The sequence below is a fragment of the Limosilactobacillus ingluviei str. Autruche 4 genome (assembly GCF_000312405.1).
Lineage (GTDB): Bacteria > Bacillota > Bacilli > Lactobacillales > Lactobacillaceae > Limosilactobacillus > Limosilactobacillus ingluviei.
On sequence record NZ_HE997173.1, the window covers coordinates 160,635 to 391,320 of the forward strand.

Consider the following 230,686-nt stretch of genomic DNA (forward strand, 5'->3'; position numbering starts at 1 on the left):
GTCTGCATCAATTTCGGCTAGTGTGAGCGAAAGTGTAGCTGATTCGTTCAGTGTATCGGCATCAGAAAGTGCAGCCGCGTCAACGTCCGCATCAACTTCGACTAGCGTGAGTGAAAGCGTGGCTGATTCGTTAAGCGTATCGGCATCCGAAAGCGCGACAGTTTCGACGTCTGCATCAATTTCGACTAGCGTGAGTCAAAGTGAAGCTGATTCGTTGAGTGTCTCGGCATCGGAAAGTGCAGCAGCGTCGACTTCCGTTTCACTGTCAGCCAGCGAAAGCCAAAGTGTAGCTGACTTGCAGAGTGTCTCCGCGTCGGAAAGTGTGGCAGCGTCGACTTCCACATCAATTTCGACTAGCGTGAGTCAAAGTGAAGCTGATTCGTTGAGCGTCTCGGTATCGGAAAGTGCAGCAGCCTCAACGTCCGCATCGATTTCGGCTAGTGTGAGTCAAAGTGCAGCAGATTCATTGAGCGTCTCGGCATCGACAAGTGTCGCAGTTTCGACCTCTGCCTCACTGTCCGCTAGTGTGAGTCAAAGCATTGCTGATTCGTTAAGTGCGGCCGCGAGTGCAGCGGCGTCAACGTCTGCTAGTGTCAGCCAAAGCCTGGCCGCTTCGACGTCCCTGTCAGCCGCGTTGAGCACCAGTGCTAGTGCAGCGGCATCACAAAGTGCCAACTCGACGGCTAACAGTACTACCAGCCAAGCACCATCGACCACGACGTCGACGACAACTTCGCAAAGCGGGACGATGGTGGGTTCGCTAGCTCCAACGACGCCAACTACCCCAGGGGCAACGGCAACGAATACGTCTAGTGCGGTTACCACGTTGGCTACCACCAACACTAATGCCGCAGTTATTACCACCGCGACGCCAACTGCCACGGCGGCGGACGGTCAAAGTACGTTGGGCCAAGCGACCGACGAAGCAACCACTGCTGATCATAAGCCGGGCAAGACGGACCATGTGAACCGCAACGAAGATGCTTCACCATCCAAGCTGCATGGGGCCATGATTGCCTGGGTCGCAGCGATGATCATCGCCCTCTTTAAGAAGAACCAAGCTGAAGAAGATGATGATGGCGATAGCGAATTAGATTAAGTCTCTAAAGGTTTGATAATTGATCCAGCTATAGATAAAAAGGGAGCTCCTTCGTATGTTTATCGAAAGATATACGAAGGAGCTCTTTTGTATAGTATTGACAAATGGATTGTTATACATGATTACGATAAAAATTATTGATGAACGACTAACTGGCATTGGGACCACCGAGTTAGCGGAAAAATACCATATGCCCGCTAAATACATTCGACAGCTAGTTCAACAGTATCGTTTACAGGGCTGCTCGGCGCTCAAATCCAACGCCCATGTCAAACGGAACTTTACCTTTAGTACATCGACATCAGCGTCGACCAGCGCCTCGACGTCAGCATCTACGAGTGCGTCAACAAGTGGGGCAATGAGCACTTCGACTAGTACATCGTCATCGGGGTTGATAACAACGAGTAGTTCATTGAATGAACAGTCTAACAGCGCCTCACAGGCTTTAATGAATAGTACGATGCTGGCTATAAATAATCGACCGGCTGAAGGAATTCGTGGTACGGCGAAGAAGCTAGCGACCGGATCTGTAAATGTAGGTGAAGTAGCACAGCCAGCTACCATACCAACTAAACTACCTTCAATAGGGCATGTTTCAGTAAAAGTTCCAAGTTTAATTGGAAGTATCGTGATTCTTTTGGCTGGGTTATTTGGTCGGAAGAAGAAATGATAATTAAAGATTAATAAACAAGCAATTTCTTCCTGGATTGGGAAGGAATCACTGATTTGCTTGGGAGATTATTCAGGCTGAATGCGGAGAAAAATAGTGTTAATCAAATTAGAATCTGATAAACTTTAATCGGGTAATAACGAACTAAGGGAAGTACAGAAAGGAAGGACCAGATGCCGATCGTACATCAATTCGCCATCACTTTTATGGCTTTTTTTTGCCATTATGAATCCGATTGCGAATCTATCAGTATTTATTAGTTTGATCAATGATTTTTCTGCTACCACGATCAAACGAATCGCGCTTCGTTCGTTGTTAATTGCGACGATTATTGTGGCGCTCTTTGCGTGGGGAGGCCAAGCGATCTTAAATGTCTTTGGGATTAATTTAGCAGCATTACGGATCGTTGGTGGTTTGCTCGTTGGGATGATTGGTTATCATATGTTGCAAGGTAACTCGTCAAAATTACAACACAATGTTTCCACCACCCAGCCCCAACCCGACATAGGAATGAACATTGCAGTCTCACCATTGGCAATGCCGATTTTAGCTGGCCCAGGAACAATTGCGACGACGATGAATTTAGCAGTATCGATTAATCCACTTGTGGTAATGGGATCTTTTGCAGTTTTGGCAGTGATTACCTATTTCTTATTCATCGAGGGAGAGCTGGTGGTGGCTAAACTTGGTTCAAATTTGATGAATGTGATTACGCGAATGATGGGGCTGATTTTAGCGACCATTGGGGTGCATATGGCAGTTGTGGGGTTGCAAGCAGCTTTTCCGGTCCTACATTAGCCAGACTGGAAAAAGTTAGTAGTGACCGACACCGAATGGAAATTGACGGGTTGGTAATAAATCGCTGACGGCTGCGTAGGAGTATCCCTTGCTTGGGTAGCAAAAACGAGGTGAAAAAGATGGTTAATCAATTACAAACGACCTCAGCACTACGAAAACTTCTGCTAGGGCTTAGTTTGTATTTTGCTTATTTACTGGGAACCTGGCTAGTGAATGACTATGGGTGGTGGACGTTGATTGGTCGGGTTGTGCTAGTGGTGGGGATTGTGGGAATCATCAGCCTAGAGTTGCAAACGACTCGCTTGCTTTCACCTAAGGCCTTTGCTGCTCCGCAGCGGCGATTGACTTGGTGGTATACGGGCTGCTTTTTTCTGGTGTATGTAGTGGGGATTTTTGGCTTGCCGTATAACCTTTGGGAAGTTGTGCACGCCCCCTTCAAAGAATTGATGATGACAATGGTTGTGGCAATTGGGGCCGGATTTTTGGAAGAATTTTTAGTGCGCGGCCTATTTTTGGCCGGGTTTGCGCAACTTTGGCAGCAACATACTTGGGGAGTGCCCGGCGCGGTGATCGCCTCGGCAGTCGTGTTTGGGTTATTACATTTAAGCAATTTAACCTATCAAAGCCCCCTTGCTACCGGGCAGCAAGTACTGTATGCCATGGTGATGGGATTGGCCCTTGGGTTGATTCGCGTGGGCACCAACGGGTTAACGATGCCAATTATCTTGCATAGCTTGATGGATTGCCATGTTAGTGTTAACAATGGAAATCAGGCGGCAGCTTGGGGGATGTTATTAGCAATTTTTGGAAGCTTGATGGTGATATCATTGGTGGGATTGTGGCAGTGGCACCGCTGGCGAGCCTGATCATAAAACCGGCGAGCAAGTGGCATTGCTGTCTGATTACGGAATGAATGTGGGCAAAAAAATTTTTTATGCATATTGAGCGTGATAAGGTGATTAAATAACCAGCAAGATGGTTAAGTAAGAGGCAGGCACTTAGGGGGATTTTTGGCGTAAAAATCATCATAATCGATTTAAATTAGTCTACTGACTTTACACTAACCGCGCGATAGAGCCCTTGGTTATAGACATTATTAGCTACGTGGCTGAAGTGATTTAACACTGCATACTTAGGATGCGCAGGACGGATAATATGGCGTTCCGTCAAGTACTCATACTGCTGTTCCGTTTGCTTTTGCCGTAGTCGCTGATAACGCCGCAACTTATTATGATACGTACGTTGCCCCATACTCAAGCCTCTTTTCTCGTTGTAATTATATCGAAAATATATCCCCCGAAATCAAGCGAAAGAAGAATATATTTTTAATGATGGTTAAAATCATAGAAACTGGCACCAAAAGGCATGAAGTTTATCAAAAATTATGACTATAATTAGGGTGGGGAACAAGAAGAAAGGATGATGAAAATGTTAATTACGACGACGGAAAAGATCCCGGGCCAAGAATACGAAGTGCTGGGGGAAGTCTTCGGTGTGACGACCCAATCGCGCAACGTGGTCTCCGATTTTGGGGCTGGCTTGAAGAACTTAGTTGGCGGTGAGATCAAGGGGTACACCAAGATGCTGCAAGTATCACGGGAAAAGGCCCTGCAGCGGATGGAAGAAGAAGCGGCCGCCAAGGGGGCGGACGCCGTGGTAATGATGCGCTTTGACTCCGGCTCAATCAGCGGCGACATGCAATCGGTCGTGGCTTATGGGACGGCGGTGAAGTTTGTTAAATAAATTAGTAAAGTCGCGAAGGATGAATGCACTGGGAGACCGGTGCATTTTTCGTCGATAAGAAAAGCCCGCAGACCACGGGCTTACGGGTTACTGAAGTAATTTGTGATGGCTCCCCACTCTTACCCAGTGGATTGAGCTTATAGCTTGTCCAAATATTCCAGGGCATCCTTAGCGTTGGTAAAGGCAGGGGAATTGTCGGGGATTACTCCTAATGCTTTGGCTTCAGCTTCTGCCAAGGCGCGCCGGGTGGTTTTGTTTGGTTCTGGGTGTTCCGCGGGTACTTCGAAGGGGAGCTGTTTGTGGCTAATCAATGGATGTATTGTCATCTCAATCACCTCTTTGTGGTTATTTTACACTAGTGGAATTAGTAAAGTAACTTAATAAGGACTGTCTGATCGTTCAGGGCGCATGACAAGAAACGAGTGCAACGTGTTAAGTTAAAAGCAGCCAGCGGAGATCTCCGCTGGTATTACATAACGATTTTGTCGCCCCGCTTGGCCAGAATCTGGTAAAATAATCCTTGAAGTTTTACGAACGGGGGCAGAAGTTTTGAAGTTAAGTTACGCCAAAGAAATTCCCGCGTCGGTATGGGAAGATTGGGCCGCAGCGGCCACGATGCCAGGTCGCTGGGTCGCAGATTGGGAAGCGGCACCCTTTAGTTTTCAAGGGCAACCGCTGTATTTGCTGGTAGAAAGCCATACGGGGCTGCCGGTTGTGGTCGATGAGCTCAATCAGGGGCGCGTGGTCCAAATCATTGATTACTGGGTGGACCAGGTGACCAGCTCGGCCAATTTACAGGCCCACTACCACACTGAGTTAAGCCAGCCGTGGGCAGTGCGGGCGACCGGAGAATTGACGCCGTTGATGCGCCGCTACTTGCGGGTTTTGACCAAGCACCAGGGGGATCTGATGCAGAAGCTGGCCGAATTTGCGACGATCGACGAACGGGTTCGGCTCTTGTACACGATTCCGCACTTCTTATTGGAACAAGTAACGACCGGGGCGAACGTCGACCTGTTCTATGCGCTGACCAAGCAGTTTGCCCGGCGCCCGGAAGCGGCCGATCGCCAATTTAAGTACGTGACCTTACCGATGAGCTTTAAGGATCCCCGTGAATGGGCCGCCTACGAATGGCAGCCGATTAAGCAGGTTCCTAAGGCAGTGATCAAGCAGGTTAAGCAAAACAACGCGGCAATGATTAACCAGTTTAAGCAGACTTTGCCAGCTGCGGACCAAGCGGCTGACGGGCTGGTGGCCAACCTCTTAACCGGTTACTTGAACCAAGGCTTTTTGACCGATTATTTCCGGGTGGTGACGACCTCGTTGGATGAAGTGCTAACTTTGACCAGTGCAATGCCCGATGAGCTGTTGGCCCGGGGGGCGGCGATCATGGAGAAGTTCTATACCTTCTTAATGAAGACCGGTTTGATCCGCAGTGCCGATGCCAAGTGGGTCAAAGATCAGCTCAAGCAACAGGTCAAGGATCGCTTTAGTTTTGCCAACTTGACTGGGATTGAAGATGGCTTGCTGCGGCCAGGGGAACAGCCCCGCCAATTAATCAGCGAGGACGCGTTTGACCAAGCGTTGCGCGAACTGATGGCTGAAGATCCAGAATTGGCCCGGGCGGTCAAGAATGGGGAGTTAACTGAAGAAAAAGCGACCCAGGTTGCCCAACGGATGTACGAAAATGAAATGAAGAAGCAAGGCTAAGGATCGTCGTAGCGCTCAGGTGGGCGTTACGGCTTTTTGCTTGGGATAAAACGAAAAAAGCACAGCCGACAGACTGTGCTTGCTGATTGGGTATACTGGGCTCGAACCAGTAAATTACGGATTCAGAGTCCGCTGCCTTACCAATTTGGCGAATACCCAAGATTCAATTAAAAATGTTGTTTCCTAACAACGAGTATTAGTATAGCGAATCTCCTTATTAAATGCAAGATTAAATCTGATTTTTTTGATATGTTACAATAAAAACGGCATATTAGAGAAAGGGGCAGACTATGGCAAGCAATTCTGATTCGATTTACTATGTGCTCTCAAAAATTCAAACGCACCCCGAATTGGTGGAAACCATCAAGCCACTGTATGGCAACGCGGTGATGGTGACAATCAGTGATGAACTCAAGGTCGCGGATGCGGCACACTATTTTCCGGATAACCATTTGACCGTCAATCGCTTAGCCCCGAGCTTTGTGGCTAAGCACGGTGAATTGTTGGAGCAATTCTTTCAGATGACTGATCAAGACAATCCGGGTTACCACGATGTTTGGATCACCACCAGTCACGTGACCGCGGCAGGGTGTTATTTAGTTGATCTTTCTTTTGAATAACCTTGACAGCAACGGGAAAGAAGCGTATTCTAATTTTTGTAGTTTGATTGCCCGTTGGTCAAATTGGTTAAGACGTCGCCCTCTCAAGGCGGAGTTACGGGTTCGATCCCCGTACGGGTGATTTTTTATAAGTTCAGGAATGTTGATCGGTGTTCAAAACGCCGGTATATCAACATTCCTGTTTTTTGTTATCCAGCATAAAACAGGATTTTACGGAAAAAGTGCGGACAATCTGCGGACAAAATCTTGCTACATCAGCTGTGCCAGGCTGAAGAGAATTTTGAAACCGGCCAAAGCATGACCAGTTTTAATTAGCTTGCGTTTTGTAAGAGCGAGGTATCTTCTAAAAGGTTTGAAAATTTTAATGTTGTGGCCACTTCAGCGCTAAGATCTTTTAACGCAGTCGAAAGGGTGGTTGAATTCACGGGTGTTTGATGTTTGATATTATTTACTAAGTAGATGTACTTGGCGGGTCGGGCCGGGAGCGTTGCTTTGACATCATAATTAAAAATTTTGGCGGCGTTAATATCATTTGGCCGCGCTGCTGTTTTAACCAATTGTTCCACTCCTGACGTGCTGGGAATCGAAAAATCAAAGTGTGATGCTGATCCAGCAATGTTAGTAATTTCAATTGAAGGAGTAAATAATACGCTATTAGTTTTGAAAAATTCAGCGATTTGGTCATTAAACGATTCAGTTACGTTTGCTTTGCTAAGGTAGACCAAATCGTTAATCCGCATGATGGCCTGTAATAAGCGCGTTTTGGCTACTGGAAAGCGATCGATTGGGGCCGTAATACTTAAGGCTTCATCAACTTGCGTCACACCAAAATCAACGAGGACTTGAGTGAAAATCCGCCAAATAGTTTTGGAACGCGAATTGATGGTGATCCCGGCTTCATTTAAGTTATACAGGGTATAGCCAAAGTCAGAAACTTCAATTTCATCTTGATTGACATAATGAGCATACAGATTGATATTGTCATAGTTTGTATCAACAAACGGGGTGCTGATTCAGACATATCCATTGCCCACTTCAGAAAACACGAGCTCTTTTTTTAACCAGGTATTGTATGATTCTTTAAGAGTTGAACTAAGGCTCATGATTAGCTACCTCGCTTTGATATTAGTGGTTTTCGTGCACTAATCCTGTTCGTATTATGCTCTATTGTATCAAACTTAGTGTTGATTAAGTGAGTTAGATTCATATGGAGGACGCTTCCAAAAATTGTAACAATCTTGTAAAATAAGAATAGGAATAATAACACTAACTCCTGAGTAAAGATGTTTTTGAGGTCGCAATGGTTCGCTAATCTAAGGGAGTGAAGATCATGAAAAAGCAAGTATTAGCGGCTGGTCTGCTGACGGCCGTGCTATTGACCCCAGTGGCGTTGCAAACCGTGCACGCCGCCAATTACCAATCCGTGGAAGAACAAGCTGATTTATCTAATTGGGTAGCCAATACGCCAGCCCAAATCAGTGCGAATATGAGCCGGCAAAGGATCGACTTGAACAACTTGCACGGGACCCGTTATGTCGTCCAGTGGGGCGATACCTTATCGCAGATTTCGGCTGTCACTGGGATCTCGGTGGCCAAGTTGGCGTACGACAACAACATTGCCAACGTTGATTTGATTTACGTAGGCCAAGTTTTGATTTTAAATGCCACCGGAACGGTGCCAACCAGTTACCAATACCAGGGGACCGGCCAGCAGGTCGCTTGTACCCACACCAATCTAAATTTGAACGTCAAGCAGGTTAACTTTGTGGTCAATCTTGTTAACCAAAAAGATGTGCAGACACCGAAAGATAGTGATTCGGCAGCCGATGAGGATCTAGCAGACAAGGATACAGAAACCGCTGACTCGGCGGCAACTGAAGAAACTGTTTTAGAAACCAGCAGTGAAACGACCAGCGACACGGCGACGACCAGTACCACAGGCGAAACGGCCGACGATAATTCCACGAAGGTCAGCCGGGCCAAGGCCAGTGAGGAGACTGACCAGACGAATGAATCGGTCACCAAGGATGAGGAAAGCGATGATGAAAGCGCTACGTCCGCTACAACTTCCAGCAGTGAACGCGAAGGCGAAAGTGAAAGTGACGCAGTTAGTTCCACACCGGGGCACAAGATGATGAAGCAGGCTGAGTACGTCAAGGAAACGATTGATTACTTACAAAATGACTTAGAAGAACAGGGCGTTGATATCACTTTACAAAAGGACACCAAGGGGATGCCAAAGAGCAAGAAGCACTACAAGCACGTCAAGGTGGACATTGGCGGCATTTCCAATGATCCCGCCCGCAAGTACTCCCACGAACAAGTCGAAGATCAAGCCGCGGATCTGAAATGGTGGATCCCATACAAACTGAACTTCAGTAATTTTGACAAGCTGGCGACCCACTACCAGCACGTGGCGATCCTCTACCAACACGATGAAGAAGACAATAAGACTTACTACGACGTTTACGCTTGGGAATAAGCCAGTGGGGGTGAGGAAATGAAAAAGAAATCAGTGCTCTTAACCTTCCTGGTGGTGCTCATCGTGGCGTTGGGCGGCTTTGGCTTTTATGCCACCCACGCGGTCAGTGGCGCGGTGCCTGGTCATGTGTACAAGTACCAAGGGGTTAATAAGGTCGGGACGGCCTACATCACCTTTTCGGCCAATAGCGACCGGGCGGTGGTGACCCACTCCAAGCAAACGGCGCTGGCTGCCGATCAAGATCCGACCGCTTTTGATCGCACCTACCAAAAGACCAGCCAGCAGGGGCGGTGGACCTACAAGGCCAGTGGCTCGCATTTGACCTTGGCAATGGTCAAAGACAATGCCGCGTCCCAGTGGCAATACAATTGGGTGACGGTGCTGGGCAGCAAAATCTACGCGCCAAGTTTTACTTATCAGATTAACAATGCCGGACAAGGGGTCAGCCATAAAATGACCAGCTTCACCCGGCTAGATCAATAAGTAATTTGGCAAATTTTCAATCATCGTTCTTTAGCTTTCGCTGATCCTTTGCTATACTAAGGACATGCGATGTTAAGCAACAATGAGAAGGAGGCAACAATCGTGGAAGTTACGATTAATGGTGAAGTCCGCAGCTTGGTCGGCAATCCGCCGGCCGTCGGGGAAGAAATGCCCCACTTTAAGGTGTTTGACAAGAATGATGAAAAGATCAAGACCCGCTTCTTGTTCGGCAAGCCAACGCTGATCAGCGTGGTGCCTGACATTAATACGTCGGTTTGCAGCATTCAAACCAAGAAATTTAATGAAGAAGTCGACAAGTACACCGGGGCCAACTTCCTGACGGTCTCGACCAACACGATTGCCGACCAACAAAAGTGGTGTGCCGCCGAAAATGTGGAACACATGCAATTGGTATCCGACCACGAAGAATCCTTCGGGTACGCCTTGAAGCTGTTGATTCCAGAAGAAGGGATCCTGGCCCGGTCCGTTTGGGTCATGGACGCGGAAGGAAAGATTACCTACCGGGAAATCTGCCCAGAAATCGTGGCTGAACCAGACTACGACGCGGCGATTGCAGCTTTAAAGCAACTCCTGTAACAATCACAGTCAACTAAAAATATCCTTGCGCCCCCGCGGCTAGCTTTGCTGGTCGTGGGGGTTTTACGCTAAAAATTTTGGCTAGAAATTTTGTTGAATAGCCTTGAATGTGTTATTGTCAATAGACAAGGGATCAATCCCCCCACACAAAAGAATTCGATTTTGAATTTGAACGTGGGGGTTTTTTGTACCCAAATTTAAGGTTTTAGACAACAAGATAGCATTGACCAGCTTTTGGGATCTTAGTAGGGTTAGCTCAAAAAAGCTGATCGTTTGCCCCTTGACGCTCCTTAAGCATTAGCGTATCATAAACCTACGTTAAGCGATGACCAAGAGCCTTTTAGCAAGCGGCTGGCAGCGAGGGTCCGCCTGGTGAAAAGGACCTCAGCCAAGGCTAAAAGGGTAGCTTGCGAGCAAGCCTTCTGAATCCAGTAGGAAGGTTCGGTTCATTTACCGTTATCAAATGGTCAAGTGGGGATGGTTTGCCCATCCCAAATTAGGTGGTACCGCGAGCAGTCTCGTCCTATGTTTAGGACGGGACTTTTTTATTTGCGCCCGCCCCTTGGCATCGCCCTTTTTTCAGTGACCACTAAGGAGGAAGACACCATGGCAAAAGATATGCCAACCAAATACGAACCCGCCGGCGTGGAAGCCGGCCGTTACCAGTGGTGGATTGACAACGGCTACTTCAAGCCGTCTGGCGACAAAAAAGCCCACCCGTACTCGATCGTTATCCCGCCGCCGAACGTGACCGGGAAGTTGCACTTAGGCCACGCTTGGGACACAACTTTACAAGATATGATTATCCGCCAAAAGCGGATGCAAGGCTATGACGTCTTGTGGCTGCCGGGGATGGACCACGCCGGAATTGCCACTCAAGCCAAGGTGGAAGCCCGTTTGCGCAAGCAAGGGGTTTCGCGCTACGACCTGGGCCGCGAAAAGTTTATCCAACAAGTTTGGGACTGGAAGGGTGAATACGGCGACATTATTCACCAACAATGGGCCAAGCTGGGGATTTCCGTCGACTACGACCGCGAACGCTTTACCTTAGACGAAGGGTTAAACAAGGCGGTCCGCAAGGTCTTCGTTGACCTCTACAAGAAAGGCCTGATCTACCGTGGGACCTACATTATCAACTGGGACCCGCAAGCCCGGACCGCCCTGTCTGATATCGAAGTAATCCACAAGGATGACGAAGGGGCTTTCTACTACGTGAAGTACCCCTTTACCGACGGGACGACCTTTGAAGGCAAGGACTACATCGAAATCGCCACGACCCGGCCGGAAACAATGTTTGGGGACGAAGCGATCGCCGTTAACCCCAATGACGAACGCTACCAAGCCTTGATTGGCAAGCACGTCAAGGTGCCGCTGGTCGACCGTGAAGTGGAAATTATCGCCGACGACTACGTAACGCCGGACTTCGGGACGGGGATGGTAAAGATCACCCCGGCCCACGACCCGAACGACTTTAAGGTCGGCAAGCGCCACAACCTGCCGGAACTCAACACGATGAACGAAGACGCGACGATGAACGCCAACGCCGGCAAGTACGAAGGGCTGGACCGCTTCGAAGCCCGCAAGGCAATCGTAGCCGACTTAAAGGACCAAGGCTACTTGCTGCGCGAAAAGCCAATTGTCCACTCCGTTGGGCACTCTGAACGGACCGGGGTCCAAGTTGAAGCCCGGCTGTCGACCCAGTGGTTCGTGAAGATGAAGCCGCTGGCCGAACAAGCCTTGGCCAACCAGAAGACGGCCGACCGGGTTGAATTTGTCCCGGAACGCTTTGAAAATACCTACACCCAATGGATGGAAAATATTCACGACTGGGTCATTTCCCGCCAACTCTGGTGGGGGCACCGGATTCCGGCTTGGTACCACAAGCAAACCGGCGAAATGTACGTGGGCGAAGAAGCGCCGAAGGATATTGAAAATTGGGAACAAGACAAGGACGTCTTGGACACTTGGTTCTCCAGTGCTCTCTGGCCGTTCTCCACGATGGGCTGGCCGGATACGGACGCCGCCGACTTCAAGCGCTACTTCCCAACCAACACCCTGGTGACCGGGTATGACATCATCTTCTTCTGGGTTTCGCGGATGATCTTCCAATCGCTGGAATTCACGGGTAAGGCACCGTTTAAGCACGTCCTTTTGCACGGCCTGATCCGGGACGAACAAGGGCGCAAAATGTCCAAGTCGCTGGGGAACGGGATCGACCCGATGGACGTAATTGAAAAGTACGGGGTCGACGCCTTGCGCTGGTTCTTGATTACCGGGTCGACGCCGGGCCAAGACATCCGCTTCTCCTACAAGAAGATGGATGCGGCGTGGAACTTCATTAACAAGATCTGGAACGCCAGCCGGTACGTGATTATGAACTTGGGTGACATGGCCGCACCACAACTGCCAAGTGCGGACAAGTGGGACTTGGCTGATCAATGGATCTTAAGCCGCTTGAATGCGACGGTCGCTCAAGTCAGCGACCAATTCGAGAAGTTCGAATTTGGGGAAGCGGGCCGGGCCCTGTACAACTTCATTTGGAACGACTTCTGTGACTGGTACATTGAAATGACCAAGGAGAAGCTGACCAACGGGACGGCTGAAGAACAGGCCAACACCAAGAACATCCTGGGTTACGTCCTGGACCAAATCCTGAAGTTGATGCACCCAATTATGCCGTTTGTGACGGAAAAGCTGTGGCAAGCGATGCCACACGATGGTGACTCAATTATGGTGGCGGCTTATCCAACGGTAAACGACCAATTGGCCAACCCAACGGCGGAGACCAAGATGGACGACCTGATTGCCTTGATCAAGGCGGTCCGGCAAATCCGTAACGACGCCGGGGCGCCAATGTCCAAGCCGGTCAACATGTTGATCAAGGTGGACAATGATGAGATCAAGACGATCTTTGAAACTAACCGTGATTACATCGATCGCTTCTGCCACCCGGCTGAATTGACGATTGCAAAGGACCTGACGGCACCGAAACTGGCCATGTCCGGGATCTTAGCTGGAGCGACGGTCTACATCCCAATGGCGGAATTAGTGGACTTGGCCGAAGAAAAGGCGAAGGTCGAAAAGGAAATCAAGAAGCTGGAACAAGAAGTGATGCGCTCCGAAAAGAAGCTGGGCAACGAAAAGTTTGTTGCCAATGCGCCAGCGGCCGTGGTGGAAGAAGAACGCCAAAAGGCCGTGGAATGGCAACAAAAGCTGACGGCAGCCAAGGAACGGCTGGCCTCCTTAGCTGAAGCCTAAGCACCACGATTAAGAGCTGGGGGAAGCCCCAGCTTTTTCTACATATTTAATACAGAGAGGAAAATACTGATGTCAATTGAAACTTACGCCGATGCTTTAGCTTTTATCCATGGTCGCCCGCGGGTCAAAAAGCAGCCGACCTTAGCCCGGATGCGGGATTTTTTGGCGGCCCTGGGCCATCCGGAAGCCGGCCAAACCTATTTGCACGTGACCGGGACCAATGGCAAGGGTTCGGTGGTGGCGATGAGCGCGGCGATGCTGGCGGCCAGTGGCCTGACGGTTGGCACCTTTACCTCGCCGTTTATTACCCGCTTTAACGAACGGATTGCAATTAACGGCCAGCCAATCAGTGACGCGGATTTGGTTAAGTACACCCAACAAGTCGCGCCGATCGTGGCGGCCATGGACGCCAGCCGGCCCGAAGGGGGGCCGTTGGAGTTTGAGGTCGACTTGGCTATTGCTTTTCTGTATTTTCAGGCCCAGGCCCCGGACGTCGTGATTTTAGAAGTTGGGATCGGGGGCCGGTGGGACTACACCAACGTGATTGATCCGGTCGCTGCGGCGATCGTAACGGTCGGCTATGATCATATGGCCCTCCTAGGGTCAACCCTGACGGAAATCGCGACCCATAAGGCCGGTATTATCAAGCCCCACCGGCCGGTCGTCGTTGGCCAGCTGCCGGTGGAAGCCATGACGGTGGTTGAGCAAACCGCTCAGCAGTTAGCTAGCCCGCTCTTGCGGTTGGGCCAGGAGTTTCACGCCCGGTCCGGCCAGCCGGGCGCTTTATTCGGTCAGCTGCAGTTCCGGGGGCCGGATGTACCGTCCTTGACGGCTGCGCTGGGTTTGGCCGGGGAATACCAGGTCCAAAACGCCGCGGTGGCCATGCAGTTGGTGACCACGTACCTGACGGCCCAGCATTTGCCAATTGACCCCCGGGCCCTCAAGACCGGGTTAGCCCAAGTTCAGTGGCCGGGCCGCTTGGAGGTGGTCAATGATGAACCCCTGATGCTCTTGGACGGGGCACATAATCTACCGGGGGTGCAGGCCTTGGTCCAGACCTTGCAAACCGATTTGGCCGACCGGGAAATTTACCTGCTGGTGGGGATTTTAGCGGATAAACAAGCAGAATTGATGTTAGGCGAGTTGGCCAGTTTGAAAAACGTCCACCTATATTTGACCCACTTTGCGGGTCCGAGCCAGCAGCGGCCGAGTGCTGACTTGGCTGATTTAATGTCGGACATTCCGACCCGTTATCCAGTTCACCAAGCGCCGGACTGGCAAACCGGACTTTATGAAATTAGCCAAACTATGTCAGCAGACGAAATAATCTTAATTACTGGGTCGCTATATTTCGTCTCCGAGGTGAGAAACTTTTTGAAAGATTAAGCACAATAAATTCACCCTTTTCGCGTATATAAAGAGTAAAGGGGAAATTTTTTTATGATTACACGTTTAGATCGGCCGGAAGCGGAATTGAAGTACCGCTCTTTGATCAAAGGGGCCTTGTATGATCAACCAGAATTATGTGCCTGGTGGCTGAAGCAGGTCCCAACGCCGGCGGCCTTTCGCAATTTGTCGGTCAACAAATGCAATCAGTTGGCTAACCATGACTTAGTCCATTTAGCACCGATGCTGTCAGCGATCGAAGCCGGGGAAGTGATTGTTAAAAGTCCGCGGGAATACTGGGGACAAGCCTACTCCAGTCAGCTGATTGGCCAGGATTTGATTGATTATTTTGCCGGCTGTGAGCAAGAGCAAGTCGCCTTGCTGTGTACCGATGTGCACAACGACATTATTCAGTTTCAGATCTTATTTGCCGGGGGAACCAGCGAATGTGCCTTGTACCCCGATCAAATCCTGCGCCACGCCCTGCAAAACTGCGCCAGTGGCATTATCTTGGCTCATAATCACCCAACGGGGTTGCCCAAGCCGTCCTCGGCTGACCAGCGCTTTTGTGAGCGAATGGAGCACGCCGGTCGCCTGGTGGGGATCCCCCTCTTGGATTTTTTGGTAATTGGCAATACGGACTATCATTCCTGGCGGGAAAACCAAACCGCGGGTGAAATTGAGTAAAAGTTTGCAATCTGGTTAAAAAATGCTAAAGCTGGCGATTCGTCCTATCTTTCTACCATAAGTTGGTGTATCATAATGAACTGTTAGAATGCGTGAGATATGGTATAATATCACCGTTATTACAAAGACTGACTCAAACTATTGAAGGGAAGAAACAGAGTGCCATTAGGAATCGGAACTAAGAACCTTGGGATCGACCTCGGGACTGCCAATACGATTGTCTACATCGAAGGCAAGGGGATCGTTCTCAGAGAGCCATCGGTTGTTGCGCGCAACACCAAGACTAATGACGTGATCTCCGTCGGGGAAGCGGCGCGGGACATGATCGGGCGGACGCCAGCCAGCATTACTGCCATTCGGCCAATGAAGGATGGGGTCATCGCTGATTACGACACGACCGTGGCAATGATGCAATACTACATGGAAAAGGCGCTGGGCAAGAACGCCGGTAAGCCATACGTTATGGTCTGTGTCCCAAGTGGGATCACGGAAGTCGAAAAGCGGGCCGTGATTGATGCGACCCGGGTTGCCGGGGCTCGAGATGCCTACGTGATCGAAGAACCATTTGCGGCTGCGATTGGGGCCGGCTTGCCAGTCATGGACCCAACCGGGAGCATGGTTGTTGATATTGGTGGTGGAACCACGGATGTGGCGACGATCTCCTTAGGGGGGATTGTTTCCAGCCGCTCCATTCGGATGGCTGGTGACAAGATGAATGATGCCATCACCCAGTTTGTCCGCCAACAAAAGAATCTCTTGATCGGGGAACGGACGGCAGAAAAGCTGAAGTGGGACATTGGTTCTGCTTCCGTGGAAGCGGCCCAAGACATGGGGACGACGGAAGTCCGCGGTCGTGATTTGGTAACCGGGTTGCCAAAGACGATGGAAGTCTCAGCCGTGGATGTTTCGACTGCCTTACAAGACGTGGTCAGTGAAATTATCGAAGCCATCAAGGGGACGTTGGAAGAAACGTCACCGGAAATTGCGGCGGACGTAATTGACCACGGGATTGTCCTGACCGGTGGGGGTGCCTTATTGAAGCACTTGCCAGAAGTCATTGCCGATGCTACGAAGGTGCCAGTCTTTATTGCCAACGATCCACTGGATTGTGTGGCGATTGGGACGGGTGAATCTTTGAAGAGCATCGATGTGATGAAGAAGAAAAAGTAGCCGGACAGCGTGCCGCGCAATTGAGCAGGGGATGTGATTCAGATGGTTATCACATCCTCTTCGTGTATTTAGCGGGGCCGGCGTCATGCGGTGAGAGTGGAGAATTAGCATGCGGAAATTTTTTTCAAATCGACGGTTGGTCTTAATTGTGGTCAGCTTAGTCGTGGCCTTCGGCTTGATGGGGGGCTCGGTTGCCTTGCGCAATAACCGTCAAACCCCGCCGCTGATCCAGCAGTTTGGGAATGATGTGGTGGGTTTTGCCGATAACCTGGTCGCCGTACCGGCCAATTTCATCCAAGGCGGGGTCACCAGCTACCAGGACCTTTTGAATACCTACCAAGAAAACCGGGAGCTCAAGGCCCAAGTGGCCGAACTGGCTGAAACCAAGGTCCGCGACCAAACCCTGGCTAAAGAAAACAAACAGTTGAAAGCGGAATTAAAAATGAAGCATTCCATGACCGATTATGAGCTGATTTCAGCCGCGGTCGTCACGCGGACCCCTTCGGCTTGGCAACAACAAGTCGTGATCAATAAGGGGCAAGCCAGCGGGATTCAAAAGGACATGCCGGTAATGTCGGGCGGTAGTTTGATTGGCCGGGTGGCCGAAGTCAACAAGACCAACAGTAAGGTCGAACTACTCAGTGATACCAGTGAATCGGCGAACCGCTTTGCCATCCAAATTGACAATAAGAGCGGGAAGACGGTTAATGGGATCATCACGGATTACAATTCAGCCACGAACGAACTGATCATGGGACAAGTGACGACCAAGGCCACGATTGAAAAGGGCACCAAGGTGTATACCAACGGGATGGGGGGCATTACCCCCAAGGGCTTGTACGTCGGGACCGTCAGTCGCGTGGGCAAGGATGATTACGGTTTGGCCCAAAAGGTCTACATTAAGCCCGCCGCTAACTTTAATGACTTAAACGTGGTCTCGGTGGCCAGGACGGAACAATAGGGGGCGATGTTATGTACCGACTTTCTCGGCTCCGGTTCATCTTTCCGATTGGCCTGTTGATTTGCTTCTTTTTGGATGGCTCGTTAAGTAAGATCTTTGCGCCGCTTTTTTTTGCGGATCCCTATTCGATGGTTTCGTGTTTGACCTTGTTGTGGTTGGTCTTGGCCTATTTTTTTGAAGGAGACGTGGCGATCCCTTTGACTGGGTTTGCAATCGTGGTCGGGGCGGTAGCCGACGTCTACTATGCCGGCGTCTGGGGGCTCTTTATCTTCTTGTACCCCTTGATGGTCTGGTTGACGCGGGTGTTGGCCCATTCCTTTAATCCGTCCTTTTTGACCTCGATTTTGATTTTCTTTATCGACGTGGCGGTCTTTGAATTTTTAAATTACGTGGCCTACAATTTGGTCGGGGTGACAAGTACGAATTTAGTTGACTTTGTAGTCGATGTTTTAGCGCCAAGTTTGGCGTTAAACTTGGTATATTTTGTCTTGTTGTACTGGCCAATCAGCGTGATTTACAAGCGCGCCTTGGCTAAACAACAGTAGCCGTTCTCATCTTTCTTTAATTTTTTCGCGAAAAGGGATTGACAGGACCGGCAAAAATCGGTAAGATAACGACAATCAAATAAGCGACGAAGAACAGAACCAGTAAAAGTTTGGCTGATTTCAAGAGAGTCTCGGGTGGTGGGAAGAGATAATCGGCGGCTTTGAAACACATCTGTGAGTTGACCACTGCAAAGGTGGTCCGGGGAAGCCCGTTACAGCGCAGAGTTTAGAATTTGAACTCGCTAAGGTTGTTTTCGTGAGGAAGCAATAAGATGAGGTGGAACCGCGGCAACGCCCTCTGACCAGTTTGGTCGGGGGCGTTTTTTGGTTCCCAAATTCGCGAACTTGCTGAGGTGTTAATCGCGAGGTTGACACAAATTGGGGTGGAACCACGATCAACGTCCCCTGAGCTTTGCGGCTCAGGGGGCGTTTTTGTTTGAAGCGCGAAACTTTTCCCGGTCGTTGCCGTTGCTTTAAAATAAGCTTAGAAAATCAATTGGTTGCTTGGTATTTCGCCAGACCACAATTGCATTTTGGAGGAGGAGAGTCTGATGTCAATTAATTACATTTCTGAAATTTTACCATCCTTGTTGAACGGGACGAAGTTGACCCTGTCCTTGTTCTTTTGGACGTTAATTGGTTCACTGCCGCTGGGGATTTTGGTCTCAATCGGGTTGACCAGTAAATTTAAACCTTTACAGTGGATCTTAAACTTTTACGTATGGCTGATGCGGGGGACCCCCTTGCTGTTGCAATTAATCTTTGTCTTCTACGGGCTGCCAATTATCGGCGTGGTCTTTCAACGTTACGAAGCTGCCTTATTTGCCTTTATCTTGAACTACGCGGCCTACTTTGCTGAAATCTTCCGGGGCGGCTTCCAATCGATCAATTATGGCCAATATGAAGGGGCGCGGGTTTTACGGTTGAGCTACTTCCAAACCCTGCGCAAGATCATCATTCCCCAAGTGGTCAAGATTGTCATCCCTTCGATTGGGAATGAAGTCATCAACCTGGTGAAGGATTCCTCCTTGGTTTACGTAATCGGGCTGGGCGACTTGCTGCGGGCCGGGAACGTGGCGACGGCCCGGGACGTAACCTTGGTTCCACTATTAATGGTGGGGGTCATCTACTTGATCTTGGTCGGCATCTGCACGTACCTGTTAAAGAAGGTTGAACAACGCTACGCTTACTACAAATAAGGGTTAAGATGAGGAGGAGCACCGATGTTAGAAATTAAGAACTTAAAAAAGAGTTTTGACGGGCGGCAGATTTTAAACGGGGTGGACTTAACGGTCGAAGACGGGCAGATCCTGTGCATCGTGGGACCATCTGGGGCCGGGAAAACGACCCTCTTGCGTTGTATTACCGGGTTGGAAGCTGCCGACAGCGGAGAATTTTTAATTGATGGCCAACCCTTTGATCCCAAGGGGATGGAAGCCAGCGATGCCGTGATGGGCGTCGTTTTCCAAGACTTTAATCTCTTCCCACACTTATCAGTGTTGGAAAACATTACCTTGGCACCCCAACTGGTCTTAAAGGAAGCCAAGGCCGCGGCGGAACAACGGGGCTTGGATTTACTGGATCAACTGGGGTTAGAAGACAAAGGGGGGCTGTACCCCTACCAGTTATCCGGGGGACAAAAGCAACGGGTCGCGATTGCGCGTGCCTTGGCCATGAAGCCGAAGATTCTCTGCTATGACGAACCAACCAGCGCCTTGGATCCGCAACTGCGGGATGAAGTTGCAACCTTATTGTTGAAGTTAAAGGCTCAGGGCATGACCCAACTGGTGGTGACTCACGACATGGACTTTGCCGAAAAGATTGCCGATAAGTTGCTGAAAGTCACGGCCTTAGACCAAAAGGGGTAAGCAAGCATGAAACGAATCAAACTACTGGCCCTAAGCTTGCTGTGTTTGCCACTGTTGCTATTGGCTGGCTGCCAATCAGTGGTGCAGCGGGCGGACTCGCAAGATACTTGGGCCCGGATTGAAAAGCAAAAGAAGGTTGTGATCGGCCTGGACGACAGCTTTGTGCCGATGGGCTTTCGCCAAAAGAACGGGCAATTGGTCGGCTATGACGTTGATTTAGCCAAGGCGGTCTTTAAAGAATACGGCATTAAAGTCGACTTCCAGCCGATTGACTGGTCGATGAAGGAAACGGAACTGCGCAACGGGACGATTGACCTGTTATGGAATGGTTATTCGATGACGCCAGAACGGGCCAAGAAGGTGGCCTTTAGCCGGCCGTACCTGGAGAACCAACAAGTGCTGGTGACCAAGAAGGGTTACGGGGTCAATTCCTTTAGTGATATGCGGGGCAAGACCCTCGGGGTGCAAAACGGTTCCACCGGGCAGGCCCAACTGGATGCCCAGCCGAAGTTGTTAAAGGATTTGATCAAGGGGAAGAGTCCGGTCCTCTACGATACCTTCCCGAACGCCTTTATTGACTTAAACGCCAACCGGATTCAAGGGTTGCTGATGGATAAGGTGTATGCTGAATACTACATTCGTCACCAAAAGAACCGGGCCGATTTTAAGGTGATTGTCAACCCGGCCTTTACGGTCGATCAATTCGCCGTGGGGATGCGCAAGGGCGACAAGACCTTACAAAAGAAGGTTAACCAGGGCTTAGCTAAGCTGCAAAAGAACGGGGAATTGGCCCGGATTAACCAAAAGTGGTTTGGGACCAACAGTAATTACCTCGGTAAATAAAGAAATTAATTTTCCACCTGGCGGTTTCCGCGGGGTGGTTTTTTGATTGCTCTCCCAATTTATTTAGAATAATTCTTAATTAATATTGAGCTTGCGACGGCAGAATTTAACCCCCGCAAGCTGGCCGGTTATGCTAAAATGAAGCCGGAACCAAAATTGATGGGAGGAATCACTGATGACAATGGATCCAAACAAGGCCCAAGATGTCTGGAAGGACGTTGGTCAACACGTACAGTTCACGGTGCTGGAGTTAAACCGCACGGATCAAGCACAGGAAAAGGCAGTTATTGAGGAATTTGCGGATCGCTACCAAGCGATTTTGCGCTCCTTACGGATTCGCGATGCCCAGGGGGACTTGAAGGCCAGCTTTGGTTTGAGTAATGCCGCTTGGGACTACCTCTTTCCAGGGGCAGCCAAGCCAAAAGAATTAGAGACTTACCAGACCCTGCAGGGGCCTAAGTATTCGATGCCGGCGTCAGCGGGGGATTTGTTCTTCCACGTGCGGGCCAGTGACGAAGCAGTGGTTTATGAAGCGATGAGCCAGTTCCGTCGCTTCTTAAAGGACATTACCACGGTGGTCGACGAAACGAAGGGGTTCCGCTACTTTGAAGGCCGGGCGATCATTGGCTTTATTGATGGGACGGAAGCCCCACAAGTTGAAGATGCGGCCGATTACGCGATTATTGGCGATGAAGATCCGGTCTTTGAAAATGGTTCGTATGCCTTTGCCCAAAAGTGGCGGCACAATATGGACTTCTGGCACCACCTCAAGACCGAAGAACAAGAAAAAGCGGTGGGCCGGGAAAAGTTCACCGATTTGGAATTGGCGGATGAAGATAAGTACGCTAATGCCCACAACGTTGCTTCCAAGGCTGAAATTGACGGTGAAGAGCAAAAGATTGTCCGGATGAACGTGCCCTTCTCCGATCCCGCCTCGGGCAATACCGGGACTTACTTTATTGGCTACTCTCGCCACTGGACGGTCACTAAGATGATGTTGACCAACATGGTGGAAAAGAGTGACTTTTTGTTGACCTTCTCCGAAATTTTGTCGGGGCAACTCTTCTTTATCCCGTCGCGGCCATTGTTGGATCAAATTGCCGATGGCCAATTCTAATCTTGCTTAATCGATATACAGTGCTCACTGACCCTTGGTTAGTGGGCCTTTTTTATTCTCCTTGCCTGGGACGGATACATGATTTTTTGCTCAGGCTTGGGCGCAAAGCAAGAAAAGTTTTTGGTAAATCACGCGCTCAATTGCCACCGTCAGTAAAGCGGTTTTTTTAGGTCGCAGGCATTGAGGAAGATGAAAAGCAAACCGGGCGGATCGGCTTGGTGAACGACCAAGATCGCTTGATCAGCGAAACCCCTCGTCCCGTTTTGGGGGCGGGACCACCTTTTGACTACAAGATATAGTTTTGAAAAAGTCAACTCTTTCTATATCTTGTGTTATCCCCTAGGATAAAAACATCAAAAGGAGTGGTAAAAGTGAATGAGCAGCTGACACAATTAGCAACGGTCACAGTTGAAAAGCGGGATCGGACCTTGACCCCGTTTTACGCTTATAAAATCGAATGGGTGCTGGCGCAATTACATGCCAGCCAAGCGACCCAGCAAGCCGTCATTGCCGCTTTGGTGGCGCGGTTGGCGGGTGAGCGCACGGTCAAAACCCGGCAGATTGCCGCGGTGATCATCGAAGCGTTGGAAAAGACGGGGGCCCACCAACTGGCCCAAGCGTACCAAGACTACCGAACCCAAGATGAGGCCGCTTTTGCGGCTGCCACTGATCCGCAGACTAAATTGGCCGCCCTGTTTGATCATAACGATCGGGTGGTCCACGAAAATGCCAATAAGGATTCCCGCGTCTTTAATACCCAACGGGACTTGGAAGCCGGGGTCGTCAGCCGGGCGCTGGGCTTGAAGATGATGCCGGAAGTGGTAGCCAAAGCCCACTTGCGGGGAGATTTACACTGGCATGACCTGGATTACTCGCCCGTAACCCCGGAAACCAACTGTTGTTTGATTGACTTTGACGAAATGCTGGCCCACGGCTTTAAGATCGGCAATGCCTGGGTGGATTCGCCTAAGTCAATTCAAACCGCAACCGCCCAGATGTCACAAATCATCGCTAACGTGGCGTCGTTGCAATACGGTGGTTGTTCCGCCAACCGGATTGACCAATTGTTAGAACCTTACGCCCAATTAAATTACGAAAAGCACCTGCGCGATGCCGCAGAATGGGTGGCGCCAGCCAAACAAGAAGCCTATGCGCGGCAAAAAACGGAAAAAGACATTTACGATGCCATGCAGGCCTTGGAATACGAGATCAACACCCTGTATTCTTCGCAGGGGCAAACCCCCTTTACGACCGTTAATTTCGGGTTGGGGACTTCGTGGATTGCCCGTAGCATTCAAAAGGCGATCCTGCAGATTCGCATTAAGGGGTTAGGCAAGGAGCACCGGACGGCCATCTTCCCGAAGCTGATCTTTACCCTCAAGCGCGGCCTTAACCTTGACCCTGGTGACCCTAACTATGACATCAAACAGCTCGCCCTCGAATGCTCGACCAAGCGGATGTACCCGGACCTCTTGATGTATGACAAGATTAAGGAATTGACCGGGAGCTTTAAGACGCCGATGGGCTGCCGTAGCTTCTTGCAGGGCTGGGTAGACCCGGCGACGGGCAAGGAGGTCAATTCTGGCCGGATGAACCTCGGGGTGGTTTCGTTAAACTTGCCGCGGATCGCTTTGTTGGCCCAGGGGGATCAAGACCGCTTCTGGACCATCTTCAATGAACGCTTGGCGCTAGCCAAGCAGGCCCTGGACTACCGGATTACCCGGACTAAGCAGGCCAAGCCCGAAAACGCCCCCTTGCTGTATATGTACGGAGCCTTTGGCAAGCGCTTAAAGCCGACTGATAGCGTGGACGAAGTCTTTAAAGACAGCCGGGCCACGGTGTCGCTGGGTTACATTGGCCTGTACGAAGTCGGCGCCACTTTCTATGGTCCCCGGTGGGAAGAAAATGAGGCCGCCCACCAGTTTGTTTTGTCGATCGTCCAAAAAATGGCCGCGGCGTGTCAGAAGTGGGAAGCCGAGGAAGGTTACCACTTCAGCGTCTATTCCACCCCGGCCGAATCATTGACCGATACCTTCTGTCAGGCGGATTTAAAGAAATTTGGCCGCATTCCCGATGTGACTGATAAGGAATACTACACGAACAGTTTCCATTACGACGTCCGCAAGCACCCGACCCCGTTTGATAAGCTGGCCTTTGAAGCTGACTTTCCGCAGTATGCGGCGGGGGGCTTTATTCACTACTGTGAGTATCCCAACTTGCGCCAAAATCCCAAGGCCTTAGAGGCGGTTTGGGATTGGGCCTATGATCAAGTTGGTTATTTAGGGACCAATACTGCGATTGACCAGTGCTTCAAATGTGGCTTTAAGGGGGAATTCGAGGCCACGGCCCAGGGCTTTAAGTGCCCCCAGTGTGGCAACCATGATCCAGCTAGTTGCGACGTGGTCAAGCGAACCTGTGGTTACTTGGGTAACCCCCAACAACGGCCAATGGTCCACGGGCGTCACGAAGAAATTATCCACCGGGCCAAGCATATGACGAAAGGAATGATTAAACATGCCGCGGACTTTGAGAAAGCCAAACAATCCGAAGCCCAACGAGTGGCTCGCCAGTGAGCTTTCCCAGCAATACATTGCTGATTACAAACCGTTTAACTTTGTTGATGGGGAGGGGGTTCGTTGCAGTCTGTATGTGTCAGGCTGTCCTTTCCACTGCCCGGGCTGCTATAACGTGGCCGCCCAGAATTTTCGCTATGGGCAGCCCTACACCCAGGAGTTAGAAGACCAAATCATTGCCGATTTAGGGCACAGCTACGTGCAAGGCCTGACCCTATTGGGGGGCGAACCCTTCTTAAATACCCAGGTCTGCCTGCGTTTGGTCAAACGCATTCGCCGCGAGTTTGGCGACCGCAAGGATATTTGGTCTTGGTCGGGCTATACCTGGGAGGAGTTATTGCAAGATTCCCCCGATAAATTAGAACTTTTGCACCTTATTGACATCTTGGTCGACGGACGGTTTTTGTTGGCGCAAAAGGATCTTACTTTACAATTCCGCGGGAGTGCCAACCAGCGAATTATCGACGTCCCTCAATCCTTTGCCCAAGGCAAGGTCGTCATCTGGGACAAGCTCGTTCGTTAATGAGTAAACTGTTTTAATTACGAACGTTAAATTCGTTCGGGATTTTTTGTTGGGATAATCATTTACAAAGCTGAAAGTTCGTGTTAAGATTTTCTTCATCAAAAAGCCGAAGATTCACTTGGAATTTCTGGTTCAGTAGCAAGAAATTCCGAATGACCTTTGGGAAGAGAATTGAAATGCGGGAGGCAAAGCATGGATACAAAAGTAGAAAGCAATTTGATGATTGGCCCCGATGATAAGGTACCGGCGGGTGAAGCGACCCTCTTGGGCTTACAACACGTCTTGGCGATGGACGTCTACGTACCGCCGATCATCTTAGCGGGGATGCTTTCGATGGGGGCCTTGGATTCACAAGGCTTGTTGCAGGGGACCTTTTTAGCGGCCGGGATCGGGACGATTTTACAAACGGTTCTCTTTATGAAGATGCCGATGTCGCAAGGGCCATCCTTTGTGCCCCTGGGCGCCGCGGCTGGCATTGCCTTGGCCGGTGGGGGCTTGGCGGGCCACGGGATGGGGACCTTGATTGGCGCCCTGGTCGTTGGCTCCTTAGCCATGGTGTTGTTAGGGTTGACGGGGGTCTTTCAAAAGATCATTAACAAGTTGGTTCCCGCCGTCGTGGGGGGCACGATCATCACTTGTGTGGGCTTGTCCTTAATTCCGTCGGCGTTAAACGACAATATTTTCTTGGCCCAAGGCAACATTTATCAAAACATTGAACTGGCCAGCGCGACGGCCTTAACGCTGTTAGTTTGTGTCGGGATCAGTATTCGCTTCCCCCGCGTGCAAAAGATTTTTCGGACCGGCTCGATCGTAATTGCCTTGCTGGTCGGCACGCTCTTAAGTGCCTTGATGGGGCGCTTTGATTGGCAATCGGTCGCTAAGGCAGCGTGGTTTGGTTTTCCCCAACGGACGATTTTGCACTGGGGGATTCACTTTGATCTGACGGCCATTTTAACTTTCTTGATCATCTACGCGATTATTACGACGGAAACGACCGGGACTTGGTTTGCCATGGGGGCCGTTACCAACCAAAAGATTACCAATCAACAATGGAACCGGGGGATCATCGGGGAAGGGCTGTCCTGTTTGGTTGCTGCCCTGTCCGGGGCAACGCCAGTGACGGGGTACTCCACGAACGCGGGGGTCATTTCCATTACCGGGGTCGCTTCCAAGCGCGTCTTTGTGGCTGCGGGGGCCTGGTTTATTGTCTTAGGTTTCTTCTCGAAACTGTCGGCCTTTTTAGCAGCGGTGCCAGCTCCCGTGATCGGTGGGGTCTTTGCGATCATTACCGTGACGATCATGTTAAATGGGTTAAACGTGATTCGCGGGATTCAAACCCAAGCCAGCGACTTATACATCATTGGTTTGCCAATCATTTTAACCTTGGCGATTGTCCTGCTGCCGAAGACGGTGACAAACCACGCGCCGCAATTAGTCCAGTACCTGTTGGGGTCACCCGTAGCGATTGCCGCTGTATGTGCAATTGTCTTAAACCTCTTGATGCCACGGGACCACAAATTAACCCACCTGTAAGCTAAATTTGACAAGTTTGCCTAGGCGTAGGTTACAATAATAGGGATCAAGAGCGGAGCTTTTGGTCCCTTTTCTTGATTTAGCACAATTGGCAGAGAGAAAATGAGGGAAGAGAAATTCATGGAAACAGTTACCTTAAATAATGGCTTAATCATGCCCGTCGTGGGCTATGGGACCTACCAAATTGAAAGCGACCAGACGAAAGCAGCGGTCACGGCGGCGATTCAGGCCGGTTACCGGTTAATCGATACCGCGCAATACTACGGCAATGAAGCCGGGGTTGGCCAAGCGCTGCGGCAAAGTGGCCTGCCCCGCACCGACTTCTTTGTGACCAGCAAGACCCCTTTGAGTGGGTACGCCGAAACGAAAGCGGGGATCGATGAGTCCCTGCAAGCCAGCGGATTGGATTATTTTGATTTAATGCTGATTCACTGGCCAATTCCTAATTACTTGGAATCCTATGGGGCCTTAGAAGATGCTGTAAAGGAAGGCAAGATTAAGGCAATTGGCCTGAGCAACTTTAACCATCAGCAGGTTGATAAGGTCTTAGCCAATGCCCGCGTTAAGCCGGTCATCGACCAAGTTGAGACCCACTTGCTTTGGCAGCAAGCCAAACTGCATGAATACTTAGTTGCAAATGATTTGGTCCATCAGGCTTGGTCGCCACTGGGCCAAGGCGCCGAAACCATTATGGACAACCCGGTTTTAGACGAGTTGGCGGCGCACTACCAGAAGTCGCCAGCCCAAGTGGCCTTGCGTTTCTTGCTCCAAGAGGGGGTAACGGTTATTCCTAAGGCCTTGCACCCACAATATTTAGCGGAAAACATCGCCCTGTTTGACTTTGAACTAACGGCGGCTGAACGAGCGGCCTTGCGCGCCCAAGACCAGCGTCAATCGCTGGAAAATTGGCCGAGCGGGATGCAAATCGAAACCCAATATTAATCCTCAGGCGCCCCACCGGAAGCTTTTTCACCGGTGGGGCGCCATTTGTTAAAATATGATGTTTTGATGGCTTAGCCGTGTTGAAAGGGTGGGGCGCGGCGGCATTCGGGATGCTGGCGGGGCGCCAAAGTTACAAAGTCAGTAACATTGGGGCCGCCAATCCCACTTGGTGGGGAAGTCGGCCCCCTTGAAAACGAAAAAATCAGCCGTAAGTGGCGCCAAATATTACAATCGGCAGCAAAAGTGAAGAAATTATGCCCCGGTCGAACTGGTTGGCGCGCTAAGGCCGCCTTGAGGCTGGCGGGAAGGGGACCAAGAATTTGTTACACGGGGTTACAGTGGCCGGGGGGATTGAGAAGAACCGGTAATTGCTTCGTAACGCGGGGCGGGTATAGTAAGAACCGTTGATAGCTGATCCGGGGTGGTAAGAAAAAAAGAACAGTAAAGGATGTTGAAAAATGAAATTAAACCTGAAACGCAAAACTTGGCAAGTAACAGCTGCCGTTGCCGGCGCAGTCGCCTTAGGGACCTTAACGGCCGCGACAACCGCGAGTGCGGATTCAATCTACACCGTACAAGCGGGGGATACCCTTTCCGGGATCTCGCTTAAGTTAGGTCACGATTTGACCTTTGTCGATACCCTGGCCCAACGCAACCAAATTGCCAATAAGAATCTGATCTACGTGGGGCAAAAGTTGGTAATCGGCGATGATGGAACAGTCTGCGTGGCCACGCCACAACAATCTACCAACTTGCCGCAGGCCAGTGCTGCTGCCAGTGCAGCTACGAATGCCCCGGCGGCTGCCAGTTCGGCGGCACCGGCGGTCGATAGCAGCGCCGCCGGTCAAAGCAGTGCGGTCAGTCAAAGCAGTCCAGTGGCAAGAAGCACTCAAATGGCCCAAGCGCCAGCCGCCAGTGCTACCACTAGCCCGGCAACAACGGCTACGACCACAACTACCAGTTCGGCGACCGCCACAACCACGCCTGCTTCCAGCAGTGAAGAGGCGGCCCGCCAATGGATCATCCAACACGAATCCGGTGGCAACTACAGCGCGCAAAACGGTCAGTACTACGGCGCTTACCAACTGAGCCTGGCGTACCTAAACGGCGACCTCTCAGCAAGTAATCAAGATACCGTCGCCAACCAATATGTGGCCAGTCGCTATGGCTCCTGGGCCGCGGCGCAAGCCTTTTGGCAGCAAAATGGGTGGTATTAACAACCTAGCATTCGCATTGGGATCCGGGCGACCGGGTCCTTTTGATTTGAATTAATTTTCATACGTGCCAAAAAAACGTAAAAGCTACAAAAAAATATTCATGACGAAAAGCTAACCTTCATCAATGTTGAGCCTTTTTTGACATGCAATTTACAAAAAGGTCAAGAAAAGTCAGACAAAACATTTGATCTTTCTTGACCTTTGACGATAATAGTAAGTGTAAAGAGTTTAACGAAAGGGGATTTTAATAATGATGAATGGATTGCAACGGCGGGACAACTGGATGGATAACATGTTTAACTGGTTTGACCATGGCTTCGAACCAGAAACGATGCTGAGCGGTGCCAGCATGCGGACCGATATCGCTGAAGACGACCACGCTTACCAAGTCAAGATTGATATGCCTGGCTTTGCGAAGGATGATTTACACTTAAGCTATGACCAAGATGTCTTGACGGTTACGGGGCACCGGGATGCCCAAAGCGAAGCCAAGGACAACACTGGTAACTTATTGCACACCGAACGGCGCTATGGCCAGTTTAGCCGCCAATACCGTCTGCCAGAGGTTGATCGGCACCAAATCAGTGCGAAGTACGAAAATGGGGTCTTGACGGTCACCTTGCCGAAGTTAGCCGCCAGTGACAAAGCAGACACGACGATTACGATTGATTAAGGTTAACTAAAGACGCTAAAAGGCTCGGAACACGTTGGACGTGAGTTCCGAGCCTTTTTTAACGTCAGGATTGATTATTTAACTAAGCGGAATTTCTAAGGATTGGGAAACCATCTTGTATTGGGTCGTTGCAAATTCTTCAATCGTAACCGGATTTTCGGAGTGGAGCCATTGCATAAAGGTGCTGAGGAGTCCCCCAGTCATAAAGAAGAGCCGGAAGCGTTCAACGTAATCAGCATCTTTAGACATGGTCAATAAGTCCTCGGTCAACAAGCAGGTCATATCGTACAAGAGGTTGGATAACCCCGCTTGATCAATCGCCAACAGTTCTTCTTTGTATTGTTGGTAGTAGGCCAGGATCTTCAGCAGGTTTTTTTCGTTGAATAAAACATTGGCGGCCGGCAGTTGCGGAGCAATTTGATGGCTGGCTTCGTCTTGTAAATGAGCCAGAAAATCCATGATGATGGAACGTTTGGAGGTGTAATTCCGGTCAAAGTCCGCTTGCGAAACGTTGGCAGTTTCGATTACATCCGGAATCGTAATTGCTTCATAGGGCATGTTTTTTAACATTTCCATGAAGGTCTTGGCGACCGCTTCCCGAATCTTAGGGTTGTCATTACTAGGTAAAGTCATGCTGGTACATCCTTTCTGAGCACTGAAGCGCCACTTTTTAATTTATAATCTGATCGGCGATTTGCGAATGATCAGTTCAAATATCAATTAACTATATCATTAATTCTGAAAAAAGGGTAGTTTTTTGAATATAAAAAAGCGCGGCCCCAACCCACGTTATTCTAAATGCTCCTTGATCCCCATGGGAAAATCCTTGTCGATTTCCTTGAGAATCGGCAACAAATAGTTGATGTAGTCGTGGTAAGCCTCAATCGGTTGCTTGGGATCCGCGGTTTTGGCCATCAGGGCGATGGCAATTTCGTGGGCACGTTGTTCGTTTGAAATCACTGTCTTCACCTCAAAAAGATATCCTTAGCGATTATGCAATAAACCAAGTTTAGCTTGGCATTCGGGACATAAGCCCTTGACTTCAATATCCGTCCGGTTGACCAAGTAGTGGGTCTGCTGCCGGGTGATTTCGTCGAGCTGCTGGTTTAAGCGACTGAACTCCGGCGCAAACACGTCGGCGATTTTACCACAATTTTCGCACACGACGTGGTAATGCGGCTGCCCAAAGTAATCGAAGTGGGTGGAGCCATCCCCGTTTTTGAGCTCAATGACTAAATGGTAGTCAACGAGCAACCGGACGGTATTGTACACCGTGGCAATGCTGATGCTGTCGTCATGTTGCTTGAGATCTTCGTAAATCATTTCCGCACTGGGGTGAGTGTGGTGGGTAATCAAATAGTTTAGAATTGTTTTGCGCTGGGGGGTCAAACGGACCTTATGTGATTTTAAAATTTCAAGCGCGTGAGCTAATTCATTTTGTGCCAAGTTAATCCCTCCCTTTGTGTTTCTTATTTTGTCTTTATTATAGCATTGACAGAAATATTTGGGAAACCTATAATGATCTCCGTTAAGAATCATTCTAAATTTAGGGAGAAGGAATTTTTGATGACGACCCTTGATCAAACGGGTACCCCGTATCGGCGGGGCTGGTTTATCGTTACTTTGTTGCTCGGGACGTTTACCATGTCGTTGAGTCAGTCGGCCCTTTCGACCGCGTACCCGACCTTGATGCACAGTTTTGGCTTATCAGCTGATGTAATTCAGTGGCTGACGACCGGGTTTATGTTGGTCATGTGTATCAGTATGCCGATTTCGCCCTGGCTGTTGAATAATTTGAGTTTTCCGGCTATGTTTACTCTGGCGCTCGGGATGTTTGACCTAGGAACGCTGATTATTGTCGCGGCCCCCGCCGCTTGGGGGGCGGCCGGTTTTGGGATCATGATGGTCGGCCGGATTCTGGAAGCTGGCGGGGTTGGCTTATTATTTCCTTCGTATCAAACGGTCCTCTTAGAGATCACCCCCAAGGACCAACGCGCGACGACGATGGGCTTGGCGGGGTTGGTAATGGGCTCAGCCTTGGCGTGCGGGCCAATTGTGGCTGGAATTTTACTGAAAATATTTGCTTGGCAGGCGGTCTTCATCTTTTTTGCCGTCGTCATCACCATCGTCTTGTTGGTAGCGCGCGGGGGCGCAATTCGGGATGTCTTGCCGCGCCGCCAGTCGGAGTTAGATTGGTGTTCATTGGTCTTATTATTGGGGATCATAGGTTTAATGCTAGGGATCGATCAAATTGGCAAGCCAGGAGTGGCTTGGCATTGGTATGGTGCAGGAGTTTTGCTTAGCCTAGCGATGCTAACTGGGTTTACCTGGCGCCAATTTCACTTGCCACAGCCCGTCTTAGAGTTGCGCGTGTTGCTGAACGTTAAGTATGACTTGGCAATTTTACTGACGTCCTTGGCGTACGTGGCCTTGATTGTTACCACGATTATTTTTCCTTTGTATTACCAGGAAGTATTGCACCTGAGTCCGTTCTGGTCAGGATTGGCCTTGGTCCCGGGGGCCGCGCTGTTGAGCCTGTTAAATCCGTTGACGGGGCGCTTGGCCGATCGCTTGGGCTTTCAGCCAACCTTAATGTTGGGAATGGGCTTAATTGCTGGCGGATGGCTGTTAGCTTGGTGGCAGGTTGCCAGTGGCCATCTATTGCCAATGATTGGGGCGGCGATGGTGATTGAAGGGGGCAACGCCTTCGTCATGATGCCAGCGGTTACCCTCGGGGCGAATGCCTTGCCGGACGCACTGGTGGCGCACGGGACGGCCGTGATTACCACTTTTCGGCAGTTGATTGGTTCCACCGGCGTTGCGGTAATGACCTTATTGTTGACCCAGGAAACGCAAGCCGCTGTGCACCGTGGGATGGCACTTTTGCCCGCTGCTATCGGGGGCTACCAGCAAGTTTGTCTGGTGATGCTGTGCTTAGCTGGCTTGGGGTTACTGTTGGCGTTCGGGTTGCGCGAGCATCGGGCAACAATATAAATTTAAAAATATTCATCATAAATCGCCTGGTTTGACGTATATATAAGATAAGGACAGCAAATTGCTGTTCCATTAAATCAGCGAGGTGAAGCAAAATGAATCAGCACTACCCAACCTGGGCTCAGCACCCCCTCATGAAGGATTACTACGATCATTATTGGGGGCGGCCGGTCTATGGCGAAAGCGAGTTGTTTGAATGGCTATGTCTAGAAATCTTCCAAGCAGGGCTCGCTTGGCGACAAGTCTGGCAACGTCGCGCAGCCTTTGAAGCGGCCTTTGCCAACTTTGAAATTGAAGCGGTCGCCGCGTTTACGGCCGCGGATGTCGACCGGCTGCAAAATGATTCAGGGATTATTCGTAACCGGGCCAAAATTCAAGCTTGTTGTCACAATGCGCAATTGCTGGCTCAATGGCATCAAGCCGGCCGCTATCTTTCGCCGGTAGCGTGGGCAGTTACCGGCGGGGAGGTGTTGCGATTGCTGCCGGATCAGGCTGGCCGCTTGCCAGCTACGATGCCGCTTGCGACGACCTTTGCGAAGCAATTAAAGGCCCAAGGTTTTCAACGGACAGGGCCTAAGACCGTTTTTGCGTGGTTGTGTGCGGTCGGGATAATTAACGGTCGGTTACCGGAGTAAAGAAAAAGGGTGGCGGTAAGCTGTTGGTTCAGCTTACCGCCACCGTGATTTTAGCTCCAGTAAGTAAAGACGATTACCAGCATTTGGGTTAGACAGGTCAACAATAAGGAAGGTTCCGGGGTCTTTTTATACATGGTAAATAACCACCAACCTAAGCTAATCAATCCGGCGGCTAAAATTGGCCAGCGGAGGGGATGCGAGAGCAAAGAAATTAGTAAGCTCAACAGGGCAATCAGCATTACCAGGGCCCGCCGGTTGGAACGGGGCATGAAGAAAGGCGCCCAGAAGCACCAAGTCGTAGTCATTACCGGTAACAGGTAGGTTACGATTTCCCAGGAAATAAAGTGCAAACTGGTGTAGGCGACGCCTACCGGAACGGTGAGCATCAGTAATGCCCCGCAGGTGAACAGCCCTAACTCATTTTGCAGCTGCAGAGTTGGCCAGGTTAACAGGACCGTAAACAAAGGCAATAATAAGAGCAAGAGCATGACCAAGGGGGTCGTGATAAACCCGGCGATTGCACACAGCGCACTTAGGCCCAACAGCGGCCACGCGAGGGGGGCTTGAAAGCGGTGCTTGAGCAATAACACCAAGCTGTAGGCAATCAAGAACTCATACAAAAATAACATCCCCATGTGGGCGTTAAAATGGGTCCCAGACACCCCTACGGCATAACTGAAGGGGGCAAAGGACCAACTGATAAAAACAATGGCGGCAGTAGCTAAGATTTGTTGCCACTGGTCAAAGGCAACGTGGTATTGTTGGCTGTTTAAACGGCGCACGATAAATTCCTCCCCAAAACTTTCCTTTAGTATAACTTTAATCTGGCTGGCATTGAATAGCTGATGGCAAATATGTTAAGATTGACGCGTTATAAAGCAAATTCCCGATGGGAGGGTGGTTAACACCCGCTGCCTTGTAACCGCACATTCAGTTATTGAAGATATGGGGGAATTATCAAAATGAAGAAACACTTATTTACGTCCGAATCCGTTTCCGAAGGGCACCCGGATAAGATTGCCGATCAGATTTCTGACGCGATTTTGGATGCCTTGTTGGCTCAGGACCCGGAAGCCCGGGTGGCAGTCGAAACGTCTGTAACGACCGGGTTGGTCCTGGTCTTTGGGGAAATTTCAACGACGGCCTATGTGGATATCCAAAAGGTGGTTCGTGAAACCATCAAGGAAATTGGCTACACGAATGGTAAGTACGGCTTTGACGGTGATAATTGTGCTGTCATTGTCTCTTTGGATGAGCAATCGGCCGATATTGCCCAGGGGGTTGACGACTCCCTGGAAGTCCGCGATGGTGGGGTGGACCCCTTGGATCAAATCGGGGCTGGCGACCAGGGGTTGATGTTTGGCTACGCCACGGACGAAACGCCCGAATACATGCCGCTCCCATTGATGCTCAGCCACCACTTAATGCAGCGGATTGCCAAGTTGCGTAAGGATAAGCAATTAGCGTACTTGGGACCAGACGCGAAGGCGGAAGTGACGATTGAATACGATGAAAATCACGTGGCCAAGCGGGTTGATACCGTGGTCTTGAGTACCCAACACGAACCCGACGTTACCTTAGACCAGATTCGCCACGATGTCTTAGAGCAAGTGATTCAACCAGTCATCCCAGCTGAACTGCTGGATGATGAGACCAAGTACTTCATTAACCCGACGGGCCGGTTTGTGATTGGTGGGCCCCAAGGAGATGCCGGTTTGACGGGTCGGAAAATTATTGTTGATACCTATGGTGGGGCGGCTCACCACGGGGGCGGGGCCTTTTCCGGCAAAGATGCCACGAAGGTTGACCGCTCGGCTTCGTACGCGGCCCGCTATATCGCCAAGAATTTAGTGGCCGCTGGTTACGCCAAGCAATTAGAAGTCCAAATTGCCTATGCGATTGGGGTTGCCAAGCCAGTTTCGATCTCAGTTGACGACTTTGGAACGGGGACCAAGAGCGAAGAAGAATTGATTAAAGCTATCCAACAGGTCTTTGACTTGCGGCCGGCCGGGATTATTCAAATGTTGGATCTCAAGCGGCCAATTTACAAGCAAACGGCGGCTTATGGGCACTTCGGGCGGACCGATATTGAACTGCCATGGGAACAATTGGATAAGGTCGCAGCATTAAAGGCGATCTTAGGCTAATTACTGTTAAATGATAATAAACAAAATGCCAGTGACGACGGCTGCGTCCGTAATCACTGGCATTTTGCTTTTTTAAAGGCTTAAAGCGCCGTGGGGTGCGGCAGAAAATGCGTAAAAACAATCTGCCACAGGCTTAAGACGAAGATCCCCAGGCACCAGCCCCCGAGCACATCGCTGGGGAAATGGGCGCCAACGTAAATCCGGGAGCAGCCCACTAAGATAATTAGGCCGCCCAAGCAAAGACTGCCCCACCCCTTGGTCCGTCGGGAGAGGGGGCTGGCTAATAAGACGAGGAGAATCCCGCCCAACAGTAAAGCCGCCCCACTGGAGTGCCCACTGGGGAAGGAAAAGCCACCGTAATGCATTAAGACTTCCGCGCTGGGCCGCGGACGGTTAACTAAGTGTTTGATGACTTTGTTGAGTAGAGTGCCGCTGCAAAGCGCAAGACTAAACTGGGCCGTCCACCGCCATTGCCGGTGCCAGCTCAACCAAAGGACAAATAAGCCTGCCCACCCCACAGCGGGCCAGGGATCAAACAGGCGGGTAAAGTGGGTGAAAAAAGCGGTCTGAGCAGGGGTGCGGTGGGTATTGACCAGACACCGGACGTGATGGTCAAAGGCTAAGACCGCCGAATTTTGACTTGCGACCAGGTACCAATCCAGTAAAAAGAGCAAGCCACTGGTGATTAGCAACCAGTAGCGCCAAGGGATTCGTTTCAAAGAAAAGGCCTCCTTGAACATTGAGAAATTTTACATATTTAGTGAATGGCCTTATTTTAGCATGCCAGCCGGTGCTTGACGAGGACTGGGCGGCTGGCTACACTGAAAACATTAACTTGGACGGAGGCAATGCGATGACAACTTTGACTGATCCCTGGTGGGTTAAACGAACGGGTAATGAAATCACCCTGGGGTTAACCCCAACGGCGTTAACCCAACTTGGCAAATTATATTTTTTAGATTTTCCGGCGCCGGGGGCGGTTTTAAAAGTTGGCCTCCCTTTTGCCACCATTGAAGCCCAACATTGGATTGTGACTTTAAATAGTCCGGTCGCTGGCCAAGTCGTGGCCTTGAATCCGGTTTGGCAAGGGCAGATTGAACCAGCGGGGCAAACGAGTGCTTGGCTGCTTCGCCTGGTCACCGTTTAGAAGTGGGCTGTGTTAGAATGAAGAAAAGCAGAAAAAGGGGTTAGGGTAGTGAAGGAATTTGGTGAATTCGAACGCCAAGCCGTGATGATTCACGAACAATTAGCTGCGGGAGAAATTTATTACGAAGCCCGGGATCAGTTAGCCAAGCTAGCTGATAAGCTGAAAGGGCACCGGCGGACCCCACGGGAAACGCCAACGGTCAATCCGGTTTTTATTGTCGAAATGCATTTGATGATGACGGATGGCGCCCCGCAGGCCAGCAGCGTGTCAGACGATTTTTTGGCTGACTTACTCGTGGCGATCCAGACGGCCGACGGGCACTTGCGCCATCAAGTGGTCAGCTGGATGAACTGGGCGATTGATCATCATCGTTTGACCAATGACCAGTTGCAGTGGTTGGCAGTCCAGTTGAGTCAAAGCAAGTATTTATACGATCATTTGCTGGAACGCAACAGTCCTGGGGTATACGCGCGCAGCTTGACCTTAGTGCTCCTGCGTTTTGTCTTATACGCGGCGCGCCAGCAGGAGCGCCCGATTGAGGTTGCGACTCTCAAACGGCTCAGTAATCGGTTGGTCGTGGCGATGCTGGGGGAAAAGGATTTACGGGGCTTTGTGGAAGGGGCCGGATGGGTGCAAACCTTTGCGGCCTATGCCGGTTTATGCAATGAAATTTGTGCCGACGAGCGGCTTAACCGCGGCGATAAATTGTTTTTGGTAGCTGCCTACTTGGTGGCCTATCGTCGCTTGCGGGCGCCATTAACGATGGGCGAGCCGGATGAAGGAGCCGCTTTCATCGCCCAAGCAGTAAAGACGCACCCGTTGTACGCGCGTTATTTTATTGAAGATCTCAAGGCTTGGCGACAGGAAATGGATAAACAAGACCCGAATAAGCCGGCAACTTGGCACCGGGTTTTTAACTACCGGCACTTGCTTCAGTTATTATTGCTGGATAGTGCTTTGCCGGCCCAAGTCGTGCAGGCGGTTATGGAACAAGAAAACCGTGGTTAAAATGGTAGCGCTTATGTTATAATATAGTTTCCAAGAGTTACGGTTTTAAATTGACAATTGAATAAAGGAGATAGTTATGGCAAAAGATAAACTTCACGTCGCCCTTTTATTTGGGGGGAACTCTTCTGAACACGATGTTTCCAAGCGATCCGCGCACAACATTTACGATGCGATGGATAAAGAAAAGTACGACGTTAAGCTTTTCATGTTTACCAAAGATGGGATCTTGATCGATGACGAAGCTTCCCGGCGAATTTTTGATGGGGAACCGGAGGACCAAGTCGTGCAAGAAGCCTACGCGAAGATGGACTTGGATTCACCACTGGCTCCAATCAAGGTTTTAGAAGCGGCTGGGCCAATTGACTTTTTCTACCCAGTCATTCACGGGAACCTCGGTGAAGACGGGACGGTCCAAGGCTTGTTCCGGTTGCTAAAGAAGCCATACATCGGGACGGGAATTGCGGGGTCAGCGATGGCCTTTGACAAGGATTTGACCAAGCGGATCTTAGACCACGCGGGGATTCGCAATACCCCATACATCCTCTTGACGCCGGATAACCGGGCTGATTACCCATGGCACCGGATTGAAGAAGAATTAGGGGGCTTGGTCTTTGTGAAGCCTGCTAAGCAAGGTTCTTCAGTTGGGATTCATAAGGTGACTAGTGCGGCCGAATATGATGCAGCCTTGGCCGATGCCTTTGGCTATGACTTTAAGGTTTTAGTTGAACAAGGCTTGGATCACCCGCGGGAAATTGAAATTTCGATTTTAGGAAATGAAGAACCGATTGCTTCGAAGCTGGGCGGGATCAGTGTTCCAGAAGGTGATGATTTCTACGACTATAACAATAAGTTCGTTGATGCTTCTGGCGTGGTCTTTGACTTGCCGGTACCAACGTCCGACAAGTTGCGTGAAGAAATTACCACGATGGCGCTCAAAGCGTACAAGGCCTTGGACTTAAAGGGGATGGCGCGCTTAGACTTCTTGGTTGACCAAAACGATGTCCCATACTTAGGGGAACCCAACACCTTGCCAGGGTTTACCAACATCAGTCTGTATCCACAAATGTGGAAGATTTCGGGAATTGATTACTCAGAATTGATTGACCGCTTGATCCAATTGGGGATTGAAGAGTTTAACCACAACAACGAGATTAGTTATAGTTTCAAGAGCTTGGGTGAAGAACACGTTGGGGAAAAACGGTACCATTAAGATTTCTTATTAATATTTAACGGGTGATTGAAGAAATAATGAGAATCAGGCGTTAAATTAAGAGTGGGTGATTAACTATCTGTTGATCACCCACTCTTTTTTGAAATCATAAGTAGATTTGGGAAGCAAACCCCGCAAAGCATAAGTTGATTGATTACTCTTTCTTATTAAAAAAGAATATGTTATATTTTTTAAGGCTTATGTTTTTCACTCACATAATTTTTGTGGTAAAGTATGGTCAAGAAATAAAAAACGGTATTTGTTACCAGGCGAATACCATAGGGAGAAGGAATCATTATGCGTTTAAAAGGTGATGTTTTAAAGCAAATTCGCCGGAAGCGGGGCCTGTCCCAAACGGCATTGTCGGAAGGGATCTGTACGCAAGCCACCATTAGTTTAATGGAAAAGCAGAATCGGATTCCGAAGATGAATATTTTAACGGCGATCTGTGCCCGCTTAGATATTCCGGTTGATAAGATCATCGAAAATGACGATGTTTCAATGACTTCGCAATTCGATGAAATCAGTCTGCTGATTGTCCAAGAGGACTACGAAGAAGCGGAAGCCCGCTTAAAGAAGATCAAAGTCAAGAAATTGCAAAATGACTTTGACAAGCAACGTTACTACTACTTGTTAGGGGTCTTGCAAGTGGCAACCGGTCAGGTTGACGAGGCCATTTTCAATTTTGAATTGATCCTCACCCAGTTCTCAACCATGAGTGCCAATATCTACTGGGCCTTAACAACCGTGGGGATGGCAATGGCTTACGAAAAGCGGGGCAATGAAGAGCGGGCGTTGAAGTTCTTGCAGCGGGCCGTGACGTTGATTGACGAAAAGCAATTAACGGGGGGCAAGCGGCAATGGATTATCATTTACCGCAACATTGCCGACCTCTACTTGAAGCTGAAGCAGCCGAATGATGCGATGGCAATTGCTGGACGCGGGATTGACATCTGCCGGGAAGACCTGACGATGTTCTTGCTAAGTGATTACTACCAAATCACGGCGAAGGCAGCGGAATTATTAGCAGACCGGGCGACGGCCTTGCAAAACTTTACGATTGCCAAGAGCTTGTTGTTGATTAACGGTGAAGAAGCTCAAGCCCAAGCAGTGCAAGCAGAAATTGATGGTTTACAATAAAAAGAAGCAGTTGGCGCGTGTGTGCCAACTGCTTCTTTATTTTCTTTACTGGTTACTTGACAATTTCGCAAAATTCGATCGTCTCACTGTTGGGGCCTTCGATGTTGAAGAACTTGATCCCGTGGTCCCAGAAGTCGAGGTGTTGTACTTCCGTTTCCTTCATCTTAAAGCCAGCGGCCTTGGCAGCTTGAAACGCCGCATCGGCATCGCTGGTATTTAAGGAGAGGTGGTTGATGGCCCCAGTTTGGTGGACCGCGCCATCCCCGGTCCAGATTTCAAGGGTCAAGTGGGCATAGCTCATGAAAACGACTTGGTTGCCTTGGTCATCGGTATCAAAGTTCCCGGTCATTTTAAAGCCGAGTTTTTCCCAAAATGCGACCGTCTTTGGCAAATCATCCGTTGGCATGCCGACGTGTTGTAAATTATCAAAGTAACCTGCTAAACTCTTGTTAAATGCCATTAGTAAAACTTCCTTTCATATCAGTGTAAAACTTAGTTGCCAAGGTCTAAGGCCTGGTGGGTTAAGCGACCAAAAATATGCTGATCAGCCCAGCCGGTAATCGCGCCTTGGAACAGTAAAGCAAAGATGGTCCCCAACCCGAAGTTGGCTAAGCCCATCTTTGGTAATGCGATTAGGGCAAACAGCGTTGGCGGAATATAAGACATCCACATGGAAATGGTGGCATTTCCCTTGCAAAAGCGGAACCGCAAAATCTGGTATAAATCATCAGCCGGGTGAAGCACGAGGTTAACCCGTTGGTAGATTGAAATGGCTACCCCGATGAATGCCACCCCTAAAAAGTTGATGGCCACGTACAAGATGATCATCCCAAGGGAATGGGCGTCGGGCATGATCCGATTAAAGATGTTGGAGAACCATTGGATAAAGATCGAGAAGGGTAACATAAAGATAAAATTCCCGCCAATCCGTTTCCAATCCCATTTCTTCATTAGGATGGCGTTTAAAACGGACGTTAACATTCCTAGAACCATAAAGGCCCAGAATAACGCTAAGGGGTTATCCTTACCTAAAATAGCATAACCGAGGTTGTTTTCGGCCGCCGTCCAATAAGCTGACCCCAGAAATTGGGGGTGAATATGTGAACTTGTCACAAGGGTTAACACATTCCCCATCGAATTGATGACAATCGAAAGGGCAAAATAAGCAATACTGGCGGTCATTGAGATCGACCGGGTATTGACCACGTGGGATTCTTGCATGTCTCTTTCCTCCTATTGGTGAAAAACTTCACTTTACGATCATTGATTCTATGCTTCTTTTTTCTCTATGTCAACCGCTTGACACAAAAAGATCAAAATATTCAATTCAACATTTGACAATCCTTATGATAGAATTAAAATATCATTAAAAACAGGAACTTCAGGTCTGACGGAGGAATGTGGGATGGAACAAACAATTCAAGCGTTAACGATTGCGGGACACGATTCGGACGGCAGTGCGGGGATGCCCGCGGATCTACATGCTTTCTTTGCGGATCAGGTTTATGGTCACGGGATCTTAACCGCGGCGGTAGCTGGGAATTCGCATGGTATTTATGCGAGTCAAGTCATGCCGGCAGAATTTATTGCTAAGCAGTTTGAAGTGTTAGCGGCGGATTTTCAAATTCGCGCCGCTAAGACCGGGATGCTGGCCAACGATGAGGTGATTAATGTGGTGGCTGATTCATATGATGAGGCCAAGTTTGGGCCGCTGGTAGTTGATCCGGTCATCATTACCAAGCATGGGGCGATGCTGTTGGAACAATCGGCCTATGAATTATTCCGGGAACGGATTATTCCGCTGGCGACCGTTTTAACGCCTAACTTTTTTGAAGCTCAGAAATTGACTGGTAAGGAGTTGGCTACGCCGGCTGAAATTGAGGCGGCGGCAGAAGAATTACAAGCGCTAGGGGCAAAGAACGTGGTGATCAAGGGCCAACACGTGGCAGGACAAACGACGCCGGTCAAAGATTTTGTCCGTCTAGCGGATCAAACGACCTTTTGGCTGACGCAACCCTATGTTCCAACTGATCGCGTTAACGGGACGGGCGACAGTTTTTCGGCGATTATTGCCGCTGAGTTGGCCAAGGGGGCGACCGTCGCCGCAGCTATCCGACGGGCAAATAAATTGGTGCATGCTGCAATTGCAAATGGCTTGACGGTGGGCCATCAATATGGTCCAATTAATCATTGGGCAGCAATGACCGAATAAAAGCTTGAAGAGGAGGAGTTAAGGTGACGATTGCAATTGGCTTAGTCTGCTTGGTTGGTTTAGAGCATCTCGGGATTATGGTGCTCGAAATGTTTGCCAAGCCGCATCAACAAGCCAAGGCCTTTGGTTTGAGTGAAGAATACGCGCGTCAGCCAGAAGCGCGGGTCGCAATGGCTAACCAGGGAATCTATAATGGCATGTTGGGGCTCTTATTGATTAGCACGCTGTGGTTCTTTAGTGGGGCAGCCCGGTTTCAGGTTTGGAGCTTGTTACTACTATTTGTGATTGTAGTTGCTGGTTACGGTGGGTTAACCGTCGGCAAAAAGGTCTGGGTGTTACAAATGTTGCCTGCCGTCTTGGCGGAGGGAGCCGTTTTGGCTGCTTGGCTAGGCTAATCAGAAAATTAAGCAGAGAAAGTCGCAGAAAAGCTTTTGGCGGCTTTCTTTTTTTGTGCAAAAAAAAACACCGGCAAATTTGCCGGTGTTTGGGGTAACCGTCCTAATGGGATTAGTGACGGTTGTAGAATTCAACGACGAGGGCTTCGTCGATGTCAGCATTCATGTCTTCCCGGGCTGGGAGCCGCGTCAAGGAACCTTCCAGCTTGTCAGCATCAAATTCTACGTAGGAAGGACGAGCGACAACAGCTTCAACCGCGTTCTTGATGATTTCCAAGTTCTTGGACTTTTCGCGAACGGAGATTACTTGGCCTACCTTAACTTCGTAAGAAGGAATGTCAACCCGCTTACCATCAACCATGATGTGGCCGTGGTTAACCAATTGACGAGCTTGGCGCCGAGTAGTGGCTAACCCAAGCCGGTAAACCATGTTGTCCAACCGCCGTTCCAACAGGATCATGAAGTTCGTACCGTGAGTACCTTCCTTGATCTTGCCGGCCCGCTTGAAGAGGTTGCTAAATTGCCGTTCCGTCATCCCGTACATGAAACGCAGCTTTTGCTTTTCGCGCAATTGCGTCCCGTATTCAGAAATGCTCCCACGACGGTCGTTCCCGTGGTCACCAGGAGCGTATGGGCGCCGTGCTAATTCCTTACCAGTACCAGAAAGTGAAACCCCAAGACGACGGGATAACCGCCAGCTTGGACCAGTGTAACGTGACATAATTAAATTCCTCCAAATATTTTGAATTGGAGTAAAATAAGCCGATTGTATGGTTCACATTCGTGCAGCCTGATCAGATCGTTCACCCTCGCAGCTGGGGTACTAGAAACACCAAGTTGGCATCAGGCTGTTGACGAGCTTGCTCCATACTGCTGCATTATTTTACACAAGAAGTATCATACAATAAGCTCAAGACCTGCGTCAAGCAAAAAAATAGTTGAACTTGCCCTAGCAAGACCCGAAAGCTTGAGCTGTATGCTATACTGAGACTAAGGATTTTCTTATGTAGGTGGGATAAACATGGTACAAGTTTTAATTGGGGTGCTGGTAGTGGCGTTAGCAGTCATTATCGGATTGTTTGTTTACCAGCGCCAAACTTTAAAGCGGCTGGCTGACTTGGAGCAGCGGTTGGCCGCATTGAAATTGTCACAGATTGACACACGCTTAGGGCCAGATAAAGTTAAGGCCCTAATGGGGGAGTCACTCAAATCGTTTACGGAGTTGCGGGAACGCTTTGATCAGCAGTTGCAACCAGCCGTTAAAAAGGCAAAGGAACAAACCGCGGTTTTAAGCAATGAAGCAAAGACGACGGCCCTGTTTACAATTAACGGCGCAGTGAAGGACTTAGCGGCGCAGGTTCAAAAAGTTGAAGCTGAATACCAACGTATTAACCAGGCGTTGGATCAATTGGACGCGGCGGTAAAGGATCAAACGGTGGCGTTAACCAAATTGCGCAAAACGTACAATGACTACGGCCGCAAATTAGATGAGGAAGCCTTTGCGTACGGTGAAAGCAAAGCCGCTTTACATGATCGCTTAGTTAGTTTAGAAGAAAAGTTTGAACGCTTTGCAACGATTGCCAACCAAGGGGATCATGAGGCGGCCCAAGAAATTTTGGATGATTTAAAGGCGGAAACGGCAGTCTTTGCTGATTTGTTGGACACGGTGCCCCAACTCTATAAGCCTTTGTACACCACTTACCCTGACCAATTAAGCGAACTGGCGAACGGCTATCAACAACTAAAACAAGAACACTACAATTTTAGTGAAGCTGACCTCTTGGTTAAAATTCAGGATTTGGCGGAGGAGCAAAAGTTTGCCCTTGAAAAATTGGCTACCCTTGAAATTGCGCCGGTAAAGGCTGCTAATGAACATTTAGCGCCAGCCATTGATCACTTATATGAAGTAATGCAAACAGAGTTGGATGCCCGGCCCCAAGTTGCTCAGCTTTTGACGCCCACGCTTGATCACTTGGCGCATGCGGAACAGCAGAACCGGCAGTTGCTAAATGAATTGGACAAATTGAGCTTGAGCTATACGCTGAATCACAATGAAATGGCTGACGCCCGGGGGTTAAATGAGCAACTCCGGCAGTTGCGGGCAGAACTGACTGAGGCCCAACAAGCTGTCGATGCACAAACGGCGGTGGACAGTCAGGTGCTCAAGCAGCTGCAAGCAGCGGAAGAAGAATTGGCGGCGATTGAAAAGCAACAAACTGAAATCAATCATGGGGTGGTTGGTTTACAAGAAGATGAGCAACGCGCTCAAAAAGCCTTACAACGGTTTGCAGTAACGTTAAAAACGACGAAGCGCCGGGTCGAGAGTTTAAATTTACCCGGGATTCCGCAAGCCTACTTGGATTACTTTTTCGTTGTGGCTGGTGAACTAAAGAAGTTGTCACAAGCGATGGATCGGCCCCAAATTGATATGGAAGAAATTACCAAGCAACTCTTGATGGTGCAAGAAGATTTGCAAACCCTCCAAGAAAAAACGGATGAATTGCGTGACAGTGCTGAATTGACGGAGCGGATGATTCAATATGCGCACCGCTTAAGCGTAGACCACGAGTCAATCGAAGCGGCAATTCAAAAGGCCCAGACCCAATTTGATCAGTATGAATATACGGCGAGCCTCGAAACGATTGGGACGGCGATTGAAGAAGCCGAGCCAGGAGCTTTCAAACGGTTAGAGCAGAGTTACTTTGACGAAGTTGATCACGCAACGAATTAATTTTTTGATTTAGAACCAGTTGGCTTTTAGTCCAGCTGGTTTTTTTGTATAATGATTGTCGTTTAGAGTTGAACCGGGGATTTTTAGATCCCACCTTTTGACTGGGTCACCATGTTTTCTAACCAAGGTTAGCGAAGGTAAAACAGTCAAGTAGATCGCGGGTAGCTAGCAGCCCCCGTTGGTCTAACGACATGAGGAGGAACGTTTTTGATTTACTTTGATAATAGTGCCACGACACCGGTTTGGCCGGAGGTCCTCGCAACTTTTGATCAAGTTACCAAGCAAATTTGGGGCAATCCCTCGAGTTTGCATAAGCTAGGCGAGCCCGCTTGGAATCTGTTGGAGCAGTCGCGCCGCCAGATTGCTCAACTGTTAGGGGTCTTACCAAGTGAAATTATTTTTACTTCGGGGGGCTCCGAAGGGGATAACTGGGTAATTAAAGGAACGGCCTTGGCGAAGCGGCAGTTTGGTAAACACATTATTACCTCGAGTGTAGAACATGCGGCGGTGCGCAACGCCATGGCCCAATTAGAAGAGTTGGGGTTTGAAGTAACTTACTTGCCCGTTGACCAAACTGGTCGGGTCAAGCCAGCGGATGTACAGGCGGCCTTACGCTCAGATACAATTTTGGTATCAATTATGGCGGTAAACAATGAAATTGGCACGATCCAGCCGATTAAAGAAATTGGCGAAATTTTGCAAGCCTATCCGCGGGTCCATTTCATGGTGGATGCCGTGCAAGCGTTGGGAAAGGGCTTAGATGACGTGGTCTTTTCTGACCGGGTGGATTTTGCCACTTTCTCGGCGCATAAATTCCATGCTCTGCGCGGGACCGGCTTTGTGTATGCCAAGCAAGGTCGCCAGTTAGCGCCCCTGATTAACGGTGGGGGCCAAGAACGGGGGCAACGTTCCGGAACGGAAAACGTAGCCGGCTTTGCGGCGATGGCCCGGGCGATTCGGCTGGTGAAGGAAAAAGAAGCCCAAAGTGTTAAACAAGAACAAGCCGTCCGGACGGCGATCTTTAAGCACCTCCAGCAATTTGACCATGTATATCTTTTTTCGGATCTAACGCCCCAATTTGCTTCGCACGTTTTGTGTTTTGCCATTGAAGGCGTGCGCGGCGAGACGGTCGTGCATGCGTTTGAAGATCACGACATTTATATTTCGACGACCAGTGCCTGCTCGTCGAAAAAACAGGCGGAAGCCAGCACGCTTGCGGCGATGAAGGTGCCGACCAGACTGGCTGAATCAGCGGTGCGCATCAGTTTAGGGGATCAGAATACGCTGGCCGATGCCGTCGCGTTCAATCAGGCTTTTGACCAGGTTTACGCCGGTTTCCAAAAAATTATTGATTAAGGTAAGGAGGGGATTTTTTGGCACAACTCCAATACGATGAAATTATGGTGCGCTACGGGGAACTTTCCACCAAGGGGCGCAATAAAAAGAACTTTATCGACCGCTTAGGTAATAACGTCCGGAAAGCCTTGCATGACTTTAGCGAAGTAAAAGTTCATGCAAATCCCGATCGGTTGCACATTATTTTAAACGGGGCGGACAGCACGGCAGTGATGAAGCGCCTAAAGTTGGTCTTTGGGATTCAGACGTTCTCGCCGTCCCTGCGGGTTGAAAAGGATTTTGCGGCGGTTTGTCAGGCGGCGAAGACTTTGATTGAAAAGCAAGTCGATCGGCCAATGACGTTTAAGGTTGAAACCAAGCGCAGTGACCATGATTTTGCCATGGGAACCTTTGAAATGAACCGGGAATTGGGCGGTTATCTGCTGCAAGAATTTCCGGAGTTACTAACGGTTGACGTGCATCAGCCGGATATCGAAGTCCGGGTTGAAGTCCGGTTGAACGGCATTTTCTTAACCAGTGAAATTATCAAGGGGGCTGGTGGGTTACCAGTTGGGACCGCTGGCAAAGGGATGATGATGCTTTCTGGGGGGATTGATTCGCCAGTGGCAGCTTACTTAGCCTTAAAGCGGGGCGTCTCCTTGGAAATGGTCCACTTCTATAGTCCGCCGTATACGAGTGAACAGGCTTTGGCCAAGGCGAAGGAATTAACGGGAAAACTGGCGCAATATGCTGGGAGTATCCGGTTTATTCAAGTTCCGTTTACGGAAATTCAAGAGACGGTGAAGGAAAAAGTGCCGGAAGGTTATTTAATGACGGTTCAGCGGCGCTTCATGTTGCGCTTGGCGGTCGAATTAGCCAACCGCCGGCGGGGACTGGCGATCTTTAATGGTGAATCCCTCGGGCAAGTGGCTTCCCAAACGATGGAATCGATGCGGGCAATTGAAGAAGTCACGAACATGCCGGTTCTCCGGCCGGTCTTGTCTTATGATAAGACCGAAATTATTAAGATTGCTGAAGACATCGATACTTACGAGCTGTCCATTTTGCCGTACGAAGATTGTTGTACGGTCTTTACTCCGCCCTCGCCGAAGACAAAGCCGAATATGGCAAAAGCCGCTAAGTATGAAAGTTGGCTGGATGTTGATGGCTTGATGGAACGCGCTTTAGCGGGGATTCAAATTGAAGAAATCCACGCGGGCCAAGAATTCTTAAATCAAAATGAGGATGTCTTTGCGGAATTACTGTAAGTAAGGGCAAATTCGGTTTCTTGCTTGCATTTAGCTGGGTTTCTTGGTATATTTCTAACCGGAGGAGAAAATCCTCTCTCAAAAACATCTTTTGTCGGGAAGTATGGTTCTTCGTCAACTGGTACTGATGAACTTTTAGAAGAATAATTGGTCTACCCCCACAGCTGCCTTTTTTCAGGCAGCTGTTTTGACGTTAAAGTATGGTGATTTAGCGACTAGTAGAATTCGAAGACGGAAGTTGGGGAAGCTCCGGAAACCAAAGGCAACTCGTTTGATCGTTTTAATGACGTTGTTCGTCCCTTCTAACGAGCCATTATTGTAAGGTTGTTCAAAACTACGCTCAATTTCTTCACGGTGATTCCGTAGCGTGCGTTGGGCCTTTTGACAAGGTTTAGGCAAAGCTGTCAGCTTGGTTTTTAATAACTCTGCCAAGACTTCTGAACTTTGAAAATGAAGGGCACACAACAGTTGTTGGTAGTAGCCATACGCCGTACTAAGCGCGTCACTCGTAGCGGTCAGCCGATCGATCACTTCCCGTTCATTCAACTGGGCGCCACCAAAACCAGTTCGCCGCTTAAAATCGTGCCAGTTGAGTTTGGCCGCATCCTTAACCAATAAACGCCAATAGCGTTTTAAAGCGCGGGCCAGCTTATCCTTAGAAGGCAAAGCCTTCATAGTTTGGGTACGGACTTGGTTCAATGCTTGGTAAGCTTGAACCACGACGTGATAGCGATCAGCGACAATAGCGGCATTGGGAAAAAGATCTCGAATCAAGGACCGATAAGGTTGATAGAGATCAACCACAATTAATTTAACTTTGGACCGGACTGCATACTCATACCGATAGAAATAATTGCGCAAGCAAGTGTTGGTGCGGGATTCAATCACATCAATCAATTCATGGGTTTCCCCATTCATTAAAGCCATACTCATCCCACTCGTCGCAAAGCGACCAGCTTTAAAGTCATCAAGGGCTAGGACTTCTGGCAGCCAATGACGCTTGGGACGAAATTGGCGTTTTAACTGGCTCATTTGACGATAGACCGTCACTTGCGAAACGTGGAGTTGATTGGCAATATCCTTAACTGAATGAATTTCAGTTAAGGCCAACAGCATGCGCTGTTGGACATTAGGCATGATTTGATGATTAACATTAATGCCTTGAACCCGGGCCAGGTCTGTGACTAAGGTGGGACATTCCGCACTAATGGGGCAGAGATACTTCTGTTTAGCAATTACGAGCACCAATGGTCGGCCACTAATTTCGAGTCCCCGCAGATAGACCGTTTTAAAGCCATTTTTCCGCATTAATTGACCGCAGACGGGACAAGCATTGGGATAAGATTGACGAAGATAAAGTTCACAGTGTTCTTGGCGAGCAAACGGGTGCCGGGCGGTCGGATTGGCGGGAATAATTTTAAGTCGATCATCTTCGGCTACGCGAGGATCGAAAGTAATGAGATTATCTGTTAAACCGGTTAAGCTTTTGATATAATTATTCATTGAAGACGGTCCTTTCTTTAGTTACTGAAGAGCGGGGGTCAGCCGTCTTCTTTTTTTGTACATACAAAACCGTAATTAACAAAAATGGTACTAACAGGATTTTACTCCCATCAGTACCAAATATTGTAGAACCGGAAGTATTCAAGAGACTCCGACATCCATTCGCCCCCAATCGGCTCTCCCCGGTTGGGGGTTTGTCGTTGCATTACGAAAGGCGCTGCCAAACTGAGCTAAGTCAGTTTCGCAGCGCCTTTTGGCTAATATGCTTAATTTCCTAAAGTTGGACTTGATTTCAGCATTGAATTCCCCGTTGACAACCAGTTATTGGAACTGGTCGTAGTACTGATGGTGGTTGCACTTGGCGTCCCACTGCCCGGGACGTTGTAAGTAGCATTATTCGGTAAGATAAAGTCAATATTATTGTAACCATCGTAATTGGTTTGCATGTTATACATCCGGGTTTCGATATTGGTAACGTGCTTGGGCTTTAAGCCGAGTTGTAAGCGGACCAAGCGTGAGACCCGATTGATTTCCTTTGGAGAAGCAATTTGGAAGGAGGCGCCATCAATCATCGCATTCTTTCCTTGGAAGTGGTAGGTAGCCACGTTGTTCATTGCGACCCGGTAATTGGTAAAGAGCCCCCCGATGGAGTCCATTGGCACATCGGTCTTGATACCGTCCTTTACGGCGCTCAAAATTTTATTGGCCGCTGATAGTGATCCCTTGTGTTTAAAGGTATTTACGACGCTCTTCATGACCTGTTGCTGCCGTTTTTGGCGGCCATAATCATTGTTCGGGTCATCATAACGCATCCGCGAATACTTTAAAGCTAAGGCCCCGTTTAAATGTTGCTTGCCCTTCTTGAAGTGATGGCCTTCATAGGTAAAGGCAAAGGGGTTATCAACGTCAACCCCGCCAACGGCATCCACGACTTTTTCCAAAACGCCCATGTTAATGACCGCGTAGTAATCAACCGGGACGTCTAAGAGCTCTTCGACTTGCTTAACGGTTTGCTTAGCGCCGCCGATTGAATAGGCCGCATTGATCTTAACGTAATCAGCGCCTTCGCTAGTGTCGACTCTGACCAAGGTATCCCGTGGGATACTGGTCATGGTAATCTTTTCTTTTTTGGGGTTAATTGTAATTAATTCAATGGTATCGGTATTGCCCCCCTTGTTTCCCCGGTCAAGGGCGCCGACGTCCGTTCCCAAGGCCAAGACGGAGACGGGATCCCCGTTGCGCAGCTTGGTATCTAATTTTCCATCTCCAGTGGCAAAAATCCCTTCGGCTGTAGAATGCAGTTTAGTATACTCGTAACCTCCCAAGGCCAAGAATAGCAAAATAATTGCTAATACGACCCGCCGGACCCATTTAAACGCATCGCCGTGATGGTGGGGGCGTTGCGGGGGCCGGGGGGGCTGATTGCCATTGCCACCCTGTTGTGGGGTTTGGGCGACCCGCTGGTTAATACGGTGTTCTAATTCCCGGCGGTAAGCAGCGCGGGTTTCTCGTTCATCATTCATTTCAAGTTACCTCAGTCAAATAAAATTACTAACTCCTTTACGTTATCAAAACCGTTATCGCGCGTCAATTTGCTCAGCCGGATTTAAAAAAGATGTAAAAAATGCTGGTTAAGCTTGCTTGACAGGTCGGTAAAGGGGGGTATACTCAAATTCGTTAGATTTCTAATAATTAGATACCTAACTAAATTTAGGAGGGCTTTAATGAGTAATCAAGAATTAATGCAGAGTTGGTGGCAGCTCCGGATGCAAATGGGGCGGTTGATGCAAGCGCGGCATCGCAAGGGGCGAGGAACCGGCCTCCGGGGACGAGACCGGATTATCGGCCTCGTGAGTTATGCCGGAACGTCCCTATCCCAGCGGGAATTAGCTGACCGGGTTCATTTGAAGCCGGGGTCATTAACGGAAGCGTTGAACGGGCTAGAAGCGGATGGCTATGTGCAACGGACCCGCGATCCGTTTGACCGCCGAATTTTACGGGTGCAGTTAACGGCCAAAGGTCAAGCTCGCGCTAAGGAGATCAAGGCGGAGCACGATCAGTTTGTGGCGCAATTATTTGCACAAATTACGCCAGCGGACAAGGCAGTTTTGCAGCGGATTTTGCAGCAAATGATTGAAAACATCAAAACTTATGATGCACAGATCAGGGACGCAAAGGGGGATGACCATGCTTAAAATTGCCAAGCGGAACTTGGAATGGTTACCGACGTTACTGGCGGTTGTATTTTTATTGGGGCAAGTATGTGCTGATCTTTACTTGCCAACGATTACGGCGGAACTGATTGACCGGGGCGTGGTGAAAAATGATTTAGCCTATATCAAGCATGCCGGTCTGATTATGTTGGGGGTCGCCTTACTCGGGCTGTTGGCTGCGGCGGTTAATACCTATTTCGCGTCAACCCAAGCCATGCGGGTCGGCCAAAAATTACGGGCCCAAATTTTTGCCAAGGTGTTGCAATTTTCAAACCAAGAAGTCAGCACCCTTGGCGATTCATCATTGATTACCCGTTCAACTAATGATATTGTCCAGATTCAAACGGTAATGTTTCAAACTTTGCGGATGATGTTGCAATCACCAGTGATGATGTTGGCAGCGATTGTCTTAGCTTACCACCGGGAGCCCAAGCTGACGGTCATTTTTTTAATTAGTTTACCGATTTTGGCCCTCACCGTTGGCAGTGTGATGCGACGGGCGATCCCACTGTTTCGGAGTATTCAAAAGAAGACGGACCGGATCAACTTAGTTTTTCGGGAAGGACTGACGGGGGTCCGGGTGATCCGGGCCTTTAACCAAGATCAACGCGAGCAAAGCCGGTTTCAAGCCGCAAATGAGGATTACACCCAAACGGGGATCAAGGCCTATACCTTAGTGGCGTTCCTTTTTCCGGTGATGACTTTGATCTTAAGCCTGACCAACGTGGGGATCATCTGGTACGGTGCGCATTTAATTGCCGAGCGGCAGATGCAAGTTGGTAATTTGGTTTCCTTTTTGACTTACGCGGCCCAAATCTTATTTTCCTTTATGATGTTGGCAATGGTATTTGTTTTTGTCCCCCGGGGGGCAGCGGCGGCCAAGCGGGTGAACGAAGTATTGGATTATCCGATTGTGGTGCAAGAGCCTAGTCAAGCGCAAGCAGTTGCTTTACCACGTGAAGCAGCCAGTTTAAGCTTTAACCACGTCAATTTTCGTTACCAGGGCGCAGAAAAGCTTTCTTTAACAGACGTTAGCTTCATTGCGCCAGCGGGGACGACGGTGGCCATTATTGGGGGAACCGGGTCGGGAAAGTCGACCCTGGTCAATTTGATCGATCGCTTATTTGACGTTGAGAGTGGCCAAATCAAGATTGGCGACCAACCAATTAATCGGCTGCGGTTACACGATTTACACGCTTTGGTATCAATTACCCAGCAAAAAGCGGTGCTGTTTTCGGGGACAATCCGCTCCAACTTGCAATTTGGTAAACCGGACGCAACGGATGAGGAAATTTGGCAGGCCCTCAAGGTAGCCCAAGCCCAAGATTTTGTTCAAGCGGCCGGGGGCCTGGATGCCGTTGTCGAACAAGACGGGGCAAACTTCTCGGGTGGTCAACGCCAACGGTTGGCGATTGCTCGGACGATTATTAAACCGGCAGCGGTTTACATTTTTGATGACTCTTTTTCGGCGCTTGATTTTAAGACGGATGCGCAATTACGGCACGCCTTGCAGACTGCTAAGCACTTACAACCGGCGGTGAAGGTAATTGTGGCCCAGCGGGTCTCAACCGTTGCCGATGCAGATTTAATCCTGGTAATGGAAGATGGACACGTGGTTGGTCAAGGTGATCATGCCACCTTAAAGGCAACTAATCCAACCTACCAAGAAATTATTGCTTCGCAGTTACAGAAGGGGGATGAAGCAGATGCATAATCGCCATCGGGGACCAGCGGAAAAAGCAGTCGCCTTTTGGCCGACTGCCAAGCGGCTCTTAACTTACCTGAAGCCTTGGCGCTGGGCGATGCTATTTGCGGTCGTGATGGCCATTGGTTCAGTGGTAACATCAATTATTGCGCCGAAGATTTTAGGGGAAGCCACCACTACGATCTATGACGGCCTGATGAAGGGCTACGCGCAGCTTAAGGCGGGCCAAGCAGTGGCGAAAATGCCGATTGACTTTGCCAAAATTGGGCGGATTGCGGGGGTAGTCTTAGCCTTGTACTTAGTATCAGGACTCTTTAGCTTTGCTCAACAGGCCATTATGACCCGGGTTTCGCAGCGCGCGGTCTACAATCTGCGCCGCGATTTAAAGGCCAAGCTGGCGCGGGTGCCCGTGAAGTATTATGATACAACCAACAATGGTGAAATTATGAGCCGGATGGTCAATGATATGGATAATATCGCTTCGGCTTTACAGCAGGGGATTATCCAATTGATCACCAGTTTATTGACGATTTTAGGGGCCTTGATTTTGATGCTGTCAATCAGTTGGCAATTAACCCTGGTTGCTTTGGTTACCGTACCACTGTCAGCGGTAGTGGTCGGTTTTGTTGCCCCGACAGCGCAAAAATTATTTGCTAAGCAGCAAGCGGCTTTGGGAACGATTAACGCCCAAGTGGAAGAAGTGTACGCTGGCCATACGATTGTGCGTGCCTTTAATCACGAAGCAGATGAAGCCCAAAAGTTTGCCCAGGCCAATCAAAAATACTACCAAGCCGCCTGGCGGGCGCAATTCTTTTCGGTGTTGATTTTTCCGCTAATGAATTTTATTAAAAACATTGGCTACCTCCTGGTCGTGGTGATTGGGACGATCCGGGTTGCGCATGGGCAGTTGACCTTGGGGAATGTGCAGGCCTTTATTCAATACGTCAATCAATTTACCCAACCCTTAACTCAGTTAGCGAATTTGTCCAGCACGATTCAACAAACAATCGCTTCGGCCGAACGAATTTTTCAGGTCTTGGACGAACCAGAACTGTCACCAACGGTGCACCCGGCCACGCCGTTGGTTGCAACAGCCCCAATGATTGAATTTAAAAACGTTTCATTCGCCTACCGGCCGGAGGAACCGCTGATTGAAAACTTTAATTTAGTTGCCCAACCCAATGAAATGGTCGCCATTGTTGGACCAACGGGGGCGGGGAAAACGACCATCATTAACCTGTTGGAACGTTTTTATGAGCTCGACCACGGACAAATTCTTTTGAAGGGTCAAGATATTCAGGGCATGCCCCACGAAGAATTGCGCAGTCATATGGCGATGGTCTTGCAAGAAACCTGGCTGTTTACGGGGACGATTTTTGATAATATTAAGTACGGTCGTGAGGATGCCAGTGATGAAGAAGTCTATCAAGCGGCCCGCTTGGCCCGGGCGGATAATTTTATTCGTGAGTTGCCGGAAGGGTATGCGACGATCCTGGATGAAACTGCTTCAAACATCTCCCAAGGCCAACGGCAGTTGTTAACGATTGCTCGGGCCTTTCTAGCGGATCCTGAGATCTTGATTTTAGATGAAGCCACCAGTTCGGTCGATACGCGGACCGAAGTTTTGATTCAACGGGCGATGCGCAAGTTGCAAGAGAACCGGACCAGCTTTGTTGTAGCCCACCGGCTGTCAACGATTCAAAAAGCGGAACAAATTATTGTTTTGAACCAAGGGCACATCATTGAAACGGGGAACCACCAGACTTTAATGGCAAAGCACGGCTTTTACGCGGATCTGTACAATAGCCAATTTATGGGGAAGCAATTAAGTTAGGAAGAAGATGGTAGCAGTGTGGCAAGATAAGTACCAACAAACTTTGGCCCAATTGGAAGCGTTGGTCCATGATCAAGTCGTCCCGGCGCTTTCCTACGCGCTATTTGAAGGAGAACGGGTTTGGACCAAAGAGCAAGGCTGGGCCCAATTACAGCCGACCCGCGAAGCGTTGCAGCCGGGAATGTTTTACGATTTGGCCTCGTTAACCAAGGTGTTGGCAACGACGCCGGTAATCGCCTGGTTGGTACAAGAAGGGCAATTGCGCTGGGATGATCCAGTTCAAAAGTACCTCCCTGAACTCAAGGGCCAAAGCGTAACGCTCCGGGAATTGTTAACCCACACGGCGGCAATTGAAGGCTATATTCCGCACCGGGAGCGCCTAAACCAAACGGAGCTGTTGACGGCTTTGTTACAAACGGAGCAGTTTGGCCCAAATGCCAAGCGCAATATTTGTTATACCGACTTGGGGTTGATCTTTGCCGGCTTAATTGCCGAACGAGTTACGGGGGTGCCCATTCAAACGTTGGCAACCCGCGTCCTGTTTACTCCCCTTGGTTTAGCGTCCGAACTCACCTTTCGGCCGCAGCCAAATGAGACGGTGCCAACGGCCATTACGGCGCACCGGGGCTTGTTGCGGGGGGAGGTACATGATCCCAAAGCTGCGGTTTTAAAAGAGCACTGTGGCAGTGCAGGGTTGTTCGGGACGTTAACCGGGGTCCTGACCTATGTCCGGGCTTTAATAACAACGAATTTAAACGGGCTCCTCACGCCGGCCAGTGTTGCGATGATGTTTAGCGACCAAACCGCCTTACCCGGTGAACACCACCGGGCGATGGGTTGGAAGCTGTTCACCAGCCGGGGGACGCCCCGCCACCTGATTGCAAGCCATACCGGGTTTACAGGGACCTTTTTGTTGATTGACCAGCAAACCAAGCAGGGATTGATCGGGTTGACGAATCGCGTTCATCCGACTGGGCATAATCAAGCCTACCTTGTTCGTCGCGATCAGCTTTTTGCTACCTACTTAAATGAACAAGCCCGGCTAGAATAAAAAAGTGGCCGCCTTGCGCCCCCTTATCAAGAAGGGAGCCAGCAAGGCGGCCACTTTTGTGCTGAATTAAAGTTAATCCGCGTGGTGATTAAACTGTTGATAGAGTTGCGTCGCCATTAGGTCGGTTGACCACATCCAAACTGCGTGGCCTAAAATTTCGGAGACGTGCTCTTCAAGGGGTTGGTCTTTCGCGGCTGGGACAGTTCCCAAGCGGGGCATTAACTCAACGTGGAAGGCATCCCAAACGGCTAAGCCAAATGGGACGCCGCGGCCAGTTTTAAGCCACGGCGCCAACTGGCCTCCGACGCTGTACAGGGCCCCAAAGCCAGCCGAAAAGCCAAAATGGACCAGATAACTAACCCATGGCAACTGGTGGCCAGCGTAAGTGTAGGTCGCGTGGGTAACTTCACTAGGCACCCCAAGTTGTTCCAAGAGCTTTTGGGGCGGATTAGTCGCATCCCGTTCGGGTGTCCGCGGGGGCATAAGATTTTCCCAGCCTAGTTTGACCAAGCCAGAAACTAAACCGGCTGCAATCCCAGCGGCCACTGCGGCCTTCAAATTAATTTTTTGTGCCATTTTGTCACCTCATTCTTCGATGAAATTGATTACAAAGAAAAATTTATCATAATTAATTTCAAAAGGCGATCAATTTGCTTGTTATCAACTTAACTAAGCCGGCGATCTTCCTGATCCAAGCGCATTACGACTAAAGTTTCACAAAGCACTAACACGCACGCTAAGGGCATAAACAGGTGCTCAGGTAAGATTAAGGCCGCGAGAACCAATAGCCATGAAAAAAGATTCCACCGCCGTTCAAGCCGCATGACTTTAGCGAGGCGCGCCTGTTCAGCCGGCTGACGAACGGTGGGAGCTTTTTGGGAGAGCCGGGAATACAGGCGGATTTCCCAAAAAGATTCCGCAAAAAAGATCAGGACCATTAAAGTGGAAAAAAGATTCATTTTGGGGCCTCCCGTTAGAAAGTGGGAGCGATTTTCAACGCTTTTTGTTGGCTGAAGTCAGCCGTTGGATATTTTAATTCCAGGGCTTGCAGCAGCATTCGCTTCGCCAGTTCACCGTTGCGCGTTAAAATCGGCCCGTGGAAGTAGGAACAGTAGGTATGCTTGTAAATGGCGCCCTCGGTTTGATCTTCGCCGTTATTGCCATGCCCTTCTTGCACAATCCCCAAGGGACGCTCTTTAGGGCCTAAAAAAGTTCGCCCGTTGTGGTTTTCAAAGCCATGGTAAAGTTGGCCTGTTTCCTTATTTTTAATCGTAATGTCGCCGATGAACCGGGTGGCATTAGCGCTGTCGGTCCGCTGTTGGCTTTGCGTCAGGGTGTAGTGATCTAACGCGCCCGCGCCAGGAATTTTTTGACCATTGGCGTCAACGTAGTATTGGCCCAGGAGTTGATAGCCCCCACAAATTGCCAACAGCGGTTTATCAGCTTCGATAAATTTCTTTAATTCCGCCGCTTTATGCGGTAAATCTTTTGAAACGACGAGTTGTTCATAATCTTGGCCACCGCCGAAGAGCGCTAAATCAAAGTCATCGGCGTGAAAATCTTCTTCAATACTGATTAGTTGCACTTCAATCTCAGCACCCATTTGTTGGGCATAGTACTTTAATGCCAAAATATTGCCCTCATCACCGTACGTATTTAAAAGATTACCGTAAAGGTGCGCCAAGCGTAAATGATATTGCGCCATCTTAATCCATTCCCCCTTTAATGTAGCCATGGTCCGCCAGTTCTTTGCGTAGTTGCAGGACCGCCGTGTAAGTTGCCAGCAAGTAAACATGGCGGGTTGGCATCTGTTTGATGTCGTCAATCACCTTGGTCAGGTCTGGTTCATGCGTATTTAATTCAATCCCCGCCATCGTCAGCCGGGTGGTGATATCTTTGTAGCGTTCACCACCGGTCATAAAGTAAGGGATTGCGTGATCTTTGAGCTTTTCAAATTGCCCATCCCAAATCCAACTGGTATCGATGCCATCCGCGTAGTTGGCATTTAAAAGAAAGCCAAAACTAAATGGTTCGGGATCCGTTAAGATCATGTCCAAAACTTGGTTCAGGCCCACCGGATTTTTCACTAGAATCAAGGTGACTTCTTTGTCAGCAACTTTAATCATTTCTTGGCGGCCAAAGACCCGCTCATCAGATTCAAAGGCATGCTTGATCTGAGCTTGTTCAACCCCCAAAAAGCGTCCTAAGGCATAAGCAGCCAGCGCATTGTAAATATTGTATAAACCACCAATCCCAATTCGGTATTCTTGACCGTCCAATTCGAAAGTCGAACTGGTTGGGGTCAGTTCGGTCAGCTTGGTCACGGTATAAGTTAATTGGGGCCGAGCAAAGCCGCAGTGCGGACAGAAGTAATCCCCTAAGTTAGCATAGGTCCGTAAGTGGTAATGCAAGATGTGCTGACACTTGGGACAAAGCAAGCCATCTGTATTGGCTGGCGCCATGTAGTCGCCCTTTTCAGTATGGTCAAAGCCGTAGTAAATGGTCGGATTAGGTAAGGACTTGGTATTAAAAATCTGTTCGTCCCCATTTGTAATAATGGTAGCTTGAGGAGCCAATTTGATCCCCGCCAAAATTTTGTCGTAAGTGGTATAGATTTCACCATAGCGATCCATTTGATCACGGAAGAGATTGGTAATTACAAAGGCAATCGGCGTAATGTATTGGCAGACCCGGACCACGTTGGCTTCGTCGACTTCCAAGACGGCTAACCCCTTGTGCTTGGGCCGGGGAGCGGTAATAAATGTGGTGACGATCCCTTGAGCCATGTTAGAACCAGTAGGATTGGTCAGGACCTGCGGATATTTTTCCTTGAGGACCCGGACACTTAAGGCCGTGGTTAAGGTCTTGCCATTGGTCCCGGTCACGATCACCAGGTCGTATTTTTGGCTGAAGGCTTGGAGAATATTGGAATCCAGTTTTAGCGTGATTTTTCCCGGCAGGGAGCTGCCCCCGTTGAAAAACTTGTGTAAAAACCAGTAACTGGATCGGCCAGCGGCTTCAGCAATTGAACTTTTGAGCGACATAAGGCGCCTCCTTCATTTCGCAATAATCACATTTAGAAATTATAAGCGTTCTGGTATCAAAAGAAAAGCAATCCCTTCTTTGACTTAGTTCCAAGGATTTTACCAGATTTTTTTAAGCTTCCCGGCGAAGACGGTTTAAAAATGGGGCAATCTTCGCTATAATATAGGTCACTATGCAATTAAAAAAGGGTGAAAGAATTGGCACAGCTGTTTTTTAAATACGGAGCAATGAATTCCGGCAAGTCAATTGACATTTTAAAAGTCGCACACAATTATGAAGAACAGGGCAAACCAGTGCAACTTTTGACCAGTGGGGTTGATACCCGCGCGGGGCGGGGGATTATTGCCTCTCGTATTGGGTTAGAACGCCAGGTCACGCCAGTGATGATGGATACTGATATCTATAAATTGGTTAAGGCGGTTGCCCACCCCCTTTATTGCGTGTTGATTGATGAGGCCCAGTTTTTAACCAAGGCGCATGTTTTGCAACTGACCCGGATTGTTGATGAATTAAAGATTCCCGTGATGGCCTTTGGGTTAAAAAATGATTTTAAAAATGAGCTGTTTGAAGGTTCCAAGTACCTTTTGATTTATGCCGATAAAATTGAAGAGATGAAGACAATCTGCTGGTTCTGTAAACATAAGGCGATTATGAATTTACGAATTCACGACGGTCAGCCAGTTTATGAAGGCGAGCAGGTCCAAATTGGGGGCAATGAGTCCTACTACCCAGTTTGTCGCCATCACTACTTCCACCCCGCATTATCCACAGGACAGGAGATTGATTAAGAATGCAAATGAACGAAATCTTTGATAAGTTACAAGCGGTCGCAGATCGATACGATGAATTAAACGAACTGATCTCTGATCCCGAAGTGATTGCTGACAGTCAGCGGTTCATGAAGCTCTCCAAGGAGGAGGGGAGTTTACGGGAAACGGTTGAAAAATACCATGAGTACCAAACGGTGACCCAAACGATTAAAGATGACGAAGAGTTGTTGCGGGAAACCTCCGATCCCGAATTAACGGAAATGACTAAGGAAGAATTGGCTGAAAGTAAAGCCCGCCAAGCGACCTTGGAAAAGGAACTGGAAGTGCTATTGATTCCTAAGGATCCCAACGATGATAAAAATATCATTATGGAAATCCGGGGAGCCGCTGGTGGGGATGAAGCGTCCTTATTTGCCGCTGACCTTTACGGGATGTACTTGCGTTACGCGGAAAAACAAGGCTGGAGGGTTGAAATCATCGACCAGACCGAAACCGAAGTTGGTGGGTTTAAAGAAATTGCCATGATGATTACCGGGGAAAATGTTTACTCCAAGCTGAAGTTTGAAAACGGTGCGCACCGGGTCCAACGGGTCCCAGTTACGGAATCCGCGGGGCGGGTCCACACGTCGACGGCGACCGTTGGGGTCATGCCAGAAGCTGAAGACGTTGAAATTGAAATTGATCCGAAAGACATTCGGGTTGACGTTTACCGTTCTTCTGGGGCCGGTGGGCAACACATCAACAAGACTTCTTCGGCGGTGCGGATGACGCACTTACCAACGGGGATTGTGGTTGCGATGCAAGATGAACGGTCGCAGCAACAAAATCGGGCCAAGGCCATGCGGATTTTAAAGGCCCGGGTTTATGACTACTACCAACAAAAAGAGCAATCCGCTTATGATGCCCAACGCAAAGATGCGATTGGGACCGGGGACCGGTCAGAACGGATTCGGACGTACAACTACCCGCAAAATCGGGTGACGGATCACCGGATTGGGTTGACCTTAAACAAATTGGATAAAATTATGGCCGGCGATTTGGATGATATTGTTGAAGCGCTGATGATTGCTGACCAAACCCAAAAGTTGGAGCAATTGCGTAATGAGTAAGTGGACCTATTTTGAAGCCCAGCAGTGGGCTTCTTCTTTTTTGAAGGCAGCCGGAATGGATCCGGCCACCCCGCAATTTATTTTAGAGATGATCCATGACTGGAAACTAACGGATTTGGTCTTGCACAATCGGGAGATTATGCCCGCTGATGAGGCGTTTCGGTTTACGCGGGCGGTTGAGCGGATTGCCAATGCTGAACCAGCCCAGTATGTTGTTGGCAAGGCGCCCTTTTTTGGTCGGGTGTTTGTGGTTAATCGGGACGTCTTAATTCCAGAAAGCGAAACCGAAGAATTAGTGGAGTGGGTATTAGCGACGATGCCTGCTGATCGGCCTTTGCGCGTGCTAGACCTAGGAACTGGCAGCGGAGTGATCGGGATTACTTTGGCCTTGGAACGCCCCCGTTGGCAAGTGACCTTGAGTGATATTTCAACCAGTGCGTTGCGAGTTGCCTTGGCTAATCAACGTTTACACGGAACCAACCTGCGGCAAGTCGAAAGTGATCTGTTTGCGGGCTTGGCCGGGCAAAAATTCGATTTAATTGTAACTAATCCCCCTTACATTGCCGTTGATGAAGTCAATGAGATGGATCGTTCAGTGATCGAATATGTCCCCCCGTTGGCCTTATTTGCTTCAGAAGGGGGCTTAGGCTTTTACCGGCGCCTGTTTACTGAATTACCAGAACATTTGGTACCTGGTGGGGTCCTCTTTGGTGAGACGGGGTATAAGCAAGAGCAGCGCATTCAAGACTTGTTCCACCGGACAGTCGCGGATGGCCAAATTCAAACCAAGCATGACATGGCCGATCGGATGCGGATGATTCGGGTGGACCTTGGTAAATAAGGAATAAAAGATCAGAAAGGAAGTCAATGGCATTTTGAAGACACAAATTTTTTCTCCGGAGGAAATTACCACCGCTGCCGCTACGCTTCGCGCGGGAGAACTGGTTGCTTTTCCAACTGAAACGGTGTATGGCCTTGGGGCGGACGCGACGAATGAAGCAGCGGTGAAAAAGGTGTACCAAGCTAAGGGACGGCCCAGTGATAATCCTTTGATTGTCCACGTGAATTCCGTTGCAATGGTGGAACAATATGCCGCCGAAATTCCGGCGGCAGCCCGGCAATTAATGGCCCATTTCTGGCCCGGCTCATTGACCATCATTTTGAAAATTAAGCCCGGCGTACTGTCAAAAACGGTGACTGGCGGTTTGTCAACCGTTGCTTTTCGCTACCCAGACTGTGACCCGACGCTCGCCTTAATTAAGGAAGCCGGGGTTCCGCTAGTCGGACCATCTGCCAATACTTCAGGGAAGCCGAGTCCAACTACGGCCCAACACGTTTATCATGATTTGGCCGGCAAGATCGCCGGGATCTTAGATAACGGTCCGACCCGGGTCGGCGTAGAGTCGACGGTTCTGGATCTGTCGACGGCGCAGCCGGTAATTTTACGGCCGGGGGCGGTAACCCAAGCCGACATTGAGGCAGTAATTGGCTCGATCGAATTGAACCATCACCAAGTTAAGCAAGATGAGATCCCCAAAGCTCCCGGAATGAAGTATAAGCACTATGCCCCGAATGCGCAGGTGTACATGGTGCGGCCTGATGCGGATTGGCAGCAAGTCAAGCAATGGTTGCAAGAGCAGGCGGCCCCGGTGGGCGTGATGGCTACTGATTCGATTTTGCAGCAACTTCAATTGCCAGCAACCGATTTGACGTTTTCGTTAGGAACGGATGTAACGACGGCTGCCCACCGTTTGTTTGATGGGTTGCGGACCTTTGATCACCACCCAACGATCAAGCAGATTTTGGTGCAGGCGTTCCCGGCAACCGGCTTGGGCTTAGCTTATATGAACCGCTTGAATAAGTCAGCTGGGGGACAATACTTCAAGTATTAAGTGGTCTGAAACCGGTAGCAAACGAAAATAGTCGGAATTTTATCCCGCAAGCCGGTTGGTTTTTGGTACAATGGTTGAGAAACCAAAAGGGAGTGTGTATCATGGGCAAATTTGAAGTATTGGATCACCCACTGATCCAACACAAGTTAACGATGATTCGGGACAAAAAGGTTGGGACGAAGGCCTTTCGCGAGACGGTCAAGGAACTCTCAACATTAATGGCGTACGAGGTTTCGCGTTCAATGCCGTTAAAGGACGTGGAAGTTGAAACGCCAATTGCCAAAACGACCCAAAAGGAACTGGCTGGCAAAAAAGTCGCGATCGTGCCAATTCTGCGGGCAGGGATCGGTATGGTTGACGGGATGACGGAATTGATTCCGGCGGCCAAGATTGGCTTTATCGGGATGTACCGGGACGAAGAAACTTTAAAGCCCCACGAATACTTTGTTAAGTTGCCAAATGATATTTCAGAACGGCAATTGTTTATTGTGGACCCCATGTTAGCTACCGGCGGGTCCGCGATTATGGCAATTGAAGCCTTGAAGAAGCGGGGCTGTGCGGAAAAGAATATGAAATTTGCCTGCTTAGTTGCAGCCCCAGAAGGGGTTAAGGCCGTGCGGGATGCGTTCCCCGATGTTGACATTTACACCGCGGGCTTAGATGAACGCCTGAATGAAGATGGCTACATTGTTCCTGGTCTTGGCGATGCCGGTGACCGGTTGTTTGGGACCAAGTAAGCATTTAGCAAAGTCCGAAGATCATTTTGATGGTCCTAGGGCTTTTTTCTTATAAAAGGCTAAAAGTGCCCCTTAAGTTTGTTAAATGGGTGTAAACTCAGAAGGAAATTTAACTTGAGGTGAACGAAAATGAAGAAATGGCTGACCAAGCGCCGCCGTTGGCTCTTGGTCTTTTTGGGTTTAATGGGCCTGGGTTTGTGGTGGTTTACTGGTCACGACCAACGCCTGTACCAGACACCGCTTGCGCGCGTTGAGGCGGTTCGCACCCTTAACACTACTAGGACGCAAGATCAGTTTGAAAACCAGGACCAAGAAGTGACCCAACGCTTGCGGCTCCGGCTTTTAAACGGACGGCAGACAGGAAAAACGTTTGAAATTAACAATCAGTATGTGAAGTCGATGGGATTGAACCAGGCCTATCGTGTGGGGGATGAAGTCTTTTTGACCCAGTTGCAGACCGCCCACCGACCGTACCGGGCGACCCTTGGTGACCGGAAACGTGATCGAGCCGTCATAATGTTGTTCTGGCTGGTGACCGCGCTCTTGCTGTTAACCTTGGGCCGGGCAGGCGGCTTTGCCTTATTATCAGTCTTGATCAATTCCGTGGGGTTAGGGCTGGCAATTGAACTGGATTTGAAATTTCAAAGTTGGAACGCGTTCTGGTTGTTTGCCAGTTTGGCGGTCCTCTTTGCTTTTAGCAGCCTTAGTCTGGTTTTAGGGTGGAGCAAAAAGATGGTTGCGACCTTGGTTGCAACCTTTTTGGGAACCGCAACAGCAGTCGGCATCAGCTATTTGCTTTTGCAAATGACGGGTGAACGAGGGGTTTATTATGAGTCAATGCAGTACGTGACACAGGTTCCCCGGCCGTTATTTTTGGCTGAGACGCTGTTGGGGTCGTTAGGAGCGGTGATGGATGAAGCAACTGATATCATTGCCACATTGTTTGAATTAACTACCTTAAATCCTGCAATTGGCGTGCGTGAACTGTTTCTTTCTGGTCGCAACGTGGGAAAGTCGATTATGGGACCGTTGGTAAATGTGTTGTTTTTGATTTTTATGGCGGATACCTTCCCGTCTGCTTTGTTATATTTAAAAAACGGCAATTCCTTAGCCTATACCTTTAATATGAATATGAGCCTGGGAATGGTCCAGAGCTTAGTTTCTGGGATTGGGATCGTCTTAACCGTTCCGCTGGTAAGTTGTTTTGCCGCCCTGTTATTAGGAAGGAGGAAGGTAAAATGACAACGATTACGGCCTTAGGCTTAGTTTTGTTGGGGTTAATGGTTTTAGTGGGTGGCAAACAAGGTTGGCTGGCCTTTTTGAGCTTTTTGCTTAATTTTGGTTTCCTATATTTAACCATCTTATTGATTGCGTTGCAGGTTCCGGCGGTTTGGGTGGCAGTTGGCAGCGGACTGGTGGTGCTAGCAGTGACAATCTTTATGGGAGAAGATGATTTGCAAGTTGCGCTGCCGGCCTTTTGGACCGCCTGCTTGGTTGCAATGATCATGTTATTGGTCATAATTGGGGTTGAACATGGGGTGCAGGTACAAGGTTTTGGTTTGGAAGACAGTGATGATTTAGAGGGGATGTCGTTGACGATTGGGGTTCCTTTTTTATCGGTGACGATTGCAGCCGCTTTTTTGGCGACTTTAGGTGCGATTGCTGAAGCCGCAATGGCGGTTGCAGCTGGCTTGGCCGAAATTTTGCAAAAGCACCCGACCCTGCCGGATCAACGTTTGTTTCTCAATGGACTGGCGATTGGCAGACAAATTATTGGGACGACCTTAAATACCTTATTTTTTGGGTTTGTGGGGGGCTTATTGGCCCTATTGATTTGGTTTTTTGGTTTGCATTACACGTGGGGCGCGGTATTGAACAATAAGATTTTTGTTCATGAGTTGACCCTGGTCTTGATTTCCTTTTTAGCGGTGATTGTTACGGTGCCGACGACGGCGTTGGTGATGATTCGGCGGCGACATGTGTAAAGCTAATTGCCGGGAAAATCCTTGCTTGACAGTGGTGGAAAAGGCCGGTAAAATACCGATAATTGATATCGAGTCCTTTAAGGGGGTCCCGTGAGGCTCCAAAGGTCAGTAATACCCGTTATGCTTTCAGTAACGGTTAGTAGCCTTTGGGTCGAAATGGACCCAAGGGCTTTTTTGCTGAAAGGAGTTTGCACGATGCAAAACAAGCGTGACGTAATTTTGGACGTCGATCAACGGCCAACGCCGGGTCACTGGTTGGGACTTTCATTGCAACACATGTTTTCAATGTTTGGTTCGACCGTGCTGGTACCGATCTTGGTGGGCTTAAATCCAGGGATTGCCCTGTTTTCTTCGGGGGTCGGGACTTTAATGTACCTACTGATTACGAAGCATAAAATTCCCGCCTATATGGGTTCTAGTTTCTCGTTTATTGTGCCAATGCTGGCCTTGATGAAAACAACCGGTTATCCGGGAATTGCCCAGGGGACCATTGCGGTTGGCTGTGTTTATCTGATTGTTTCGCTGATTGTTTCGGCGATTGGCTCAGCGTGGATTGACCGGGTGTTGCCACCAATTGTGGTGGGACCAATTGTCATGGTGATCGGGCTCTCGTTAGCCGGAACGGCGGCCAAAGATGCTACGATGAACGGCACACACTATGATTTAAAGTACTTTGTCGTGGCGCTGTTAACCTTGTTGATCACGATTATTTTTAATATGTACTTTAAAGGCTTTTTGGGTCTGATTCCCATCTTACTCGGGATTATTAGTGGTTATGTGATCGCTTGCCTCTTTGGGATTGTCGATTTTTCAGGCGTTCAAGCGGCTCACTGGTTTAGCTTGCCAGCGTTTCAGATTCCTTTTGTCAGTTACCATCCGCAATTCTACTGGGGGGCCATTCTAAGCATGGCGCCAATCGCGTTTGTGACGATGACGGAACACCTGGGCCACATTATGGTTTTAGATGAGTTAACGGGGCGCAACTACTTTAAAGATCCTGGCTTAAATCATACCTTGGCTGGGGATGGGACGGCTTCAATCATTGCCGGGTTTGTCGGGGGGCCACCGGTTACTTCGTATGGGGAAAACATCGGTGTTTTAGCCATTACTCGGGTCCACTCCGTTTATGTTTTAGCGGGCGCCGCGGTTTTTGCGATCTTCTTTAGTTTTGTTGGGAAACTGTCGGCGTTGATTGAATCAATTCCGGCCCCGGTAATCGGGGGTATTTCATTCCTGTTGTTTGGGGTGATTGCTTCATCTGGGTTGCGCGTCTTGATTGAACGCCACGTTAATTTTGATAAAAAGCGCAATTTAATGATTGCCTCGGTCATCTTAGTGATCGGGATCGGAAATGCCTACTTGCAACTGGGGCAATATCAATTTTCGGGGTTAGCAGTTGCGGCGGTCTTGGGGATTATTTTAAACTTGGTTCTCCCCGAAGAAGCACGCAGTGAGACCAAAGCTTAAACTAATAAAAGTCGCGAGTAACATCGTGACTTTTTTAATTTGTGAATTCACAAAAAATTCTGAGCGCGACAAACCGATGAAAATGCCTTGGAAAGGGTGGGTGAAATCGATTAACAGAATCGTTTTTGATTTCACAAAATTGATTTTTCTCTCGATTAATAATCAAGCGAACCAAAATAAAATCAAAATGCGGAGTAACGAGTGCAAACCGCTAAATTAGCGGGCTTTTAATCCCATCACGTGGTAATTTAATTTGAAATTACTGGGGTTTGCGGCAGCCCGATAAAAACACTATAAAAATTATGAAACCGGATTCAAAAGTGAATCATGTGAAAGCGATTACCAGCTGAAATGAGCGGCTTGGAATCGATTTCTTTAGTTCAGAAGTGTTTTGAATTTTTTCTTAAACAATGCTATATTATTTTCTGTAACTTAGGTGTCTAAGCTTTTTTAGTGACTTATGGCAATAAATTACAACTTTGAATGTTATAAGGAAAAGAGGTGAGATGTAAATGGGCGGTGATGCTTTTACTTTTGAGCTGTTCGGTTTGACCTTTAATGCAACCAACGTCCTCTCGGGCCTACTCGTTTGTCTGTTGACTTTCTTTATTTTGTTCGGACTTTCACGGCATTTGCAAATGAAGCCAACGGGCGGTCAAAACGTGATTGAATGGTTGGTTGAGTTCACGAATGGGATTGTGCGCTCACAAATGCCAACGGAACAGGTGGGCAATTACAGCTTCTTAGCCTTTGTGCTGTTCGTCTTCTTGTTCATTGCAAACCAACTGGGGCTAATTCTCCAAGTCGGTTGGAATGGTCACGAACTAATCAAGAGTCCTACGGCTGATCCGGTGGTAACCTTAACGTTCTCGCTGTGTGTTATTACCTTGACGCACTTTGCAGGTATTTCGCAAAAGGGCTTTAAAGCTTACTTTAAGGAATACCTCACACCGAGCGTGTTAATGCTTCCCATTAATCTGGTAGAGGAATTTGCTAATTTCTTAACGCTGGGTCTACGGATCTTTGGTAATATCTTTGCCGGTGAAATGTTGCTGAAGTTGCTGGCGCAACTGGCCTTTTCACATGGGTTGCCAACGATGATTGTCAGCTTGCCGATGGAAATGATTTGGCAAGGGTTCTCAGTCTTCATCGGTTCAATCCAGGCATATGTCTTTGTAACATTAACGACGGTTTATATTTCTCGGAAGGTAACCGCGGAATAACCACTTCTTAAGGAGGAAAATACAATGGGTGCAATTGCTGCAGGTATCGCTGCTGGTTTGGCAGCTGTTGGTGCTGGTGTCGGTAACGGGTTAGTTATTGGCCACACGATCGACGGGATGGCTCGTCAACCAGAAATGTCTGGTACGTTGCGTGGGACGATGTTTGTGGGGGTTGGTTTGATTGAAGCCATGCCAATCCTGGCCATCGTTATCGCATTCTTAGTAATGAACAAGTAGTTGTTGGTTTTTAAATCATTTTGTAAAGGAGGTGTCAATAGATGCTGGTAATTGCAGAGTCCAATAGCTTATACGTCGGGGACATGCTCTTCTACTTGATTTCCTTTATTCTGACCGCTTTATTGGTATGGCACTACGTGTGGAAGCCGGTAACGGGAATGATGGAAAAGCGGGCGAAGACGGTGGCCCAAGACATTGACTCCGCCAAGCAAGCTCGGATGGAAGCAACGGAATTGGCTGCTAAGCGCAAGGCACAGTTGGAAGGCTCCCAAGCAGAAGCCGCCCAAATTGTTGACCAAGCGAAAAAGTCAGCCCAAACCCAGGGGGACCAAATTGTAGCAGCGGCGCAAGCTGATGCACAAAACCTCAAGGAACAAGCTCAACGAGATGCAAAGCAAGCGCGCGAAGATGCGTTGCGTGGTGCCAAGGACGATGTCGCAAACCTGTCTATTGAGATTGCTTCCAAGCTCATCCAAAAGCAATTAAATGCAGATGATCAAAAAGCCTTAATTGATTCTTATATTGAAGGGTTGGTAAAACATGAGTCTTGATCTACAAACGGTTGCCAACCGCTACGCCCGGGCCTTGTTTGAACTTGCCGATCAACAAGGGGAGTTGGAACAGGTCCACCAAGAACTCATGAGCTTGCGTGAGATTTTTCAAGCAAATCCACGTTTAGCGACCCTTTTAACTAGCATTAAGCTTAGTCTTAGCCAAAAAGAATCCTTGGTTCAAGCCTTGCAACAAGGGGCCAGTCAACTGACGACCAACTTGATCCAAATGGTTTTTGATTACGGCCGGATGAATGCAATGGTCGCAATTATTGATGAGTTTGAACGCCGGTACGATCAGCAAAACAAACGAGTTCATGCCGACGTAGTTACAGCGGTGCAACTTGATGAACCACGGCGCGCTCAACTCAAGCAAAACCTCTTAACCCGGTATGGGGCAAAAGAGATTGTTTTGCACGAAACGGTTGATGAATCAATCTTGGGGGGCGTAATTGTTACCGCCCAGCACAAGACTTTGGACGGCAGTTTAAAGTCCAAGATTGAGCAGATTCGTCGTTTACTCGTTAAATAGTAATTTTTGGACTTGAAGAGGTGAGATTTGTATGAGCATTAAAACTGAGGAAATCAGTTCACTCATCAAAAAGCAACTCGCCAACTACCAAGATGACATTTCCGTTCAAGAAACGGGAACGGTAACCTACGTAGGTGACGGGGTTGCCCGGGCCGATGGTTTGGAAAATGCCATGGCTGGTGAGTTGCTCGAATTTAGTAATGGCGTCTTCGGGATGGCCCAAAACCTCGAAAGTAACGATGTTGGGATCGTTATTTTAGGGGACTTCACGGGCATTCGCGAAGGTGATTCCGTAAAGCGGACCGGCCGGATTATGGAAGTTCCGGTTGGCGATGCTTTATTGGGCCGGGTAGTTGACCCCTTAGGTCGTCCGTTGGATGGTTTAGGGGAAATCGCTACGGACAAAACGCGCCCAATCGAAAAGAAAGCCCCAGGGGTTATGCAACGGAAGAGTGTGTCCGTTCCGTTGGAAACCGGGATTAAGGTGATTGATGCCTTAGTTCCGATTGGTCGGGGGCAACGTGAATTGATCATTGGGGACCGGAAGACTGGTAAGACTTCGATTGCCATTGATACGATTATTCACCAAAAGGACCAAAACGTGATCTGTGTTTACGTGGCAATCGGGCAAAAGGAATCTACGGTCCGTACGCAAGTTGAAACGTTACGGCGTTATGGGGCCTTAGACTACACGATCGTGGTTTCAGCTAGTGCGTCTAACCCGGCTCCATTGCTCTACATTGCGCCTTACGCTGGGGCCGCAATGGGGGAAGAATTTATGTACAATGGTCAAGATGTCTTGATTGTTTACGATGATCTTTCCAAGCAAGCCGATGCCTACCGTGAACTTTCCTTAATCTTACGGCGGCCACCGGGTCGGGAAGCTTATCCAGGGGATATCTTCTACACCCACTCACGGTTACTGGAACGGGCTGCACGGTTGTCTGATGATATGGGTGGGGGGTCCATGACGGCCCTGCCAATCATTCAAACGCAGGCCGGGGACGTTTCGGCTTATATCCCAACGAACGTGATTTCCATTACCGACGGGCAAATCTTCTTGAATGCCGACTCCTTCTACGCTGGGCAGCGGCCAGCCATCGATGCCGGGACTTCCGTTTCCCGGGTCGGGGGGGATGCGCAAATTAAGGCCATGAAGAAGGTTTCTGGGACTTTGCGGTTGGACATTGCTTCTTACAACGAATTGGCATCCTTTGCGCAATTCGGGTCGGACCTGGATGCGGCCACGCAAGCTAAGTTAGCGCGTGGGGAACGCACGGTTGAGGTTTTAAAGCAAGGTCTGCACGCCGGGCAACCAATTGAACAACAAGTCGTTACGTTGTTTGCCTTAGGGCACAGTTTCTTGGACAAGGTTCCGGTGGAAGACGTTTTGCGTTTTGAAGAAGAATTAGCTGCCTTTATGCATGCCAACCACCAAGACTTGTATGATGGCATTAAAGCTAGTGGCAAGTTGCCAGAAGGCGACGCATTGGAAAAGGCCGTAGCGGAATTTGCTGCTGGCTTCCAAGTTACTAAAAAAGCAAATAATCAAACAGAGGCCAACGACTAAGATTGACCGCTAAGAAAGGACGGTGAGATTTAGTGCCAGCTTCATTAGCTGCGGTTAAGCGGCGTTTAGAATCAACCAAGAACACTCGGCAGATTACAGCTGCCATGAACATGGTTTCCACCGCCAAGCTCAACCAAATCCAAGGTCACACGAAGACTTATGAAGTTTATGCTGACCGGGTTAAGTCGGTGTTAATATCCTTGGTTAAATCTCATAACGCGACCTTAAAGAACGGGGTTTCCGATGATAAAGATCATTTGGGGACACTTTTCACCAAGCGTCCAGTTAAAAAGACTGGGATCTTAGTTGTTACGTCAGACCGGGGATTAGTCGGATCCTACAATAGTAATGTGATTAAGGCGACCCTGGATAAGATGAAAAAAGCGGGCCTGGATAAAGACAATACTGTCTTTTTGACGGTAGGTCGGACTGGGACCGAGTTCTTTAAGAAACGCGGAATGAACGTTGTCTTTGAATCCACTGGGATCAGTGACGTGCCGACGTATCGCGAAACGCATGACATTGTCAAGAATGCGGTTCAGATGTACGCCGATGGTGTGTATGATCAGTTATTGTTATCATACAGTCATTTTGTGAACCGGATCGTTTCGCGGGACCGGGTGGAATTGGTCTTGCCAATTTCAGCAGAATCATTAGCATTGCAAGAAGATACCGAAGCGACGAAGATAGTCGGGGCTGAATACGACTTGGAGCCGGATTTGCCACAATTAATTGGTAAGTTGGTGCCCCAGTTTGCGGAAAGCTTGGTTTATGGGGCGATTTTAGATGCCAAAACCAGCGAACACGCCTCAAGTGCCAACGCGATGAGTGCCGCTTCAGATAATGCCGATGAAATTATTTCGACCTTGCAATTACAATACAACCGGGCACGTCAAGCTGCCATTACGACGGAAATTACTGAAATTACCGGTGGGATGACAGCACAAGAATAAATTGAGATTTTGGAGGAAATGAAATGAGCGCTACTGGTAAAGTGGTTCAAGTCATTGGGCCAGTTGTTGACGTTGAATTTCCCTTAGACGAAAAGCTGCCAGAAATCAACACGGCTTTAAAGATTCAAGAAGCCGACGACAAGACCTTGACGGTCGAAGTTGCCCTTGAACTGGGTGACGGGGTCGTACGGACGATTGCCATGGACGGAACTGATGGGTTAACGCGGGGCATGACCGTTGAAAACACGGAAGCCGCGATCAGTGTACCTGTTGGCGATGATACCTTGGGCCGGGTCTTTAATGTCTTAGGGGAACCAGTTGACGATGGTCCTGAATTTGGACCAGACGCAAAGCGGATGCCAATTCACCGCGATGCACCAAAGTATGAAGAATTAAGTACCCAAACGGAAATCCTGGAAACCGGGATTAAGGTTATTGACTTACTTGCGCCGTATGTGCGGGGTGGCAAGATTGGGCTCTTCGGTGGTGCCGGGGTTGGTAAGACCGTTTTGATTCAAGAATTGATCCATAACATTGCCCAAGGGCACAACGGGATCTCTGTCTTCACGGGGGTCGGTGAACGGACTCGTGAAGGGAACGATATGTACTACGAAATGAAGGCTTCTGGGGTTCTGGAAAAGACGGCCATGGTTTATGGTCAAATGAACGAACCACCGGGTGCGCGGATGCGGGTTGCCCTGACCGGTTTGACGATCGCGGAATACTTCCGGGATGTTAAGGGGCAAGACGTATTGCTCTTTATTGACAACATTTTCCGGTTTACGCAAGCCGGTTCCGAAGTTTCAGCCTTGCTGGGCCGGATTCCTTCAGCTGTTGGTTACCAACCAACCTTAGCAACGGAAATGGGTCAGTTACAAGAACGGATCACTTCCACGAAGAAGGGGTCGATTACGTCGATTCAAGCTGTTTATGTGCCAGCCGATGACTACACCGACCCGGCCCCAGCGACGACGTTCGCTCACTTGGATGCGACGACGAACTTGGAACGGCGGTTAACCCAAATTGGGATTTATCCGGCCGTGGACCCGTTGGCATCAACGTCAACGGCGTTAGCGCCAGAAATTGTCGGAAAAGAACACTACGAAGTGGCTACTGGGGTGCAACACGTGTTGCAACGGTACCGTGAATTGCAAGATATTATCTCGATCTTAGGGATGGACGAATTGTCCGATGAAGAAAAGACGGTCGTGGCTCGGGCCCGGCGGATCCAAAACTTCTTATCCCAAAGCTTCAGCGTGGCTGAACAATTTACGGGTCAACCAGGGGCATACGTGCCACTGGAACAAACGGTCAAGGACTTTAAGGCAATCTTAGATGGGAAGTACGATGACTTACCTGAAGAAGCCTTCCGTTTAGTCGGGGGAATTGACGAAGTAGTTGCTAAGGCAAAGAAGATGCAGGCGGACACGACGGCTAACGATTAGGAGGGATGACCATGGCTGAGTCGACTTTCAACGTCACCATTGTCACTCCTGATGGGACCATCTATGATGAACCTGCAACCTTGCTGGTAATGAAGACCAGTGAGGGGCAAATGGGGTTAATGAAGAACCACCAACCAATCATTGCTGCTTTGGCAATTGATGAATTACGGTTAAAGCACGCCGGTGAAACGGAAGATACCGTGATTGCGGTCAACGGGGGTTTCATTGATTTTAACGGGCAAGTTGCAACGGTTGTTGCGGGCAGTGCCGAACTGGCTGAAACGATCGACGTTGCTCGGGCCCAAAGTGCCAAGGAACGGGCAGAGAAGCAAATTGCACACGCTAAGCAAGTGCACAATGCTGATGAGCTTGCCCGGGCCGAAGTTCACCTTGCCCGGGCCCTTAACCGGTTGCGGGTTTCTGGTGGCAATTAATTTTCAAGGGCTGAGAAATTTTCTCAGCCTTTTTTCTACATATCAGCCCAACGAGGCAGGAGGAAACGGCAATGCAGTATACCGGTGGTACATCTGTTTTAAATATTTTGGTCCAAGTAGGGTTTATCTTAATGACCTTACAAGCACTCAATTCCTTGCAACTGGCAAAATTATTTAAGCGCCCGCCCCAAGGGCTGCCCCTCCTGATTGTAATGGTTGCCATTGCCCTCGGCAGTACCTGTGCGAATTTCTTTTTAGACTGCTTTACGATCTTGCAGGGGGCCTTGCGAATGTTAAACTAGAAGTAACGGAAGCAGTTATTAATTAAATAGCAAGGGAGAGGAATGCCTTGGCAAAATTAAAAATAGTTGGTGGCAAGCCATTGCGCGGGAGCCTTGCCGTTGGTGGTGATGAGCAAACCGTTTTGGCCTGTCAGGCGGCGAGCTTGTTGGCGACCAGGGGAACCGTTATTTTAGATCACGTTTCAAGTACGCCAGCAATTATGGCTACTAACCAGTGCTTAATGCAATTGGGCGCAAAAGTAATTTTCGAGCCGGCGACCGCGACACTCAAAATGGATGCGGGGTGGCACCTAACGCCCCTGCCCCTGCAAGTAAACAATTTCTTTTTGGCTGGCGCGATTTTAGCCCGGTGCCGGACGGTGACGTTAGTCAATTCCCCTCATGAGGCCCAGTTAGGTGAAGCCGGGACGCAATTATGCGAAAACTTAGCGGCGCTTGGCGCTCAAGTTCAAGTTGAGGGCGACCAAACCATTTTGCGCGCGGATTATTTGACGGGGCACACTTTTACCGTGACGGATTGGTCATGGCAAGTGATCGTCGCAACCTTGATGGTAGCTACGTTAACCCGGGGAATTACGGTATTTAAGGCGGTGCCCCAATTACCGGTGATTAATGAAGTGGTAGCGTTACTCAATAAGATGGGTGCTAAGATTCACCAAACGCAAGCACAGACTTTACGGGTTCAGGGGGTTAATACTTTACATGGGGCGGATTGGTACGTAATTGATGACCAAAAGCGAGCTGGCCTGTATTTATTGGCGGCCGCGGTTACGGCCGGAGATGTAGTCGTTTTAGGGGCCCATGCAGTTTATTTACGTCCCTTGCTTCATTACTTAGAAGCTTGTGGCAACACGGTAGTAATCCAGCATAATGGGATTCGGTTAATTGGAACGCAAGTGTTGCTGCCAACGGAAGAACCGCCGGCCTTAAGGGCAATGTCACGCAGTACCACTTGGCAGGCGGCTTTGTTGGCGTTGCATGCACGGCAGTTGGGGACCAGTTTGGTGACGTTGCCTGCAACGGTGGCAGAAAAAGTGTTGGCGTGGCTGCCACTAACCACCAGTCAAGAGTCCCAGCTTTACCAAGTAACGGGGCCGATAACGCAACTACCATCCCAAATGGTAGCGACGAAGCCAGCGGCAGCGTTAGTTGCCTTTTGGCTCGCCCTTGCCGTTAAGCAAAATACCTGGTTGGCACCCGCTGAGTTGTTGGGTGAAGCGGATGGAGCGTTGCTAGACGACTTATTAGCGTTGGGAGCTGAAGTAACGCTGGAATTTACTTAAGCAACTATTTGCAATTTGCTTAAGACCAAGCATAAAAAGCCATGCGTTCTTCGGGTGTGGTATAATAGCAAACGATTTAGAAAGTTTCGGAAGGAGCAACAAGATGGCAAAGGATATTGGAATTGACCTGGGGACGGCGAATGTGCTGATTTACGTCCAAGGCAAGGGGATCGTTTTAAACGAACCTTCAGTGGTCGCGATTGATACGCAAACGAATAAGGTCTTGGCAGTGGGGTCTGAAGCTTACCGGATGGTGGGGCGGACGCCTAGTAATATTCGCGCAATTCGCCCGTTGAAAAATGGGGTTATTTCTGATTTTGATGTTACCCAAGAAATGCTGTCGTATTTCATTGGTAAACTAAGTGTCAAGGGGTTTGTTTCCAAGCCAAATATCATGATTTGTGCCCCAACCAACATTACGGAAATTGAACGCAAGGCAATTATCCAAGCGGCAGAACAATCGGGGGGCGGTAAGGTTTACTTAGAATATGAACCAAAAGTCGCAGCGATTGGTGCCGGCTTGGATATCTACAAGCCAAGTGGGAACATGGTGATTGATATGGGGGGCGGGACATGTGACATTGCCGTCCTCTCTTTAGGTGACATTGTTTCTAGCCAATCGATTCGCTTGGCTGGGGATCAGATGAACCAAGATATTGCGGCCTACATTAAGGATCACCATGGTTTGGTAGTCGGGGAACATACCGCTGAAAAAATTAAGATTGAACTGGGCACGGCGTTGCAAGTCGAAGAACCAAAGACGATGCCAGTCCGGGGGCGTGATGTGGCCACAGGAATGCCCAAGCAAGTGGAAGTTAATCAAAATGAAGTTGAAGCAGCTTTGCATGACACCTTACAACAAATTGTCCGGGCGGCAATTTCGGTGTTGGAAACCATTCCGCCAGAACTGGCCAGCGACATTATTGATCGCGGAGTAATGTTGACCGGGGGGACGGCCCTTTTGCACGGCTTAGATCAACTGTTTAGTTCTTACCTAAAGGTTCCGGTCGTTGTTTCGCAAGACCCATTGGATAACGTGGCCAAGGGAGCTGGCGAGATGTTGGAACGGATGCAAGGTGATGATTCAACAGCCAAAAAACGCAAGAAGCATGGGAAGTAAGTTGATCATTCGATTGGTGCGGTGGTACCAGCTGGGCATTTCGGCCCGGCGGCCCTACCGCGTTTGTCGTTTTGAGCCGACTTGTTCGGAATACATGATTCAAGCGGTCCAACGCTTTGGCTGGCGGGGGGTCTGGCTTGGTGTCTGGCGCATATTGCGTTGTCAGCCCTTTAGCAAGGGTGGCTTGGATCCCGTTCCAGTTCGGTGGTTGCATTGGAAGAGAAAAGATTGGAAAAGGTGAAAAAGTGGCAAAAAAAGAAAAAACGATTGCGGTTAGTGTAAAAGATATTGAGCGGGCGGGCCAACTCGTCGAACAAGTCTTAATTGGGGACCGCGTAATTGGCGAAGTCGTGGCCAAAGGCGTCAAGTTTGAAGCCCATTTAATGGGTGACCAACAAACCTTTGTGGTCAAATCGCAAGAAGAAGGTTTGGAAACGATCTTGGCGCAATATCACTTGCACCAAGGTTAAAGTGAAGGAGCGAGGACTATGCATCGTTCGCAGCGCAATGAGAACGAGTCACGAATTGACTGGGGGATCATTTTTTGCGTGCTCCTGTTGGCACTGATTGGCTTGGCGGCCATTTTTGTGGCGGCAAACCATGATAAAACACCGGTTAATGTCAGTCGAACCGTCTTGATGCAGTTTGCTTGGTACGTCATTGGGACGATTATGATCATTGTCATTATGCAATTTGATTCGGAGCAACTGTGGAAGGTGGCCCCAATTGCCTATTGGATCGGCTTATTTTTAATGTACGCAATTCTGGTCTTTTACAGTCGGGCGTACTATGTGAATACCGGGGCGAAGTCGTGGTTTGCGATTGGGTCGATCACCTTCCAACCGTCGGAAATTATGAAGCCGGCCTATATTGTGATGATGGCCCGGGTAATTACCACGCATAACAATCAATATAGTCGCCATACCGTTGAAAGTGACTGGCGATTAATTGGAAAGTTGTTCTTATGGTTGTTGCCAGTGTTGGTATCACTTAAGTTCCAAAACGACTTTGGGACCGGCTTGGTGTTTGTGGCTATTTTTGCCGGCTTGGTTTTGGTTTCGGGGGTTACTTGGCGAATCTTGGCACCGGCGATTACGATTGCGGCGGTTGTGGGGGGAAGCGCCTTGGCGATGGTAACCAGCTCGGTCGGCCGAACCATTTTGGAAAAAATTGGGTTTCAAGCCTACCAGTTTGATCGGGTTGACAATTGGTTGCACCCAGCCCAAGATACTTCCAACAGTGGTTACCAACTTTGGCAAAGCATCAAAGCGGTCGGTTCAGGTGGGATTACCGGGACGGGATTTAACAATTCTAAGGTGTACGTCCCCGTCCGGGAATCCGACATGATTTTTACCGTAATTGGTGAAAATTTTGGCTTTATTGGTGGGGTTTTATTAATTTTGCTCTACTTGCTCCTAATCTACCTCATGATCCGGGTAACTTTTGATACAAAGAATGAATTCTATGCCTACATTGCGACGGGGGTAATCATGATGATTCTTTTCCACGTCTTTGAAAATGTCGGGATGAACATTGGCCTCTTGCCGTTGACGGGGATTCCACTGCCGTTTATTTCGGCGGGGGGATCATCTTTGATTGGTAATTTGCTAGGGATCGGAATGGTAATGTCAATGCGTTATCACCACCACTCATATATGTTTAGCAATCAGAATCGGGAATTTCATTAAAAAAGACTGGCAATTTGTTGCCGGTCTTTTTTGCGGTTAAGCCTTTAAAGAACGGAAAAAATCGTGTAGAGTTAGATGCAAGCATATTCAGGTAAGTTTAAATTCAGTAAAGGGGCACGGAAAATGGCGAACGAAAAGCGGCGGCTTGTGGTTAAGATTGGGACTAGCAGTTTAATCCTTCCGAATGGTCGGGTGAATTTACGAACGGTGGATCGTTTGGCATATACCCTGGCTTCCCTAAACAACCAGGGATTTCAGGTTGCCCTGGTTAGTTCCGGGGCGATTGGGGCGGGGCTGGCAAGCTTACAATTGACCCAGCGGCCCCAAGAAATCGCCAAACAGCAAGCCTTGGCAGCAATTGGCCAGATGGAATTGATGCGGATCTATTCCCAGCGGTTTCTGGACTATCAAACGCAAGTAGCCCAAATTTTGCTGACCCGCGATGTGCTGGCCTTCCCGGTTTCCCGGCAACACGTTCTCAATACATTTGAAGTTTTGTTTGAAGAAGGGGTAATTCCGATTGTCAATGAAAACGATACCGTTGCCGTTGACGAATTGGATCATCACACCACCTTTAGTGATAATGACGAATTATCGGCAATGGTTGCCGTGCGTTTGCAAGCCGATCAACTGATTGTTTTGTCAGATATTGATGGCTTTTACGATCAAAATCCGCGGGAGAATCCGGCAGCTAAAAAGCTCGCCCGGGTAACCGAACTGACGCCGGCAATGCAAAAAGCCGCGGGTGGTAGTGGCAGTAATTTTGGGACCGGGGGGATGGTTACTAAATTACGAGCGGCGCAAGCAATGATGACAGCTGGCAAACAAATGGTGCTTTGCAATGGGGCGAATCCAACCGTTATTTTTGATGTAGTTGCTGGAAAACCTGTCGGGACTGTCTTTGGGTAGAATTTGAAAGGAAGGGAAAATGATGGAAACCTTAGTAAAAATGGGCCAAGCAGGCAAACAAGCAGCGCGGCAGTTGGCCTTATTGTCAACGGCAACCAAAAATCAGGCCTTAATAGCGATGGCCCAAGCGTTAGAAGCTCAAACCGCGGCTATTTTGGCAGCAAATCAAGCTGATTTACAGGCGGCGGCGACGATGCCGGCGAAGTTTGTGGACCGCCTAAAGTTAACCCCCCAACGGATTGCTGATATGGCAGCTGGTCTTCGTCAGGTGGCCCAATTAGCGGATCCGGTTGCCAAGTATGATCATGGGTGGGTGACCAAAGACGGATTACAAATTATGCAACGCCGGGTACCATTAGGCGTCGTGGGGATTATCTTTGAAGCCCGGCCCAACGTCACGGTTGATGCTACGGCGTTGACCTTTAAGAGTGGGAATGCAGTTATTTTACGTGGGGGAAAAGAGGCAATCCAAACCAATACTTGCTTGGTCAGCATCTTACAACACACTTTAACGGCCCAAGGATTGCCGGCGGCGGCTGTCCAGTTAGTTGAAGATACTAGCCACGCTAGTGCGGAAGCAATGATGAAATTAAATGATTGGATTGATGTTTTGATTCCCCGGGGTGGAAAAGGTTTGATTCAACGGGTAGTCCAAACGGCAACGGTACCGGTGATTGAAACCGGGGCTGGCAATTGTCACGTGTATTTAGATCGCCAAGCGGATGAAGCAATGGCAGTTGATATTGTGGTCAATGCGAAGGTGCAACGACCATCCGTCTGCAATGCGGCAGAAAAACTGTTGCTTCACCGCGAGGCAGCGGCCCGCTTACTGCCACCAGTGGCCAAAGCTTTATTGGCGCACGGGGTGGAATTGCGTGGTGATCAACGGGCTTGTCAACTGGTCCCTGAGATTAAGCCTGCGACCCCAGCCGACTGGGATCAAGAGTATAATGATTTGATTATGGCGGTTAAAGTGGTGGATTCCTTGGACGAAGCCATTGAGCATATCAATCGTCATTCGACTCACCATTCGGAAGCCATTATTACTCCTGAGCTTGCCCGGGGCCAGGCGTTCCAACAACAAATTGATTCGGCTTGTGTCTATGTGAATGCCTCAACGCGGTTTACCGACGGAAGTGAATTTGGCTTTGGGGCCGAAATTGGGATCAGCACCCAAAAGTTGCACGCCCGCGGTCCGATGGGGTTAGCCCAGTTAACGACCACCAAGTATGAAATTACCGGTAACGGGCAGGTTCGGAGCTAGAACAAGAAAGGTTTAGATTTTCCTTGCGTTTCGCCGAAAAGCTTGCTAAGATAAGAAACAATCTTAATTCGTTTTGGGAGTAGTAGCCTAGAGTTTGTTTGACAGCGACCGTAGGGATGGTGTGACTACGGAAACAACCTTGGTGAACTGGCCTAAAAATCGTCACCCGCTGAAAAAAGTCAGTAGGCGCGTGCGTGTGGTCGCGTTAAGACTTTGAGCGCTACAATATTGTAGAATTACGGGTGGTACCGCGGAGAAGTTCGTCCTGTCGTTAGTAGTAACGCAGGGCGTTTTTTTTGTTTTTTAATAGGCCGGCCGCAAACGAAGCAATCAGGATAAAGGAGTAAAGGTTATGGGATACGATCACTTAGAAATTGAAAAAAAGTGGCAACGTTATTGGCAACAAAATAAGACATTTAAGGCAACGGCCAACCCCGGCCAAAAGAAGTACTATGCCTTGGATATGTTCCCGTATCCATCCGGGCAAGGGCTGCACGTTGGGCACCCGGAAGGTTACACCGCAACCGATGCCATGGCCCGCTTTAAGCGGATGCAAGGGTACAATGTTTTGCACCCCATGGGGTTTGATGCCTTTGGTTTGCCAGCCGAGCAGTATGCTTTAAAGACGGGGCACAATCCTAAGGGGTTCACAAACCAAAATATTGATCATTTCCGCGATCAAATCCAATCCTTAGGTTTTTCCTATGATTGGGATCGGGAAGTGAATACTACGGATCCAAAATACTATAAGTGGACCCAATGGATTTTTGAGCAACTTTACAAGAAGGGCTTAGCATACGAAGACGAAATCATGGTTAACTGGGCTCCCGATTTTATGGGGGGGACCGTGGTGGCCAATGAAGAAGTGATCGATGGTAAGACGGAACGGGGCGGTTACCCGGTTTACCGGGTGCCAATGCGGCAATGGGTTTTGAAGATCACGGCTTACGCAGATCGCTTAATTGACGACCTGGATTTGGTCGACTGGCCAGAAAGCGTTAAGGAAATGCAACGCAATTGGATTGGGCGGTCCGTTGGGGCAGCCGTCTACTTTAAGGTAGCTGGTCAAGAAGACAAACAAATTGAAGTCTTTACAACCCGTTGTGATACCTTGTTTGGGGCGTCTTACGTGACCTTGGCCCCTGAATTGGACTTGGTTGATGAAATTACGACGCCCGAACAAAAGGCGGCGGTGAAAGCTTATCAAGAAGCGGCTTCGCGGCGTTCAGACTTGGAACGGACTGATTTGAACAAGGATAAGACGGGGGTCTTCACTGGTGCTTATGCGATCAATCCGGTTAACGGAGCAAAGCTGCCAATCTGGATCTCAGACTATGTATTAGCCTCATACGGGACCGGGGCGGTAATGGCCGTGCCGGCGCATGATGAACGTGATTGGGAATTCGCCAAGAAGTTTGATTTGCCAATCAAGCGAGTTTTAGCTGGGGGTGACCTGACTGAAGGGGCCTACACGGGTGATGGTGAGCACGTTAACTCCGCCTTCTTAGATGGCTTAACGATTGAGGCCGCGAAGACGAAGATGCTGGAATGGCTGGAAGCCAACGGAGCGGGTCAAAAGAAGGTCAACTACCGGCTGCGGGATTGGATCTTCTCACGGCAACGCTACTGGGGGGAACCAATTCCGGTTATTCACTGGGATGATGGGACGACTTCCTTGGTACCGGAAGATGAATTACCGCTGACCTTGCCAGATACGGACGATATTAAGCCTTCTGGTACGGGGGAAAGTCCATTAGCCAACATTGAAGAGTGGGTCAACGTTTACGACGAAAACGGTCGTCACGGGTTACGGGACACTAATACGATGCCGCAATGGGCGGGCTCTTCGTGGTACTGGTTGCGGTATACGGATCCAACCAACGAGCAAGCCTTTGCGTCAAAAGAAGCGTTGGAATACTGGTCCCCAGTTGACTTGTACGTTGGGGGAGCTGAGCACGCGGTGTTGCACTTGCTGTATGCTCGCTTCTGGCACAAGTTCCTCTATGATTTAGGGGTGGTCCCAACACCAGAACCATTTATGAAGTTGGTTAACCAAGGAATGATTTTGGGTTCCAACCACGAAAAGATGTCCAAGTCGAAAGGCAATGTGGTTAATCCCGATGACATCGTGGCTGAATACGGGGCGGACACGTTACGGCTGTACGAAATGTTTATGGGACCACTGGAAGAAAGTGTGCCGTGGGATGAAAAAGGCCTGCACGGTGCCAACAAATGGGTTCACCGGGTTTGGCGCTTGTTGATTGATGAAAATAACCACTTGCGTGATCGGGTTTCCACCATTAACGATGGCAAACTGGATAAGGTTTACCACCAAACGGTTAAGAAAGTAACCGCTGATTACGAACGCTTGCACTTTAACACGGCGATTTCCCAGTTAATGGTCTTTGTGAATGAGGCTTATAAGGTTGATGACTTACCAGTTGAGTACATGGAAGGGTTAGTCAAGATGATTTCGCCACTCATGCCGCACGTGGCCGAAGAATTATGGCAAAAGTTGGGGCATGAAGAAACCATCACGTACCAAGCTTGGCCAACTTATGATGAGAGCAAGCTGGTTGAAGCGAACGTGGAAATGATTGTTCAGGTCAACGGTAAGGTGCGGGCAAAGTTGACGATGCCAAAGGATGCCGATCAAGCAACGGCTGAGCAAATGGCTTTGGCGGATGAACACGTCCAGAAGTTTACAACTGGCAAGGAAATCAAGAAAGTCATCGTGATTCCTAACCGGATTGTTAACATCGTGGTTAAATAATCCCTAGAAAGTGTAACGGCAGTCTTGCTATCCCGCCGGCCTTAGCGGCTCGGCAACAGAGCTCTTCTGCATTATCTGGCTTACATTTAAAAAGCAAACCGGCGGCTGGGAGAAAACTGAGTTTTCTTCCAGCCCCGCTTTTTTGGAGGAAAAAATAGTGGAACACAGTTTAGTTACCTACCCAGCGATTGTTGAACAAGGGGCCCAACAAACCCGGGTCCACTTTCCGGATTTACCGGCGGCGGATGTGGTGGATGCCGATTACTACCAAGCTTTAATGCGGGCCCAACTGGGCTTGGCGATTGTGATCATTGACTTAGAAAGCCATCATGAACCCGTCCCCGCCCCCTCGGAGCCGACAACTTTGGCGTCATTGCTTAATACCCCTGAAGCCCGAATAGAGCTGATTACGACGGACTTGGATGAATATTAATTTCTGGTGACAATGTTAAAACAAATTGCATCGGTCAGTTAATCAAGCTAAAATGGATAAGTTAATATGATGAAAAGAGGATCAGCAGAGCATGCGCGAAGATGAGCAAGTAACGGCGTCATCCACTAACGATGCCAAAGCGAAGATGCTGAGTGGTTCGGCTTGGATGACGGCTGGCAGCATTACGTCGCGGATTTTAGGGGCAATCTACATTATTCCGTGGACGACGTGGCTAGGGGCGTACAGTACCCAAGCCAATGCCCTCTATGCCCAAGGGTACAATATTTACAGCATGGCCTTGACCATTGCTACGGCGGGGATTCCGTCCGCGATCTCAAAATTGGTTGCCCACTACAATGGGATTGATGAATATGAGGTGAGTCGACGGCTCTATCGGTCCGGAATGTATGTTTCAATGGCGATGGGAATTGTTTGCGCGACCGTAATGCTGTTTGGGGCGAATCTCTTGAATAATGGGGATGCCAATGTGACGCCGGTCATTCAGTCTTTGGCCTGGGCCGTTTTGGTAATTCCGCCAATGAGTATTACCCGGGGCTTTTTGCAAGGTTATAATTGGATGGCCCCATCGGCACTCTCCCAATTTATTGAACAGCTGTTTCGGGTTGTTTACATGTTGGCAGCGACGTACTTTATCATGAAACTCCAACCGACCCACTGGGTGCAAGCCGTGACCCAGTCCACTTTTGCAGCCTTTATTGGGGCCTTGGGAGCAATCTTGGTGCTCGGGGCAGCTTATTTGCGCCGCTTGGGGTACATGCGTCGTTTAGCCGCGGCGGGCAAGCAAGACCAAAGTGTCCAGACCCGAAAATTGATTTTTAAAATCATTTACCAATCGATTCCGTTTATTGTGATTGAAGCCGGGATCGCCATCTTTCAATTAATTGATCAGTATTCATTTAAACGGATTCTGACGTTGATGGGCGGTTTTTCCAACTACGAAATCAACACGATTTATGCGCTCTTTGCTTTTAACGCCAATAAGCTATACATGATTGTGATTTCCCTGGCTTCGGCCATGGCCGCAACCGCGATCCCATTAATGGCGATGGCGCGGGCCCAAAATGACCAGCAAAGTATGCGAGATCAGATCGAAAATGGGCTGTTGTTGTTCTACTTTGTGATGATTCCGGCCTCCTTAGGGATGGCGGCGGTGGCCCAACAAGTGTATACCGTTTTTTATCGCTACGATGCGGCTGGGGTGACAATTTTAGAGTTTGCTTCATTTATGGCTATACCGCTCGGGCTGTATACCGTTGGGGCGGCCATGATGCAAGGCCTCTCGGAAAATAAAAAAATGATGAAATTTTTGGCGATTGGAATTGGTTTAAAATTAATTTTGCAAGTTCCACTGGTCATGTTTTTAAAGGGAATGGGGCCGCTGTTAGCAACGGGGATCGCGATGTCGGTAATCAATTATTTGATCTTACATTCCTTCAATATGGAATTTACCTTACGTTTTAATCGGATGGCGAAACCAACGAACCAGATTTTAGCGTATTCGTTGATCATGTTTGCTGCGGTAAAAATTGTAATGTTAGGAATGAACCTGATAGTGGATCCGCATGGTCGCTATATGGCCTTCTTTGCGTTGTTACCGGGGATGGCGATCGGGATCGCCGTGTTTGGCTATTTAGCCCTTCGCTACCGATTAGTTGATGAAATCATGGGACCGGGTCGCGCAGCCGGGTTCCGGCGAAAATAAGAATTACGGCAGCCTAGTGTGGTGTTGCAGAGTTGATGAGGAGCTGAATGCTCATCAACTCTTTTTCTTTTATAATCGTAACTTTGACTTCGCCCCAAATTAATTTTATAATGTAAGCGGATTCAAATAAGGAGGGGATCGCTAATGCGAATGGTGGAAGTAATTGATCATAAACGGCAAGGGCAAGTTTTGACGCCGGCTGAAATTAATTTTTTTGTTGAGGGAGTTGTTACACATACCATCCCGGATTATCAAATTTCAGCGCTATTGATGGCAATTTATTTTCAGGGAATGACTTCAGAAGAACAAACCACGTTAACCATGGCAATGATGAACTCAGGGGATCATTTGGACTTAAGTGCGATTCCGGGAGTGAAAGTGGACAAACATTCCACCGGTGGCGTTGGGGATAAAACAAGTTTACCTTTGGCTGCGATGGTGGCAGCCCTAGGCATTCCCGTCCCCATGATATCTGGGCGGGGCTTAGGCCATACTGGTGGCACGCTAGACAAGTTGGAGGCAATCCCCGGATTTCAGGTTGCCCGTAGCGAAGCGGCTTTTATTAACCAAGTAAAGACTACGGGAGTAGCAATTATTGGTGCTACTGGTGAGGTGGCACCGGCTGATAAGCGCATTTATGCTTTACGGGACGTAACTGATACGGTTGATTCAATTCCGCTGATTGCCAGTTCGATTATGAGTAAGAAGATTGCTTCAGGGACCGATGCCTTGGTGATTGATGTTAAAACGGGTGCCGGGGCCTTTATGAAGGACGAGTCCGCAGCCAAAGAGTTGGCGACGGCGTTAGTACAAATCGGTCGGCAGGCAGGGTTAGTCTGCAAAGCAATTATTTCCGATATGAATCAACCACTGGGCAATAAGGTCGGGAATGCGCTCGAAATTGAAGAAACGTTGGACTTATTAAAAGGACATGGGCCCGCAGAACTTTTGGAGTTAGTATTAACCTTGGGCAGTCACATGGTGGTGATGGGAGGAAAGGCCACCACCCTAGCCCAGGGCCGGGAAATGCTAGCAGCGACGTTAACTGATGGTAGTGCCTTGGCCAAGTTTAAAGCAATGATTGAAGCGCAAGGTGGCAACGGTCAAGTAGTTACCGACTATGCGCTGATGCCTCATGCCAAGTATCAAGTTGTCGTTTCCGCCCCGCAAAGTGGGGTGATCACGAGCTTGAGCGCTGACGGCATTGGTATTGCCGCGCTGATGCTTGGTGGCGGCCGGCAAAAAGCCGATGACCAACTGGATTATGGCGTCGGCATTGAACTGCACAAAAAGCTTGGCGATGAGGTGAAAGCAGGCGAGCCCTTGCTGACCATTCATGCGAACCAAACGGACCTGACGGAAGTAAAGGCGCGGTTAGCAGCTAGCATCACAATTGGTTCAGCGGCCACCGTTCCACCACTGATTCACCAAGTGATTGAATAGTGTGGTAAAAATGTTATGATAGTCACCAAAGAAATTAATGGGGGAGTTTTAAATGCCTTGTACAACTTTACTAGCTGGGAAAGCCGCCACAATTGATGGTTCAACCATTATTGCCCGGCAAGAAGATTATGGTCAGGCGCTGAATCCACAACGGTTTGTGGTTGTCAAGCCCAGTGACCAGCCACGCCATTATGCGGCCAAAACCACCAGTTTTACGATTGACTTACCCGATAATCCGTTGCGCTACACGTCGACCCCGGATGCCGATGATTCGGCGGGGGTGTTTGGAGCAGCGGGGATTAATGCCGCCAATGTTGCCATGACGGCAACGGAGACTAGTACCACCAACGCGCGAGTACGGGGATTGGATCCATTTAATCCCGTGAGTGGGATTGGCGAAGAAGATTTTATCACCTTGGTTTTACCATACATTCATACTGCCCGCGAAGGGGTGCAACGCTTGGGACACTTACTCGAAACCTATGGGACGTATGAAGCCAATGGGATTGCTTTTAGTGATCAAGATGAGGTTTGGTACTTGGAAACAATCGGGGGCCATCACTGGGCGGCGGTGCGAATCCCTGATGATGCTTACGTGCTTGCTCCAAACCGCTTCAATATTACGGATTTTGATTTTGCCAGTGAAACGACGTTAGCCAGCGCCGACCTGCAATCCTTTATCGACGAGCATCACCTTAATCCGGATCGCGAGGGTTATAACCTGCGTCATATTTTTGGTAGTCAGACGATGCAAGATGCCCGCTATAATAATCCGCGGACCTGGTATGGCCAAAAATTATTGGGCGGAGCGCCAGCCACGGCCCCGACTGAAATGGATCAGCCCTTTTGGTGCCGGCCAACGCAACTATTGACGGTCGAAAAGATCAAGCAAGTCTTGAGCTCACATTACCAAAACACGGTCTACGATCCCTATGGGGGTGCAGCGGGCAAACAGTTCCGGCCGATTGCTTTAAATCGGAACCTGGAATTGCATATTTTACAGTTACGCAATCATGTTCCCGCCGCTCTGGCAGGTATTCATTGGTTGGCGTTTGGCCCCAATACTTTTAATGCGGTGGTCCCGTTTTATGCCAACGTGAATGACACCCCGGTGCCATATGCCCAGACAAATCAGGATTATGACCCCCTTAATATGTATTGGTTAACCAACACCTTGGCAGCATTAGGGGATCATCGGTACCAGGCCGTTGCGCCGCTGGTTGAACAATTTGAAGAAACCGTGGGGGCGCAATGTCGAGCATTGCAACACCAAGCGGATGCGACTTCGCACGCAGCTGGGGAATGGCCAGCGTATTTGACCACGATTAATGAACAAATGGCGCACCTTAGTCAGCGGGAGGCACTTAAGTTGCTGGGCAAGTTGGTTCAGGATGCGTTTAATCATGAGCATTTGGCGTTCTAGCAATCGTTAAAAGCAACATTATTGATCTTTAAGTTTGAAAACTTGTCATGGTGGCTATTAGTTTCTAGCCACCATTTTTTAATCCAGTTCTAATAACATTTTAAATATTATTTTTTGTAATTGAAAGCGTTTTTCAACTCGGGTATAATTAAATTGTAAATAAATGATCAAAGAAGAGGTGAGGAACATGGATAAAGCAGTTAAGAAACGTAAGTTTAAAATGCCATCGGCCTTTACGATTTTGTTCATCATTATTGTTCTGGTCGCGATGTTATCATGGTTTATTCCGGCCGGGAAGTATTCAACTGATAGTGCGGGCAACATCATTGCCCATACTTACCGAACGGTCAAGTCAAATCCCCAGGGACTCTGGGATATTTTTATGGCACCTGTGATCGGGATGGTCGGGGACGACAATACCGATGGTGCGATTTCAGTTTCGCTGTTTATCCTGGTAATTGGGGGCTTCTTAGGGGTTGTTAACAAGACCCGGGCACTAGACGAAGGGATCAGCAGCATTGTCCGCAAGTACAAGGGCAAGGAAAAGAAATTAATTCCGCTCTTGATGATCCTGTTCGCGTTAGGTGGCTCGACCTACGGGATGGCCGAAGAAACGATTGCCTTTTATCCATTGCTGATTCCAGTTATGATTGGGGTTGGCTTTGACTCGATGGTCGCTGTCGGGATTGTATTGATTGGTTCGCAAGTTGGGTGCTTGGCCTCGACGGTTAACCCGTTTGCAACGGGGGTGGCTTCCCAAACCTTGCATATTTCGCCAGGGAATGGGCTGCTATCCCGGATTCTATTATTGATTATTACGATCGGCATCAGTATTGCCTATGTTTACCACTATGCTTCCAAGATTGAAAAGGATCCGACAAAATCAATTCTTTACAACCAACGAGAAGAAGATTTAAAGCGTTTTGCGATTCCAGAACGGACGCAAGATGAAGAAACCATGACTGGGCGGCAAAAAGCAGTTATTTGGATTTTTGGGATTACATTTTTGATTATGATCCTGGGCTTGGTGCCATGGGAAAGTCTCAACAGTAAGTTCACTTTCTTTAACAGTCTGAATAAGTGGATTACGACGACCCCAGTCTTAGGGACGGTTTTCGGAAAGGATGCCGTGCCGTTGGGGACTTGGTACTTTAACGAAATCACGATGCTGTTCTTCTTGATGTCGGTGATTGTCATGTTTGTTTACCGCATGAAGGAAGCTGACTACATTGAAGCCTTTATTAACGGGATGGCCGAATTTATGAGTGTTGCCATTATCGTGGCGGTCGCTCGGGGGATTCAAGTTGTTATGAATAACGGGTTAATTACTGGGACGATTTTGCACTGGGGTGAAATGGGCTTATCCAGCCTTTCGCAAAGCATCTTTATTATTCTGACCTTTGTGTTCTACATCTTGATGTCCTTCTTGATCCCATCCACGTCCGGTTTAGCCGCGGCTACGATGGGGATTATTGGGCCGCTGGGGCACTTTGCTCACGTTTCCAGTGATTTGGTAATTACTGCTTACCAAGCTGGTTCGGGTTGGGTGAACTTAATTACCCCAACGTCTGGGGTGGTAATGGGCGCCCTGGCAATTGCCCACATTAACATCAGTACTTGGTGGAAGTGGATGGCTAAATTAATGCTCTACTTATTCTTGGCAGTTTGTGTCTTCTTAGGTATTGCAGCGGTTTTGTAAGTAGGTGGTAAGGATGACAGAAACAGTAATCACAGAAGCGATTAAAGTGCAGGCAGTGGCAGCGTTGAAGGAATTGATTGCGCAACCTTCAGCTAATCAACCAGCGGCCCCGGGGGCGCCATTTGGCCCGGGAATTCGCCAAGCGTTAGACCAGATGATGGCGTTATGCCAACGGCTGGGGTTTCGGACTTATGCTGATCCAGATGGGTACTATGGCTACGCCGAAATTGGTGAACAAGGGCCGATTTTTGGTGTCGTTGGGCACTTGGACACGGTCCCGGCAGGAGATTTAGCAGCTTGGGACACGGATCCGTTTGAGCCAGTTATTCGTGATGGTAAGATTATTGGTCGGGGAGCGCAAGATGATAAGGGACCGACGATTGCGGCCCTCTATGCCGTGAAGGCATTGTTGGACGCGGGTTATCAGTTGAAGCAAAAGATTCGCTTTATTTTTGGGACCGATGAAGAAATTTTGTGGCGTGGCATTGCGAAATATAACGAAAAAGAAGTGCCGATTGATGCCGGGATTGCCCCGGATTCTGAGTTTCCGTTAACTTACGCGGAAAAAGGATTACAACAATCCTATTTAGTAGGCCCGGGGACGGATCAGTTTACCCTGCATATGGAGAATGCCTTTAATGCCGTGCCGGCTAAAGCCGAATATACGGGACCACGTTTGGCCGAGGTGCAAGCAGCGTTAGAACGACACCATTTCGCCTTCGAAGCCACGGCTGACAAATTAACGGTCTTAGGAAAATCCGTCCACGCCATGAACGCCCCACAAGGAACGAATGCGGTCCTCCGGTTAGCAATTGCCTTGGATGAAGTCTTTGATTTTGCCCCGCTACATTTCTTAGGACAAGTCTTTAAGGAAGATGCGACCGGGGCCAACGTTTTGGGGCGGGTTGCGGATGAATCGGGGCAACTGACGTTTAACATTTCCAGTTTGGAAGTGAATGCTAAAGAAACGCGGTTACAAATCGATCTGCGGATTCCAGTGACGATTGATCGCGATCAATTAATTGCGGATTTAACGGCTAAGATTGCCCCATACGAACTTAAGTATGAGCATTTTGACTATTTGGCGCCCCTCTTTGTGCCGAAGGAAACGCCGTTGGTGCAAACTTTGATGGCAGTTTACCAAGAAAAGACGGGGGATCAAACGCCACCGCAAATTTCTGGCGGAGCGACATTTGCCCGGACAATGCATAACTGTGTAGCGTTTGGGGCAATGTTGCCGGGGGTGCCTGACTATATGCACCAAGCAAATGAACAATGGCCATTAGAAAGTATGTATCAAACCATGGATATTTATGCTGAAGCCATTAAACGGCTTTGCTTTACTGAGCATTAAAAAATAAAGACCAAGCCTGTTTTTGCGGGCTTGGTCTTATTTTTTAGATTGTTGCACTTAGTCCTTAACCGCGACTTTAACCGGGGTCGGTAGGGTAGCAACAAATTGCTGATAAGCAGCGTCTTCACCGGTTTCGGTAACGACGACTTGGTCGGTGGTAAAGTTGGCAGCAGCTAACAAGTCGTCAGCAATTTCTAATTGGTGAGTAACAGTGGCATTGCCAATTAATTCGATTTGGTAATGGTGGTGGACTGAGTGTAATAAAGTTTTCACCAAGCCCCCCGGGTTATAGACGGTAATTGGCGTCTCGAAGTGGCCTAAGGTTGGGTGGGTGAGGGCAAAAGCCAAGCTCGTTGCCGACATCCCCGTCCCACAAGCATTGGTGAAGCCGACTCCTCTTTCATAAGTCCGAACAAACAGTTCGTCTTCGCCCAAAATTTTGGCAAAATTTAAGTTAACGCCATCGGGATAGTACGGATTCGGTTGATTTAAAAAGGCCCCTAATTCCCCCATTAAGGGGCCGGTTAATAATGCTTCATCGCCAAATGCGATGAGATGAGGATTAGGGACGGCTAGGCTAGTGAAGCGGAGCCCGGGCGCAAGTTCTGGTACTAGATCATCGATGATGCGTTCACGCCCCAAATTAGTAAAGGGCAGGGCAGCGGCATTGAAACGGACGGGTGAAATTTCAACTGCAAAAGCGGGGACTTGGGTGGCAAAGTCCGTTTCTTTGCGAACTGCTAAGTCAGCCTGCCGAGTCTCGACCTTAAAGTTGGTTTGGCCGGTCTTTTCGCTTAAGTAACGCGCTACCGTCCGTAAACCATTGCCACACATAGAAGCTTCACTACCATCGGCGTTAATCACCCGCATTTGCCCCAGCACACCGGGATGCTCGGAACGATTGACCACTAATAACCCATCGGCCCCATGTAAAAAACCATTACCTGGATCGGTCAAATGCTGGGCTAAGCGAATCAAGGCGGGATCACTCAGAGGGGTTGGGAGGGTGGTTTGATCAAGCAAGAAAAAATGGTTAAACGAACCGTGGACTTTTAACAACTGGGCCATAAATAAAATTCCTTTCTTAGTTAAAAAAATGATTATAGATAACTTGCACCGCCCGATCACAATCCGCTGGATCGGTGCCAATCATGGTCGCAATTTTTGAGGCTCCCTGGTTAATCATTTGTACGGCGATTTTTTCGTGCGCCAGGGTTGCTAAAATTTCGGCCGGAATTGTTGGCGAGCTTGCCATGCCTTCTCCAACGATGGTAATCAGTGCAAATTCATTAATCCATTCTAAGCGGTCGGGATTAATGGTGGTTTGAATTTCATCACAAATTTCATCGACTAATTCTGGGGTTAGGTGATGTTGATCAAAGACAATGGTAATGTCATCAATGCCCGATGGCATATGCTCGTATGGGACTTCGTGAGCATCCAAAATTTTTAAGATTTGCAGGGTGAAGCCAGCTTCCTTGTTTAGCAAGTATTTATGCAAATAAAGGGCAGCAAAGTGCTTGCCAGCGGCGATCCCGGTAATGGGCCGGGTCGGGGTAAAATCACGATCGGTTACGATCATGGTCCCAGGCTTATCCGGAGCCAATGTATTCTTGACGTTAATTGGTACGCGGGCGGCGATGGCTGGGAGCAGTGCTTCATCGTGGAAGACGGAGAAACCAGCGTAAGACAGCTCGCGCATTTCCCGGTAGGTCATCACTTTAATCGGCGCTGGGGCGGCAACTAACTTTGGATCGACGGAAAAAATGGCGTCAACGTCAGTAAAATTTTCGTAACGTTCGGCCCCTAAGCCGCGGGCTAAAATAGCGCCGGTAACGTCAGAGCCACCCCGTGAAAAGGTGGCAATGTAGCCGGCCATGGTAAACCCAAAGAACCCAGGAACGACGATTCGCTCATCTGGAGCTAACTGAAAGTCTGCCAGTAAGTGATAAGTTTCTGGGGCCACCATGGCGTTATTAGGGGTCCCCGTAACCATAATCCCAATTTCTTTAGGATCAACAAACCGGGCCTTAAGTCCCAGGTGATTTAAAATGGCAGCCAACAACTGCGCGTTTAAGCGTTCACCATGCGCCTTAAAGGTTGCGAGGCGGTAAGCAGCCGTTGGATAATCACCGTTTGGCAACTCATTTAACGCGCCTTTAATGGGCGTTAAGGCGCTTGCGGGTAAATTAAAGTGCGCGGCAATGGCTTGGTAACGGTCAAAAATTTCCTTGATGATGGCTTGAGAATTTTGCTGGTTTTGGACGCTTTGCGCGTATTGAATCAACAGATCCGTGACCTTGGTATCGTCGTGATGACGTTTGCCCGGGGCGGACGTAACGATTACTTGCCGGGCCGGATCGGCTTGGATAATGCGGACCGCTTGTGCGACAGCTGCTCCGTTTGCCAACGAACTGCCACCGAATTTAATGACTTTCATAATTATGCACTCCTTGGTAATTAACCGAAAATATTTTAATAGAATTCTAACACTATTTTTCGGTCTGACAAGTAAAAAGTGCAGATAAAACGTTGTACTAACGAGTCAGAAACAGGTTCAAACAATAGTAGAAAAACGATGAAATTAAAACGAAATTAAAAAAGACTTGACGTCGTCGCCAAATAATTATAAACTACCAGTAAATCGAAGAGGCGCAGCCAACAAGAGTAACGATTTGGAGTTTTTCTCAACGAGGAAGAATTGCGAAAGGGGAGGTTGCCGAAGCGATCATGGATGAGAATTAAATGATCAGCTGGGTCGGCGCAGAAGATGCGTCGGACTGTCGTAGGACAATAAGAGCCTGCGGTGCGCTATCGACTTTATTCAAGGAACCCAAACTTGGTAAGCCCCGAAGTGCACCCACTTTGGGGCTTTTTAAGTGCCTGCAGAAACGGGAGGATTTCAATGCAACAAACAACGCAACCACTAGCAGTGAATGCAGCCGGCCATTTAGAAATTGGTGGGGTTGATAGTTTAGCGTTAGCAAAGCAATATCAAACCCCATTGGTCGTCTACGATGTGGCAAAAATTCGGGAACAAATTCGGCGCTTTAAGCAGGTGTTTGAAGCCGCAGGAGTTGAGTACGCCGTTTCTTTTGCCAGCAAGGCGCTGTCGATCAAAGCGATCTACCAGGTGATGCAAGCCGAAGGTGCGCACGCGGATGTGGTGTCTGGTGGTGAAATTTATACTGCGCAAACCGCAGGATTTCCAATGGCCAGGGTCAGTTTTCATGGTAATAATAAATCCCGGGCCGAATTGGAACAAGCACTGGATGCTGGGGTCGGCATGATTGTCGTTGACAATTTTCATGAAATTGAATTGTTGAAAACATTATTAACGGAACGAAATGTCATGCAAAAGGTCATGGTGCGGATTACCCCAGGCATTACCGCCCACACCAACGAATATATTCAAACCGGTCAGGTTGATTCCAAATTTGGTTTTGATCTGGCCTCAGGGCAAGCGGATCAAGCAATTCAGGCTCTGTTAGCGGATTCGCACTTCAAAGTAATGGGTTTGCATGCCCACATTGGCTCCCAAATCTTTGACGTGCAAGGTTTTGCGGGGGTGGCACAGAAACTAGTTGAAGTGGCTAAGCACTGGCAAACTAAGTTTGATTATGTACCAACGATTGTCAATGTTGGGGGCGGCTTTGGAATTCGGTACGTCAGTGCTGATCATCCCAAAGCTCCCGAACAATTTGTGGCCACAATTGTCAGCGAGATCCAAAAGGCGACCCAGGCCGCTAACTTGCCAATGCCGGCGATTTGGATTGAACCTGGGCGGTCACTAGTGGGGCCAGCCGGTTTTAATCTTTACACGGTGGGCAGTCGCAAGGAAATTCCTGGTTACGCCCCGTTTGTGTCAGTTGACGGGGGGATGGGTGATAACATCCGGCCGGCTTTATACCAAGCGGAATATGAAACAGTGTTGGCTAAGGCCCCCCAAGCCCCAGCAGAAGAAACGGTGCGCATTGCAGGGAAGTATTGTGAGTCTGGGGATATTTTGAGTCAACACCAAGCTTTACCGAAGACCGTTCCTGGCGACGTCTTGGCAATGCTGGCAACCGGGGCCTATGGTTTCTCGATGGCTTCAAATTATAACCGGAACCCGCGGCCGGCCGTCGTATTTGCTGAAAATGGTCAGAGCCAACTGGTGGTGAAGCGGGAAAGCTACGCGGACCTGGTTCAAAATGATTTAGACTACCGAGCATAATTATTACCTATTATATTGGAGGATAAAATGGCAACTTTAGATGCACAAGCAATTATTAATTACATCGCAACAGCAGAAAAGAAGACGCCCGTCAAGGTTTACCTCAAGGGAGCGAACTTAACGGCCCTGGATTATCCTGCGGGCACTGAACCGTTTGTGGAAGCGCACAGCGGGGTCTTGTTTGGGGATTGGCAAGTAATCAAGCCATTCTTGGCTGCGCATGAAACGGTCTTTACTGGGGTGCGGGTTGAAAACAATGCCCGCAATTCGGCAGTGCCGTTGTTGGACTTAAAGGAAGTCAACGCCCGGATTGAACCCGGCGCCATTATTCGGGATCAAGTTGTGATTGGTGATAATGCCGTTGTGATGATGGGAGCGACCATTAATATTGGCGCCGAAGTTGGTGCCGGTTCAATGATTGATATGGGAGCGATCCTTGGTGGTCGGGCCATCGTCGGTAAGAACTGCCACATTGGTGCCGGGACGGTCTTGGCTGGGGTAGTGGAACCAGCTAGTGCGCAACCAGTCCGGGTTGATGATGATGTCTTGATTGGTGCCAATGCCGTTGTGATCGAAGGGGTTCACATTGGAAAAGGAGCGGTTGTCGCGGCCGGGGCGGTCGTAGTTGAAGACGTCCCAGCGGGCAAAGTAGTGGCTGGGGTCCCGGCCCGGGTGATCAAAGATGTTGATGAACAAACGTCCAGTAAGACGGGGTTAGAAGCTGATTTAAGAAAGTTGTGATTAAATGAGTTTAACAGAAGCAGAATTAATTCAGATTCGCCGTCATTTGCACCAAATTCCGGAATTGGCCTTGCAAGAAGTTCAGACCCATGCCTATCTTCGCTCGGTAATTGAACAGTTGGCGACGCCCTTCATGGAGCTTAAGACCCCGGCTGAGTTGCCAACGGCCCTCTTGGTTTTGATCAAGGGAACGGCGCCCCGCCGGACAATTGGTTACCGTGCCGATATTGATGCTTTGCCAGTCACTGAGGCCACCGGCTTACCATATGCTTCTAAGCACCCAGGGGTGATGCACGCTTGTGGTCACGACGTGCACATGACAGTGGCGTTGGGCGTCTTAAGTTACTTTGCCAGTCACCGGCCCCAAGATAATCTGCTCTTTTTCTTTCAACCAGCTGAAGAAAGTGAAAACGGTGGTAAATTGGCGTATGAAGCGGGGGTTTTTACCGGTCAGTGGCGACCGGATGAATTCTACGGCTTGCATGACAATCCTGAGCTACCGGCCGGTGCAATTGGTTGTCGCTTAGGGACTTTGTTTGCAGGGACCACTGAATTTAATATTGAAATCGAAGGGGTTGGCGGGCACGCGGCCTTTCCTCATCAGGCCAATGATGCGGTGGTGGCGATGGGCACCCTGATTACTCAAATTCAAACAATTGTGGCCCGCAACGTGGATCCCATCCAAAGTGGGGTGGTGACAATTGGTAAGGTGCAAGCAGGAACGATTCGTAATGTGATTGCTGATCACGCCCGCTTAGAAGGGACGATTCGGGGGCTGACCCAAGCCATGATTCTGACCATTGATGAGCGCTTAAAAGCCTTGTGTCAAGGTTTAGAGACGGCATTTGGGGTTAAGGTCAAGCTGACTTTAAACCAAGGTGGCTACTGGCCGGTTGAAAACAACCCAGCTTTGACGAAGCACTTGATTGAATATATGCGATCAGCGCCAGCCGTCAATTATGTTGAAACGGCGCCGGCAATGACAGGGGAAGACTTTGGCTATTTATTGGCGAAATTTCCGGGGACGATGTTTTGGCTGGGGGTCGATTGTAATGCGCAATTACACTCGGCCAAATTAGCCCCACAGGAAAAGGCGATTCAGGCAGGGGTAACCGCGATTACGGGTTTCTTAACTGCCCGTATGCAACAAAACTATGAAGTAACGGCCAAATAAGGGAGGCACAACGATGGATTTAAAAGCAGCAGATTTAATGGTGGCAATTGTCACCCCGTTCACGGAAGCAAATGAAATTAATTACCCAGCGTTAGACCAACTGACGGAACATTTATTGGCAAATGGTGCCAATGGGTTTGTGATTGGGGGAACGACGGGCGAAACGCCGACCTTGTCACATGACGAAAAGTTAGCCTTGTATCGGCACTTTGGTGCTTTAGTGGCGGGGCGCGTTCCCGTCATTGCCGGGACTGGCAGCAACAATACTGCCGAAACGATTGCCTTTACAAACGAAGTGGCGACCATTGATGGGATTGATGCCGCTTTGGTAGTGGTTCCGCCGTATAATAAGCCGAACCAACGGGGGATGCTGGCCCACTTCACAGCAGTTGCTGATGCGGTTGATTTGCCAATTATGATTTACAATATCCCGGGTCGGACGGGCGTTAAGATGGAAGTAGCGACCTTATTACAATTGGCGCAACATCCCCAAATTGTCGGGGTTAAGCAATGTGCCAGTCTCCCAGAAATGCAAGCTTTAATCGAACAGGCACCGGCAGATTTTGCAATTTTCTCTGGTGAAGATGAACAAGCCTTGGTTACGAAAGTCTTAGGCGGTGCCGGGGTTATCTCTGTTGCGGGGCATGTTTACATCACCCAGTTGCGGGCCATGTACGATGCCTTAGCGCAAGGTGATGTGGCCAAGGCAGGTCAATTGCAACGTTGGTTGACGCCCCGCATGGCGGCGCTCTTTATGTATCCTTCCCCATCACCAGTGAAGGCCGTTTTAAATGCGCAAGGTTTTGCGGTTGGGGGATGTCGCTTGCCAATCGTAACGTTAAATGACGCAGAGAAACAAGAATTGGCTACGGCGTTGCAACTTCCAGCCAGCGCTTTAACTGATCAGCTACCGTTGGATCTAGGAGGTGATTTGGATGCCTAAGGTTTTAATTGCTGGTTATACTGGGGCGATGGGCCGGTATGCGACGGCTTTAGTCAATGGAATGGCTGATTTTGAAGTTACCGCTGGTTTGGCGCCACATGATGCCCCGACGGAATTGCCAGCGGGTGCCAAACGTTATCATTCATTAGCGGAAGTCGAAGCTGGCGTGGCTGATATTTGGCTAGATTTTACCGTGCCCGGAGCGGTGAAAGGAAACGTAACCTATGCGTTAACGCATGGCTTTACCCCGATTGTCGGGACGACGGGCTTGAGTCCGGCTGATGTTGCAGAATTGCAAGATTTGGCGAAGCAAAATGGGCAAGGTGGTTTGATTGCTCCCAACTTTGGTATGAGTGCGGTCTTATTAATGAAGTTTGCTAAGGAAGCGGCCACCTATTTCCCGGATGCAGAAGTAATTGAGATGCACCACGAAGATAAAAAGGATGCCCCGTCCGGGACGGCGCTGACTACCGCCCAAATGATTGCTGCCGCGCGGACCAGTCATCCCCGTCCCCACAGCAGTCAGGAAAGTGTCCCTGGGGCGTTGGGCGCGCAAGTCGATGGTGTGGCAGTTCACGCGGTTCGCTTACCAGGGTACGTTGCCCATGAACAAGTTTTGTTCGGGGGTCCCGGCGAAGCCTTGACCATTCGTCAGGATTCGTTTGACCGTTCTTCATTTATGAGTGGGGTCAAAGTTGCCCTAGAAAAGGCGGCTGATTTAAACGAGTTGGTCTTTGGACTAGAAACGATTTTGTAATGAAATAAAAAGGGGTTACAGCATGCCACAATTAGCACACGCACTACACGGGATGGGAAACCGGATTTTACAACAAACGCCACCAGCGCAAATTCGCGCGTTTGACCAAGAAATTTCGGCCGTACCAGAGCTAGTTAAATTAACTTTAGGTGAGCCGGGTTTTGATGTCCCGACGCACATTAAACAAGCCGCCATCCAAAGTATTCACGATAATGATTCGCACTATGCGGCAGCAGCCGGGAAATTGCCACTGCGGCAAGCTATTGCAACCAATTTAAAACAACGCTATGGGGTTGATTACCAACCGGATGGTGAGGTGGTTGTAACTAATGGGGCGACCGAAGCCTTAACGGCAAGCCTGTTAAGTTTACTGAATCCTGGCGATAAAGTAATTATTCCCACCCCAGGTTATGCCTTGTATCAACCGTTAGTTGCCTACACGGGCGCCCAACCCGTGGAAGTTAATACCCGGGCGGATGGGTTTGTTTTGACGCCGGAAAAGTTAGCCGCTGTCATTGAGGCCAACGCGCCAGTAAAGGCCCTGCTGTTAAATTTCCCGGTCAATCCAACGGGCCGAACTTATCAGCAAGCTGAATTAGCTGCCTTGGCCGCAGTGGCTAAACAGTACCATCTTTTGGTCTTGGCGGATGAAATCTATGGGGATTTGACGTATGATCATCGCCATTACTCGATGGTTGAAGCCTTGCCTGAGCAAACGGTGTTGATTTCGGGGCTGTCTAAGTCACACGCGATGACGGGGTGGCGGATTGGGTATCTCGCGGGCCCGGCCGCGTTGGTTCAGCAAATTGCTAAGATGCATTCGTTTTTAGTGACGTGCATTAATGATACAGCCCAAGCTGCTGCACTCGAGGCAATTGAAAATGGCCAGGACGATCCCGTCAAGTTCCGGCAGGAATACGAGCACCGCCGGAACTTAATGATCGAAGCGCTCACGGCGGCTGGCTTTGAAATGGCAACCCCTGAGGGGGCCTTCTACCTGTTTGCCAAGATTCCTGCTCAATATGGCGATGATGATTTTGCCTTTGCGCGGGTCTTGGCCAAGCAAGCGCGGGTCGGGGTAATTCCTGGTAGCGTCTTTGGTCCTGGCGGTGAAGGGTACGTCCGGTTGTCATACGCCGCTGATGAAGCCGATATTAAAGTGGCCATGGCGCGCATCCAAGCCTTTATGGCGGCCCAAAATTAAAGTGATTAGCAAAACGAGTGAAGCAAAAGGAGACAATTATGGCAAAGGAATATGTAGTAGCAATTCTAGGGGCAACCGGCGCGGTTGGGCACCGGATGATTGAACAATTGGCAGCGTCCTCGATTCCAGTCAAGCAAGTAAAGTTATTAGCATCGGCCCGGTCAGCGGGGAAGCAAATGCAATTTCGGGATCAGATGCTGACGGTTGAAGAAACCACCCCGGCTTCTTTTGAGGGGGTGGACTTGGTATTGAGTTCGGCTGGCGGTGCCACGTCAAAGCGGTTCTTACCCGAAGCAGTTAAGCGGGGAGCGGTTTGTGTGGATAACACCAGTTATTTCCGGATGGACCCAACAGTACCATTAGTGGTTCCTGAAGTTAATCCCGAGGCCTTGGCCCACCACCAGGGGATTATTGCCAACCCGAATTGTTCAACCATTCAAATGGTTGTGGCCTTGGAACCAATTCGACAGGCCTTTGGTTTAAAGCAAGTGATTGTGTCGACTTATCAGGCAGCCTCCGGAGCGGGCCAAAGCGCATTAAATGAATTTAAGGCCCAAGCCCAAGCCTACTTAAATGGCGAAGAAATGCAGGCGGAAATTCTGCCAACGAAAGGGGATAAGCGCCACTATCCCTTGGCCTTTAATTTGTTGCCGCAAATCGATGTCTTAGAAGAAAACGGGTACTCGCATGAAGAATGGAAGATGATTCATGAAACCAAGAAGATCATGTTTGGCGACATGAATTCACCAGCCGTTAAGGTAACGGCCACTTGTGTCCGGGTGCCAGTGGCAATTGGTCACGGGGAATCCGTCTACTTTACGGTAGAAGATGAAACGGCTACGGCTGAACAAATTCGGGCGGTCTTGGCCCAAGCCCCAGGGGTAGTTGTGCAAGATGATTTAGCCAACCAAGTCTACCCCCAACCACTGCAAGCTGAAGGTAAAGGGGATACTTTTGTCGGTCGGATCCGGCCGGATTATGAAAATCCAGGTGCCTTTAACATGTGGATCGTCGCCGATAACCTGCTCAAAGGGGCGGCTTTGAATGCCGTTCAAAACGCGGAAGAATTGGTTAAGCGAGGCTTGATTTAAAGTAAAAAAGCGATGATGAAGCCAAAATTCATCATCGCTTTTTACGTTGCTAGTAGCCGTAGAGGACATCGCGGTGGATTTGATCGGCGTTAATTGCGCCTGTAGTTGTTAAGAAGGTTTGGACCGCGTCGACGACGGTTTCACTGCCAGAGAGGAAATAATCGGCAGTGTTGCCGTAGTGTTGGGTAGTTGCTAACAAAGCGGCTTGGGCTGCCTGACGATTTTTTACAATGTGCAAGTGGAAATTAGCATGTTGGGCGGCCCACGCTTCGAAATCAGCTTGGTAGAGGTGGTAATCATGGGCCGTGAAAATCAATTCAATTGGGTTGGTGGTCTTTTGGCTCAGGGCGTCTTGAATTAAGGCGCGCAATGGTGTGATACCAACCCCGCTTGCGAACATGACCAATGGATGATCAAGAGTGGGCAAGGTAAAATTGCCTAACGGACCATAGATGGTCACGGCTTCACCTGGTTGCAACTCCAAGAGCTGGGTTTTAAAGCTGCTGGGCGTTTGCCGGGTCCGGGTGGCTAACTGCAAGTAGCCAGCTTCTTCTGGGGCAGCGGGCGAAAGGGCGCGAACCTTTTTTTGGTCGGTTACGGCTTTGGTTGGCAGGCCCAGTCGAATATACTGGCCGCTTTGCCAATGGAGACCCGCAGGAATTTTAACCTTTAATTCATAGTAGTCGTTTGCGACATGAGTGAGGGATAAGACCTCACTTTGGTAGCTTGGTAAGTCAGTTGCCATGTTGAATTCCTTTCTATAATGAAGTATAGGCGCATTATACCGAACTTAATCCCCAAAAGGAAAGAAAAAAGCCTTTAAAAGCGTTTTCAAAACCTGTTAAACTGGAAGCGAGCAGAAAGCTTTTGGAAGGAGGATTATGATGAACTTTGATCAAATTATTAATCGGCGGGCGACTAATTCTGCCAAGTGGACGGTTGGGCCGAATGAATTGCCCTTGTCGATTGCCGACATGGATTTTCCAACCGCCCCTGCCATCGTGGCGGCCTTGCAAGCGAAAGTAGCCACGGGGATCTTTGGTTATGAGACGGTTCCGGTCACCTATTATCAAGCTGTGGCAGACTGGTATGCCAATGAACACGGCTGTCGCCCTCAAATTGAGTGGATGCAATATGCCAGTGGGGTGATCCCGGCGTTAGCTTCCGTCATTCGCCGTGTCACGAATCCCGGTGACCAAGTTCTCCTGCAAGCGCCCGTTTACAATATGTTTTTTCAAACCATCCGCGATAATGGTCGTCAAGTGGTTTCCAGTGACCTAAATTATGATCCAACGACGCAAAGCTATTCAATTGACTGGAGAGACTTGGAAACTAAACTGGCGGATCAACGGACGCGGTTGCTGATTTTGTGTAATCCGCATAATCCGACCGGACAAATTTGGTCCCAAGCAGACCTGATCCGCTTGGCGGAATTGAGCGGTAAATATCACGTTAAGATTTTTGCGGACGAAATCCATGGCGACATTACCTTTAATGAAACCGGCTATGTGCCATTCTTCAGCTTGCCCACTTCATTATTGCAACAAGTCATCGTGGCGGTTTCCCCAAGTAAGACGTTTAACGTTGCCTCCATTCATGCAGCGGTCCTTTTGATTCCGAATGCCGATTTACGCGCGGTAATCCGGCAGGGACTGCAAAATGATGGGTTAACGGCGGTTAATTTAGCCGCCATTCCTGCTACGATTGCGGCTTATACGCAAGGCCAAGCCTGGCTGCATGAATTATTGGCCTATTTAAAAACGAATCGCGCTTGGGTGGAACAACTGATTGCAACTCAACTGGCCAGTCAAATCCAGGTGGTCCCGGCGCAGGCGACTTATTTGGCCTGGTTGGACTGCCGACAGGTGACGCGAGATACTCAGCCCTTAGCGGAATTTTTGCGCCAAACGACGGGGTTGATTTTAACGCCGGGGGCAGTTTATGGGGAACCAGGGAAAGCTTTTTTGCGGTTAAACCTGGCCTATCCGCGCGCGGTGCTTGAAGATGGACTGGCGCGCCTGGTTCAGGGGGTGGCAGCCTATCAAGAGAAATCTAGGAATTAATCCGTAGGCGTTCAACTAAATCTGTTATACTGAAACCTAATTGGGTGGTCACTTGGTGTGGCTCACCGGAATTCTGGAAAAAGGTTGTGTTAATGGAATGGATGCAGAAAAACTTTCGCAACGGTTGCAAACGGTCGCTGACTTTGTTCCCCAAGGAGCGCGGTTAGCCGACATTGGGACGGATCACGCCTACTTGCCAGCCGCCTTGGTTTTAGCTGGTCGGATTGACTTTGCGGTGGCAGGCGATGTGACGCTTGGTCCCTTGCAAAATGCCACGGCGGAAATCGAACGCTTGCACTTAAGCGAACAAATTCAGCCGCGGTTGGCTGATGGGTTGGCGGCAATTCAGCCTACCGATCAAATCGACACCGTCGTGATTGCCGGAATGGGGGGCACCTTGATTGCTAAAATTCTGACGGCTGGCGCGGCGCAATTGGCAGGGGTCAAACGGTTGATTTTACAACCTAACGTTGGTGAAGCCCGGGTCCGGCAATGGTTAATGGAACATCATTATCAATTGATGGCCGAACGAATTGTGGCTGAAGACGGTCATATCTATGAAATCTTAGTAGCGGACTACACGGGAGTGCCCTTTAGCTATAATGCCCGTGAGTTGCGCTTTGGCCCATTTTTATTAGCGGCCGGGGGACCGATTTTCCGCCAAAAGTGGCAAGAAGAATTGCAGCGCGAAGCTGCGGCGCTTGAGCAAATGAAGGCAGCGAAGGAACCGCCGTTAGAAAAAATTGCCGCCTTTCAAGCCCAATTAGCGCAAATTAAGGAGGTCTTGGCATGACGACCGGCTTAGAAGTAATGGCCCGCTTTGAGCAATTTGCGGCGCCAGCGTGGGCCGAGGACTGGGATCACGTTGGTTGGCAATTGGGCGACCCGACCCGGGCCGTCCGGCGAATGTTGATTACGTTAGATGTGCGACCAGCGGTAGTTGACGAAGCAATTGATGCGGGGGTAGACCTGATCTTTTCTCACCACCCGCTGATGTTTCGACCAGCCAAAGATTTGGATTTGCGGCAGCCGCAAAATGCAATGTATGCCAAGCTCTTGGCCCATGGAATTACTGTTTATTCGGCGCATACGAACTTGGATTCAGCCCCGGGAGGGATGAATGATTGGTTAGCGGCGCAATTGGGTTTGCAAAATTTAACCGGGTTGGTCCCAAGTAAACTAAGTTCCCCCACGGGGGAACCGGTGGCCTTAGGGCGGGTAGGTGATTTGCCGGTTGCGTTATCGCCGGCAGAATTTGTTAGTTGGTGTCAGCAACATTTCCACGTCGCTGGCTTACGGTTCGTCACGCCCCCGGCGGCAGTGACGCAAATTAAGCGCGTGGCTATTGTCGGCGGAGCGGGCAGTGAATTTTATCCCCAGGTTCTGGCGGCCGGGGCCCAAGCTTACGTCACGGGGGACGTCTCGTACCACGTGGCCCAAGATATGCAAGCCGCTGGGTTGATGCTGGTTGATCCTGGTCACCATATTGAAGTGGTGTGTGTAAAGCAGCTAACGACGTTGTTTAAAAAGTGGGCTCAGTTGGCCAAGTGGCCGCTTGAAATTCAAGCGAGTCAGGTTAAGACGGAACCCTTTAAGTTTATGATGAAAGATGAGATGAAATAATCATGGCAGAAAAATATCCCGGTTTATTAGATCGTTTTTTGAGTTATGTGAAGGTAGAGACCCGTTCTGATCCGGAAAGCAACACGATTCCCACCAGCCCAAAGGAATTGACGCTGTTAAAGCAACTGATGGCGGAACTTTCCGCTTTAGGCTTAAGTGAGGTCCGGATGGGCGAACAGAATGCCATTGTAATGGCAACTTTGCCATCCAATTTAGACCATGAGGCACCGGTAATGGGCTTGCTTGCCCACGTAGACACCGCTGATTTTAATGCGGCAGGGGTAAATCCCCAGATTGTTCAAAATTACGACGGGCAACCGATTCAGCTGGGCGATGGGACGTACACGCTGGATCCTGCCGAATTTCCGAACTTACGCAACTACTTGGGGCAAACCTTGATTACGACCGACGGAACGACGTTGTTGGGAGCGGATGATAAAGCGGGGGTAGCAGAAATTATGACGATGCTTGCCTACTTGGTGGCCCATCCAGAAATTAAGCACGGGACCATTAAAGTTGGCTTTACGCCCGACGAAGAGACCGGGACGGGGGCCACCCATTTTGACGTGACCGATTTTGGAGCTGATTTTGCGTACACCGTGGATGGCGGTCCATTAGGTGAGTTGGAATATGAAACCTTTAACGCCGCCGGAGCAGAAATTACGATTGAAGGCAAGGACGTCCACACTGCGACCGCCAAGGGCGTCATGGTAAATGCGCTTCAGATTGCCATGGATTTGCAAGCGATGCTACCGGCGCATGATCGGCCAGAAAAAACGACTGGCCGAGAAGGCTTTTTCCACTTGTACCAATTGGATGGAACCGTTGATCATGCTCGGATGTTGTACTTGATTCGGGATCATGATCGCCAAATGTTTGAGGCCCGGAAGCAAGCATTGCAGGCAGTCGTTACTGATTTAAACGAGCAACTTGGGAGCCAACGTGTGACCTTACAGTTGACGGATCAGTATTACAACCTCAAAGATGCCTTGCAAGGCCATATGGACGTGGTTGAGTTGGCGCAAACGGCGATGAAAGAATTGGCGATTGAACCGGTGATTTATCCAGTCCGGGGTGGCACGGATGGCTCGACGATTTCGTATATGGGCTTACCAACGCCAAACTTATTTGCGGGTGGTGAAAACATGCACGCCCGGTTTGAATATGTATCGCTACAAACCATGGAGAAAGCGGTGGATGTGCTGCTGAAAATGAGTGAATTAAACAGCCAACGAACTAAATAGTTGGGGGCTGAACTTTTTGGGGGGTGTTGGTGATGACAAAGCAGTATGAGGCCCGGCTGCGTCGGATGGTCCGGAAATTGGCGATTGCCTTGTTATATGGGATTTTATCAGCGATCGGGGTTAATTTTTTCTTGACCCATGCCAATTCGTACTCATCAGGACTGTTGGGGATTTCCCAATTAATACAAGCAATTGGCTTAACGATGGGGCTGCATTTGAATTTGGGGTTGCTGGTGTTCATTTTTAACGTTCCGCTATTTATCTTTGCTTGGCGGGTCTTTGGACTGAGCTACATTTTCTATTCGGGGTTGGCCGTAATTTTTAATGTCATTGCTTTGGCGTTGATTCCGGTGGTGAAGTTGGTCAGCGATCCGTTAACCAATACCTTGGTCGGCGCGGCCTTAATTGGGCTGGGAATTGGTTTGTGCTTTAACAATGGCTTTACGACCGGGGGCATTGATATTGTCGTGACTTATTGTCAACGGAAGTTTCATAAGAATGTCGGCTTCTTTGCCAACGTCGTAAATGGGGTCATTTTATTAGCGACGGTGATTGCCTTTGGTCCCAGTCGGATCGTGTACAGTCTGATCGGGATGTTGTTAACCAATTGGTTGATGGACTACGTCTTCGTTTCGCAAACGGACGTCAGCGTAACCATTTTTACCAAGCAGGCGGATAAGTTGATTCCCGCGTTGAAGACCTTTGCGCATGGGGCCACGGTAATGCACGGGATCGGTGCGTATACGGGGGATGAGACGGATGTAATTATCGTGATTACCCCCCGGAGTCAGTTGGTTGGTCTACGTAAAATGGTAAAGACCATCGATCCCCGGGTCTTCTTGAGTATTCAACGGACCAGTGTTGAATTAGGGATCTATCGGCGTCACTCATTATAGTTTTAAGGGTACTAAAAAGCGGTCAGTGAGCTAAGTTCACTAACCGCTTTTTATATTGATCAACCAAGTTGGTTAACGTTCTGGATTGGCATGCACCGTCATAAACGTCCAAACATTGGCCGCCACTAAGGCCACCACGGCGCCTAACACGGCACAAAGTTGGAAATCAGCCGTTAAACCTTCCAATTGACTGCCAATGTAGCCTAATACCATCCCTAAGATGGCGCCCCAAAAAAGCACCATCAAATTTTTAAAAATCGTCTTCATACTTTTTCACTCCCTTAGTGGATACGTTCATTGTAGCACAAATTTTTCGGCAACGGAAAGGCCAATCCAAACGAAGCAGCGGGCAACATTTGGAATTAATGATATACTGGCTAATGGAAAGATTTTTAGGAAGGGGCATGTGGCATGGTTCCCATTAATGTAACTAGTGCGTACAGTTTGCTAGAGAGTACGATCCAACCGGCTGAATTGGTTAAAGCGGCTCAACAACAAGGTTACTCGGCAGTAGCTTTGACGGATCGCAACGTGATGTATGGGGCGATTGAATTCTATCATGCGGCAAAAGCGGCGGGGTTCACACCTCTTTTGGGCGTTCAATTTCAACTGGCCGGTTTAGAACTAACGGCGTATGCCAGGGGGAATCAGGGCTATCAACAACTGATCAAGTTGTCAACCCGTTTGGCAACGAACCAAGCGTTGACCGTAACCGAATTTTTAACCGAAGTGGATCAGCTGGCTGTGGTAATTGCACCAGCCACCATCTTGCAAGCTTTGCAACAACCGGAGTTAGCAGCGGCGTTGGAACAGCTGATTGAGCAGCCGGCGCAAATGCGTTTTGCAGGGATTACGCTGACTTTGGATCAGGTCCAACGTACGGCGTTAGTCAATTGGGCGACCAAGCATCAGGTCGCGTTAATCGCGTTTGACCCGGTTGAATATTTGGCGCCAACGGATTATTTTGCCACCCAGGTTTTGCGGGCTATTAAGAGTGGTCACCGTATTAAAGAGCCATTGCGGTTGGTTAACCAAACGGGGGAGCATTTTTTAAAGCCGGCCCAAGCTTGGGCCAGGGCATATCAAACGATCGGGTTGGCGCAAGCGGCCGCCAATACGGAGCAGTTGGCAGCCGCCTGCCAGGTTGAAATCACCTTTCAAAGTCCGGTCTTGCCAACGTTTAAAGTTCCCGCTGGGCAAAGCCAGGCTGACTATCTGCGCCAACTGTGTGAAGCGGGGTTGCAAGCACGCGGGCTCACGGCAGCAACGTATCAAGCTCGGTTAGACCATGAATTAACCCAGATTCATAACTTAGGGTTTGACGATTACTTTCTGATTGTTTGGGATGTCATGCACTTTGCTCATGAACACCAGATTACAACTGGCCCGGGGCGCGGGTCGGCCGCGGGTTCGCTGGTCGCGTATGCACTGGCGATTACGGACGTCGATCCCTTACGCTACCACTTGCTGTTTGAACGCTTTTTAAATCCCGAACGGGCCCAAATGCCTGATATTGACTTGGATTTACCGGACAACCGGCGTCAAGAAGTGCTGGATTATTTGCATCAACGCTATGGGCACCAACGAATTGCCCAAATTATTACCTTTGGGACCTTAGCGGCAAAGCAAGCCATTAAGGACGTGGCCCGGGTCTTTATGTTGCCTGCCTACTTGGTGAGTGAGTTGAATACCATTTTAGCTAACATTCAAGTGCGGACCAAATTAACGATTGATGAGGCGTTGCGTAAATCCCAAGCGTTGGTGAATTTGATGAATGATCAACCCCAAATTGCACTTTTAATCAAGGTTGCCAAACAATTGGAAGGCTTGCCGCGGCATGATTCAATTCACGCAGCCGGGGTCGTCTTGTCGCAAGCCCCCTTAGCGGAATTGGTCCCCTTGCAAGGCGGCCAAGATGGCGAATTGTTGGTTACTCAATACGCGAAAGAAACCGTAGAAGCCGTGGGACTATTAAAAATGGATTTTTTAGGCTTGCGGAACTTATCAATCATGGATAAGGCCTTGCGTTTGATTCATCATCACCAGCCCCAGTTTAATTTAAAAAAGGTCGATTTAAATGATCCGGCAACGCTGCACTTGTTTGCGGCTGGTGATACCGACGGGATTTTTCAATTTGAGTCGCGCGGGATTCGGCAAGTCTTGACCAAGTTGGCCCCGGACCAATTTGAAGAGCTGGTGGCAGTGAATGCCTTATATCGGCCGGGTCCGTTAGATAATATTACGCACTTCATTGCCCGCAAGCAGGGACATGAGAACTACCAGTTGCCAGATGCCAGTTTGGCGGCGATTTTGGGACCCACGTATGGGATTTTGGTATACCAGGAACAAGTCATGCAAGTGGCGGCCGTCATGGCTGGCTTTTCGCTTGGGCAAGCCGACTTGTTGCGCCGGGCCATGAGTAAGAAAAAGCAAGCGACAATGGATGCAATGCGGTCCCGGTTTTTAACTGGTGCCAAGGAAAAAGGGTACGCCCCCCAATTAGCCCAGCAGGTCTTTGATTACATTGACCAATTTGCTAATTACGGATTTAACCGGTCGCATGCGGTGGCGTATTCGAAAATGGCCTTTGAGATGGCGTATCTAAAGGTTCATTTTCCAAACGAATTTTTCGTTGCCTTACTGTCCATTGAACCGAATATTGCTAAGCAACGCCAACACTTTGCCAACGCCCAACAGCATGGGGTCCGTATCGTTGGTCCGCGGATTAATGTCTCGCAAGCCGACTTTAGTCTGGCAAGGGGGGAAATCATCGTCGGCTTTAGCGCCGTTAAAGGGCTCCGCGCTGATTTTATTCAGGCCATTTTAGCGGCACGCCAAACGGGACCGTTTCAGGATATCTATGACTTCTTAGCCCGACTGGCGCCGCGGTGGCATAAAGCGGCCCTGTTAGAACCGTTATTTGCCGTGGGCGCGTTTGATGGTTTGGGGTATAACCGGGCAGAGCTATTGGTGGGGCTTCCCGGACTATTAGCTGGCAGCGAATTTACCTTTCAAGATCCCAGTTTGCAACCTTTGATTGAGCGGCGCCCTGAGTTGCCGTTGGGCGAACGGCTCGCTAAGGAAAGTGAGTACTTAGGGGTGTACTTGTCGGGGCATCCGGCGAGTCAATACCAAGCGTTACGGCAACGGCTAGGGGGCGAATTGGTTGCTGACTTAGGACCGAATCAAAAGGTAACCTTAGTAGTTTTGCTAACCCGCATTCGAGTGGTTAATACCAAAAAGACCCATCAGCAAATGGCCTTTGTGACCGCTAGTGATGAGAGTGGCAGCATTAATCTGACCGTTTTTGCTCGTCAATTTGCTCAGTATGAAAAGTTGTTGAGTCGCCCTAACCAAGTGGTCGTGGTAGCTGGGCAGGTTGAATTACGCAATGATGAATTAGAAGTGATTGTCAATCAATTACAGCCGGCAAATCAATTGCAGACAGGAACTGCGCCCCAGCTGGCTGATCGTCGTTGGGTCCTGCGCTTGTTACCGGAGGTTGCCGAACGCGGGCGACAGCAAATTAAAGCCATCTTGCGGGCCCACCCTGGTAATTGCCCGGTGGTAATTTATGAAGAACAGACGAACCAAGCGCGCCAATTAGCGGTCGGCGCGGCGGCGGATGAGGCGACGCGGGCCGCTTTTAATGCGGCCTTGGGTAGTGCCAACGTTGTTTTGCAGCTTGTGCCACCACTAAAAAAATAATGGCATAGACCGCAAAATGGTGGCGCTTACACGATAATTTGCCGAGAAAAATTAAAGACACCCCCAATAAAACGTGCTATGATAAACAATGTGTGATTGAGGGGGCAACCCCAGAAAATGCTGTAACGCAAAGGAGAGAGATCACTTATGAAGAAAACCAAGATTGTCAGCACTTTAGGGCCGGCAAGTACGGATGTCGACACGATTGTTAAGTTGATTAATGCGGGGGCCAACGTCTTCCGTTTCAACTTCTCCCACGGTGACCACCCAGAACACTTGGGCCGGTTGGAAAATGTTCACAAGGCCGAAGAAATTACCGGGAAGAAAGTTGGGATCATGCTCGATACCAAGGGGGCCGAAATTCGGACGACCGTTCAAAAGGAAGGGAAGATCGAATACAACATTGGTGACCAAGTACGAATCTCAATGGATGCCAGCTTAGAAGGGGTTCACGATAAGATTGCCGTAACTTACCCAGGGCTGTACGATGATGTGAAGGTTGGCGGCCACGTCTTATTTGATGATGGACTGATCGATATGTTGGTTGACGAAAAAGACGATGCCAACAAGGAATTAGTTTGTCACGTTTTGAACCACGGAATTCTTGGTTCACGCAAGGGGGTTAATGCCCCGGGCGTTTCGATTAACTTGCCAGGGATTACGGAAAAGGACTCCAGTGACATTCGTTTTGGTCTGGATAACGGGATCAACTTCATCGCTGCTTCCTTTGTCCGGAAGGCCCAAGACGTCTTGGACATTCGTGAATTGCTCAAGGAAAAGAACAAGGAAGATGTCTTGATCTTCCCAAAGATTGAGTCCCAAGAAGGGATCGACAACTTTGAAGAAATTATCGAAGTTTCTGATGGGTTGATGGTACCACGTGGGGACATGGGGGTTGAAATTCCAGCTGAAAATGTGCCACTGGTGCAAAAGAACATGATCCGGCGGTGCAATGAATTAGGTAAGCCGGTAATTACGGCGACGCAAATGCTGGATTCCATGCAAGAAAACCCTCGTCCAACCCGGGCCGAAGTTTCTGATGTTGCCAACGCTGTCTTTGACGGAACGGATGCAACGATGTTGTCCGGGGAAAGTGCCAACGGTGACTACCCAGTTGAATCCGTTGCCATGATGGCCCACATTGATGAAAAGGCTGAAAACAACCTAGACAAGTTCGGCCGGGAAGTCTTTGACTTTGACAAGTCTGACGTTACGGAAACGATTGGGTCAGCGGTTGCTAACGCGGCGCGGGACTTGAACATTAAGACGATCGTTGCTTCAACGAAGTCTGGCTACACGGCACGGATGATCTCCAAGTACCGTCCATCAGCTGATGTATTAGCGTTGACTTACGATGAACGGGTTCAACGGAGCTTGATGATCAACTGGGGGATCCAACCATTTGTGGTGGATCGGCCAGAAAGTACTGATGAAATGTTCCGGGTAGCTGGCGAAAAGGCTAAGGAATTAGGCTTTGCGCAAGCTGGTGACTTGATTATTGTAGTTGCCGGGACGCCAGGCGGAAACGCCGGGACGACGAACTTAATGCGGGTTTTACAAGTTAAGTAAGCCGTCAAAATAGAGTTGAGAAACGGGTAGGAAATGTCCTGCCCGTTTTTTCAATCACCGGGACCGCTTTAAATTTACGCGGGGCTTGTGTAAAATATGGTAAGTTAATACTGGAGCTGGCAAAACTGGAGGGAATTTGAATGAATGAAGCATTAGGAAGCGTGGTTTCGGCGGTAATGGTCGATGAGAATCAGGACTATTACTTTGTGCAGCCTGCAAGAAACGGGCAGACTTACCGCTTGGCAAAAAGTGAGGCCCCCCAGGTTCTGCACATCGGGGGATCGGTCAAGGGGTTTGTTTATGAAAACGCCGACCATCAATTACAAATGACGTGTGCCCATATTCCAACGGTGCAAGTTGACCACTATGACTTTGGCACGGTGGTTGGCGTGCGACGTGATTTGGGAGTCTTTGTTGATATTGGTCTGCCAAACAAAGACATTGTAGTCTCACTCGATGATTTGCCAAACTTAAAGCACTTATGGCCACAACCGGGCGACCGTTTATTATTGGCCTTGCGGGTCGATGATCATGATCGGTTATGGGGGCAGCTCGCGGATGAGGAAATCTTCCGGACAATTGCAGCTAAACCAAGTCGCCAATTGATTAATCAAGATGTTACGGCGACAATTTACCGCTTAAAATTAGCGGGGAGCTTAGCGCTAACGGCGGATTATCATTTAGCCTTTATTCACCCTAGTGAACGAGACCAAGAGCCGCGCTTAGGCCAAGTTGTGAAGGGCCGGGTAATTGGTCTTTCCAGTCATGGGGGGGTTAACTTATCGCTCAAACCCCGGGCTTACCAGGCGATTAATGATGATGCGGCCCAAATTCTGGCCCTGTTAAAGCACAGTCAAGACCATCAACTTCCCCTGACGGATAAGAGTTCGCCGGCGGAAATTAAGGCGTTATTAGGGATTAGTAAAGGACAATTTAAGCGGGCCGTAGGGCATTTACTAAAGGCGCGACTGGTTAATCAAATCAACGGGAAGTTAATTTTGCTCAAGGAGCCAAGCGATGACTGATTTAAAAGCTCCCGTGACGGCTTTTTTGGCGCAATTGGCGCAACGGCGTTCAGCCAGTACCGTCGAGAATTACGCCCGCGATCTGCGGCGGATGCAACAAGTGCTGCTTGATCACCAGCTTGAGAATTGGGGGGCCGCTGATCAATATGTCTGGTTGGAATGGTTGAACCAATTGTCGACAACGACCAGTTTAGCCAGTCGTCGTCGCTATCTGTCCAGTTTGCGCCAATTCTACCGGTTTTTACTGAATGAGCACTTGGTCGAACAGGATCCAACCCGGGATTTAAAGTTACCGCCGTTGGTTGCCACGCCAACACCGCACTTGTCCGAACCAGCAATGGTCCAGCTTTTGACCGCCGTTAAGGATACCACGCCATTAGCGCTTCGTGATCGGGCCCTGTTGGAGCTTTTGTATGCGACGGGGGTAAAGGTAAGTGAATTGTTAACGTTGGATGTGACCGATTTAAACTTCGAATTAGGCTTTTTGACCGTTCGCGATCATTTGGGGCAAGCGCGCTTGCTCCCGTTAAGTCCGGTCGCGCAACATTGGTTGCAACGCTATCTTCAGGTGGCCCGTCCCTTGCTTCAGCAGGATGGCCGGTCAGCCGGCGTATTTTTGAATGCCCGCGGGAGGCGGTTGAGTCGGCAGGCAGTTTGGCAACTTTTAAAAACGACTGGGCAGGCCGCGGCCTTGACGATCGAAGTGACGCCGCAAGTAATGCGGGAGAGCTTTACGGCCCACTTGTTGGCGCACCAGGCGGATTACCTGGTGGTGATGCAGTTGTTAGGTAAACAGTTGCCGCAAGCACCAGTGGTCCCCTTTGGCCGGGTTAAAGCGGTATATCAAGCAACGTTTCCACGTTACCAAGAGGAAGGTTAAATGTTAGTAAAGTACCGGAAAGATTATCAAAAAATTGTGTTGGGCTTACTTTCTTTTAGTCCCGATCTAGATAATTATGATCGTTTGCAAGAAGAAATTGATTGGTCTAATTCAGCGCATCAACCAATCTATTTATGGCGGGCACCGTATTCTGAACAATTTATCGGCGTGGCGGTGTTAGAAGAGGGAACCGATTATATTTTATTGCGCCGCCTTTCGTTTACGCCAAGTGAACGCTCAGGGAAAAACGTTTATGATTTTTTGTCGGCCATTGCCAAGCATTATGAGCCTAAGCGCTTAATGGGGACCTTAGCGACACAGCCCCTCGTTACCAATTGGGCGCGCAGTACGGTCTTTCGGGTTCAACCAACAGAGGAGGAATAAACGTGGCAACTGAGGTGATAACAGAACCGCAAAAACCATTTGTGCACCTGGCTGATTTCGATGGCCCACTTGACTTGTTGCTCCACTTGATTCGTAAAGATGAAGTGGAGATCTATGATATTCCGATCGAAAAAATTACTAAGCAATACGTGGCGATATTAGAGGCCAATCAAAAATATCAATTAGAAATTGCTGGTGAATACTTTGTCATGGCATCGACGCTAATGCGGATTAAGAGTCAAATGCTGCTACCAGCGCCACCAGTCATGGTTGATGATGAAGCAGAATTCGAAGATCCGCGGGAAGAATTGGTTGACCAATTGTTGGAATATCAGCGCTACCAAGCCGCAGCCAAGCACTTAGAAGCTAAAGCAGCCGCCCGGCAACGGGAGTATACCCGGGAAGCGATGGCAGCGCCAGCTGAAATAATTGCTCACCAAGTTCAGCCAGGGGTCACAATCGAAGAATTGCGGGGGGCGTTTGAAGCGTTGCTAAAGCGACGTCAGATTCCGGAATTGCCGGTCGCTGAAACGGCGCCGGAAAAGGTAACGGTTGCCGAACGAATTGACTATATCAAAGCGCAACTAACCCATCCGGTGCGGTTTGTTGATTTATTTGCTGACCAATTGACTCGTGATAATTTAGTCACCACCTTTCTGGCCTTGTTGGAACTATGTCGCCATCAGGTGGTTCAAGTTACCCAGTCAACGGCATTTGGCCCTTTGATTGTAACGAAAGGAAATAAATTTGATGGACAACCAAGCGAAAATTGAGGCGTTGCTTTTTATCGCCGGTGATGAGGGAATTACCCTCGGGGATTTAGCGAACTTAACCGGCTTGTTGAAACCGGCAGTTCACGGGATTTTGGGGCAATTGGCAGAAAAATATGCCCAGGACAACCATTGTGCGCTTAAATTACTGGTCAGTGCGGATACCTATCGTTTAGCAACCAAAGGTGAATTAGCACCAGTGGTAAAAGATTACTTTGAAACTCCGCTAACGGTCCCGTTAACGCCAGCCTTATTAGAGGTGCTGGCAATTATTGCGTACCGCCAGCCCATTACGCGGCTTGAAATTGATGATTTACGGGGCGTTCAAAGTTCGGGATCAATTCAAAAATTAGTCATGCAGGGGCTGGTAGAAACCCGGGGGCGGTTGAACGTACCGGGTCGGCCCTTCCGCTATGGCACCACCACGGCTTTTTTGGATTACTTCGGGTTGGCCGAGTTGAGTGAGTTACCGCCATTAAGTGAGCCGGCGGCTGAAATTATCGACAGCGAACAATTTGCGCAAGCCTTAGCCTTGCGACGACAAAAACTGGAGGGGGAAAACTAATGGAACGGTTGCAAAAAGTGATTGCGCATGCGGGGGTGGCTTCGCGCCGCGCCGCGGAAAAACTAATTTTGGCTGGACGCGTCACGGTGAACGAGCAAGTGGTGACAGAACTGGGAACAAAGGTCAAAAACAGTGACCAAGTTAAAGTTGATGGTGTTCCTTTGCGTAAAGAAGCACCAGTTTACTTTATGTTAAACAAGCCCCGGGGGGTTATTTCATCCGTCCATGATGAAAAAGGTCGCCGGACGGTTGTGGACTTATTTACTGAAGAAGGGGTAACTGAACGAATCTACCCCATTGGGCGCTTAGATTATGATACAACCGGGTTGTTGTTGTTAACGAATGATGGTGAGCTGACCAATCAGTTGATGCACCCCAAGTTTGAGGTTGACAAGGTTTATATTGCTAAGGTCAAAGGATTGGTTACCAATGATGCGTTGCGTCAATTACGGACGGGGGTTAAAATTGACGGTCGGATGACGGCCCAAGCCAAGGCGAAGGTGGTGGAAGTGGCCGCAGATAAGAAGCATTCCTTAGTGAAGTTAACGATTCATGAAGGGCATAATCACCAAGTTAAAAAGATGCTCCAAGCGGTGGGCCACCCGGTGGTTAAATTGCACCGGGAAGAATATGCTGGCCTGACGTTGGCGGGGTTACCGTCGGCGGGACAATGGCGTGAATTGAAGCCCGTGGAAGTTAAGTACTTACGCCAACTATCAGGGGAAAATTAAAGTTAAATTGCGTTTTAAGGTTAAGAATGCTATAGTTAACGACAGATTAAAGAAACGAGTTGTCGTACAGTAGGGTCACATCTCAAGGGACAGCGAACTGGCGGTTGGTGCAAGCTAGGCAGGATGATGATCACGAATTACCCGACAAAGACCTCGACCGGGCCCGACTGGTCCCGTTATCCACCAGTAAAAGAGGGGATTTTCGGCAATCCCTAGCTAGGTGGTACCGCGGAAATTTCGTCCCAGCAAGCGTAATGGCTTGCTGGGATTTTTTAGTTTAAATCAACTGGGGAGGAGATTTTATGACCAAGCAGATTCGTTTTTTTGAAGCGAGCGTAATTTTGATTTTGATGTTAATTATTTTGGGGACCAGTGTTATTGGTTTTCAAATGACACCGACCGTACCGGTATTAGCGGTCATTGGCTGCTTAATGGGGTGGCTGCGATGGCGGGGCTTCAGTTGGGAGGAACTAATGGCTGGGATCAAGGCAGGAATTTCAACGGCCATCATTCCGATCTTTATTTTTATGTTGATTGGGACTTTGATTGCGATTTGGATTCAAGCCGGGGTTATTCCAGCTTTAATGTTGGTTGGCTTTCGGCTAATTAATGCCTCTTTTTTTCTTCCTTCCGTTTTTATTGTTTGCTCTTTAGTTGGTTCTGCCATCGGGAGTGGGTTTACCACCATTTCAACAATTGGGATTGCCCTGTTTGGAATGGGCAGTGCAATGGGCTTTTCGCCCGCTTTGACGGCTGGCGCAATTATTTCAGGGGCCGTCTTTGGGGATAAGATGTCGCCCTTATCGGATTCAACAAATTTAGCCGCAGCAATTGCGGGGAGTGATTTATTTGCCCACATCAAGAACATGTTGTGGACGACCTTACCGGCTTTTGCACTTTCGTTACTTGCCTACACATTTTTAGGCTGGTCGCACCATGCCATGCCGGCGACGCAGGTGGCCGGGACTTTAGTAACACTGCAGACGACGTTTTCCATTTCGGGGTGGACGATGTTGCCAATCCTGTTAATGCTGGTTTGTTCGTGGCGAAAGTTGCCAGCAATTCCGACGTTATTTTTAAACATTGCGGTAACGATTGGTTTAATTTTTATGACAGAACGGCAATTTACCCTGGCCCAATTGACGACGCTGATTCAGCGAGGATATGTTGCGAAAACCGGTGATGCGACCTTGAATACGCTTCTGAGTCGGGGCGGAATTGATAGCATGATGGGAACGGTGGCGCTGATCATTACTACCCTGGCCTTGGGGGGGATTTTAATGAATTGCAAGATCATTGATCACGCAATGGCGCCCATTGCCGTCCGGTTAAAGACCCCGGGCCGCCTGGTTTTGAGCACGATTTTAGCCGGAATTGGGATTAATCTGTTTGTTGGTGAACAGTACCTTTCCGTGATTTTGCCCGGTAATGCGTTTAAGGCTAGCTTTACGCGGTTAAAGTTAGCGCCGTTAGCCCTAAGCCGGGTGCTTGAAGACGGCGGGAGTGTGATTAACTACCTGATTCCTTGGGGGGTTGCCGGTTCATTTGCGGCGGGGGCCTTGGGGGTGCCAGTGACGACCTTTTTGCCATTTGCCTTTTTTAGTTTATTGTCACCATTGTTTTCGGTCTTGAGCGGGGTGACTGGCTGGGGACTGAAGAAACAGGCGACGGTGGAAACGGTTTAATTTCGGCTTGCAAAAAGTAAGCGGTAGTGCTATAGTTAAACCGTAAAAATATAAATTAGGTTTGTCTTCAAGGCAGGGTGCAATTCCCGACCGGCGGTATAGCCCGCAACCCGTATTTACGGTGGAACCTGGCGCAATTCCAGGTGCCGACAGTATAGTCTGGTAGATAGAAGATTGCCATCATCAAATAAACGATGACGGACTGGGGGCAAATTGGCTTGTCGCCAGCCTTTTTATTTGGACGGCTTGGATACCTACACAAGAAGGCGACCTCACAGGAGGTTTGGTCTGATGACAGTTTCACATTCACGCTTGCAACGCTACACAGTGACAGCTTGCTTTGGGGCGTTAGCCTTTGTTTTGATGTTGTTTGAATTTCCGGTAATTCCGGTTGTCTCGTACTTAAAGCTGGATTTCTCCGATTTGCCAGTCTTGCTGGGAACCATTATGTATGGGCCGATAACGGGAATTGTTATTACGGTAATTAAATTATTGCTTCATGGGGCAATGCGGGGCTTTTCACCAGTTGAATTTCTCGGCTTATTTGCCAGTTTCTGCTCTTCAGTCGCCTTATTGATTCCAGTGGCTTGGTTTTTCCGGCGGGGAAGTCACCGGTCGTTTAAAGCAGCCATGTGGTGGAGTGCCGTGGTCGGCACGCTCCTGTTAACGGTTGTGATGACGTTGTTTAACCTGTACGTTTTAACCCCCATGTATATGAAATTGTTTGCTTGGCAGCCTAATTTACCGATTCCAGAATTAATGGCCGTTGGGGTGTTGCCGTTTAATTTAATTAAGGGAATCGCGGTCAGTGCGGTCTTTGCCTTTTTAGCAAGTCGAATGAAACATTTGTTACATTTGGCTGATTAGTGGGTTTTCTCGCTAAGTTGCTTTATAATTATCATAGCGTATTTAAAAGTTAGCGCGCTCCGAGAGTAGTCTGTCGGTTCGCGCTTTTTTTATAGTATCTTCAGTGCCAGTAAACGGGGGAGAAAAATGAGTTATTTACTAACGTTGTTTGACAAAACACCGCGGCGGATCCGGGTAGTAGAAGGCATCCTCCAAGCCAAACGGACAGTAACTAACTTATTTTGGGGCCAGTGTTATGGTTTGCTGCCGTACTTGGGAGCTGACCGGCATTTAAAGCGGGCGACCTATGACGCATGGCTCCAATCCCAAGTAGTGCAGGGAAATCTGATCATTGATCAACAAATGGCTTGGCTTACCCCGCAGGGATTATCAGTCAAGCAAGCGTGGCAAACCGAACATTATCAGCCACAGTTTGGACAATGGACGTGGTTAGCGAACTGGCAACAGTTAGCCAATCGCGTGCTATTAGCCTTGCAGTTGGTCTCGGAGTACCAACATCATAACCGCCGTTTTGCTCCCTTACCGGTCAGTTTTAAGGATAAGGTCGCGGTGCGACAATGGTTTTTGCAGCAGTCTTCGTTAATTGGGCAGGAGTTGTTAAATGAATTAACGAGCTACCTTACGGTTTTGGAAAAAGCCGATTCGCGGTTGGCTGATTTATTTGTCTTTCAATTGATTGGGCACGAGACGGCGGGATGGACGGAAGCAGAAGAGGCTCGCCGGTTAGCAGTAGCTCGCCAAGACTTGTTTTGGATGGAACGTGATATGTGGTTGTTTTTAGCCCATTCTTTGTGGCAGCAAACGGGTACGTTGGCGGCATTGGTTCAACCTTTATTGGCCCCAAGTCCGTTGCCGAAAAGCGTTCAAACGACCGTGGAAGCTTGGCAGCAGGGCTATTCTTTAGCCGAAATCAGTCGGTTTCGACATTTAAAAATTGGAACCGTCCGGGAACATCTTTTGCAGGCAACGATCCTTGTCCCCGAACAGGTACCGGTGATGAAGTTGCTGCCCCCGCAGATTGTGACGAGTTTTTCTGCTCGATACCAAGGTTCAGCGTTAGCTTGGCAGTTTCAGGCTCAAACAAATGATCCCGGGGTGGAATTTTTCTACTTCCGTTTGTTACAAATTAAAGCGGCCCAAGCAATTGGAAAGGAAGGGTATGATGGATCTCACCGCTAGCTTACGGCAACATTTTGGGTTTACTGCTTTTCGGCCCGGCCAAGAAGCAACTTTGACTCGGATTCTTAACGGGCAAGATACGTTGGCTATTTTACCAACCGGGGCAGGTAAAAGCTTGTTGTACCAACTGCCGGCTTATCATTTAACGGGAACCATCCTGGTAATTTCGCCACTGATTGCATTGATGCAAGATCAGGCCGACCGAATTGCGCGCCAGGGCGATTATCGGGCGGTCGTCTTAAATTCGACGGTTGAAATGCATGATCAAGCGGCGTTACTGGAAACGTTAGGTGACTACCGCTTTATTTTTACTTCCCCTGAAACCCTGGCACGCGGCCCAGTCCTTGGGGCTTTACGGCAATTAAAAATAGCCCTGTTGGTGGTGGATGAAGCCCACTGTATTTCGGAGTGGGGCCCTAATTTTCGACCGGAATACTTGACGTTAAAAAACGCGCGGCAAGCGCTAAAGCCGGGGGTGACCCTTCTATTAACGGCAACGGCACCGCCCCAAATTGCCCAGGATATTTTAACCAAAATGGCGATGGCCCCAGAACAAGTGGCTACGGTGCGGCAGTCGGTGAACCGGGCCAATTTATTTCTAGCGGTCCATCCGGTTGCCGATCCGCTGGCCAAACAGCACTATTTGCAAGCGCTGTTGCCGCGCTTGGGCGGCCCCGGGGTGATTTATTTTTCGAGTCGCAAGCAAGCAACGGCGATGGCCAACTGGTTGGAACAAACGACTTCTTTACAGGTGGCCGCTTATCACGCTGGCTTGGAACCAGTCGTGCGTTACCGTTTACAGACACAATTTATGCAGAATCAAGTTGACGTCATTTGTGCGACAAGTGCATTTGGAATGGGGATTGATAAAAACGATATTCGCTACGTAATTCACTATCATATGCCAGCTGGTTTAGCCGCGTATACGCAAGAAATTGGCCGGGCAGGGCGCGATGGTCAGCCAGCTTTGGCTTTGCTTTTGTACGCGTCAGGTGATGAAAGTTTGCCGGAATTGCTGACCCAAACGGAATTGCCCGCCCCAGCGGTGTTGGAAGAGGTAATGGCGGGCCGGGTCGCTCCAACGGTCTTAGGCCCGAAGGCGGATGTGATTAATTTCTATTTGCATCATGGCGTTACGCCCCAGCAATTACAGCAATTGATGGCGCAGCAGTCACGCTTGGCTCAGCAACGGATCAATGAGATGCTGGGGTATGTGATGACGACTGCTTGTCGCCGGCAGTATTTATTGCATGCCTTTGGCGAAAAACCAATTGAGCAAGCGCTTTGTTGTGATCGCCATCAAAGCAATTGGCAACCACAAGAACTGGGGCTGGGCGCGGTTAAAACTTTTGCCACGGTTGAGCGGAGTTACAATTGGCGTCAGCAGCTGGCCCACTTTTTCGCTTGTTGACCTGGGCAAAGAGGCGCTAGTATCTGGGGGGGATTTCTGCTAAAATTATTTCATTAGGCCCGCGAGGAGGGAGAACGATGAAGCGTCGCGAAGACGAACGAAATGTAGATGAAAATCTGTGGGATAAAACCTTTGAAGACAACCAAGACTTGGGGCGTGACGGACATTTGTCGCGGTTGGAACACCGGAAGCAAAGTTCGGCGGCCTCGCGGTTTACGACTATTTTGGTGGTACTGATTATCATTTTGGCGGCAACCCCGGTGCTGTATTGGATTAATCATGAAAAGTCTTTTAATCACCCAACACCTAAACTAGAACAGGTGGCCAAGGGTTCGACTGAGCATAAAAAAAAGTGGCTTCGTCTTCGTCGACAGCAAGTCAAAAGCGATCTGCCGCGACCAAGCTGAGTCGCGCCAAGGACAGTTCTAGTACGCGAGCGCATTTGGCAGCTAATACCACGCAGTCGGCGGCTGAATCCAGCAGCTCGAGCAGTGCCAGTTCCGTGAACCGCAGTGATGCCAGCTACGTACAAGTTCAAGCGGGACAAGGAATTTATCGGGTGGCGGTCAATAATGGCTTGACGGTCGAACAATTAGCTCAGTTGAATGGAATTTCACCGACGACCAAATTATATCCGGGTCAACAACTGCGGGTGAAGTAGCGAGATGATTCAAAGAGGAGTGAAGATTTTGAAGGGGTTACAAGTTGCAATTGATGGACCGGCTTCGGCGGGAAAGAGTACGGTTGCTAAGCAAGTTGCCAAGCGGTTTGGCTATATTTATTGTGATACAGGAGCCATGTATCGTTCGGTAACGTTGGCGGCCCTGAACCAGGGAATTGATGTTCATGATCAAGCCGCCGTTGCTGCTTTGGCACAGCGAATCAAGATTGGTTTTGAACCAGGAGAACCGGAACAACGGGTCTTTGTTGATGGCAAAGAAGTGACGGCCGCGATTCGTTCCAATGAGGTCAATGCGAATGTTTCCGCCGTGGCAGCCATTCCAGCGGTTCGTGAAGAGATGGTTGCGCAACAACGTCAGATTGCAGCAGCTGGTGGGATTGTGATGGACGGCCGCGACATCGGAACCACGGTCTTGCCCAATGCGCAAGTAAAGATCTTTTTGGTGGCTTCAGCTCATGAGCGGGCTCGGCGGCGGTTTGAAGAAAATCAGCGCAAGGGCATTGCAACGACGACCTTGGCGGAATTGCAAGCGGCGATTGAACGACGGGACAAGCTGGATTCTGAACGGTCCGTGTCCCCGCTAACCCAAGCGCAAGATGCAATTCGCTTGGATTCAACCCACCTGTCAATTGCCCAGGTGGTTGATGAGATCAGCGCGATTATCAAAAAAAGTGAAGCAAATTAGGCTTTTTAGCTAGTCAAAATCGTTTTTATCTAGTAAAATGGACGCTAGAGTTGATTGTTGCAAGGAGGATATTTTTAGATGGCTGAAATCGAAAACAATAACGCGATGTTAGAAGCACTTGACAGCATCAAGCAAGTTAATGTAGGTGATGTTGTTAAGGGGAAGGTACTGCAAATCGATGACGATCGCCAAGCAATCGTCGGGATTGAAGATGCCGGTGTTGAAGGGATTGTTCCTGCCAACCAATTGTCCACGAAGCCAGTTGATGACATTAACGATGTCGTTAAGGTAGGGGACGTCCTGGATCTGGTTGTTATCTCCAAGATTGGCAGCGATAAGGAAAACGGTAGCTACCTGCTTTCTCACCGTCGCTTAGAAGCCATGAAGGTTTGGAACGAAATCCAAAAGAAGTTTGAAGCAGAAGAAACGATCACGGCTAAGGTAACCCAAGCGGTTAAGGGTGGTCTGGTTGTTGATGCTGGGGTTCGTGGTTTCGTACCAGCCTCAATGATTACTGACCACTACGTTGAAGACTTGAAGCAATTCGTTGGTCAAGAATTAGAATTCAAGATCGTTGAAATTGAACCAAGTGAAAACCGTTTGATCCTTTCCCACAAGGAAATTGTGAAGGAACAACACGAAGCAGCCGCTAAGAAGATTTTTGCGGAATTGGCAGCTGGTGACGTTGTTGAAGGTAAGGTTGCACGGATGACCAACTTCGGGGCCTTCATCGACCTTGGCGGTGTGGATGGTTTAGTCCACGTTTCCGAAATTTCTTACGATCACGTTGACAAGCCAAGTGATGTTTTGACGGCTGGTCAAGATGTTAAGGTTAAGGTCTTAAGCGTTGATCCGGAAAAGGAACGGATTTCCCTTTCTATCAAGCAAACGTTGCCTGGCCCATGGGATGACATTGAAGAAAAGGCTGCCGTTGATACGGTATTGGATGGGACGGTTAAGCGCCTGACCAGCTTTGGGGCCTTTGTTGAAGTCTTCCCTGGTGTTGAAGGTTTGGTTCACATTTCCCAAATCTCTCACAAGCACATTGCTACGCCAGCTGACGTGCTGAAGCCAGGTCAAGAAGTGAAGGTCAAGGTTATCAACGTTGACCCTGCTCAACAACGGCTTGGTCTTTCCATCAAGGCCTTAGAAGAAAAGCCTGAAGGGGAAGAAAACAACAACCGTGGGAACCGCGGCTCCCGTCGTCCACGGCGTAACAACTACGCTGCTGACGCTCCGGAAGAAGAAAGTGGCTTTACCCTTGGTGATTTGATCGGTGACGAATTAAAGAACGCCGGCAAGTAAGCCAAGTTTAATCATTGATAAAGGGGCGGTGACGGATTGGTCGCCGTCCTTTTCGTTTAGAAAAATTATTCAGCTGCCTGGTGTCTCACTAATGAGTGTGGCTGAACGAAAACTGAGTTTATATTTGAAAGGAGTGTTTGCGAATGGCAAATCCAATGGTAGCAATCGTTGGGCGACCGAATGTTGGGAAGTCGACCCTGTTTAACCGGATTGTCGGGGATCGGATTTCGATCGTTGAGGATACCCCCGGGGTAACGCGAGACCGAATTTATGCTCATGCGGAATGGTTAGGGAAAAATTTTAGCCTGATTGATACCGGGGGGATTGAGTTATCTGACCAGCCGTTGGTCACTCAAATTCGCCAACAAGCGGAAGTGGCGATTGATGAGGCCGACGTAATTGTCCTAGTGGTTAACGTTGAAAATGGGGTGACGGATGCGGACGAGCAAGTTGCCCAACTGCTTTATCGGTCAGCCAAACCAGTGGTGTTGGCAGTCAATAAAGTTGATAATCCCGAGCGGCGTGCGGATATTTACGACTTTTATGCCTTAGGCTTAGGTGAACCATACCCGGTTTCCAGTGTCCATGGCGTTGGATTAGGGGACCTGTTGGATGAAGTAATTAAACATTTCCCGGAAGAGCAGGCCGATGTTGATGATGATACGATTCGTTTTAGTTTGATTGGGCGGCCAAATGTTGGTAAATCTTCGATGGTTAATGCCATTTTAGGTGAACAACGGGTGATTGTGTCTGATATTGCCGGGACGACCCGGGATGCTATCAATACCCATTTTGTTGGGGCTGACGGGCAAAAGTTTATTATGGTTGACACCGCGGGGATTAAGAAGCAAGGTAAGCTTTATGAAAATACGGAACGCTATGCCTTGATGCGCTCGATGAAGGCGATTGATGATTCAGATGTCGTATTGGTCGTCTTGAATGCCGAGGAAGGGATTCGGGAATTAGATAAGCATGTGGCTGGGTATGCGCATGAAGCGGGCCGGGCAGTAATTATCGTGGTAAACAAGTGGGATACGATTCCGGACCGGGATCAACGAACGATGACGGATTTCACGAATTTGATTCGCCACGAATTCCAGTACTTGGCGTATGCGCCCATTGTTTTTGTGTCGGCGAAGACTCATCAACGCTTAAATAAGCTGCCAGCCATGATTCAAACCGTTGAGAAGAATCACCAGCGGCGGATTCAATCCGCGGTCTTAAACGACGTCTTAATGGATGCCTTGGCGGCTAATCCGACGCCGACCGTTAATGGCAAGCGCTTACGGGTTTACTACGCTACGCAGGTTGCAGTTGCGCCACCAACTTTTGTGATCTTTGTCAATGATCCTGACTTGATGCACTTCTCATACCAACGGTATTTGGAAAACCGGATTCGGGCCGCCTTTGATTTTACCGGGACACCAATTCATGTTATCAAACGCCAACGTAAGTAAGCGTTTTATTATTTGTCAAGGGGAAAAGGCTTTAAAATTTATGGAAATTACCCCAAATCGAGTTTTCAAAATCATTTGACAAAAAAATTTAGTAAGATCTGCTCAAAATGCCTTGCTATCAACGTTTTACTATGCTAATCTAGGTTTTGAAATGAAGTGTTTCGGCGCTTGTTTCGTTAGGATCGTTTGGGGTCCTAACATTCATACGCCCGGCCTCAGCCGGCGCGAATGTTGGAGGTGAAACAACATGGCAAACAAGGCAGAATTAGTTAATGACGTTGCAAGTGCAACTGGTTTAACCAAGAAGGACGCTACGGCTGCTGTAGACGCAGTGTTCAGTTCAATTCAAGCTTCCCTCGCTAAGGGTGACAAGGTTCAATTGATCGGCTTCGGTAACTTTGAAGTACGCCAACGGGCAGCCCGTAAGGGTCGCAACCCACAAACTGGTCAAGAAATCCAAATCCCTGCAAGCAAGGTCCCAGCTTTCAAGCCGGGTAAGGCTTTAAAGGATGCTGTTAAGTAATTTTTTACTTAAAGCATGGAGTAGCTTGGATACTTATGATCCTGCGTTCATGTGTTGAGCGCAGGATTTTTTTATGGTCAAAAATGAATTCGATTACATTTTTAATCTAAATTAAAATTGACTCGTTATTTTCTAATTTTAGCAAAGATACAATTGAACGTTTGCGAAAAAAGATGATTCTAATGTTCACATTTCGCGCTTTTTCGGTATACTAGTAGTAACACAGTGAAAGGAATGTGATGATAAATGTCGAACGCTTTAATGACGAACTCGTTATATGTAAATGTGGAACGCAAGGTAGCCCGCCTTGATTTTAACCACGACTACCCAACGAGTGTAATTTCTCTGCTAAGCTCTCCGGACGTCTGCGAATTAGTTGCGGCTTTCTTGAAGGAAGATAAGCGACTGGCAATGGCTGGCAGCTTAGAGTCACTCCCAGCCAAGGAATACCTGGCAGTTTTTGCGAAAGTGATGATTGATGATCCAACGGCTTACGATCAATTTAGTAAGGAAGAAATCTTAGCCAGTTTGGAACGTTTTTATTCGTTTTACCGCTCCTTATTACGGGTTTCAGTTATTAAAGCAGACAATAATCACATTCTTGGGCAAGAATTTAAGCAAATCGACCGGCGGTTTAATGAATTAGTGTTACAGTGCTACCGGATGTTGGAAGAAAAGTTGCAAGGGTTTGGCAACCGGACCTTCCGGGAAGTCAGCGCCGGGACGAACGCCAGTCTGTTGGTTCGCCACCACGTCTGGGCAGCCCCAGAACGCTACCAAGCCTTAAATCAATTTGACTTTATTGACAAGGTTATGTTACGACCACCGTTGTTGATGCATACGATTTCTAATAAGCGGAAGGGCCTTTTTACGGCCGTTGATTACAACCCGATCGATCATTTCAATGGCAAGGCTGGCGAATGGTACTGCTACCCTGCTAAAATTGGGGAGACCTTGGCCTTTATCTATTTCCAATTAGATTACTTAGTCAACGGCTTGGCTTTGGCGAACCTCTTTGAATTGGCTCCCAAGGAAGATGTGATCGGGCATAAACCAGACGTCATCTTATTGTTTGGGGTCCCAGAAACCGAAGGGATGGTCAGTCACTACCACCACGATGATGAAAATGGCATTTGGGTTGGGGAAGTTCCGTACACGGACGATACCACCTACTTTGGTTACATGAAGAAAATGTGCTTGACGTTGCATAATTTACACCAAATCAACCACGGTTTGCTGCCAATCCATGGTTCAATGGTGAAGATTCGCTTCAAGAATGGCAAGCAAAAGACGGTGGTCTTCTTCGGTGACTCCGGCGCCGGCAAGTCCGAATCGATTGAAGCGTTACAAGAAGTGGCTGATGACCAAATTATTGCGGTTGATACCATTTTTGACGACATGGGCTCTTTTAAGGTTACAGACGATGGTAAGGTTGTGGCGCAAGGGACCGAAACTGGGGCCTTTGTGCGCTTGGATGATTTGTCAAGCTCGGTGGCCTTTAATAACATGGACCGGGGGGTCTTCTTAAATCCAGAACGTAAGAATGCGCGGGTAATTATCCCTGCGGCGCCATTTGCCGAAGTGGTTGCGCAACATGATATCGATATGTGGTTGTATGCTAACAATTACGATGATGGCGTCGGGGTGCACTACTTTGAAGCTGAAGCAGCTGCCAAGGAAGTCTTTATCGCTGGGAAGCGTAAAGCCCTAGGGACGACGGATGAAGTCGGAATGACGACCACTTTCTTTGCTAATCCATTTGGGCCGGTGCAAGAAGAAGCTAAGACGCGGCCCGTAATTGACAAGGTCTTTGCCGCTTTGTTTAAGCAAGGGGTTCCGGTTGGTGAAATTTACACCCACTTGGGAAATGATAAATCGCCAGAAGCTTTGCATGCTTCAGCGCGGGCGTTGCTGAAAGATTTAATGGAACAGTAATTTATTGAAAATGAAGAGAACAGGGCCTGGGAAAGCGAGCGCGCTTCAGTATTGGCCCTGTTTTTATGTGCCGAAACAGTGGTAACTTAACTTAAAGCCGCGTAAAATAATAGGATAACAATTAATGAGGGGGACGAGAACGCGTGAGTGAATCATATGCCGAAAAAATGTTGAATGCGATTGAAAGTGGCCAATTAGAGGAAGCCAAGAAAGCCTTTGCCTGGGCACTGCGTGAAGATGATGATGAGATTTTATTTAATCTGGCGGAGCAATTATATGCCTTAGGTTTTTTACATCAAGCTCAACGCACGTACTTAAAGCTTTTGCAGCGTTATCCGGCGGAAGATGAATTACGGACAGCTTTGGCGGAGATTGCAATTGATGAGGGGAATAATGATGAGGCGCTGGCTTACTTGGCTCAAATCAAGTCTGATTCACCGGCCTATCTTCAGTCGCTTCTGGTGGCGGCCGATTTATATCAAACGGAAGAACAGTTTGAAGTAACCGAAGAAAAGCTGCAAGCAGCCTACCAACTGGCCCCAACGGAACCAGCCGTTTTGTTTGCCTTAGGGGAGTACTACTATGCGACCGGCTTGTTTACGCCAGCGATTCAATACTATTTTGCCTTGATTCAAGCCGGGGTTGCCGAGTTTGCGCGTGTCGATATTGCCGGACGGTTAGGAATGGCATATGCGCAAAGCGGTAAGTTTGATCAGGCACTGGGGTATTTAAAGCAAGTGGCGCCGGGATACCTAACCAGTGACTTACGGTTTCAAACTGGCTTGACGGAATTAAATTTAGGCGATTTAAAAGCCGCCATCGTGACCTTAAAAGAACTGATTGAAGATGATGATCAGTATGCGTCCGCTTATCCGGCCTTGGCGCAAGCATATCTCCAAGAAAATCACGTCAGTCAAGCCCTGAAGGTAGCGCAAGAGGGACTGGGGGTTGATGAATATAATGAGCAGTTGTTTGCTTTGGCAGGGGATTTAGCGGGCCGCTTGGGTGAAACGACCTTGGTGGAGAAGTACTTGACGAAAGCGCACGAGTTAGATCCAGACAACTTGGCTATTACCCTTAAACTTAGCAATTATTACCTCAGCCAAAATGATCATGAGGCCAACCTAGCTATACTGACGACAGTGAACAAGGCAGCCGTAGATCCGCAAGTCGAGTGGAACTTAGCGCAATCGTATCAAGCCCTTGAAAAGTTCGATGCTGCGGCGCAAGCTTACGAAAACGCCCGGCCGACTTATTGGGAAAATCTGACTTTCTTAAAACAACTGTTAGGCTTTTACCAAGAAAATGGCGACCAGGCCTTACTTTTGGACACTTTGGAGCATGCGCTGACTTTGGCACCAGATGACCCAGAATTGACGGAGCTAGAGGCGCAGTACCAAGCGTTCTAAGTTTAAAATTGGAGAAACACCATGACGGCAACGTTTCGCTTTGCCCAGCGGGCGGATTTACCCCGCATCGTGGCGATCTACAACGAAAGTATTCCAGCGCATCAGGCCACGGCGAGATTTAGTGATTTTGGGTCGACAACTGGGGTAGTTGCACTTTGAAGTGGGGTGCGACGACCCCCGTTTTTTTAAAAATCATGTATAATTAAATTAATGCTACCCGGTATACCAAAGGAGGAATTTAAATGCCAACTTTTTATTGTTATCAGCGCTGTTCCACGTGCAAAAAGGCCGAGCGGTGGCTAGTCGAGCATGGGGTGGCCTTTGACAAGGTTGATTTGGTAGCGACACCACCGGCAGAAGCGGATTTGTTGCGGTGGCTAACGGCCAATCAAGCCCGGGGGTTGCGGTACTTCTTCAATACCAGTGGCCAGCATTACCGGCAATTGGGACTGAAGGATCAATTAGATACGATGACATTGCAACAAGCCGCCCAACTGTTGGCCAGTGATGGCAAATTAATCAAACGGCCTTTAATGGTGGAGGGGGAGCACGTTACGGCGGGATTTAAGCCTGCCGTATACGAGCAAGAGTGGCTGTCATAATATCTATGCAAAAGCGCAAATCCAAAGGGGGAAGATCGCTGTCAAGGCTTGATAAATAATATCATCAGAGTATAATCATACCAGTTAAAGCTTTTATTTTTTAATTCTTATTCATTTTGGAGGAGTGTTACTTATGGACGAAAGCACTAACAGTAAGGTCAAAAAGATTACGACCTTCGGGTTGGTGACGATGATTATTTCCACCATTTTTGGGTTTGGGAATGTTTCCAACGCATATTTACAAATGGGCTACGGGGCCATTTTTTGGTACGCCTTAGCCGGGATTTGTTTCTTCTTCCCGTGTGGTTTGATGATGGCCGAATATGGGTCTGCTTTTAAGGATGCCAAGGGGGGAATTTACTCTTGGTTAGCCGGTTCAATTGGTGAGAAGTGGGCCTTTATCGGGACCTTCGTTTGGTTGGCGTCGTGGATCATCTGGATGGTGTCCACCGCGTCGCGGATTTGGATTACCTTTTCGGCCTTGATCTTTGGTAAGGATACTACGACCAGTTGGACCTTGTTGGGGATGAACTCAACGCAAACCATTGGGGTCTTGGGGATTATCATGATTTTAGCGGTAACCTTCCTGAGTTCCAAGGGGATGAATGCGATTGCCAAAATCGGTTCCTTAGGGGGGATTTTCACGATCGTGGTCAATGTGATCTTCGTGGTGGTCTCCTTTATTGTGCTCTTTGCTAACCACTTCCGCTTGGCAGAGCCGATTCACGGGGCCAGCACCTTCATTACTTCCCCGAACCCAGCTTTCCAAACGCCGATTGCTTTGATTTCCTTTGTGGTTTACGCCGTCTTTGCCTACGGGGGGATGGAATCCTTGGGGTCGGTCACTGACAACATGGATCAACCGGAAAAGACCTTCCCACGCGGGTTGATCATTGCTTCTTTGTTTACGATCGGGACCTACGTTTTGATGATCTTCATGTTGGGGTGGTCAATTAACTACAAGGGACAAATGACTAGCAGTAGCGTGAACCTCGGGAATGTTACCTACGCGGTCTTTAATTATCTCGGCTTGGCGATGGGAAATGCCTTGGGGTGGAGTCACGCGGCTGCGGCGACCTTTGGGGTTATCATGACGCGGATCGTGGCCTTGGCCCAGGCGATTGGCTTCTTAGGGGCCCTCTTCATCTTGATGTACTCACCAATCAAGGCCTTTATCCTAGGGTCTGATCAGCGGTTATGGCCGGAAAAGTTGACCCGCTTGAACAAGGCGGAAATGCCGGCCAACGCGATGTGGCTGCAAGCGATCATCGTTTGTGTGATCGTCTTCTTGGTTTCCTTCGGGGGCTCAGCGGCCCAACGCTTCTACACGATTTTGACGGACATGTCCAACGTTTCCAGTACCGCACCGTACATGTTCTTGGTTGGGGCCTTTCCGTTCTTTAAAAAGAAGCACTATGACCAATCTTTCGTGGCCTTTAAGAATCACACTTGGACCACGATTTTGGTCCTTTTTGTGGAACTGATTCTAGTAGTTGGGACCCTGTTTACCTTTGCCCAACCCGTTTTGGATCATGATTATGAAACAGCCTTCTGGACGATTGCCGGGCCATTCTTCTTTGCCTTTGTGGCCTACGTGTTCTACCAGACTGCCAGCAAAAAACATGGGATGAAATAAAGTTTATTTAAATCATCTGATTGCAGCCGCCTCAGTTTACTGGGGCGGTTTTTTTCGTCTGATGCTAGTCTTTGGGGTGGCGAACCAGGTTTAAGTTCTGCCTGGCCGGTTGCGGTGGTGGCAAGAAAAAGGATGACTAATGTTAAACACAGTCATCCGCTTGCAAGCTTAATTAAACTGGTGGGTTGTTTGTAGGAGAGCAGCGATTAATTGCGTGCGGGGCAGCAACGATTCGACGACCGCAAATTCGTCTTTCGTGTGGGCCTTACCCCCGACGATGCCAAGACCGTCTAAAGTCGGAATGCCTTGAGCGGCGATGATCCCAGCATCGGAAGCACCACCACTGGCAATCGCTGCTAAGGGGCCGATCCCAATGGCTTGGGCGTGCTGGTCAGCGATTTGCAAAAGCGTTTGGCTGTCAGTTGTCGGTTCCAAGCTGTCAATTTTGGTTTTAACCGTAACGGTGGTTTGCGTTCCGGCTACCGTTGGGGTGGCCGCGATGGCTTGAATTTGCGCTAATAAGTGCTCACGTTGGGCATTAGTCTTAAAACGTACGCCTAATTGGGTCTTGGCAAAATCGGGGATAATGTTTTCACTGCTGCCGCCGGTAATGGTACCGCAGTTGACGTGCAGGCCAGCGGTCAGGTCGCTGAGGGCTTCGAGCTGAATAATTTGGTGGGCGAGTTCTAAAATTGCACTCCGCCCAGCTTCAGGCGCGGCGCCAGAATGGGCGGCTTGTCCCTGGACGGCGACTTCAACGATCATCCCCCCGCGGGTGGTGGTAGTGACTTGGTTCAAGGCGGCACTCCCCTCTAAGTTCAGCGCAAAATCAGCGCCTTGGGCAGCCTGCGCGAGGGCTTGATCTGCTGTTGAATCACGGTGGATTTTTTCTTCATCGGTAATGACCAGCATCCGGATTGCCCGGTGGGGAAGCTGGAGTGCTTGCAAGGCCTGAATGGCAAACAACCCCATTGTTAGACCAGGTTTCATATCAAAAATCCCGGGGCCGCTCATTAAGCTCTGGGTGGTGGTGAAGGGCCGTTGGACTGCGGTCCCCGTTGGGAAAACGGTGTCTAAGTGGCCACTTAAAATGACCGGGCGACCGGGTAAAGTCCCAGGAAGTTCCCCGATGAGGATGGTTCCGGGGTGATTGGTGTTAAGCTGGTGCACCGTCATGTGTAAAGCTTCCATTTTGGCTTGCACCAGGGCGACGGCTTGTTGGATGTTAGCCGGCTCAGTTGCCGGTGAATCCTGGTTTACCAAACGTTCAGTAAATTGCAACATTGCTGGTAACTGGGTGGTGAGGTAGGTTGCTAAAGCGTTCATTGGTTACTCCTTTCATGGACCGATTAGTGTAAATAATTAATGGCAAAGCCAGCAAAGAAAACGGAAACCAAAGTCACCGTCACTAAGCCGGCGGTTAGCATTTTCGGTAACAGATATTGTTCCAACGCTCCACGTTCAGCGGGCGTTTGTCCCGTTGAAGCCGCGACTTCTTGGGCCAGCAACATGGTCGTTGGAAAACCGAAGGTACACGTCATACCTAGGGCAATGGTGAGCGGAAATGACGTGTGGGTAAGTTTGCTTAAGAGACCGGCCGTGAGGATTAAGCCAATGGTGCCCACCAGCAAGCAAACCAGCAAGGGGCCCAGCACACTGATAACCATTTGGGGAGTGGTGTTTGCCAGGCTGCCTAAGATGACTACGGTCACCAGAAAAGTAATCAGGCCATGCGAACCGGTTTTGTTCAACATGTCATCATCCAAAAAGCCGAGTTGGTAAAAGAGAATCCCAAAGACAAAGCAGATAACTAGATAGTTGATTTTCCCGTGCAACAACAGACTCGTGCCGTAACTCAGAGAAGCGACCGCTCCTAGTTTAGCTAAGCAAAAGACGGGGGTGTTGAATTGTGCGGGTAACTGCAACGGTTTGCGTGACGGGGTTGTACCTGGCTCCACGGAAGCGGCTGCGACGGTGAGCTCGCCCGACGTTAGCAAGCGTTGGGCCTCTTTTTTAAGGGCCGCACTGGCAACGGGGATGCCAATGAAATTTTGGAAGGTGAGGACGGCCAAGGCGTAAGTAGCTAAGAGTGGCAAGTTGGCTTCTTTTAATGCGGCCAGGAGAACCAGGGTTGCCGCGTTGCCGCCAGCAAAAATCGGGGCGCCGACAATTCCGTAATTTTGTCGGTTCAACAGGCTGGCTACTAAAACAATTAAGGCGCAAGCACCAAGGGCGCCGCCGATGGCAATTAAGACGACCTTGGCCTGGCGTTTTAATTCGGCGAGGTTAATCGTAGTCCCAAGCGCGGTCAGCATGATGCCGACAATGGCCATCCCAAACGCCTCGACCCCACTGTTGGTAAAGAGGTCCTTCGGGAGCAGATGCGTCCAGAAGCCAAGGAGGGCGAAGACGGAGATGGTTAAAACGGTGTTGACCAGGGCGTGGGTTTTCCGTGAAATAATTTCACTAACTGCGTACAGGGCTAATAGAATTGTGAGGGGCAAAATGCCAGCCATTGTTATTACCTCCAAATTTAAAGTAGTTGAGCTAAGTGACCAGTGGCTTCTCAAACCCCCGAGGTAAAGAAAAAACCGCCCAGGGCGATGCCTGCGCGGTTGCATTTGTTGAGCCGACACAGGTACGATTTGAGAAGTCTCAAAGAATCGTACCTGTGGAGCAATCACATGTACGATTAATCAGTGCCAGCTTTGCCAGTTAAACTGTTGAATGTTGATCAGCATGTGATTGCCCTCCTTTTTCTTAAAGTTTAATTAGAATAATAACAGAAAAATGAGAGGTGTCAAGTAGGGAAAATAAAAAAGCGGGGCCGCCACATTTTTGCAGCGGCCCCACCAAATTGAGGGCAGTTAATACTAGTGGAATTGCATCCCACCGTCGACTTCTAAGGTTTGCCCAGTGATGTAATCAGAGTCTGGGCCAGCCAAGAAGGCCACGGCATTGGCAACGTCTTCTGGTTCAGATAAACGCTTCAAAGCGATGTCCTTGGCAAAGGTTTGCATTCCCCATTCATCGTCTTTCCCGGCGTTTTGACCAACCTTGTGCGCAATGTCGTACATCATTGGGGTCTTAACAATCCCTGGCGCAAAGGCGTTAACCGTCGTGCCTTCTTCCGCTAATTCACGAGCCACTACTTGGGTGATCCCCCGAATCGCAAACTTGGAACTGGAGTAGACCGTTAAGTTCGGGTTCCCAACCACCCCGGCTTGGGAAGTGGCGTTAATAATCTTACCTGGGTGACCTAATTGCTTGAAGGCAGCGTGGGCTGCTTGGATCCCAAAAATCGTCCCGGCAACGTTAACGGAGTATACGTAGTCGATGTCATCTTCCGTGATCGTGTCGATTGGCGTCGTTGGGGCAACCCCGGCATTGTTGATCATGACGTTGAAGTCACCAAAGTGTTCGACCGTCTTTTCTACGGCAGCAAAAATTTCTTCCCGCTTGGCCACGTCAGCAGCGACAACCAAGGCTTCACCGCCGGCTTGTTCAATCTTTTGCTTGACGTCTTCTAACTTGTTAGCCCGCCGAGCAACTAAGGCTACCGCAAAGCCGTCCTTTGCTAAACGTAAAGCGATTGCTTCCCCAATTCCTTGGCCGGCACCGGTTACCATTGCAACTTTCTTTGTCATGAAAAATTCCACCTTTCACGCTGAAGCGTTTTATATCATTTCGTTGGCACTATTATACGGGAGTTGTTAAACGTCCGTCAATGGGTTTCGTGATTTTTTTCACAGTTTTTGTGAAGGAGATGACAAATTGAGCAAGACTGACACCAAAAAATCGCGACAGGATGCCAAGTTAACGCTTTCAGATGACCGATTTATCGCACAAGCGCCTTCACAGCTTACTGATCAAGCGGTGAAAAATTTTATATAAAAAACTCGCCCCTGCGGATAAGCAAGGGGCGAGCTAATGGTTATTACTTCCGTGGGCGGTAATGGTTAAACAGCCCAACTGCCAGGAGCGCAGTGATAAAGTCAGCGCCGGCTTGGCTGGCTAAAATTCCCGTGTAGCCAAACGAGTGGGCGAAAACGATTAATACAAGGTAAAAGATCACCCCTTGCCGGCAGAAAGAAAGGATAAAAGCCGGCAAGGCTTTGCCCATTGATTGAAACATAGTCGTAAAGACTAAAATCAAACCAGCCAACGTGGCGGAGCTAACCAACCAGCGAATCATGGTAATCCCATGCTTGATCACCGTTGGATCATGCATGAAACCACGAATCAAAGTTGGCGCAAGCAGCCAAATGACGCCGGTCATGATTAAAGCAAACCCGCAAACAACGGTCAAATCTAAGCGCATGGTTTCATTAAAACGTTTGGTATCCTTGGCCCCGTAAGTATAGCCAATTAAGGGTTGCGCACCAAAGGCAAAACCGACAAAGACCATTGTGATGATCATACTGATTTTAAGGGAAATCCCCATGGCGGCCACACTGGAAGGGCCATAAGCAATCAGGTAACGATTGGCCAGTGCCATCGCAAAGGTCGACATTAAGTTGGTTACTGAAGCTGGAATCCCGATGGCTAAAATTTCCCCCTGCATACGGCGGGAAATCTTAGTTTCCCGTGGGGACGTGGTGAGACGCTGACTTTTGGTCCGCAGGTAATAGATCATTAGCAGGTCGGCGAAAATATTACCGGTGACCGTAGCCAGGGCGGACCCCGCGGCACCTAAACCGCAGGTGAAGATAAAGAAAGGATTCAACACAATGTTAATAACCGTCCCAATGACGCTGGCCTTCATCGATTCAACCGCTAAGCCCTCAGTACGTAAAATGTTTACTGGGGCGTAGAAAAAAACGATGAAGGGGGCGCCCGCGGCGATAACCAGGTAGTATTGACGGGCGTATTCCCAAGTGGCCGGGGTTGCTCCCAATAATTTTAATACTGGCGTTTGCAAAAGAAATAGGAGCACTAAGACGATCAAGCCGAGCAAAAAGCCGGCGGAAAAGCAATAACCACTGACGCGGCGAGCTTGGTCAAAGCGTTTCTCACCAAACAGGCGGGAAATCACGGAGGAACCACCTAAGCCGAGGATGTCGCCCAAAGCAACCATTAGGGTAAACAACGGGGCCCCTAAAGAGACCCCCGCTACTAAATTCGCGTTTTGCGTCTGAGCAACAAAAAAGGTGTCCACCAGGTTGTAAACCAAGGCGACGACCATGTTTAACACCACCGGCAAGGCTAAAGTGAAGTAGGCCCGGCGTACGGAGGTGTGTTCAAATAATTCTTCCAAGATAACTTTCCTCATGTAAGTTCTTTTTAATTTAAGCATATCATATGGTGTCAAGTTCCAGATCGAGTTGGATTGGTCTAGGAAACTTATGTAAACTCGGAACCGTTTTCGCACTGTGGAAAGATATTTTAAACGGGAAATCGGACTAATTTATCATCATTTTCTCATTAAAGGCTTGGCAAAGGTAGGGCGGGGGATGATAATAGCACCATTCATTGCAACAGAAAGGAATGATTGATCATGAATACAGCAAACGTCTTATTTATTATGCTGTCGAGCATCCTGGTCTTTTTCATGACCCCGGGGTTGGCATTTTTCTACGGGGGCTTAGTTCCCCGCCGTAATATGGTCAACACGTTCGTTTCGGTCTTTTTCATCTGCGGGCTGGCAGTGATTTTATGGGTCTTGGTTGGTTACTCCTTGTCTTTTTCTGGCAACGTTTGGGGGATCATTGGCAACTTAAATGAGGCCTTACTTAAGCATGTTAACTTGCATCAACTTATGGCCGGCATTCATATTCCGGTGGGTTTATACTCGCTTTATCAAATGATGTTTGCCATTATTACGCCGGCTCTGTTCATTGGAGCAATCGTGGGGCGGGTCCGCCTGTCTTTTTTAGCTGCGTTTATTGTTGCTTGGTCCGGATTGGTGTACTATCCATTGGTACACATGGTTTGGGGCGGCGGGATTTTACAACACCTCGGCACCCTGGATTTTGCTGGTGGCACCGTTGTTCACATTAACGCTGGGGTAACCGCGCTGGTGCTTTCAATTGTAATTGGGCCGCGGTTGAAACAAACCGATCATCATGACAATCAAGCCTTAGTCTTGTTAGGAACGGCAATGTTATGGTTAGGGTGGTATGGTTTTAACGCTGGTTCCGCGTTGGCCATTAACGATGTGGCGATCCAAGCGATGCTGACCACGACCGTAGCTACGGCTGCGGCCATGGTGGCTTGGCAGGGATTGGAAATCTTTTTCAAACCCAACTTGACTTTAGTCGGGAGTTGTACGGGGGCCTTGTGCGGATTGGTCGCCATTACTCCTGCGACGGGGTATGTAACCATTGTCGGGGCTCTAATTATTGGGGCAGGGGCGTCGGTAATTAGCTATTGGTTCGTTGAGTTCGTTAAGCCCAAACTTAAAATTGATGATACGCTGGATGCCTTCGGGTGCCACGGGGTCAGTGGGATTTGGGGCAGTTTGGCCACCGGCCTGTTTGCCACCAGTCAAATTAACCCGGCCGTTGTGCACAATGGTTTGTTTTACGGGGGCGGCTGGACGCAACTCGGCTTACAGACGCTGGCGACAGTTGTTACCATCCTTTATGCTTTTGTGATGGGGTGGTTGATTGTCAAGGTTCTGCAAAAAGTCATGCCCGTGCGACTTTCGGCCCGGGACGAAGCCCAAGGTTGGGTGGGGATTAAAGACTTAGTTGAAGAAGTTTAATTCTAAGGGAAACCAGCAGTTGGCAACGACTGCTGGTTTGTGTTTGGCGGTGGTTGACAAGGCATCGATGACACTTGTAAACTAAAGCCAGAGGTGAATACAACATGAACGGTTTAGAAATCACGCCTGCTGAATGGCAGGTAATGCGCATTGTGTGGTCTAAGCAGGCGGTAACCAGCACGGAAGTGATTCGATTATTAGCCCCGAGTACGGGCTGGAAGGAGGCAACGATCAAGACCTTGTTACGGCGTTTGGTTGCCAAGGGAGCTTTGGCGACGGAGCGCGATGGCCGGGCATTTATTTACCGGCCGTTAGTTGCCGAACAGGCAACGATTGATCAGGCTTTGACCGGCTTGCTAGCCGAAATCTGCCAACGGCACGTGGGGGCGGCACTCTTACATGCGATCGAAACAGTTCCACTGTCACAAACTGATATTGCTAACTTACAAGCAAGTCTTGAACGTAAAATAACGACCGCACCGGCAAAGCTTCCGTGCAACTGTTTACCAATGGCTTGCCACTGCTAATAAAAACAGGTCAACTAAACCTGAGAAAGGGTTTGGTTGACCTGTTTTGTTTTATTGGCCTATTCAGCATCATCACCGGTAATTTCACTTGCGTCAACATTATCGAGGTTTAATTCGTAGGCGTTGCGCAAGTCATCGTCCGTGGGACCAGTGTAGACTTTCCCGCGTTGAATAAAGCCAAAGGTTTGCACTAATTGGTGAACGCGGGCGTTCTTTTCGTGCGTCGAAATTCGAATGTCGCGCACGCCCTTAGCATAAGCAATGCTGATCAGCGTTGACATAATGTAATTGGCAAAGCGCTTACCCCGGTATTTGCTGGAGATGGCAATGCGGTTGATGGTCCCAAAGGGGTGCCCAGCATGGTTCCACTTACCATCGACGATGTAGGCGTAGTGGGTATCACCGAAGGGCATCAACGTCCCGGTGCCCACGATTTCATCTCCGTAAATCAAAACGTAGCAATTATTACTTTCAATATCTTGTTGCATACTTAATTTAGACGGGTAGCCTTGTTGCCACTGAGATGAACCATCGGCTTTTAACAGCTTTTTGGCGTCTTCAATGACCGCATAGACTTCATCTAGATCTTCTAAGGTTGCTTTCCGCATAAAAATTGGTGCTGGAACATCAGTTGGCATTTGTAAACACTCCTTTAGGGCTTATTATTTATTTTGGTAAAAAACCAGTTCAATCAAATTTTGATCCGGGTCGCGTAAATAAATAGAAGTCATTGCGCCTTCTGCCCCAAGTTTAGGCAGTGGCCCGGTAATTACATCAACGTAGTAGCTCTTTAGGTGATGTAAAACATCGTCGATATGATCTCCACAAACCAAGGCTAAATCAGCCGCCCCGACGGTTGGTTGGGCGGCACCAAGGGCTTTGCGCTCACCTTGTTGTAACCGTAACAGTTGATGACCACACCGCAAGGTAATGCAATCTGAGCTGGTTTGCTGCTCAATTACTGGCATATCAAAGACCTCGTGGTAAAACCGGCGGGCTTGTTCTAAATTGCTGACCGTTAAGACCACGTGGTCGATTCTTCGCATCTTCAAATTGTTGCCCCCATTCTAACGGCAAGGTGCCGTTTAGATACTGCGGTTTTAATTATGCACCTAAGTTAGTGATTTGCCAATTAAAATTAGAACACTGGACAAAATATTTATCATCAGGTCTTGCATCGACAAGGCATTGCGGCTTAAAATCGAGCCTGATTGATGAGGAGGAATTTAGATGAAGGGACAAAACGATTTAGCAGTCTTGCTGGGGGGCGCCCTGGGTGGCAGCTGTCGCGCTGGCTTAGGAATGATTTTCAGTGGCCCGTTGGCAACCACGCTCGTCAATGTAAGTGGTAGCTTTTTGTTGGCTTGGTTGACCTTTGGACTCTTTGCCAGTCAGCGTTTACGGAATAGTGTAACCTTAGGGTTAGGGACAGGAATGCTGGGAGCGTTTACGACCTATGCCACCTTTGCGGCCACTGGTTGGCAACTACTCAACAGTAGGCCGTGGTTGGGGGTGGCGTTTTTAGGGTTAAATCTCGGGGGTGGTTTGGCGGGCGCTGGCTTAGGCTGCTGGTTGGCCCGGTTCTTTCGGGAGGAGCGACCATGATTGCAATTAGTGTCGCAGCAGCGGTTGGCGCTTGGCTGCGGTGGCGGGTAACACGGTTGGTGCGCGCCTACCAGCGGGGACAGTGGCCATTAGCAACGTTTATCATTAATATAAGCGGTAGTTTTTGTCTCGGGTTAAGTTTGGCTTCGCCCTGGGCGTGGTTAACAACTGGCCTGCTAGGGGGCTTTACAACTTTTTCAACCTTTGCCACGGAAATTGTGGCCTTGTTTGATAATGGTCATTTTTGGCAAGCGGTAAGTGTGATGATACTAAGCGTCAGTTTTGGCTTGGTGGCGGTCGCTCTTGGTTGGTGGGCAACCCCGTTTAAATGATAAATTTTTATAAATAATGAAAGGGAGATGAATTATTTTTAATCTGGCAAGCGTTTCCAAATCAGGAGTAAACCGGTATAATAAACACACGTGAATTCAATCACAGGGAAATTTAGGAGTGTGTTTATAAATGGATAGTGATAAACCGCTGGGGCGCAAAATTGGGCTCCTTAGTTTGATCATGATGATCTTTTCAACGGTTTTTGGGTTTGCCAATTCCACGGTTGCTTATGAACAGATGGGGTATGCGGCCATCATTTGGTATGTGTTTGCCGCCTTATTTTTCTTCTTGCCGGTAGCTTTGATGATTGCCGAATACGGGTCGGCGCTAAAATCTGCGCAAGGGGGGATTTATTCCTGGCTGGAAGTGGCCATAGGAGAAAAGCAAGCCTTTATTGGGACGTTTATTTGGTTGTGTTCTTGGATTATTTGGATGGTTTCGACAGCTTCCAAGATCTGGATTCCTTTTTCTGCGTTGCTGTTTGGTTCTGATCAGACTCAGACTTGGACTTGGTGGGGCTTGAATTCAACGGAAGTGGTTGGCTTGCTGGGAATTGCCTGGGTCCTGTTGGTGACATATCTCTCAAGTCGGGGGATTGAAGGAATCGCCAAAGTGGGGACCTTCGGCGGTTTCTTGGTATCAGCTCTGACGGTTATTTTTTTGCTTGTCTCGTTGGTGATCTTTGTTGCTAATCATGGTGTCTTACAAGAACCAATTCATGGCGCCAGCACCTGGCTGATTTCGCCGAACCAGAGTTTTAAGACACCGGTGGCGATTCTTTCCTTTGTGGTCTATGCGGTCTTTGCCTATAGCGGTTTGGAAGCCATGGGTGGGGTCATGGATTCATTAGAAAAGCCCCAAAAAACTTTTCCGCGGGGCTTGATTATTGCCATGTTGTTGATCACGGTTTTGTACTCACTATCAATTTTAATGTGGGGGATTTCAACGAACTGGCACCGGGTTTTGAGTGACGAAACGGTAAACCTGGGTAACATCACCTACATTATGATGAATAATGCCGGCTTGGTTTTAGGGCATAGTTTAGGCTTGTCCCACCAAGCCAGTGTGTTGCTTGGCAGTTTCTTAACGCGCTTTGCTGGTCTGGGGATGTTTGCGGCTTATGTTGGTTCCTTTTTCATTATGCTGTATTCGCCGATCAAATCCTTCATTTTAGGTTCCGATCAACGCTTGTGGCCCGCTAAGCTGGTTAAGGTTAATGCCCACGGTATGCCTGCCAATGCCATGTGGTGGCAAGCGGCAATTGTCAGTTTCTTGATTTTTGCCGTTGCTTTTGGCGGTTCGGCCGCGCAGAAGTTTTACTTGATTCTAACCGACATGTCGAATGTAGCCTCGACGGCACCATACCTCTTTATTATTGGGGCTTTTCCGGCCTTTAAACGGCGAACGGATTTAGAACGGCCGTACGTCTTCTTTAAAAAACCGTGGCAAACGCAGTTGGTAACTTGGCTGGTGCAAGGCGTCGTCTTGTTTGGGATTGTTTTTACCTGTCTGCAACCAATTTTAGATCATGACTATACCACGGCCTTTTGGACCATCATTGGCCCGCTGTTTTTCGGGGCGTTGGGATGGTTGCTGTATCATCACCAAACCCGAAAGCCGGCACCAAAACAAACTAAATTGGGCGCCAAAGTGGTTGAATAATTACGCCAACTTTGTTTTTGGCCGTGCTGGGTAAAGATTACGGTTATGTTGCTTTAAACGACAATTAGCGTGATGTTAAAGAAGGCTTTAATTAACGGTTGCCAACCTGGTAGCCGTTTTTATTATGGCTTAAACGCTCCAGGTGATTATTTTTAATCTCCCAGCAACGGCGGTAAGACAAACCACCCCCAGCCAAACTAGAAAATAAGCTGGCTGAGGGCGGTGAAAATTAGGTTAAATTCAGTAAGACCAGTTAGTCTTGGGGCGGAGTAGTGAGGTGGTATTGATCTTTAAGCTGATTGATGCGGGTAGCTGTCAGTAGACACATCATCATGGCGATTCCCCAGATGGTAATCATCGTCGCAACCGGCAAAATATTTTGGGTCCAGTAGCTAACGGCTAACCCCGGCAGAGCTAAAATGGCTGCGGCCCGGCGAATATACAGATGTTTCATGTAACGTTCGATTAATTGAAGCCCGAGCGTGTACACTTTTGGGTGGGTGGTTTCAATTTGGTGCAATTCTTGTTCAAAGGTTGGTAATTGTTTCGCAATTTGAAACTTAGCAAGGATTGAATTAACCATAGGGCACTCCTTTAGATATAGATAGTTTACCGATTTTTAGGGTTAATGTGCTGTGGGGCGACCGGCTTGGCCATTAAGGTTGTTTGACCGCGAAAAGTTACAAAACCAGGTTTGGCCCCAGCGGGTTTATGCAACGCTTTGATCGGTAGGTAATCAACGGGAACGTGGGTTGCTTCACGGCCCTTGGAGAAGTAAGCAGCCAGTTGCGCAGCCTCCTGAATCGTTTGATTGCTTGGGTGTGTGTCGCGAATTACCACGTGCGAACCGGGCAAATCTTTGACGTGGAACCAAAGTTCATTTTTATTAGCCAGTTTAAAGCTGAGTCGATCGTTTTGCCGGTTGTTTTTACCGACCATGATTAATGTACCATCGGAAGCATAATACTCACTTGGTTGGGCAGCGGGAATTTTGCGTTGCTTTTTCCCTTTTTTGGTGTGCTTTTTCAAGTACCCCTGCTCAATTAACTCAGCTTTGATTTCCTGAACGTCCTTAGGGGCAGCCAAGGCAATCTGACTTAAAATCCCATTTAGGTAATCAATTTCCGCTTGGGTAATTGCTAGTTGTTCCTGATCATAGGCGACGGACGCTTTTAATTTGTTGTAGCGGGTGAAGTAACGCTGGGCATTTTTGGATGGGGAAAGCTCCGGGGCTAACTCAATTTCTAAGGGCCGATTTTCGTCATAGTAATTTGGCAACGAAATTTTAGTCGCCCCAGCTTTAACTTGTCCTAAGTAGGTCGTTAACAGCTCACCGCGGATCCGAAAATCGTCAGCTTGCTGGGCATCAGCAATTTCCCGATGTAATTTTTTGATTTTGCGCTGATCCTTTTTCAATTCGGTTTTGATGACGTGAAGAACTTGACCAGCCAGTTCCTTAGTACGATCGTGTTCAGCTTTTTGGGCGTAAAAATGATCCAATAAAGCGGAGAGCGACGAAAAGTGCTCGGTGCTCAGGATCGTTGGTTGTTGCGGGCTTAAAGCCACAAAGTCTTGTTTGCCAGTGGTGGTTTCAACCATTGTCGGAGTGGGGTTGTCAAATGCGATCAGGAAGTCACTGTATGCTTGTGGCAGGTTTTCCGCTGCCAGCAGGCGACTGGCAAATTCGGTGGCTAAAAATGGTGAAAGCCCCTGATAAGCTTGCTGCAATTCTTTGGCCAACCGGGTAGGCTCCCCAGTTGTACGAACCAAAGCCGGGTATTTTTGGTTTGGCAAGTAGGGGTTAGTACGAGTTTGCTTGGGGGGCATGCGCCAAGTTGCGCCCGGCAAAAGGGTCCGGAGCCGATTCTGATCGTTGGCAACATGTTTGAGGGCATCGATCACCTTCCCGGTTGTCTCGTTAACTAAGGTGGCGTTACTGTGGCGAGCCATAATTTCTACATATAAAGTTAGGAGTTGTTGGTCACCTAGTTCATCACGGGAAGTAAATTGGAATTTTACCACTCGGTCATTTTCGACTTGCTCAATAGCGACCAAGATGGCTCCCTCCAAATATTTTCGCATGGTCATAGTAAAGTTGCTGGGAACGGCGGGATTTTGAAAAGGAATCTCAGTTAACTGAAAGCGGGGGTAGGCAGGATTGGCCGAAATTAATAGGCGTTGATTGTGCCGGTGGGCCCGGATCACCAAAATCATTTCGTTGGGGTAGGGCTGATTGACGCGCATTACGCGGCCCGTTGTAATTACCTGGTTTAATTCATTTACCATTGCGTGGGTAAAAAAACCATCAAATGCCATTGAAAATGACCTCCTCGAAAAAAGTCGTTAAATTTAATTATACGCGGTTCTTTTGAAAATAACCAAGCTAGCACTTAAAGAAGGTGGAGATAATTGTCTTCTAAGTGGTTTTATGCTATTTTATAAGTTATGTAGGTTTAAAGCCGGCAAGTGATCGGTTCGGTAAAATCAAGCTCAGAATGTAGATTTGGAGGATTTGATTATGAAAATCGCTGTTGTTACTGACAGCACGGCCTATTTAACCAGTGAAGAGGCTCGGGCCAACGATATTCGTGTGGTTCCCATTCCATTAATCATTGATGGTCAAAGTTATCGGGAAGGCATTGATTTAACAACGGAAGACTTTTATGCGCGCTTAAAGACAGCCGGGTCATTCCCAAGTACTTCGCAACCCCCCGTCGGTGAGTTGATGAAGCTTTACCAACAATTAGCGGATGAAGGCTATGAAGCGGTGATCAGCATTCACCTGACGGCGGCCATTTCGGGCTTGATGAATACGGTACGGCAGTTAGCTGAAGAAATGAAGGATACGATTCAAATTATTCCGTTTGATTCACACCTGACCGTCAAGATGATGGGTTACGAAGCTTTGGAAGCGGCGAAGTTGATTCAAGCTGGTGATGACTTGGAGACTGTCTTGACGAAGTTGACGGCGTACCGTGATACTTTTAATAATGTTTTTGTGGTTGATGATTTGCAAAACTTAGTGCGGGGCGGGCGGCTTTCAAATGCGTCCGCGTTCGTTGGTTCGATCCTAAAGATTAAGCCGCTCTTAACGATGCACACCGCAAACTATGCTATTGAAGCTTTTGAGAAGGTGCGGTCCATGAAAAAGGCCAAATTACGCTGTGAACAGATTTTTGCGGATGATTTAAGTCACCTGGATTACCCGGTTCGCGCAATGGTGCTGCACGCAAATGACGAAGTAGCTGGGCAAAAGTGGTTAACTCATTTACGCGAGTTGCACCCAGACATTGAGTTTGAATTATCCTACTTTGGGCCAGTTATTGGGACCCACTTGGGACAGGGCGCCTTGGCCTTGGCATGGATGCAAGATACAGTTAAGCAACCACTTTAAAGTTGTCAAACGGGGCGCGGGGCGCTTCGTTTTTATTTTTAAGTAGTGAACGAAATGGGGCAAACAATGGATTGGCGTCGTTACTATCGAGAAGATGAACAAAGAGAAATTCAAGCCAAGCAGCAACGCAAAATCAGGTTCCCCGCTCAGCTTTATCACTTAGCCAAGCAAACGGGGCGGCCCTTACCGAATTTCCAACGAATCGAAGCCGCAAAGCAGGCCAATTTACCGTTGCTGACGGTTGATATTCAGGCATTGACGGCGTTGGTAAATGGTCAAACGAAACCGGTGATGAGCCGGTCTCTGCCACCGTCGCACCGCCACCGATCAACGACGGTAAGAAAGGCGCATGTGAAGTCGGCGCGCCAACGCTTGCAAGAGCTGTTACGTCGCTATGATGGTCTAGTACAGAGCGGCGAAGCGGTAGGGACGATGCAGTTTGAAAAGCATCGCCGTTATCGGGCCAAGGCGGCTGCCGTTTTGAATGATCCGCAAGCAAAAACCCATACTTTAATTAAGCAAGCCAATTATTTAGAAGGCCAGATTGAACGCTTACAGGAACGAATTGAGCAACGTTCAAATTGGTAATAATTTTTCGTTTGCCTTCCAGTCGGCAAAATAAAACTAACCGTGGTTGTCAGTAATGTGAAGAAATAAAAGCTAACGGTTGGATAAAGCCGCTTGCTAGATTTAAAGTGAATTGACAATTGAGCAGCGCTCCTTTAAATTAAAAATATCTCATGCAATTTTAATTTTAGGAGGCGATCGGAATGATTACATCCTCAACCACTCCGGTGGAATTTCGTCATTTGGTCCGGCAAGGCCGCTTTACAGGTCCCACAAGTGGGGTTTGTCCCGGCTATACTCAGGCAAACTTAGTGATTGTTCCTCAAGCATATGCGTATGATTTTTTGCTGCTCGCCCAAAGAAATCCGCGCCCATGCCCAATTTTAGAGGTTAGTGACGTGGGTAGTCGCCAATTGCAGGAATTTGCCCAGGATGTTGATTTGGCAACTGACTTTCCGCGGTATCGGGTTTATCAAAATGGTAAATTGGTTGCTGAACCAACGGCGGTTGATGATTACTGGCAGAATGATTTTGTAGCCTTTTTGATTGGCTGCAGTTTCTCTTTTGAAGCGGAGTTAGTTGCAGCAGGGATTGAAATGCGGCATACCAGCTTGGGAGTCAACGTTCCGATGTACAATACCAATTTACCATTGCGTTCCGCCGGGCGCTTGCAGGGGCAGATGGTCGTGAGCATGCGACCAGTGCTAGCTCACCAAGTTGCCACGGCGGTGCAAGTAACCGCTGCGATGCCACGAGTTCATGGCGCGCCAATTCACGTAGGGGATCCAATGGCCCTAGGAATTAACGATCTGGCCCACCCAGATTATGGTGATCCGGTGCCCTTGCGTCCCGGCGAATTGCCCGTATTTTGGCCGTGTGGTGTAACCCCGCAAAACGCGGTAATGGCGAGTCGGTTGCCATTGGTAATTACGCATGCGCCGGGGCATATGTTGGTGACAGATGTTTTGAATCAAAAGCTGAAGAATTAAAAAAGGTTCGTTTGCGTTAGTGGCAAGCGAACCTTTTGCTTTATTGTTGGGTCAACATCTCGTAAACGTAACTGGTTTCTTCCGGCCGGTAAACCCCGTGGAGGGTCCCTACCCGTTTGAAACCGTACTTTTCAATCAAATGTTGCATGGCCTGGTTATCTTCATGGGTATCAATCCGTAACGATAGAATATCTTCGCGATGGACTTTGATGTGGTCAATCAAATCCTTGAATAAGCCAGAAGCGTACCCATTACCAGCGTGAGCAGAGTGAATTGCGACCCGGTGAATGGTTAAATAACGGTCTGTATCCAAAAGCCACTCACCATCCAATTCGTCATAGGAGTGATCCGGTGCCGGCAAAATTGAAAAGACGCCCACGGTCTCGTGATCATCCGCGTGGACTAAGTAGGCAAACCCGTTTTCAATGTCGGCCTTTACTTGGCTGATGTTTGGATATTCACCTTGCCATTGGTCAACCCCTCGTTCTGCGAGTTGATTTTTGCCGTCTTCCAAGACTTCCACAATTCGTGCCAGATCTTCCATTGATGCTTTGGTTAAGTGCATATTAACACCCTCGCTTTCCAAATGATTTTTAGAACGTATATAACAACTTAACATAATGTAAACCGAGAGTTCAAGTCACAAGTTTCACGATGGAATGGTATACTAAAGGTGAATTAGAGTGAAATTTGGTGCGGTCTGCTAGTCTTAAACAGCTAGGACCGTGTACTTTTTAGTTAAGAAATGAGGGACCAACCGATGTTAAGTCAGCAACAACAACTGCAAGCCGTGCAGGCCTTTGCGCAAGAAAAGCTTGGCCACGATACAACCGGGCATGGCATGGATCATTTAAAGCGGGTGGCCCGCTTAGCCAAAAAAATTGCCCAAGCGGAGGGGGTTGATGCTTTCTTACCAGTCGTGGCCGCTTATCTTCATGACACGATTGACGAAAAACTTTTTGCGGATGTTCAGGCGGCTGAGGCGGCCGTGGAAAAATTCCTGGGTCAGCAAGAATTCTCGGCGGACCAACAAACCGAAATCATGCAAATTATCACGCAAATGTCATTTGCCAATACGTTGGATGGTTCGCGGCCCCAACTATCATTGGCCGGCCAAATTGTTCAGGATGCGGATTGGCTGGATGCATTAGGGGCCATTGGGATTGCCCGGGCAGTTTATTATGGGGGCAAGCATCGTGAAAAACTATATGATCCTCAACTATCTCCCCGGGAACACCTAGATCGGGCCGAGTATCGGAACTTAGCTAATGAGACTATTATCAACCATTTTTCTGAGAAGCTCTTTAAATTGGCAGGGTTATTGAATACCAAAACCGCGCAGGCGATCGCTGTTGAACGGGAAACTTTTATGCACCAATTTGTAAGGCGCTTTTTAGCCGAGTGGGAAGGGGAGGCCTAAACAAAATCCTTTTTCATTTGCTAAATGTGTGCTATTCTAAACTTACAAATTGAAAGCGATTGCGAGGAGAGATTTTATCATGGCAGGAAATGCACCATTATCAAAGTTGAATTTGAGTCCCCGGATCATTCAGTGGTTTAAGGAAGAAATGCATCTTCAACCGGGTCAAGGCATCAAATTTTTTGGGAAAGTCTATGGCGAAACGAATGCCCATACTGGCTTTTCGGCGGGGATGGCCCGGTGTGACCATCCCAACAAACCGGTGATTGACACGGAAGTCGATGGCTTACACTTCTATGTTCAAGCGGCTGACTACTGGTTCTTTGAAGGGCTCGATGCACAAATTGATTACGATGAAGGGATTGATGGGCCATCGTATTACTTTACACCAAATGATGGTAGCAAATTAGATACGGTGGCATCAGCGTCGGTTAAGAGCCAACACACTGATTGCAATTACAATTAAAGTCTAAGAGACCTTACTAAGACGGTGGCAGTGCCCCGTCTTTTTTCTTTCAGTAAATTATTTACTAAAGTTGTCACTGCGAATGGTCAACTGAAGGGGCTGGAACTAGGGTTTGTCATCGTGTTAGACGGGTAGGAAGTGTTCTGGAAGTTAGTCAACTTTGGGCGTAGCGATTGAGAGATGGGGGATAGTGGTTGCTTTAAACACCCGTTCGTGATGAACGAATTGGACCAACGGATGTATATTTCGTGGATAGAGCTTGGCGCGGCTCGTTAGTTTGGCGGGGTAGTAACTGGCAGTTTGCCTTGCAGTTGGCTTGGAGTTATCTGATAAGAAGATAAAATTTGCGGGTTTTTAGCTGGTTTAGAGCCGTCAAGGGGGTGTTTTTCCAAGCTAAGCTTACGTGAAAACTTGATCGCGGTGAGATCACAGACCAGGCTATAAATCGATTTCCCTTGCCAATATCAACTTTCAAATTTGTGAAAGCGATAACATTAGTTAAAAAACCAAAAAAATTTAGTGAACATATTTATCGGTCAAAAAGAGGCGAACATGATTAAACCGGTGATAGATAATTGACAAAAGCGGCAATGTTTGTGAAGAATCTCAAATTGGGGAAAGTATTTTTTTACACAATATTGACTTAATTTCAAAAAGATTTATATTATATGTAAGCGCTAACGAAATAAAGGAGGGCATTGATAATGACACAATTAGACTTTGAAAGTCTCAAGCACACACCAGAATACGAGACTTTGCAAGTACTGAACAACGATGGGGAAGTTGTGAACCCTGACTTGATGCCAGACTTATCTGACGACCAATATGTTGACCTTTACAAGCAAATGCTTTGGTCACGGGTTTTGGGTGACCGTTCAACGAAGCTCAACCGTCAAGGTCGGTTAGGCTTCTTCGCTCCAACCGCTGGGGAAGAAGCCAGCCAAATGGGGACGAGTGCCGCAATGGACAAGGGTGACTTCTTGTTAACGGCATACCGGGACATCCCGCAATTAATCAAGCATGGCTTACCAATGGAAAAGGCCTTCATGTGGTCAATCGGTCACGTTAACGGGAACGTTTACCCAGATGGTTTAAACGCGGTGCCACCTCAAATCATCATTGGGGCCCAATACGTTCAAACCGCTGGGGCAGCGCTTGGTTTGAAGAAGAGCGGCTCAAAGAACGTTGCCTGGACCTACACTGGTGATGGTGGGACTTCTCAAGGTGACTTCTACGAAGGGATTAACTTTGCTGGTTCCTTCAAAGCACCAGCGTTGTTCGTTGTTCAAAACAACGGTTACGCAATCTCTGTTCCACGTCATGTTCAATCTGCAGCTCCTGTCTTGGCTCAAAAGGCTGTTGCTGCTGGGATTCCAAGTGTCCTGGTTGACGGGATGGATATCCTGGCTGTTTACGAAGTTACCAAGCAAGCACGTGAATGGATTGCGGCTGGTAACGGGCCTGTCTTAATTGAAACGATTTGTTACCGGTTCGGGGCTCACACGTTGTCTGGGGACGATCCAAAGCGTTACCGTGAAAAGTCTGAAGAAGAAGAATGGTTTGCAAAGGATCCACTGATTCGGATGAAGAAGTTCTTGGAAAACAAGGGCCTTTGGGACGATGAAAAAGAAGCTGCCTACAAAGATGAAGTAGAAGCTGAAATCGAAAAGGCAATGGCAGTTGTTGAAAGTCAACCGGTACAAAAGGTTTCTGAATTCCTTGAAGCAACCTTTGACGAAACGCCAGCGGCAATTGAACGTCAGGTTAAGGAATACCAAGCTAAGGAGGGCAACTAATCATGGCTAAATTAACAATGGTTAAGGCGATCACGGACGCCATGGACGAAGAATTAGCCCGTGATGACAAAGTTTTAGTTTTCGGTGAAGACGTTGGTAAGAACGGTGGGGTTTTCCGGGCTACCGATGGTTTGCAAGAAAAGCACGGTGAAGACCGCGTCTTTGATACGCCATTGGCAGAATCTGGGATTATCGGTCTGGCAAATGGGTTAGCCTTTACTGGTTGGCGTCCAGTACCAGAAATCCAATTCATGGGCTTTATTTTTGAAGCCTTTGACCAAATCGCCGGCCAAATGTCTCGTGAAAGCTTCCGGACGGCTGGTAAGTTGAAGATGCCAGTTACCATCCGGACTCCATTTGGTGGTGGGGTTCACACGCCGGAACTGCACTCCGATAACTTGGAAGGGTTAGCTGCACAAACGCCAGGTCTGAAAGTGGTTATTCCATCAGGTCCTTACGATGCCAAAGGTTTGCTGATTTCTGCCATTCGTTCTGATGACCCAGTTATGTTCCTGGAACACATGAAGCTTTACCGTTCCATGCGTGAAGAAGTTCCTGATGGTGCTTACACGGTTCCGTTGGACAAGGCAGAAGTTAAGCGTGAAGGTACGGATGTTTCCATTATCAGTTATGGTTACATGCTGCAAGAAAGTCTGAAGGTTGCTAACAAGTTGGCAGCTGAAGGTATCAATGCCGAAGTTCTGGACTTGCGGACAGTTGCGCCATTGGATGAAGAAGCAATTCTGGCAACGGTTAAGAAGACTGGAAAGGTTGTCTTGGTTCAAGAAGCTCAACGTTCTGGTGGCGTAATGAACCAAGTTGCTTCCTTGATTTCTCAAGATGCAATCCTTTCCCTCGATGCTCCAATTAAGTTTGTTGGCGCTCCTGACACGCCATACCCATTCAGTGATGCCGAAGATCAGTGGCTGCCAAATGCGGAAGACATCGAAAAGGCTGTCAAGGACACCGTCAATTTCTAACGAGGTGAAAGAGTAATGAGTAGCAAGTTCCAATTTAAGTTACCAGACGTTGGTGAAGGGATGGCCGAAGGGACCATCGGTGAATGGCACGTTGCTGAAGGTGACACCATTAACAAGGACGACGATCTGGTTCAAATCGAAAACGATAAATCAGTTGAAGAATTATCTTCCCCAGTTACCGGGAAGGTTACCAAGATTCTGGTTCAACCAGATGAAACGGCTACGGTTGGGCAAGTCTTGGTTGAATTAGAAGTTGCTGATGGGGAAGGAAATGTTGAAGAAGGCGCTGAAGAAGCTGCTGCGCCAGCCCCAGCTCCAGCTCCTGAACCAGCTGCCACGCCAGCTCCAGCTCCGGCCGCTGCGCCAGCTCCAGCTCCAGCTGCTCCGGTCGCAAAGGCTGATCACAGTTTACCAGTATTGGCCATGCCAGGGGTACGGAAGTACGCACGCGAACAAGGGGTTGATATTGCGCAAGTTGCCGGGACTGGTAACCACGGCCAAGTTCTCAAGGCTGATATTGATGCCTTTAAGAACGGTGGTGGCGCTGTTGCCGCTGCGCCAGCGCCAGCTGCTACGCCAACGCCTGCTGCGAATACGATGGCAACAGCAACGGCTGCGCCAGCTGCTGCCCCAGACTGGCCAGAACATGCTGAAAAGATGTCAGCTGTGCGGAAGGCTACGGCTAAGGCAATGATTAAGTCTGTCAGCGAAATTCCAATGATTCATGTCTTCGACGAAGTGGTGGTTGACAAGATGTGGGATCACCGCAAGAAGTACAAGGAATTGGCCGCTAGTCACGATGTTCACCTGACATTTATGGCCTACATGACAAAGGCTCTGGCCGTTATCATGAAGGAATACCCAGAATTTAACGCTAAGGTAGACATGGCTAACATGGAAATCCACTACCGTGACTACATCAACGTTGGGATTGCCACGGATACGGACAACGGTTTGTTTGTACCAAACATCAAGAACGCTGATCAAAAGAGCCTGTTTACAATTGCAAAGGAAATTTCCGCAAACACGGCTAAGGCTAAGGATGGTAAGCTGAGTGGTGCTGACATGGCTAACACAGGGATGTCAATTACGAATATTGGTTCCATCGGTGGCGGTCACTTTACACCAATCATTAACTGGCCAGAAGTTGCTATCTTAGGGATGGGGAAGATTTCTGAAGAACCAGTTGTTGAAGATGGCTTGGTAAAGGTTGCCAAGGTCTTGAAGCTTTCGTTGGCAGCTGACCACCGGATCCTTGATGGTGGGACGGTTCAACGGGCAATGAACCGGCTGAAGGAATTGTTGGCTGACCCTGAATTGTTGTTAATGGAAGGATGATTTAAATGGTTGTAGGAGACTTTCCGATTGAATTAGATACGATTGTCATTGGTTCTGGCCCTGGTGGTTACGTTGCTGCCGTTCACGCCGCTGAACTGGGGCAAAAGGTAGCCGTCGTGGAAAAGGAAGACACTTTAGGTGGGATCTGCTTGAACGTTGGTTGTATCCCATCCAAGGCAATCATTCAAGTATCCCACAACTACCGGACTAGTTTAGACAACGAAGACCAAGGGATCAGTGCGGACGTTAACTTAGACTTTGCCAAGGTTCAAGGCTACAAGCAAAGCGTAGTTCAACGGATGACGAATGGGGTTGCTTACCTTTTCAAGAAGAACAAGATTGAAGTACTGCGGGGGACGGCCTACATTAAGGATGCCCACAACATTCGGGTAATGAATGATGACCATGCCCAAACGTATACTTTCAAGAACTTGATTATTGCGACGGGGAGTCACCCAATTGAAATCCCTGGCTTCAAGTTTGGTGGCCGGATTATCGATTCAACGGGCGCGTTGGCATTGGACAAGTTGCCAAAGAAGTTAGTTCTGATTGGTGGGGGTTACATTGGTTGTGAATTAGCCTCTGCTTATGCCAACTTTGGGACTGAAGTTACCATTATTGAAGGTACTGACCGGATCTTGCGTAATTACGACAAGGAACTGACGGCACCGGTACTGAAGAACTTTAAGAGCAAGGGCATTAAGGTTGTTACGAATGCTATGGCTAAAGAAGCGAAGGATAATGGTGACAGCGTTGATGTAACGTATGAAGTTAACGGTAAAGCGGAAACGATTAATGCAGATTACGTTTTAGTTTCCGTTGGTCGGAAGCCAAATACGCAAAATATTGGTTTGGAACAAGTTGGCATTGAGACCGATAAGCGGGGCTTGATTCCGGTTGATGCTTCAGGTAAGACTTCAGTTGATCATATTTACGCAATTGGTGACATTGTAGCCGGCCCAGCTTTGGCTCACAAAGCTAGTTACGAAGGTAAGATTGCAGCGGAAGCAATTTCCGGGCAACCGTCCGTGGTTGATTACCATGCAATTCCAGCTGTATGCTACGTGGATCCAGAAGTTGCGTCGACTGGCTTAAGTCCTGAAGAAGCCAAGGAACAAGGCTTAGACGTTAAGACGGCGAAGTTCCCATTCACTGCTAATGGTCGGGCAGTTTCCATGAAGGCAACCGAAGGCTTTGCTCGTTTGGTCTTCATGAAGGACACTGGTGTCTTAGTGGGGGCTCAAATTGTTGGGGCTGACGCTTCGAACATGATTGCTGAATTGACGTTGGCAATTGAATCAGGCAATACGGTTGAAGACTTAGCTTTGACCATCCATGCGCACCCATCATTGTCCGAAATTATGATGGACGCCGCTGATGTTGGTTTAGGAATGCCAACTAACATCTAAGACTATTATTTTGAAAAAAGAGAGTGAGAAAGATGCAATATTTAGCAATGCCGTCGAATGATATCCGTCGTAATTTGGCTACGGAACAGCACTTGATGAACAGTGATCACATGCAAGTCCCATTTATGCTCTTCTATATTGAAGACTCATGTATCATTGTTGGTCGAAATCAGAACACGTTGGAAGAAATTAATCAAAAATACTGTGAAGAACATGGTGTTACGATTACCCGGCGGCTTTCTGGTGGGGGTGCAATGTACCAAGACATGGGGAACTTATGCTTTAGCTTCGTAGTTCCATCTGAACAAGTTAAGTTTGGGGAATTTAAGGAGCTGGTTAAGCCGGTTGTGGAGGCCCTCCACGACATGGGAGCGACAGGAGCAGAAGTTACCGGACGAAATGATATTGTGATTGATGGGAAGAAATTCTCAGGTAACGCAATGTACTCACGCGATGGCAAGACTTTCTCACACGGGACGTTGATGTATAACGTGAATACGGATGTTGTAGCTGAAGCTTTGCGGGTACCGAAGGACAAGATTGAATCTAAAGGAATCAAATCAGTTCGTTCCCGGGTTACTAACATCATGCCTTACTTGAAGCCAGAATTCCAAAACCTGACGACACAACAATTCCGTGATGAATTAATTAAGCGGATTATGAAGGTCGATTCAATTGAAGAGGCTCGTCAAAACGAGTACCATCTAACGCCGGAAGATGACAAGGCGATTGAAGCAATTGAAAATAAATGGTACAAGAACGATGATTGGGTTTACGGTAAGTCACCTGAATTTACGGTTCAAAAGCGGAAGCACTTTACTGCTGGGACGATTGATGCTCGTTTCTTAGTGGAACAAGGTAAGATCAGTCAACTCAAAGTTTATGGTGATTTCTTCGGAACTGGCGATGTTCACGAATTAGAAACGATGTTGAAGGATGTCGATTATCGGCCGGCAGCGATGAAAGTAGCTTTGGCAGACGTTGACTTAAACAAATATTTTGTGGGCATTCCACGTGAGGATGTTTTAGATCTCTTAACAGAACAACATTAATGTCATCAACGAAAAAAGAGGGGGTTGGAGATTCCAACCTCCTTTTGTACATATAGAATTTGTTTGGGAGGAATGCAAGATGCCGTGGGAAATCAGTTATTATCAAACGCCACACAACAGCCAAGCACAACCGTTTACCTATGCCGCTTTGACGCAAATTGTTAAGCTAACACCATTTTTAAGTGGGGAAGCAATTCAAATTTTACTAACTAACAGTTACGGTAACTATCCGCTAACGTTTAGTGAGCTCTGGGTAAGCCGGGATTCAGCGTTTAAGGATGCGGTTCGAATTACCAAAGATCAACAAACCGCATTTATCATTCCGGCTGGTCAAGCGCTTGGAATGGACCCCATTGCGTTTAAGGTTGAGGCTGGACAACCGTTATACTTTTGTTTACGCGCAACGACGCCGCAAACTTATGTCGATGTTGCCAGTACGTACGATCCAAGCCTGGTAAATGCGGCGCTAAGTGGTCGGAGTACAGCGTTGCCGCAATTAACTGCGCGTTGGCAGCAGCGGAAGAGTTGGTTTAATTTAGCTGGTTTTCGAGTTTGGCGGGCTAAACAAGCCCCCTTGGTTGAATTAGCGGGGGATTCACTGATTGAAACTGGGATGGTGCCGGCGGCCGTGGGACGGCACTTATTAACTGAGTTTTTAGATCAAGTAGCGCTGATTAATACAGCGATTTCGGGTTCGCAACTTTTGCGCGATGCTACAACAACGACACCATTGTTGGCAACGTTTGGTGACAGTTTGTTGCATCGGGTCGCCCATTCGCCTTGGCGTCCCAAGGTAATGGTTGCTTCAACAGGTGGCAACGATTTATTGATTCCACCGCTTGCAGGCCAACCATTACCGACGATAAAGGAGCTTCAAACCGGTTTTATGGAATTAGACCGCTTAGTGGCGCAAAACGGTGGTGCTCTTTTGGTGCCAACGTTAGGTCCTAAACGCACTTCGCAGGCTGCTTATGGGGCAGGCCAAGCAAGGGCTAATTTATTACGAACAGAGTTAAACCAGTGGCTTTTGACGCAACCGTATGCGGTTGATGTAACGTCAAGTTTGGCAGATGAAGCTGGTTACTTGGCAGCTGATTGTGATTTTGGTGATAATTTGCACCTTAGTCCGTACGGGGGGCAACAATTAGCCCAAGCGCTGTTTGCCCGTTTGGATCAAATCTTGCAGAATGAATGATGAAAAAATGCTAAAATGATGGCTTTGATCTCGCCTTCTGATAGGGGGTTTGGTACAATAGGGGTGAAAAATTTTAAGAGAAAAGGATGTTGAATACGTGTTAGATTCTTATTGGATACGTTTGTTGATTATTGTTTTGATTTTAGCATTGGCGGCCCTGTTTACTTTGCTTGAATATGCAGTGGTAAAGGTTCGACCAAGTGAGTTACAAGAGTTGCCACAAACAAAGACGGTCCAAAAAGCGGAGCACATGGTGGCCAACCTCTCCGAATATCTTTCAACTGCTCAAGTTGGGGTGACAATGACGTCATTAATCTTAGGGTGGTTAGGGGATACCTATATTACTGACCTTTTGATGATGGTTGATGTAATTCCAGCGGACGTCCGGCGAGTTATTGCTCCAATTGTTGGGGTGTTGATCTTTACGTTCTTCCATGCGGTCTTCACGGACTTGGTTCCAAAGAACATGGCGATTGACCGGCCGGTCCAAATTCTGATGGCGATTGTGCACCCGATTCAGTTCTTCCACTGGATTTTTTACCCGTTCGTATGGCTATTTGCGGTAGTTGCAGGAGCCTTGACCAAGGCCCTGGGTTTCAATGTCCAACCAGAAGAAGATACTTATTCGCAAAATGAGATCATGACCTTGTCAAAGCAATCAGAAAAAGCCGGCGTAATGGATGAAGAAGATGTGCTATTCATGCGGCGGGCTTTTGAAATGAATGATAAGGTAGCAGCAGATATTATGATTGACCGGACGCAATTAGAAGTAATTGATCGAACGGCTAAGATTAAGGATGCTGTTCAATTGTACTTTAACAAACGGTTTACCCGCTATCCAGTGGTGGCCAATAATGACAAGGATCACGTGGTGGGATACATTTTTGCCTACGACATTATGCGTCAAAACCAGATTGATTCTGAATCTTCTATTCGCGATATTATTCGAAAAATTCCAGCCGTATACGAAGGTGAAGCCTTAACAGATGTTTTGAAGAAGATGGAGCGTAAAGGAGCGCCGATTTGCTTAGTTCAAGATGAGTATGGTGGAACTTCGGGGATTGTGACGGATAAGGACATTTATGAAGAAATGTTCGGTGATGTACGCGAAGAAATTGACCATATTAATGGCGACATGATCGAAAAAGATGGTACTGATGAGCGAGGAAATATGATTTACCGGGTCTCTGGGAAAACCAATTTGGCGGACTTCGAGCGTTACTTTGATGTTGATATTCCGCAATTTGAAGATTTGGATGTGGCAACTTTAAACGGTTTCTTCCTAGAAGAAGAATATAGTTTGAAGTTAAATCATCCCTTACGGGTTGGAAACTTCTCATTTATCCCGGTTGAAATGGAAAACTCGAATGTCAAGGAGTTCCGGGTTACGCAAATTAAACCAAAGAAAAAGGTTAAGGACGAAGAAGCTGTTGATCAAACTGAGAAAAAATAATAGTGTGATCGAAGTGAGGGAAGGTAGGCATAGTACCACCTTCCTTTTTTAGTAAAGACATTGGTGCGAACCTAAAGTAAACATACTTTTCCCGGTAGGTTCGCACCAACAAAAGCTATAAATCGTCTTACAATAAGTCATTGAACTTGAATCGCGCAAAAATTTTTAGCCGCAACTAGTAATATAGCAGAATAAACCACTATATGTTGCGGTCGCACTCTGTAATGGAGTGCGTGGATTGAAATTTCCCGTTTCGGTGACCGGAGCGGGATTTTCCCGGTCGCACTCTGTAATGGAGTGCGTGGATTGAAATGGTTATGATGCTTGGGGCGCAACAGTTGCAATTAAGGTCGCACTCTGTAATGGAGTGCGTGGATTGAAATTTATCTTTTGGCGAGTATTCGGCCACCACCGACCGCCGTCGCACTCTGTAATGGAGTGCGTGGATTGAAATGTTAAATGCTGCCATTAAACTCATAATTCAATTCGTCGCACTCTGTAATGGAGTGCGTGGATTGAAATAACATAAATTTGGCCCGCCGGTTTATCAACAGGGTCGCACTCTGTAATGGAGTGCGTGGATTGAAATTCGCGGGGCGTCAAAAACCTGGCGGAAGCATACCGTCGCACTCTGTAATGGAGTGCGTGGATTGAAATATCATCAGTTCGCCCCATCTCGTTAAGATCGGCAGTCGCACTCTGTAATGGAGTGCGTGGATTGAAATGATTAGCCAAATTGGTGGTACCAATACCGGCTGGGAGTCGCACTCTGTAATGGAGTGCGTGGATTGAAATCTCAAGTCCCTCAAAGGGGACACAGGATATCTGGCGGTCGCACTCTGTAATGGAGTGCGTGGATTGAAATGTAGTAACCGATCATTGACTGCGTTACTGGCACTGTCGCACTTTGTAATGGAGTGCGTGGATTGAAATTTGGTCGTGTAGAAAGAAGCACCCAGCACGCCAGGGTCGCACTCTGTAATGGAGTGCGTGGATTGAAATATATGACTAAGGACCCCAACAAGCAAGGGACGGCGTCGCACTCTGTAATGGAGTGCGTGGATTGAAATGCTTTTGCTGTTGATTAAACGCACCGAAAAAGCGGGTCGCACTCTGTAATGGAGTGCGTGGATTGAAATAGTTGTTGTATGGGTCAACGGGCTACAAGCAAGTGCTGTCGCACTCTGTAATGGAGTGCGTGGATTGAAATATTTTGTCCATGCTCGACTCCTTCCCGATCCTTAGTCGCACTCTGTAATGGAGTGCGTGGATTGAAATGGTGATCTGATTGCTGGCAAGCTCTGGGTCACCGTCGTCGCACTCTGTAATGGAGTGCGTGGATTGAAATTTCGCCGGGCGAGGTTGCTTCGGCGGCTGGAGCCTCGTCGCACTCTGTAATGGAGTGCGTGGATTGAAATAATGAAAGGCATGATATTATATAGTTGTAGCAAGGTCGCACTCTGTAATGGAGTGCGTGGATTGAAATCTCGATCGCCATCGGTGAGGCGGAATCGGCGGTGTCGCACTCTGTAATGGAGTGCGTGGATTGAAATAAGTTTGGTTACAAGCATAAGCCGCGGATGATTTGGTCGCACTCTGTAATGGAGTGCGTGGATTGAAATTGGTAATCATTACCGTGGCATTTGCCTGCGGGGCCGTCGCACTCTGTAATGGAGTGCGTGGATTGAAATTCAATGAGACATTCGGAGCGTTTGGTCAGGATCAACCAGTCGCACTCTGTAATGGAGTGCGTGGATTGAAATGAGTAAGCCGGCACCTAAGCGGGGCCGGGGAGCGCAAGTCGCACTCTGTAATGGAGTGCGTGGATTGAAATCAAAGTTGAAGCTCCGAAGCCGTTAACCGAGACCAGTCGCACTCTGTAATGGAGTGCGTGGATTGAAATCTTTTCGGCGTATGCTTGGGGCGCAATGCAGTGCGTCGCACTCTGTAATGGAGTGCGTGGATTGAAATTTGTGTACATCAATTCTCGCGGCTCGTAACCGCGTGTCGCACTCTGTAACGGGGCGCATGGATTGGAATGGTAAGCTTGCCGACGTTTTGGTGAAATATTGCCAGCCGGATGTTATAAAACTTTTAGCTTGGAATAGTATGATAACGTTCAGAAAAGTAATACTAAAAGCCGCTAGAAATCAACGCTTCAAGCGTGATTCTAGCGGCTTTGTTTTTCAACTCCTTAGTCACTAAGAAGCCCTTGCGCTTTTAGGGTAAGTCGTTGGCGTTGGTAGTAATTTAACGCGGCCGGATCTAACCGCAAATAATCTGCTAAGGCTTGTGGTGATAGTTCCGGGTGTTGCGCCAAGGTATAGAAGACAAAGCTTTGGTAAAGAAAACGGGGAGCTAAACGCATGCCAAGGTATTCTTCGGCCGGTTTTAAAAATTTATGCAACCCCGCGTTGCTAAGGTGGGGTTGAGCTTGATTAACCCGCAGTTTTAGAAAGGGATCAGGGCAGGCTTGGAGTTGAGCTAGTGGAGTGTGAAAATTCCTAAACTGATCCAGAAAGCATTGTTCAGCGTTTGAACGCGGCTTTAAGTTGTTCATAACTTTTGCAAACCCGGGTTGCAAGAATTCACTGACTTGGTAGCCGTGGCTAGTTAACAAAAGCGTGAGACGAACATAGGGATGGAGCTGCTGATCAAGCAAGAGCTCATCCAATTTTCTTAGCCACTTTGTAGTAAGGGGCTGAGTCACTTTTGGTAAAGTACCATGCAAAGCGAGGGTAGGGTAAGTGGTGATAATTTGCCGAACCAGTAAGTAGCGAAAATAGCGGTTAAGATGGGAGAGCACTTTGTTATAGGTTGCTAAAGTCATTCCATACTTACTTTGGCGGTTCGAAAAATAAGCCCGGAGATCCGCTTCAGTAACTTTTGTCACGCTGGGTTCTTCTTGCCATTCATCTGCCAAGTATGCGAAAAAGTGAGTAATGCTGTCATGATAAGCTTGGATGGTAGTGGGAGCTAAGCCATCGTTAGCCAAAAAGGCTTCAAAAGCAACTTGGTAGGGATAGTCCATGTTGACACCTCCGCTTTAGTATATAACAAATATTTACTTTAACTTTACCACAAAACAAACCCCACAACCACCGTTTTACAGCAAGTTACCCAATTTGGTAGAATAGATGAGATAATTACTAGAGAGAAGGATGAGTACGCATGCGGATTGAACAATTACCGGCCTTATTTGAACCGGCTCGTCCGATTTTAGCGACCATTGAAGAAGCAGGGTTTGAAGCTTACTTTGTGGGTGGCTGTGTTCGGGACTTAATCTTACATGATCCAATCCATGATATCGATATTGCCACCAGTGCCTATCCAGCTGAAATCAAGCAGTTATTCCATCGTACTGTTGATACTGGGATTGAGCACGGCACTGTAATGATTTTGGATCATGGTACCGGGTATGAAACAACTACTTTTCGGACCGAATCGGGTTATCAAGATTATCGGCGCCCAGATTCAGTTACCTTTGTTCGCTCGCTTAGTGAGGACTTGCAACGGCGCGATTTCACGATTAATGCTTTAGCGATGAAAGAGGATGGTGAAATTGTTGATCTGTTTGATGGACTGGGCGATTTAAAACGGCGGGTGATCAAAGCTGTCGGTGACCCAAATGAACGCTTTTTAGAAGATGCATTAAGAATGATGCGCGCAGTTCGTTTTGCCAGTAAGCTGGATTTTGAAATTGATGCCGCCACATTAGCTGGGATTCAACGCCATGCGCCGTTATTGGCCAAAATCGCGGTTGAACGGGTCCAAGTAGAATTTGAAAAATTATTGTTGGGACAGAATCCAACACGTGGGCTAAGAAGTCTGATCACGACTGATCTATATCGTTATTGTCCAGGCTTGGCAGAGCAGCGGGATGCCCTTTGCCAAATGCAAGATTTTAACTGGCAATTAACGTCGGCACCGGCGGCATGGGTACTCTTAGCTTGGCAGCTAAAGATTTCAGCTTCGCAAGCAGCGATGTTTTTTAAATCGTGGAAGTTATCAAACCAATTAATCAAACAAGCACAAAAAGCATTACGCTTTTTACGCGTGCTGAGTAGCAATCAAATTGATAATCAAGCTCTGTTTATGGTCGGCAAAGATGCCTTAACAATTGCCATCGAAGTTGCTAAAACAGTGGGTCTCGCTGTTGATGAGGTTGCGTTGCAAGCACAGTATCAACAGTTGCCGATTCATGACTTGCATGAATTAGCGATTACTGGTGGCGATTTGATTAAAAATCAGATCATTACTCCGGGGCCGCAAATGGGAAAACTTTTAGTGCAGATTCAACAAGCAGTTATCGCAGGGCAGCTTGTAAATGAACCCACCAGTTTGCTGAATTTTGCTCGGCAGCATTGCGAACTTTGAAAGGACGGATCGTATGCGAACATTTCGTGCAGACAATTTAACAAGTACGTACGGCGAAAAGACCCTTTTTCGGGATGTTTCTTTACTTATTAATGAAAATGACCGGATTGGGCTCATTGGTACCAACGGAAGCGGCAAAACCAGTTTGTTGAATGTTTTGGCTGGTTTGACTGGAGCCGAGGCTGGGACGATTACTAAGCCCAATGATTATACAATTGGCTACTTGAAGCAAACGCCTGAACTAGCAGAAGACAAGCAAATTTTAGATGCGGTTTTGGCAGGGGATCAGCCAATGTTTGAAACTATTCGGCGTTATGAGCGAGCGTTAGCAGCTTATAGTGCGCACCCGCAAGATCCACAAGCCGCCGATCGCTTTACAAAGCTGCAAGGGCAAATGGATTCCCAAGACTTATGGGAAGCGGATAGTCAAATCAAAACCATTTTAACCAAATTAATGATTGACGATTGGGACCAAACCATTGGGCAACTTTCGGGAGGACAAAAGAAGCGTGTTGGCTTAGCGCAGATTTTGATTCAACACCCCGATTTACTGATTCTAGATGAACCAACCAACCATTTGGACCTCTCATCAATTGTTTGGCTGCAAGATTTCTTAGCTTCATATCGGGGAGCGGTCTTGGTGGTAACCCATGATCGCTACTTCTTGGATAACGTTACGAACCATATTTGGGAGCTTTCCTTTGGGCGCCTGTTTCACTATGATGGCAATTACCAAGCTTTTGTCCAACAAAAAGCAGAACGGGTGGAACTAGAAAATGAAGCCGAAAAGAAGCGTCAAGCCCTTTATAAGCATGAATTAGACTGGATGCGTCACGGGGCAAAAGCCCGCAGTACTAAACAAAAGGGCCGGATTAATCGCTTTAATGAATTGAAAGATTCAATTGGTAAGGTCCAAGTCGACCAAGATGTTGCTATCAGCCTGGGGGCTACCCGGCTGGGGAAAGATGTTTTAGAATTGCAGCACGCGGAATTAGCTTACGATCAACGGCCAATTCTTCATGATTTTAATTGGCTGATCCAAGGTGGCGATCGGATCGGGATTACGGGGCAAAATGGGGCCGGTAAGACCAGCTTACTGAATGTTTTGGCAGGCCGCCAAGCGCTTGATCAAGGAATTTTAAAGGTTGGGGAGACCGTTAAAATTGGTTACTATACCCAACAAACGGAAGGGATTGATCAAGACAAGCGAGTCATCAATTACCTGAGTGAAGTTGCCGAAACGGTCGTGGACAAAAATGGGGAACGAATCAGCGTCGCTAATTTGTTGGAACAATTCCTGTTTCCTCGTTTTATGCATGGAACCCTAATCCGTAAACTGTCGGGTGGTGAACAGCGTCGCTTATATTTATTGAAGATCTTGATGCAAGCACCGAATGTGTTGCTGCTAGACGAACCTACCAACGATTTGGATATTTCAACATTGACGGTGTTAGAAAATTACTTGGATCAATTCCCAGGGACAGTCATTACGGTATCGCACGATCGCTACTTCTTAAATCGGGTAGCGGATCATTTACTGATCTTTAAGGGGAACGCAGAAATAGTTCGTTATACGGGACGGTTCACGGACTATTTGGCGGCCCAAGAAAATGCTGCACCTGTTGCTGTGAAGAAAACGAGTAGTACGCCAGCTGCGACAACCACCGCTCAACAACCGAAAGTCAAAACTAAATTGACTTATGCCGAGCAATTGGAGTGGGAAAAAATTGATGATGAACTGGAAGCTTTAGATGAGCAGCGGCAAGCGATTGAAGCAGAAATGAATGCCAGCGGCGATAATTATGAAAAATTAGCTAAATTGCAAAAACAGTTAAACGATGTCACGGCCAAATATGATGAGAAGACGGCGCGGTGGGAGTATTTAAGTGAGTATGTAGACTAAGAGGTACCAAGTAAATGATGATTAATGAAAATGAACAACAATATTTAACTCTTGCGCAGTATGTTTTGGACCATGGTCATCAAAAGGGCGATCGAACGGGGACGGGAACGTTGTCCACGTTTGGATACCAAATGCGGTTTGACTTGCAAAAGGGCTTCCCGATTTTGACGACTAAAAAAGTCGCATTTGGTTTAGTGAAAAGTGAATTACTGTGGTTTTTACGTGGCGATACCAATATTCGCTTTTTGTTAGCGCACAATAACCATATCTGGGATGAATGGGCCTTTAAAAAGTGGGTCGAAAGTGATGAATACCAAGGCCCGGATATGACGGATTTTGGTCACCGGTGGTTAACGGATCCGGCTTTTAAGGCCGTCTATTTAGCTGAGAAAAAAGCTTTTTGCGAACGAATCTTGGCAGATGATGAATTTGCAGCGCGGTATGGTAATTTTGGGGATGTCTACGGGGCCCAATGGCGGCATTGGCAGACCCGGCGTGGTGAAACGATTGACCAAATCAAAAACGTCATTGAAGCCATTAAAACGACCCCAGATTCGCGACGGCTCATCGTTTCAGCGTGGAATCCAGAAGACGTTCCAGCCATGGCCTTACCGCCGTGTCATACCCTCTTTCAATTTTATGTTAATGATGGGAAGCTCTCATGTCAGCTCTACCAACGCAGTGCGGACATCTTTTTAGGGGTACCTTTTAATATTGCTTCCTATGCTTTGTTAACGCATTTAATTGCCAAGGAATGCGGATTGGCAGTAGGTGAGTTTATTCATACTTTAGGGGATGCGCATTTATACTCCAATCATTTGGATCAAATTCGTGAGCAATTAGCCCGGCCAGTCCATCAAGCTCCTCAATTGATTTTACCGGACCACCCTATGAAATTGAGTGAGTATACGCCCGCGGACATTCAATTAGCTAATTATGAACATGAAGCGGCAATTAAGGCGCCGGTGGCCGTGTAGGAGGAAAATAATGGAAATCAGTATGATTTGGGCCGAAGATGAGGCTGGCTGGATCGGTAAAGCCCAAGCGATGCCTTGGCATCTTTCGGCTGACTTAAAACATTTTAAGTCGGTTACTAGTGGTCATCCTATTATCATGGGCGCCACCACTTTTCTTTCGTTAGGTCGACGTCCGTTACCCAATCGGATGAACGTCGTGGTTACTCACCGAACCCTGACTACTGCCGGGATTGAAGTTGTCCATTCACTAACGGAGCTAAGAAACTGGTTGGCACAAGCAACAGCCGAAGAAGTTTTTATTATTGGGGGAGCTAATCTATACGCTCAAATGCTTCCTCAAGTCACGCGGTTATATCGAACTGTTATTACCGGTGACCATCAAGGTGATACCAAGGTTCCGGTAATTCCTTACCACGAATTCACCCTAGTCTCAAAAACAGCGCCCGCCAAAGAAGGGGACGCTGAGTATTCGTTTGAACTTTGGCAACGTCGATTAGACGTACAACAAGATGGTAAAGTAGATGCAAGCTGACCCGGCAATGACAAAGAAATGCCAGATAAAATGGGCACTCGGCAGTTTAAAAAGGTAGACGCCGGCGCCTAAGGTATAAATAATCCCGCCGGCTAACAATAACCAAAAGCCCGGTCGAGGGAGGGCATGCCAAAGAATCGGAAAGCAAGTCAAGCATAGCCAGCCCATTAAAATATAGATTAAGGTGGACCAAGCGCTCTTCTTTTTCAGCCAAAGACTTTTGTAGACTACCCCTGCAATTGCCAAGGCCCATTCACACCCAAAGAGGGTCCAACCTTGCCATCCCCCGATGGTTACTAAGGAAATCGGGGTGTACGAAGCAGCAATCAGCAAGAAAATCATGGCATGATCAAAGACTCGAAATACGTGTTGGGCACGCGTGTAGATCAAGGCATGAAATAAGGTTGAGGATAAAAAGAAAAGAACCAGGATGCTACCGTAGATGCTAGTGGTAACAATGCGCATTGCCCCTCCAAGCTGGGCGGCGTGGACAATTAAAATTACTAAGCCCGCGATGGCCAAGCCGGTTGCAATGCCGTGGGAAATCGCGTTGCCAATTTCAATCGGTAATGAAAGTTCATCTTTAGTTTGATGCACAGTGGTGCACTCCTTTCGGGATTTTCAATGAAATCAGGGCTAAGATTTGCTATACTAAAATTAATCTGCGGTATTGACAAATCAACTAAGTGGTTTTGATAAATCTCAGATCTAGTTTTTAAAACCACTTTAATTATACCAAAAAACATGAGGAAGTGTGGTATCTTCAATGGCAAAAGTTAAAATTGCTTGTGATTCATCGGCAGGTTTGACCGATGAGGAGATTCAAAAATATAATATCACCATCATCCCCCTTTCGGTGATGATTGATGACACCGTTTACGTAGAACGAGAAACGATCACCAATGAACAGTTTCCAGCAATGATGAAAGCAGCCAAAGCGTTGCCCAAAACTTCACAGCCACCGATTGGTAAGTTCGTCGCTGCGTTTGATCGCTTAGGTGCTGATGGTAGTGAAGTCTTATGTGTCACCATGATGGCGTCAATTTCAGGAACGGTCCACGCTGCTGAGCAAGCCGCGCAAATGACGAAGACCAAGGTGACGGTCGTTGATTGTCAGTCGACGGACCGGGGAATGGCGTTTCAAATTTTGGCAGCCGCAAAGTTGATTGAAGCCGGGGGAACCGTCGAAGAAGCAGTTGCTAAGATGGCAACGGTTCGCGATCATTCGAAGCTGTACCTGGCAATTGATAACCTTGATAATTTGGTGGCTGGGGGGCGAATCAGCAAATTTGCCGGCACCCTTTCGAGCTTATTGAATATTAAATTAATGCTAGAAGTTTATGATGGCCAGATTCACATTGCGATGAAGGGACGGGGCATCAAAGCCATTCATAAGGAATGGGACAAAATTTTAGCCCAAATGAAAGCTAAGCAAGTCAAGGCCATCGGAATTTCGCATGTACAAGCTGATCGTGAAGTTGCCCGGTTAAAAGAGCAACTGCAATCGTTGTTCCCAGAAATTCCAGTGGTAGTTCGCGAAACAGTGCCAATTATCGCTACCCACACAGGAATGGGAGCTTGTTGCTTACTGTACTATACTGAAGACTAACGCATTGAAGTGCCATTTTAACTTTGAGTTGAATGGCGCTTTTTATTTGCGTTAGGGAATATGATAGAATTAAGTTTACTGTAGAGAAACGGGAGGATGGAGCTTGAAAAAGAAAGTTTGGTGGGCAGTTTTGCTCCTGCTGCTGGTTGGGCTCGGGAGTTTAAGCATTTGGCGGATCATGCCGGAGAATAAGGAGCGATCGCAGCCTGTGCGGGTGCCTAAAACGACCCTTCGTTTAGTAGCCATCGGCGATTCTTTGACATACGGAGTCGGGGATCAAGCTAACGATGGCGGGTACGTAGGGCAAATTAAAGCGCGCTTGCAGCAACACTTGCCGAAAACAAAGGTTGTTACCAGCAATTATGGGGTGAGTGGTGATCGGTCCGATCAAATTTTAAAACGCCTCCAAAGCCAATCTCAAATGCAAGTAGATCTGCGCAAGGCGGATGTAATTGTCATGACGGTGGGGGGCAATGACCTTTTACAAACTTTGGAAAAAGAATTGTTGACGAATTCCCCTAAAAATTTACAACAGGCACTTGAGCGAGCTGGGGATACTTACCAACAAAAATTGACTACGTTGTTGCAAGCGGTCCGCCAGGAAAATTCGCACGCTCCCTTGTTTTTGTTTAGCATTTACGATCCGGTGTACGTATACTTCCCAGAGGTGCACGCCATCACGGATGGGGTTACCAAATGGAATCAAATTAGCGAGACGACAATGCAAAAATTTGGCCCGAGCTACTTTGTCAATATTGATCGTCAACTTTCTTATGGGCAGTACCAATCCGTCGCTAGTCGGGAAAAATTGGCTCAACAAGCGGCCAAGGCGAATCGCGCTTCAATTAGTCAAGCCGAAGTATTGAAAGTCATGTCGGGTCAAGGGAAAAATTTAAATCGTTATATTTCTACGAAGGACAACTTTCATCCGAACCATGCCGGCTATGGCTTAATGACTACGGCGTTATGGCGACAAATGCAGGCGCATGATAGTTTTATGTATCAGAAATGAGGGAACACTGTGAAAAATAAATGGAAACTGGCTTTTTGGACCCTCGTAGTTTTTTTAGGGCTAGGAGTGGGGGCCTTATATTTACGAGTAACCGCACCAACTGCGGTTTCGCCAGAAACACCGGCTTACCGGGCGAGCGATACTTCCGTTGAAGTAACGATGAATCGCAAGCAGGTTAATGCACTTTCGGCAAATTATCTGCAACGCTTTTTAAAGGACAGCAAGATCAAATATCGCTTTGTGGTTGGTGAAAAATACGCGACGGTGATTGGAACAACGAAAGTTTTAGGCAGCCGGGTGCAATTTGCGATGAACTTTATTCCGGAAAAAACTGCTAATGGCAATATTCGCTTAAAAGCAAAGGGCTTATCAGTGGGGCGCTTAAATTTGCCCGTTCGGATCGTCTTGGCGTACGTTAAGAAAAACTACGATTTACCAAGATGGGTGGCAATTAATCAACGCCGGCAAACAATTTTGCTAGACTTGAATAAATATAGTCAAAAACAATCGGTCCGCTATTCAGCTAAGCAATTAGACATGGCAAAGGGCCAGTTTACCTTCTTGATTACGATTCCCCAGGAGGCCAAGTAAGATGTATCGCGAGAGTTTTTATCAATTTTTAATGACCCAACGCAACCCGAATGGAGCTGACGAGGTGGAGCAATTTGCTAATAACGCTTTTTTGGACTCCGCTTTTCCGAAGCAATCACAAGATTTTACGGAGATTTCTCAATATTTGGAAGAGAATGCTGATTATTTGCCTTCTATGACCATCTTTGATGCTGCTTGGCAACAGTATTTGGCAAAGGTAGGCTAATTATTGCAAGGGAGGAACTAAAATTATGGTAGTTATTCAATGGTTTCCGGGGCACATGGCGAAAGCTTTACGGCAAATTAAAGAGCAAATGCCCCTGGTTGATATTATTTTTGAATTAGTGGATGCCCGGGTCCCGTATTCATCACAAAATCCAGAAGTGCACCGCCTGGCTGGTGATAAGCCGCGCTTATTGATTATGACGAAGACGGATTTGGCAGATCCAAAGGTGGTAAGCCAGTGGCAAAACTTTTTTGCGAAGCGGGGCCAAGTAGTATTGGCGTTGGATTCTCGGGAACGTCAGGTGGCGAAAAAAGTTACGGCAGCCGCCAAAGAAGTCCTTGCAGAGCAGTTGGCAGCCCAAGCCGCCAAGGGGATGCAAAAACGTGCCATTCGGGCAATGTGTGTGGGGGTTCCGAACGTGGGCAAGTCCACTTTACTTAACCATTTAGTCAAGCGCAATGTTGCGCAAACTGGTAATCGGCCTGGCGTTACGACGGGACAACAATGGTTGCGCTCTTCCGCTGACCTAGAATTATTAGACACGCCAGGGGTCCTGTGGCCGAAGTTTCAAAGTCAAAAGCAAGGCACCATGTTAGCTTTGTCAGGGGCAATCAAGGATAGCTTGTATGCCAAGGATGACGTGGCCTTGTTTGCTTTGGCTTACTTAAAACGGGAACGGCCCGCTGAATTAATGGCTCGCTATCGCTTGAGCGAGATGGATCTTAGTCAACCTGATCCCGACTTGCTCTTGATTATTACCCAAAAAATGGGCTTTCGGGATGACTATGATCGGGCCAGCGAACGGTTGATTTTTGAACTGCGTAAGGGGAAATTAGGGCCAATTTCCTTGGAAATTCCCGCTGATTTAAATGCGGAGGGAATCAATGAGTAAGCAAAGCATTGCCGAAATCAAAGCAGCACTACAAACCATTACGGATTTAGCTGATCCGCAGGTAGCAGTGTGGCGTGAGGATCCCCGCAAAGGCGTTCAAGCGGCCCTTGTCCAACGTGAAAAACAGTTGGCCAAATTAGCGGCGGCCCAAGCTGCCTTTGAGCGCCGTTTCTTATATGAACGCCAGCTTTGGCAGGCAGGCCACCAGTTTGTGGCGGGAATTGATGAGGTTGGCCGCGGCCCCTTAGCCGGGCCCGTCGTAACTTGTGCAGTGATCTTGAACGCTGACTTTGATTTGCTAGGGGTTACGGATTCGAAGCAACTAACCAAAAAAGAACGAGAAGAGTTATATCTGCATATTGTTGATGAAGCCGTTGAGGTTAATTTAGCCGTTAATCCAGCGCAACGGATTGATGAAATCAATATTTACCGGGCTACGCAAGAAGCTATGGTTCAAGCGGTAGCGGGTTTGCAACATCAGCCTAGCTATCTGATTGTTGACGCGGTTCCATTACCCATTAAGCTGCCTCAAACGACCTTGATTAAAGGAGATCAAAAAAGCATCAGTGTCGCCGCAGCCAGTATTGTTGCAAAGGAGTATCGGGATCACTTGATGATGCAATATGCGCAATTGTACCCTGGTTATGATTTTGATCAAAACATGGGGTATGGGACGCAAGCTCATCTTGCTGGCTTAAGGGCGCACGGGGTAACACCGATTCACCGACGTACTTTCAATCCAGTTCCTAAATTTCTTTAAAAAGATCGCAGCCTAATCCTTGTCTCCCAAGGGTTAGGCCTTTTTTAATGATTGAAAGATCAAAAAAATAAAATTAATTAGTAAAAAACGGCGAAAAAAAACGTATATATAAAGTAAGGGGGTAATTAAGCCCTAAAAAAGTGTTGTCACCTTAGCGTGACTTGGAGGAATGAAAATGGAAGCACGTGAATTTATTTATCGTCTAAGCTTAGTAACTGGGATTGGATTAGTCACAAAAACTAAGTTGTGGCAAGCTGCGCAAACGATCCAGCGCTATGATCAATTAGCAGTATTAGCGCAAGAATTTGGGCTGGATTGGGATCACACCACTGATTTAATCGCTAATTTCTATTCCCCTGCGTTAGAAGAAGCAATGGTGAAAAATGCCAAGGTTCCTAGCATTTGTTTGCTGGATGAACAATATCCGGTTCAACTCAAAGAAACGGCTACGCCACCCTTGGTTTTATATTACCAAGGTGACTTAAGCTTACTTCAAACGCCCAGTTTAGCAGTAGTTGGTTCGCGAAAACCGATTCGTTACGGGGAAATTTGCTTAGAGCAATTATTACCAGAGGTTGTAAAACAGGGGTACCCAATTGTTAGTGGGTTAGCCCGGGGAATTGACAGTTATGCCCATCAAGTGGCCCTACAACACGATGGTGGTGTGATTGGGGTAATCGGGACTGGCTTAGATCGTTATTATCCTGCAGAAAATCAAGCGTTACAATTTCAAGTCGCTAAAAAAGGGATTCTGTTAACGGAGTATCCGCTTGGCAGTAACCCCTTGCCCTACCACTTCCCGGAACGGAACCGAATCATTGCGGGGCTATGTACAGCTTGCTTGGTTGTGATGGCGCAAACTAAGAGTGGAAGCTTGATTACAGCTAATCAGGCGTTGCAAGAAAACCGCAATGTCCTAGCTGTTCCAGGTTTAATCAATATGACTTATTCAGCTGGGTGTAATCAATTAATCGCAGCGGGGGCGCGGCCGGCCTTGACCAGTACGGATTTATTGGAGGAGCTCGCCAATCCGGTGACCTCGCTTTAGGTAGTTTTGGACTAATCTAAGCCTTCGTCCCTTGACACTGGTCGGTGATTGCTTTAATAATTATGGTAAATCAAAATGATAGGAGCCGATGATTTGGCAACTAAAACTACAACCACGACCAAAAAGAAAACAACACGCAAGAAAACTACTAGTCCGCAAAAGAAGCTGGTAATTGTCGAATCGCCTTCTAAAGCAAAGACAATTGGCAAATATTTGGGCCGCAGCTATAAAGTTGTTGCTAGTTTAGGACACGTGCGTGACTTGCCAAAGAGCCGAATGGGAGTTGATGTTGAAAATGATTATCAACCTGACTACATTTCGATTCGGGGCAAGGGGGATGTAATTAAGGAATTGCGTAAGGACGCCAAAAAGGCAAAGGCGGTCTATTTGGCTTCTGACCCGGACCGGGAAGGGGAGGCCATTGCTTGGCATGTTGCCAACTTGCTGAAGATGGATCCAAACGAAAAAAACCGGGTGACTTTCCACGAAATCACTAAAGACGCCGTCAAGGATGCCTTTAAGGAACCCCGGACGATTAATATGGACTTAGTTGATGCGCAGCAAGCACGGCGGGTCTTAGACCGTTTGGTAGGGTACTCAATTTCTCCAATTCTCTGGAAAAAAGTTAAAAAGGGGCTTTCGGCCGGGCGCGTCCAGTCGGTTGCGTTAAACCTGATTATTAAACGCGAAGAAGAAATCAAAAACTTTAAACCCGAAGAGTACTGGACCTTGGACGGGACCTTTAAGAAGGGCTCAGAAGAATTTACGGCAGCCTTTTATGGTCAGAATGGCAAGAAGGAGAAGTTACCCAATCAAGCGGCAGTGCAAGCGATTTTACAAAAATTAAATCGCCAACAGCCGTTTGAAATTACGGACGTAACCAAGAAAGAACGGAAACGTCAGCCCCAACCCCCATTTACAACTTCGACGATGCAACAAGATGCCAACCGGCGCTTGAATTTCCGGACCCGGAAAACCATGATGGCGGCTCAACAGCTCTATGAAGGAATCAACATTGGGCAAGGAGCGGCCGTAGGGCTGATTACCTATATGCGGACTGATTCCACTCGGATCGCCGGAATTGCTAAGCACGAAGCGGCCCAATTTATTCACGATGAGTATGGCGCTGAGTACGCGGCAACCAAGCCGGTGAAAGGAAAGCTGCCGGAAGGGGCGCAAGATGCCCACGAAGCCATTCGGCCGACTTCGGTGCTCCGGACGCCAGCCAAAATGAAGCCATACCTAACCAGTGACCAGTATAAACTGTACAATTTGATTTGGAGCCGGTTTGTGGCTAGTCAGATGACACCAGAAGTTACGGATACGGTTAGCGCAACGGTTTCCCAAAACGGCGTTGACTTCCGGGCCAATGGGTCAAAGGTGAAGTTTCCGGGCTTTACTAAGGTTTATAAGCGGGGGCAAGAGAAGGACAATTTATTGCCTGAATTAGCAGTTCACGATGCGGTAAAGCTGGTTGGCGATAATCCAGCTCAACACTTTACCCAACCGCCAGCTCGCTATACTGAAGCCGCCTTAGTAAAGACCTTAGAAGAAAATGGGGTTGGCCGGCCATCAACGTATGCCCCAACGTTAGATACCATTCAACGGCGGTATTATGTGCGGCTAGAAGCGCGGCATTTCGAACCAACTGAGTTAGGTGAAATCGTCAACCAAATTATCGTTAAGCAGTTTCCAGAGATTGTAAACGTTAAGTTTACGGCTGAGGTTGAAGGCGACCTTGACCAAATTGAAGAAGGAAAAAAGCAGTGGGTCAGAGTGGTTGATGAGTTCTATCAACCATTTGAAAAAGAAGTTAAGACGGCCGAAGAACAGGTGGCCAAAATTGAAATGAAGGATCAATTGGCTGGCATTGATTGCGAAATTTGTGGGGCACCGATGGTCATCAAAATGAGTCGGTACGGTAAGTTTTATGCTTGCTCGCGGTTCCCTGACTGTCGGAATACGCAGACAATTGTTAAAGATACGGGGATTACTTGCCCAACTTGTCACCAAGGCACGGTGGTTGAGCGAAAGTCAAAGAAAAACCGCCTCTTTTATGGTTGCTCACGTTACCCAGATTGTGAGTTCGTTTCTTGGGATCGTCCTGTTGGCCGGGATTGCCCGAAGGATGGCCATTTCTTAGTTGAAAAGAAGGTGAAGGGCGGTAAGCAGGTTGTGTGTCCAAACGGGGACTATGAAGAACCAATGCAAAAATAAGCGAGGATTCAGAAAATGATTGAACTTAAGAATGAACAGCTTAAAGTCCAAATCAATCCCCTGGGGGCTGAAGTGCACAGTGTTCAGTACCAAGGGCGGGAGTATTTGTGGCAAGGGGACTCAGCCAGTTGGGGCCGGCAAGCCCCCAACCTCTTTCCGATTGTCGGACGCTTAAAGGACAATGTTTATCGTTACAAAGAGCAGGAATATACTTTGACGCAACATGGGTTTGCACGGGACATGGAATTTACGGTTTTGAGCCAGACGGCCACCCAAGTGTGTTTACAGCTCCAAAGCAATTCCACCACGCGGCAACGGTATCCGTTTGAATTTGATTTTCGGGTTACGTATCAATTGCAAGCGCGGCAGCTGCAAGTCCGGTATGCTGTTAAAAATCCGAGTGAAAAAGCCACGATGCTGTATTCATTAGGCGCTCACCCTGGCTTTCGGGTGCCATTGACGACGGCTGGTGAATTTGAGACCACTTATGTTAGTGTTTCGCCAGCGCAAGTTTATGGTCAGGTTCATCTGGTTGGGCCGCATAGTGATCTGGCACACTTGGACCGGTTAGATTTTACGAAAGCAATGGCTCTGCGCCACGATTTATTTGTTAACGATGCGTTAATTTTAGCAACAGCCGGGCAACCAACTACGGTTACATTGACGGAGCAAGCCAGTGGTCATGGGCTTCAAGTAATTAATCATGATGCCCCGTATGTTGCGCTGTGGTCTGCTTATCCCGCTCAGGGTGATTTTGTGTGCGTTGAAAGTTGGTGGGGGCTCGCGGACTCCCTCACCAGCGATGGTCAACTGGTTAACAAGGCGGCCATTCTACGCCTTGCGCCAGGTTTAACCAATCACCATCAGTATGAAGTGGCGTTCTTCTAAATTTTCAATTAATCCCAATGTAAAAAGGATTGTTACTGAGGCCAGCTCGAGTAACAATCCTTTTGTTTAGGCTTATTTTCTTTTGGTGCGTAGATAATGTCCTAAGCCAAAATTAACCATGGCCTCCTGGCCACGCAAGATTCGACCAATATTTGCTTTATGGCGGTAAAAGACAACTGCCGTTAAAATACCAGCGACGGTTGCTAAAATCCAATCATGGAGGAACAAGGCGATGATAAACATTGCCGAAATACCAACAAGACTAGCCATGCTGGCCATACTCGTCAACAACAAGGTACCAACAAAAATGCTGGCGGCCAGGGCAAAGAGGCCAGGATTATAAGCAAGTAAGATCCCCGCGCTAGTAGCGACTGCTTTTCCCCCGTGAAAATGATCAAAGATCGAGACTGTATGACCGAGTGAGGCAAATAGCCCAATTAGTAAGGGATTAACGGGGCTGTGCAGTAGATAGGGTTGGCTAGCTGCTAAGGTCCCCTTTAAGATGTCCATGAATAAAACGACCAGCCCGGCTTTAAAGCCTAAGACCCGGAAAGTATTGGTGGTCCCAATATTACCGCTGCCTTCTTTGGTAATGTCACGATGATAGAATATTTTTCCAATCCAAAGTCCCGAAGGAATCGAGCCTAGTAAGTAGGCAATGAGCGCCATTAACAAGATTTGCATTTCAAAACTCCCTTTAAATCGACTGATGAAGCTGGTTCATCATTGGTTCTATTAATAGAACACATACTTTGTAACTATACCATGCTTACGACTAACAAGCTACTAAGGCTCCAATAAATCGCTGATTAAGGCCAACCGTACTGGTGACTTGCTTTGTGATTATTCCTAAAAACCAGAATATACGTTCTTGATCCGTGATGATTAAAGGTAATTAAGAAGCTTTTGCAACCCGCAGGCGCGGAAAACTTCCCTTTAGGCTTTGCAACAAATGTTTGACAAGGCAGCTTTTTTTCGCGTATGCTAGTAATTGTGATTTTAACGCACGGGCATAATTTTTGCCAAGCGCCGGGCGTAAAGGAGTTGACGAGAATGGCAACGCAAAATTATGATGAGTCCTCGATTAAAATTTTAAAGGGCTTAGAGGCCGTCCGAAAGCGGCCCGGGATGTATATCGGTTCCACCGACACCCATGGTTTGCACCATTTGGTTTATGAAATTTTGGATAATGCCGTTGACGAAGCTTTATCCGGTTTTGGGGATGAAATTGCTGTTACGATTGAAAAGGATAATGCAATTACCGTGCAAGACCATGGTCGGGGGATGCCGGTTGGAATGCACCCAAGTGGCAAGCCAACCCCGGAAGTAATTATGACCGTCCTACACGCTGGGGGTAAATTTGGCCAAGCTGATGGCTATAAGACTTCAGGGGGCTTGCACGGGGTTGGGGCCTCCGTAGTTAATGCGTTATCGGCTTCATTAACCTTAACGATTGTCCGGGACCATATCCGCTACCGGGAGGTTTTTACCAATGGTGGTCAGCCCGTTGGGACCCTTGAGAAAGTTGGTAAGACGCGCGCAGGCAGTGGAACGACCGTGACTTTTAAGCCGGATCCAGCCATTTTCTCTACCACGGTCTACGACTACAATACGTTGGCAATTCGTTTGCGAGAAGCGGCCTTTTTGCTAAAAGGGGTTAAGCTCTCGCTTACGGATAAACGACCAGGCCAAGAGAAAAGCGAAGTTTTCCAGTACGAACACGGCCTGGAAGATTTTGTTGCGTATTTGAATGAAGGTAAGGATACCTTGGGGCAGACCTTGGCGTTTACCGGCAAGATTGACGGGATGGAAGTTGACGTAGCCGCGCAATACAATGATGGCTACTCAGAAAACGTCCTGTCTTTTGTTAACAACGTGCGGACCCCGGGTGGTGGGACGCATGAAGCAGGATTTCGCAATGCTTGGACCAAGTCGTTTAACGAATTTGCGCGTAAAATTGGCTTGTTAAAGGAAAAAGACAAAAACTTGGAAGGCAGCGACGTCCGGGAAGGATTAACCGCTGTAATTTCGGTGCGGGTTCCGGAAAAGTACCTTCAATTTGAGGGGCAAACCAAGGATAAATTGGGGACCCCGGAAGCGCGAAAAATTGTGGATGCTGTGGTTAGTGAGCAATTAGGCTATGCCTTAATGGAAAACGGTGAATTTGCCCAGGAATTGATTAAGAAGGCCATTAAAGCTCGGCAGGCCCGGGAAGCGGCGCGTAAGGCCCGAGACCTTTCGCGGAATGGAAAAAAGCGGGGGAAAAAAGAGCGGAATCTGTCTGGTAAGTTGACGCCGGCCCAATCAAAGAACGCCAAGAAAAATGAACTCTTTTTGGTTGAAGGGGATTCGGCCGGTGGAAGTGCCAAGCAAGGCCGGGATCGGAAGTTCCAAGCGATCTTACCTCTGCGGGGGAAGGTTTTAAATACCGAGAAAGCCAAATTAGATGATGTTTTGAAAAATGAAGAATTGAATACGATCATCTACACGGTTGGCGCTGGGGCAGGTAATGACTTTGAGGTTGCCGATGCAAATTATGACAAGATAATTATTATGACGGACGCCGACGATGATGGTGCGCACATTCAAATTTTGCTGTTGACCTTCTTTTACAAGTACATGCGGCCAATGATTGAGGCTGGGAAGGTCTACATTGCCTTGCCACCGCTTTACCGCTTGCAAACTGGCAAGGGGGCCAAAACCAAGGTTGAATATGCTTGGACCAACGATGAACTTACGGCGTTGACGAAACAGCGTCGGGGCGGCTCGCTTCAACGTTTTAAGGGGCTGGGAGAAATGAACGCGGACCAATTGTGGGAAACGACGATGAATCCTGAAACCCGGACTTTGATTCGGGTCCGGATTGAAGATGCCGCCCTAGCCGAAAAACGCGTTACGACTTTGATGGGGAACAAAGTTGAACCACGCCGGGAATGGATTGAAGAGAATGTTCAGTTTGCCGTTGCTGATGACCAAGCTGCGGATCGACTGGTTGAAGAAACGTTAAGCTAGAAAGGAAGTCACCATTGGAAACACGAATTGAAGAACGGACATTGGAAGATTTAATGGGGGACCGCTTTGGGCGCTATTCCAAGTCCATCATCCAAGAACGGGCCTTGCCAGATATTCGCGATGGCTTAAAGCCCGTGCAACGACGAATCTTATTTGCAATGAACAAGGATGGCAATACCTTTGACAAGGGCTTTCGCAAGTCAGCCAAGTCCGTTGGGAACGTCATGGGGAATTTTCACCCCCACGGGGATTCCTCAATTTATGAAGCCTTGGTGCGCCTTAGCCAAGATTGGAAGCTGCGCGAACCCTTGATTGAAATGCACGGGAATAATGGGTCCATGGACGGTGACCCAGCCGCTGCGATGCGTTACACGGAGGCCCGGTTAAGCAAGATCAGCAATTTGATGTTGCAAGATATTGATAAGGAAACGGTCCCGATGACGTTGAACTTCGATGATACTGAAAAGGAACCGGTGGTTTTACCGGCGCGGCTCCCGAATCTCTTCGTCAATGGCGCAACTGGAATTTCAGCTGGTTACGCAACGGAAATTCCGCCCCATAATTTAGGCGAACTAATTGAGGCGTTGATTTATCTGTTGGCGCACCCGGCGGCAACCACGACTGATTTAATGGAATTTGTACCGGGGCCCGATTTTCCAACCGGTGGCATTGTCCAAGGCCGCGATGGGATCAAAAAGGCTTACGAAACCGGGCGGGGTAGGATTGTTGTGAGGGCCAAGACCGCCATTGAAGAGCTGCGGGGGGGCCGTCAACAAATTGTCGTGACGGAAATTCCGTACGAAGTTAACAAAGCCCAACTGGTTAAACGCATCAATGACCTCCGCTTGAACAAGAAAGTGGAAGGCATTGCCGATGCCCGCGACGAAACAGACCGCAGTGGGTTGCGGATTGCCATTGAATTGAAGAAGAATGCAAATGCCGATGGGATTTTAAATTACTTGCTTAAAAATACCGACTTGCAGATTAATTACAACTTCAATATGGTGGCGATTGACAATCACCGGCCGGTGCGGGTTGGTTTAAAGCACTATTTAGCTGCGTACTTGGCCTACCAGAAAGAAGTGATTACCCGGCGAACCACTTTCAAACAGAAAAAAGCCCAAGAACGGTTGCACATTGTTGAAGGGCTGATCAAGGCCCTGTCAATTTTAGATCAGGTTATCCACACGATTCGCGGCAGTCACAATAGGGCGGATGCGCAAACTAATTTGGTGGCTACGTATGGTTTTACCACCGCTCAAGCTAGTGCGATTGTCGCTTTACAGCTGTATCGGTTGACGAATACGGACGTAACGGCGTTGGAAAAGGAAGCTACGCAGTTGCAAGCGGCATTGGATCAGTATCAATTGATTTTGACTGAGCCGAAGGAACTTAATAAGGTCTTGCGACAAGAATTAAGGGCGGTAAAAAAAGAATTTGCCACGCCACGTCAAACCCAAATTGAAGCGGAAGTTGAGAAACTCACGGTGGACACTAAAGTAACCGTTGCGGATGAAGATGTGATTGTAATGGTCTCAGCAGCGGGTTACATTAAACGGACCAGTATCCGCAGCTTTAATGCATCACCATTAGCAGAAAATGGGCTGAAGGAAGACGACTATCCGCTGCTCATTAAGCCAACCACGACGTTGGCACATCTCTTTGTCTTTACCAGCTATGGGCACTTGATTTACCGCCCGGTCCACGAGTTGTTTGATGCTAAATGGAAAGAAACTGGAGAACACCTGTCACAAACGATCGGCCTCGGCAGTGATGAGACGATTGTAACGGCCCACCTGTTTAATGACTTGAAACAACCAGGGAACTTTATCTTTGCAACTAGTGATGGGCAAATCAAACAGGTTAACTTTGCTGAGGTAGTACCAGGGGCGCGGTATAAGAATCATGCCAGCCAAATTATGAAATTACGCGGTTCGGCAACCTTAGTTAATGCTCTGTACACTGATCCGACCAGAGCAGAGCAAAGCCTTGTTGCAATTAGCCAAACCGGGTATGCCCTGCGGTTTGCAGTTGATGAGGTACCAAGTCAAGGGCTCCGGACGGCCGGTGTGCGCGCAATCAACTTAAAGGAGGATGACCAGTTGGCGAATGTGGCTTTGGCGGCCCCGACGGATCGGATCGCCTTGGTTACGCAACGGGGATCCTACAAGGCAATGGCAGTTAGTGAATTAGAATTGGGCACGCGGGCCCGGCGTGGCAATTTGATTTTGCACCGCCTTAAGAACGCCCACTTAGTACGGGACTTCTTGACGTACCCGGCTGACTTTACCGGGACCTTAGAAATTGTGACCGATCGTCCAGTGCGCCAAGATGTGCAGGTCGCTGATCACCATCTGGGGTCGGCTAAGTCCAATGGGTCATTTGTAATTGATGATGAGAGCCAAGGCCAGCCAGTTCGTTTGCTTGTTAAGCCCGTCGTAGCAACGAATGAAGCGAGCCTGGTGTAGAAAAAATTCGCTGACCCCTGTTGATGAGGGTCAACACGTGATATGATAAAGTTATTCGGGTGCACGTGCACCAAATTTGGAGGAGGAATCCGCAAGATGAGTAAAGAATTAGTATTTGGACACCAAAAGCCTGACACCGATACGATTGCTGCGGCAATGGCGTACTCGTACTACCAAAATCAATTGGGGTATGAAACGGAAGCGGTAGCCTTGGGCGAACCAAATGATGAAACAACGTTTGCTTTGAAGGCCTTTGATCTGGCTGCGCCACGGGTGATTAAGACGGCGGCTAATGAAGTGGACAGTGTTATGTTGGTCGACCACAACGAACCACAACAAAGTGTTGCCGATATTGACCAAGTGGCAGTCAGCCACGTCATTGATCACCACCGGATTAACGGCTTTAATACGGCGGCGCCACTGTACATGAATGTCCGGCCATATGGCTGTGTCAGCACGGTCTTATACGAAATGTTTAACGAAAAGCACATTGCTATTCCAGCTGATTTGGCGGGTATGATGCTTTCGGCGATTATTTCTGATACGTTGTTATTGAAGTCCCCGACGACGACGGACCACGATAAGGAAGCCGTGGAAGGTTTAGCGAAGTTGGCTGGGGTTGACTACGAAGAATATGGTCTGCAAATGTTAAAGGCCGGTACAAACTTAGCAGCTAAGTCAGATAACGATATTGTTGATGGCGACGCCAAGAGCTTTGAAATGGGGGACTTGACCTTGCGGATTGGTCAAGTCAACACCGTCGACTTAGCGGATGTCTTTGCTCGTCAAGCTGACTTGGAAAAGGCCATGCAAGCTTTGATGGACGCAAATGGTTATGACACCTTTGTGCTGATTGTTACCAACATCTTAAACAGCGATTCGGACCTCTTGATCTTAGGAAAGGATGCGGCCAAGGTCGCCCAAGCCTTTGGGAAGGAACTGGCTGCCAACAACCGGATCAACCTGCCAGGGGTCGTTTCCCGTAAGAAGCAAGTCGTTCCACCACTGACGGCAGCCTTCGCTTAAATCGAATGCTAATCTGAGCTTAAAAAAGCCGGGAAATTGAAATCGGTCCCCGATCTCAATTTCCCGCTTTTTGCCTAATAAGGGGAAAGCACCACCATGAATCTTTCAATTTTAGTCGCTGAACAAGTCGGATTGGTTATTTTATTGGCGTTTGCGTTGGTTAACATTCCTGCTTTTCGACGGATGTTAGTGGTTTCTAATTGGCAAAGTCAGTTAGGGCTGTGGTTGATCTTTGCCACCTTTGCGGTCATCTCGAATCTAATTGGGGTGCTGATTGCACCAGACAACCAAATTATTAAACGAACGCTGTTGCTCTCCATTCCCCAAGGTTACTCAGTCGCTAACGTCCGGATCTTAACCGTAACAGTAGCCGGGATTGTGGGGGGACCGTTGGTAGGCGGCGGGGTTGGTTTGACTGCCGGAATGTTTCGGGCCTTTCAAGAAAGTTTCAGTCCAGAGGCCATGTTTTATATTCCCAGTACCCTCTTGATCGGGATTCTCTCAGGCTTCTTTTACGACCAACGGCGGCAACGTTTTTCTCCCTTAAAAGCCCTCAACGGTTTTTTTATTGGTTTGCTGATGGAATCAATTCAAATGACCTTTGTCTTACTATTTAGTCCCACGGGATGGACCTTGGTTAAATTTATTGGTTTGCCGATGATTGTCATCTCAGCCTTGGGGACCTCGGTCTTTTTATCGATCATTCGCCTCTTTTTCCAGCAAGAACTGGCGGCCCAAGCGGCGCAAACCAGGACGGTTTTGAATCTGGCTTTGAGCACCCTCCCCGTTTTTCAGCACGGTTTTACTACCGCAGCCGCGCAAACGGTCGTGCATTTGATTATTAAGTACACTACTTTTGATGCCGTTAGTATTACTGACCGCCACCGGATTTTAGCCTTTGAAGGCGTCGGAAGCGATCATCATAAAGTCGATCAAAAGATTGCAACGGACTTGTCCTACCGGGCAATGCGCGAAGAAATGGTTGAAATTGCCGATACCCAGGCCGCGATCGGTTGTCAGCACCCAGACTGTCCCCTGCAATCGGCCGTGGTGGTTCCGTTGATTGCAGGGGGTGAGACGATTGGAACGCTGAAATTGTATTATGCACAACGGTGGCGATTAACGCCGGTCGAAGTCCAACTAGGAACCGGGATTGGCCAAATCCTATCGACGCAGATCATGCTGGGAAAGGCGAGTTACCAAACGGAACTGCTTCGGGATGTTGAGATCAAATCACTGCAATCCCAAGTGAATCCGCATTTTTTCTTTAACGCCATTAACACCATTGTGGCAGTCATGCGTCGGGATCCAGACCAGGCGCGTAAGCTATTGTTATCGCTAAGTACCTATTTCCGGGATAATTTAATGGGAGCGCGCGAGACGCTGATTCCATTGGCGCAGGAATATGAACACGTGCAAGCTTACCTGGCCCTGGAACAAGCCCGGTTTCCCGGTAAATACGAAGTAACTTTTTCAACCTACCCGCCGGCCGCGTTGATTCCGCCGTTTTCAATTCAAGTGTTAGTCGAAAACGCGATTCGCCATGCTTTTGGCCAACGTAAGCAAGGCAATAAAGTTACGGTGACGGTTCGCCAATTGGCAGATGAATTAGCAATTTCCGTGGCTGACAATGGGCAGGGGATTGATCCAGCACAATTACCGAAATTGGGACAGGAAGTGGTTACCTCGGCAAATGGCAGTGGGACCGCGCTGCAAAACCTTAATGAACGCCTGCATGGTCTTTATGATCCGCATACGGGGTTAAAGATCAAGACTAGTCCCAACGGAACAACGGTAATGATGAGAATTCCGTATCAAACTCGCGAAGGGAGGCCAAAAGAGGGATGAAAATATTGATTGTTGATGATGAACCGTTGGCGCGCAGTGAACTACACTTTTTAGCGGCTGAGCATCCGGCCGTTACTACGATTTTTGAAGCCGAAGGAGTCATGGAAGCCGATACGATCATGAATGAAAAGCACCCAGATCTAGTTTTTTTAGATATTAAATTAGGGGATGGAAACGGCATGGCACTAGCCAAACGGTGGAAACGGGCCAGTTTTCAGCCTGCCGTAATCTTTGCAACGGCTTTTGACCAGTATGCTTTAGATGCTTTTGAGGCCGACGCCTTGGATTATATTTTGAAACCATTTGATGAAGATCGGATTAACGAAGCGATTGACCGAATTTTACGTTTGCGTGGCAAAGGCCAGGAAACCAATAAAAACTATCCAACGGGGCAACCCAATCCCCGGTTGTCGGTTACGGTTGAAGACCGCACGATGGTGATTTTAAAGGCAGAAATTTGTTATCTAGAAGCCCAAGGGGGAAACGTGTATCTTCACCTAACCAATTCGAAAGAAATTGTCAGTCGCCAAACTTTGACCAGTTTAATGGAACAGTTAGATGCGCAACATTTCTTACGCGTGCACCGTTCATACGTGGTAAATTTAAATCAAATCAGCGAATTGCAACCAGCTTCGAATCACACCTATGAACTAACGATGGCTGAAGGTAGTAAAGTGCCAGTCAGTCGGTCGTTTGTGGCAGATTTGAAAACCGCAATCGGTTTACATTGAAACCGCTTTCTTTGAATGATTGTTCACATAGTGGCAACTAACGCGTAAAGGGCTTATTAACAGTCACCGTTCTTGGGGAACGGTGACTTTTTTACGATAATTTGATCAATTTTGAACAATTTTAAAGGCACTTTAAGTGAAAAATATGGCATCTCAAGTCAAACCAAGGGCACTTGACCTTAAATTTGGGTCGTTCCATGCGAAAAGTCCCGCAAACCCTTGAAACCTGGCTATAATGTAATTGTTATCTGAGCGAAATAATAAATTGGTTTTGTTTGAAAAAGGTTCTGTAGATATCGTTTTTGCTATTATTTTTCGCTCGGGCAGAACCGCATGTTTGAGAGGAGGATATCGTTATGGAAAAGAAGCAGCCGGAAAAGAAGGCCGCCCCAATTCTGGTTCAAATGGGGATCTTTGCGGCAATTCTTTTTGTTTCCGCTTTAATTTCCAGTCTGTTCCCAAAGAGTTTTGTTGTCCCAACCCCGTTAATCGGGATGATCATTTTATACATTCTGTTGGCAACGCACATTGTGAAGTTGGAACAAGTTGAAAAATTTGGGGACCTCATGATTAGTTTGATTGCCTTCATGTTCGTTCCATCCGGGGTTCAATTAGCCGGGAGTTTGGACTTGATGAAGCGCGAAGGTTTACAAGATATCATCGTGTCTGTTTTGGCAACGATCATCATTTTGGTTGTAATTGCCTACGTTGGTGCATTAGTAATTAAGATTCACCAAAAGCTAACTGGCCGGGTGGATGACGATGAAGAAACTGAAAAGGGGGCTAACTAATCATGGCTGCAACATTAGCATTACCATTTACGGGGATTTTCATCTCCATCCTCGTTTACTTGATTGGGCAATGGCTGTTTGACAAGACCAACGGTTTCTTCCTGTTCACGCCACTGTTGGTTGGGATGGTCTTGGGGATTGTTATTTTAATGATCTGGGCAAAGATGACGGGCTCCACGACGGCGGCCGTTTACAAGACCTACTACAAGCCGGGTGGTGACATTATTTTCTGGTTCTTAAACCCAGCTACGATGGCCTTTGCCATTCCACTGTACCGGCGTAACGACGTCTTTAAGAAGTACTGGTTAGACTGTGTCATTGCTTTGTTTGTCGGTGGGTTTGTTTCCCTGTTTGGGATTCACGCCGTGGCTAAGCTGTTCGGTCTGTCCGCAACTTCAACGGCCGCAATGATGCCACAAGCTGCTACGACGGCCGTGGCAATGCCAATTGCCCAAGGGATTGGCGGGGATCCAGCCGTAACGGCGATGGCATGTATCTTAAACGCCGTGGTTATCTACGCCTTAGCTGAATTCCTGATCAAGGTCTTCCGCTTAAAGCAAATCCCAAAGGTTGGGACCGGGCTGGGGCTTGGTTCCGCTGGGCACACGGTTGGTTCGGCCAAGGCCGTTCAACTTGGTTCTGTCCAAGGGGCCATGGCAGCCGTGGCGGTGGTTATCATCGCCGTAGCAATGGACATTGTGGTGCCAATTTACGCCAACTTGTTCTTGCATTAATTCCTGCCGCTTCGGCGGTTCCTCAGTGAGGATGTCAGTTGATTGAATTCATACGTTAGCGTGGCAAAAGCGGGATCCAACCGGGTCTCGCTTTTGTTTTATTCAAGCAAATTATTGTTACTTTTTGTAAGCAGCGGTTATACTAAAAGCATTCAAACTAGAAAGGCAGGGATGAGGATGTATTTGAATGTTACCCCCGCCGCCCAAGCGCGGCTCGCACGTTATTTGTCACCCCAAAAGAAGTTGATTTTGGATTTTGACGATGGAGTGGGACCGTTCTCGGCGTTGGGAAATTGCTCGCTAGACGTGAACTTTAAGCTGATCTTGGTGGACCAAGCAATGGCCTTGCCTGATTTTGACGCTCATTTTAGCTCAAACATCGGTGAGGTTTACTATAAGGGTTATGCCAAGCCCCAGTACGCTGAGTCAATGACTCTGGATTTTGAGGCCACCTACTTTACCTTGCCACTTAAATCCCCCCATGGCTTGTTAAGTGATAATGTTGAAGTTGTTGATTTATCTACGGACTCGGTAGCCCCAACGATGCTAGGCACCCATGATTGTTGAGGAGGAAGAGTGATGGTGAAGTTTGATAAGCAAGCCCGGTTGGCCCAACTAACGCCGCTCCAATACGAAGTGACCCAACATGCGGCAACGGAGCGCCCTTTCACGGGTGAGTACGACCAGTGCTTTGCAGCTGGTATTTATGTTGATGTGGTTAGTGGCGAACCATTGTTTTCATCTTTAGATAAATATGATGCCGGGTGCGGGTGGCCCGCGTTTACCAAACCCTTGGTGAAGTTAAAAGAACGGCGGGATCAATCTTTTGGCATGGAGCGGACTGAGGTGAAAAGTCCCCAGGCGGCCTCACACTTAGGGCATGTCTTTTGTGATGGCCCAGTTGACAAAGGGGGCTTACGGTACTGTATTAACTCGGCGGCGCTGCGTTTTATCCCCAAGGAACAACTGCAGGCTGCTGGGTACGGCGAATACCTAACCTTGTTTGAATCGTGATTTCTGTGAAAATTAAATTTACGGTGAATACCTCCGCTTATTCACGTTAGGGTTAAGCTTCTGAACGTGAATAAGCGGTTTTTTATATTCGTAGCATTCTAAAAGTGAACATACTGAAATTTGATTGTTTGGTAAGGTTTGATAATAATTGTGATCATTTCTTTGTTATATCATTCTAATTAAAATCATTTTATCAATTTGACACCCTTGATTTATTAACGTTAAAATTAAAAATGTAAGCGTTGTTTTAAAAAGGGGGGTAAAATAATGAAACGAATGCAATTGTTAACGGGAATCATGGCCGCTGGACTCACACTTGGGCCAGTAATTTCGGCTCGCGCTTGTACAACGGTTTTGGTGGGAAAGGATGCCAGTCAAGATGGTTCGACGCTGATTGCGCGCAACGAAGATGTCGATACGGCTTGGGCCAAGCATTTTGTGGTTCACCCGGCTACTTCCAACGGGCCAACCGAATACGTTTCAAAGGATAATGGTTTTAAAGTCACGGTACCTGGGGCTGGTTTGCGATATACGGCAACCCCGGATTGGCAGCAAAAGGATGGGCAGGATCAATTCAGTGAAGACGGCATTAACTCCGCTAACGTGGCAATGAGTGCAACTGAATCCGGCACGACCAATAAAAAGGCCCAGAAAGCAGATCCGTTTGTGAAGGATGGGATTGCTGAAACTTCAATGGTTGATGTGGTTTTGCCATACATTCATTCAGCCAAAGAAGGGGTTGAATACCTTGGCAAGATTGTTGAAGAAAAAGGGTCCGCGGAAAACAACGGGGTTATTTTCAGTGATAAAAATTCCATTTGGTATATGGAAATCGGCTCTGGTCACACTTGGGCGGCCGTACGGGTGCCCAACGACAAATATGCGGTCATTGCCAATCAAACCTCAATTGGGACTCTAAAATTAAACGATCATGCTAACTACTTGGCCTCACCAGGCTTGGCCAAGTTTGTTAAACGCCATCATCTCGCTCAAGTAACGCAGAATCGGGTCAACTATGCGCAAGCCTTTGGAATAAATAATAAGTTGGACGCGACCTATAATTGGCCTCGGGTTTGGGATGGTCAGCGCTTATTAACGCCTAGCAAAAAGCAGAGCATTAAGCAACATGATTTGGCCCTCTTTATGAAGCCTGATCAAAAAATTTCAGTTGCCACGGTCCAACGAGTCTTAGCTTCGCATTTTAACGGCACTAAATATGATTCTAATGGCAAATGGGTCGGGGGCTACCGGCCGATCAACGTGCCGACCGACGTCGAGTCGCACATTTTGCAGATTCGCAATGATGTGCCAGCGGAGATAGCAGGTGTGCAATGGTTAGCCATGGCATCACCGGCCACCAGTGTGTATGTACCGTTCTATACGAATGTAAATACAACGCCTTACCAGTATCAAAGCGGCACTGATCAACCTGATCAAAGCTCTGACTACTGGACGTATAAGCTAACCCGGGTGTTGACGGATCCATACCGGAATAAATTAATTAACAAAGATGTACGTCCGGCGCAAAAGAAATTGAACCACCAACTACAGGTCAACCTAAAGCAAAGTGACCAAATCGCGCAACAGTTAACCGGGAGCGCATTAAGCGATTACTTAGCCCAACAAAATCAACAAAATGCGGATTTAGCTCAGAATACCTTTGAAAAGCTGAATCAAAAATTGATTGTTGACTCCAGTCGGCAAACTAAAATTGTCCATCACCAAGATCTTTAAGCTTACTTTGGAGTTTCGGTTATCTGATGATTCTTTAATATCTTACTAAAAATAAGGATCTTCTTGAAAAAACATGACAAAAAGTACCGCTTGCTCAGTTAGTCAGAAAAAATTTAAAGCTTTTTTAGCGAAGATGGTAGCGCTTACAGATATAGTGTGATATTATAAATTCACAAGGTTAAATGATGCTAATCGCATAAGGAGGGACCAATAATGAAAGCAGCTGTATGGCATGGTGTTAAGGATATTCGTGTAGAAGATGTTGAACTAAAGCCATTAAAGGACGATGAAGTCGTAGTTAAGGTGGCTTGGGCTGGTATCTGTGGGAGTGACCTGCACGAATACGTTGAAGGACCTGTCTTTATTCCGGTTGAAAAGCAAGACGAACTAACCGGTGGTCTGGCCCCATTAACGATGGGTCACGAATTCGCAGGGGTGGTTGAAAAGGTTGGCCCAGCCGTTACCGATGTGAAAGTTGGTGACCACGTAACTGTTAACCCAACGATTACTCACGAACGTTGGGCTGATGATGTTGACGTATACGACGGCTACTCCTTTATTGGCTTGAGTTGTGACGGGGGCTTTGCTTCCCACGTAAATGTGCCTGCTCACAACGTTTACAAATTGCCAAGTGACTTCCCATTGAAGTTGGCTGCTACGATTGAACCAACTGCCGTGGCAGTGCAAGCAGTTAAGGAAGGGGATCTGCGGTTCGGTGAAACCGTAGCAATCTTTGGGGCTGGCCCAATTGGGTGTTTAGTAGTTGCTGCAGCTAAGGCGGCCGGGGCCCGGAAGATTATTGTATGTGACCTGTCAGAAAACCGGTTAAAGAAGGCCCAAGAAATGGGGGCAACTGACGTAATCAACTCTGGTGAAGTCAACGCGGTGGAAGAAATTCACAAGTTGGTACCAAACGGGGTTGACGTTTCCTTTGAAGTTGCCGGGGTCCAACCAACCTTTATTCAAGCGATTGAATCCACCAAGGCGCGTGGGACGATGGTAATTGTTTCGATCTTTGCTCGCCCAATTGAATTTAACCCAATGCTGTTAACCAACACTGGGGTTAAGGTTACTTCAACGATTGCTTACTCCCGGGATGCCTTCCAAAAGACGGTGGACTTGGTTTCCCAAGGCAAGATTAAGGTTGAACCAATTATCACGAAGCAAATCGGCTTAGACGACATTGTTACTGAAGGGTTTGATACTCTGATCAGCGATAAGACGCAAGCCAAGATCTTAGTTGAATTAAGTGGTGAATAATACGTCAATTGCTAGTTTGTAACATTCCAAATTTTGCTAGATTATTCGTCATGACAAGTGCCTCGATTTGTGCTTGCAATCCCACCAAGCTACGAGCATAAGTCTGTTCACTTCCCAAGAGTTTCAATTTAGCAAATGCAGTCTCAATAAGGCGACGCGTCCGCTTACGGGCTGACCTATTATGCTGTTTTGCACCTTTCATATTTGAACGATACGGCGTCCAGATGTTGTGACCTTGTTGCTTAACCTTACTTCGTAAGTCTTTACCGACGTAGCCGACGTCAGCTAGAATTTGTGGACAAGGGCAGTTTTGAATCAATTCTGGAGCAGCCTTAACGTCATGGATTGACGTTGGTGTCACTTCATAATCGAGAATCAGGCCGCTAGGTTCTACGATCATGTGAACTTTGAAACCATAGAAGTACAGCTGTTTCGTAGCGTTATAGCCAATGTTAGCAATCCCAGCAAACAAGCGAGCTCGAGCATCACGAACCCCTTGACAAAGCGGGAGCGGATAACTATCGATAATGGCTGTTTGGGAAGGCGTAGTCCACGTTAGCAATCCTCGGAGAATTGCTTGAAAAACTGGTGTGACCTGGTTAATCCGACGGATTAGGCGTGAATACTCCAACAAGGGTAACGAAGGGATCGTAGCTTGCACTAAATCGTAAAAGGCCGTCCAAGTTGGAACATGATATTGCGTTTTGAGGAGCATTAGGGCCATTATCTCAGCGTCAGATAGTTTGACGTGTTCAATATTGCGCCGTTCCATAAATTTTCGTGGGACAAAATCTTGCATCAACTGTTGTAATTCAGAACAAGTGTAGGCAAAAACCGCTTGAAAATCATGGCGATCATAACTAGACTTAAAGTAGCTTAACAAGGCAAAGACTCCTTTTTTAGTCTACTTTGAGTCTAACCTTGTTAGGCTTTTTTTGTTAAATGTTACGAACTAGCAAATCGCGTGGTGAATAATTAATTTGCCAACGCTAAGGACGTCTTCCTAATTTTAGGAAGGCGTTTTTTGATTGAAATTGACAATTACTGCATTCATGTTTATTATTTTATTTTAGAATTAAATTAAAGGGCGGTGAGAGAATGGCGAAAGCTTTGATCATGGAGGATCTTTCAGCTTTAAATCAAATTTCGAGTTTAGCGGCGGTACCCCTATTAACCGCCCAGGGGCATCAGCCGGCCCTGCTACCGACCGTAATGTTATCAACGCAAACGGAAGGCTTTGGCCAGCCGGCACAACAAGCGCTGACGACCTTTATTGACGCCACCTTGCAACATTGGCAAACACTGGCGGTTAATTTTGCGGGGCTTTTAATTGGCTACGTTGGGAATGCACAGCTTTTGATGCAATTGCGCAAGCGGTTGGCGACCATGACCATCCCCATTCGTGTGCTTGATCCAGTTTTGGGTGACAATGGTAAATTATACCCCGGGTTGACTTCAGCCACGGTTACCGCGATGCAACAAATGTTGAGTCAGGCAACCGTAATTACCCCAAATTGGACCGAACTGGGCTGGTTGGTGAATCAACCGTGGCAAAGGCAACCGGCAATCAGCGATCTTCAGCGGGCGATGCAAACCATACAGGCGTGCCATCCGCAATTAACGGTGGTCGTAACGGGCGTGCATTATGAACGTCAAGTCGGGTGTGCATGGTTAGAGGCTGATCAGCTTCGTTTTATAGGGGCACCGCCGATCCCGGGCCATTTTTACGGGACTGGCGACGTGTTTGCGGCTTTATTGCTGGGATATCTGCTATGTGACTACCCAATCGCAAAAGCAATTCAAGCCGCCCAGGCCGGGGTTGCTTTTGCAGTGGCGGCTTCGCGTACTTGTACGGCCACCGAACGCTTGGATGGCTTACGATTAACCGCATTGCTGCAGCAACTTGCGAAAGAAGGAATTCAAAATGAAAAATAAACAACTTTACCGGGCGATGCTAACGGCACTTTTAATGGCACTAACCATTGTTTGTGGCCGCTTCTTTTTACTGCCGATTCCGTGGACGCATGGGAATATTAATCTCTCTGATGCCAGTATCTTAATTGCCGCGGCCCTCTTAGGCCCACTTGGTGGTGGGATCGTTGGTGGGGTTGGCACCGCTTTTTTGGATCTGATTTCTGGTTATGCGCAATATGCGCCCTTCTCGCTCTTAGCACATGGTTTGGAAGGGGTCCTTGCCGGCTGGTGCTACCAACGATGGGGGAAAACTAAGCTCGGTCAGTGGAGCAGTTTGGCCGTCGGGGCATTGGTAATGGTCGGGGGCTATTTCTTGGCTGATTCGTTTCTCTATACTTGGGTGGCCGGCTTTTTAGGCATTGGGACCAATCTCTTACAGGGCTTGGCCGGAATTATCGTTGCGCAATTGATTTTACCGGCTTTAAAAGCTCGTTGGCAGGATTGACAGTTGAATTGATGGTTGCACGGATCGCGGCTTTAGTCGCGGTCCGTTTTTCTCATAAAAATTTTATTTTAAAAAGGGTTGGTAACTGTGAAGGAGGGGTGTAAGATAACGGAAGAAATGATGAGGAGAAATGACTTATGGGTGGTAACTACCGGAGTGTCTTTGATATTATTGGGCCCGTGATGATCGGGCCCTCTAGTTCGCATACGGCAGGTGCTGTTGCCCTTGGCCAAGCAGCACGGAAGTTGTTGTGGCAAACGCCACACAAGGCAACGGTTCATTACTATGAATCGTTTGCCTTAACTCACCGGGGGCACGGAACGGATTATGCAATTGCAGCCGGCTTATTGGGGTTAGCGCCAGCGGATGCGCGAGTTCCCCAAGCGCCCCAATTAGCTCGGCAAGCAGGGCTGGATTTACGCTTTGTCGAAGAAAGTGGCCCGAGTCCCATCCATCATCCGAATACGGCGGTGATCGAATTATGGGCTGGCCAGCAGCATTTTCAAATCAGTGGTTGTTCAATTGGGGGTGGGACGATTGAAATTCGGGCGGTCACGATGCACGGGATTTCAGTTCAACTAGCCGGTGCGTTGCCCCTCGCCCTGTATTATGCGCCTGATCATGCCCAATTGCGGGCGCGGCAATTGGTCCAACATTTACGCCAGTTGGTTCCGATTAAACGCCGCCAAATTAAGCGTGGGCAGGCCGGGGCTGTTTACGTGTTGAACTTGGGACAAGCCCTAGCCACCCCACAAGTGGAGCAACTGATGCACCAATATCCTGATTTAACCTTCTTGTGAGAGGAACCAGCAATGTTTAACCGGATTGACGAACTAGTTCAAGCAGCAACCCAAAACCACCAGAGTTTGGCGGAATTGATCATCCAAGCTGAGTGTGAGGCGAGTGGTCAAAGTCAACGGCAAGTTTGGCAGCGGATGGCCCAAAATCTAACGGCGATGGAAGCCGCCGCAGCACAGGGCGCGCAAGGGGTACGCTCAGCCACGGGGTTAACCGGTGGTGAAGCAGCCAAACTCCGCGCTTATCGGGCCAAGCACCAATCGCTGAGTGGCGATTTGATGTTAAGTGCCGTACAAGCTGCCATGGCGACTAATGAAGTAAATGCAGCCATGGGCGTAGTATGTGCCACCCCAACTGCAGGCTCGTCCGGAACCTTGCCGGGCGTGATGATGGCGTTAAAGCAACAACGCCATTTAACTCGTGATGCCTTAATTCGCTTCTTATTTACGGCCGGTGGGATTGGCTTGATCATTGCCAACCAAGCCGGGATTGCTGGGGCAACGGGGGGCTGTCAGGCAGAAGTCGGGTCAGCCAGTGCAATGGCTGCGGCGGCAGCAGTTGAAGCCGCGGGGGGAACGCCGGCCCAAAGTGCACAAGCTGTTGCGATTGCGTTGAGCAACTTGTTAGGGCTGGTTTGTGATCCGATCGCGGGGCTGGTTGAGGTTCCGTGTGTGAAACGAAATGCGATTGGTGCCGGCAATGCGCTGATCGCTGCTGACCTCGCCCTGGCTGGGTGTACGAGCCTGATCCCGGCTGATGAATGCATCCAAGCCATGGCGCAGGTCGGACAGGCCATGCCAGCCAGTTTGCGGGAAACGGGCTTGGGTGGCTTAGCCGGGACCCCGACGGGCCAAAAAATTCGCACCAAAATTTTTGGGCAAACGATGGGAGCAGTTTCGGATGCGGAAGGCTGAGTTGATTCAAACTGAAATTGTGACGCAATTAAGCACGGTAATCGATCCGGAGTTACAGATCGATATCGTTAATCTGGGGTTGGTCAATGCCATCGATCTTGATTGCGAAGGTATTTGCTTGATTGAACTGACTTTAACAACGCTGGGCTGCCCGTTGACTGGCTACTTGGCCAATCAAGTCAAGGAAGCCGTAATGATGGTACCTGAGGTAAAGAATGTTGCCGTAGAATTTGTTTGGGAATCGGCGTGGACAATTGAACGAATGAGTCAGGCGGCGAAAATAGCCCTGGGCTTACACTAAAGGCAGTCTCTGATACGGGGACTGCTTTTTTGCTGGAATTGTTTTTGATGCCAAGATCGTATGAAAACGGTTCCACTGGCAACGAGTGCGAGTGCTACAATGAAACTAAAATAAAGATTTGTCTCAGTTGGCTTGGTTGACGTTGCGCCGACCAGAAAGGGGAAAAGGATGCATCAAACGGAAATCAGAATGCCGAAGTTAAGTCCCAAATCAGATCAATACTTTTTTGGGACCTGGGAAAAGCAAGTTGGTGAGCACATTCAAAAGGGGGAAGTCCTGTTTGAAGTCGAATCAGAAAAGGTCATCAGCGAAGTCCCGAGTGAAGTAACGGGGGTAGTAGCCGAACAGCGGGTTGACGAAGGCGCTACCGTTAAAGCCGGAGAAGTAGTCGGGGTGGTCACGGTGACAAATGATTGAAAGAAGATGAGCATATATGACAACGCCGCAAACAAAGAAACCAGCATGGCTCCGGGTTCGCTATGATCAGACGCAAGTGAAGCAAGTCAGTCAGTTGCTGGACCAATTGCATTTAAATACCGTGTGTGCCGAAGCAAATTGCCCCAACATCGGTGAATGTTTCGGGACGGGGACGGCCGCCTTTATGATTTTAGGGCCCAATTGTACTCGTAATTGTCATTTCTGTGATGTGCCCCATAAACGACCAGCCCCAGTTGATTTGACGGAGCCACTACATGTTGCCCAAGCAATTCAAAAATTAGGTCTTAAGCACGTTTGCGTCACCAGCACGGACCGTGATGATTTGCCTGACTTAGGAGCAGATCAGTTTGTGCGGGTAATTCAGGCCATCCGCCATCTAACGCCGCAGACGACGATTGAAGTGCTGACGCCTGATTTTCAAGGCAAAACGCCTTTGGTACAGCGCGTGTTAGCGGCGCAACCAGAGGTCTTTAACCACAATATGGAAACCGTTCGCCGGCTGACTCCTTTGGTTCGGGATCGGCGCGCTACCTATGATCACTCCCTGGCCGTTTTGCGCTATGCCCATCAACACGCGGCTCCGGGGACCTACGTCAAGACAGGGATTATGCTCGGGCTTGGTGAAACAGATGAGGAAGTTTATGCCACGATGGACGATTTGATTGCCGCTGGTGTAGATTTCTTATCAATTGGCCAGTATGTGCAACCATCACCAAAGCACTATCAATTGCGGGAATGGGTGCCGATGGAACGCTTCCAGACCTACTACCGGGTTGCCATGCAAAAAGGCTTTAAATTCGTGGCCAGTTCGCCGTTGGTGCGGAGTTCTTATAAGGCCAGCGCGGAACTGGCGGCCGTGGGGGTGACGCGCTGATGTTGTATTTGCCAACAACCAGTAATGATGCGACAAAACTTTTTGCGTTAGAATATTGGCTGGCACAACAAAACTATCCCAGTACGGTCTTTTTGTTGTGGTCAACCCGGCCGACGATTATGTTGGGAAAATATCAAGATGCATTAGCGGAAGTTAACTTGGCGTTTGCTGAACGGCAAAAATTGCAAGTGACGCGGCGCTATTCCGGTGGTGGGACGATCTATACCGATCCGGGATGTTTTCAATATAGTTTTATTGCCCCAGCAACCACGGCCAAAATTGACTTTACGCAGTTTTCCGCGCGAATTTGTCAAGCGCTGCAACAAATGGGACTCCCGGTGCAGCAGTCGAGCCGAAATGATTTGACTTTTCAAGGGCGGAAGTTTTCCGGAAACGCGCAATATCACCGCTTTGGTCACGTCATTCACCACGGCAGTTTACTCTTTGATACGGATGTTAAGACAATGGCGGCGGCCTTACACGTTGATAACCTAAAGCTTAGGTCCAAGCATATCGCTTCGGTTCACCAACGGGTCATTAATTTAAAGACTGGCCTGCCAACCATGACGGCGGCTGAATTTCGGACACGGTTATTAGCCAGTATCAAGCAAACCTCGGATGAAGTGACGCCGCTAACCTTAACGCCAACCCAATGGCGAGCCGTCGATGGGATTCAACACTAACGGAAATAACGAAAAAACGCTATTTCCCTGGTGGGGGCTTGGTAAAGCTGTCGTTAACGGTCAAACACGGGGTTTTAACGGCTTTCCACCTTAATGGTGATTTCTTTAGCGATGTTGATGTTGCACGCTTAAGTCAGGAGTTAGTCGGTCAACGCTTCCGTCCCGCGACCGTTCAGGCCCAATTAACAGCTCTGCTAGCGGCCACGCCAATCGTCAACATTAGTGCGGCTGATTTAACGGCCCTGTGTTTTAGCTAGTAGTGCGTTTTAAAGTTAAGCCGGTGCGTTGGCTAGCGCACCGGTTTTTGGATTGTGCAGCTAGTTGCAAGGCCACTGCCGGGATCTAACCGCAAATTCCACATGAGAATGTGAAATATTCCAATTCGGAATGTCTAGGAATGCTTTTATATAAAGGTTTTTGACGCTTTTTAATTTGTGAAAAAAGTTGACGATTTAGTTGGAAACGGTTGTATAATAATAGGTGAATAAACGCACTAAATTGAAACCAAAGGAGGTGGCCGCCTGAGCGGGGATGCCGGTCAGGCCTTAAGATGACAAAGCCACGGGTATGTATTTTTTCAACCTGCCTGGTTGATTTACTGTTTCCAAATGTTGGCCAAGCAATGGTTGAAGTCTTAGAGCGCTTGGGGTGCGAAACCTTTTTGCCAACCAAGCAAGTTTGTTGCGGACAGCCAACTTACAATAGTGGGTACGCCGCTGGCAGCATGAAAACCTTTAAAAATGAAATCGACGCCTTGGCCAGTGTTGATGCTGATTACATCGTTGGCCCGTCAGGTTCGTGCGTTTTCATGATTAAAGAGTATGAAGCGATTTTAAAGGATGACCCGGTGTATGGTCCAAAAGCCAAGCAAGTGGCTGATAAGATTTACGAATTCAGTCAGTTTATTTACCGGGTGTTGGGGATTGTTGATTGTGGCGCCCAGCTAGATGCCAAGGCCACGGTTCACCGGTCTTGTCATATGACCCGGTTGATTGGTGAACGCACGGCCCCGTTCGTTTTACTGGATCATGTTAAAGGTTTGAATCGCATCCCATTGAAAAACGTTCAATTATGCTGTGGCTTTGGGGGGACTTTCTCGGCTAAACACCCAGAATTATCTGACAGCATGGTGGATGAAAAGGTGCAAAATATTATCGATACGGAAGCCGAAGTCTTAATTGGAACCGAGCAATCATGCTTGATGAACATTGCCGGCCGCATGAATCGCCTGGGGCACCCGATTCGAGTAATGCACATTGCAGAAGTATTAAACCACCAAGTCGACGTCAACCGGATCAAATATTTGGCCGATGTTGATGAGGCCGTTGTGCCAGCGAATGGGGAAGGAGTGTTTTAAATGGGGATCTCAACCAGTGACAAGCCATTTTTAGAACGGGTGGCAGATGCCAAACAAGACCATTTTATGCAGGCGGCAGTCGCTAAAGCCCAAGACGCTCAATTTATTAAGCGGACCCGAGCCCGGCGTGAAATGGGCCATTGGAATGACTGGCGGGATTTGGCAGAACAAATTCGGCAGCACACTTTAAAATACTTGCCGGATTACTTGGAAATGTTTGCCAATAACGTGGAAAAACGGGGCGGCCACGTGTTCTTTGCCCAAACGGAAACTGAAGCCCGTGATTTTATCCGCGAGTTAGTCTTGGCCAAGCAGGCGCATAAAGTCGTGAAATCTAAATCAATGGTCACCAACGAAATTGAATTAGATCAAACCTTAACCGCTTTGCCCGACGTGGAAGTGTTGGAAAGTGACCTCGCAGAATTTATTTTGCAAGAAGACAATTGGGACGAACCAACCCACATTGTTTTTCCAACTTTGCACAAAAACCGGGATCAAATTCAAGCAGAATTTAAAAAACTTGGCTACCAAGGTGACAACGAACCCGCGCATATGGCCCGGTTTGTACGGGGATACCTACGAAATTACTTTATGCAGGCCGACTTTGGCATTACCGGGTGTAACTTTGCGATTGCGGATCAAGGGATGATCAATCTGGATACCAACGAAGGGAATGCCGATATTACCATGGCGATGCCGAAAACGCAGGTCGTGGTGATGGGGATGGAACGGATTGTCCCAAGCATGAAAGAAGCCGAAGTCCTTGATAATATGTTGGCTCGTTCAGCGGTCGGCCAAAAGCTGACCACGTACTGTACCTTTGCGGGGCCCAAAGTTGCTGGGGAAGTTGACGGTCCGGATGATTTTTGGGTGGTAATTTTGGATAATGGCCGTTCCCGGGCGTTAGGAACGGAATTTGAACCGATTTTACAATGCATCCGTTGTGGGGCCTGTTTAAATGTCTGCCCGATTTACCGTCACATTGGTGGAAAAGGCTACGGCTCAATTTATCCGGGTCCCGTCGGGAAAGTTTTGTCACCGATTTTAGGCGGTTATGATCAGTTTGAAGAATTGCCGTATGCGTGCTCATTATGTGCGGCTTGCACGGAAACCTGTCCAGTCAAGATTCCACTTCATGAATTGATTCGTAAGCACCGGATTGTTGAAATGGATGAAAAACACCTCGATCATTCCATGACGAACCTGATTTTAAAGATGGTCGGCGTGGGAACTGGCTCGCCAGCCTTGTTTGGAACGGCAATGAAGATGGCGCATTCGGGCGCGGCGCCGTTTAGTAAACCAATGGGTAAAAATGACGTGCAGGGAATGTACGAAGGGGGCAAAATTAATCACCTGCCCAAAGCGGCGCCGAAGTTGGTCCACGGCTGGGCCGACTTGCGGGATATTCCGACGCCACCCAAGAGTAAGGATAATTTCCGTCACTGGTATCAAAACCATCACCCCATTGAACCGGCGCCGGCAGTAAAAGCAAAGGAGGAGAAAGCGGATGACTGATTTATTAGCGCAAGCCAATACCAAGGCAAACCGAGAAAAATTTCTCAACCACCTGGCCCAACAAGCGGGCCGGGATCGGCATCAAGTTCAACCGTTTGAACCATTAAATGATTTGCCCGACCAAGTGTTGGCAAATCAAGCTCCGCAAGCGTTGTTGACAACTGCAAAGCAAAACAGTGAAGCCGTGGCGGCGAAAGTTTATCTAAAAACCAGCGATGAGTTGGCCAGCTTCTTAGATGAATATCTTCAAACTATTCAAGCTCAAACCTTATTGTTGCCGGGGGTCGGTGAAGCGCAATGGGAGGCTTATCACCTTGCAGATTGGGCTGATCATCCGCAGGGGGTCACGACAACGGTCTGGTCGCCTGACCCGGCTGATCGGGCGCAAAACGCCCAAGCGGCCGACCAAGCTGACTTAGCCGTTGGGTTTGCCGATTACCTGATTGCCAATACTGGGACGATTACGGTCGTGACAACGCCAGCACAAGGCCGCGCCTTTAACTACTTGCCGGAACACTACTTGGCCTTGGTTCCTCAAAGTGGCTTGGTTCGCTCCACCCGGCAAGCAGTGGAAAAATATGAAGCTGCGCTGGCGGACGGCTTTCAGACTTCGGCGATTAATTTTATTTCGGGTCCATCAAATTCCGGGGACATTGAAATGGAATTGGTGGTCGGGGTTCACGGTCCGGTTGATTGTGCCTATGTCATTGTTACCGACCGTTAGCTTAATCTCCTTGTTGTTTTCCCCTTAGCAACAAGGAGATTTTTTATATCACTTGTAGAGATTGCGCACTTTAATTAGAGTGTGGTAAGCTTCAAGTAACAAGAATATTTCGTAGGGGAGTGAAAATGGGTGGATACGCAACGGTTTGTTGAACGACGCAAGCAGTTAGGTTATTCGCAAGTAGCCCTGTGTCAAGGGATCTGTACGCAATCAACCTTAAGTAAATTTGAAAACGGCTTGCAAATTCCTTCGTTGGCAATTTTAAGTAAGCTGTGTGCGCGACTGGGGTTTAGCATTGATGACCTGAATACGCAAGACCCGTCGTCAATTCGTTACTTGCGGGACTTATTAACGCTGATTGAAGAAAATTTGATGATTGAAAATTACGGCCGGGTGCAGGAACTTTTGGGAAAATTGGATCCGCAGACAATTCAAGTTCCCGAAGAGCAAATGCACTATTACTACCTCGAAGGGATGTCCGCGGTGTTAACCAATAAACGCCCAGCGGAGGCGTTATTTTCGTTTGCCCAAATTCTCGATGCGTTAGACGAGCAGCACCAAACGGTTTATTCTCAATTGGCCTACTTAGGCAAAGGGGTGTTGTATGTCCGGAAAGAAGATTTGCAACAAGCGGCCTTCTTCTTTGATAAGGTTGCTACGTACCTAAACCATTTGGTGACCAGTGCGACCGCAGCGGAGTTGCAAGGGGAACGCTACTTTCAAATGTTGACCTTAATGTATTATTTGGCCGAATACCATTCGCTATTACAAGAAGTTACCCAAAGTAATGAATTGATTGAGATGGCTTTGGACCTGTGCGGGGTGAAGCATGTGACTTATTTCTTACCCCGGCTGAAGTTGCTGCAAGCCAAGAACCTGATCTTGGCACATGGTGAATTACCCCAGATCAAAACAGTTTTGAATGATGCCTTGGCCTTTGCCCGGCTAAACCGGAACCAGTCGGTGCAAGTTCAGATCATGGCCCTTCAAAAAAATTTATCCGCCCAGTAGCAAAACCGCGTCAAGGAGTCAAAGCTTGGCGCGGTTTTAGTTTGATTAGGGCTTAGACCCTGGGGTGATGGAGGAAATGACGTAAGCGTGTCAAACCGGCTTGTAAGGTTGCCTGGGGAGCACAGTAGCCTAACCGAACATAGCCAGGCTGACCAAAGGCTTCTCCGGGGACGAGTAACACGCCGGTTGCTTTCAACAATTTGAGGCAGAAGGCTTGCGTTGGTTCATTAATCGCCAACCGGGGGAAGGAAGTTGAGACTAACGCTGGTTGCTGTAATGACAGCAAGGGTTCTTGTTGTAACCAATTCTGATAGTATGCATAATTTGCCTGAATCAGGGCTCGATTCCGCGCTAAAATAGTTTCCCGATGCTGTAAGGCATAGGTCGCAAATTGATCATTCAATACCCCGCCACAAATCATGGTGTAGTCCCGAAGTTTACGAACTTGCTTGATTAAATGTTGGTCCGGACTGGCTAACCAACCGATCCGCAAGCCGGGCAATGAGTACGTTTTGGACAGTGAATTGGTACTGATACCACGTTCATACAGGTCGACAATCGGCACGACCTGCGGGGCCGCAAAGGGTTGGTAAACTTCATCCACTAGGACGTAAGCGCCCACGCGGGCTGCCAATTGTACAACAGCGGTCAGGGTATCGCGCGACAAAACAGTGCCAGTCGGGTTGTTGGCGTTGTTAAGGCAAATTAGCTTTGTGTTGGGCTGCAGCAAGCGGCGTAGTTCGGTTAGGTCGGGTTGCCAATTGGTTTCCGGATGGAGATGCCAAAAATCAACGATTGCGCCGAGGGCTTTGGGACCATCGTACAGTTGTTGGTAGGTGGGATACTCGGCAATGACGTGGTCACCAGGTTCGATCAGTGCCAAGCAAGCGAGGAGGTTGGCCCCGGTTGCCCCATTGGTTTGCAAAATGTTGGTCGGCAAAAGTTGCTGATACAGCTTGGCAACCGCCGTTTTAAAATCCGGTGAGCCTTCAATCCAACCATAGTTTTCGGGCATTTGGGTGGCTGCGGCCAAAAAACTGGGTAAATCATCCCCCGTTAGCTGGAACAATTCTGCCAGCGTCATTGAGGCAATCGTACTCTGTGAAATATCATAGCGGGCTTGTTTTTCCCAACGATTGAGCCACGCTTCAACCCCAAACTCAGCAAATTTAACCATGATGATGCCTCCTGACTAATAGTAATTAAATTAATTATACGTTATCACGAAAGCGCATTCAAGATCGGGAGAGGGACAAAAAAAGTTGGACTTGGCAGTTGCCAGTCCAACTAAGGATAAATGGTTATTCATTTGGGTGGTCCGCAGTACCTTGCTGAAACGACTTAATCATCGCTTGCAGTTGTTTGGCCGTGCTGGCAGAGCGGAAGTGGTACTGGTTGCTAGCGGAGTCATCTTTTAGCGCGGCCCAGAATTTGTCGGGATCAAATGCTTGGGCGAGGGCATTTAGTAAGAGACTTAAATTTTTAATTTGCCGGCGCTCTTGCCGGTTGGCCTGAAAGGAACTGGTGAAGTCTTGGATGTCTAGATCGGCTAAACCGACGAATTCCAACACGTGCAAGTAATCTTGCAAAATAGCGCCATCGTATTTTTTCAGCAACTGGTTAACGGTTTTGCGCTCTTTTAAGGCGTCAATCAAGTAGCTGGCGGCGCCGAAGACTAAGGCTGGATCATACTTAGCCAAATCAATACCCGGTAATTCATCCGGTAAGGCCGTATCAGCCCGGAGATCAGCTTCGGTCGGCAGTTGGCCAAAGTGTTGGTCCAAGGCACGTTGGGCTGGGGTCTGGTTGGCGGCACGTTGGCCTTGTTTTGCTGCTTGAATCGGCAGTGTTTGAGCAGTTTTAACGCTAGTCGCCAGTTTAGCCACTTCGGCGGGGGAAAGGACGGCTTCGCCAGTTTGGCTGTTCAGAATGGTTACCCTTCCTTTAGCGAATTGCTCCTTGAATTGGTCATTGCTCAGCAGCCATTTTAAACTTTCGCGGGCGGTTGCTAAATCGGCCCAGCGAGACAGCCGGTCATTAATTGATTTAATGAAGTTCTTTTGGGAATTGCTCCAGTACCGCCGGGGTTGATTTGGACTATCTAAGACGATTAAGTAAGGGGTCTTCCTAAACATTTTCGGGTGGGCCGTTAATGATTGCGGGGTTGGTTGAGTCGGTTTGCGCTTGACCTGGTAATTAGGGGCGGGGGACGTGGCAACTGGTTGCTTTTGCCCGGTAGCTAAGTTTAAGATTTCAAAGCGATCTGTGCTCTTATTGCCAAACAGGGTCGGGTATTGTTGTTTAAGTTGCGCAAAGTGAATTTCACCCGGGTTTTCCCAAGTATACTTTCGTTTACCGTTGCCAGTAAAACCAGGGTTGGCCCAATAGGAAGTTTTACCACTCGATTTTGCGGTATAAATTAATGCATATGCCATTTTATCAATCCTTTCTCAGTAGTCATTATTTTTAATTGTACCATTTTTCAGTGCCAAGACTGGTCGATGCGGTTGGTTTCTTGCTACAATAAGAGTAAAGCAACCAACAATAGACATCAGAAGGGATGATTCCATGCAATATGCAGCAAAGGCGCCAGCACTCTGGCAAGCAATGGCAAAAGAAGAAGAACGACAACAGGCAACAATTGAGCTGATCGCTTCGGAAAATATCGTTTCTGATGCGGTCCGGGAAGCCCAAGGGTCGGTTTTGACCAACAAGTATGCGGAAGGCTACCCCGGCAAGCGTTACTACGGGGGCTGTGAATTCATCGACCAAGTTGAACAACAAGCAATTGATTACGCGAAGGAATTATTTGGGGCCGCGTACGTAAACGTACAACCCCACTCTGGTTCGCAAGCCAATATGGCCGTTTATCAAGCTTTACTTCAGCCGGGGGATGTCATCCTCGGGATGGGGATGGATGCTGGGGGACACTTAACCCATGGCGCAAAAGTGAACTTCTCGGGGCAAAACTATCAAGCTTATGGATATGCCTTGAATCCGGTAACTGAGGAATTAGATTACGCTGCTATTCGGCAACAAGCCTTAGAAGTGCAACCAAAGCTGATTATCGCTGGGGCTTCGGCCTACAGTAAAATTATTGATTGGCAAGCTTTCCGTGAAATAGCGGATGAAGTTGGAGCTTACTTGATGGTTGATATGGCTCACATTGCTGGTTTGGTCGCTACCGGTGCGCACCCTAGTCCAATTCCGGTGGCAGACGTAGTAACCACGACAACCCATAAGACGTTACGGGGGCCGCGCGGGGGGATGATTCTCTCTAAGGATGCTGAATTGGGCAAGAAGTTTAACTTTGCTCTTTTCCCAGGGACGCAAGGGGGACCGTTGGAACACGTAATTGCGGCCAAGGCCCAAGCCTTCTATGAAGATTTGCAACCAGCGTTTGCTGATTATATCCAACAAGTAGTTAAAAATGCCGCCGCGATGGCTGAAGTTTTCCAAGCATCGGATCTGGTGCGGGTTGTTTCTGGGGGAACAGAAAATCACTTATTGAACCTTGACTTAACCAAGACTGAATTGACGGGGAAAGAAGCTCAAGCCTTGCTCGATTCCGTTCACATTACCACTAATAAGGAATCAATTCCGAATGATCCGCGCAGTCCATTTGTTACGAGTGGGCTGCGGATTGGGACGCCAGCAATTACCAGCCGGGGCTTTAAGGAAGCCGATGCTCAGCAGGTAGCTAAGTTAATCTTGCAAGCCTTAGCAGCGCCGACCGACCAAGCCAACTTACAGGCAGTGGCGGCTGGGGTAGCTGAATTAGTCACTAAGTACCCAATTCAATAATTAAGCCCAATAAAAAAGGCCGGTCCCGTGGGACTAGCCTTTTTTTACTGACAAGGGGATGTTTAGCAAACTCCTTGAGCTTCAACCGCCTTGGCAACCTTTAAGAATCCGGCAATGTTGGCCCCAACTACGAAGTCATCTTCAGCCCCGAATTCCTTTGCCGTAGTGGCAATGTTATTGTAAATCGTTTCCATAATCTGCTTTAATTGACCGTCTACTTCCTCAAACGTCCAGCTTAAGCGTTCGGAGTTTTGGCTCATTTCAAGGGCAGAAACGGCAACCCCACCGGCGTTAGCGGCCTTCCCAGGCACGAAGAGCACGCCATTTTCTTGCAAGTACTTCGTTGCATCTAAAGTCGTTGGCATGTTAGCACCTTCAGCTACGACCTTAACTCCACTGGCAACTAACTGCTTGGCATCATCTAAGGTCAATTCATTTTGGGTCGCACATGGCAAGGCGACATCAGCCTTAACTGCCCAAACGCCACGGCCTTCGTGGTATTCAGCGCTGTCACGTTCGGCGGCGTACGCCGTTAAACGTTCCCGGCGAACTTCCTTAACCTCTTTGAGCAAAGCAACGTCGATCCCAGCGGGGTCATAGATCCACCCCGTTGAATCAGAAACGGTCACGACCTTAGCACCCAATTGTTGCGCTTTTTCGACGGCATAGGTCGCCACGTTCCCAGCGCCGGAAACGACCACGGTCTTACCCGCCAAATCATCAGCGTGGTCCTTGAGCAGGGCATTCACCAGGTATAACAAGCCATAACCGGTGGCTTCCGTCCGGGCTAAGGAGCCTCCCCATTCGAGGCCTTTCCCCGTCAAAACTCCTTCAAAGCGGTTGGTCAAGCGCTTGTATTGACCAAAAAGATAGCCAATTTCCCGGGCGCCCGTTCCAATGTCCCCAGCTGGGACGTCGATGTCGGCCCCGATGTACTTGTGCAGCTCAGTCATAAAACTTTGACAAAAGGCCATGACTTCCCGGTCAGACTTTCCCTTTGGGTTAAAGTCTGAGCCCCCTTTGGCCCCACCAATTGGCAAGGTCGTCAGGGAGTTTTTGAAAATTTGTTCAAAGCCTAAGAACTTTAAAATTCCCAGGTTAACAGTAGGGTGAAGCCGCAAGCCCCCCTTGTAAGGACCTAAGGCATTGTTGAATTCAATCCGGTACCCATTGTTAACTTGTACTTGGCCTTGGTCATCAACCCATGGCACGCGGAAGAGGAGTTGCCGATCGGGCGTCGTCAGCCGTTCTAACAAAGCGAGTTGCCGGTATTTGGCTTCATCTTTTTCAACGGCTGGGCGAATTGATTCAAGCACTTCTTTAACAGCCTGGTGAAATTCCGGCTGAGCGGGGTTTTGTTCAACAACACGGGTATATACATCATCAATATAAGACATCGACAAATTCCTCCTTACACTTGAGCAAAAGTGTTATCTAACAACACCTAAAAGTATATCGGAGGCTAAGCGAACCTGTCAACGCGTCTCTTGGACTAAGATTAAAAGTTTCTCATTTTACTTTAATCAATTAAGAAAAAACGCTTACGAATGAGTAGCAATTTAAAAATTTTAACTAATTAGTGCGTTCTCCGTTGCTAAGAGGCCACGATTTTTAACCAATGTTTCAATAAATGCGGTAAAATGAGGACAATAAGTTAGTTGTAGAGATGGGGGAGTCAACAATGGAAAAACAGCAACCGGCAGAACTTAAACAAAGCGTCCGCCTAAAGCAAATTATGGCCGTGATGCGGAAATACCATTTCATCTCCAATTTTTACCACCAAAGGGAGCCGGAGGCGATTTGTGGGGCCCTACAAGAGTTAGGGCCCACATTTATTAAACTGGGCCAAATCCTTTCGACTCGCCCCGATTTAGTCTCAGGCGACTACGTAAAGGCGCTTCGTAAACTGCAAGATCAAGTTAAAGCAGACCCGTTTTCGAGTGTGGAACATACTTTTGAAACGGCAACCGGAAAGTCGCTTAGCGCTGTTTTTAAACAATTTGAGCCCGAACCGTTTGCCTCAGCTTCAATTGGTCAGGTGCATCATGCCCAATTGTTAGACGGCACCCCAGTAGTCGTGAAAATTCAACATCCAGCAATTACCCAGCTGGTCAGTACTGACTTAGCCTTGTTGCGGCGGGCGATTAAAATGATCAAGTATGTGCCAGCTAAGACGGCCGTCGTTGATTTGGACCGGACCCTGGATGAAGTCAGCAGCTCACTGTTGAGTGAAATTGATACCCTTCATGAAGCTAAAAATGGGGAAGAATTTTACCGCTTGAATAATAAGCAGGGGATTTTTATCGTGCCCGAAGTTTACCGGTCATTTTGTGCCCCGCAGGTGTTAGTTAACCAAGCGATGACAGGAAAGAGCATTCGCTATTTCTTTGATGCTGCTACGGCTGAAGAACAAGAACGCAATCACTTGCTTGCAATCGCGTTAGTTCATAACTTTATGAAGCAAGTTTTTGTCGATCATTTTTTCCATGCCGATCCTCATCCAGGCAACCTGCTTGTTACACCGGCTCCGGCCGGGGAGATGACTACCAGTAAGACGGTTACGCATGAATTTAAACAAACTTCAATTACTTATCAGCAGCAAACACCGTTACCACCTTACCGGTTGGTTTACCTTGATTTTGGCATGATGGGGCGTCTCACGCCAGTAATTGCGGACGGGATTGCGGAGGTGATTTTGGCGCTCACCAGTAAAGACTACCACCGGATCGCCCAAACTACCCTGGCCATTTGCAATCAAACGGGGGAACTCGACCAGCAACGCTTTACCAGAGAGTTGAGCACTTTTTTGCGTCCGTACTTAGCACAAGGGCTCGGTCAAATTGATTTTTCAAATATGTTGTACCGAATTATTCAGCTTTGTGAGGAGAATAATCTCCAAATTAAGCCAGAAGTAACATTGTTGATCAAAGCCTTCGGAACGTTGGAAGCAACGATTGCCCGCCTTGACCCGCAACTTTCAATGATGGCTGTAGCCCGGCCATTCGGCTTAGCCTACCTCAAACGGAAGTTGAAAGTCCGTGATTTAGCCGATGATGCTGTGTTTAAATTGTGGTCGGTCTTAGATTCGGCGGGTCAACTACCGGAACGGCTTGATACTGCTCTGGACATCTTTAACGGTGGTGGAATTGAGGTGAAATTGCGCTATGAAGGTCAACGCCAATTACTCAAACAAGTTGAACGGATTGCCAACCGGCTTTTAGTTGTCATTATTTTGGCCGCTGTGATTCTTAGTTCGTCAATGTTAGTTGAAAGCAGCATTGACCACCCACACATTTATCGCTTGGGCGTCGTGGGGTATGCCATTGCCATTGGGATCATTGTGATCTTAGTGGTCAGTGAGGTGTGGCACCGAGTTCGCCGGTGGCGCAATAATCGTAAATAAAACTAAGATAAGGGAAGTTTTTGTTTAAAATATACCTGTCATTAAAATCTCAGTTTTAATGACAGAAGTTCGAAAAAGATTATCAGATCAACTTTTTAACCTTTTTACGTGTGGATTTGTACTTGTACTGATTTGCGTAACATTTGCGAACGCTGCTACTGTAAAAGATTTTGATTGGCATCTAACGCGTAAATTTGCAGCACCCGATTAATGTATTCAACATCGTTTTGGGCTTCATGAAACGGCAATTCACGTCGTAATCCCAAAAGACCAACCAAGCTGCGCAATGAAACCATCGCTTTGCCGTTTAAAGCGTCCGTTTTTAAAATTGCAGCTAAGTCGATTAGCTGGATTTGTTGCCAAAAACAGCGTTCAGTTGGCCACTGGTGTCGCTGGGCTTCACCATTTAAAACGTGCAAATCAAAGTGATTATCATAACTTAATAAATAATGAATTGGTTGGCGTTGAATGAAATGCTGAATTTTTCGCATGGTCGTGTCAAGGTCGAATTTGATGGCTTCTTGGTAGGTCAAATTGGTGGTTTTAAGGAATTTAAGCTGTTGGACTGGGGCCATGTCGCTGGGCTGAAAAACGGTATAGTTAAACTGTTCATGGCGGCCAAAAATTCGCCCTGCCAGCTGACCAACATGGGTGTTTTCTGCCCCGGTCCCATAAAATTCCAGGTCTAAAATCAGCACATTGGCAGGACTGTTTAAGACTTGCCGGAGCGCTTTGAGGGTTTCAATCGGCGGTTGCGTGCGTCTGGCAACTGGGGTAGCGAGCACCCGGCGCGCCTTAGCGGCACTCATTGGAACCAACGCCTCCTTCCTTTGCGGCTGAAGCTTCGTTAACAATTGGGCGAGTTTAGCTTCATCTTGGGGCTTGAGGCTGGGCGTAGTTAAGTCCCCTTCCCTGATTGGAGCAACGGCAGGCAGGTCCTTGGCATGGCGTGATTTTTTATGGCTCATGGCCATCTCCCCTTTCGATAAAATTCTTAATGTTAGTATAACAGAATCATGGGGGACAAAAAAAGTGTCCTATTGCTAGGACACTTAAACAGTAACGGTTTATCTTTATGGTAAGAACCCTTCCTTGCGGGCATTGTCTTGGATGTCTTGTAAGGTTTTAGCCGAATTTGCCATGGCCGCTTGTTCGTCTTCGTTTAACGGCATTTCGATGATCCGGGCAATCCCGTTGGCGTTAATAATGGCTGGCGTCCCTAAGTAGACACCGTGTTGGCCGTATTCTCCGGTCATGTAAGCGCCGATTGGCATCACCGCATTCGTGTTGCGTAAGATGGCTTCCGTAATCCGAACCAAGGCAGAAGCGACCCCGTAGTAAGTCGCCCCCTTACCTTCGATAATGCTGTAAGCCTTGTGACGGACGTTATCTTCAATTTCTTTTAATTCATCTAAGGTGTAACCTCGGTCCTTAGCAAATTCCAGTAATGGCTTACCCCCAATCGTTGCCGTTGAGAAGGCAGCGAATTCGGAATCACCGTGTTCAGCCATTACGTAAGCTTCAATGCTGCGTGAACTGACATTGAACAACTTCGCTAAGGCAATCCGCAACCGGTAAGAGTCCAGCGACGTCCCAGACGATAGGACCCGGTTAGCCGGGAAACCAGAGAATTCCCGGACCGCATTCGTTAAAATATCAACCGGGTTCCCGGCAACTAAGAAGATCCCTTGGAAACCAGATTCCACAACGTTCTTAGTAATATCTTTGATGACCGCCAGGTTTTTGTTGACTAATTGTAACCGCGTTTCGCCAGGCTTTTGTGGTACCCCTGCCGTAATAACAACCAGATCTGCTTCCGCACAGTCGGCGTAATCCCCTGGCACCATGTGAACCGGGGTTTCAAAAGCGGCCACCGCGTCTTCCAAGTCTAAAGCGTTCCCAACGGCCTTCTTCTTCGTGTGGTTGATGATGATAAATTCATCTGCTAACGCGTGTTGAGCCATCGAGTAGGCATAGGCGGTCCCAACAGCCCCGGCCCCAATCATAACAACTTTTTTCCGGTGATTCATAACCATGAATGCTCCTCCTTGTAACTAAAATCTACAATCCTTAATCTAACCGTTGTCATTAAATGACAAACGTTTGCTCACAAATTCATTATTGATGGATCTTCTTTGAATGTCAAGCGTTTACAGTTGAAATGCCCCAAATTGCTTGTGAAATGCCCTGCTTACAAATAAATTGCCTAGACCATTTAATTTGCTCCGCAACTAATCCTTTCTTTGTGCAAACTTAAGCGAGGTCGTTAACCCGATTGGCAGTATCACCATGTAAGATGACATCGAGGGTGGCATCTAAGCCCCCTTCAATTAGATTTGCAACGGCTTCATCGGTGTAATAAGCGACGTGAGGTGAATAGATAATGCGCTCGGAAGCCAGCAATTGCTTAAATAACTCATCCGCCAGGGGTTGGCCTTGTAAATCCAAGGGCACGATGGGGCCTTCATGCTCGTAAACGTCCAGCCCGGCGCCAGCTAACTGTCCTTGTGTTAATGCGTTAAGCAAGGCTTGGGTGTCAATTAATGAACCGCGTGCGGTATTGACTAAGTAGGCGCCGCGTTTGAAGTGCTGAAACATGTTGGCATCAAAGAGGTGGTGGTTAGCGTCATTTGCTGGCATATGCAAGGATACCAAATCGGCTTGCGCGACCGCTTCTTCAATCGAATCAACATAGGTGACAATTCCGGTCAGGGCCGGGTTTTGATGACGATCAAAACCAATCACCTTGGCGCCGATTCCGTGAAAAAGTCGCGCGGCGTGTTCCCCAATTCGACCGGTCCCCAAGACGGCAATCGTCATCTTGCCAATTACGCGGCCGCGGATTGGTGTTTGCCAGGTAAAATTATGTGCAGCAACGCGTTGTTGGATTTGCGGAACCCGCCGCACTAAATTTAAGGCCGTGGTTAAAGCATATTCAGCGATTGACTCCGGTGAGTAGGATGGGACGTTACTGATAATGATGTGGTTTTTCGTGGCTTCTGCTAAATCGTACATATCATATCCCGCACTGCGCTGGGCAATTTGTTTAACTCCCATTGCGTGAAAACGGGCATAGGCTTCTCGCGGAATATCCGTTACCTGTAAAGTGGTAACCCCATCAAATCCATGGGCGTCATCAATGGTGTCTTCATTGATGACATCGGTGGTCATTGCAAGCTTAACTTGATGCTTTTGGGCCCACCGCTCGGCAAAGGGCCGATCTTCAGCTTTCACGCCATACATTTTAATTGAGTACATGTGCTCACCTCATTGATTTAATTACTGTTAAATAAAGTTTAGCATTTAGATCAGTTGCTGAGAACGTTCGTTTCACGGGTGACCGTGTTTCTTAACATAAAAATGATAATTAGATTAAGTTGAATTAAGCACATGACTGACTCCCAAATGCCATAACCAGTTGATCAAGCGGTTAAGAATTTGAAGCATAGGGTCACGAACTTATTTTTTGCAAACGTTTTATGATTTTAATTAGAAAAAGATTAAATTTTGCAGTTGACATTCTAATGGAATTCCCTTAGACTAAGTTCCATCAAAAGTTAATAACACATATTTTTAAGGAGGGACTGCTTATGGAAGCGCGCGTCAAACCTGCTTCAAAGCAAGCTACTACATATCAAGAGGCTTCCCGCTTTAAGGAAGCACTCTATCGAGTCTTTGCTGCTACTGCCCAAGCAATCTTAGTCGTTCTTGGTGGTGGCCTGTTACTGGCAACGATTGGGAATCTGTCGGGGATCCATGCCCTTTCCCTGGTTGGTTCAGAAGCCCAAGCCTTGTTGGCACCAGCAATCGGGGTGGCGGTAGCCTCACAATTAAACACGAATACCTTGGTAACTTTTGCTTCCCTGGTTTCAGCCACCGTCGGAGCAAATGCCGTGCACTTTACCAGTGCCAGTGTAAATGCCGCCACGGCAACTGGCCAAGCCAGCGTTTCACTGGCTGGAGCGCCTATCATCACTTCTGGACAACCAGTTTCAGCGCTGTTAGCCGCAGTGGCTTGTGTCCTGGTTGGAAAGTACCTGACGGGCAAGACCCCACTGGACATGGTCTTGGTACCATTTGGGGCTTTGGCGGTTGGGGTAACCTTTGGTCTGTTGGTTGCTTCTGTGGTTACTCCAGCCCTGTTGGCGGTCTCGGCTTACATTGCCCACACGATGACGGTCTCACCAGTCTTGGGGTCAGTGGTAATTTCACTGGTTTGGGCCCTCTTCTTGATGACGCCGGCCTCTTCTGCCGCTTTGGCAGTTGCCTTGACATTAGATCCGGTTTCTTCTGCAGCCGCGTTGATTGGGACCACGGCGCAGTTCGTAGCCTTTACGGCAATGTCATGGCGCCAAAATAACCTGGGAGCAAATATTGCCCAAGGGTTGGTTACGCCAAAGCTACAATTTCCGAATTTGCTGTTAAATCCATATCTGTTGGTGCCATCGATGGTTTCCACTGCGGTCTGTGCGCCAGTAGCTACGGTGCTGTTCCACTTCCGCTCAACGTACACCTTGGGCGGTCTGGGACTGAACTCGCTGATTGCGCCAATCGCCTACCTTTCACGGGGCTGGGATCAATTCGCTGTTTACATGGCCTTCGGGGTTGTGGTCCCAGCGGTAATGTCAGTAACGCTTTACTTAGTAATGAAAAAAGTCGGTTTGATTGGTGAAAACCAATTACACTTGGAAGTAGTTTAATTAAAAAGGCTCAATGCTCCCAAAACGCATTGAGCCTTTAGTATTTAGTGCCAAAAGTGTGCCAACTGAGAAATTAAAAACCGCGTTAGACCATCTCGGTTGCTTACCAAGCCTGGTCTAACGCGGTTTTATTACTTCAAAAAGTCAGGGGCTAAGAATTCAGGATTCGGGTAGTGATAGAAGCCTTGCCCGCTTTCCCGGCCGGTTTGTCCTGCATCAATCATTTCCTTAAGCTTATCAGCAATCAGTTTTGCATCGGGGTTCCCCGTCTGTTGGTAGCTGTTCATTTCAATCTGGTACGGAGTCCGTAGGCCAACCACATCCAAGATCATGAATGGCCCTAATGGCGCCCCGGTAGAAATCATCCAATCTTTGTCGACCAAGTGTGGGTCGGCAATTCCCTTCGCCCACACGGCCAGTGCGGCATTGAGCAGTGGGACTAGTAAGGCATTTAAAATGTAGCCAGGATATTCTTTGTGCATCGTGATTGGCACCATCCCAATCGCCTTGGCAAAAGCTACTGCCTCATCAAAAACAATTGGATCTGTGACCGACGTTCCCACGATTTCAGCGACATTATATTTCCAAATTTGGTTAGCAAAGTGAATGTGTAAGAATTGAGCTGGCCGATCCACGTACTGCACCAATTGGCTCGGCATCATCGTGGACGAGTTGCTGGCCACGATGGTTTTAGCAGGTAGCACTTTCATTAATTCACTGTACATTTTAGCCTTAATTTCCACGGCTTCCGGGATGGCTTCGATTACGAGGTCGGCATCCGCTACGGCCGCCGCCAAATCATCAGTAACCTGGATGGTCGCCAACGCTTGATCAAATTCGGCTTGGGGCAGTTGAACATCGCGTGCGTATGGTGCTGCTAACGCCGCTAACCGTTGTTCAGCCACAGCAATTTGGGGGTCATAAGCAGCGACATGCATTCCTTTTAGGGCGGATTGAAAGGCAATTTGACTGCCTAAGGTGCCGGCCCCGATAATTGTTACATTTTGAATGGTCATCGTTATTACCTCCTTAACAATCTTATTCCACCTTTATTTTATCACGAAAGCGGTTACAAAAGGTAAAAAAGGCCATAAAACGACAAAAGTCACCAAATGTCGTTTTATGGCCGCCTGTGGTAAACCTAACGTGAGCCAGGGAGCGTGACGCCTAACTCTTCACCCAACGTTTTCATTTGAGCGTAAGTTTTTTCATCCACTTCAACCCCCCGTTGCCGATTTTGGGCTAACAAGCGATATTCACGATCCCCTGGAATCCAAATTTGTTTTCCAGGAATTGCTGGTAGCTGCCGAATTCGGTCTAACATCCGGGTCGCATCAGCCGCTAATTTAGCTGGCTCGCCGAAGAAAGCTGGGTCGAAAACCAATAAGAATTGGGAAAAATCATGCTTACCTTTTACGGTATCCGCTGAAATAGACCCTTGGGCTAAAATGCCGGTTAGGATTTCAATTACTAATGAATTGCCCATCCCTTTGTAATTTGAATTCTCTTCGAAGAGGCCCCCTAAGGTCAAGAGTCCCCCGCCCTTTTGGTCAGTTGAAAAGGCGGCCGCGGCCAAGATCTCCTCAGCTTCTTTAGGGTCGCGAACGACTTGGCGGTTCTTATCGACGACCCATTCACCCGGCAAAGTTTCACCCCGCTTGTCTTTAACCTGGATTTTGCCGCCGGAAACTGCCGCGGTGGCGCAATCAAACATAAATGGGTGGGGCTGGGCTGGGAAGCCGAAGGCAAAAGCATTTGAACCTAAGAATGCCGTGGTGGCATTAGTCGGCACCACTAAGGGTCGGGTGTTAGTCAGGGCAACACCCACTAACCCGGCCTCAAGGGCCAGGCGGGTATAGTAGCCTGCCGTTCCAAAGTGATTGGAATTCCGGACGACCGCCATGGCGATCCCGGTTTGTTTGGCTTTTTTAATAATTTCTCGCATTGCTAAACGCGCCGCAAGCTGGCCCATGTTTTGATTGGCATCGACCAAGACCAGCCCCGGTCGCTGTTTGATTACCGTTGCCTGCTTTGTTGGTATAATAGTGTGGTCCTTGACCATTTGGGCATACCATGCCAAACGGTTAATCCCGTGCGAAGAAATTCCGCGTAAATCCGCATCGACTAATGTATCCGCCAAAAATTTGGCATCATCAGCCGAAAAATTTAGTTTAACAAAAATCTGTTCCAAGTAGGTCCGTTCACTTTCAGCCAAAATTCGCATTCAGCATCGCTTCTTTCTCATTGTTTTATCATCTTTTTATAATTTTAAAGTGATCTGAGCAAATGTCAAGATTAAAAAAACTCCGCTGTGCTTAGTGCACACCGGAGTAAAATTAGTAATTACTTTTCCGTTGCCTTTTCCAAGGCCTTCATGATTGAAGGGTTCTTGGAGTGAAAGACAGCTTTAATTTTGGTAACTGTCTATTTATAGCCATAATGTTGATAAATCAACTTTTACGATCGAATTTAATTCCCACTAAAATTCATCTAATGTCAGTTTGTGCCAATAAAGTGTACCTTTTTTGTACCTTTTTGCTTATGTAGCGTAACAGGCCCCGTAGGGTATCTGCCGCTCTCACCCATTATCTTAGCATAGCTAAGAGGGTTTTTAGTGACAACTTATCGTGCCAGTGTTATTATCAATATGTAAAGAGGCCGCTTTAAAGGCGGTGGCTTTAGTTACAGATAATCAGTTAAAAAATAACCGTCCTGGAACCGGCCAAAGTTACAGGGGCGGTTATTTTTTGTTTTGGTGATTGTCGATGTATGTCAGCAACGCTATGATAAACGTGCCAAACAGCAACATCAGCGAAATCGCTTGATAGACGCTCACACCGGCTGGAACCTTTCTGGAGATTTTGTGCTAACATTGGCACCACCTCTTTCGGGAAAACAGCCACCGCCCATAAAACTTCCTCGTTGATAGTATACCATGCACACCCTCAGTCATAAATTGGCTGGGGGCGTTTTTGTACTCTCTTCAGCTATCTCACTTACTTAAACGTGCCGTAAGCTGCCCCCGTGATAGCGTTGCGGACAGCTACGTAAGCATACTGCCCGTTACCACGCGGTTGGCGCACGTAGACATATCCATCGTGCCGGGACCAGGCATCGTACTTAATCGTCAATCCCGGTCCAGCATATAGTAGCGTGGTCGATAGCGGCTTGGCGCCATAGCGTAGATGGAGCCAAGTGTTGCTGACAAATGTGCCACGCTCCCTGTGCCACGTGTCGCCTAGCTCATCAGTCCATGTCTTTGGGGTAGTTGGTTGCTCAGCCTTGCTAGTGCCACCCTTTGCCGCCGAGTTCGAGGTTGCCGGACTCGATGGCTGCTTAGTTTCGGCTGCGCCATCTTTAATTGCCCCCTTGATCTTAAGGACTTGGCCGGGATGGATAACATCGTTGACCGTCTTGCCATTTAATTGGGCCAATTGGTACATATCTAACCCAACCCGTTGCGCAATGGCCCACCAAGAGTCGCCAGCTTGGACCGTGTACGTACTCCCCGTCCGGTTTGACTGATCTGGTTGGGTTGGCTTAACCGGCGTGTCCTCCTTAACCTCACCGGTCCGCACGAAATGATCAATCAGCTCAACATTGCCGTCCACACCGTACCAGTTGTCCGCGTATTGCCACAGCGCAACGTACTTCATCGATGGGAAGTAGTTAAAATTGGGTCCAGTCTGGTTGGCCGTAGTGATGTACGATGCCGCCCACAGGCAAGTCCCGTAGCGCTGGCCAATCTGCTCAATGTCGACGTAATGCTGCAAGTACCAGGCACCAGAATAAAGGGCTGGTTTGTAGCCAGCGTCCTTGATTGTGTCCATGTACGCGATAATCGCTCGGGTGTTAGCCTGGACGTTGTTAGTCGCCCCTGCCTCATAATCCAGTGCAATTGTCGACCCCTTTTTGAGGCCTACGCGCTGGGCATCGCTGATGGAGTAACGGGCCATGGTTCGGGCCCAATTACTATCTGCGCCAAATTGACCCCAGTAATAAGCCCCAATGTCCTGGCCACTAGCCTGCGCGTTTGCGAGCTGAGCGCTGGCCTTAGGGTTTTGATAGTGGGCTCCTTCCTGACCACCGGAGCCACCAAGTTTGACGATCGTAAATCGCGACCCCAAGGCATACCGCTGTTGCATCCACCACAGGGTACTGTCTTGGTAGCTGGCAACGTCCTGGCCCAATCGGCGATCGGCATGAGCTGCTGATGGCAAGGCGGCGGCCATCAAAAAAGCGCCAGCCATTAAGGCCAGCGCTTTGAGTTGTGTCTTATTCATTATTGTCCTCCTTGGTTTTTACCTCACCGGATCCTTCGACAAAGCCCGCTACTGAGGCGACCGCTAAGATTGTGTTGATGATGCCAGCAATCTGATCCCAATGCCCATAGCTAAAGCCACAAGCGAGCATGATTTGTTGCGCTAAGACAATCAACAACGTCAAAAAGGCAGCGATGGTGGTTTTATTTAACGTACCATCATGATTTAAAAATTTCTGTTGTAAGTTAGTTTTCATCGATCTTCCTCCTGTTGTGTTTCTAATCTGATTAAGCGCCTTTCGTGGTCATCAATGGCTTGGTGCATACGGCTCTCAGTCTGCTTGCGCTCTTCCATGTCCGACCGCAGTTGCTTGATGGTTACGATCAGCTCAGCCATCGTTTCGCGCACTCCGTTCATGGTCTCGTTGATGCGATCAAAATCCTGCCGTGATGACTCGCGTGCAGTGCGACTGATGCCCGACCGCGCATAAGCTGCGATTGCGGCAACCAGTGTCAAGATCGCCACCCATTCTCCCCAGTCGAGTCCTGCAAAGTGATGTGGGTCCATTGCTTTCTCCCCCTTTCTCCCTTCGCGTTATCAAAATCGCCAGTTCAGGCTGCATAGTTATTTGCAATCTCCTGCAAAGCCGCCCCATAAGGTACTGTTAGCTTTCTCTGGCGACTGTTTTTAGCTAGGCTTGACTGGCATCCGTGCTCGTGGATTCGCTGGCGCCGGCTGACGTAGACGTGCTTGCTTCCACGTAGTCCTTGCCAGTGATCTGTTTGTATTGCTCAGCGGTAACGCTTCCCAACTGAACATACTGGTCAATCGGGAAACCAAGGTTATACAAACTTTGCACATTTAAGAATGACTGCTCTTGGCGCTGCTTCTGCAGTTGTTGAAGTCGAGCTAAAATATTTCGATTAAACATTTGCCTGTACTTCCTTTCCGTCTGAAATAGCTTGTGCAGACTGACTACCAGCATCCCCACTTAGCGCTTGCGTGATGAGATTAACTGTTTCGTTGAGATTAGCAATCTGCTTAGATAAACCGCTAACTGATTTCTGTAGGTCATAATCTGAGTTGGTCCCATGCCAAGCATCGGTTTTCTTATCATAGATTGGCTTTAGCAGCTCATAAACTTTACCATTTAGCACAGCAACCGGTGCCGAGGTAGTGGAGCCAACTGGCTGGTTCTTACACTGCACTTTGCCAGCGTACTCAAACGTTACTGGATCATAGATATAGTATGTTTGCATTCTTACACTCTTCCTTTCTAATCCTTAGCCTGATAACTGAAGGTCAAAATAGCCTCTGTTCCTGCAGGAACAGTATCATAAACTTTAATCTGTCCATCATTGGTAAAGGCTTGATATGTTTGTTTTGTTCGCTGTTGTAGAAATTGGATATAGCAACCGTCCCACGGTTTGAATGTCGGCGGGAAGCTGATCAAGCTCTGCATATATCCCAGATCTTTAGTTACGGTGAAGCCAACATTCAAAAAGCATTGACCGTTGGAATCGCGCTTTAGAGTCTGGCCCTGAATTGTTACCCCATCTGCCGGACTAATCTGTGCTGAATATGTTTTGTACAAATCAAGATCGGTATTCCAAATAACACAGTCAGCTCCACCATCATAATGAGTCAGTTCGGGGAAGTTACTAAACTGGCAGTTGGTAATGATAATCTTGCATCCTTGATTAGTCGAATAAGCTCTCAGGTGGTCCCATGTTGGCTCGCCTGAGTAATTTGACCAACGCCAACTGGCTGAATTGACATACACTTTGGAGCTATCAGTACAGTAGATCAGTGGAGTATCCGCGCTGTTGGCAGGGTCTTGGTGTCGTTCAATGTCCCCACCGATCACATTGATTGTTGCTCCAACGGTTGCCCGGAATGTCTGGTAGTTTGTCTCATACGAGCAACCAACCATTGTTAAGTGTGAGCTAGCATCTGCCGCCACGCTGTTCATTGTGATTACGGATCCGGTAATTGTCGCAATGCTCTTGTTCGTTGCTACGATTGCTGAAGCCTGTGGTCGAATACTCTCAAAACCGCAGTCAACCGTCGAGGCATGGATTGAGTGATCCAAGAACAGGCTTGCAGTCAAAGCACCGTTACTCTGCGTTTGAGATAGGTTTAAGCCAAACGACTCATACTGCTTAATGTTGAGGTAGAAGCCGTAGGCAAAGCAATGGCTCAAGCTAAGATAAGCAGTACCAATAGCAATAATCCCGTAGTTTGCTCTAGTGGGAGAAGTAATGTCTGGCGAGCTGAAGCTCATTGATTCCAGTTTAATCTGATGGTGGTAAACTGTTTCGTTCTGATTATTAGCTGGTCCAATGATCAAAGCAACATCTAGCTTGCTGAGGTCAATTGTCCGATTATTAAAGATACAAGTGTAGCCAGATAGATCGGTAGTGGTCTTCTGAAATTCCGTCTTAGCGTCCCCGACTAGCCGACAGTTAGTAGCTGACAAGATTAGCGTCTTGCTGACATTATAACGGCCATTTGGAAAGTAGATATTAGCCCCCTGAGCATAGTTATCAAAGATCATCTGTAGCTTAGCATGATTATCTGCTTGTGAAGGATTGACCCCCCACTGAGCCACGTTGATGACCTTCGGAGTATAGCGGAGCTTGGCGTATAGGCCATTTGCTAGTGCCTCATAGTAATCATCCGGTTTAGTGTCAGTGACATCATAGATAGCTGCCCCGCCGTCTCCCAAGGCATAGTAGCCACCTGTCTTGACGGTTTGACCAGCAACAATGTTCTTGTCAGCCTGCAGGCTAGCTAATGTTGGATAAACGTGCTCATAGATTAAGCCAAGCTTACTGATCTGACCTTGAATAGTCTTTTCAAACGTTTCCGCTTCCGCCTGTGTAAACAATCCTTCCGACTTAATCTTCTCCTCAATCTCCCCCAACCGTGCAGACACGGTTGTAAGCATATTTGCTGTCTCGGTACCTTGTTTGCTGAGTTGATCAAAGAGATTGGTTACTTTAGCCTTGAAATCAGCATTAATGTCATCAAATTTCTTCGTGTGCTCAGCAAAATCAGCTTCGACTTCCTCCAAAATTTGTTCCAACGGGCTAATATACGTACGTGGCACTAAGCCGCCAATCACCTTGTCTGCCAGCACTTGGAGATCAAATTCCAGCGTTGTCACGGACTGGCCGTTTTTTACAATCCGGAAAAAGGCTTGTCGATACGACCCAGCGACCGCAAAAGCGTGACCAGGTAAGTCAAAGCGGAATTGCCCATTTTGTAGATCAATCGGTACAAACCCTGTATCATCAATTACCCGGAAGTCGCCTTTGGAATTTTCCGGCAGTAGGCCTTCAAACCAAACGTTGCATCCGGTCATGTCAAAGGGCGTATGGTCCTCATTAAGGATATTGACAAAGACCTGTCGCATACCACGTTCAAATTGACGGGCTTGGACCCAATTGTTATTGTCATCAGCAAAATCAATCTTAAAATTTTGGATGTCTTTGACAAATGCTCGGCGATCTGCCCCAATTGTGTAATTAAGTGTCTGTGCCATTAAATCATCCCTCTCTTATGCAATACCATTACAACTGCTGCTTCCACGGTTTCTAAATCTGTTCCCAACGCGATATGTTTAGCGCGTGTGAGCCACTCTGCTTTTGCATCATTTAGGTCCTCGATTGAGGCTTTATCATCAATTTGTGACTGAAGATTTTTATCTTCTGCCGCCATCTCACTCCGCAGCTCCTGCTCCAATTCCTCATCCGCCACCCGCCGGTCGCGTGCCTCGCTGTCATCACCCGCCTTCCGCGCATCGGCTTCCGCTGCCAGCTTGCCATTAAGCTCGGCGTACATTCCTTCCGCCGTGATGGCATTGCTGTTGACTGCGTCTTCGATTTGCGCAAAGTTGGCGGCTGTGGCGTTATGTTCCATTCGGTCAGTTAATCCTACGGGCTTCAAGTCCAATTGTTTCAATTCGTCTCACCTCCGTTTTGTGCAACTAAGGCCTTCTGGACCTCTTGAGCAATCAATTCCTGCAATGGTGCCGCAATTACCTTCATGATGCGCTTGGCATCAGTTTCATCGTACTTTTTGCCATCCGGCCCATACTCATATTTCCAAGTCTGCCCATTATCGCTGGAGCACATCAATCCTGGGATTCCAGTTTTGGGATCCCTACCGTAGGTCAAGATCATCGGTTCAACATACCGTTGATCTTTTTCCGGTGCTTGAGGCTCAATCATTCCAGGTCACCTCCTCACCATCTAAAAACTTGCGCCAGGTATCCATTTGCGATTCCGTATATTTGTTGGTCACCTCGTGCGTTTCTTGGTGTTCGCCCACCCCACCAATCACGTTCAGCGCGGCTTGGCTGGTCCGGATCCGGCGAATATCTTGGCGAATGGCCACGTTCACGTCCTTCATCGCCAAACCGGTGTTGTCAAAGGTATACGTCGTGCTGCCACCGGGATGGATGCGTTGATCCACCCCATCAATTCCAACCAGTGTTACATCAACATCAAGATTGAGTTCGGGCACGACAAAGCGCCAAACTTCGCCCAACTGGGTGGCCCGTTCGTAGGCGTCCGAAATCGAGATCGTTGTGGCTGGTTGATGTTGGACCGTCGCATCAATGTACTCGCGCAACGTCTTTTCGTCGTAAATGCTATCCATGATCACATCGGGTCCCCAGTGCTCACCATACTGATCAATGCTTTCTTGATCCTTGTAAAGAAAAGCAACGGAATAGTAGCTATCAGTTGAGGTACTGGTCGTGGTGGAGCCACCGGTGCTGCCACCGCTTGAGCCATCGCCCCCGTTTTTGATCATGGCTTGAGGATCCAACCAGGTGCCATCATTAACAAAAGCGTGCGAAAACGCTCCTGGCAAAGCAGCACGAGTCACGCCAACGTGTAAGTGATCGGTATTGCGATAACCAATCACGTCCCCCGTCTTGACGACGTCGCCCACGTTGACAGTGATATTGCCCGGACTGGCAAATGCTTCTTGGTACTCGACGTTCAACCCGCTGGAGTCTTGGATTACTACATACCAACCAATCCCCCCGCTGCCCCACGCTCGGCTGATAGTTACCTTGCCGCCGTGGATTGCGTGAACCTCGGCACCCGGATGGTCGATCGAACCAAAATCCAAGCCGTCGTGAAACCCATTCGTCCGTCCCCCGCCGGTAAAGCCGAATTTTTGTGCCGTCATGAAGCTACCTTCACCGACGCTAGGGAATGGCCACCCCCAGCTATCATCGACGGCTGGTTTGACCGTAATCGTCTCTTTGCTAATCGGAGCGCCGTGGGGTGACCAACCTGAGTGGCCAGTAATTTGATTGCGCCAATTCGGGATATTCAGCAACGCTACAAACTGACCAGCAGCAGTCCAAATATCCGTAAACGGCGGGCGGGAGTAATAATCGAACGTCCCTTGTTTAAACTGTAAAATTCCCTTGGCAATCCCATCGGCCAGGCCATCATCACCACCGTGAGCTTTCTCGTCTCCGCCAGATTCCAACATGACCTGTGCTTTGACTAAATTGATGTCAGCGTCCGATAGGTGTTCGCCCACTAGCGCGGCAACGGATTTAAGTACTGCCACGTAGTCACCATTGACCATTTGCAGGTTACCAACTGCGCCGCCCCCGCCGGTGATTGTCGTGGTGGTCTTTTCCATCCGACCACCATAGGCCCGGCAAATATTAACGAGGTTGCTAGCGTCGGTTTGGATATCCACTCCGGCAAGATTGTGCAGGTAGCGGAACTGCCGACCGTTGTTAAACCGTAAGTGTGCCAGGTCATAGATCTTCAGGGTGTAATTGTCGGGCACCCAGTACGCCTTAAAAGTACTCAGATTAGACGTCAGCCACGAATAGCAATCCCCTGTTTCATCTACGTTGGCCTGCGGGAAATCACCGTGCAATTCATACTTAACGCCGAATCTATTACCATTGAAAAAGTTATCTAAATAATACGAAATCGGGTGCAGATTTTGTTCTTCACTCACTTTCTTAACGACCGTCCCTGCTTGGGCCACATTATCATCATTGTCAGTAGTGGTGTCAGTATCACTGCTACCCGATGTCTGAGGATGGTCTTCCGTTGGCTGATCCGGATCCTTCCGGAGATTCTTCAGCCGGTCGATCAATGTCGCAGTGGCGGTTAATTTGAGTGTTGGCACGCCGTTTGCGTCCAGGGACGGTTCCAGTTGTTGGATGTCATACCACTGGCCAAAGTAGTAGATCCCCCGCTTGGCCTTGGCTGCGTTGTAGACATCCTTGCTGGCTTCCGTGTAGGTTAGCGTCATCGAGATTTCATAGGTGCTACTGAGCTGTAAATTCAGATTGGCCGAATCATACAGATCCTGAAAATTGACCCGGTAGGCAGTTTTGCCGTCCTTTGCTTCAATGTAAATAGCTTCGCGCGGAATTGTTGTGTTAATCATGATAACCACCACATTGCAAAATCAAATCTAATGGTGCCACTGAAGTTTTCGATCACGAAATCATTGGCACCGATTTGTAGCGTCAAAATGCCCGCGTTGGTCTGCAAGAAATCGCCCTTGCCGTTTAAGGTTGGGTTAATTCCGTCCATGACAAACTGGCCACTGAACCCTTGCTGGCGGGACAAAATATCACCGGTTGTCCGATTTGTGATCTTCAAATTCCCGTTTGACGTCCCATCCAGCGTTAACTTAAATGGGTGGCCACGTCGCTCCGGATCAATTAAGACGTCCGAAAGATTATGGACGGTGAATTGATTGGTCGTAAACGTGTAGCCCGGATTATCTTGCAGTTCATTGTTCCCTTGGGCGTAAATATGCTCGCCCCAGTCGCCAGTAGTGCCAATGCTACGGGATAGGCCGAAGAGATCGGTAAACGTTACCTCACAGGTCCAATTGTCCCCGTAGTAAGTGGGCGTGGCCAGCTTCGCTTTCACGTAGTACATCCGGCCCGGCCAGTTCGCAAAACAAATCCAGTAAGGGGTCCGACTGACCAAAAAGCGTTGGAGGGCGTTAAAGCCTAAGAACCCATCGCTTTCGTCTTCGGCATTAATGCAGGCAATTTGCATTTTAAGCTCGCGGGTATCGTAGCTGGTCGACATAAGCTGCTGACCATCGGCGATGCCTACTTTCTTGTAGGTGTCTGTTGGATTAGCCGGTTGCGGGTCTGGGGCCCGGTAGCAGTACACGCCGGTTAATTCCGGCACATCAAAGGCGCTGGTCCAATTGTGGCCATCATTGGAGATGGCAAACTCAATGGGATCAAACGCCAAGGGATTCCGATACTCCCCAAAACGATATGCGTGCGGGGGATCCGCGCGCGTTGAAAAGACTTGAATCAATCGCTAATTCCTCCTGTTCCAATCTTCGGCATTTTTCTTGTTGACGGCCCGCGTCACGGTGTCTGTCATCATGATCGGCTGTAACTCGAAGTTGCCAAATAGTTCGACTAATTGTTCTAGCAATGCAATCATCCGGTCCAGTTTAGATTGGCCGGCCGCTTGGGACTGACTGCTATGGCTGGCTGGTTGGGCTTGGGCCGTTGACTCAAAGGCTCGTTCTAGCAATGGCTCGGCACTTACTGCGTACGGATTAAGGACGAATTCATGGTGTTCCGGATTATCACCAATCCAGGCCAGTTCCTTGCCCAAGATTTCGCCGCCGCCAGCGTAACCATGATTGTGGCCAATTACCGACAACATGCCACTAGCGCCATACCGGTGCTTAGCGTAATTAATAGCCGCCAGCATGTTGTCAAAACCATTCATAATGTTGCCGTAGCCAGCAAAGGCGTTGGCACTAAAGGTTCGCGGCTTGGTTTGCAGTAAGCCGGTCGCATTTCCGTCCTTGAGCCCGTCGTTGCCCCCGATTGCACCGGGATCACCACGGGATTCAGTTTGGATTTGTCGCAGCCAAGCGTTGACGTATGCCCCGCTGGTTGGCAGACCATTCATCCGGAGTGCCAGCTTAACCCGTGACCGCCACCGTTCGACCCCTGAGCCAGCCGGCGTTGATTCCGCCAACTTCCCCAGCAGTGGTTCGAGGTGCTTTTGCATCCAGCTACCGATCGGGGCCGTAATCTTGCCCCAAAAGCCCTTGGCAATTTCACCAAAGTGGCCAAACTGGTCATACATACCGGCCGTGGCTTTGCGGACTAGACTGGTAACGGCTTGGATGGGGTGTTCAAGGAACTTCATGGCCCCTTCCAGCTTATCCTTCAGCCAACTCGTCACATCGTCCAGCTTGTCGGCTGCCCAGTCGACGACCTTGCCAACGACCCCACCCTTGGCGAAGTGTTGTGCACCGACAATTCCGCCGGTTGCATAGTGGTTAACGCCCGCTGCCTCCATAATGGCGCGGGTTTCTGGTCCGGAGTATACCCGTGCGCCTTCCGGTAGGAAGCCCGTCCAATTCCGTTCCTGGCTCATAAAAAGCTGACCGTTTGGCATTTCAACCAGTTCTTTCCAGTCGGGCCCGTCACCATCATTGATGACTGACAGGTGCCGGTGGACGATCCCACCTTGTGCAAAGTGGACTTTACTGAGTTTGCCCATCGCATTGTGGCCAGTGAAGAAGGACCAAACCTTATTGATCGCGCCCAGCCCAGCGTTGATGATGTAGATCACCCCGTTGATGCCAGAGGCGGCTGCTTGTTTGATCCCGTCCCAGATCTTTTCAAAGACGCCTTTGATGCCATTCCAGACCCGGCTCCAGGTTCGCGAAATCCGGTCGGTTTGCGAGGAGATGACCTTATGCACGGCGTTGATTCCCGCGCTGGCTGCTTTACTGATCGTCTTCCAGATCCGGCCGAAGAAAGCGGTGATCGCTTCCCACGTTTTATTCCACGCTTTACCAATGGCCTTCAAGATTGGATCCAAAGCTTTCTTGACTGCTTCAATCCCGGCTTTGGCGACCTTCTTGATCTCTTTCCAAAGGTTGGTGTAGAAACGCACCTCATTTTTCCAAAGTTTTTCGATCGCCTTGATCGCTGGTTCGAAGACCTTGGCCAAGAATTTCGTTAAGTCATTCCAAAGCTTTTTGATGTCTTTGATTAAGGCTTTAAAGGCCTTGGTCAACGGCTTGATCAGTGGTCGGGTAATGATTACTGCGATCCCAACTGGAAAGGCCAGGGCGATCAGGATAATCTTTCCAATCCCCGCTAAGACTTTACCGATTGCCTTACCTACTCCCGCAAAAGCCTTGGGGATGCTGGCTACGAATTCCTTGATCTTCTTACCAGCTGCTTCAAAACCCTTCACAAGCGACTTTTCCCAGTCGGCTTTCCCCGTAAAGGTTTCCTTGAGCGCTTTCCCCACGCTATTGACGGCATCACGGAATGGTTTGATGTGCTTGTAAGCAAGGACCAACACTGCAATAAAGGCAACTATTCCAGCTACAATCCATATTTCCAGCATTCCTAAAAATGCTAGGTCCAACAGCTTTACAGCACCAGCGAATTCTTTTACCGCAGTTATCGCATGACGAATTGCCCCAAAAGCTAGCATCGTAAGGTTAAAAGCTTTAACTGCTCCGACTGCTAAAGCAACCGGACCAACTACTGCCCCAAACGCTACCCCCAGCAACTTAATCGGATCAGCATACTTACCTAATCCATCCATGTGCTTAGCAAGGTTGTTCAGGGGTGACAATAGACCACCGACGAATTTCTCTACCAGTTCCAGTGCTCCGGCCATGACCTTGAAGGACGCAGTTGCGCCAATCCAAGCGCCGCTGAGGAAGACCTTGCTGATTTCACCAAGGATTTTTAAGAGACCTTCAAAGGGGCGTACAATCCCAGCAATGCCTTTGATAGCGCCGTTGATCCCGGCGGCCATCGCTTTGCCGACCCCTGCAAAAGCCTTCATCGTCTTCGGGTCCGTGGCCCATTTTGAGACTACGTCAAAGACCGGATTCTGCATCTTAGTAAACGGTTCGACTAGTGCCCCCGTCAGCTTTGGTACAGCGGTCCGGATCATCCGCCCCATCCCATCTAGCGTGCCAGTGAAGTTCTTGGTGGCGCTGCTGTACTCTTTGCCCATCCCCAGTAAGACGTGATTCATAGCGTCAGAGCTGATTTTTCCTTGGCTCATCATGTCATTCATCTCACTCATGGTGAGGTCTTTGTTGTGGGTTACTTGGCGTTCGTAGTCCAGCAGTTCGCCCCGAAACTTCGGGAAGACGTTTTGGATCGACAGCATGTCTTGCGCGCTGGCCTTCCCGTTCCCGACCATTTGGGACCATTGCATCGCGAAGTTCTTAACGGCATCGTCCGACACCCCGAAGGCATCTTGCAAGGTCAGCACAGCTTGGGAGAGATCGTGGGTCAGCTTGATGTTGTCAGTCACGGCGTAGAACTTTTGGTTCAGCTCGTTGACCATTTCGGTTGAGTTCTGCGCGGCGGTGGCCAGCTGATTAGTCATGTCGACCAACGCTTGACCTTTTGAGGCTGAACCCGCCAAAGTTGTCCAGGTGGCCAGCATGGTTTGTTGTTCCCGGTTGTAGCGGTAACCCGTTGCAATCAGGCTTTCCAGTCCATTCTTCAGCGAGCTGACACCGCTGAGCACTGCTCCCCCGATCAAGGTGCCACCTAGCACGTTCTTTAGATCGCCGAAGCGTTCCTTGAAGTTCTTGGTACTATTGGTGGCATTGTTAATTCCTTCTTTGAGCCGCTTGATTTTTTCGTCCGCGTTACCAGTCAGATTAAATTGCAGTTGCTTATGGTCAGGTAAGCCTTGCAGATTTTGGGTAAAGGTCTTCAGCTTAGCATCTTCGGCCTTCACCTCTAGATTGATGACCTCTTTATTTGGCAGGGCTTTGAGCTTGTCCTGGTACAGATCCAAGCTGGCCCGGACGCTGTTGATCGCAGCTTTGGCGCTCTCGCGATATTCCGCGATTTTGCGCTTTTGTGCTTCGGTCGCTTCGATCATCCGGTCACTGGCTTCCTTAGCGTTCGTACCGTAGTCACGCCAGCCTTCGCTGACTTGTTTGACTTCGGCTACGGCTTTTTTAGCGGCCGCAACCCCATCTTTCTGCGCATTGACCACCTTTTTGATCGTGCTGGTTGCTTCGTCAATTACCCGCCAGATAAATTGTTTTTCAACGACGGCCATCAGTCTCACCTCCTTTTTGAATTAAATCGATAAAGTGCTGTTGCAACGGATTCAGTGCCAGTTTTGGCAAGGCTGCTTTGAGGGTATCCTCGGCCAGCTTCTGATTCCGATCTCCCAGCTGTTTGATTAGCTCGGCAAATGCCTGTGGTTCCATTTCGGTCAACATAGTTGGCTGAGGCACTTGCTTTGCAAACAACAGTTGATCTCGCTGATCGGCTAGATTGAGTTGGTAGCCACGGCGGATGGCGCCGAACTCATTTGGGGTGAGCTCGGTGAGATCGGCGATGGTGAGGCCGATGCGAGCGGCTTCGGCGAGGATTCTTGACCAGTCAGCAGCTGCTTGAGCTTCTCGATCTGCGTCTGCATGTATTCCAGCCCCGTCAGCATCTGTTCCTTCTCGGTACCATCGTCCATGCCATTGATCCGCTTTTCGATCAGATCGGCGTTCCGATTCAGCTCTTTCAAGGATTCGGATAACTTCCGGGCTAAAAAACCGTTGGCCTTTAAGTCGGCAAAAATATCTGCAAAGGCTTGGTTGGTCTTGTCATCATCGACAAAGATCAATTCTTCCAGTGCTGCTTCCACGTCATCTTCCGTTGGTTGATTGCGCTTGTAGTAGGCCAGCGAGTGGTAATAAACAGCCACGATCATATCGACGTTTTCTTCTAAGAGGCCATTCACGACGGCGGAAAAGCCATCTGAATTCCCGTCCTTGAGAAATTTGTCGTCACGGGTTTGCTTGTAAAAAGCAAAGTTCAACTTTGGTTCGTAGACTTGGTTATTGATAGTTAAAGCTTGCATTAGTTAAATCCTTTCTTAGTTAGAACTTGAATCGGAACCAGTGGCACCGGATCCCGGCGTGCTAGAAACAACTGGTGAACTGCCACTTACTACGGGCCCACCGTTTTCCTTTAGGTATTGGTCCAATGGCGTTGGCTTTGGATCGGCCGTACCACCAACATCGGTGTTGTGGGCAAACGCTGCCAGGTCCAGTCCAGTCGTGTACAGTTCTGGATCCAGTTCGTCTTGACGTAACACTCCTTCGCTGCTTGAGCCATTTACTTCATACGTGATGTTGGCGTGATTCAGGTTGTTTACTGCTTCGGTGTTAGGCATCCCGTTGGCGTAGCATTGAGCATACGTGGCCGGTACAACAAATTTACCGGGATGAGCTGGATCGGCCGTCTTTTGGTTGAAGTCAATTCGCCAAAGCGAGATCGTCCGGTTTTCTTTGACCGAGCGCTGAATACCTTCACGAATGTAATCGTTACGCTTCTTCCAGTACGAATCCACCACAAAGGTTTCAGCACGGGTCCCGGAAGCATGGAAAGTATTCTTCTTCGTGGCCACGGCCGTCAACGTTGGCGTGTCAGTCGTTGAGGTGGCCGCTTGTTGGCCCAGCATGTGAATCGTATCTTCGGGTTTGTCCCACGGGAATTTAACCCCGTAGATAATCAGATTGGCATCTTGCAATTCTGCCGTG

At 48.5% G+C, this 230,686-nt stretch carries 221 protein-coding genes, 2 tRNA genes, 1 CRISPR repeat array, 3 riboswitches and 2 other annotated features (1 of these 229 running past the window's edge); of the genes, 165 read left to right on the top strand and 58 right to left on the bottom strand.

Going from position 1 to position 230,686, the window contains the following annotated elements:
* Positions 1-214: 214 nt before the first annotated feature.
* The 3 genes from BN54_RS10120 to BN54_RS10125 all read left to right on the top strand — a co-directional run bounded on the left by BN54_RS10120 (position 215) and on the right by BN54_RS10125 (position 3,433).
* Positions 215-1,099 carry a hypothetical protein gene (locus tag BN54_RS10120; protein ID WP_155818209.1) on the top strand — a complete coding sequence of 295 codons (885 nt, stop codon included), beginning with the start codon at positions 215-217 and terminating at the stop codon, positions 1,097-1,099.
* A gap of 895 nt (positions 1,100-1,994) precedes the next feature.
* Positions 1,995-2,567 (top strand): MarC family protein, encoded by a 573-nt coding sequence (locus tag BN54_RS00815; RefSeq protein WP_019205223.1) that lies wholly within the window; start codon positions 1,995-1,997, stop codon positions 2,565-2,567.
* 119 nt (positions 2,568-2,686) lie between these two features.
* The gene (locus BN54_RS10125) at positions 2,687-3,433 is read left to right on the top strand and encodes a CPBP family intramembrane glutamic endopeptidase (protein ID WP_019205224.1); all 747 of its coding nucleotides are present in this window, start codon (positions 2,687-2,689) and stop codon (positions 3,431-3,433) included.
* A gap of 175 nt (positions 3,434-3,608) precedes the next feature.
* Here the strand turns inward: BN54_RS10125 and BN54_RS09970 are convergent, their stop codons facing one another.
* Entirely contained in the window at positions 3,609-3,818 is a 210-nt protein-coding gene (locus BN54_RS09970; RefSeq protein WP_235720464.1) for a hypothetical protein, read from the bottom strand.
* A gap of 177 nt (positions 3,819-3,995) precedes the next feature.
* Here BN54_RS09970 and BN54_RS00825 point away from each other — a divergent pair, with 177 nt between their 5' ends.
* Positions 3,996-4,310: a heavy metal-binding domain-containing protein gene (locus BN54_RS00825; protein ID WP_019205225.1), complete on the top strand. Its 315-nt coding sequence runs from the start codon at positions 3,996-3,998 to the stop codon at positions 4,308-4,310.
* A gap of 137 nt (positions 4,311-4,447) precedes the next feature.
* Here BN54_RS00825 and BN54_RS00830 read toward each other — a convergent pair whose 3' ends face one another.
* On the bottom strand, positions 4,448-4,636 hold the full coding sequence (locus BN54_RS00830) for a hypothetical protein (protein WP_019205226.1): 189 nt from the start codon (positions 4,634-4,636) through the stop codon (positions 4,448-4,450).
* A 223-nt stretch (positions 4,637-4,859) separates the two neighbouring features.
* Between BN54_RS00830 and BN54_RS00835 the strand changes: the two genes are divergently transcribed.
* Positions 4,860-6,020, top strand: a complete 1,161-nt coding sequence (locus BN54_RS00835) for a hypothetical protein (RefSeq protein ID WP_019205227.1) — start codon at positions 4,860-4,862, stop codon at positions 6,018-6,020.
* Positions 6,021-6,106: 86 nt separating this feature from the next.
* Here the strand turns inward: BN54_RS00835 and BN54_RS00840 are convergent.
* Positions 6,107-6,179: transfer RNA gene (locus BN54_RS00840), tRNA-Gln, on the bottom strand.
* 131 nt (positions 6,180-6,310) lie between these two features.
* On the opposite strand from BN54_RS00840, the gene BN54_RS00845 reads away from it, so the two are divergent.
* Both BN54_RS00845 and BN54_RS00850 read left to right on the top strand, forming a co-directional pair.
* On the top strand, positions 6,311-6,640 hold the full coding sequence (locus tag BN54_RS00845) for a hypothetical protein (protein ID WP_019205228.1): 330 nt from the start codon (positions 6,311-6,313) through the stop codon (positions 6,638-6,640).
* A 48-nt stretch (positions 6,641-6,688) separates the two neighbouring features.
* Positions 6,689-6,761: transfer RNA gene (locus BN54_RS00850), tRNA-Glu, on the top strand.
* A 190-nt stretch (positions 6,762-6,951) separates the two neighbouring features.
* Here the strand turns inward: BN54_RS00850 and BN54_RS09720 are convergent.
* The gene (locus tag BN54_RS09720) at positions 6,952-7,653 is read right to left on the bottom strand and encodes a DUF1828 domain-containing protein (RefSeq protein ID WP_081583780.1); all 702 of its coding nucleotides are present in this window, start codon (positions 7,651-7,653) and stop codon (positions 6,952-6,954) included.
* A 317-nt stretch (positions 7,654-7,970) separates the two neighbouring features.
* Here BN54_RS09720 and BN54_RS09725 point away from each other — a divergent pair, with 317 nt between their 5' ends.
* The 19 genes from BN54_RS09725 to BN54_RS00950 all read left to right on the top strand — a co-directional run bounded on the left by BN54_RS09725 (position 7,971) and on the right by BN54_RS00950 (position 29,498).
* Positions 7,971-9,122, top strand: coding sequence for a LysM peptidoglycan-binding domain-containing protein (locus BN54_RS09725; RefSeq protein ID WP_019205230.1), 1,152 nt, complete (start codon positions 7,971-7,973; stop codon positions 9,120-9,122).
* A gap of 18 nt (positions 9,123-9,140) precedes the next feature.
* Positions 9,141-9,605, top strand: a complete 465-nt coding sequence (locus BN54_RS00865) for a hypothetical protein (RefSeq protein WP_019205231.1) — start codon at positions 9,141-9,143, stop codon at positions 9,603-9,605.
* 102 nt (positions 9,606-9,707) lie between these two features.
* The gene (tpx, locus tag BN54_RS00870; RefSeq protein WP_040469793.1) at positions 9,708-10,202 is read left to right on the top strand and encodes a thiol peroxidase; all 495 of its coding nucleotides are present in this window, start codon (positions 9,708-9,710) and stop codon (positions 10,200-10,202) included.
* Between the two features lie 316 nt (positions 10,203-10,518).
* Positions 10,519-10,731: a binding site (T-box leader), on the top strand.
* A gap of 77 nt (positions 10,732-10,808) precedes the next feature.
* Positions 10,809-13,460 (top strand): valine--tRNA ligase, encoded by a 2,652-nt coding sequence (locus BN54_RS00875; protein WP_019205233.1) that lies wholly within the window; start codon positions 10,809-10,811, stop codon positions 13,458-13,460.
* A 69-nt stretch (positions 13,461-13,529) separates the two neighbouring features.
* Positions 13,530-14,846: a bifunctional folylpolyglutamate synthase/dihydrofolate synthase gene (locus tag BN54_RS00880; RefSeq protein WP_019205234.1), complete on the top strand. Its 1,317-nt coding sequence runs from the start codon at positions 13,530-13,532 to the stop codon at positions 14,844-14,846.
* Positions 14,847-14,900: 54 nt separating this feature from the next.
* Positions 14,901-15,533 (top strand): JAB domain-containing protein, encoded by a 633-nt coding sequence (locus tag BN54_RS00885; protein WP_019205235.1) that lies wholly within the window; start codon positions 14,901-14,903, stop codon positions 15,531-15,533.
* Between the two features lie 159 nt (positions 15,534-15,692).
* Positions 15,693-16,703 (top strand): rod shape-determining protein, encoded by a 1,011-nt coding sequence (locus BN54_RS00890; protein ID WP_019205236.1) that lies wholly within the window; start codon positions 15,693-15,695, stop codon positions 16,701-16,703.
* Between the two features lie 109 nt (positions 16,704-16,812).
* Complete coding sequence (gene mreC / locus BN54_RS00895) at positions 16,813-17,664, top strand: rod shape-determining protein MreC (RefSeq protein ID WP_019205237.1); 852 nt, start codon at positions 16,813-16,815, stop codon at positions 17,662-17,664.
* 11 nt (positions 17,665-17,675) lie between these two features.
* Positions 17,676-18,209 carry a rod shape-determining protein MreD gene (mreD, locus tag BN54_RS00900; RefSeq protein ID WP_019205238.1) on the top strand — a complete coding sequence of 178 codons (534 nt, stop codon included), beginning with the start codon at positions 17,676-17,678 and terminating at the stop codon, positions 18,207-18,209.
* A gap of 551 nt (positions 18,210-18,760) precedes the next feature.
* Positions 18,761-19,408 (top strand): amino acid ABC transporter permease, encoded by a 648-nt coding sequence (locus BN54_RS00905; protein WP_019205239.1) that lies wholly within the window; start codon positions 18,761-18,763, stop codon positions 19,406-19,408.
* Between the two features lie 24 nt (positions 19,409-19,432).
* The gene (locus tag BN54_RS00910) at positions 19,433-20,077 is read left to right on the top strand and encodes an amino acid ABC transporter ATP-binding protein (RefSeq protein WP_019205240.1); all 645 of its coding nucleotides are present in this window, start codon (positions 19,433-19,435) and stop codon (positions 20,075-20,077) included.
* Between the two features lie 6 nt (positions 20,078-20,083).
* Positions 20,084-20,920, top strand: a complete 837-nt coding sequence (locus tag BN54_RS00915) for an amino acid ABC transporter substrate-binding protein (protein ID WP_019205241.1) — start codon at positions 20,084-20,086, stop codon at positions 20,918-20,920.
* 175 nt (positions 20,921-21,095) lie between these two features.
* The gene (locus tag BN54_RS00920; protein ID WP_019205242.1) at positions 21,096-22,037 is read left to right on the top strand and encodes a Dyp-type peroxidase; all 942 of its coding nucleotides are present in this window, start codon (positions 21,096-21,098) and stop codon (positions 22,035-22,037) included.
* A 371-nt stretch (positions 22,038-22,408) separates the two neighbouring features.
* Entirely contained in the window at positions 22,409-24,610 is a 2,202-nt protein-coding gene (gene nrdD / locus BN54_RS00925; protein ID WP_019205243.1) for an anaerobic ribonucleoside-triphosphate reductase, read from the top strand.
* Entirely contained in the window at positions 24,552-25,133 is a 582-nt protein-coding gene (nrdG, locus tag BN54_RS00930; protein ID WP_019205244.1) for an anaerobic ribonucleoside-triphosphate reductase activating protein, read from the top strand. Before nrdD ends, nrdG begins: the two co-directional genes overlap by 59 nt.
* A gap of 192 nt (positions 25,134-25,325) precedes the next feature.
* Positions 25,326-26,666 carry a uracil-xanthine permease family protein gene (locus BN54_RS00935; RefSeq protein WP_019205245.1) on the top strand — a complete coding sequence of 447 codons (1,341 nt, stop codon included), beginning with the start codon at positions 25,326-25,328 and terminating at the stop codon, positions 26,664-26,666.
* 120 nt (positions 26,667-26,786) lie between these two features.
* Complete coding sequence (locus tag BN54_RS00940; protein WP_019205246.1) at positions 26,787-27,608, top strand: aldo/keto reductase; 822 nt, start codon at positions 26,787-26,789, stop codon at positions 27,606-27,608.
* Between the two features lie 458 nt (positions 27,609-28,066).
* Complete coding sequence (apf, locus tag BN54_RS00945; protein WP_019205247.1) at positions 28,067-28,825, top strand: aggregation-promoting factor; 759 nt, start codon at positions 28,067-28,069, stop codon at positions 28,823-28,825.
* Positions 28,826-29,075: 250 nt separating this feature from the next.
* The gene (locus tag BN54_RS00950; RefSeq protein WP_019205248.1) at positions 29,076-29,498 is read left to right on the top strand and encodes an Hsp20/alpha crystallin family protein; all 423 of its coding nucleotides are present in this window, start codon (positions 29,076-29,078) and stop codon (positions 29,496-29,498) included.
* Positions 29,499-29,576: 78 nt separating this feature from the next.
* Here the strand turns inward: BN54_RS00950 and BN54_RS00955 are convergent, their stop codons facing one another.
* From BN54_RS00955 to BN54_RS00965, 3 genes are all read right to left on the bottom strand, one after another.
* Positions 29,577-30,131 (bottom strand): TetR/AcrR family transcriptional regulator, encoded by a 555-nt coding sequence (locus BN54_RS00955; RefSeq protein WP_019205249.1) that lies wholly within the window; start codon positions 30,129-30,131, stop codon positions 29,577-29,579.
* 156 nt (positions 30,132-30,287) lie between these two features.
* Positions 30,288-30,458 (bottom strand): hypothetical protein, encoded by a 171-nt coding sequence (locus BN54_RS10290; protein WP_019205250.1) that lies wholly within the window; start codon positions 30,456-30,458, stop codon positions 30,288-30,290.
* Between the two features lie 24 nt (positions 30,459-30,482).
* Complete coding sequence (locus BN54_RS00965) at positions 30,483-30,944, bottom strand: Fur family transcriptional regulator (protein ID WP_019205251.1); 462 nt, start codon at positions 30,942-30,944, stop codon at positions 30,483-30,485.
* A 117-nt stretch (positions 30,945-31,061) separates the two neighbouring features.
* Between BN54_RS00965 and BN54_RS00970 the strand changes: the two genes are divergently transcribed.
* Together BN54_RS00970 and BN54_RS00975 are read left to right on the top strand one after the other, a co-directional pair.
* Entirely contained in the window at positions 31,062-32,492 is a 1,431-nt protein-coding gene (locus tag BN54_RS00970; protein WP_423789610.1) for an MFS transporter, read from the top strand.
* 95 nt (positions 32,493-32,587) lie between these two features.
* Positions 32,588-33,127, top strand: coding sequence for a DNA-3-methyladenine glycosylase I (locus BN54_RS00975; protein WP_019205253.1), 540 nt, complete (start codon positions 32,588-32,590; stop codon positions 33,125-33,127).
* Between the two features lie 50 nt (positions 33,128-33,177).
* On the opposite strand, the gene BN54_RS00980 is transcribed toward BN54_RS00975, so the two are convergent.
* A complete protein-coding gene (locus tag BN54_RS00980) occupies positions 33,178-33,909 on the bottom strand; it encodes a hypothetical protein (RefSeq protein ID WP_019205254.1) in 732 nt (243 codons plus the stop codon).
* Positions 33,910-33,993: 84 nt separating this feature from the next.
* Positions 33,994-34,092, top strand: a riboswitch (SMK box riboswitch).
* Between BN54_RS00980 and metK the strand changes: the two genes are divergently transcribed.
* Entirely contained in the window at positions 34,090-35,274 is a 1,185-nt protein-coding gene (gene metK / locus BN54_RS00985) for a methionine adenosyltransferase (RefSeq protein ID WP_019205255.1), read from the top strand. (Overlaps the previous riboswitch by 3 nt.)
* Positions 35,275-35,354: 80 nt before the next feature.
* Here the strand turns inward: metK and BN54_RS00990 are convergent, their stop codons facing one another.
* The gene (locus tag BN54_RS00990) at positions 35,355-35,993 is read right to left on the bottom strand and encodes a phosphatase PAP2 family protein (protein ID WP_019205256.1); all 639 of its coding nucleotides are present in this window, start codon (positions 35,991-35,993) and stop codon (positions 35,355-35,357) included.
* A gap of 134 nt (positions 35,994-36,127) precedes the next feature.
* Here BN54_RS00990 and BN54_RS09730 point away from each other — a divergent pair, with 134 nt between their 5' ends.
* The 4 genes from BN54_RS09730 to BN54_RS01010 all read left to right on the top strand — a co-directional run bounded on the left by BN54_RS09730 (position 36,128) and on the right by BN54_RS01010 (position 39,779).
* Positions 36,128-36,421 carry a glycine cleavage system protein H gene (locus BN54_RS09730; protein ID WP_155818212.1) on the top strand — a complete coding sequence of 98 codons (294 nt, stop codon included), beginning with the start codon at positions 36,128-36,130 and terminating at the stop codon, positions 36,419-36,421.
* A gap of 48 nt (positions 36,422-36,469) precedes the next feature.
* Positions 36,470-37,429 carry a DUF2785 domain-containing protein gene (locus tag BN54_RS09735; protein WP_019205258.1) on the top strand — a complete coding sequence of 320 codons (960 nt, stop codon included), beginning with the start codon at positions 36,470-36,472 and terminating at the stop codon, positions 37,427-37,429.
* A 76-nt stretch (positions 37,430-37,505) separates the two neighbouring features.
* Positions 37,506-38,639 (top strand): D-alanine--D-alanine ligase family protein, encoded by a 1,134-nt coding sequence (locus BN54_RS01005; RefSeq protein WP_019205259.1) that lies wholly within the window; start codon positions 37,506-37,508, stop codon positions 38,637-38,639.
* A 297-nt stretch (positions 38,640-38,936) separates the two neighbouring features.
* Positions 38,937-39,779: a helix-turn-helix domain-containing protein gene (locus BN54_RS01010; RefSeq protein ID WP_019205260.1), complete on the top strand. Its 843-nt coding sequence runs from the start codon at positions 38,937-38,939 to the stop codon at positions 39,777-39,779.
* 52 nt (positions 39,780-39,831) lie between these two features.
* On the opposite strand, the gene BN54_RS01015 is transcribed toward BN54_RS01010, so the two are convergent.
* A complete protein-coding gene (locus tag BN54_RS01015; protein WP_019205261.1) occupies positions 39,832-40,239 on the bottom strand; it encodes a VOC family protein in 408 nt (135 codons plus the stop codon).
* A 32-nt stretch (positions 40,240-40,271) separates the two neighbouring features.
* Positions 40,272-41,000: a DUF6198 family protein gene (locus BN54_RS01020; RefSeq protein ID WP_019205262.1), complete on the bottom strand. Its 729-nt coding sequence runs from the start codon at positions 40,998-41,000 to the stop codon at positions 40,272-40,274.
* Positions 41,001-41,184: 184 nt separating this feature from the next.
* On the opposite strand from BN54_RS01020, the gene thiD reads away from it, so the two are divergent.
* Together thiD and BN54_RS01030 are read left to right on the top strand one after the other, a co-directional pair.
* Positions 41,185-41,991, top strand: coding sequence for a bifunctional hydroxymethylpyrimidine kinase/phosphomethylpyrimidine kinase (thiD, locus tag BN54_RS01025; RefSeq protein WP_019205263.1), 807 nt, complete (start codon positions 41,185-41,187; stop codon positions 41,989-41,991).
* Positions 41,992-42,014: 23 nt separating this feature from the next.
* Entirely contained in the window at positions 42,015-42,386 is a 372-nt protein-coding gene (locus BN54_RS01030) for a DUF1304 domain-containing protein (protein ID WP_019205264.1), read from the top strand.
* A gap of 112 nt (positions 42,387-42,498) precedes the next feature.
* Here BN54_RS01030 and rpsD read toward each other — a convergent pair whose 3' ends face one another.
* The gene (gene rpsD / locus BN54_RS01035) at positions 42,499-43,107 is read right to left on the bottom strand and encodes a 30S ribosomal protein S4 (protein WP_019205265.1); all 609 of its coding nucleotides are present in this window, start codon (positions 43,105-43,107) and stop codon (positions 42,499-42,501) included.
* 300 nt (positions 43,108-43,407) lie between these two features.
* On the opposite strand from rpsD, the gene ezrA reads away from it, so the two are divergent.
* From ezrA to thiI, 3 genes are all read left to right on the top strand, one after another.
* Positions 43,408-45,117: a septation ring formation regulator EzrA gene (ezrA, locus tag BN54_RS01040; RefSeq protein ID WP_019205266.1), complete on the top strand. Its 1,710-nt coding sequence runs from the start codon at positions 43,408-43,410 to the stop codon at positions 45,115-45,117.
* A 207-nt stretch (positions 45,118-45,324) separates the two neighbouring features.
* On the top strand, positions 45,325-46,473 hold the full coding sequence (locus BN54_RS01045) for a cysteine desulfurase family protein (RefSeq protein WP_019205267.1): 1,149 nt from the start codon (positions 45,325-45,327) through the stop codon (positions 46,471-46,473).
* Positions 46,474-46,517: 44 nt separating this feature from the next.
* Positions 46,518-47,720 carry a tRNA uracil 4-sulfurtransferase ThiI gene (thiI, locus tag BN54_RS01050; RefSeq protein WP_040469802.1) on the top strand — a complete coding sequence of 401 codons (1,203 nt, stop codon included), beginning with the start codon at positions 46,518-46,520 and terminating at the stop codon, positions 47,718-47,720.
* Positions 47,721-47,894: 174 nt separating this feature from the next.
* Here the strand turns inward: thiI and BN54_RS01055 are convergent, their stop codons facing one another.
* Positions 47,895-49,223: an ISL3 family transposase gene (locus BN54_RS01055; protein WP_019205269.1), complete on the bottom strand. Its 1,329-nt coding sequence runs from the start codon at positions 49,221-49,223 to the stop codon at positions 47,895-47,897.
* A gap of 266 nt (positions 49,224-49,489) precedes the next feature.
* A complete protein-coding gene (locus tag BN54_RS01060; protein WP_019205270.1) occupies positions 49,490-50,746 on the bottom strand; it encodes an LCP family protein in 1,257 nt (418 codons plus the stop codon).
* Positions 50,747-50,947: 201 nt separating this feature from the next.
* Between BN54_RS01060 and BN54_RS09740 the strand changes: the two genes are divergently transcribed.
* From BN54_RS09740 to BN54_RS01080, 4 genes are read left to right on the top strand one after another with little or no spacing between them, the layout of a single operon-like run.
* Positions 50,948-51,418 carry a MarR family winged helix-turn-helix transcriptional regulator gene (locus BN54_RS09740; RefSeq protein ID WP_019205271.1) on the top strand — a complete coding sequence of 157 codons (471 nt, stop codon included), beginning with the start codon at positions 50,948-50,950 and terminating at the stop codon, positions 51,416-51,418.
* On the top strand, positions 51,411-53,150 hold the full coding sequence (locus tag BN54_RS01070; RefSeq protein ID WP_019205272.1) for an ABC transporter ATP-binding protein: 1,740 nt from the start codon (positions 51,411-51,413) through the stop codon (positions 53,148-53,150). The genes BN54_RS09740 and BN54_RS01070 overlap by 8 nt, the downstream gene beginning before the upstream one ends.
* Positions 53,143-54,975 (top strand): ABC transporter ATP-binding protein, encoded by a 1,833-nt coding sequence (locus BN54_RS01075; RefSeq protein WP_019205273.1) that lies wholly within the window; start codon positions 53,143-53,145, stop codon positions 54,973-54,975. The genes BN54_RS01070 and BN54_RS01075 overlap by 8 nt, the downstream gene beginning before the upstream one ends.
* Before the next feature lie 16 nt (positions 54,976-54,991).
* Positions 54,992-56,026: a serine hydrolase domain-containing protein gene (locus BN54_RS01080; protein WP_019205274.1), complete on the top strand. Its 1,035-nt coding sequence runs from the start codon at positions 54,992-54,994 to the stop codon at positions 56,024-56,026.
* A 72-nt stretch (positions 56,027-56,098) separates the two neighbouring features.
* Here the strand turns inward: BN54_RS01080 and BN54_RS01085 are convergent, their stop codons facing one another.
* The 4 genes from BN54_RS01085 to BN54_RS01100 all read right to left on the bottom strand — a co-directional run bounded on the left by BN54_RS01085 (position 56,099) and on the right by BN54_RS01100 (position 59,070).
* Positions 56,099-56,602: a DUF1440 domain-containing protein gene (locus BN54_RS01085; RefSeq protein WP_019205275.1), complete on the bottom strand. Its 504-nt coding sequence runs from the start codon at positions 56,600-56,602 to the stop codon at positions 56,099-56,101.
* Positions 56,603-56,691: 89 nt separating this feature from the next.
* Positions 56,692-56,985: a hypothetical protein gene (locus tag BN54_RS01090; protein ID WP_019205276.1), complete on the bottom strand. Its 294-nt coding sequence runs from the start codon at positions 56,983-56,985 to the stop codon at positions 56,692-56,694.
* A gap of 14 nt (positions 56,986-56,999) precedes the next feature.
* Positions 57,000-57,731 (bottom strand): type 1 glutamine amidotransferase, encoded by a 732-nt coding sequence (locus BN54_RS01095; protein WP_040469675.1) that lies wholly within the window; start codon positions 57,729-57,731, stop codon positions 57,000-57,002.
* Position 57,732: 1 nt separating this feature from the next.
* Positions 57,733-59,070, bottom strand: coding sequence for a Mur ligase family protein (locus BN54_RS01100; RefSeq protein ID WP_019205278.1), 1,338 nt, complete (start codon positions 59,068-59,070; stop codon positions 57,733-57,735).
* A 198-nt stretch (positions 59,071-59,268) separates the two neighbouring features.
* On the opposite strand from BN54_RS01100, the gene BN54_RS01105 reads away from it, so the two are divergent.
* The 31 genes from BN54_RS01105 to BN54_RS01255 all read left to right on the top strand — a co-directional run bounded on the left by BN54_RS01105 (position 59,269) and on the right by BN54_RS01255 (position 91,390).
* A complete protein-coding gene (locus BN54_RS01105) occupies positions 59,269-59,859 on the top strand; it encodes a thymidine kinase (protein WP_019205279.1) in 591 nt (196 codons plus the stop codon).
* 8 nt (positions 59,860-59,867) lie between these two features.
* Entirely contained in the window at positions 59,868-60,950 is a 1,083-nt protein-coding gene (gene prfA / locus BN54_RS01110) for a peptide chain release factor 1 (RefSeq protein ID WP_191976442.1), read from the top strand.
* Positions 60,943-61,791 carry a peptide chain release factor N(5)-glutamine methyltransferase gene (gene prmC / locus BN54_RS01115; protein ID WP_019205281.1) on the top strand — a complete coding sequence of 283 codons (849 nt, stop codon included), beginning with the start codon at positions 60,943-60,945 and terminating at the stop codon, positions 61,789-61,791. Before prfA ends, prmC begins: the two co-directional genes overlap by 8 nt.
* 34 nt (positions 61,792-61,825) lie before the next feature.
* Complete coding sequence (locus tag BN54_RS01120) at positions 61,826-62,842, top strand: L-threonylcarbamoyladenylate synthase (RefSeq protein ID WP_019205282.1); 1,017 nt, start codon at positions 61,826-61,828, stop codon at positions 62,840-62,842.
* Between the two features lie 101 nt (positions 62,843-62,943).
* On the top strand, positions 62,944-63,579 hold the full coding sequence (gene upp, locus BN54_RS01125) for a uracil phosphoribosyltransferase (protein ID WP_019205283.1): 636 nt from the start codon (positions 62,944-62,946) through the stop codon (positions 63,577-63,579).
* Positions 63,580-63,708: 129 nt separating this feature from the next.
* Entirely contained in the window at positions 63,709-64,821 is a 1,113-nt protein-coding gene (locus BN54_RS01130; protein WP_019205284.1) for a YibE/F family protein, read from the top strand.
* Positions 64,818-65,564 (top strand): YibE/F family protein, encoded by a 747-nt coding sequence (locus BN54_RS01135; protein ID WP_019205285.1) that lies wholly within the window; start codon positions 64,818-64,820, stop codon positions 65,562-65,564. The genes BN54_RS01130 and BN54_RS01135 overlap by 4 nt, the downstream gene beginning before the upstream one ends.
* A gap of 195 nt (positions 65,565-65,759) precedes the next feature.
* Complete coding sequence (locus BN54_RS01140; protein WP_019205286.1) at positions 65,760-67,031, top strand: uracil-xanthine permease family protein; 1,272 nt, start codon at positions 65,760-65,762, stop codon at positions 67,029-67,031.
* Positions 67,032-67,543: 512 nt separating this feature from the next.
* Positions 67,544-68,254: a F0F1 ATP synthase subunit A gene (gene atpB, locus BN54_RS01150; protein WP_019205288.1), complete on the top strand. Its 711-nt coding sequence runs from the start codon at positions 67,544-67,546 to the stop codon at positions 68,252-68,254.
* A gap of 24 nt (positions 68,255-68,278) precedes the next feature.
* Positions 68,279-68,491, top strand: a complete 213-nt coding sequence (gene atpE, locus BN54_RS01155) for a F0F1 ATP synthase subunit C (protein WP_019205289.1) — start codon at positions 68,279-68,281, stop codon at positions 68,489-68,491.
* Between the two features lie 41 nt (positions 68,492-68,532).
* Positions 68,533-69,042, top strand: a complete 510-nt coding sequence (gene atpF / locus BN54_RS01160; protein WP_019205290.1) for a F0F1 ATP synthase subunit B — start codon at positions 68,533-68,535, stop codon at positions 69,040-69,042.
* The gene (gene atpH / locus BN54_RS01165; RefSeq protein WP_019205291.1) at positions 69,032-69,574 is read left to right on the top strand and encodes an ATP synthase F1 subunit delta; all 543 of its coding nucleotides are present in this window, start codon (positions 69,032-69,034) and stop codon (positions 69,572-69,574) included. The genes atpF and atpH overlap by 11 nt, the downstream gene beginning before the upstream one ends.
* 31 nt (positions 69,575-69,605) lie before the next feature.
* Positions 69,606-71,144 carry a F0F1 ATP synthase subunit alpha gene (atpA, locus tag BN54_RS01170; RefSeq protein WP_019205292.1) on the top strand — a complete coding sequence of 513 codons (1,539 nt, stop codon included), beginning with the start codon at positions 69,606-69,608 and terminating at the stop codon, positions 71,142-71,144.
* 32 nt (positions 71,145-71,176) lie between these two features.
* On the top strand, positions 71,177-72,097 hold the full coding sequence (locus BN54_RS01175) for a F0F1 ATP synthase subunit gamma (RefSeq protein WP_019205293.1): 921 nt from the start codon (positions 71,177-71,179) through the stop codon (positions 72,095-72,097).
* Positions 72,098-72,120: 23 nt separating this feature from the next.
* Positions 72,121-73,542 carry a F0F1 ATP synthase subunit beta gene (gene atpD, locus BN54_RS01180; RefSeq protein ID WP_019205294.1) on the top strand — a complete coding sequence of 474 codons (1,422 nt, stop codon included), beginning with the start codon at positions 72,121-72,123 and terminating at the stop codon, positions 73,540-73,542.
* 11 nt (positions 73,543-73,553) lie between these two features.
* Entirely contained in the window at positions 73,554-73,976 is a 423-nt protein-coding gene (locus tag BN54_RS01185) for a F0F1 ATP synthase subunit epsilon (protein WP_019205295.1), read from the top strand.
* A 71-nt stretch (positions 73,977-74,047) separates the two neighbouring features.
* On the top strand, positions 74,048-74,278 hold the full coding sequence (locus BN54_RS01190; RefSeq protein ID WP_019205296.1) for a DUF1146 family protein: 231 nt from the start codon (positions 74,048-74,050) through the stop codon (positions 74,276-74,278).
* 47 nt (positions 74,279-74,325) lie between these two features.
* Positions 74,326-75,561 carry a carboxyvinyltransferase gene (locus tag BN54_RS01195; protein ID WP_019205297.1) on the top strand — a complete coding sequence of 412 codons (1,236 nt, stop codon included), beginning with the start codon at positions 74,326-74,328 and terminating at the stop codon, positions 75,559-75,561.
* A gap of 103 nt (positions 75,562-75,664) precedes the next feature.
* Entirely contained in the window at positions 75,665-76,681 is a 1,017-nt protein-coding gene (locus BN54_RS01200; RefSeq protein WP_019205298.1) for a rod shape-determining protein, read from the top strand.
* The gene (gene yidD, locus BN54_RS09975; RefSeq protein ID WP_081583783.1) at positions 76,671-76,922 is read left to right on the top strand and encodes a membrane protein insertion efficiency factor YidD; all 252 of its coding nucleotides are present in this window, start codon (positions 76,671-76,673) and stop codon (positions 76,920-76,922) included. Before BN54_RS01200 ends, yidD begins: the two co-directional genes overlap by 11 nt.
* Positions 76,923-76,926: 4 nt before the next feature.
* A complete protein-coding gene (locus tag BN54_RS01205) occupies positions 76,927-77,151 on the top strand; it encodes a DUF2969 domain-containing protein (protein ID WP_019205299.1) in 225 nt (74 codons plus the stop codon).
* Between the two features lie 18 nt (positions 77,152-77,169).
* On the top strand, positions 77,170-78,369 hold the full coding sequence (locus BN54_RS01210; protein WP_019205300.1) for an FtsW/RodA/SpoVE family cell cycle protein: 1,200 nt from the start codon (positions 77,170-77,172) through the stop codon (positions 78,367-78,369).
* 123 nt (positions 78,370-78,492) lie between these two features.
* Positions 78,493-79,278 (top strand): glutamate 5-kinase, encoded by a 786-nt coding sequence (gene proB / locus BN54_RS01215; RefSeq protein WP_019205301.1) that lies wholly within the window; start codon positions 78,493-78,495, stop codon positions 79,276-79,278.
* A gap of 22 nt (positions 79,279-79,300) precedes the next feature.
* Positions 79,301-80,542, top strand: coding sequence for a glutamate-5-semialdehyde dehydrogenase (locus tag BN54_RS01220; protein WP_051014602.1), 1,242 nt, complete (start codon positions 79,301-79,303; stop codon positions 80,540-80,542).
* A gap of 66 nt (positions 80,543-80,608) precedes the next feature.
* Positions 80,609-80,813: a binding site (T-box leader), on the top strand.
* A gap of 81 nt (positions 80,814-80,894) precedes the next feature.
* Complete coding sequence (gene leuS / locus BN54_RS01225; protein WP_019205303.1) at positions 80,895-83,315, top strand: leucine--tRNA ligase; 2,421 nt, start codon at positions 80,895-80,897, stop codon at positions 83,313-83,315.
* Positions 83,316-83,472: 157 nt separating this feature from the next.
* On the top strand, positions 83,473-83,748 hold the full coding sequence (locus tag BN54_RS01230; RefSeq protein WP_019205304.1) for a hypothetical protein: 276 nt from the start codon (positions 83,473-83,475) through the stop codon (positions 83,746-83,748).
* 91 nt (positions 83,749-83,839) lie between these two features.
* Positions 83,840-85,471, top strand: coding sequence for a putative polysaccharide biosynthesis protein (locus BN54_RS01235; RefSeq protein ID WP_019205305.1), 1,632 nt, complete (start codon positions 83,840-83,842; stop codon positions 85,469-85,471).
* 144 nt (positions 85,472-85,615) lie between these two features.
* The gene (locus BN54_RS01240; protein ID WP_019205306.1) at positions 85,616-86,914 is read left to right on the top strand and encodes a pyrimidine-nucleoside phosphorylase; all 1,299 of its coding nucleotides are present in this window, start codon (positions 85,616-85,618) and stop codon (positions 86,912-86,914) included.
* A 52-nt stretch (positions 86,915-86,966) separates the two neighbouring features.
* Entirely contained in the window at positions 86,967-88,337 is a 1,371-nt protein-coding gene (locus BN54_RS01245) for a C69 family dipeptidase (RefSeq protein ID WP_019205307.1), read from the top strand.
* Between the two features lie 187 nt (positions 88,338-88,524).
* On the top strand, positions 88,525-90,036 hold the full coding sequence (locus BN54_RS01250) for a YfcC family protein (RefSeq protein WP_019205308.1): 1,512 nt from the start codon (positions 88,525-88,527) through the stop codon (positions 90,034-90,036).
* Between the two features lie 13 nt (positions 90,037-90,049).
* Positions 90,050-91,390 (top strand): M20 family metallopeptidase, encoded by a 1,341-nt coding sequence (locus tag BN54_RS01255; protein ID WP_040469676.1) that lies wholly within the window; start codon positions 90,050-90,052, stop codon positions 91,388-91,390.
* Between the two features lie 57 nt (positions 91,391-91,447).
* On the opposite strand, the gene dapF is transcribed toward BN54_RS01255, so the two are convergent.
* Together dapF and BN54_RS01265 are read right to left on the bottom strand one after the other, a co-directional pair.
* On the bottom strand, positions 91,448-92,458 hold the full coding sequence (dapF, locus tag BN54_RS01260; protein ID WP_019205310.1) for a diaminopimelate epimerase: 1,011 nt from the start codon (positions 92,456-92,458) through the stop codon (positions 91,448-91,450).
* 16 nt (positions 92,459-92,474) lie between these two features.
* Complete coding sequence (locus tag BN54_RS01265; RefSeq protein WP_019205311.1) at positions 92,475-93,830, bottom strand: aspartate kinase; 1,356 nt, start codon at positions 93,828-93,830, stop codon at positions 92,475-92,477.
* Positions 93,831-94,029: 199 nt separating this feature from the next.
* A riboswitch (Lysine riboswitch) is annotated at positions 94,030-94,213 on the top strand.
* Between the two features lie 82 nt (positions 94,214-94,295).
* Here BN54_RS01265 and lysA point away from each other — a divergent pair.
* The 7 genes from lysA to BN54_RS01300 are packed head-to-tail and all read left to right on the top strand — an operon-like array spanning position 94,296 to position 101,516.
* Positions 94,296-95,606, top strand: coding sequence for a diaminopimelate decarboxylase (gene lysA / locus BN54_RS01270; protein ID WP_019205312.1), 1,311 nt, complete (start codon positions 94,296-94,298; stop codon positions 95,604-95,606).
* A 27-nt stretch (positions 95,607-95,633) separates the two neighbouring features.
* Positions 95,634-96,347: a 2,3,4,5-tetrahydropyridine-2,6-dicarboxylate N-acetyltransferase gene (dapD, locus tag BN54_RS01275; protein ID WP_019205313.1), complete on the top strand. Its 714-nt coding sequence runs from the start codon at positions 95,634-95,636 to the stop codon at positions 96,345-96,347.
* Positions 96,348-96,351: 4 nt separating this feature from the next.
* Entirely contained in the window at positions 96,352-97,521 is a 1,170-nt protein-coding gene (locus BN54_RS01280; RefSeq protein WP_019205314.1) for an N-acetyldiaminopimelate deacetylase, read from the top strand.
* 13 nt (positions 97,522-97,534) lie between these two features.
* On the top strand, positions 97,535-98,464 hold the full coding sequence (gene dapA / locus BN54_RS01285) for a 4-hydroxy-tetrahydrodipicolinate synthase (protein ID WP_019205315.1): 930 nt from the start codon (positions 97,535-97,537) through the stop codon (positions 98,462-98,464).
* Positions 98,457-99,221 (top strand): 4-hydroxy-tetrahydrodipicolinate reductase, encoded by a 765-nt coding sequence (gene dapB, locus BN54_RS01290; RefSeq protein WP_019205316.1) that lies wholly within the window; start codon positions 98,457-98,459, stop codon positions 99,219-99,221. Before dapA ends, dapB begins: the two co-directional genes overlap by 8 nt.
* Positions 99,222-99,243: 22 nt before the next feature.
* Positions 99,244-100,425: an aminotransferase class I/II-fold pyridoxal phosphate-dependent enzyme gene (locus BN54_RS01295; RefSeq protein ID WP_019205317.1), complete on the top strand. Its 1,182-nt coding sequence runs from the start codon at positions 99,244-99,246 to the stop codon at positions 100,423-100,425.
* Between the two features lie 38 nt (positions 100,426-100,463).
* A complete protein-coding gene (locus BN54_RS01300; protein ID WP_019205318.1) occupies positions 100,464-101,516 on the top strand; it encodes an aspartate-semialdehyde dehydrogenase in 1,053 nt (350 codons plus the stop codon).
* Positions 101,517-101,565: 49 nt separating this feature from the next.
* On the opposite strand, the gene BN54_RS01305 is transcribed toward BN54_RS01300, so the two are convergent.
* Complete coding sequence (locus BN54_RS01305; protein WP_019205319.1) at positions 101,566-102,261, bottom strand: FAD-dependent oxidoreductase; 696 nt, start codon at positions 102,259-102,261, stop codon at positions 101,566-101,568.
* A 136-nt stretch (positions 102,262-102,397) separates the two neighbouring features.
* On the opposite strand from BN54_RS01305, the gene BN54_RS01310 reads away from it, so the two are divergent.
* The 5 genes from BN54_RS01310 (at position 102,398) to BN54_RS01330 (ending at position 107,342) form a co-directional block, all read left to right on the top strand.
* On the top strand, positions 102,398-103,579 hold the full coding sequence (locus BN54_RS01310; RefSeq protein WP_040469678.1) for a MalY/PatB family protein: 1,182 nt from the start codon (positions 102,398-102,400) through the stop codon (positions 103,577-103,579).
* 97 nt (positions 103,580-103,676) lie between these two features.
* Positions 103,677-104,372 carry a tRNA (adenine(22)-N(1))-methyltransferase gene (locus tag BN54_RS01315; protein WP_019205321.1) on the top strand — a complete coding sequence of 232 codons (696 nt, stop codon included), beginning with the start codon at positions 103,677-103,679 and terminating at the stop codon, positions 104,370-104,372.
* The gene (locus BN54_RS01320) at positions 104,369-105,202 is read left to right on the top strand and encodes a Nif3-like dinuclear metal center hexameric protein (RefSeq protein WP_019205322.1); all 834 of its coding nucleotides are present in this window, start codon (positions 104,369-104,371) and stop codon (positions 105,200-105,202) included. Before BN54_RS01315 ends, BN54_RS01320 begins: the two co-directional genes overlap by 4 nt.
* Complete coding sequence (gene pepT, locus BN54_RS01325) at positions 105,202-106,446, top strand: peptidase T (protein WP_152977189.1); 1,245 nt, start codon at positions 105,202-105,204, stop codon at positions 106,444-106,446. The genes BN54_RS01320 and pepT overlap by 1 nt, the downstream gene beginning before the upstream one ends.
* Before the next feature lie 32 nt (positions 106,447-106,478).
* Positions 106,479-107,342: a YitT family protein gene (locus tag BN54_RS01330; protein WP_019205324.1), complete on the top strand. Its 864-nt coding sequence runs from the start codon at positions 106,479-106,481 to the stop codon at positions 107,340-107,342.
* Positions 107,343-107,414: 72 nt separating this feature from the next.
* Here BN54_RS01330 and BN54_RS01335 read toward each other — a convergent pair whose 3' ends face one another.
* Positions 107,415-107,609: a DUF2929 family protein gene (locus tag BN54_RS01335; RefSeq protein WP_019205325.1), complete on the bottom strand. Its 195-nt coding sequence runs from the start codon at positions 107,607-107,609 to the stop codon at positions 107,415-107,417.
* 144 nt (positions 107,610-107,753) lie between these two features.
* Between BN54_RS01335 and BN54_RS01340 the strand changes: the two genes are divergently transcribed.
* The 23 genes from BN54_RS01340 (at position 107,754) to yjeM (BN54_RS01440) (ending at position 132,350) form a co-directional block, all read left to right on the top strand.
* Positions 107,754-111,050 carry a DNA polymerase III subunit alpha gene (locus tag BN54_RS01340; RefSeq protein ID WP_019205326.1) on the top strand — a complete coding sequence of 1,099 codons (3,297 nt, stop codon included), beginning with the start codon at positions 107,754-107,756 and terminating at the stop codon, positions 111,048-111,050.
* Between the two features lie 147 nt (positions 111,051-111,197).
* Positions 111,198-112,619 carry a pyruvate kinase gene (pyk, locus tag BN54_RS01345; RefSeq protein WP_019205327.1) on the top strand — a complete coding sequence of 474 codons (1,422 nt, stop codon included), beginning with the start codon at positions 111,198-111,200 and terminating at the stop codon, positions 112,617-112,619.
* Positions 112,620-112,759: 140 nt separating this feature from the next.
* Complete coding sequence (locus tag BN54_RS01350) at positions 112,760-113,644, top strand: CvfB family protein (protein WP_019205328.1); 885 nt, start codon at positions 112,760-112,762, stop codon at positions 113,642-113,644.
* Positions 113,637-114,524: a tyrosine-type recombinase/integrase gene (locus BN54_RS01355; protein ID WP_019205329.1), complete on the top strand. Its 888-nt coding sequence runs from the start codon at positions 113,637-113,639 to the stop codon at positions 114,522-114,524. The genes BN54_RS01350 and BN54_RS01355 overlap by 8 nt, the downstream gene beginning before the upstream one ends.
* Positions 114,525-114,908 carry a hypothetical protein gene (locus BN54_RS01360; protein WP_019205330.1) on the top strand — a complete coding sequence of 128 codons (384 nt, stop codon included), beginning with the start codon at positions 114,525-114,527 and terminating at the stop codon, positions 114,906-114,908. It begins immediately after the preceding gene.
* Positions 114,909-114,910: 2 nt separating this feature from the next.
* On the top strand, positions 114,911-115,681 hold the full coding sequence (locus BN54_RS01365; RefSeq protein WP_019205331.1) for a segregation and condensation protein A: 771 nt from the start codon (positions 114,911-114,913) through the stop codon (positions 115,679-115,681).
* A complete protein-coding gene (gene scpB, locus BN54_RS01370; protein WP_019205332.1) occupies positions 115,659-116,243 on the top strand; it encodes an SMC-Scp complex subunit ScpB in 585 nt (194 codons plus the stop codon). The genes BN54_RS01365 and scpB overlap by 23 nt, the downstream gene beginning before the upstream one ends.
* Positions 116,243-116,974: a pseudouridine synthase gene (locus BN54_RS01375; RefSeq protein ID WP_019205333.1), complete on the top strand. Its 732-nt coding sequence runs from the start codon at positions 116,243-116,245 to the stop codon at positions 116,972-116,974. Before scpB ends, BN54_RS01375 begins: the two co-directional genes overlap by 1 nt.
* Before the next feature lie 302 nt (positions 116,975-117,276).
* Positions 117,277-118,659: a Na+/H+ antiporter NhaC family protein gene (locus BN54_RS01380; RefSeq protein WP_019205334.1), complete on the top strand. Its 1,383-nt coding sequence runs from the start codon at positions 117,277-117,279 to the stop codon at positions 118,657-118,659.
* A 59-nt stretch (positions 118,660-118,718) separates the two neighbouring features.
* Positions 118,719-118,838, top strand: a riboswitch (FMN riboswitch).
* 112 nt (positions 118,839-118,950) lie between these two features.
* The gene (locus BN54_RS01385; protein ID WP_019205335.1) at positions 118,951-119,526 is read left to right on the top strand and encodes an ECF transporter S component; all 576 of its coding nucleotides are present in this window, start codon (positions 118,951-118,953) and stop codon (positions 119,524-119,526) included.
* Between the two features lie 126 nt (positions 119,527-119,652).
* Positions 119,653-120,705 (top strand): helix-turn-helix domain-containing protein, encoded by a 1,053-nt coding sequence (locus BN54_RS01390; protein ID WP_019205336.1) that lies wholly within the window; start codon positions 119,653-119,655, stop codon positions 120,703-120,705.
* Entirely contained in the window at positions 120,689-122,116 is a 1,428-nt protein-coding gene (locus BN54_RS01395; protein WP_019205337.1) for a RecQ family ATP-dependent DNA helicase, read from the top strand. The genes BN54_RS01390 and BN54_RS01395 overlap by 17 nt, the downstream gene beginning before the upstream one ends.
* Positions 122,117-122,193: 77 nt before the next feature.
* The gene (locus BN54_RS10375; protein WP_235720465.1) at positions 122,194-122,523 is read left to right on the top strand and encodes a hypothetical protein; all 330 of its coding nucleotides are present in this window, start codon (positions 122,194-122,196) and stop codon (positions 122,521-122,523) included.
* A 35-nt stretch (positions 122,524-122,558) separates the two neighbouring features.
* The gene (locus BN54_RS10380) at positions 122,559-122,777 is read left to right on the top strand and encodes a LysM peptidoglycan-binding domain-containing protein (RefSeq protein WP_235720466.1); all 219 of its coding nucleotides are present in this window, start codon (positions 122,559-122,561) and stop codon (positions 122,775-122,777) included.
* Between the two features lie 25 nt (positions 122,778-122,802).
* On the top strand, positions 122,803-123,483 hold the full coding sequence (gene cmk / locus BN54_RS01405) for a (d)CMP kinase (protein WP_040469810.1): 681 nt from the start codon (positions 122,803-122,805) through the stop codon (positions 123,481-123,483).
* Between the two features lie 78 nt (positions 123,484-123,561).
* Entirely contained in the window at positions 123,562-124,788 is a 1,227-nt protein-coding gene (rpsA, locus tag BN54_RS01410; protein WP_019205339.1) for a 30S ribosomal protein S1, read from the top strand.
* Between the two features lie 143 nt (positions 124,789-124,931).
* Positions 124,932-126,245 (top strand): ribosome biogenesis GTPase Der, encoded by a 1,314-nt coding sequence (der, locus tag BN54_RS01415; RefSeq protein ID WP_019205340.1) that lies wholly within the window; start codon positions 124,932-124,934, stop codon positions 126,243-126,245.
* 247 nt (positions 126,246-126,492) lie between these two features.
* On the top strand, positions 126,493-126,768 hold the full coding sequence (locus BN54_RS01420) for an HU family DNA-binding protein (protein WP_019205341.1): 276 nt from the start codon (positions 126,493-126,495) through the stop codon (positions 126,766-126,768).
* Positions 126,769-127,014: 246 nt separating this feature from the next.
* Entirely contained in the window at positions 127,015-128,703 is a 1,689-nt protein-coding gene (locus BN54_RS01425; RefSeq protein WP_019205342.1) for a phosphoenolpyruvate carboxykinase (ATP), read from the top strand.
* Between the two features lie 167 nt (positions 128,704-128,870).
* Entirely contained in the window at positions 128,871-130,112 is a 1,242-nt protein-coding gene (locus BN54_RS01430) for a tetratricopeptide repeat protein (protein WP_040469812.1), read from the top strand.
* Positions 130,113-130,133: 21 nt separating this feature from the next.
* Positions 130,134-130,271 carry a hypothetical protein gene (locus BN54_RS10130; RefSeq protein WP_155818218.1) on the top strand — a complete coding sequence of 46 codons (138 nt, stop codon included), beginning with the start codon at positions 130,134-130,136 and terminating at the stop codon, positions 130,269-130,271.
* Between the two features lie 83 nt (positions 130,272-130,354).
* Positions 130,355-130,714, top strand: coding sequence for an arsenate reductase family protein (locus tag BN54_RS01435; RefSeq protein WP_019205344.1), 360 nt, complete (start codon positions 130,355-130,357; stop codon positions 130,712-130,714).
* A gap of 133 nt (positions 130,715-130,847) precedes the next feature.
* Positions 130,848-132,350 (top strand): glutamate/gamma-aminobutyrate family transporter YjeM, encoded by a 1,503-nt coding sequence (gene yjeM / locus BN54_RS01440; RefSeq protein ID WP_019205345.1) that lies wholly within the window; start codon positions 130,848-130,850, stop codon positions 132,348-132,350.
* A 168-nt stretch (positions 132,351-132,518) separates the two neighbouring features.
* On the opposite strand, the gene BN54_RS01445 is transcribed toward yjeM (BN54_RS01440), so the two are convergent.
* The 4 genes from BN54_RS01445 to BN54_RS01460 form a co-directional block, all read right to left on the bottom strand.
* A complete protein-coding gene (locus tag BN54_RS01445; protein ID WP_019205346.1) occupies positions 132,519-133,676 on the bottom strand; it encodes a M20/M25/M40 family metallo-hydrolase in 1,158 nt (385 codons plus the stop codon).
* 23 nt (positions 133,677-133,699) lie between these two features.
* Positions 133,700-134,866, bottom strand: coding sequence for a hypothetical protein (locus BN54_RS01450; RefSeq protein WP_019205347.1), 1,167 nt, complete (start codon positions 134,864-134,866; stop codon positions 133,700-133,702).
* A 357-nt stretch (positions 134,867-135,223) separates the two neighbouring features.
* The gene (locus BN54_RS01455) at positions 135,224-135,997 is read right to left on the bottom strand and encodes a (S)-acetoin forming diacetyl reductase (protein ID WP_019205348.1); all 774 of its coding nucleotides are present in this window, start codon (positions 135,995-135,997) and stop codon (positions 135,224-135,226) included.
* 290 nt (positions 135,998-136,287) lie between these two features.
* Complete coding sequence (locus tag BN54_RS01460) at positions 136,288-137,607, bottom strand: MATE family efflux transporter (RefSeq protein WP_019205350.1); 1,320 nt, start codon at positions 137,605-137,607, stop codon at positions 136,288-136,290.
* Between the two features lie 240 nt (positions 137,608-137,847).
* On the opposite strand from BN54_RS01460, the gene BN54_RS01465 reads away from it, so the two are divergent.
* Together BN54_RS01465 and BN54_RS01470 are read left to right on the top strand one after the other, a co-directional pair.
* Positions 137,848-139,056, top strand: a complete 1,209-nt coding sequence (locus BN54_RS01465; protein ID WP_019205351.1) for an ammonium transporter — start codon at positions 137,848-137,850, stop codon at positions 139,054-139,056.
* 104 nt (positions 139,057-139,160) lie between these two features.
* A complete protein-coding gene (locus BN54_RS01470; RefSeq protein ID WP_019205352.1) occupies positions 139,161-139,583 on the top strand; it encodes a CopY/TcrY family copper transport repressor in 423 nt (140 codons plus the stop codon).
* Positions 139,584-139,642: 59 nt separating this feature from the next.
* Here the strand turns inward: BN54_RS01470 and BN54_RS01475 are convergent, their stop codons facing one another.
* Positions 139,643-140,221 carry a GNAT family N-acetyltransferase gene (locus BN54_RS01475; protein WP_019205353.1) on the bottom strand — a complete coding sequence of 193 codons (579 nt, stop codon included), beginning with the start codon at positions 140,219-140,221 and terminating at the stop codon, positions 139,643-139,645.
* 24 nt (positions 140,222-140,245) lie between these two features.
* Positions 140,246-140,635 (bottom strand): VOC family protein, encoded by a 390-nt coding sequence (locus tag BN54_RS01480; protein WP_040469681.1) that lies wholly within the window; start codon positions 140,633-140,635, stop codon positions 140,246-140,248.
* Between the two features lie 178 nt (positions 140,636-140,813).
* Here BN54_RS01480 and BN54_RS01485 point away from each other — a divergent pair, with 178 nt between their 5' ends.
* The 3 genes from BN54_RS01485 (at position 140,814) to yjeM (BN54_RS01495) (ending at position 143,183) form a co-directional block, all read left to right on the top strand.
* Entirely contained in the window at positions 140,814-141,188 is a 375-nt protein-coding gene (locus BN54_RS01485) for a fluoride efflux transporter FluC (RefSeq protein ID WP_019205355.1), read from the top strand.
* The gene (locus BN54_RS01490; protein ID WP_019205356.1) at positions 141,185-141,520 is read left to right on the top strand and encodes a fluoride efflux transporter FluC; all 336 of its coding nucleotides are present in this window, start codon (positions 141,185-141,187) and stop codon (positions 141,518-141,520) included. The genes BN54_RS01485 and BN54_RS01490 overlap by 4 nt, the downstream gene beginning before the upstream one ends.
* Positions 141,521-141,650: 130 nt before the next feature.
* A complete protein-coding gene (yjeM, locus tag BN54_RS01495; protein ID WP_019205357.1) occupies positions 141,651-143,183 on the top strand; it encodes a glutamate/gamma-aminobutyrate family transporter YjeM in 1,533 nt (510 codons plus the stop codon).
* A gap of 253 nt (positions 143,184-143,436) precedes the next feature.
* On the opposite strand, the gene BN54_RS01500 is transcribed toward yjeM (BN54_RS01495), so the two are convergent.
* Both BN54_RS01500 and BN54_RS01505 read right to left on the bottom strand, forming a co-directional pair.
* On the bottom strand, positions 143,437-143,766 hold the full coding sequence (locus BN54_RS01500) for a hypothetical protein (RefSeq protein WP_019205358.1): 330 nt from the start codon (positions 143,764-143,766) through the stop codon (positions 143,437-143,439).
* Between the two features lie 26 nt (positions 143,767-143,792).
* Positions 143,793-145,499 (bottom strand): Rqc2 family fibronectin-binding protein, encoded by a 1,707-nt coding sequence (locus tag BN54_RS01505; RefSeq protein WP_019205359.1) that lies wholly within the window; start codon positions 145,497-145,499, stop codon positions 143,793-143,795.
* A 202-nt stretch (positions 145,500-145,701) separates the two neighbouring features.
* Here BN54_RS01505 and BN54_RS01510 point away from each other — a divergent pair, with 202 nt between their 5' ends.
* The 3 genes from BN54_RS01510 to BN54_RS01520 all read left to right on the top strand — a co-directional run bounded on the left by BN54_RS01510 (position 145,702) and on the right by BN54_RS01520 (position 148,133).
* A complete protein-coding gene (locus BN54_RS01510; protein WP_019205360.1) occupies positions 145,702-146,577 on the top strand; it encodes a DegV family protein in 876 nt (291 codons plus the stop codon).
* A gap of 66 nt (positions 146,578-146,643) precedes the next feature.
* Positions 146,644-147,165 carry a hypothetical protein gene (locus BN54_RS01515; protein ID WP_019205361.1) on the top strand — a complete coding sequence of 174 codons (522 nt, stop codon included), beginning with the start codon at positions 146,644-146,646 and terminating at the stop codon, positions 147,163-147,165.
* A gap of 182 nt (positions 147,166-147,347) precedes the next feature.
* Entirely contained in the window at positions 147,348-148,133 is a 786-nt protein-coding gene (locus tag BN54_RS01520; RefSeq protein ID WP_155818221.1) for a putative hydro-lyase, read from the top strand.
* A gap of 40 nt (positions 148,134-148,173) precedes the next feature.
* Here the strand turns inward: BN54_RS01520 and BN54_RS01525 are convergent, their stop codons facing one another.
* Entirely contained in the window at positions 148,174-148,698 is a 525-nt protein-coding gene (locus tag BN54_RS01525; RefSeq protein ID WP_019205363.1) for a GNAT family N-acetyltransferase, read from the bottom strand.
* Positions 148,699-148,893: 195 nt separating this feature from the next.
* Here BN54_RS01525 and BN54_RS01530 point away from each other — a divergent pair, with 195 nt between their 5' ends.
* The 9 genes from BN54_RS01530 to BN54_RS01570 all read left to right on the top strand — a co-directional run bounded on the left by BN54_RS01530 (position 148,894) and on the right by BN54_RS01570 (position 159,242).
* Positions 148,894-149,553, top strand: a complete 660-nt coding sequence (locus tag BN54_RS01530) for an HD domain-containing protein (protein WP_019205364.1) — start codon at positions 148,894-148,896, stop codon at positions 149,551-149,553.
* Positions 149,554-149,632: 79 nt separating this feature from the next.
* Complete coding sequence (locus tag BN54_RS01535) at positions 149,633-150,019, top strand: HesB/YadR/YfhF family protein (RefSeq protein WP_019205365.1); 387 nt, start codon at positions 149,633-149,635, stop codon at positions 150,017-150,019.
* A 704-nt stretch (positions 150,020-150,723) separates the two neighbouring features.
* Entirely contained in the window at positions 150,724-151,815 is a 1,092-nt protein-coding gene (gene pdhA / locus BN54_RS01540; protein WP_019205366.1) for a pyruvate dehydrogenase (acetyl-transferring) E1 component subunit alpha, read from the top strand.
* A 2-nt stretch (positions 151,816-151,817) separates the two neighbouring features.
* Complete coding sequence (locus BN54_RS01545) at positions 151,818-152,795, top strand: alpha-ketoacid dehydrogenase subunit beta (RefSeq protein ID WP_019205367.1); 978 nt, start codon at positions 151,818-151,820, stop codon at positions 152,793-152,795.
* Between the two features lie 15 nt (positions 152,796-152,810).
* Positions 152,811-154,133, top strand: coding sequence for a dihydrolipoamide acetyltransferase family protein (locus tag BN54_RS01550; RefSeq protein ID WP_019205368.1), 1,323 nt, complete (start codon positions 152,811-152,813; stop codon positions 154,131-154,133).
* A 5-nt stretch (positions 154,134-154,138) separates the two neighbouring features.
* Positions 154,139-155,542, top strand: coding sequence for a dihydrolipoyl dehydrogenase (lpdA, locus tag BN54_RS01555; protein WP_019205369.1), 1,404 nt, complete (start codon positions 154,139-154,141; stop codon positions 155,540-155,542).
* Between the two features lie 32 nt (positions 155,543-155,574).
* Positions 155,575-156,594 (top strand): lipoate--protein ligase, encoded by a 1,020-nt coding sequence (lplA, locus tag BN54_RS01560; protein ID WP_019205370.1) that lies wholly within the window; start codon positions 155,575-155,577, stop codon positions 156,592-156,594.
* 79 nt (positions 156,595-156,673) lie between these two features.
* Positions 156,674-157,789, top strand: coding sequence for an SGNH/GDSL hydrolase family protein (locus BN54_RS01565; protein WP_019205371.1), 1,116 nt, complete (start codon positions 156,674-156,676; stop codon positions 157,787-157,789).
* A gap of 97 nt (positions 157,790-157,886) precedes the next feature.
* The gene (locus BN54_RS01570; protein WP_235720467.1) at positions 157,887-159,242 is read left to right on the top strand and encodes a hemolysin family protein; all 1,356 of its coding nucleotides are present in this window, start codon (positions 157,887-157,889) and stop codon (positions 159,240-159,242) included.
* Between the two features lie 211 nt (positions 159,243-159,453).
* Positions 159,454-161,282: direct repeats of the CRISPR family, unit length 34 nt; unit sequence GTCGCACTCTGTAATGGAGTGCGTGGATTGAAAT.
* 154 nt (positions 161,283-161,436) lie between these two features.
* Here BN54_RS01570 and BN54_RS01575 read toward each other — a convergent pair.
* Positions 161,437-162,273 carry a site-specific integrase gene (locus BN54_RS01575; protein WP_019205373.1) on the bottom strand — a complete coding sequence of 279 codons (837 nt, stop codon included), beginning with the start codon at positions 162,271-162,273 and terminating at the stop codon, positions 161,437-161,439.
* 140 nt (positions 162,274-162,413) lie between these two features.
* Between BN54_RS01575 and BN54_RS01580 the strand changes: the two genes are divergently transcribed.
* The 4 genes from BN54_RS01580 to BN54_RS01595 are packed head-to-tail and all read left to right on the top strand — an operon-like array spanning position 162,414 to position 167,031.
* Positions 162,414-163,619, top strand: coding sequence for a CCA tRNA nucleotidyltransferase (locus BN54_RS01580; RefSeq protein WP_019205374.1), 1,206 nt, complete (start codon positions 162,414-162,416; stop codon positions 163,617-163,619).
* Between the two features lie 13 nt (positions 163,620-163,632).
* Positions 163,633-165,522 (top strand): ABC-F family ATP-binding cassette domain-containing protein, encoded by a 1,890-nt coding sequence (locus BN54_RS01585; protein ID WP_019205375.1) that lies wholly within the window; start codon positions 163,633-163,635, stop codon positions 165,520-165,522.
* Between the two features lie 14 nt (positions 165,523-165,536).
* The gene (locus tag BN54_RS01590; protein ID WP_019205376.1) at positions 165,537-166,499 is read left to right on the top strand and encodes a thymidylate synthase; all 963 of its coding nucleotides are present in this window, start codon (positions 165,537-165,539) and stop codon (positions 166,497-166,499) included.
* Positions 166,500-166,509: 10 nt separating this feature from the next.
* The gene (locus BN54_RS01595; protein ID WP_019205377.1) at positions 166,510-167,031 is read left to right on the top strand and encodes a dihydrofolate reductase; all 522 of its coding nucleotides are present in this window, start codon (positions 166,510-166,512) and stop codon (positions 167,029-167,031) included.
* Here the strand turns inward: BN54_RS01595 and trhA are convergent.
* Positions 166,993-167,628: a PAQR family membrane homeostasis protein TrhA gene (gene trhA / locus BN54_RS01600; RefSeq protein WP_019205378.1), complete on the bottom strand. Its 636-nt coding sequence runs from the start codon at positions 167,626-167,628 to the stop codon at positions 166,993-166,995. The two genes, BN54_RS01595 and trhA, sit on opposite strands and share 39 nt — an antisense overlap.
* Positions 167,629-167,797: 169 nt before the next feature.
* Here trhA and BN54_RS01605 point away from each other — a divergent pair, with 169 nt between their 5' ends.
* From BN54_RS01605 to BN54_RS01645, 9 genes are all read left to right on the top strand, one after another.
* Entirely contained in the window at positions 167,798-168,640 is an 843-nt protein-coding gene (locus tag BN54_RS01605; protein WP_019205379.1) for a DegV family protein, read from the top strand.
* 103 nt (positions 168,641-168,743) lie between these two features.
* Positions 168,744-169,652: an SGNH/GDSL hydrolase family protein gene (locus BN54_RS01610; RefSeq protein WP_019205380.1), complete on the top strand. Its 909-nt coding sequence runs from the start codon at positions 168,744-168,746 to the stop codon at positions 169,650-169,652.
* Between the two features lie 9 nt (positions 169,653-169,661).
* Entirely contained in the window at positions 169,662-170,243 is a 582-nt protein-coding gene (locus BN54_RS01615; protein ID WP_019205381.1) for a YpmS family protein, read from the top strand.
* Between the two features lies 1 nt (position 170,244).
* Entirely contained in the window at positions 170,245-170,469 is a 225-nt protein-coding gene (locus BN54_RS01620) for a YozE family protein (RefSeq protein ID WP_019205382.1), read from the top strand.
* 25 nt (positions 170,470-170,494) lie between these two features.
* Entirely contained in the window at positions 170,495-171,361 is an 867-nt protein-coding gene (ylqF, locus tag BN54_RS01625; protein WP_019205383.1) for a ribosome biogenesis GTPase YlqF, read from the top strand.
* Entirely contained in the window at positions 171,354-172,121 is a 768-nt protein-coding gene (gene rnhB / locus BN54_RS01630; RefSeq protein ID WP_019205384.1) for a ribonuclease HII, read from the top strand. Before ylqF ends, rnhB begins: the two co-directional genes overlap by 8 nt.
* A gap of 175 nt (positions 172,122-172,296) precedes the next feature.
* Positions 172,297-173,169 (top strand): DNA-processing protein DprA, encoded by an 873-nt coding sequence (gene dprA, locus BN54_RS01635; RefSeq protein WP_019205385.1) that lies wholly within the window; start codon positions 172,297-172,299, stop codon positions 173,167-173,169.
* 93 nt (positions 173,170-173,262) lie between these two features.
* The gene (gene topA, locus BN54_RS01640; RefSeq protein ID WP_040469686.1) at positions 173,263-175,386 is read left to right on the top strand and encodes a type I DNA topoisomerase; all 2,124 of its coding nucleotides are present in this window, start codon (positions 173,263-173,265) and stop codon (positions 175,384-175,386) included.
* Between the two features lie 15 nt (positions 175,387-175,401).
* Positions 175,402-176,274 carry an aldose 1-epimerase family protein gene (locus tag BN54_RS01645; protein ID WP_019205387.1) on the top strand — a complete coding sequence of 291 codons (873 nt, stop codon included), beginning with the start codon at positions 175,402-175,404 and terminating at the stop codon, positions 176,272-176,274.
* Between the two features lie 72 nt (positions 176,275-176,346).
* Here the strand turns inward: BN54_RS01645 and plsY are convergent, their stop codons facing one another.
* Complete coding sequence (plsY, locus tag BN54_RS01650) at positions 176,347-176,958, bottom strand: glycerol-3-phosphate 1-O-acyltransferase PlsY (protein ID WP_019205388.1); 612 nt, start codon at positions 176,956-176,958, stop codon at positions 176,347-176,349.
* Between the two features lie 369 nt (positions 176,959-177,327).
* Here plsY and parE point away from each other — a divergent pair, with 369 nt between their 5' ends.
* The 11 genes from parE to BN54_RS01705 all read left to right on the top strand — a co-directional run bounded on the left by parE (position 177,328) and on the right by BN54_RS01705 (position 190,892).
* Positions 177,328-179,286, top strand: coding sequence for a DNA topoisomerase IV subunit B (parE, locus tag BN54_RS01655; RefSeq protein ID WP_019205389.1), 1,959 nt, complete (start codon positions 177,328-177,330; stop codon positions 179,284-179,286).
* Positions 179,287-179,300: 14 nt separating this feature from the next.
* A complete protein-coding gene (parC, locus tag BN54_RS01660; protein ID WP_019205390.1) occupies positions 179,301-181,754 on the top strand; it encodes a DNA topoisomerase IV subunit A in 2,454 nt (817 codons plus the stop codon).
* A gap of 96 nt (positions 181,755-181,850) precedes the next feature.
* On the top strand, positions 181,851-182,780 hold the full coding sequence (locus tag BN54_RS01665) for a manganese-dependent inorganic pyrophosphatase (protein WP_019205391.1): 930 nt from the start codon (positions 181,851-181,853) through the stop codon (positions 182,778-182,780).
* A gap of 96 nt (positions 182,781-182,876) precedes the next feature.
* Positions 182,877-184,628 (top strand): LytS/YhcK type 5TM receptor domain-containing protein, encoded by a 1,752-nt coding sequence (locus tag BN54_RS01670; RefSeq protein ID WP_019205392.1) that lies wholly within the window; start codon positions 182,877-182,879, stop codon positions 184,626-184,628.
* Positions 184,625-185,359: a LytR/AlgR family response regulator transcription factor gene (locus tag BN54_RS01675; protein WP_040469688.1), complete on the top strand. Its 735-nt coding sequence runs from the start codon at positions 184,625-184,627 to the stop codon at positions 185,357-185,359. The genes BN54_RS01670 and BN54_RS01675 overlap by 4 nt, the downstream gene beginning before the upstream one ends.
* A gap of 356 nt (positions 185,360-185,715) precedes the next feature.
* Positions 185,716-186,150, top strand: coding sequence for a CidA/LrgA family protein (locus BN54_RS01680; RefSeq protein ID WP_019205394.1), 435 nt, complete (start codon positions 185,716-185,718; stop codon positions 186,148-186,150).
* Between the two features lie 2 nt (positions 186,151-186,152).
* Entirely contained in the window at positions 186,153-186,884 is a 732-nt protein-coding gene (locus BN54_RS01685; RefSeq protein ID WP_019205395.1) for an LrgB family protein, read from the top strand.
* Positions 186,885-187,061: 177 nt separating this feature from the next.
* Positions 187,062-187,451 (top strand): iron-sulfur cluster biosynthesis family protein, encoded by a 390-nt coding sequence (locus tag BN54_RS01690; protein ID WP_019205396.1) that lies wholly within the window; start codon positions 187,062-187,064, stop codon positions 187,449-187,451.
* Positions 187,452-187,463: 12 nt separating this feature from the next.
* Entirely contained in the window at positions 187,464-187,898 is a 435-nt protein-coding gene (gene msrB / locus BN54_RS01695) for a peptide-methionine (R)-S-oxide reductase MsrB (RefSeq protein WP_019205397.1), read from the top strand.
* Positions 187,899-188,165: 267 nt separating this feature from the next.
* Positions 188,166-189,632 carry a C69 family dipeptidase gene (locus tag BN54_RS01700; protein WP_019205398.1) on the top strand — a complete coding sequence of 489 codons (1,467 nt, stop codon included), beginning with the start codon at positions 188,166-188,168 and terminating at the stop codon, positions 189,630-189,632.
* A 213-nt stretch (positions 189,633-189,845) separates the two neighbouring features.
* The gene (locus BN54_RS01705; RefSeq protein WP_019205399.1) at positions 189,846-190,892 is read left to right on the top strand and encodes a 2,3-butanediol dehydrogenase; all 1,047 of its coding nucleotides are present in this window, start codon (positions 189,846-189,848) and stop codon (positions 190,890-190,892) included.
* 4 nt (positions 190,893-190,896) lie between these two features.
* Here the strand turns inward: BN54_RS01705 and BN54_RS01710 are convergent, their stop codons facing one another.
* A complete protein-coding gene (locus BN54_RS01710) occupies positions 190,897-191,775 on the bottom strand; it encodes an IS982 family transposase (RefSeq protein WP_019205400.1) in 879 nt (292 codons plus the stop codon).
* 215 nt (positions 191,776-191,990) lie between these two features.
* Here BN54_RS01710 and BN54_RS01715 point away from each other — a divergent pair, with 215 nt between their 5' ends.
* The 13 genes from BN54_RS01715 to BN54_RS01775 all read left to right on the top strand — a co-directional run bounded on the left by BN54_RS01715 (position 191,991) and on the right by BN54_RS01775 (position 201,926).
* Positions 191,991-192,827 (top strand): PfkB family carbohydrate kinase, encoded by an 837-nt coding sequence (locus BN54_RS01715; RefSeq protein WP_019205401.1) that lies wholly within the window; start codon positions 191,991-191,993, stop codon positions 192,825-192,827.
* A complete protein-coding gene (locus BN54_RS01720; protein WP_019205402.1) occupies positions 192,817-193,311 on the top strand; it encodes an ECF transporter S component in 495 nt (164 codons plus the stop codon). Before BN54_RS01715 ends, BN54_RS01720 begins: the two co-directional genes overlap by 11 nt.
* Before the next feature lie 137 nt (positions 193,312-193,448).
* Positions 193,449-194,111: a serine dehydratase beta chain gene (locus BN54_RS01725; protein WP_019205403.1), complete on the top strand. Its 663-nt coding sequence runs from the start codon at positions 193,449-193,451 to the stop codon at positions 194,109-194,111.
* 12 nt (positions 194,112-194,123) lie between these two features.
* On the top strand, positions 194,124-195,023 hold the full coding sequence (gene sdaAA, locus BN54_RS01730) for an L-serine ammonia-lyase, iron-sulfur-dependent, subunit alpha (RefSeq protein WP_019205404.1): 900 nt from the start codon (positions 194,124-194,126) through the stop codon (positions 195,021-195,023).
* Positions 195,010-195,324: a metal-sulfur cluster assembly factor gene (locus tag BN54_RS01735; RefSeq protein WP_019205405.1), complete on the top strand. Its 315-nt coding sequence runs from the start codon at positions 195,010-195,012 to the stop codon at positions 195,322-195,324. Before sdaAA ends, BN54_RS01735 begins: the two co-directional genes overlap by 14 nt.
* A gap of 168 nt (positions 195,325-195,492) precedes the next feature.
* On the top strand, positions 195,493-195,741 hold the full coding sequence (locus tag BN54_RS01740; protein WP_019205406.1) for a lipoyl domain-containing protein: 249 nt from the start codon (positions 195,493-195,495) through the stop codon (positions 195,739-195,741).
* Between the two features lie 16 nt (positions 195,742-195,757).
* Positions 195,758-196,636: a lipoyl synthase gene (gene lipA, locus BN54_RS01745; protein ID WP_019205407.1), complete on the top strand. Its 879-nt coding sequence runs from the start codon at positions 195,758-195,760 to the stop codon at positions 196,634-196,636.
* Positions 196,636-197,319: a lipoate--protein ligase family protein gene (locus tag BN54_RS01750; RefSeq protein ID WP_019205408.1), complete on the top strand. Its 684-nt coding sequence runs from the start codon at positions 196,636-196,638 to the stop codon at positions 197,317-197,319. The genes lipA and BN54_RS01750 overlap by 1 nt, the downstream gene beginning before the upstream one ends.
* Positions 197,289-197,576 carry a lipoate protein ligase C-terminal domain-containing protein gene (locus BN54_RS01755; protein ID WP_081583784.1) on the top strand — a complete coding sequence of 96 codons (288 nt, stop codon included), beginning with the start codon at positions 197,289-197,291 and terminating at the stop codon, positions 197,574-197,576. The genes BN54_RS01750 and BN54_RS01755 overlap by 31 nt, the downstream gene beginning before the upstream one ends.
* Positions 197,577-197,869: 293 nt before the next feature.
* On the top strand, positions 197,870-198,676 hold the full coding sequence (locus tag BN54_RS01760; protein ID WP_019205410.1) for a (Fe-S)-binding protein: 807 nt from the start codon (positions 197,870-197,872) through the stop codon (positions 198,674-198,676).
* Positions 198,677-200,191, top strand: a complete 1,515-nt coding sequence (locus tag BN54_RS01765) for a LutB/LldF family L-lactate oxidation iron-sulfur protein (RefSeq protein ID WP_019205411.1) — start codon at positions 198,677-198,679, stop codon at positions 200,189-200,191.
* Positions 200,184-200,915 (top strand): LutC/YkgG family protein, encoded by a 732-nt coding sequence (locus BN54_RS01770; protein WP_019205412.1) that lies wholly within the window; start codon positions 200,184-200,186, stop codon positions 200,913-200,915. Before BN54_RS01765 ends, BN54_RS01770 begins: the two co-directional genes overlap by 8 nt.
* 129 nt (positions 200,916-201,044) lie before the next feature.
* Positions 201,045-201,926: a helix-turn-helix domain-containing protein gene (locus tag BN54_RS01775; protein WP_019205413.1), complete on the top strand. Its 882-nt coding sequence runs from the start codon at positions 201,045-201,047 to the stop codon at positions 201,924-201,926.
* A gap of 52 nt (positions 201,927-201,978) precedes the next feature.
* Here the strand turns inward: BN54_RS01775 and BN54_RS01780 are convergent, their stop codons facing one another.
* Together BN54_RS01780 and BN54_RS01785 are read right to left on the bottom strand one after the other, a co-directional pair.
* The gene (locus BN54_RS01780) at positions 201,979-203,103 is read right to left on the bottom strand and encodes an aminotransferase (RefSeq protein WP_019205414.1); all 1,125 of its coding nucleotides are present in this window, start codon (positions 203,101-203,103) and stop codon (positions 201,979-201,981) included.
* 124 nt (positions 203,104-203,227) lie between these two features.
* Complete coding sequence (locus BN54_RS01785; protein WP_019205415.1) at positions 203,228-204,361, bottom strand: hypothetical protein; 1,134 nt, start codon at positions 204,359-204,361, stop codon at positions 203,228-203,230.
* Between the two features lie 133 nt (positions 204,362-204,494).
* Between BN54_RS01785 and glyA the strand changes: the two genes are divergently transcribed.
* A complete protein-coding gene (glyA, locus tag BN54_RS01790) occupies positions 204,495-205,730 on the top strand; it encodes a serine hydroxymethyltransferase (protein WP_019205416.1) in 1,236 nt (411 codons plus the stop codon).
* A 62-nt stretch (positions 205,731-205,792) separates the two neighbouring features.
* Here glyA and gdhA read toward each other — a convergent pair whose 3' ends face one another.
* Positions 205,793-207,127, bottom strand: coding sequence for an NADP-specific glutamate dehydrogenase (gene gdhA / locus BN54_RS01795; RefSeq protein WP_019205417.1), 1,335 nt, complete (start codon positions 207,125-207,127; stop codon positions 205,793-205,795).
* A 284-nt stretch (positions 207,128-207,411) separates the two neighbouring features.
* Between gdhA and BN54_RS01800 the strand changes: the two genes are divergently transcribed.
* Positions 207,412-209,133, top strand: a complete 1,722-nt coding sequence (locus BN54_RS01800; protein ID WP_019205418.1) for an ABC1 kinase family protein — start codon at positions 207,412-207,414, stop codon at positions 209,131-209,133.
* A gap of 155 nt (positions 209,134-209,288) precedes the next feature.
* On the opposite strand, the gene BN54_RS01805 is transcribed toward BN54_RS01800, so the two are convergent.
* The 3 genes from BN54_RS01805 to BN54_RS01815 form a co-directional block, all read right to left on the bottom strand.
* The gene (locus BN54_RS01805; RefSeq protein ID WP_019205419.1) at positions 209,289-210,101 is read right to left on the bottom strand and encodes a hypothetical protein; all 813 of its coding nucleotides are present in this window, start codon (positions 210,099-210,101) and stop codon (positions 209,289-209,291) included.
* A gap of 105 nt (positions 210,102-210,206) precedes the next feature.
* Positions 210,207-211,169, bottom strand: coding sequence for an L-lactate dehydrogenase (locus BN54_RS01810; RefSeq protein WP_019205420.1), 963 nt, complete (start codon positions 211,167-211,169; stop codon positions 210,207-210,209).
* A 217-nt stretch (positions 211,170-211,386) separates the two neighbouring features.
* The gene (locus BN54_RS01815; protein WP_019205421.1) at positions 211,387-212,391 is read right to left on the bottom strand and encodes a D-2-hydroxyacid dehydrogenase; all 1,005 of its coding nucleotides are present in this window, start codon (positions 212,389-212,391) and stop codon (positions 211,387-211,389) included.
* Positions 212,392-212,723: 332 nt separating this feature from the next.
* On the opposite strand from BN54_RS01815, the gene BN54_RS01820 reads away from it, so the two are divergent.
* Positions 212,724-213,833, top strand: coding sequence for a PTS sugar transporter subunit IIC (locus BN54_RS01820; RefSeq protein WP_019205422.1), 1,110 nt, complete (start codon positions 212,724-212,726; stop codon positions 213,831-213,833).
* 131 nt (positions 213,834-213,964) lie between these two features.
* Here BN54_RS01820 and BN54_RS01825 read toward each other — a convergent pair whose 3' ends face one another.
* From BN54_RS01825 to BN54_RS01900, 17 genes are all read right to left on the bottom strand, one after another.
* Positions 213,965-214,849 carry a 3-hydroxyacyl-CoA dehydrogenase gene (locus BN54_RS01825; RefSeq protein ID WP_019205423.1) on the bottom strand — a complete coding sequence of 295 codons (885 nt, stop codon included), beginning with the start codon at positions 214,847-214,849 and terminating at the stop codon, positions 213,965-213,967.
* A 125-nt stretch (positions 214,850-214,974) separates the two neighbouring features.
* Complete coding sequence (locus BN54_RS01830; RefSeq protein ID WP_019205424.1) at positions 214,975-216,057, bottom strand: Ldh family oxidoreductase; 1,083 nt, start codon at positions 216,055-216,057, stop codon at positions 214,975-214,977.
* A gap of 472 nt (positions 216,058-216,529) precedes the next feature.
* Positions 216,530-216,706 (bottom strand): hypothetical protein, encoded by a 177-nt coding sequence (locus tag BN54_RS10640; protein ID WP_437176729.1) that lies wholly within the window; start codon positions 216,704-216,706, stop codon positions 216,530-216,532.
* A gap of 123 nt (positions 216,707-216,829) precedes the next feature.
* The gene (locus BN54_RS09745; protein ID WP_019205425.1) at positions 216,830-218,116 is read right to left on the bottom strand and encodes a GH25 family lysozyme; all 1,287 of its coding nucleotides are present in this window, start codon (positions 218,114-218,116) and stop codon (positions 216,830-216,832) included.
* Positions 218,109-218,351 carry a hypothetical protein gene (locus BN54_RS01840; protein WP_019205426.1) on the bottom strand — a complete coding sequence of 81 codons (243 nt, stop codon included), beginning with the start codon at positions 218,349-218,351 and terminating at the stop codon, positions 218,109-218,111. The genes BN54_RS09745 and BN54_RS01840 overlap by 8 nt, the downstream gene beginning before the upstream one ends.
* Positions 218,348-218,662: a hypothetical protein gene (locus tag BN54_RS01845; protein ID WP_019205427.1), complete on the bottom strand. Its 315-nt coding sequence runs from the start codon at positions 218,660-218,662 to the stop codon at positions 218,348-218,350. The genes BN54_RS01840 and BN54_RS01845 overlap by 4 nt, the downstream gene beginning before the upstream one ends.
* A 124-nt stretch (positions 218,663-218,786) precedes the next feature.
* Complete coding sequence (locus tag BN54_RS01850; RefSeq protein ID WP_019205428.1) at positions 218,787-219,026, bottom strand: XkdX family protein; 240 nt, start codon at positions 219,024-219,026, stop codon at positions 218,787-218,789.
* On the bottom strand, positions 219,019-219,354 hold the full coding sequence (locus BN54_RS10135) for a hypothetical protein (RefSeq protein ID WP_019205429.1): 336 nt from the start codon (positions 219,352-219,354) through the stop codon (positions 219,019-219,021). Before BN54_RS10135 ends, BN54_RS01850 begins: the two co-directional genes overlap by 8 nt.
* A gap of 17 nt (positions 219,355-219,371) precedes the next feature.
* Complete coding sequence (locus BN54_RS09750) at positions 219,372-221,642, bottom strand: BppU family phage baseplate upper protein (RefSeq protein WP_019205430.1); 2,271 nt, start codon at positions 221,640-221,642, stop codon at positions 219,372-219,374.
* Positions 221,642-222,061: a hypothetical protein gene (locus BN54_RS01865; RefSeq protein WP_019205431.1), complete on the bottom strand. Its 420-nt coding sequence runs from the start codon at positions 222,059-222,061 to the stop codon at positions 221,642-221,644. The genes BN54_RS09750 and BN54_RS01865 overlap by 1 nt, the downstream gene beginning before the upstream one ends.
* Complete coding sequence (locus BN54_RS01870) at positions 222,058-222,330, bottom strand: hypothetical protein (protein WP_019205432.1); 273 nt, start codon at positions 222,328-222,330, stop codon at positions 222,058-222,060. Before BN54_RS01870 ends, BN54_RS01865 begins: the two co-directional genes overlap by 4 nt.
* The gene (locus BN54_RS01875; RefSeq protein ID WP_019205433.1) at positions 222,323-224,536 is read right to left on the bottom strand and encodes a phage tail protein; all 2,214 of its coding nucleotides are present in this window, start codon (positions 224,534-224,536) and stop codon (positions 222,323-222,325) included. Before BN54_RS01875 ends, BN54_RS01870 begins: the two co-directional genes overlap by 8 nt.
* On the bottom strand, positions 224,533-225,435 hold the full coding sequence (locus BN54_RS01880; protein WP_019205434.1) for a phage tail domain-containing protein: 903 nt from the start codon (positions 225,433-225,435) through the stop codon (positions 224,533-224,535). Before BN54_RS01880 ends, BN54_RS01875 begins: the two co-directional genes overlap by 4 nt.
* Positions 225,436-225,438: 3 nt before the next feature.
* Positions 225,439-229,203: a tape measure protein gene (locus BN54_RS01885; RefSeq protein WP_019205435.1), complete on the bottom strand. Its 3,765-nt coding sequence runs from the start codon at positions 229,201-229,203 to the stop codon at positions 225,439-225,441.
* Positions 229,190-229,399, bottom strand: coding sequence for a hypothetical protein (locus BN54_RS01890; protein ID WP_155818227.1), 210 nt, complete (start codon positions 229,397-229,399; stop codon positions 229,190-229,192). The genes BN54_RS01885 and BN54_RS01890 overlap by 14 nt, the downstream gene beginning before the upstream one ends.
* 20 nt (positions 229,400-229,419) lie before the next feature.
* Positions 229,420-230,004, bottom strand: a complete 585-nt coding sequence (locus BN54_RS01895) for a tail assembly chaperone (RefSeq protein ID WP_019205437.1) — start codon at positions 230,002-230,004, stop codon at positions 229,420-229,422.
* Between the two features lie 15 nt (positions 230,005-230,019).
* Positions 230,020-230,686, bottom strand: the 3' portion of a protein-coding gene (locus BN54_RS01900; RefSeq protein WP_019205438.1) for a hypothetical protein. 17 nt of this gene lie beyond the right edge of the window; the window shows 667 of its 684 coding nt (coding positions 18-684); the start codon falls outside the window, past its right edge — the gene reads right to left on this strand; the stop codon is at positions 230,020-230,022.

What these genes read in the sequence shown, in the direction of transcription:
- BN54_RS00815 (WP_019205223.1), top strand. Translation starts at nt 1,995, where the DNA reads ATGAATCCGATTGCGAATCTATCAGTATTTATTAGTTTGATCAATGAT.
- BN54_RS10125 (WP_019205224.1), top strand. Translation starts at nt 2,687, where the DNA reads ATGGTTAATCAATTACAAACGACCTCAGCACTACGAAAACTTCTGCTA.
- BN54_RS09970 (WP_235720464.1), bottom strand. Translation starts at nt 3,818, where the DNA reads ATGGGGCAACGTACGTATCATAATAAGTTGCGGCGTTATCAGCGACTA.
- BN54_RS00825 (WP_019205225.1), top strand. Translation starts at nt 3,996, where the DNA reads ATGTTAATTACGACGACGGAAAAGATCCCGGGCCAAGAATACGAAGTG.
- BN54_RS00830 (WP_019205226.1), bottom strand. Translation starts at nt 4,636, where the DNA reads ATGACAATACATCCATTGATTAGCCACAAACAGCTCCCCTTCGAAGTA.
- BN54_RS00845 (WP_019205228.1), top strand. Translation starts at nt 6,311, where the DNA reads ATGGCAAGCAATTCTGATTCGATTTACTATGTGCTCTCAAAAATTCAA.
- BN54_RS09725 (WP_019205230.1), top strand. Translation starts at nt 7,971, where the DNA reads ATGAAAAAGCAAGTATTAGCGGCTGGTCTGCTGACGGCCGTGCTATTG.
- BN54_RS00865 (WP_019205231.1), top strand. Translation starts at nt 9,141, where the DNA reads ATGAAAAAGAAATCAGTGCTCTTAACCTTCCTGGTGGTGCTCATCGTG.
- BN54_RS00875 (WP_019205233.1), top strand. Translation starts at nt 10,809, where the DNA reads ATGGCAAAAGATATGCCAACCAAATACGAACCCGCCGGCGTGGAAGCC.
- BN54_RS00880 (WP_019205234.1), top strand. Translation starts at nt 13,530, where the DNA reads ATGTCAATTGAAACTTACGCCGATGCTTTAGCTTTTATCCATGGTCGC.
- BN54_RS00885 (WP_019205235.1), top strand. Translation starts at nt 14,901, where the DNA reads ATGATTACACGTTTAGATCGGCCGGAAGCGGAATTGAAGTACCGCTCT.
- mreC (WP_019205237.1), top strand. Translation starts at nt 16,813, where the DNA reads ATGCGGAAATTTTTTTCAAATCGACGGTTGGTCTTAATTGTGGTCAGC.
- mreD (WP_019205238.1), top strand. Translation starts at nt 17,676, where the DNA reads ATGTACCGACTTTCTCGGCTCCGGTTCATCTTTCCGATTGGCCTGTTG.
- BN54_RS00905 (WP_019205239.1), top strand. Translation starts at nt 18,761, where the DNA reads ATGTCAATTAATTACATTTCTGAAATTTTACCATCCTTGTTGAACGGG.
- BN54_RS00910 (WP_019205240.1), top strand. Translation starts at nt 19,433, where the DNA reads ATGTTAGAAATTAAGAACTTAAAAAAGAGTTTTGACGGGCGGCAGATT.
- BN54_RS00915 (WP_019205241.1), top strand. Translation starts at nt 20,084, where the DNA reads ATGAAACGAATCAAACTACTGGCCCTAAGCTTGCTGTGTTTGCCACTG.
- BN54_RS00920 (WP_019205242.1), top strand. Translation starts at nt 21,096, where the DNA reads ATGACAATGGATCCAAACAAGGCCCAAGATGTCTGGAAGGACGTTGGT.
- nrdG (WP_019205244.1), top strand. Translation starts at nt 24,552, where the DNA reads ATGCCGCGGACTTTGAGAAAGCCAAACAATCCGAAGCCCAACGAGTGG.
- BN54_RS00935 (WP_019205245.1), top strand. Translation starts at nt 25,326, where the DNA reads ATGGATACAAAAGTAGAAAGCAATTTGATGATTGGCCCCGATGATAAG.
- BN54_RS00940 (WP_019205246.1), top strand. Translation starts at nt 26,787, where the DNA reads ATGGAAACAGTTACCTTAAATAATGGCTTAATCATGCCCGTCGTGGGC.
- apf (WP_019205247.1), top strand. Translation starts at nt 28,067, where the DNA reads ATGAAATTAAACCTGAAACGCAAAACTTGGCAAGTAACAGCTGCCGTT.
- BN54_RS00950 (WP_019205248.1), top strand. Translation starts at nt 29,076, where the DNA reads ATGATGAATGGATTGCAACGGCGGGACAACTGGATGGATAACATGTTT.
- BN54_RS00955 (WP_019205249.1), bottom strand. Translation starts at nt 30,131, where the DNA reads ATGACTTTACCTAGTAATGACAACCCTAAGATTCGGGAAGCGGTCGCC.
- BN54_RS00975 (WP_019205253.1), top strand. Translation starts at nt 32,588, where the DNA reads ATGAATCAGCACTACCCAACCTGGGCTCAGCACCCCCTCATGAAGGAT.
- metK (WP_019205255.1), top strand. Translation starts at nt 34,090, where the DNA reads ATGAAGAAACACTTATTTACGTCCGAATCCGTTTCCGAAGGGCACCCG.
- BN54_RS09730 (WP_155818212.1), top strand. Translation starts at nt 36,128, where the DNA reads ATGACAACTTTGACTGATCCCTGGTGGGTTAAACGAACGGGTAATGAA.
- BN54_RS01005 (WP_019205259.1), top strand. Translation starts at nt 37,506, where the DNA reads ATGGCAAAAGATAAACTTCACGTCGCCCTTTTATTTGGGGGGAACTCT.
- BN54_RS01010 (WP_019205260.1), top strand. Translation starts at nt 38,937, where the DNA reads ATGCGTTTAAAAGGTGATGTTTTAAAGCAAATTCGCCGGAAGCGGGGC.
- BN54_RS01015 (WP_019205261.1), bottom strand. Translation starts at nt 40,239, where the DNA reads ATGGCATTTAACAAGAGTTTAGCAGGTTACTTTGATAATTTACAACAC.
- BN54_RS01020 (WP_019205262.1), bottom strand. Translation starts at nt 41,000, where the DNA reads ATGCAAGAATCCCACGTGGTCAATACCCGGTCGATCTCAATGACCGCC.
- thiD (WP_019205263.1), top strand. Translation starts at nt 41,185, where the DNA reads ATGGAACAAACAATTCAAGCGTTAACGATTGCGGGACACGATTCGGAC.
- rpsD (WP_019205265.1), bottom strand. Translation starts at nt 43,107, where the DNA reads ATGTCACGTTACACTGGTCCAAGCTGGCGGTTATCCCGTCGTCTTGGG.
- ezrA (WP_019205266.1), top strand. Translation starts at nt 43,408, where the DNA reads ATGGTACAAGTTTTAATTGGGGTGCTGGTAGTGGCGTTAGCAGTCATT.
- thiI (WP_040469802.1), top strand. Translation starts at nt 46,518, where the DNA reads ATGGTGCGCTACGGGGAACTTTCCACCAAGGGGCGCAATAAAAAGAAC.
- BN54_RS01055 (WP_019205269.1), bottom strand. Translation starts at nt 49,223, where the DNA reads ATGAATAATTATATCAAAAGCTTAACCGGTTTAACAGATAATCTCATT.
- BN54_RS01060 (WP_019205270.1), bottom strand. Translation starts at nt 50,746, where the DNA reads ATGAATGATGAACGAGAAACCCGCGCTGCTTACCGCCGGGAATTAGAA.
- BN54_RS09740 (WP_019205271.1), top strand. Translation starts at nt 50,948, where the DNA reads ATGAGTAATCAAGAATTAATGCAGAGTTGGTGGCAGCTCCGGATGCAA.
- BN54_RS01070 (WP_019205272.1), top strand. Translation starts at nt 51,411, where the DNA reads ATGCTTAAAATTGCCAAGCGGAACTTGGAATGGTTACCGACGTTACTG.
- BN54_RS01075 (WP_019205273.1), top strand. Translation starts at nt 53,143, where the DNA reads ATGCATAATCGCCATCGGGGACCAGCGGAAAAAGCAGTCGCCTTTTGG.
- BN54_RS01085 (WP_019205275.1), bottom strand. Translation starts at nt 56,602, where the DNA reads ATGGCACAAAAAATTAATTTGAAGGCCGCAGTGGCCGCTGGGATTGCA.
- BN54_RS01090 (WP_019205276.1), bottom strand. Translation starts at nt 56,985, where the DNA reads ATGAATCTTTTTTCCACTTTAATGGTCCTGATCTTTTTTGCGGAATCT.
- BN54_RS01095 (WP_040469675.1), bottom strand. Translation starts at nt 57,731, where the DNA reads ATGGCGCAATATCATTTACGCTTGGCGCACCTTTACGGTAATCTTTTA.
- BN54_RS01100 (WP_019205278.1), bottom strand. Translation starts at nt 59,070, where the DNA reads ATGTCGCTCAAAAGTTCAATTGCTGAAGCCGCTGGCCGATCCAGTTAC.
- prfA (WP_191976442.1), top strand. Translation starts at nt 59,868, where the DNA reads ATGAACGAAATCTTTGATAAGTTACAAGCGGTCGCAGATCGATACGAT.
- prmC (WP_019205281.1), top strand. Translation starts at nt 60,943, where the DNA reads ATGAGTAAGTGGACCTATTTTGAAGCCCAGCAGTGGGCTTCTTCTTTT.
- upp (WP_019205283.1), top strand. Translation starts at nt 62,944, where the DNA reads ATGGGCAAATTTGAAGTATTGGATCACCCACTGATCCAACACAAGTTA.
- BN54_RS01130 (WP_019205284.1), top strand. Translation starts at nt 63,709, where the DNA reads ATGAAGAAATGGCTGACCAAGCGCCGCCGTTGGCTCTTGGTCTTTTTG.
- BN54_RS01135 (WP_019205285.1), top strand. Translation starts at nt 64,818, where the DNA reads ATGACAACGATTACGGCCTTAGGCTTAGTTTTGTTGGGGTTAATGGTT.
- BN54_RS01140 (WP_019205286.1), top strand. Translation starts at nt 65,760, where the DNA reads ATGCAAAACAAGCGTGACGTAATTTTGGACGTCGATCAACGGCCAACG.
- atpB (WP_019205288.1), top strand. Translation starts at nt 67,544, where the DNA reads ATGGGCGGTGATGCTTTTACTTTTGAGCTGTTCGGTTTGACCTTTAAT.
- atpE (WP_019205289.1), top strand. Translation starts at nt 68,279, where the DNA reads ATGGGTGCAATTGCTGCAGGTATCGCTGCTGGTTTGGCAGCTGTTGGT.
- atpF (WP_019205290.1), top strand. Translation starts at nt 68,533, where the DNA reads ATGCTGGTAATTGCAGAGTCCAATAGCTTATACGTCGGGGACATGCTC.
- atpH (WP_019205291.1), top strand. Translation starts at nt 69,032, where the DNA reads ATGAGTCTTGATCTACAAACGGTTGCCAACCGCTACGCCCGGGCCTTG.
- atpA (WP_019205292.1), top strand. Translation starts at nt 69,606, where the DNA reads ATGAGCATTAAAACTGAGGAAATCAGTTCACTCATCAAAAAGCAACTC.
- atpD (WP_019205294.1), top strand. Translation starts at nt 72,121, where the DNA reads ATGAGCGCTACTGGTAAAGTGGTTCAAGTCATTGGGCCAGTTGTTGAC.
- BN54_RS01185 (WP_019205295.1), top strand. Translation starts at nt 73,554, where the DNA reads ATGGCTGAGTCGACTTTCAACGTCACCATTGTCACTCCTGATGGGACC.
- BN54_RS01190 (WP_019205296.1), top strand. Translation starts at nt 74,048, where the DNA reads ATGCAGTATACCGGTGGTACATCTGTTTTAAATATTTTGGTCCAAGTA.
- BN54_RS01200 (WP_019205298.1), top strand. Translation starts at nt 75,665, where the DNA reads ATGGCAAAGGATATTGGAATTGACCTGGGGACGGCGAATGTGCTGATT.
- yidD (WP_081583783.1), top strand. Translation starts at nt 76,671, where the DNA reads ATGGGAAGTAAGTTGATCATTCGATTGGTGCGGTGGTACCAGCTGGGC.
- BN54_RS01210 (WP_019205300.1), top strand. Translation starts at nt 77,170, where the DNA reads ATGCATCGTTCGCAGCGCAATGAGAACGAGTCACGAATTGACTGGGGG.
- proB (WP_019205301.1), top strand. Translation starts at nt 78,493, where the DNA reads ATGGCGAACGAAAAGCGGCGGCTTGTGGTTAAGATTGGGACTAGCAGT.
- BN54_RS01220 (WP_051014602.1), top strand. Translation starts at nt 79,301, where the DNA reads ATGGAAACCTTAGTAAAAATGGGCCAAGCAGGCAAACAAGCAGCGCGG.
- leuS (WP_019205303.1), top strand. Translation starts at nt 80,895, where the DNA reads ATGGGATACGATCACTTAGAAATTGAAAAAAAGTGGCAACGTTATTGG.
- BN54_RS01235 (WP_019205305.1), top strand. Translation starts at nt 83,840, where the DNA reads ATGCGCGAAGATGAGCAAGTAACGGCGTCATCCACTAACGATGCCAAA.
- BN54_RS01240 (WP_019205306.1), top strand. Translation starts at nt 85,616, where the DNA reads ATGCGAATGGTGGAAGTAATTGATCATAAACGGCAAGGGCAAGTTTTG.
- BN54_RS01245 (WP_019205307.1), top strand. Translation starts at nt 86,967, where the DNA reads ATGCCTTGTACAACTTTACTAGCTGGGAAAGCCGCCACAATTGATGGT.
- BN54_RS01250 (WP_019205308.1), top strand. Translation starts at nt 88,525, where the DNA reads ATGGATAAAGCAGTTAAGAAACGTAAGTTTAAAATGCCATCGGCCTTT.
- BN54_RS01255 (WP_040469676.1), top strand. Translation starts at nt 90,050, where the DNA reads ATGACAGAAACAGTAATCACAGAAGCGATTAAAGTGCAGGCAGTGGCA.
- dapF (WP_019205310.1), bottom strand. Translation starts at nt 92,458, where the DNA reads ATGGCCCAGTTGTTAAAAGTCCACGGTTCGTTTAACCATTTTTTCTTG.
- BN54_RS01265 (WP_019205311.1), bottom strand. Translation starts at nt 93,830, where the DNA reads ATGAAAGTCATTAAATTCGGTGGCAGTTCGTTGGCAAACGGAGCAGCT.
- lysA (WP_019205312.1), top strand. Translation starts at nt 94,296, where the DNA reads ATGCAACAAACAACGCAACCACTAGCAGTGAATGCAGCCGGCCATTTA.
- dapD (WP_019205313.1), top strand. Translation starts at nt 95,634, where the DNA reads ATGGCAACTTTAGATGCACAAGCAATTATTAATTACATCGCAACAGCA.
- BN54_RS01280 (WP_019205314.1), top strand. Translation starts at nt 96,352, where the DNA reads ATGAGTTTAACAGAAGCAGAATTAATTCAGATTCGCCGTCATTTGCAC.
- dapA (WP_019205315.1), top strand. Translation starts at nt 97,535, where the DNA reads ATGGATTTAAAAGCAGCAGATTTAATGGTGGCAATTGTCACCCCGTTC.
- dapB (WP_019205316.1), top strand. Translation starts at nt 98,457, where the DNA reads ATGCCTAAGGTTTTAATTGCTGGTTATACTGGGGCGATGGGCCGGTAT.
- BN54_RS01295 (WP_019205317.1), top strand. Translation starts at nt 99,244, where the DNA reads ATGCCACAATTAGCACACGCACTACACGGGATGGGAAACCGGATTTTA.
- BN54_RS01300 (WP_019205318.1), top strand. Translation starts at nt 100,464, where the DNA reads ATGGCAAAGGAATATGTAGTAGCAATTCTAGGGGCAACCGGCGCGGTT.
- BN54_RS01305 (WP_019205319.1), bottom strand. Translation starts at nt 102,261, where the DNA reads ATGGCAACTGACTTACCAAGCTACCAAAGTGAGGTCTTATCCCTCACT.
- BN54_RS01310 (WP_040469678.1), top strand. Translation starts at nt 102,398, where the DNA reads ATGATGAACTTTGATCAAATTATTAATCGGCGGGCGACTAATTCTGCC.
- BN54_RS01315 (WP_019205321.1), top strand. Translation starts at nt 103,677, where the DNA reads ATGGATGCAGAAAAACTTTCGCAACGGTTGCAAACGGTCGCTGACTTT.
- BN54_RS01320 (WP_019205322.1), top strand. Translation starts at nt 104,369, where the DNA reads ATGACGACCGGCTTAGAAGTAATGGCCCGCTTTGAGCAATTTGCGGCG.
- BN54_RS01330 (WP_019205324.1), top strand. Translation starts at nt 106,479, where the DNA reads ATGACAAAGCAGTATGAGGCCCGGCTGCGTCGGATGGTCCGGAAATTG.
- BN54_RS01335 (WP_019205325.1), bottom strand. Translation starts at nt 107,609, where the DNA reads ATGAAGACGATTTTTAAAAATTTGATGGTGCTTTTTTGGGGCGCCATC.
- BN54_RS01340 (WP_019205326.1), top strand. Translation starts at nt 107,754, where the DNA reads ATGGTTCCCATTAATGTAACTAGTGCGTACAGTTTGCTAGAGAGTACG.
- pyk (WP_019205327.1), top strand. Translation starts at nt 111,198, where the DNA reads ATGAAGAAAACCAAGATTGTCAGCACTTTAGGGCCGGCAAGTACGGAT.
- BN54_RS01350 (WP_019205328.1), top strand. Translation starts at nt 112,760, where the DNA reads ATGAATGAAGCATTAGGAAGCGTGGTTTCGGCGGTAATGGTCGATGAG.
- BN54_RS01355 (WP_019205329.1), top strand. Translation starts at nt 113,637, where the DNA reads ATGACTGATTTAAAAGCTCCCGTGACGGCTTTTTTGGCGCAATTGGCG.
- BN54_RS01360 (WP_019205330.1), top strand. Translation starts at nt 114,525, where the DNA reads ATGTTAGTAAAGTACCGGAAAGATTATCAAAAAATTGTGTTGGGCTTA.
- scpB (WP_019205332.1), top strand. Translation starts at nt 115,659, where the DNA reads ATGGACAACCAAGCGAAAATTGAGGCGTTGCTTTTTATCGCCGGTGAT.
- BN54_RS01375 (WP_019205333.1), top strand. Translation starts at nt 116,243, where the DNA reads ATGGAACGGTTGCAAAAAGTGATTGCGCATGCGGGGGTGGCTTCGCGC.
- BN54_RS01380 (WP_019205334.1), top strand. Translation starts at nt 117,277, where the DNA reads ATGACCAAGCAGATTCGTTTTTTTGAAGCGAGCGTAATTTTGATTTTG.
- BN54_RS01385 (WP_019205335.1), top strand. Translation starts at nt 118,951, where the DNA reads ATGACAGTTTCACATTCACGCTTGCAACGCTACACAGTGACAGCTTGC.
- BN54_RS01390 (WP_019205336.1), top strand. Translation starts at nt 119,653, where the DNA reads ATGAGTTATTTACTAACGTTGTTTGACAAAACACCGCGGCGGATCCGG.
- BN54_RS01395 (WP_019205337.1), top strand. Translation starts at nt 120,689, where the DNA reads ATGGATCTCACCGCTAGCTTACGGCAACATTTTGGGTTTACTGCTTTT.
- BN54_RS10375 (WP_235720465.1), top strand. Translation starts at nt 122,194, where the DNA reads ATGAAGCGTCGCGAAGACGAACGAAATGTAGATGAAAATCTGTGGGAT.
- rpsA (WP_019205339.1), top strand. Translation starts at nt 123,562, where the DNA reads ATGGCTGAAATCGAAAACAATAACGCGATGTTAGAAGCACTTGACAGC.
- der (WP_019205340.1), top strand. Translation starts at nt 124,932, where the DNA reads ATGGCAAATCCAATGGTAGCAATCGTTGGGCGACCGAATGTTGGGAAG.
- BN54_RS01420 (WP_019205341.1), top strand. Translation starts at nt 126,493, where the DNA reads ATGGCAAACAAGGCAGAATTAGTTAATGACGTTGCAAGTGCAACTGGT.
- BN54_RS01425 (WP_019205342.1), top strand. Translation starts at nt 127,015, where the DNA reads ATGTCGAACGCTTTAATGACGAACTCGTTATATGTAAATGTGGAACGC.
- BN54_RS01430 (WP_040469812.1), top strand. Translation starts at nt 128,871, where the DNA reads ATGTTGAATGCGATTGAAAGTGGCCAATTAGAGGAAGCCAAGAAAGCC.
- BN54_RS10130 (WP_155818218.1), top strand. Translation starts at nt 130,134, where the DNA reads ATGACGGCAACGTTTCGCTTTGCCCAGCGGGCGGATTTACCCCGCATC.
- BN54_RS01435 (WP_019205344.1), top strand. Translation starts at nt 130,355, where the DNA reads ATGCCAACTTTTTATTGTTATCAGCGCTGTTCCACGTGCAAAAAGGCC.
- yjeM (WP_019205345.1), top strand. Translation starts at nt 130,848, where the DNA reads ATGGACGAAAGCACTAACAGTAAGGTCAAAAAGATTACGACCTTCGGG.
- BN54_RS01445 (WP_019205346.1), bottom strand. Translation starts at nt 133,676, where the DNA reads ATGAACGCTTTAGCAACCTACCTCACCACCCAGTTACCAGCAATGTTG.
- BN54_RS01450 (WP_019205347.1), bottom strand. Translation starts at nt 134,866, where the DNA reads ATGGCTGGCATTTTGCCCCTCACAATTCTATTAGCCCTGTACGCAGTT.
- BN54_RS01455 (WP_019205348.1), bottom strand. Translation starts at nt 135,997, where the DNA reads ATGACAAAGAAAGTTGCAATGGTAACCGGTGCCGGCCAAGGAATTGGG.
- BN54_RS01465 (WP_019205351.1), top strand. Translation starts at nt 137,848, where the DNA reads ATGAATACAGCAAACGTCTTATTTATTATGCTGTCGAGCATCCTGGTC.
- BN54_RS01470 (WP_019205352.1), top strand. Translation starts at nt 139,161, where the DNA reads ATGAACGGTTTAGAAATCACGCCTGCTGAATGGCAGGTAATGCGCATT.
- BN54_RS01475 (WP_019205353.1), bottom strand. Translation starts at nt 140,221, where the DNA reads ATGCCAACTGATGTTCCAGCACCAATTTTTATGCGGAAAGCAACCTTA.
- BN54_RS01485 (WP_019205355.1), top strand. Translation starts at nt 140,814, where the DNA reads ATGAAGGGACAAAACGATTTAGCAGTCTTGCTGGGGGGCGCCCTGGGT.
- BN54_RS01490 (WP_019205356.1), top strand. Translation starts at nt 141,185, where the DNA reads ATGATTGCAATTAGTGTCGCAGCAGCGGTTGGCGCTTGGCTGCGGTGG.
- yjeM (WP_019205357.1), top strand. Translation starts at nt 141,651, where the DNA reads ATGGATAGTGATAAACCGCTGGGGCGCAAAATTGGGCTCCTTAGTTTG.
- BN54_RS01500 (WP_019205358.1), bottom strand. Translation starts at nt 143,766, where the DNA reads ATGGTTAATTCAATCCTTGCTAAGTTTCAAATTGCGAAACAATTACCA.
- BN54_RS01505 (WP_019205359.1), bottom strand. Translation starts at nt 145,499, where the DNA reads ATGGCATTTGATGGTTTTTTTACCCACGCAATGGTAAATGAATTAAAC.
- BN54_RS01510 (WP_019205360.1), top strand. Translation starts at nt 145,702, where the DNA reads ATGAAAATCGCTGTTGTTACTGACAGCACGGCCTATTTAACCAGTGAA.
- BN54_RS01515 (WP_019205361.1), top strand. Translation starts at nt 146,644, where the DNA reads ATGGATTGGCGTCGTTACTATCGAGAAGATGAACAAAGAGAAATTCAA.
- BN54_RS01520 (WP_155818221.1), top strand. Translation starts at nt 147,348, where the DNA reads ATGATTACATCCTCAACCACTCCGGTGGAATTTCGTCATTTGGTCCGG.
- BN54_RS01525 (WP_019205363.1), bottom strand. Translation starts at nt 148,698, where the DNA reads ATGCACTTAACCAAAGCATCAATGGAAGATCTGGCACGAATTGTGGAA.
- BN54_RS01530 (WP_019205364.1), top strand. Translation starts at nt 148,894, where the DNA reads ATGTTAAGTCAGCAACAACAACTGCAAGCCGTGCAGGCCTTTGCGCAA.
- BN54_RS01535 (WP_019205365.1), top strand. Translation starts at nt 149,633, where the DNA reads ATGGCAGGAAATGCACCATTATCAAAGTTGAATTTGAGTCCCCGGATC.
- pdhA (WP_019205366.1), top strand. Translation starts at nt 150,724, where the DNA reads ATGACACAATTAGACTTTGAAAGTCTCAAGCACACACCAGAATACGAG.
- BN54_RS01545 (WP_019205367.1), top strand. Translation starts at nt 151,818, where the DNA reads ATGGCTAAATTAACAATGGTTAAGGCGATCACGGACGCCATGGACGAA.
- BN54_RS01550 (WP_019205368.1), top strand. Translation starts at nt 152,811, where the DNA reads ATGAGTAGCAAGTTCCAATTTAAGTTACCAGACGTTGGTGAAGGGATG.
- lpdA (WP_019205369.1), top strand. Translation starts at nt 154,139, where the DNA reads ATGGTTGTAGGAGACTTTCCGATTGAATTAGATACGATTGTCATTGGT.
- lplA (WP_019205370.1), top strand. Translation starts at nt 155,575, where the DNA reads ATGCAATATTTAGCAATGCCGTCGAATGATATCCGTCGTAATTTGGCT.
- BN54_RS01565 (WP_019205371.1), top strand. Translation starts at nt 156,674, where the DNA reads ATGCCGTGGGAAATCAGTTATTATCAAACGCCACACAACAGCCAAGCA.
- BN54_RS01575 (WP_019205373.1), bottom strand. Translation starts at nt 162,273, where the DNA reads ATGGACTATCCCTACCAAGTTGCTTTTGAAGCCTTTTTGGCTAACGAT.
- BN54_RS01580 (WP_019205374.1), top strand. Translation starts at nt 162,414, where the DNA reads ATGCGGATTGAACAATTACCGGCCTTATTTGAACCGGCTCGTCCGATT.
- BN54_RS01585 (WP_019205375.1), top strand. Translation starts at nt 163,633, where the DNA reads ATGCGAACATTTCGTGCAGACAATTTAACAAGTACGTACGGCGAAAAG.
- BN54_RS01590 (WP_019205376.1), top strand. Translation starts at nt 165,537, where the DNA reads ATGATGATTAATGAAAATGAACAACAATATTTAACTCTTGCGCAGTAT.
- BN54_RS01595 (WP_019205377.1), top strand. Translation starts at nt 166,510, where the DNA reads ATGGAAATCAGTATGATTTGGGCCGAAGATGAGGCTGGCTGGATCGGT.
- BN54_RS01605 (WP_019205379.1), top strand. Translation starts at nt 167,798, where the DNA reads ATGGCAAAAGTTAAAATTGCTTGTGATTCATCGGCAGGTTTGACCGAT.
- BN54_RS01620 (WP_019205382.1), top strand. Translation starts at nt 170,245, where the DNA reads ATGTATCGCGAGAGTTTTTATCAATTTTTAATGACCCAACGCAACCCG.
- ylqF (WP_019205383.1), top strand. Translation starts at nt 170,495, where the DNA reads ATGGTAGTTATTCAATGGTTTCCGGGGCACATGGCGAAAGCTTTACGG.
- rnhB (WP_019205384.1), top strand. Translation starts at nt 171,354, where the DNA reads ATGAGTAAGCAAAGCATTGCCGAAATCAAAGCAGCACTACAAACCATT.
- dprA (WP_019205385.1), top strand. Translation starts at nt 172,297, where the DNA reads ATGGAAGCACGTGAATTTATTTATCGTCTAAGCTTAGTAACTGGGATT.
- BN54_RS01645 (WP_019205387.1), top strand. Translation starts at nt 175,402, where the DNA reads ATGATTGAACTTAAGAATGAACAGCTTAAAGTCCAAATCAATCCCCTG.
- plsY (WP_019205388.1), bottom strand. Translation starts at nt 176,958, where the DNA reads ATGCAAATCTTGTTAATGGCGCTCATTGCCTACTTACTAGGCTCGATT.
- parE (WP_019205389.1), top strand. Translation starts at nt 177,328, where the DNA reads ATGGCAACGCAAAATTATGATGAGTCCTCGATTAAAATTTTAAAGGGC.
- BN54_RS01665 (WP_019205391.1), top strand. Translation starts at nt 181,851, where the DNA reads ATGAGTAAAGAATTAGTATTTGGACACCAAAAGCCTGACACCGATACG.
- BN54_RS01670 (WP_019205392.1), top strand. Translation starts at nt 182,877, where the DNA reads ATGAATCTTTCAATTTTAGTCGCTGAACAAGTCGGATTGGTTATTTTA.
- BN54_RS01675 (WP_040469688.1), top strand. Translation starts at nt 184,625, where the DNA reads ATGAAAATATTGATTGTTGATGATGAACCGTTGGCGCGCAGTGAACTA.
- BN54_RS01680 (WP_019205394.1), top strand. Translation starts at nt 185,716, where the DNA reads ATGGAAAAGAAGCAGCCGGAAAAGAAGGCCGCCCCAATTCTGGTTCAA.
- BN54_RS01685 (WP_019205395.1), top strand. Translation starts at nt 186,153, where the DNA reads ATGGCTGCAACATTAGCATTACCATTTACGGGGATTTTCATCTCCATC.
- BN54_RS01690 (WP_019205396.1), top strand. Translation starts at nt 187,062, where the DNA reads ATGTATTTGAATGTTACCCCCGCCGCCCAAGCGCGGCTCGCACGTTAT.
- msrB (WP_019205397.1), top strand. Translation starts at nt 187,464, where the DNA reads ATGGTGAAGTTTGATAAGCAAGCCCGGTTGGCCCAACTAACGCCGCTC.
- BN54_RS01700 (WP_019205398.1), top strand. Translation starts at nt 188,166, where the DNA reads ATGAAACGAATGCAATTGTTAACGGGAATCATGGCCGCTGGACTCACA.
- BN54_RS01705 (WP_019205399.1), top strand. Translation starts at nt 189,846, where the DNA reads ATGAAAGCAGCTGTATGGCATGGTGTTAAGGATATTCGTGTAGAAGAT.
- BN54_RS01715 (WP_019205401.1), top strand. Translation starts at nt 191,991, where the DNA reads ATGGCGAAAGCTTTGATCATGGAGGATCTTTCAGCTTTAAATCAAATT.
- BN54_RS01720 (WP_019205402.1), top strand. Translation starts at nt 192,817, where the DNA reads ATGAAAAATAAACAACTTTACCGGGCGATGCTAACGGCACTTTTAATG.
- BN54_RS01725 (WP_019205403.1), top strand. Translation starts at nt 193,449, where the DNA reads ATGGGTGGTAACTACCGGAGTGTCTTTGATATTATTGGGCCCGTGATG.
- sdaAA (WP_019205404.1), top strand. Translation starts at nt 194,124, where the DNA reads ATGTTTAACCGGATTGACGAACTAGTTCAAGCAGCAACCCAAAACCAC.
- BN54_RS01735 (WP_019205405.1), top strand. Translation starts at nt 195,010, where the DNA reads ATGCGGAAGGCTGAGTTGATTCAAACTGAAATTGTGACGCAATTAAGC.
- BN54_RS01740 (WP_019205406.1), top strand. Translation starts at nt 195,493, where the DNA reads ATGCATCAAACGGAAATCAGAATGCCGAAGTTAAGTCCCAAATCAGAT.
- lipA (WP_019205407.1), top strand. Translation starts at nt 195,758, where the DNA reads ATGACAACGCCGCAAACAAAGAAACCAGCATGGCTCCGGGTTCGCTAT.
- BN54_RS01750 (WP_019205408.1), top strand. Translation starts at nt 196,636, where the DNA reads ATGTTGTATTTGCCAACAACCAGTAATGATGCGACAAAACTTTTTGCG.
- BN54_RS01755 (WP_081583784.1), top strand. Translation starts at nt 197,289, where the DNA reads ATGGCGAGCCGTCGATGGGATTCAACACTAACGGAAATAACGAAAAAA.
- BN54_RS01760 (WP_019205410.1), top strand. Translation starts at nt 197,870, where the DNA reads ATGACAAAGCCACGGGTATGTATTTTTTCAACCTGCCTGGTTGATTTA.
- BN54_RS01765 (WP_019205411.1), top strand. Translation starts at nt 198,677, where the DNA reads ATGGGGATCTCAACCAGTGACAAGCCATTTTTAGAACGGGTGGCAGAT.
- BN54_RS01770 (WP_019205412.1), top strand. Translation starts at nt 200,184, where the DNA reads ATGACTGATTTATTAGCGCAAGCCAATACCAAGGCAAACCGAGAAAAA.
- BN54_RS01780 (WP_019205414.1), bottom strand. Translation starts at nt 203,103, where the DNA reads ATGGTTAAATTTGCTGAGTTTGGGGTTGAAGCGTGGCTCAATCGTTGG.
- BN54_RS01785 (WP_019205415.1), bottom strand. Translation starts at nt 204,361, where the DNA reads ATGGCATATGCATTAATTTATACCGCAAAATCGAGTGGTAAAACTTCC.
- glyA (WP_019205416.1), top strand. Translation starts at nt 204,495, where the DNA reads ATGCAATATGCAGCAAAGGCGCCAGCACTCTGGCAAGCAATGGCAAAA.
- gdhA (WP_019205417.1), bottom strand. Translation starts at nt 207,127, where the DNA reads ATGTCTTATATTGATGATGTATATACCCGTGTTGTTGAACAAAACCCC.
- BN54_RS01800 (WP_019205418.1), top strand. Translation starts at nt 207,412, where the DNA reads ATGGAAAAACAGCAACCGGCAGAACTTAAACAAAGCGTCCGCCTAAAG.
- BN54_RS01805 (WP_019205419.1), bottom strand. Translation starts at nt 210,101, where the DNA reads ATGAGCCATAAAAAATCACGCCATGCCAAGGACCTGCCTGCCGTTGCT.
- BN54_RS01810 (WP_019205420.1), bottom strand. Translation starts at nt 211,169, where the DNA reads ATGGTTATGAATCACCGGAAAAAAGTTGTTATGATTGGGGCCGGGGCT.
- BN54_RS01815 (WP_019205421.1), bottom strand. Translation starts at nt 212,391, where the DNA reads ATGTACTCAATTAAAATGTATGGCGTGAAAGCTGAAGATCGGCCCTTT.
- BN54_RS01820 (WP_019205422.1), top strand. Translation starts at nt 212,724, where the DNA reads ATGGAAGCGCGCGTCAAACCTGCTTCAAAGCAAGCTACTACATATCAA.
- BN54_RS01825 (WP_019205423.1), bottom strand. Translation starts at nt 214,849, where the DNA reads ATGACCATTCAAAATGTAACAATTATCGGGGCCGGCACCTTAGGCAGT.
- BN54_RS01830 (WP_019205424.1), bottom strand. Translation starts at nt 216,057, where the DNA reads ATGCGAATTTTGGCTGAAAGTGAACGGACCTACTTGGAACAGATTTTT.
- BN54_RS10640 (WP_437176729.1), bottom strand. Translation starts at nt 216,706, where the DNA reads ATGTTAGCACAAAATCTCCAGAAAGGTTCCAGCCGGTGTGAGCGTCTA.
- BN54_RS09745 (WP_019205425.1), bottom strand. Translation starts at nt 218,116, where the DNA reads ATGAATAAGACACAACTCAAAGCGCTGGCCTTAATGGCTGGCGCTTTT.
- BN54_RS01840 (WP_019205426.1), bottom strand. Translation starts at nt 218,351, where the DNA reads ATGAAAACTAACTTACAACAGAAATTTTTAAATCATGATGGTACGTTA.
- BN54_RS01845 (WP_019205427.1), bottom strand. Translation starts at nt 218,662, where the DNA reads ATGGACCCACATCACTTTGCAGGACTCGACTGGGGAGAATGGGTGGCG.
- BN54_RS01850 (WP_019205428.1), bottom strand. Translation starts at nt 219,026, where the DNA reads ATGTTTAATCGAAATATTTTAGCTCGACTTCAACAACTGCAGAAGCAG.
- BN54_RS10135 (WP_019205429.1), bottom strand. Translation starts at nt 219,354, where the DNA reads ATGCAAACATACTATATCTATGATCCAGTAACGTTTGAGTACGCTGGC.
- BN54_RS09750 (WP_019205430.1), bottom strand. Translation starts at nt 221,642, where the DNA reads ATGGCACAGACACTTAATTACACAATTGGGGCAGATCGCCGAGCATTT.
- BN54_RS01870 (WP_019205432.1), bottom strand. Translation starts at nt 222,330, where the DNA reads ATGATTGAGCCTCAAGCACCGGAAAAAGATCAACGGTATGTTGAACCG.
- BN54_RS01875 (WP_019205433.1), bottom strand. Translation starts at nt 224,536, where the DNA reads ATGATTAACACAACAATTCCGCGCGAAGCTATTTACATTGAAGCAAAG.
- BN54_RS01885 (WP_019205435.1), bottom strand. Translation starts at nt 229,203, where the DNA reads ATGGCCGTCGTTGAAAAACAATTTATCTGGCGGGTAATTGACGAAGCA.
- BN54_RS01895 (WP_019205437.1), bottom strand. Translation starts at nt 230,004, where the DNA reads ATGCAAGCTTTAACTATCAATAACCAAGTCTACGAACCAAAGTTGAAC.